Below are 230,686 nucleotides of genomic sequence, written 5' to 3'. Positions count from 1 at the left end.
ATCATCAAACGCGCTATGGTCCGAATGGGGCCTGCACTGGCGGATGCGGGTCTGAGCGAAGTAAAAATGCTGATGCAGGTACATGACGAACTTGTTTTCGAACTGCCAAAAGAGAATGTCGATGCGGCTTCCGCCGTAATCCGCAAAGTAATGGCAGGCGCTGCAGAGCCAGCGATAAAACTTTCAGTGCCTTTGGACGTGGATATCGGGACAGGCAAGAATTGGGATGAGGCGCATTGATACGCGCATTAAAAGTGCGGGCAATCTAGGTAGGATCACCGGGTTTGCCAGCATTTTTAATCACGCCATTTAATCACTCCGCGCGGTCAGGGACCGGCCATTTTTGCTCAGGATGGTCAAAGTCCCGCTCTTGATCCAATAGTGCTGTGCGCTTTGTAATATTGTCATTAGCCGTTGATCCTGCTGCATTAATGCAGGAGCACAGGCTTTGCGGGTCATGGCGATGTCGCTCATGACTTTAAGTGTTTTGCCGGTTGCTTCATAACGGCCGGAAAACATGTTGCAGCCCCCTGAACCAGAGATTCTGCCATTTTCACCGAAGGTAACAGTAGCCTTGCTGTTGTCGATGACACCGCCGCCGTTAATATCCTCAATAGTCCATGCTGCACCCTGTATCGCAGAGCTATCCGTGCTTTCAGAGCTTTCGACCATCACCAGTTCAATCTGGCCTGCGTCATAGGCCGAAGAAGACAGGTCAACAATATGTCCTGTCTTGGTTCTCCAGATAATATCACCGGCTTTGGACCGGATGAGCGCACGCACCTCATAGGTGTCGCCCGGGATCATCATGGACTGGTCCGCCACAAACGAAAACGGAACCGGGACGTTTTTGCCATCCAAGGCTATGTTGGCTCCAGCAAACAGGTTGCCAAGCGGGTTGTTCAAGGACGTATCAAGCAATACTACAGATAGCTCTGCCCCTGGCGGCAAAGCAATGCGCGGGCGGTAATAGACTTCGCCGCTAATCGTGGTTTTCATTGCCTGCTTATCCGCGACTTCCACTTCGCTCGAGGTGGTTGTGCAACCTATAGTTAATCCTGCCAGCGTCGCCGCCGCTACGATATTACGTAATTTCATATCAAATTCGCTTTCTTCTTCATCCTCATACCGACTTATAAACATGAAGCAGGTGGCAAGGGGTCGTGAACCTGCTTTCGGTCAGACGTTGGACAATCACAAGTTTTTCAAAGCTTACAGGGCGTTGCGGTAAAAGCAATATAGCTATTCACAATTGCGGCATCAGACCCGCTCCCCGGCATGTTTGAGATGCAGGAAGAATTTGTCCACCGCCGCCTTTAAGCATGGCGGCAGTGGTTATTGATATAAGCATCCGGGCCGGTCGTTAATCCCGGCGCTGATGCGCGCGGTCAGTCTTTCAAGGTTTCCAGGAAAGCGATAACCTCTGCTCTTTGCTCGTCATTGCGCAGTCCGGCAAAGGCCATTTTTGTGCCGCGCACTGTTTTCATGGGCTCTTTCAGAAACTTGTCCAAAGTTTCCGTATCCCATGTCAGGCCGGATTCTTTCATTGCGGGAGAGTAGTTAAATCCGGCTAGATGCGCCGCTGGTTGACCGGCAACGCCCCAAAGATTGGGACCAATGCCATTACGGCCATCTTTCTCTACAGTGTGGCATGCGCGGCATTGTGCAAATGCGGCCGGGGTTGCTACCGCTGTTTCGGTTTCAGGTTTGGTTTCAGTCACAGTTTCGATCTGAGCTTCATTTTCCTGGATATTTTCTGGTGCCGGACTGGATGTTTCCGACCCGCATGCGGTCAGTAAAAACAAGGTTGTAGCCGATATCAATGTTACTTTTGCGATCATTATCTTTATTCCAAACAAATGTTAAATCTTATCCGACAGTGGCGGTCGAGAGCAATTCTTCAATCGCTTTATCGTCATATCCCAAAGAGGCCAGTGTTTCCTGAATATCCGCGCCGGGTTCGGGCATGGTAAAGCTCTGTGAAGGGCGTTTGCCGTCCATTGCAATCGGCAGGGTGGGGAGTTTGGTCACGGTGCCGTTGGTGAGGATGGTTTCTTCCAGTCCGTCGCCGCTATTGAGGTGCGGATCTTCAAACATATCTTCGGGCCGGCCAATCGGCGCGAAGGGGAGGCCGGTACCTTCCAGTTTTGCGATCAGCTCATCGCGGGTATAACCGCTAATCAATTTGCGGATTTGCGGCATGATACGGTCGCGCGCGGCCACGCGGTTGTTATTTTCACGGATGCTTTCGTCTGCCCAAAGATCATCGAGATTGAACAGCTCACAGAATTTTTGCCATAATGCATCGGTGACTACGCCGATGAAAACCGGATCATCCTTGGTCTGGAACACATCGTAAATGGCCCATGCGGAAATCCGCGCTGGCATCGGGTCGGCGGCTTTGCCGGTGACAGCTTTTTGCGCCATATGCTGGCCGACGAAATAAACAGTGGTCTCAAAAAGCGAGCTTTGAACCATCTGCCCCTTGCCAGTGCGGTGGCGTTCTTCCACTGCGGCAAGGATGCCGATAACGCCAAACATGCCGCCTGCGACATCAATGACGCTGGAACCAGCCCGTAAAGGCTGGCCCGGGGGGCCGGTCATATAAGCAAGGCCGCCCATCATCTGCGCCACTTCATCCAGCGCGGTGCGGTTCTCGTAAGGGCCGGGGAGGAAACCTTTTTCCGAACAATAGATCAGCCGCTCATTGGTTTTGGATAGCGCTTCATAGCCAAGCCCCAGCCGGTCCAGTGCGCCGGGTCTGAAATTCTCAACCAATATGTCGGCATCTTCTGCCAGCTTTTTGGCGATCTCCAGCCCCTTATCGCTTTTTAGGTTGAGGCAGATGCTTTTCTTGTGCCGGTTATACATCGGGAAATAGCCGGAGCCTGATCCGACAAGGGTCCGTGTGCGGTCGCCGCCCATCGGTTCAATCCGGATAACTTCCGCGCCCAGCGACGCAAGGATAGCACCAACCGCGGGACCCATCACCATGTGCGTAAATTCGACAACCTTCAAACCTGCAAGAGGCGTGGGACCAGTCATGCTGAAATTCCTTTAAATCCTAGTGGTAGTCCGGCATCGGGGGTAAAGCCGTAAAGCGGCTCGCCGGGAAGAGCTTCGGCAACAATATCGCGTACCTTCAGCAGTTTTGGCAGGTCAATGCCGGTATCTATCCCCATTGCTTCCAGCATGAAGACCAGATCTTCGGTGACAATATTGCCGGAAGCACCGGGCGCGAACGGGCAGCCGCCCAGACCGCCAAGCGAGCTGTCAAATGTCGTAATTCCTTCTGCCAGCCCGGCCATGACATTGGCGAGGCCCAGACCGCGCGTATTGTGGAGGTGGAGTGTATTCAGCTTATCGCTGCCAATCGCGGCTTTCACTTTGCGCACCAGCCGGGTGACCTGCGCCGGATTGGCATAGCCGGTGGTGTCGGAAAGGCCGACTTCGGCAACGCCCGCCTCCATCGCTGCTTCGGCAAGGCGGACAATCTGGTCATCTGGAACCGGCCCCTCGATTGTGCAGCCAAATGCGGTGGACAGGCCAACTTCGAAATAGGGGCGCTGCTCCTCGGGCTGCTGGGCCACAAGATCGGCAATCGCCTTGATCTCGGCAATCATCGCGGGGTGGTCCTTGCGGACATTCTTGATCGAGTGGGTTTCCGACATCGAAAACGGGATCGACATTTTATCGACACCGCAGTCAATAGCGCGCTCCGCCCCTTTCAGATTGGGGACCAGAGCCACGACATCCAGACCAGGGATCGTCTTGGCAAAAGCCACTATTTCCGCCGTGTCAGCCATTTGTGGTAGCAGTTTGGGCGGCACAAAACTGCCGACCTCGATCTCGCTCACACCGGCTTCGGCTTCCGCCTTGATCCATGCCTTTTTGGCTTCGGTCGCCATGACACGGTCAACGCTTTGCAGGCCGTCACGCGGTCCCACTTCGCTGATGGTGACGGATGTTGTCATTTAGTTGCTCCTAGATAAATCCATGGCCGCGCCGCCCGGTCAGCCGCCTGCCATGCGGCAATATCGTCCGCCATTTTCAAACTTAGGTCGATAGAGTCCAATCCCTCCATCAACATGGCTTTCGCTTCCTCATCAATCGGGAATGACCAGCTTTGCTTATCATCAATTGAGATGCGCTGTTTCGGAAGATTGATAGTAACCGGCAAGCGCGATTGTTCGATTGCCGTAATCTCCGATGCATCCAATATAGCGGGCAAAATGCCATTGCGGACACAGTTCCCGGCAAAAATCGGTGCAAAGCTTGGCGCGATCACTGCGCGAAAACCATATTCGGCTAGCGCCCACACTGCATGTTCGCGGCTTGACCCGCTGCCAAAATTTTCTCCGCCCAGAATGATTTGGCTGTCTGCAAAAACCGGGTTATTCATAACAAAATCCGGATTGGGCTCTCGCCCCCCGATTTCGGTATAGCGCCATCCTGCGAACAGACCGTCAGCCAGACCGGTCTTGCCAGTGCTCTTCATTTCGCGTGATGGAATGATCTGGTCGGTATCAATATTATCGCGGATTAGTGGCATCGGCAAAGATGTAAGGGTGGTGAGGGGTTCAGCCATTCGCTATCTCCCGCGGATCTGCAATTTCTCCGGCAATGGCGCTGGCGACTACTGTTTCGGGGCTGGCAATATGGGTTTTGACATTCGGCCCCTGGCGACTTTCAAAGTTCCGGTTGGTTGTAGAGATGACCCGCGAACCGGCGTCAAAACTTTCTCCGCCTGCGTAAAAGCACATGGAACATCCGCTTTCGCGCCATTCAAAACCGGCCTCTTTGAAAATCCGGTCAATGCCCTCGGCTTCTGCTTCCCGTTTGACGCGAGAGGAGCCGGGAACACAGATGGCCTTGACCCCGTCAGCGACTTTCTTGCCCTTAAGCAATGCAGAAGCGCGCCGCAGATCGCTTAGGCGGCTGTTCGTACAGCTGCCGATAAAGGCTGCATCAATGGGAACCCCCTTGATCGGTTGACCCTTTTCAAGCGCGATATATTGAAGCGGGCCCGCTTTGGCATCATCGGGTACAGCTCCATCGATCCCGATTGTCTGGCCGGGATTGGTGCCCCAGCTAACCATCGGGCTAATGCTGCTGGCATCAATCTCAATTTCCTGATCGAAATGGGCACCGACATCGCTGTGTAACGTTTGCCAGCTGTCCAGCGCTTTATCCCAATCGCTTCCGGTTGGCGCATAGCGGCGCCCTTTCAGATATTCAAATGTCTTTTCATCTGGCGCGATAAAGCCGGACATTGCGGAAAATTCCGTCGCCATATTACACAAAGTCATCCGCCCTTCCATGTCGAGGGCAGTCACGGCACCGCCAGCAAACTCGACGGCATGACCTTTGCCACCAGCGGCGCTGTATCGGGCGAGTAAGGTGAGGATCATGTCCTTCGGTGTCACGCCTCTTGCTAGCGTGCCGGTAAACGTAACCCGCATGGATTTGGGCTTGGTGAGGCGCAGCGTTCCTGTCGTCATGGCATGTTCCGCCTCTGACGAACCAATGCCCCAGGCCAGCGCCCCAAACGCGCCTTGTGTGCAAGTGTGGCTATCTGGCGCAATCAGCGTGCAACCCGGTAGGACAATGCCCAGTTCGGGCGAGACCACATGGACAATGCCCTGATCCGGATCGTTGACATCAAATAATGTTATGCCTGCTGTATTTGCCGCGGCGCGTGTTTCGGTGATAAATGCTTGTCCGCCCGGCATCAATGTTTGGTCACTGCGGCCCGGGCGAGTATCAACAATATGATCCATCACCGCAAACACACGCGCAGGATCGGCAACCGAGCGCCCGGCAGCGGATAGCGAATTCAACGCCGCCGCACCGGTGCGCTCGTGCAGGAACACCCGGTCAATGGCAATTAAAGCCCCGCCGCCGGGTAGTTTCGAGACCACGTGGTTGTCCCATAGTTTGTCAAAAAGAGATTGCACTTTAACCAGCTTTAATTCCCCATCTCTGCATCAACAGTCCGCCAGTCCCTTGTCACAAATTTCTCCTGAATAGCGGTGCGGGTTTCGAGTAAGCCGTTGCGTATCCAGTGCCAAGTGCGGCAACGATTCTGTCCATCATCCGAAATCTGGATCTGTTCATAAAGGTAGAGCGAAGGATCACCTTGCCGCTGCCAATACAACATTACTGTGCGGTTATATTCATCCAGCGGAACTTCAGCTGCCCATCCTTTGATCAGCTCGTTGTCCCACCAAACCCGTTTATCGCGGAACTCGGCTGGAAAATCCCGATTTTCTGTTTTGCCGTCGGCCCATGTGTAATAGTTGGTCTGATGGTAAGGCGCTGGACCTTCATCCGGAAAACGGCAGAGCAGGCGTGAGGCGTGCTCGTCAATCTTTTCATTTTGGGCGTTGAAATAGGTGTATGTACCGTCCCAAACACCTTCGTGGCGGGCCAAAATTGGCATTTCTTCTCTAATTCCCATGATAATCTCCTTTATCTTGATTGCAGGGCTAAGTGATATTCTCTGGCTGAACGGGCATTGAGCAGGTCGAGATGCCGCTTTGCCAGTGCTGCGGGATCCAGAACTTCTGGCTTGAACGCGCGGGTATTGTCTTTGCCAGCTTTATACCATGGTTCGAATATTTCCGATGCCCGGACGATTTGCCATGCCTTGCTCAGATAGTTGCCATAGCGGTCAGGGGACAGGTCGGGATAGAGGGAATCCGGATCGCCCGATGGAACGGATGGAGTCACTATGGCATGAATCCCGAATTGTGCCGCAACCGCATCGATGACCTCCTGCCAGTCGGCCCAGTCTGTTGGAGCCTGCCCCGTCCAGTCGCCTGAGAGGCCGTGGCCGGGCAGGTCTATGGCGATGCTGCCTTGCGGCACGGATGCGCCGATTGCGGCGGCGGGGGCATGGAGCAGGAGCTTGTCTGCGTCACGCGCGCCCTTCCAGTGGATTAACCCGCTGAAACGCGCTGTTTCTATGGGCAGAAAGCCTTCATCCTGAGCCTCGTTAAGCGGCGGCAGGGCAGGGTTATCTGTCTTCAGTAGATGAGCCAGACTAACGGCCTGATGCTCGTCCGGCGTTGCGACTTTTTGCGCGGACCATGATTTTGGCATCTCGCCGAGCCGGGCAATATGATCTTGCAGGGGATCGCCATTATACGCGCTGATGAGGCAAGGCGGGACATCGGCATCCGCGTCCGGAATATCCCTTGGTGCGCGCAGGACAGCGCCGTAGCCAGTTTGATAGGCATTGCCCGCGTCCAGCATTTCGCGCACGATAGCGTCCACGCGCACGGGATCGTCATGGGCGCCGGGCAGGCGGGAGCCGTCATTTGCGGCGAACCACGGGAAGAACCAGCTTTGTTCGAGAATCCGGTTCCAGAGCCATGTTAAATGCTCGCCATATGCAGAAGGATGGAATTCCGGCAAATAGCTGTCGCTGAACAGCGAGACTTCTTCCGGCGTCCAGATAGCATAGCCGCCCACGGCCAGAGTCGAGAATCGATTCGGGTGGCGTTTGAGGGCCGTGACCAGAATGATCCCACCGGAATGAAAGCCGTAAGCCGCGCATTTTTCGATGCCCACAGCGTCCAGAAAACCGATAATCGCATCTGCATATTCATTGATTTCCGGTTCGCCCGGCAAAGCGTCGGACTGTCCAAAACCCGGCGTATCCGGCGCGATACAGGTGAAATGCTGACTCCATTTTTCTATCAGCGCTTCATATTCTTTTGAACTGCGCGGGCTTTGGTGAACCATCAACAGCACAGGGCCATTGCCCGCTCTGCGATAATGGACTCTGCGGCGATTGCCGTTCGATTCGACATCTATAAAGTGGCGCGTGATCATGATGCCCTATATTTGTCCGGACAAATTTGTCTCGACAAGTCTTTTCTGTTGTTTAATATGTTTTTATCGATTCCGGAGAGATTTTTTATGAATGTAAAAGGTACGAAAATGGTAGAAGATGGCCGCACAGCGCGGGAAATCTTCGAAGAACTGATGAACAACCCGGCACGCAAGAAATTCGGCTTTGGTGACAAGCTCGCCATCATAAATGTCGATGTGCAGCAGGCTTATACACGCATGGACATGTTCAAGACCGCTTATGAGACCGATTCGAATCAGATTGATTATATCAACCGGATCTCGGCTCTGGCGCGGGCGAAAAACATGCCGGTGATATGGAGCCGGGTGGCCTATAAGGACGACGCGGGCGACGCCGGAGTGTGGGGCACGCGGACCGATACCGAAGACAGCCTTCAAAATATCAAATATGGCAGCGAACGGCATAAACTGGACCCCCGCTGCGAAGTCCATAGCGACGACCTGCAATATACCAAGCGTATGCCGAGTGCGTTTTTTGAAACACAACTGGCAAGCTATCTCGTCTGGCACAAGGTGGATACGGTTGTAGTCACCGGCGGTTCAACATCCGGCTGCGTCCGCGCGACAGCGGTTGATGCGCTGAGCTATGGTTATCGCACGATTGTCCCTATTGAAACCTGCGCGGACAAGCATGAAAGCTACCATTTCGCCAACCTTACCGACCTGCAGATCAAATATGCGGATGTCGAGCCGGTGCAGACGGTGATTGACTGGCTGGAAGCACAATCATGAGCGAAGCACAAAAAGCCGATCCCGGTCTTTACGATTATCTGCCCTATCGCGGTCGTCCCAAAATCTCGTGGCCGGATGGCAAAACCTGCGCGGTATGGGTTGCTCCCAATCTGGAGTTTTACGAGCTGGACCCCGCGGTCAATCCGCACCGCAAAAGCTGGGCCAAGCCCCATCCGGATGTAGTGGGTTACAGCCACCGCGACCATGCCAACCGGGTGTCGCACTGGCGCATGGCAGAGATGATGAGCAAGCACGGCTTTCCGGGATCGGTCAGCCTGTCGGTTGCTTTGTGTGACCATATTCCGGAAGTTGTGGAAGATGCGAGCCAGCGCGGCTGGGAATTTTTCAGCCACGGTATTTATAACACCCGCTATTCCTATGGAATGGACGAAGCGCAGGAGCGCGCAATTATCGAGGATTCCATCGAGACGGTCGAGCGCGCCACTGGCCAGCGTATTCGCGGCTGGCTGGCCCCCGCGCTGACCCACACACCGCGCACGCTTGATCTGATCGCCGAATATGGGCTGGATTATACCTGCGACCTCTATCACGATGACCAGCCGACCAGTGTTAAGGTGAAATCGGGCCAGCTAACGGCCATTCCTTACAGCCTTGAAGTCAACGACCATTACGGCTTTTTCATTTATAACATGAGCCCGCGCGAATATGCCGACACGCTGATCCGGCAATATGACCGCCTGGCAGACGAAGGCGCGCAATCGGGCACCGTGATGTGCATTCCGCTCCACAGCTATCTGATCGGTCAGCCGCACCGGATAGGGCCTTTTGAAGAGGTTCTGGAACATATTGCGGGAGATGGCCGGGCGTGGATTACCAAGGCCGGTGATATTGTCGACGCATTTCGGGCACAAATGGGAGACGCAAAATGAGCCTGGACCCCAGCTATCTTGAATATCCCAAACGCCGGCGCGGGATGGACCATGAGTATTATGACTATTCGATCATGCATCAACGTCCGCCCGTCACCTGGCCGGATGAAAAAAAGCTGCTGATCTGGCCGGTCATCAGCCTGGAATATTTTCCGATGGTGCCGCAGGATCAGCCGTTTCGTGCGCCGGGGCACATGCAAACCGCTTATCCCGACTATCGCCATTATACGGCGCGCGAATATGGCACGCGGATCGGTATATACCGGCTGCTCGGTGCGTTCGAGAAAGTCGGCGCGAAAATATCGGTCGCAGCCAACAGCGTCATCGCTGAACGCTATCCGGAGCTGATCGAAGATATTATCGCTGGCGGACATGAAATTGTCGCGCACAGCACCGACATGAATGGCACGATTGCCAGCGGCGTGGACGAAGCGGATGAGCGCACGCTTATCAACGGATCGTTCGATACGCTTGAAAAAGTGACCGGAACACGTCCGCGCGGTTGGCTGTCTATTGCACGGTCGCAAAGCTTTAACACGGCAAGGCTGCTGGTGGAGGCAGGCGCCGATTATATGTGCGACTGGGCAAATGATGAACTGCCTTATGCGTTTCAGACGGATGCTGGCACTATCGCCAATATTCCGCTGAACCATGAATTGTCGGATCGCCAGATTATCAATGTGCAACAGCAATCGGTGGACAGCTATGCTCAGCAGATGATCGATGCCGCAGACTGGCTATTGGGTGAAGCCAAGGCGCATGGTGGCCGCATGCTGCCCATGCACATCACGCCTTATATCATGGGTCTGCCCTACCGGATTGCAGCTTTTGAAAAGCTGATCGCCGGTTTTGCCGGGCGCACCGATATTGCTTTTGCCCGCGGTGATGAAATATTTGATACATGGAAGGCACAGCAATGAAAGTCGTCAACCCCCGCACCGGAGAAGCCGATTACGAAATTGCGCCGCTGGATGCCGATGCTGTAGCTGCCGAGGCGCAGCGCTTGCGGCAAGCACAGCCCGATTGGGCGGCCAAAACATCGCAAGAGCGCGGCGACATCATGCGGCAATGGGCCGATGCAATCGAGGCGGCTTTGCCACAGATCATCCCGGCATTGACCGATGATACCGGACGCGGGGGCATTTCAAGGATAGAGGCTGGCGGTGTGCCGGACCAGATCCGCCGCTGGGCCGAACGGGCGCCGAAGCTGATTGATGCGGGACAGCCCACCGGGCAGCCTACATCGCACCAGACCATCACGACTTCGACCCAGCTTGTGCCTTATCAACTGGTTGGCGTTATCAGTCCGTGGAACTTCCCGATGACACTTGCCCTGATCGACGCGGTTCCGGCGCTGATGGCGGGCTGTGCGGTGCTTATCAAACCGTCGGAAGTGACGCCGCGCTTCATGAAGCCGTTGATGGAAACAGTGCGCGCGATTCCTGAATTGGCGAAGGTTCTATCCTTTATCGAAGGTGACGGAGCCACAGGCGCTGCGATGGTCGGCAATTCCGATTATATATGCTTCACGGGATCAGTCGCCACCGGCCGAAAGGTTGGCGAAGCGGCTGCTGCGGCCTTCATTCCCGCCAGTCTGGAGCTTGGCGGCAAAGACCCTATGATCATCCTGAGCGATGCCGATCCGGACAAAGCCGCCGCTATTGCCTTGCGCGCAAGCATTGTGAACACGGGTCAAGCCTGCCAATCGATTGAGCGGGTTTATGTCGCACGCTCTATCGCAGACGATTTCCTGGCCGCATTGAAAGAAAAAGCGGAAGCGGTTCAGCTCAACTATCCGGATATAAAGCAAGGCCATATCGGGCCGTTTATTTTCGGCAAACAGGCTGAGCTTACACAGAGCCAGATCGATCAGGCAGTTTCCAAGGGTGCGGAAATCCTGACGGGCGGTAAGGTCGAGAATCTCGGCGGTGGCCAATATCTTCGGCCCACGGTGCTGACCAAGGTTACGGCGGATATGGATATTATCCGCGAGGAAAATTTCGGTCCGGTCATTCCTGTCACCATCTATGATGATGTGGAAGAGGCGATTGCACAGGCCAATGCCAGCAAATTCGGCTTGTCGGCAGCGGTCATCAGCGCGTCGGTTGAGCAGGCGGAAAAAGTCGCTGGAAAGCTTAACGTAGGCGCGGTTTCCATCAATGATGGCTCGCTCACCGGCATGGTCTGGGAAGCGGAGAAATCGAGTTTCGGTTACTCCGGCCTTGGCGCATCACGGATGGGGGAAAGCGGTTTGCTGCGATTCTTCCGCAGCCGCGTTCTCATGCGCCAAACGGGTGAAGCGGCGCAGATCGCCAGCTTTGCCGAAGAGAATTTTGCTTGAGAGCCTATGAAATAGGGCCGCAAGACGGGCTGGACAGTCTGCGTCTGGTGGAGCGTGATACGCCCACTCCCTGTCCGGGCGAGGTTGCGGTAAAGGTTCATGCGGTCTGCCTGAACCACCGCGATCTGCTCACGCTGAAAGGACAATATGGCGCCCTGAAATCGGAGGACCGCATTCCCGTGTCAGACGGTGTTGGCAGTGTGACCGCGCTTGGTGACAATGTTTCCGGGGTGGAAATTGGTCAAAGGGTTATCGCGCCCAATTTCGTCACCTGGCTGGACGGCAAGTTTACACCGGCAATATTCGGGCAAGACCTTGGGATCAGCCGTGATGGCTGGCTGGCCGAGACAATAATAATGCCTGCAGATGCCATTATCGCGGTTCCGGATGGAGTGAGCGATGACGCGGCTGCGTCCATAGCGGCGGCGGGTAGCACGATCTGGAATTGCATTTGTGCGTTCGGCGGTTTGGAAAAGGGCGACCTTGTGCTCACCCTTGGGACAGGCGGCGTATCGATATTGACCCTTCAGATTGCCAAGGCACTTGGCGCACAGGTAGCGATTACATCTTCCAGCAATGACAAGTTGGAGCGCTGCAAAGCGATGGGTGCGGATTTTTGCGTCAATTACCGCGAGAATGAAGACTGGCCCACTGCGCTTATGGCTGAAACAGGCGGACGCGGCGCGGATATTATTGTTGAAACCGCGGGCCTCAACTCGATTGAACAAAGCATTGCGGCCTGCGCGCCCAATGGCCGGATCGCACTGATCGGGGCCTTGTCCGGTCAGCTTGATAAAGTGCCGCAGCTTGCGGGCCTCATTGGCAAAAATGTGACCATGAAGGGCATTACTGCCGGTAACCGGGAGATGCTGGGCGAACTGGTCGATCTGATCTCCCGCACCGGTCTAGAGCCGCTCATCGACCGGAAATTCACTTTCGATGACGCTCCCGCCGCTTTCACATATCTGGAAAGCGGCGACCACATGGGTAAGGTGATGATTACGCTCTAGCGTTTTAACTCGGCCAGTTCGTACCAGGTCATCATATAGCCGCCAACGCCGCCTTGCACGAAAATGCCGTCTTCGTCGTCGGTGATCCAGACATCATAAGGAGGATGCTCGCCCGCCATTCCGCCGGTTCCCGGAATGATGCTGGCATCGTCAATGAACTGGAGATGCTTGCACTGGAATGTTCCGGCCGGAACGGTGATTTCTTCCTTGCCAATATAGATCGCGCCGATTTTTACCTGCGCAATTTGCGGCGGTGTCGCCCCGCGATGGTCGGGGGAGGGGAGGTAGAAATTGAGCAGCCTTTTATCCCCTTCCTTCCAGTCCAGGGTAGAGAGCATATAGCCGTCCGATACGATGGGATGGGTGCCAAAACCGGTCAGGGGCAATTCCGCCTCAACCTTTTGGGACAAGCGCCCGATAGACGGGCCGTATGATTCCATTTCGACATGCTGGCCGTCAAAGCGCATCCAGCCTGACCCCATGAACGCATCTCCAACCGTCAGCCGCACATGCAGATCCATTGGCTGGTTATGTTCGTCCAGTGAATAGATGATATCACGCATCACTGTCGGTTCCGGCTCATATATTTCGCAATGAGCGCGCATTGTGACCTTGCCGTCACCATGGCGCGTAAACATAAAGGTTTCAAAACCGCGGTTTTTACCCTCCATCTCCGGTTTGCGTGATGTATATTCCAGTCGGCCTTCAATAATACGGTGCTTCATCAAATATCTCCTTATATTCACCATGCCAGTGCATTTTTCGCTTGCCAAGAAGAATTTGTCCGGACAAATACCATGATGAAAGATTAAAGGGGTCCATCATGGAATTTCTAACTGCAAACGAACTCAGTATCCTGCGCTGGATACATATTCTGGCAATGGTTTACTGGCTAGGCGGCGAATGGGGCGTTTTCCAGACCAGCTATCATGTCACCAACCGCAATTTGGCGCTTGATGAGAGACGGCGGCATATGGAAACCGCATATCGCATCGATATTTTGGCGCGCACCGGTATCGTGCTGTTGCTGCCACTCGGTCTGCATATGGGTAAACTATATGGTTTCGTGCCGTTTCTTGAAGGAGCGGGCGTCTGGTGGATGTGGCTGTTCTTCGCTGTCTGGCTGGCGATGACCTGGGCAGCCTTTATCAAACGGCAAACCGATATTGGTATCAAGATCACGAAGATCGAAGAATATCTGCGCTATCCGTTGATCGCTGTTCTGTTCCTCTTTTCGTTCATGGCTTTTGGTGGCAGCGGACCGGTCGAATCGGGTGAAGGAAGCTTCTGGTATCCGACCAAAATCGCGCTTTACGCTTTTGCTCTTTGCATTGGTCTGTTCCTGCGGGTCATTATGCGCCGCTGGACCATGCGGTTCCAGGTTCTCGCACAGGGACCAAATGCAGCGGAAGAAGCCGCTCTGGAAAGAGAAATCGGACAAGGCCGTATCGCAGCCTATATTTACTGGATCACCATTTCCGGGGTCTGCTTCCTCGGAGCTGTGAAGCCGTTCTAAAGCAACACCCGTTGCAAACATTAAAGGGCGCGCCTGCGGTAATCCGCATGGCGCGCCTTTTGCGTTTTGGGGGTTTGTCATAGGCTAGATTACATTCCGGCGCTGGCGGGAAATAAAACAAGGAAGCTGGATTCCCGCCTGCACAGGAATGGCGGATGAGTGAAGGGCTTGGGAATCGTTCTGAGTGCAAGGTCCAGGCACAAAAAAGGGCGCGTATAACGCACCCTTATCAAACGATTATCAAACGCTTTAGCGCAAAAGTTAAGGCGGCCGATATCAGGTCCGTTTTACCAGACCGGTATCAGGCCGCCCGAACCCCCTGTTATATCTCTTTCAGTTCTTCACTGATTTCTTCGACCGGACGATCAGGATTTTGCATTTCCTCGACCATCTGGTGCGGGCCGCGCATGACGCGGTAGATATATTCGCGGATCATTACGCCGCGTTCATAGGCAGCCTGTTTGTCCGGCGTGTAGCCTTCAATATCTTCGCGGGTGATTGTGCCTTTTGTTTCCAGCAGGCGTTCAACCGTATCCATGCGTTCACGAAGAACGGAGACTTCCCCGACGACAGACATCAGGATAGAAAGTATCCGGTCGCTTTCCGGCGCATCGAAATAGCTCGGACGCTTGCCTTTGGCTCTTTTATTGGCTGCTGCCATCCAGTCGAAAACTTGTTCGGTCATTCTGCGGCCTCCTGCATCTGGCTACTATTTTTCCATGCACCATAAGCGTGCCAATAGGCGGCGCGGCCATGGTCTTCATTTTCACCCGTAGGCGCTTCTGGGAAGATTTCCCGGTCCACAACCGCACGGACGCCGGTTTCAAACAATTCGCTGCTGTCAAATCCGGCAGCGATCATCTCGTCCTTCATGTCGAGCGCGTGCATGGATGACCAGAATGGCTCGTTATTGTTAAACGCATCCCAGTCGCGCAGGAACTGCTCGAAAAGTGGCATTTCGTCGGTATATTCCGGCTGTTCCAGATGCAGCATCAAGCCGTCATCGGCCAGCACACGGTAACATTCGGAAAGGATTTTTGGCAAAGCCTTGCCACTGGTTTCGTGCAGGAACATCGTGGTCTGAACCCAGTCAAATGTGCCGTCGCCCCAGCGGGATAAATCCTCGGCATTGGCCTGAATAAATTTAATGTTCGTCGCACCAAGCGATTGTGCTCTTGCATGGGCAAAGCGCAAAATCGGCGCAGCGGTGTCGATAGCAATGACTTCACAATCAGGGAAGGCCAGCGCCAAAGGCACAATATTGTGGCCGGTGGTGCAGCCTACATCCAATATGCGGCGCGGCTTCCAGCCGGGGCGTGTAGCCTTAATCCACTCGACCAGTGCCTGACCACCGCCATCATTAAGCGCGCCAAGGCCGCCGGCCGTGGTTGCGAAAATGCCGCAATCATAATTGGCACCGGCTGAAATATCGCCGGGGGTTTCTTCACCGTGATAGCTTCCGGGCATACAGTGAATGTCAACGGCGCTTTGATAGCGCGGGACTTCGATTTCCGGATTGAGTTCCAGCGTATCGCGCCCTTCGTTAAACTGACGCGCTTTGGCGTTGAGTTCGTCAATCTGGCGCAGGGTCATGGCACGGCCGTTTTGCTGGCGCATTTCCATGGAGTTGCGTTTCAGCGCAGACCATAATCTGTGAAACGGGTCATCGTTCATCGCGTGGCGAATTTCAAACCGGTCTTTGGGATCACGGCCATGTTCATTGCGGAACTTTGGCAAGACGCGTGTGTCATATGCCAGTTTATTGCCAGCGCCGAGCGCGTTCGACATGAATTTGTTGAAATTGGCGAGGAAGTCAAACCGGGCAATTTCATCATGGGATGCGATGGGCGACACACCGTGCCGGGCCACTGCATTATAGGGAGGAGCTACATCGAGCTTGTTATCATTACTCATATCAAACCAGCCTTTATCATACGTTCAATGGACTCTTCCTGAGTCCGGAGGAAATAATCGCGATCCGGGGTCTGAATGTCATTGTTCTGGATCAAACCATCGGCCTTTTGCGGCGAGATTCCGGAATAAATCGGGGCGAAAAGTTCAAGCCGTTGACGCGCTAGAAAATTGGTCATGGCCGGCTTGCGCCGCGCTGCCCTGAGTGCTTCGAGATTGATGTCGGCAAAGGCGGTAAATGTTTCGCCAGTGTTCGATTCCGCCATCACCCGGCCCTTGTAATCGACGACCATGCTGTTGCCGTCTGCCGAAGCGAGAGGCATAGAGCTGTCACGGATGCCAGCGGTGTTGGCAGACACGACATAGGCCATATTTTCCTGTGCCCGTGCGCGCTTGCCAATATCCTTTGGCGTATCGAGCGGGGAGCCGATTTCGGAACTGCTATGGGCAAAGACTTCGGCTCCGCGCAGGGCTAGTGCTCTGGCGATTTCGGGGTAAAGAATTTCCTCTGATGCAATGGCTGCAAGATTGCCAATCTCGGTCTTCGCAACCGGGAATACGCCGTCGAGGCCGTAAATATCGAGATATTTTGACCAGACATCATGCGGAGTTGGCGCAAACATGCTGTTGAGCCGGCGGTAACGCAGCACAACATCACCCGAAGGGGCGATGATGAAACAGGCCTGAAAATACAGGCCTGGAAAATTCTCGTCCGTTTCATAGGCATTGCCGGCGATAAAGATATTCAGCCGCTGTGCCATAGCGCCCATCGCTTCATATTCCGGCCCGTTGATTTCGAGCGCAGCCTTGTCCGCGAAATCGGGGATTGAAATCCGTCCCGGATAGCTGGTCAAAAGATATTCGGGAAGCACCGCCAGCTTAACCGGATTACCGGCATATTGCTGGATGAAGATGCAGGAAGAACGAATCTTGCCTTCCACTTCCTTGATCAGGTCCATCATCTGCGTGCGGGCAGTCGCTTTGTCCGGTGCATTCTCGATCGAACGGGCGGCCAGTTGCATGGCGACGGCGGAATAAGTTTTGATTTCGGTCATGTTCTTTTCTTTACTCACTTTCCCGGAGGCGGCCAACACGCCGGACGATGCGGAAGCCGATGCGTAAATTGCCGCTGCGATTATCTGTCTCCGGTCAAAGTCCATAGCGTGCCTGCAAACCTCTTATAGGCCCAAAGATCCGGGGTTCATCAGGCCTTTTGGATCGACTGATTTTTTCAGATCCTGTAGCAGCGCATCTGCCGCAGGGGACAGGCTGTCGCGGTAACGATAGGTCCGGCCAATTTGCAAATGAGCCGCCCCCTGTTCGTAAAACAGATCGACCAGCGCTTTTTTCATTTTCTGCGCCATTGCCCATGCGGCGGGATTTGCATCCAGCTTTGGCAATTTAGCGAAATGCGCGTCCTCCATGCTATCCTTGTGCACGGGATTTGAAGCATCGGGCCAATAGAGGCATGGTTCGATAATGACACCGGACCCGCCAACCGAAGAAATCAGCGTGCCGGTGAACATCTCGACTTCATCCATTTCAGCGCGATGCTTGTCAAACAGCGCTTCGATCGCTTCGTAACAGGCGACCGCTTTTGAATGGGGGAGCATACCGTGGATAGGTGCCCAGCGCTGGCCGCCAGCACCAAGCATGGAATTGAGCGGACCAAAGGGATTTGCACGGACGATTTTCGGAATCGTATTCTCGGTTTCGGTCGCACCATGGGCCAGCGCCATTTTGCGAGCGCTTGCCAGATCGTCATCCGCTGCAGCCTGAATGCGTCCTTCGGTCAGGACGTGCAGCGAGAATTTCGCTTCATCCATGAAGTTGCGGCCAGCGGTGACGACCTTTGCGCCTTCCTTGATCGCGCCCCAGACAGAACCCTGTTTCTTCATCATATTGCCAAGCGCCTTGGCATCGCTGGCCAGGCTGTCGCGTCTCATGCGGATGGCGTTCAGATTGGGGTCAAAGCCGAAACATTCCGTGCTCGTGCCGGACCGCTCGATCGCTGCGAGGGCAGTGAGGGTGTCTTCATAGGTTTCAAAGCTGAAACTGGCATAGCCATGGGCCTTGGCTTCGGGGATCAGCGGCATGGTGATCGTGGCCTTCATGCCCAATGCGCCCGTGTCGGCCAGGAACAATCCGGTCAGATCGGGACCATAATGCCGGGTAAACTCGCTGCCGGTTTTCAGGATCGTGCCGTCGGCCAGCACAACTTCCATCGAGATGCAGCTTTGCGCGGCGGTGCCATAGCGGCCGGTTCCCCAGAACAGACAGTTCTGGCTCATGCCGCCGCCGATGCTGGCTTTCAGGCCGGACAATGTCCCCCAGAACGGCGTGCGCAAGCCCTTGGGTTGCAGCGTTTCATAAAGGCTTGCCCAGGTGCAGCCTGCCTCGACCGTCACGGTCATATCCGTTTCGTTAATGTCAAGAACCCGGTTCATTGCAGCCAGATCGAATAACACTGCGCCCGGCTGTTTCGTTGTGTAGCCGCCAGTATAGCTCATCCCGCCGCCGCGCGGAATTACCGGAATATTCTGGGCCGTCGTCGCCGCGACAGCCGCCGAGAGTTCTTCCTTATTCTTCGGACGCACAACGGCCAGCAAATCTGCTCCGCGTTCATAAACGTCATGTGCGTAGAAATTCAATGTGTCGTCGTCGGTTAAAACCTCGACTCCGGTTGCAGCGATCAACTCGGCCGCGCCGGGATTTGCTTGAGTTGCCATTATGCTTGTACTCCTATGGGTTTGTCAGTGGGGGCAGTGCCAGCTTCCGGGAAATTTTCCGGATAGCGGCCCAGCAGAAGCAATATTCCGCCACCAATGACAAACGCGAAGATAGCGACAAATAATATCGCATTATAACTTCCCGTATTGTCGCGGACGCTGGCGTAAATAATGGGTGAAAGTGAGTTGAAAATACCAAAGGGCATATAAAGCATGCCATAGATTTTTCCGTAATTGGCCATGCCAAAATAGCGACCGGTCAGGTAGGCAATCAGGTCGCTTTCCGCGCCCGCTGCAAATCCGAGCAGGAAGCCTGCAAGCGCGGCGCTGAGGAAGGTAATATCATTACCGAGAAGAATATAGCATGACAGCGCGGGCAAGCAGAGCAGGGGAAAGGCGACGAACCCTTGCCAGAACCGGTCCAGCAACGCCCCTGTGACAAGGCGGCCGACAAATATGCCAATGCCCAATATTCCCATGATAGAGGCCGCTGCCTGCGCTTCCAGGCCGCGATCGGACAACATGGTCGGCAAGTTGATGAAAGCCCCGCCGAAAGCCGCAGCGATGATGGCTACGGACACCCAGATCAGCCAGAAACGGTAATCTTTTAGCGCCACCCGCAAGGTCACACCTGCCAGGTTACCGGAATCGCTCAATATTGCTTTGGGCCGCTCCTCTGGTTTGGGCTCGCGGAATAAAAAATATCCGACAGGAAGCGCGATGATGAGCGGCAGAAGCGCGACAACGGCGAACATCTCCCGCCAGCCGTAGCTTTCAATTACCCAGACAGCGAGCTTAGGCACCACCATTGCCGCAAGGCTGGTACCCATTAGCAGGATACCCAGAGCCAGTCCGCGATGTTTGTAAAACCACAGATTGATGGCGCGGCTCCAAGTGACCGGGGTGGAACCGATTCCAACCACGCCCACGACGACCCATAGTGCATAATAAAGATATAGTGTGGATGTGACCTTAGCAGTTGGCGTGAGCGCAACCGCAGCAAAGGACAGGCCAAATGCAAGCAATGAATAGAGCGCGACTTTGCGAACACCGTATTTGTCCGCCAGCGATCCAAAAAATGGCGCAAGCAAAGCGGCAATAATGCCGAAAATTGTGATTGGGAAAAGGATCTGCGTCCGGCTCCAGCCGAACTCCTCGATCATTGGCTCAACAGTAAACCCGATAACATTAAAGGGTAGCGGTGAAGCCCCGCATGCGACTCCAAGAACACCGGCGAGCAGGATGGTCCACCCTTTGGAAAATTCGTTACGGATTTCCGTGTTTTCAGCCATACGCATCCCTAATATAGAATTTGTCCGGACAACTATAGCGCTATTTGGCTGCGATGCCACTAAAAGCTTTATAGGTGGCAAACATTATATCTGAATAGAGAAAGCTTGAATAAGGCGCAGAGCGGATAATCTACCGGAACCCCTAAGAGTTCCGGTAGATATATACCCCTAATCAAGTCATTTAAAATTCAAAGCGCCCTTTCAGAAGGAAAGTGCGTGGCGCGTTGAGATAGCTGTAGTTCGCAAGCGAAGTATCCACCGATTCCTGATCCAGGCAGTTGGCGCATTCTGCTGAAAAGGACCAGCCATCAATGCTCTTCAGCGTAATATTGCTGTTCACGATCCAGCGTGCCTTGCTGAGTGATCCGGTGATAAAATCGCCGTCATAAGGATTGGACGGGAATGAAGTGCCGGTAGAGCTTGTAATTCCGCCTGTGTAAAAGCTCACGTTATTCGTTGCGACATCACTTTTTCCGCGCCAGCTAACATTGACTGCCGGAATAAGTGACAGTCCGTTACCGAATTGCGCTTCATAGCTACCGCCGAAAGAAAAGCTGAAATCGGGAGTACGGGTTGGTTCAGCAATGCTACCATCCGGTGCAACAATACCGGCACCGCAACTTGCTGCCTCACTAGCGCCGCCGCCGGGGATGAGACCTGCAGCGAGTTGCGCCAGACAAGCCGCTTGCTGACTTGCCACAGAGCTTACGCCATATTCGTCGAACAGAGGTGCATCGCGATCAATCTTGTATTTGTCATCCTGATAACCTGCGGAAGCAAATAGGCTAAGACCATCGACTGGGGCAGCATTGATTTCCAGCTCGATACCCTTGTTGACATAGTCGGCGAAATTGCGGGTAATAAACGCAACAGCACCGCCCTCGCCGACAAAACCGGCTGGTGTCTGTAGATCCGCAACGTCCAGATAATAAGCGGTGAGGTTCACCCGTAAACGGTTGTCGAACAGTTCCGACTTGATACCTGCTTCATAGCTCCACGCTTTTTCGGGACTAAATGGCAGCAACTCCTGATTTGTGACACCACGTGCGTTCCAGCCGCCGGATTTGAACCCGCGCGTTGCGGACGCAAAGAGCAATAGGTCACGATCGACCTGATAATTTACGGCGAATCGCGGGGTCCAGAGTTTGGTGGTCATTTCACGCGGAATTGGCACGCCGTTACTGGCGATCATGTTCACGTCGCTGAGGCAATCGGTTCCAAACGAACCATCGTTACAATCGGCGCGATTGTCGCGGATGCTGAACTTTTTCGTTTCATCCGTATAACGAACACCGGCAGTTAACGTCAGTTGGTCGGTAATGTTCAGATCACCCTGTAAATATCCCGCATAGGCGCGAGTAGAGCTACGTATCGCTCGGTCAGCAAATACGCGCGGATCGCCGTCGGGACCAATAGGCAGTGTAAAAACATCACCCAGATCGGTATAATTGTCTTCTTCGAAATAGAACACGCCCCCGACGAGATCAATGAGCCCATCAGCTAGCGAAGCATTGACCTTCACTTCTTGCGTAAATTGTGAAAATTCACCTTCATTGGCAACGGTGAATCCACCCAGAGCGTAACCTTGCACAGACGGGACAGGGTTTGCCAAGCTCGGCAGGCCGCGTCCGTCTGCAAAATCGATCGCATAATCCTGCGTTGTATAGACATAGCCGGTGATGACGTTGACAGAAATATCCTCGCCACTGCCGAATTCCAGATTCGAGGAAACGAAATCCATATTGGTTTCGTTATCAAGTCCGAAGCCGTCTTTCTTTCCAGACAGCAAGCCGCCGAAGTTACTGTTCTTGGTAAGTCCGGTTGTAACAAACCGGCCATCGCAATTGGTCGGATCGGCCGGATCACAATCGAAGTTCACCACATTCATAGCTTTGCTATTGATGTGCATATAAGAACCGGTCCAGCGCGTTGTGTCGGACAGCTCTCCGCGGAAACCGAGGCGGACGCCCCATCCGTCACCCTCGTTCGTGCGATCGCCGGTCGTGGTATTTTTGGCGTAGCCTTCATCGTCCTGAAAATAGCCGGACAGTTTGACTGCAAAAGTGTCTGCGAGGGGAATATCAATAGATGCGCGGGCCATATAACGTTCGTAGCTGCCGTAACCTGCTTCGACATAGCCTGCGATTTCATCACCCGGCTCTTTCATGAACAGGTTTACCGCGCCGCCCGTAGTATTGCGGCCAAACAACGTGCCTTGTGGGCCGCGCAGCACTTCGACACGCTGCACATCAAACAGGGACAGGTTATTTGCGTTCTGACGGCTGAGATAAATGTCATCAACATAAGTGCCGATGGGCGGGTCAAAGGTTGCGATCGATTCGCTGTTACCAATGCCGCGGATATAATAGGCGTTGGCAGACCCGAGGCCGGTGTTGTTCAGGCCGATGAAGTTTGGAACATATTGTGCGACATCAAGGGCGTTCGATATGCCGCGGCGGTCCATCTCGACGGAGTCGAATGCGCTAATCGCGATCGGAACATCCTGCACGCTTTCCTGACGGCGCTGGGCGGTTACGACGATATCGTAGAGGCCACTTGACTGAGCGTTTTCGTCAGCACTTGATTCGGCTGCGGATTGGTCAGTTGTTTGGGCTTGAGCGGCGTGGACGGGAGAAATTGCGGCCATTCCGATGGCGGCAGTCGTTGTAAGCAGAAGCTTTTTCATGCGCTATGTGTCTCTCTTTGGCTTTATGATTTGTCCGGACAAATCTACATGGCTGTTTCGCTTTGGCAAGAGAATGATTCGCAACATATGCAAAAGTGTAAATGCCTGTTGCAAAAAAGTTACAAAAGGGAAGGTTATGACAATCACATATTACCAGTTACTGGTTTACATCCATCTGTTGCTGTTCGTGCTGTGGCTCGGCGCGGATGTCGGGGTATTCATGCTGGGGCAGCATTTCAGGAAACGTAAAAAATATGATTTGCCGCAACGATTGGTTCTGCTGCAACTGCTAGTCAATCTGGACATGGTACCGCGAACGGCTTGGGCGCTTATGGTGCCGTTGACGCTGACTATGGTGGATGCAGGGGGCTGGTGGGATTTGCCTGTCTGGGCAATTGCGCTGGCCTGGCTGGTTGGCGGTTTGTGGGTATGGCTCGTCTGGGATGCCCATAGCCATGACCAGACAGAAAGGGCAGCCCGTGACCGCAAGATTGAGGGCTGGCTCAGGATAGGCCTGACAGCATTTTATCTGGGCCTCGGTATTATTTCGCTGGTCAAGGGCGCTCCGCTGATGCCGGTCTGGCTTGCGACAAAGGCGCTCATGTTCGGGTTGATCTTTGCCGCAGCAATCATGATCGACGTTGCGTTCAAGCCGGTTGGGCCACAGCTTGGTAAGCTGATCGCCGAGGGGTCATCCGACGCCACGGAAGTGCCTCTGCTCACCACGATGAACCGCACCCGAATCTGGGTCTGGGTGGTTTACGCGCTGCTGCTCGCGACGGCATTTCTGGGTAATATCAAACCGTTCTAACCCAAAAAAGAAGGCCGGTCTTTCGGCCGGCCTTCAGGGGGAGGAACCTGTTGTGGAGGGCGGCGCTATTTGCCGCTCTTTTCCTTTGCCCGCTGCGCGTCAATCATCTGTTTGAATACGGTCCATGTTGTCTCGTTGGGGCGAGCATCGTCGGCAGGCGGCGGCGAAGTATATTCGGGATGGTTGAGTGCAATCTCGTCCTTGATCACCTTGGGCAGGTCATCATAGTTTGTGAGTTTTGTGCCCATGGCATTGAATACCATCTGTCCCTGCCGTCCGCGCATTTTCATCCATGGCATCCAGTCTGAAACCCGCATCCAGCTTACCGTGGGATAAGCAGTGGGGTTGTCGGTATCGAGAATTTCATCAGCCAGTACCGCGAAATCGAATATTTCCATCGCGTGATATTTATTGCCGACATAATCCTGATAATCACCTGCCAGCACGTTGTGGTAAAAAAGCGGTATTTCAAGCGGCATCAACATCCATTTTCCCTGCTGGCGCATGTTTGGAATTTTATACGCTTTGCCGTCGGTGGAGTAGGGGAAGACCGTGCGCATGTTCACCGGATCATTGGCGATTTGCATCACGTTGACCGTTTCTCCGGTCCACGGATTGTCCCAAGTGCGCACCACTTCGTTTGTTTCAGGGTCCAGATAGAATGTCACCTCGCGGGCGACTTGCCGGTATCCCGTGCCGCGCTTTGGGTCTGTAACTTTGACGCACTGGCGAATGTTCATCCCTTCGACGTTGAACAGATTGCGATCCGGTTCGCCTTGTACCCGTGAATAGACTTTGCCGGACCAGTGAAAGATTGCAGGGGAGCCATCCGCTTCGCCGCACTGGACACGTTTGGAGATTTCAACAGCGTCCTCCGGCTTTTCTGGGTCAAGCGTTCGCGCCGCCAAAGGGGCGCTAAACGCCATTGCTGAAAGCGCTGCTATTGCTGCTGAACGAGTGAAATATCGCTTCATTTTGTGTCTCCCCATAGATTGAAAATATGCATTTAATTCCATTTTCCGGTTGACTTTAGATTTGTCCGGACAAATTGTGAAGGAGTAATATGCAATTTTCGATATTTTGGATGATATGATCAGTTTTACCAACTTTCTTTTTGTGCCAGCCAGCCGTCCGGAGCGCTTTGAAAAGGCGGTTTCCAGCGGCGCTGACCTGATTTGTATCGACCTGGAGGACTCGGTTCCTGCGGATCAGAAGGATAGCGCCCGCGATTCTGTTATAGCTGCTCTCGCGGATCTGGATCGCGAAAAGACGGCTGTTCGGATCAATGGATTGAAAACCAGAGCGGGTCTTGCCGACCTGCTTGCACTGGCCGCAAGTGACCATTGTCCGTCGCTGGTTTTCCTGCCGATGGTGGAGAGTGCCAGCGAAGTAGAAATCGCACATAATATTCTGGGCGATCGGATTGATGGTCTGGTTCCGCTGATCGAAACGGTGAAGGGCTTGCGAAGCGGCGATGAAATCGCGGCTAGTGCAGGCGTGACGGGAATGATGTTCGGCGGAGGCGATTTCTCCGCAGAACTGGGCACGAAGCTGGAGTGGGAACCTCTACTTGCTGCCCGGGGTGCATTCATCATGTGCTGTGCATCGGCGCAGGTCATGGCAATCGATGTGCCTTATATCGATATGGGGAATGAAGATGGGTTGGCGGAGGAATGCGCCCGCGTCAAAGCCATGGGATTCCATGCCAAGGCCGCTATCCATCCCAAGCAGTTACCCGCCATTCAAGCCGCCATGCGTCCCAGCGAAGTCGAAATTGCGGAAGCACAGGATGCCGTAGCGGCTTATGATGCGGCCGGGGGCAAAGCCATTTCCCATAACGGAAAAATGCTGGAGGCACCAATTATGGAACGATACCGCCGGATACTTGCGTCGGTATAAAAAGCAATAGATACAGATATATAGAAATAATCAGAAGGATAATTAATATGCGTGATGGAGTAATTGAAGTTAGCCCCGGCCGGTTCCGGGAAACATTTGGCCGCTATTTCGAGGATTTCGAAGTAGGTCATATTTACGAACACCGTCCCGGTCGGACAATTACCGATACCGACAACGTGCATTTCACATTGTTGACGATGAACACTCACCCTGCGCATTTCGACTATGAATTTGCCAAGAAAACCGAGTTTAAAAAACCGCTCATCTGTTCGCCGCTAACCGTTGCTTTGATGGTGGGTATGAGTGTTTCGGACACCAGTCAAAAGGCAGTTGCCAACCTTGGCTGGGACAAGATTAAACTGACAAACCCGATGTTCCCGGGTGATACGCTCTATGCAGAGAGTGAAGTCCTGGAAAAACGCGAATCTTCATCGCGCCCTGAGCAGGGAATTGTGACAATCAAGACCATCGGTACAAACCAGCATGGTGATGTTGTCTGCACGTTCGAGCGGACGATGCTGATCTGGAAGCGCGGTTTTGGCAACGCTGACGATTAAGTTTGCTGAAAAAATTTCGCGTTTAAGGGAGTAGAACATGGCGAGTGCCACAGAAGTGAATCAAATAAGAACAATCGACCCGGAAGACGAACGGGCGTTCCTGGAAGCCATTGAAAAATGGGTCCAGGGCGAAGTGAAACCGGTGGTCATGGAGCATGACCATGGCGATATCTGGCCAAAGGAACTGGTCGCACAGATGACCGAAATGGGTCTGTTCGGCGCCACAATTAGTGAGGAATATGGCGGGCTTGGTCTGCCAGCGACCACCTATGCCAAGATCATTGCCTATATCTCGTCCTATTGGATGGCGATCACCGGCATCGTGAATTCGCATTTGATCATGGCTGCGGCTGTCGAGCGTTTTGGCACCTCGGAACAGAAATCGAAATGGCTTCCCAAATTTGCCAGCGGCGAAATTCGCGGAGGGCTTGCGCTGACTGAACCGAATGCCGGAACCGATTTGCAGGCGATCCGCACTGTTGCGCGCCGGGAAGGTGATGAATATGTCATCAACGGCACCAAGACATGGATAACCAACGGTATTCAGGGCGAATGTTTCGCGCTGCTCGTCAAAACCGATCCCAAGGCAGACCCGCGCTACAAAGGCATGAGTCTGATGATCGCGCCCAAGGGCGAAGGTTTTGGCGTCAGCAAGAAGTTCGACAAGCTGGGCTATAAGTCCATCGACAGTGCCGAACTGACCTTTGACAATTATCGTATTCCGGCTGAAAACCTGATCGGCGGGGTTGAAGGCAAGGGCTTTTTCCAGGCCACCGGCGGTCTTGAGCTGGGCCGTATCAACGTTGCAGCACGCGGCGTCGGGCTTGCCGAGGGGTCTTTGCGGCTTGCAACAGAATATGCACAGATCCGTGAAACAATGGGCAAACCCATTTGCGAGCATCAGGCGATCCAGTTGAAACTGGGTGAAATGGTGACACGGGCACGGGCTGCACGGTTGCTGACACTGGATGCGGCGGAAGCGTATGACCGCGGTGAACGCTGCGATATGCAAGCTGGTATGGCCAAATATTTTGCTTCTGAAGCTGCTGTGCGAAACTCGGAAGAGAGCCTGCGTATTCATGGCGGTTACGGCTATTCCAAGGAATATGATATCGAGCGCTATTACCGCGATTCAATCCTGATGTGTATCGGTGAGGGAACCAACGAAATGCAGCGCATGATTATATCGAAGCAATGGGTAAAGCAGAATCCGGCATGAGTAAGAAGCTTCCCCTAGAAGGTTTTCGAGTCCTGTCTGCCGAGCAATATGGCGCTGGTCCTTATGGCACCATGTATCTTGCGCAGATGGGTGCGGACGTTATCAAGATCGAACCACCTGCCAAAAATGGAGTGGGTGGAGGCGATACGGCCCGTCATGTGGGGCCGCATTGGCTGCGTGATCAGGAAAGTCTTTATTTTCAGAGCTTTAACCTGAATAAGCGGTCTTTGACATTGGATTTGCGAAGCGATGAAGGGATGGAAATCCTGCATAAGCTGGTCAAGAACTCGCATGTCATGGCCAATAATTTGCGCGGCGATGTGCCAGCCAAAATCGGTCTGGATTACGAGAGCCTGAAATCGGTGAACCCGGCTATCGTCTGCGCGCACTGTTCAGCCTATGGCCGCGATAATGACCGCGCCCAATGGCCGGGCTATGACTATCTGATGCAGGCCGAGGCCGGTTTCTGCGCTTTGACGGGGGAACCTGATGGCCCGCCAGTCCGGTTTGGCCTGTCGATGGTGGACTTCATGTCCGGCACGCAAATGGCTGTTGGTTTGCTGGCCGCGCTGCTGGATGCCCAGCGGTCGGGTGAAGGCTGTGACGTGGATGTCGATCTGTTGTCCGCTGCGGTGCACCAGACCAGCTATCCCGCGCTTTGGTATATGAATGAAGGCGATGTGACCCAGCGCGTGAAACGCGGCGCCCATCCTTCCGCTACGCCTAGCCAGATGTTCAAGGCTGCGGATGGCTGGATGTTTGTGATGGCGCAGATACCAAAATTCTGGCCGATCCTTGCTGAGAAAATTGGTCATAGCGAATTGATCAATGATCCGCGTTTTGACACACCCGCCAACCGTCTGAAAAACCGTGAGACGCTCTCCGGAATATTGGAAGCTATTTTTGGCGAGCATGATGTCGCACATTGGCAGGGCTTGCTACAAGGGCTGGTTCCAATCGCACCGGTTTACAATCTTGATCAGGCGCTCGACAATCCGTGGCTGAAAACCATTGGTATGCGCGATACGATCAGCCATCCGGACAAGCCGGAAATGGATGTTCTGTCCAGTCCGATCAAGGTAAACGGCAAGCGTCTTCCCAACAAAGCTGCGCCGCTTCTTGGCGCGGACAGCGATGCTGTATTGGCTGAAATCGGCTATGATGCAGATGAGGTTGAGGGACTGCGCGCAAAGGGTGTGATCTGAATAATGGCAAAACTCACCGGCATAAAAGTCGTCGACCTATCGCTTTTCCTCCCCGGACCGATGCTCACCTTGATGATGGCGGATCATGGTGCCGACGTTATCAAGGTCGAGCCGCCCACCGGCGATCCGGCGCGGCAGATGGAACCTGTCGAGGCCGGTCAATCGGTCTGGTTCCGCAATCTGAACCGCGGCAAACAGGCGCTGGCGCTTGATTTGAAAAGCGAAGAGGGGCGCGAGAGGCTTTGGGAACTGCTCGCCGATGCAGACGTCATGATCGAAGGTTTCCGGCCCGGTGTAATGAAGCGGCTCGGTTTCGATTATGAAGCCGTTCATGCCAAAAATCCCCGGATTGTTTACTGTTCGATTTCCGCTTTCGGGCAAGAGGGCGAGATGGCGCACCATCCTGCCCATGATCTTGCTGTGCAGGCGCTTTCGGGCTTTCTGTCGGTCAATGATGGCGAAGATGGTATGCCGGTTGTGCCGGGCGCGCCATCTGCCGATATGGCGGCAGGGCTGAACGGACTATCTGCTGTGTTGATGGCGCTGATCGGGCGTGAGAAGACAGGTAAGGGTGATTATATCGATGTCGCGATGTATGACTCGCTCTTGCCATGGTGTGCCCATATCGCTGGCGATGCGATTAGCGGCGGGAATACACCTGTATCACAGTCACAGCGATCCCTTGGCGGTGCTGCTTTCTACAATGTTTACCGAACACTGGATGGCAAGCATGTTGTTCTGGGAGGCCGCGAAATCAAGTTTGCAAAAAACCTGTTAACCGCCCTGGACCGTATCGACCTGTTGCCACTGGCCGAGGGGGAGGCAGGCGCGTTGCAAAAGCCGCTCATTGACTATCTGCGCGGCATCTTCGCGGCCAAAACCCGCGACGAATGGGTTCAGTGGTTTGCGGACAAGGACGTTGCATTTTCGCCCGTGCTCAATTTCCGGGAAGCGCTGGATCAAGGCTTCGTGAAGGAAAGAGGTTTGCTGGTGGAAGCAAATGGATCGCACCAGATTGCCCCCGCTTTCAGGTTTCAATCCGAAGCGGACTGGCAGCCTTCCGATGCACCGGAACTGAAATAATGAGCGACCCGGCTCCCCTCGATATCGCGCAAGCCAGCCTGACCGAAAAACTCGCCGCCCATTTGATGCGGCCGGTGGATGATGAAACGCGGCAGCGGGCCAGATTGCATCTGCTGGACTGGTTAGGATGTGTTGCAGGGGCGCTGAAAAGCGAAAAGGCCGTGCGCTATGCAAGGCATCTGGATCATCCGGAATATTGGCTGGGCAATATACTGGAAATGGATGATGTCCATAGATCGGCAATCCTCCATCCCGGTCCGGTTATCTGGCCGGCAGCATTAAAAGACGAAGCTGATCTGACAAAGGTGCTGCACTCCGCAATCATCGGATATGAAGCGATGATTTGTGTCGGGGCGACATTTGATAGTCACCATTATAGCCACTATCACCCGACGGCCACAGCCGGATTTTTCGGCGCTGCCGTTTCCCGTCTCCACCATCATTTGGGGCAAGATATTTCTTTGGCAGGCCAATATGCCTCTGCAATGGGATTGGCGGGAACAATAGCCGGGGGCCTTTGGCAAACAAGGCACGAGAATGACGACGCGAAGCAATTCCATGTCGCCCATGCGATAGAAACGGGTGAGCAGATTTCGGCTTTTATCGCGGCCAATATCAAAGGCTCGCGTTTCATTCTTGAAGGTCCGCAAGGCCTTTACGCCGCGACCTGCAAGAACCCGAAGCCCATGGATTTTGCCGATCAGTGGCGTATCCATGAAGTCAGTTTCAAACCGTGGGGAGCATGTCGCCACGCGCATCCGGCGATTGATGCGGCGCTGGAATTAAAAGCGAAAACGGGGTCATTGTCCGGCGAAATATTTGTTGAAAGCTATGCTGATGCGATCACATTTTGTGACCGGCCCGATCCCCAAACGGTGCTTGAGGCAAAATTCTCTTTGCAGCATGCTCTCGCGGTGGTGGCTGAACGCGGCGTTCCAGCCCTTTCCGATTTTGAACCGGACGCAATAAAAGAACTGACCCAAGCACGCGCGCGCGTCAAAGTATCGGAAGCTGCGGATATTACATCGCGCTATCCGGAACATTATGGCGCACGCGTCACCTGCGGCGGTGAGACTATCGAGCTTGTGGACACGCTGGGTGATCCCGAACGGTGCATGAGTGAAAATCAGATTATTGGTAAAGCCCGCCAGCTTATTGCTTGGGGCGGATTGCCCGACACAGAAGCAGATCGAGCAATTGATCTGGCATTGAAGGGTGACGATAGCACATCCATTCAGGCAATGCTGAAGGAGTGGTTGTCATGAGTCATGTTAAGAAAATCCTCGATTTCGCTGCCGTAGAGCATAAGCTCTCCGATCAGGCGAGAGCGGATACGCAGCGACTATTGGCCGACACTCTGGCCGTGGGCGCGGCCGGGGCAGCATCGCCGCAAGCGCGGGTTTTACTCCCTGTCGTGCAAGGCTGGGGAACAGGTGATGATGCGCGGATCATTGGTGGCGGCTTGAAAGCTCCTGCGCCATCAGCTGCCTTTTTCAACGGTTTTGCTATCCATTGTCTTGAATGGGATGCAGTGCACGAGCAAGCTGTTGTGCACGCGCTTTCCGTCGTAACCGCTGCCTTGTTGGCAGTGTCCGACCGGATGGGTGGTTCTGAGCCAGAGGCTTTTCTGACCGCGTTGGCTGTAGGTGTAGATATTGCCAGCGGGATTGGCATTGCAGCCACCGGCCCGATGCAGTTTTTTCGTCCTGCCACGGCCGGGGTGATTGGCGCATCGCTCGCTGCTGCGCGTTTGCAGGGGCTATCACGTGAGCAGATGGCTGATGTTATGGGCCTTGCTTACAGCCATGCCAGCGGAACGATGCAAGCCCATGTCGAGGCATCCATCGCGCTGCCGTTACAGATAGCCAATGCCGCGCGTGCGGCAATTTCATCCGTTGATCTGGCCGCTGCCGGAATGGATGGGCCGCATGATGTTCTGGAAGGGCCTTTTGGCTATTTCAAGCTTATAGAACCGGGCGATCTGTCGCGCTATACCGACACGATTGGCAGCAAATGGCTGATCGAAGAGGTGAGTATCAAGCCGTTTCCATCTGGCCGGGCGAGCCACGGAATATTGGGTGCGATTGATGATATGCTGCGCGAGGGAATGCTGGACCCTGAAGCGGTGCGATCTGTTGACATTGAATCCCCGCCGCTCATCCACCGGCTTGTAGGGCGGTCCTATAAAACGGATATGACATCAAGCTATGCGCGGCTTTGCTTGCCGTTTCTTGTTCCGCTCATGCTGCGCGACCGGATCATTGATCCGCGCTGTTTTATTGCGGAGGAGTTCGCCAATCCAAAGCTGGCTGCACTTGGCGAAAAGGTGATTGTCAGGATTGATGACAATCCCGACCATAATGCGCTTGCACCGCAAAAGCTGGTGCTTCATCTTGCGGACGGGGGCGTGATAGAACGCGCTATCAATGACAATCTTGGCAGCCCGTCCGCTCCAACGTCGCCCGCGCAGACACAATCCAAATTTGACCTCGCACGCAGCCTTGCCGGTGACGATAGCTCTTCGGCAATTTTTGAAAAACCTTTAGCCTATGCAACGGAGCCACAATGAGTTTTCCAACCTATTTCGAATGTTTTGACCCGAAAGAGATGCTGGACCAATATCCGGTCGGGGATGAATTTGTCCGCCGTTATACCAATATGTCGCGTGACGAGCTTTTTGCCATTCAGGACAAACAGTTCCGCAAATTGATGAAGCGCGGGTGGGAAATCCCTTTTTACCAGCGCCTTTGGGGCAATCAGGGCATTGAAGCGGGGGATATCAAGGGGCTGGCCGACATCACGAAGCTGCCTGTCTATGACAAGTCCGACCTGATGGCTTCGGTCAATGATTATCCGCCTTATGGTGATTTTGACGGGCGAGGCGATACGCCTGTGGTTTTCCACACGACTTCTGGAACAACAGGCCGGCCACAGCCGTTGATGTTTGGACCAAAGGGACGGGAAATTACCAACTTGCTGATTGGCCGGATGTATCGCTGGATGGGGCTGGACCGTGACGATGTGGTCCAATCGGTATATGGTCACGGGATGATTAACGGTGGGCATTATATCCGTGAGGCGGTTACCCACTACACCAATTCACTATTCCTGAGCGCCGGCACCGGGATTGAGACGCGGTCGATAAATCAGGTGAACCTGATGGCGGATTTCAATGTCTCTTGCATGGTCGGTTTTGTCGATTATATCCGCAAACTGGCTGAAGTTGCGGAAGCGGAAAACCTATTTGAGCGGATCAATCTGAAGATGATCATCGGCCATTTGGGAACCGAGGACCGTGCATCGACCGAAGCCGCCTGGCACGGTGCGAAAGCCTATGACTGGTATGGTGTCGGTGATACCGGGACGATTGCCGGTGAAGGGCCGGAACGCGATGGCATGTATGTCTGGGAAGACGCGCAATATCTCGAACTGCTGGATGTCGATACCGGCGAGCCTGTTGCTCCCGGCGGGACTGGTGATATGGTTGTCACTTGCCTGTTCAAGGACGATATTGCGCCGTGCATCCGCTTTAACACCCATGACATTACCGAAGAACGGACCGACGCCAATGCGACCGGCATGGTGTTCAAACGTATCACCGGGTTCAAGGGGCGCAGCGACAATATGGTCAAGCTAAGGGGCATCAATATCTTCCCGCACGCGATTGGAGCGATCATTGAAGGGCGCGGCGACCTGACCGGCGAATATGTTTGCCGCGTTACCCGTGACGCGTCTGGCCGTGACAGCATGCATGTGACGCTGGAAAGCCGCGGTGCCAGTGAGCAAAGTGAGATTGCTGAACTACTTCGCAAGGGCATTGGCATCGAAGTCGATGTTGCTTTGGTTGGGCCAGGCGAAACAGCGGACGATACACAGATCGATACCCGTCAGAAGCCGATAAGGCTGATTGACGCACGTGGGCTTTGATTCGGCTATGATCCATTGGGATGACCTGAAAGCGGCGAATGAACCTCTTAACGCCTTTACGGACTTTGACACGACGGCACAGTCCGGCAAGGGACCGCTTGAGGGCGTAACCATCGGCGTGAAGGCGAATATCGCGGTTGCGGGCTTGCCGTGGACCAGCGGTATTGAAGCCTTTCGTGATCGGATAGCCGAACGCGATGCCGAGAGCGTGAAGCGGCTTCGTGATGCGGGGGCGGTGATTATCGGCTCGCTCAACATGGAGGAAGCGGCGCTGGGCGCGAAGACGGACAATCCCTTTTACGGGCAGACCCACAACCCGCACCGGATTGGCTATACGCCGGGCGGTTCATCGGGCGGTAGCGGCGCGGCGGTTGCGGCGGGGCTTTGCGATGCGGCATTGGGCACGGATACGATGGGATCGGTGCGGATACCGGCGGCTTATTGCGGTGTCTATGGCCTGAAACCGACGCGCGGCGCGGTCAGTCAGGACGGGTTGGAGCTTGTGGATGCGTGGCTTGATAGCATCGGGCCATTGGCGCGGTCGCTGGAGCTTATGGAGTCAGTAACGCGGGTTATTGCGAATCTGGCCCCCGCTCAAGTCATTGATAATATTGGATTGTTGGAAAATCTCGGCGAAGTCGAGTGCGAGCAGCCTGTGCTGGATGGTTATGAGAAAGCAAAAAAAGCGATGGGCGCGGCGGAGCAATTTGCGCTGCCTTATCCGCTGACCCGTATTCGCTTTGCGGGCTTTATCATGTCATCGCTGGGGCTTGCGAACAGCCTGAAACAAGTGATCGCAGATAACCCCGACGGACTATCCGACCATCTGAAAAAACTGCTTACCTATGGTCCGAAACGCAGCGCGGATGATCTGGCTGAAGACAGGAAAATCCTGAAAGAAACCGGCGAGGCTATGAGCGCTGCGGCGGATAAATATGGAGCGATCCTGCTCCCCACCGCCCCGCAGGCCGCGTTCAGCCATGCCGACAATGCCCCCGCCAACCAAGCCGATTTCACCTGCCTTGCCAGCATTGCAGGGCTTCCTGCGATCAGCATTCCGGCCGGATGGACCGATGACGGATTGCCCGTCGGCGTGCAGATTATCGGCGCAGCCGGTAACGAGGCGGGCTTATTTGAACTGGCGCGCAAGCTGGATAGCCAGCTTGATGCTTACCGCGACCCTGAAACATTTCTGAAACACTCGTAAGGAGAGAGACTATGCGCATCATCGTTATATTCAATTTGAAAGAGGGCGTTAGCGCCGCTGATTACGAGGCATGGGCAAAGAAAGACGATATTCCCGGCGTCAACCGGCTGGGTTCGGTTGATAAATTCACGGTGCACAAAGCCACCGGCCTGCTGGGTTCGGACGCTGCTTCGCCTTATCAATATGTCGAAGTGCTGGATATTCAGGGCATGGACCCGTTCCTGGCGGAAATTTCTACCGAAGAGTTTCAGGCCATGGCAGCCCCGTTCCAGGATTATGCCGATAATCCGCAATTCATCCTGACCGAAGACCTTTAATGCCGGAAGGATCGAGCATGAAGTTCAAAGGCAAAACTATCGTCGTCACCGGCTCTGGCAAGGAAAAGGGCCTGGGGCAGGGCATATTGCAACGCTTTGCGGATGAAGGCGCAAATTGCGTCGTATCGGACCTGTCCATCGGGGATCAGGAAGAAGGCGTAGCCGAGGAGTTGCGCACCCGCGGCGCAAAAGTGGCAACCATTGCCTGTGATGTCAGCGACGCGCAGCAATGTCAGGCTTTGGTGGATCAAAGCGTGGATGCTTTTGGCAGCGTGGATATTTTCGTCAACAACGCGGGTATCGGTTTCATGATGAAGCCCTTGCTGGACGTTGACCCGGCGGACTGGGCAGCGGTTATCGGCGTGAACCTGTCCGGTGCATTTTACTGCACGCAGGCGGCGGCAAAAGCGATGGTCAAGGCCGGCAATGGCGGGCGGATTATAAATATCGCGTCGCAAGCCGCCAAAACCGCTTTCCCGCATTTGCCAGCCTATGTCAGTTCGAAACATGGCATGGTCGGTTTGACACGGGCCAGCGCAGTGGAGCTGGGCGCGCACGGCATTACAGTCAACGCAGTCTGCCCGAACCATGTGACAACCGGCCTGGGCGCCGCGCAAAACGAGTATTTCTCAAAGCTGCTCGGCTTTGCCACGGTTGAGGATTATATGACCAACATGAAGGCCAAAAATCCCATGGGCCGTCCCGGCCTGCCATCCGATACTGCGGCAGCCTGTGCGTGGCTCGCCAGCGATGACGCATTTTATGTGACAGGGGAGGCGCTCAACGTCTCCGGCGGAGAAGAAATGCACTAGTCTCCCGCTCCCCGTCAGGGGAGAGGGCATAAGTGAGGGGCAGTCCTCTAAAAGATTTGAACATTGGGCCGGAAATGAGAGACTGCCCCTCTCCCCGGCCCTCTCCCCTGAAGGGGAGAGGGAGAACAAATGAAACAGGAACGTATAGATTGGCCGGACGGCGCGAAAATGGCGCTGAGCATTGTCGTCAATGTGGAAGAAGGCAGTGAAATGACCGTGGCGCGCGGTGATCGCGGCATGGAGCCGGTTGACGAGCTGGGCATCCATATCAAGTCGCCGATCCGCAACTATGGCAATGAAAGCAACTATCTATACGGGATAAAGGCCGGTGCTCCGCGCATCGTGAAGTTGCTCAAAGAATTTGACATCATGGCAAGCTGGACCGTCGCGGCGTTGAGCCTTGAAAACCATCCGGAGATTGCGGGTGCGATTGCCGAATTGGGGCATGAGCCGGTCAGTCACGGCTATCGCTGGGTCCACCAGTTCAAGATGGATGAAGAGAAAGAGCGCGAGTTTATCCGCAAAGCGGTAAGCTCGATTGAAAAGACCGTCGGTGTGCGCCCCTATGGCTGGCTGTCACGCTATTTCCATACGGACAATACTCGCAGGCTGCTGATCGAAGAGGGTTTCGATTACCATATGGATGATTATTCCGGTGACGTGCCTTTCTGGGACCGCAAGACCGTGGACGGAAAACCCATTGCCATCGTGCCGTATCAGCTTGATTCCAACGACATGAAAATGTGGACCGACCCTGCGATGACGCCGCAGCAATGGCTGGATTATGCCAAGCACAATTTCGACCAGATCTACCGCGAAGGCGAAGAGGGCAACCCCCGAATGATGTCGCTTGGTCTGCATCTACGGATTATCGGAAGACCGGGGCGTATCTGGGCTTTTGAAGAGTTTCTGAAACATGTGCGTTCCAAAAAGGACGTATGGGTGACAAGCAGACACCAGATCGCAAAGCATTTGGCAAAGGTTGATCCGGCATGACCCTGCGTCTCGAAAAACAGGGCAAGATTGCCCATCTGCTCATTGATCGGCCGGACAAGCGTAACGCCTTTACGCAAGCAATGTGGGAATTGTTTCCGGAATTGCTGGTCGATGCCATGGCGGATGATGCGGTTCGCGTCCTGATGGTTCACGCCAGCACAAAGGACAGCGCCTTTTGCGCCGGTGCCGACATTGGCGAATTCGGGGCAGGCTCGACCGACCCCGAATGGCGGGCGCGTAATCAGGCCGCAATCGGCAAGGTTCAGCATGATCTGGCCCAGGCGGTAAAGCCGACCATTGCCGTGATCGACGGCGATTGTGTGGGCGGCGGCTGCGGCATTGCGCTGGCTTGTGATCTTCGCATTGCCGGGCCAAAGGCGCGGTTCGGGATTACACCTGCGAAACTGGGGCTGGTTTACCCGCTGCACGACACGAAATTGCTGGTCGATGCGGTGGGGCCGTCACAGGCAAAACGCATATTGTTCACCGGTCAGATACTGGATGCGGACGAAGCGCTGCGTATTGGTCTTACCACCATAGTTGCGGATGATCCTTACGCAGAAGCTGACGCATTGGCCGAAACCATGGCATCGGTATCTTCGCATAGCCAACAGATGAGCAAGTCGATCATCAAGCGCATATTGGACGGGCAGGCGGATGACGATGATGAATCGCGCGCTCTATTCGATTCCGCATTTGAAAGCGATGATTTCAAGGAAGGCGTGAACGCGTTTCTGGAAAAACGGAAACCGGTATTTTGACGCGCCACGGAATGCAAAGCATTCCGAAGCGTCAACCCCCGCGAAGGCGGGGGTCCAGATAGTAAGCCACGACCAAAACCCGCACGAAAACGGAAAAACAACATGACCCACAATCTCCAACATGGCTCCATATTGGGCGGGCTGGTAACTGTGCCCGATCTTGATACTGCGCTGTGTGATTACCGCGATGTGCTGGGCATGATGCTTGTCGAATCCGGTCCCTTGTCCGATGATCTGGCGGCAAGCTGGGGCTGTGCAGCCAGTGCGGGAAAGAACATGGCGGTGCTGCAACCGGCCAGCGGGGCGCAATGTTTTATCCGTCTGGTCGAACAGCCCGATCACCCCGATTTCAAGCCGACGACCAGCTATGGCTGGGCGGCCTATGAACTGACCGTGAAGGATGTGTTCGGCTGGCCAGATCGGCTGACGAACAGCGGATTTGATGTTGTCGGCCCGCCCAAGGAACTGGCCGGGCTGCCCTTTTTCGTGCCGATGCAGGTATTGGGCACGGGGCGCGAGATGATTTACCTGAACGAAGTCCGGGAAAATATGCCTACGACCGATCTACCCGATGCACGTTCGCTAACCGATCATATCTTCATCTGCATATTGGCGACGCCCGACCGCGTGGGCACTGTTTCATGGTATAGGGACAATCTGCACCTGACCGAGGCGGATACCTACAGCCTGGAATATAGCATGATTAACAAGGCTTTTGACAAGCCGGCGGGGACTATGTCTGCGTTGACAATGGTGCAAAAGGACCGCTTGCCGATACTCGAGGTGGATGATTATCCCGCCGAGGCCACGACACGCCCGCGCCATGACGGGATGCTACCCCCCGGCAATGCACTGGTCACGCTGGCTGTGGATGATCTGGACCGGATCAACATCGACTGGATTTCCGCCCCGCAGGTGCGTGAAGGCGCGCTCTATCAGGGCCGCCGGACGGCGAGCGTCAAGGGACCGGCTGGCGAGCTGCTGGAACTGGTCGAAATCGGTTAGATCCGGCAACCCGCCTTATATTTCACAGGGTATATTTCACTCGGTCGTTTCGCCCAGCTTAACCATCTGCGTCAGGTAAAGGCGGCGGGTTAACGGCATCAACATTATCGGCACAATCGCAAACAGGATCGGCACGGCGGCCAGCGCATATTGCAGATTATCTTCACCGAACACGCCGCTGGACAGCTCACCCACAGCGATGGGGCCAAGCGACCCGAACCAGCTGATCGCCAGATAATAGAGCGCCACAATCTGTCCGCGTATCTGTGCAGGCGTGATGACCAGCAATGCCGTAACGCCGATGGTCGTGACAATGCCGATGCCGACGATGTTCAGGCACAATATGGCGAAGGCCAGTTCCCCGCTTGGCATGAAAAACGGCAGCGCAGCGGTCGGGATCAGAATTAAAAAGCCGATATAGAGCAGGCGCAGCGAGGCATCTTTCACGCCCTTTTTCGTCCACCAGTCGGAAATCGCCCCAATGGCCATCATGTTGATCGGACCAATTATCAGCATTGCCAAACCATAGGCAAAAGCAAATTTTTGCGGTGACCAGTCCCATGTGCGCTCAAACGTGGGGGCAAGGAAACCCTGACTATAGGCGATGGCTGTCATTGTGCCGATGATCGAGAGAAAACCGAAATAAAGCAGCTTGTTATCCCAGATATATTTCATCGCATCGCGAAAGCCGCTGCCGCCTATTACATCGGGCGAGGCGGCGACCGGGCGGCGGGCGGGTTCCTTGATGAACAGGAAAAACAGCGCCAATAATATGCCCGGCAAGCCGACCACAATCATTGTGAAGCGCCAGGGGGAAAGCTCGCCAAATAGTGGCAAACTCTGGTTTCCGCTGGCCGCCGTCCAGGCGATGATCGCGCCGCTGAGCAGCGATGCGATGCCCGCTCCCAGGGGCAAAGCGGCTGAATAAAAGGCAATCGGCTTGCCGCGCCGTTCGGTCGGGAAGCTGTCCCCGATGACCGAGAAAGCCGCCGGGCTAAGCGTCGCTTCGCCCACGCCGACACCCATGCGGGCGGCGAATAGCTGGACAAAGTTTTTTGCTGTGCCCGTGGCGATGGTGGCGGCGGACCACAAGGCGATGCCAATGGAAACGATCCACACGCGCTTGCCCCGGTCGATCAGCCAGCCCATGAAAATGCCGACAAAGCCGTAAATCAGGGTAAAGGCGCTGAGCAACCAGCCAATCGAGCGGTCGGACAGGTCAAATTCCGCCTTGATCGGCTCGATCAGCAAGCCCAGGATATAACGGTCAACAAAGCTGAAAATATAAGCGATGGTCAGCATGATGACGATGAACCAGCCGGTCATTGCACTGGGATAGGGGAGCGCACCGGTTTTGGTGTCTGGATTTTCAGCTTTCATATTCATTATCGCGATTTTGCTTGGGGGAAGGGGTTACGGATACCGCCTGTATGGCACTATCAACCATTATTTGCGGCATTTATTTTCGGACTTTCGATAAGCAGCACCTGACAATCGGCAATATTTTCGCGCAGCTTTTTGACTTCGGCATATTCCGGGCTGTCCCAGAATCGTTTGGCCGAGTCCCTGTCAGGCCATTCGGAAATTACCATCGATGCGCCGTCACCGAAACTGCCTTCCAGCAGCTCCGCACCGGGACCGCGCAGAACATATTTACCGCCAAATTTCTCAACCAGAGCACCAGCCGCCGCGCCATATCCCGAGATAAACGCATCCCTGTCCTTTATATGGGCGGTGACGATCAGATAGGCTGGCATTGACATGTCCTTCCTTAAAATTTGTCCAGACAAATAAACGCAAGGACAGTGATTGCAATGATTAATTCTGCTCCGTCCGTCGCTCCCTGAATTGATCGGAAGGGTGATTCGGTCACAAATGCAACCACATCCGTGCAAGAAAGCGTGCATTATTGTCACTCAAAAAACGAGACTAATGTCTATTTTGTCACAACTTAGACCAATAATGCTCCTAAATCGGAAAATTTGTCTGGACAAATTATACGGAAAATGAAAGTTGGCAGGGTCGAGATTACCAAAATACGTGCCGATACTGGTTCAGGGAGAAAGAATTTATGAAAAAATTTGCAGACAAGTCGATCAAATCAGCATTGATGGTCGCTACCGCTTTGGCAGTAACCCCTGCCGCCTATGCGCAAGCGGATGACTTTGGCGCTGAAGAAGTGAACTCCAATGTCATCATCGTTACCGCGCGTAAGAAAGAAGAAAATCTTCAATCCGTGCCAGTGACCGTGAACGTATTTGGCGAGCAGATGCTTGACGATGCAAATATCGCCGGACTCGAAGAATTGTCCGACTTTACTCCCGGCTTCCAGCTGCAGTCTGCATTTGGCCGTGAAGGCGACCGTCCGGTTATCCGCGGTGCGTCAAACATCCTGTTCTCCGAAGGCAAGGTTGGTTTCTTTGTTGACGGTATTCCTTTCGTCGGTGCTTCAACAGCACTGGACCTGGAAAACTTTGGCCGTGTAGAAGTTATCAAAGGCCCGCAGAGCGCAGTCTTTGGACGCGGCACTTTGTCCGGCGCGGTCAACTATGTTTCACGCGGTCCGGTCAACGATCTGGGCGTCGATTTTGAACTTACCGCTGCAACCCATGACCAGTATGAAGTTTTCGGCCGTGTTGCAGCCCCGATCGCTGATGGCTTGAGCGGCTTTGTATCCGCAAGCTTTAACAGCTTCGGCGGCTTTTACAAAAACAGCGAAACCGGCAAGCATCTGGGCGAAGAAACCCTGAACATTTCAGGTGGGCTTAATTATGAAGCCGACGGTTTCGAAGCATCTGTCATGTATCTTCGCACCGAAGATAATGATGACCATTTTGCAATCGGATTGCAGGATTCGACCTATAACAACATCTATACCGAAGGTAGCCGCGGCTATTATAAGGGCGTTGTATCCCTGCGTGAACCAATCGGACTGAACACGGATGATCTGATCGGACCGGGCCTTGAGCGCAAAGCGGACCGTTTCTTTGCAAAAGCCACAGCTGATCTGGGCGATTCCGGATTCACCGCGACGGCATTGTTCGGATATACGGAACTGTCACAGCGCGCTGGCACCGACCAGACCTATGACAATAGTACAGCATTGTTCCTCAGTGAGGCTGTCTGCGGCTTCGTCCCCGATTGTGCATTTGGCGTGTCTGGCTTTAACAGCGATATCGAAACCAAACGCCGGGCGACCTCGGCTGAAATCCGGTTTGCATCACCGCAGGACAAACGTATTCGTGCGGAAATTGGCGGTTTCTTCTTTGACGATACTACCAAGCGTACTGCCTATGGCCGCAAGCAAACCGAATTAGGCTATGACATGATCGGCGAAACCCAAGAAGCAACCAACCTTGCTGCTTTCGGTGCCCTCGAGTTTGATGTTACCGATCGCCTGACCATCGGTGGTGAGCTGCGCGTTGCACGCGATGAAATCGGTACCCGGCCCGGTGCTTCTTATCGGCTTGGCGACCTGTTCCCGTCGGCAACCAATCCGGACCGGATCATTGCTGGTGAGGGTGCGGTTCGTAACGCCGTATTCAAATCCATCCTTCCACGTGTGACGGTTGATTATCAGGCAAGCGACGATCTGTTGATCTATGGTGTGTATTCCGAAGGTAACTCACCTGGCGGCTTCAACAAAATTGGCGCTCCCAGAGAGACTTATGGCGAAGAAAGCCTGAAAAACTACGAAATCGGTATCAAGGCTGAGCCACTTTATGGCCTGCGCATCAATCTGGCCGGTTTCTACAACGAATATTCGGATCAGGTTCTTACCAGCACATTTGTACCGCTTCAGGGCGGCACGGATTCGTTCAGCGACAATGTTGGCGACACCGAAATCTGGGGTCTTGAAGTCGACGCATCTTGGCAAGTGAATGACTACCTGACATTCGCGGCAACCTATGCCTATACGGATGCAGAGATTGTCAATGGCTTCAGCGCCGAGGAATCCTTGCTTGTTGGCGGTTCAACCGGCACGGGCACGCTGGCAGATCCGAATAACCCGGGTGCTGTTCTTCCAACGACAGGCGGTTGTGCCAACCCGGATACGGTGCTGGATGCAGGCCAGGTGCTGGGTGATGGATCGCTGACAACCGGACCAACACCATGTTCGACCTTTGCGGACATTTCCGGCAATACACCGCCACTGGTGTCCAAGCATCAGGCAACTTTCACCACTGCGGTTGATGTGCCGCTTGGCAGCAGCGGATGGGATGTATTTGCGCGCGGCGACGTTATCTATCGTTCGTCTTTCTACGCACAACTCCACAATCTGGCTGAAACCGGTGATTCGACGAAGGTTAACTTCACGGCCGGTGTGCGGAAAGACAATCTGTCGCTTCGCTTCTGGGTGAAGAACGCCTTCAACGACGACACACCGCGCGGTATCTTGCGCTATGTCGATTTTTCTGCGGCTCCGGTTAATGGTCAATCGCCCCGTGCATTTGCCATTACGCCGCCTGAAAAGCGCCAGTTTGGTGTGACCCTTAGCGGTAAGTTCTAAAAAGATGCAGGGCGGTCATATTTGTTTCGTTGGGAAATATGGCCGCCCCGCTTTGCTACAAGTCCATTATAATTTATAATGGCATTATTATGACGGTTTCGTCGCAAAACCCCGCTGGTTTCCGCTGATATTCAGCGGTGAACAGTGGGGTTTATTTTTGCGGTTTTATAGGAGCGAATAATGAAATTTACCCACATCTTGGCCATGCTGGCCGCATCAGTATCCACGGCATGTATGGCCACAGACCAGGGCGTGGCCCCGGCCAAGGGTCAGGCAGCCCAGGCGGCTCCCGAAATGCCCGTTCTGGTTCACGCCGATGGCAGCTATCCGACAAAGCCGCTGGCCAAGGATAAAGTGGTCGTGAAAGTGTTGCAAACCACGGTCGATTCCCTGTCGGACTTTCCCACAGTAGAAGAAGGGTTGGACCATAATCTTTCGCATATGGAAGAAATTGCGCGCAAAGCCTGCACGACCGGGAAAAAACCCGACTTCCTGTTATTCCATGAATTTCCGCTGACCGGCTATTCGGGCGGAACGCGCGACGAGAAACTGAAATATACCGTTCAGGTCCCCGGACCCGAAACCGAGCGTCTGGGCAAGATCGCGAAGGAATGTGATACCTATGTTGTCTTCGGAACCTATGCGACTGATGATGCCTGGCCGGATCATATTTTGAGCCTGAACCCCGTCATTGGCCGTGATGGCAAGATTGCCAAAGTTTTCTGGAAATCGCGTAATATCAAACGCATCTATCCCGATGAGGAAATTACCACGACAACGATCGAGGCCGTGCGTGATAAATATCGGGCAATGTATGGCCCGGAAGAAGAATTTCCGGTTCTGCAAACCGAATACGGGAATATTGCTGTTAGCACGGTTCAGGTGGACCCGTTTATCTTTGCCGCTTTCGCAATGCGCGGCACGGAAATCATGATCCGCACGGCTACGCTGTTTTTCGAAGATGACGTGACATCGATGGCGCGGGTGAACAATTTCTATTCGACGATGACCAACATCGCGTTCCCCACGACAGGTGAATATAAAGCCGGTGAATCGATCATCGTGGACCCGACCGGCAAGATCATCGCCAAAGACCCCAGCGTTGACCAGGACGGCATTATCGAGGCCGAAATACCGATTGCTGAATTCCGTAAGGGCCGGAAAATACCAAGCTATGCACTGGAAATGGTGAAGCCGGTATTGGACCAATATGTCCAGGAATTTCCTTTGAACCACCTCGACATTCCGCGTGAAGATTTACCGCAAACCGGTGCGGATATGAAAGATCTGTTGGAAGGTGTCAGCCGCTATAACCGCTAAAACGGTTAAGCAAAACAAACCCAAAAAAAACCGTCATTCCCCCGCGAAGGGGAATGACGGGTTGGGGGTAAAGCTTCAAAACTTGTCTTAAGCGGGCTGGCTGTCCAGCAATTTAAGAGCAGTGCGCTCGCCGCTTTCCATCGCGCCTTCCATGCCGACATGAAGGTCGGAGAGATGTTCGCCTGCGAAATGCAGCCGACCGGCAGAATTACCGACATGTCCAGCGGCCCAGCCAATTTGACCGGGTGCATAATGCAGAAACGCGCCGCCAGCGAGCGGGTTGCTGTCTGTCCAGCGAACAGTCTCGATCACGTCAATCTGCCCCTCGCTTGCCGGACGTATGCGTTTTAGCTCTGCAGCACAAAGCTGGGCCAGTTCTTCGTCCGATTTGGGGTTTATATTGGTGGCTCCGGTGCCGTTTATCCACGCCCGGAACACGCCATCGGGCTTACCATCCTCTCCGGGTCTGGCGAACACGCGCTCAATCGGGCCGTCGCTCCAGGTGGATGGTGCAAATCCGTCCTCATCCCAAAACGGACGTTTGGCATGAAAATGAATCTGCAAGGTCTGGGTATAGGGTAATTCTTTGAATGCCCGCTTTTGCACATCTGACAAGGGGGCGTTGACCGTCATCTTTGCCAGGACCGGTAAAGGAACGGTGCAGATCACCTGCGCGGCGCGCCAGATTTTCCCGTCTTTGCTTTCAATCTCGACCCCGTTTTCACCGACATCAATGCGTGCAATTTCCTGCTCCATCTCGACAGGGCGCGGCAAAGCCTTTGCCATTGCTTCGGGTAAGGATTGCGAGCCATTTACGAAATAACCGACCGGCCCCAGGGCCATATCCTGTTTGTACGATTCGATGGTGCGGAACGCGTTGAGCATGGAATAGCTGTCCACGCTATTGGCATTGAAAGCCTGGTCAATCGCGCTAATTCCGGCTTCGTTGATCCCTTTGGATTTCAGGAAATCACCAGCCGAAATATCATATTTGGAAAATTCAGGATTGCGCCAGCTGGCAATGTCGGGAAGGGGGTTTTCCGGGCTGGCAAGGATAGGAAAGGCACTGTCCGGGGTCAGTTGCCGCACACGGCCTTCAAAGGGATTTCCAGCAAAACCGGCCCAGTCCTCTTGTGCCAAAAGCGTGCCATCCTTGTGCAACGCTGTGGCTATGCGGGCAGTGTAAGGTTTGATCGGAACCCCAAGCTTGTCCGCCATATAGCGGATGCGGGCATAGCTTCCGCCAACCTGCTCGCCGCCGGCTTCAGTAAGCCCGTGCGCGCTTTTAACCGTTAATAGCCGCCCGCCAATGCGGTTGCCGCCTTCCAGCACCAGAACATCCTTGCCCGCCTCTGCCAGCAAATGGGCGGCGTAGAGCCCGGACAGGCCCGCCCCGATAATGATGATCTCTGCATCGTGCTTTTTGCTCTGCATGGAGCAGGCCGACAGGAATGTGGTTGCCGCAATGCCTCCCAACAGGGTCCGGCGAGAGATAGCTTTCTGGTGTAGTGATTTCATGCTCCAGATTTGACAATAAATAGCGCAATAGGCAAGAATAAATTGTCCGGACAAATACGGCTTAGCAATTTGCCGGGATTGCGGCGCCGCTTTCTGCCGTACAGCAGGAACCGGACGGGGCCGCGATAATGGCAAAAAGCCCGTCATTCCTGCTTGCGAGGCAATGACGGGCTTTAAGATGTGCCTGGCCCGAAATCCGGGCAAAGATCATGGTTTAGCCTGGAAACGCGCTACGCATTTCCCGATTATTTTAGGCGTCCGGATGCTTTCCGAAGAAAACGGCAGCGACCTTCAATATATGCTTGGGGTGCAATAGCATGGCCGCCATCCGGCGCAGCTCCGGTCCGCTCATCTCGACCGTGCAGGGCATGGCGTTGGCGACACCTGACAGGATCAGCTTGCCGCCTTCGGTTTTGCTTTCACGCACTTCCACGCCCAGCTTTATCGCGGGTGTTTTAACCAGCATCGCTCTACTCCGCCGCTTCGGTAATCTGAGCCGGTTCCATCGCCAGCGCAGAGCGCGCCGCACCGCGTCCGGTAATCATGGCTTCGGTCAGGTAGGAACCGTTCTGGTAAAGATCAGAGAACATCGAGCCGAGTTCACCTGCCTCAAACAGACGCGGAATGACTTTGCCTTTATGGTCAAATACCTGGCCATCCATATTGCGCCGTGCGCCGCCGCCGGTGCAGACAATCACAGGGGTCAGCGGCAAGGCATAAAACGGTCCGTTTGCAATCGGCAGCAACGTGTCGGGGTTACGGCCCAGGGCTTCGTCATGGCCCGCTTCACAAGATGCGTTATATTTTGCGATTTCCGCTTCCAGCACTTCCGGATCAAGGCCGATTTGCTGTGCCAGTTCGGCAATCGTATCGGCTTTCTTGATAAGGCCCGATGCGATTTCCTCGCTATTATCTTCGCTCCAGCCTTCTGCGGTCACAACAGCGGCCCAGGTCATCACCTCGGTCACCATCTTACCGGCAAGCCGTGTGCTTTCGTCAAAAATCATGTGCGAAGGATGCGCGAAGTGCAGCGGCACATCGATCCAGCGGCCATGTTTCTTTTCTTTATAGTGTGTCAGTTGCAGCTCGTTGGCTTCGTTATAAAAGCGCTTGCCGGTGGAATCGACATCAACCCAAGAGAATGCTGGCAACAGGAAGTTTCGCAAATAGGCGGTTTTTTGACCTTCCGGATGGATGCCGGGCCAGATGCCGCCGGATTGGCCCTGGTTACGCAGGTGCCACATTTCCGCACCCGCTTTTTGCAAAATGCGAACACCGTCGCCGGTATTATAAGGCGTGCCCAGCGGTACAACGTCGGACAGGCCGTAATAATTGCGCTGCATTTCGCGGTCTGCTTCATAACCACCAACGGCCATGATAACGCCGTTGAGCGCGCGAATGGCTTTGCGAACACCGTCATGTTCAACCCATGCGCCAAACACTTCCAGCGTGTCGGGGTCCTGGATCAAATCAACCAGCGGGCAATCGAACCACACGGGGATATTGCGTTTCTCGACATTGGCTTTCAGGGCGAGCCATACGCCAGAAGGGATGGGCAGGATGGTCGAGGTATAAGCAACCGCATCGCGTGCACCAAGTTCAGGGAATTCAAGCACCGCGTCACGATCGGTAAAACCTGTGCCGCGCAGAAATTCAGCATCGGCATCTTTTGCAATCTGTTGAATCCACGGTTCCAGATTGACCATGCGTTCGGCCCATGTATCCAGCATATCTTCCGGGATCGGATTGGAAGTGCTCATGGAGCGCTGGTAATCTTTCAACGCTTCCTTATCTTTGGAAATGAGCAAGGATTGCCCGGAAACGCGGCAGTTACCACCAGCAAATTCTTGCGGTGCCTTTTCTATAACGAGTAGACGGGCATTTGAATCAAGATCATAAGTCTCGATTGCCGCTGATGCACCGGCGCATCCATATCCGCAAATAAGGACATCAACTTCTTCATCCCAAGTTTTAACGCTGTTTAGACTCGCCATATAAAATCTCCTTCTTTCATACAGGAAAGCACCGGAGCCGTCTTTTTCAAAACAATCTATTGTTATTATCCACAAGCTATGGTTGTAGTAACTATGGAACTGAAGCAACTCGAAAATCTGTTGGCCATCATGGCAACCGGAACTTTAACCAGCGCGGCGGAGCGTGTTGGCCTGTCTCAGCAAGCCTTGTCACAAAGCCTGACACGGCTTGAAAGCCAGCTGGGCGGAAAATTGTTTGAACGTAAACCGCGCGGAATGGTGCCTACCCGGCTTGGCGAAACCGTGGCCGAACATGCTCGCGATGTTGTAGCCAGTGCAGGGCGGCTGCGCAGCGCCGCCTCTGCGGAGATCGGGCTGGAGCGCGGAAAGCTCATAATCGGATTAAGCCCGATTGCTGCTACATCCCCTATCGGGATGCAGGTCGCTTCATTCGCCATGCGCCACCCGAAGCTCAGGATAGATGTCGAATCCGGAATTGACCGGGATTTTGTCGCGGCGCTTAATCGCGGGGAGATTGACCTTGCCCTGTCATCGCAAAGCGGCAGCGATCATGACGGTGTGCTGATCGAACAGTTGGGTAGCGAAATATGGGGCATTGCCGGGCGGGTTGGCCATCCCCAACTGGCAAAGGCAAAAAGCCTGAAAGATATGGACGGCTGCCACTGGATACTGGGCCGCAATACGGAATTGCTGACAGAGAAAATCGAGGAGAGTTTTGCAGTCCAGAACGGTCAATTCCCGCAGCCGGGCATCATGACAACTTCTGTAATGTTTGTATTAAGCGCGCTGGCTCACACGGACTATTTGTCGATATTGCCGCAATCGCTTTGCAGCACCATGCCGTCTTTATTGTGGCGGGATCTGGCAGATGGAGAATGGGCCAGCCAGGTCTATCTGGTCCGCCGCAAGCAAGCCCATCTGGGCTTTGCCGCCCGCGCATTGCTCGATGAGCTGCGCCTTGGCGAGGAAATTACCCGCCCCGAATGGTAGATGTCCGGGGCGGGCATTTATCGAAATCCAAGGCTTGGATAATTTCGATGATGATTGCCGGTCCCTAGCCGGATTTGACATCCCGGAAAGGCATATTGCGGTCGACTTCGATCTCTCTGGGTAGGCCCAATATCCGTTCGGAAATAATATTGCGTTGTATCTGGTCACTGCCTCCGCCGATCGAGTTCATATAGGCTTTGGCAGAATCGAAATTCATGTCTGCTGAATCCTTGAACTCTTCTCCGTCGAACAGACTTGCCGGGCCCAAAATTTCTGCGGCAACCTGCGCTTCATAGTGCTGGATCCGGGACATGGCCAGCTTACCCAATGACATAAGCGAAGAAGATCCGTTTTTCACAATCTCGTCTTTTGCTCTTTTCATATTGAGAGAGTTTAATTGTCGATACGCGGTCGCTTGTGCAATTTTTTGGCGAATAACAGGGTCATCGATTTTGCCATGTTTTTTCGCAAGTTCGACTAAAGGCGGTACACTTGATTTCTGCTTGCCGCGCCTTTCGGTTGCCCCTTCTCCCATTATCAATCGTTCATAGGCGAGCGCGGTTTGCAATACTTTCCAGCCACCGTTTAATTCACCAACAATATTGCGTGCAGGGGCGCGGGCGTTTTCGATAAAAATCTCGTTAAACTCGGATTCTCCGGTGATCTGGTTTATCGGGCGAATATCCACGCCGTCCTGCTTCATCGGGAAAATGAAAAATGAAATGCCGCCATGCTTGGGTACATCCCAATCAGTTCGCGCAAGCAACATGCCATAGGTCGCCTCTTTGGCGTTGGACGTCCATACTTTCTGGCCATTGATCACATATTCGCCGCCATCCGGTCCCGCAGTCCATTCCGCTTTGGTCCGTACTCCTGCAAGATCGGAACCGGCATTGGGCTCCGAATAAAGCAAACAACTTTGTGAACCGGTCAGCATATCGCGCAAAAGTTCGGATTTGAGTTGCTCGCTACCGAGCCGATATACTGTGACGGCTCCAAGATTATATCGATCCTGTGAACGCCCAACGACGTTTCGCGATTTTAATATGTCATCAATCAAGCGTGCCTGTTTGCCGCTATATCCTCGGCCAAACCAATCCTGTGACCAAGTCGGAACTGAATAGCCGGCATCTACCAGTTTCCCGAGCCAGGATTTCAGATCCAGGTGATCCGTTCCCTTTTCCCGCCGATTTTTATCATCCCAATGCTCATCGAGCCAGGCTTCAACTTCTGCTGTGAGTTCGGAATCGGAAATTGCTGCTGCATTGCTAACCATTATGCTGCCTCCAGACAGGTGAGATATTCTTCACGGTGCTGATCCGACGATCCGAACAGCCATAGCCCGGTCCGTGCGCGTCGCCAGTAAAGATGGGCCGGATGCTCCCATGTATAGGCTATGCCGCCATGGAGCTGGATAGCCTGTGCAGAGACATCGCGATAGGCATCGGCGCAGGCGAAGGCAGCGAGACTGACGAAAGTTTTGGCTTCAGGTGATCCCGTCGCCATCATTTTTGCAGCATGCCGGGCAGCGGAGGCCGCCGATTCGACTTCGATCAGCATGTCTGCTGCAATATGCTTGAGCGCTTGAAAGCTGCCAATCTGGCGCCCGAACTGGTAACGGGTGCGCAAATATTCCACGGTAATGTCGAATATCTTTTTTGCGCCGCCGGCTTGTTCGCCCGCCTGTGCCACTTTGGCCAAATCAATCGCGGTCCCAATTGCCGTTACATCCACACCGGCAATCGGCTGGGCGTTAGCCGCGGAAAATATGACCTTTGACAGTCGCAAGGCCGGATCGTTGGTTTGGAGTTTTTGAACCTCGACAGCTTCGGTTTTGGAATCAACCAAAAAAACGCGGGTGCCTTCATCCGTGTGCGCAAAAACCAAAAGCTGGTCGGCCTTCTCGGCATGCAGGACGAAGGAAGCTGTGCCTTCCAAAGTCCATATGTCACCGTTTTTGCTCCCTCTGATTGAAATGCCCTGATCGGTCCAGAGGCCACTTTCGTCGGTAGCTGCAATCGCAAAGATTTTTGTTCCGTCACAGATCGAGGAGAGCAATTCGGCTTTCAGGCTTTCATCCGATGAAGCCGATATCAGGCTGGCCGCCAATACGGCGGTGGATATGAACGGGCTGCACAATAAATGTGCGCCTGCTTCCTCCATTAAATCTTCCAGAAGCTGTGCATCGCCGCCGACTCCGCCATATTCGGAGTCTATAATCAACCCAAGCAGACCCATTTCAGCCATGGCTTTCCACAAATTCTCATCGAAGCCATGCGGGCTGGCCATTGTTTCACGAAGCGCCTGATCCCCGGCCTGATCTTCTAGGAGTCTCGCAAAGCTTTGGCGCATTGCGATGCGGTCTTCGGTTGATATCTCATTCATAGGACTGCTTTCATCATTTAAAAGGACAGGCTTAATCATTTAAAAGACCGGCTATCGTGAGGCTTCTTCCAACACGATAACCAGTTTCTTCGATGCACCCTTCAGGCTTCTGTTCTGGCGGCCGATTGTCCGGTTGCCTATCAGATCCGCTCGATGATGATTGCCGGAGCCATGCCGCCTGCCGCACACATGGTGACCAGGCCATAGCGGCCGCCAGAGCGTTCCAGCTCGTCAAGAGCAGTGCCGATCAGGATTGATCCGGTCGCGCCAATCGGGTGGCCAAGCGCACATGCACCGCCATTGATATTGACTTTCTCACGCGGCAAGTCGAGGTCGCGGATGAATTTTTCGGTAACGACGGCAAAAGCCTCGTTAATTTCCCAAACGTCGATATCATCCTTGCTCAGGCCTGCTTTTTCGAGGACTTTCTTCGCCGCTGGAACTGGAGCATTCAGCATAAGCGTCGGGCAGTCACCGGCATTGGCATAGGCGACGATACGTGCGCGGGGCTTCAGGCCGTTCTTGTCAGCATATTCTTTCGACGTAACCAGCAAAGCCGCTGCACCATCGACAACGCCGGAACTGTTCCCGGCATGGTGGATGCCTTCCCATTCAAGGTCCGGATAAACGCGCTGGATCTGCTTTGCGAATGTAACGCCCCCGCCAAGGTCGAAATCCTTTAGCGTGCCGAAACTTGGTTTCAGACTAGCCAGTCCTTCTGCCGTTGTCTCGGGGCGCGGGAATTCTTCATGATCGAGGGCAACGCTGCCGTCTTCGTTATAAACCGTGACCAAGGACTTGTCGAAACGGCCTTCTGCAATGGCGGCCGCGGCACGTTTTTGACTTTCCAGAGCCAGCGCGTCCACATCTTCACGGGTAATGCCTTCCATCGCTGCGATCGCATCGCCGCATACGCCCTGATGCGATTGCGGGTGGATGGCGTCGAGTGCGGCATTGCCCGAACCCATGCCGAGCGGTTTGATTCCGGCATTGGCTTCTTCGGCCATAACTTGCGAGGTATAGCTCATCATCTCGGTCCCGCCCGCGATGACGCAATCTTCCATGCCCGACATCACTGTCGCAGCGGCAAAATTGACCGAGCTGATACCGCCGCCACAGAAACGGTCGAGGGTGGTGCCCGATGCCTTTGTATCATAACCGGCGGCCAGAGCGGCCATGCGGCCCAGATCGCCGCCTTGCTTGCCCTTTTGGGTCGAGGTTGACCAGACGATATCGTCCACTTCGGCAGTGTTCAGATTGTTACGCTCTTTGATCGCTTTCAGTACCGTCGCGGCAAGATGCTGCGGATGCAGGTGCGATAGCGCGCCCTTGCCGGGTTTACCAATTCCGCGAGGAGTGCGGACAGCGTCAATGATATAGGCTTCGGTCATGATCTACTTTCTTCTGGTTGATTTAATTAATCGATTAAACTGGAATCTGATTAAATGCAACGCCCTTATCGGGGCGATGATCCTGTGGCAGACCAAGTATCTTTTCAGCGATAGTGTTGAGCAGCATCTCGTCCGCTCCACCTGCGATGCGGCCGGTCGGAGCATTGATCCAGCTTGACGTCCAGTTATCCTTTTGCGGGGCATGCTCATCAAAGGGGAAGCCATCGCTACCCTGTAGATCAATCGCCAGTTCCGACAATTTCTGACGCGAACGTACCGCTATCAACTTGTTAAGCGAGCCTTCCGGGCCAGGGGTCATTCCGGCCTGCATCATCAACATCGCGCGGGCGGTAATCGCATTAAGCCCGCTACGCATGGCATAATTACGGGCGATCTGCTGGCGGATACGTCCATCTGTAATAGCGGGCTTGCCGTTGATATCGATTTGCCCGGCGAGGTCCACGAACAGGTCGAGATGGGGACCAAAACCGGCGCTATCGGTCGCGACATAGCGCTCGATCATCAGTGTCGCCATCGCAACGGCAAAGCCGCCGCCAATCGGTGACATACGGTGGTCATCGCTGATTTTTACATCGTCAAAGAACACCTCGTTCACATGGCTGTCGCCGCCCGCCAGCTTGATCGGGCGAACGTCCACGCCCGGCGCTTTCATATCGACCCAGAAATAGGTCAAGCCCTTGTGTTTGGGCACATTGGGATCGGTCCGGGCAACGATGACGCCATAGTCGCTATATTGCGCCCAGCTAGTCCACAATTTCTGGCCATTGATTTTCCAGCCATTGCCATCGGCTTCCGCCTTTGTGCGAAGTCCGGCGAGATCCGATCCTCCGGCGGGTTCGGAAAAAAGCTGGCACCAGATTTCTTCGCCTTTCAGGGCCTTGAGAACCCGTTCCTTGACGAAATCCTGGTCGGAGCCAAACTGCATCAAAATCGGGATTGGCATACCCAGCGATATGCCGAAATAGCCGTTGGGCAGGCCATGCTTCATTTCTTCGGATTCAAACGTGACCTTTTCGATATGGGTCAGGCCCTGACCACCATATTCAGTTGGCCAGTTGATCCCGGCATAGCCCGCTTCAAATTTCGCGTTCTGATAGCGGCGGGCAAGGGCAAGATCTTCTTCTACGGACAGACCTTTGCGTACCGCCTTGCCATAAATAGGGGCAATGCTTTCCAGCCACTGCGCTGCATTTGTGCGATAGGTTTCGAGCGCGCTCATGCTGCTTCTCCTGTCAGTCGATCAACCAATATATCTTCCCAGAACAGGCTGTTGCCCTGTTCGATGGCCAGGGAACGTGCGCGCCTCATGTGAAGGTGAAGACCTGCCTCCCACGTTACGCCAATACCGCCATGAATCTGGATGCAGTCGCGGGCCGCCGTGTCATAGGCTTCGGTGGCAGAAAGCCGAGCCGCTGCCGCTGCCGTAATGAAATCCTCGGTATCTTCGAGCGACGCCGCATGAATGCAATTCGCGCGAGCCAGTTCGACAAGCGCGTATAGTTCGGCGATACGGTGCTTGACCGACTGGAATGCGCCGATGACCTGACCAAAGGCGCGGCGGGTGACTGCATAATCCCGCGCGGTTTCCATAAGTGCTTCCGCACCGCCGGTTTGTTCATGCGCGGTAATTACCGCCTGTAATGCCAAAATGTGCAAAGCTGCTTCACGGGCTGCGTTCTTGTCGTGCAGAATCTCGGCAGGGCTATCGGCGAAGTGGAGGTTTGCTACGCAGCGACTATTATCAAAACTCTCAACCGCTTCTCGCCGTACCCCGTCAAGATTGACGATAACCAGTGCTGGTGCGGTGCTTCCCTGCGCCAACGCAATGGCCATATCTGCGGCGAGCCCGCCTGATACGCCTGTGATGGTGCCAGTGATTTGGCCATTTGATAGGGTTAGCGGCGATTGTTGCGGCAGTGCATTCGCGCCCGATGCAATGGCAATGGCACCAATAGTTTCGCCGCTGGATAGCCCCGGCAACCAGTTTTCTTTCTGCGATGGTGATCCATAAATTTCTATCGCTTTGGCACAGCCAAAACCTGCGGTCAGGAAGGGCGCACCGCTCAGCGTCCGGCCAGCCTGATGTGCCACCAGACCAAGCTCGACCAGACCGAGTTCCAGCCCGCCATGTTCTTCGGGCATAGTCAAGGCGGTCCAACCTTGTTCCTTCGCTATATCCCAGAAACCTTCGTGATATTGGCCAGTCGATTCCAGCAATGGCAAAAGATCATCCTTGTTGATCCGCGCTTCAAGCACGCGCCGTGTTTCATTTGCTATCGATTGTTGGCTTTCGTCGTATAAGATCGACATAGTCGCCTGTTTCCTTAAATTATGGTTGAATATAAAACAGGGTTTTGTGCCAACCCGGCCAAGACCCTATCCGTTTAGCGCACTGTATATTTCTTGGCTTTATTGGCCATCAGTGCAGCGCGATCGACTTGGGGCACACCGACCGGATTGCCGATCTGGCAATATTTTAGCCCCTGCTGCAAAGCGACACTGCGCGGCAGGTCGAGTGACTCCCATATTGCCTTTACCGAACCTGCCGTCGCTGCTGGCGGTTTGGCGGCGATTGTATCGGCAAGTTCCTGCGCGCGTGGCCACAATTCATCAAGCGTCACAATTTCACTGACCAGACCTATACGCAGCGCAGTACCAGCCCCGATCCGCTCGTCATTACCGAGCAACACCATACGCAGAACGTCATGCAGCGGCATGTGATAGGTCATGCCAATGGGCTCCAGCGCGCTGGTCATTCCATAGGTAACATGCGGATCGAAAAAGGTCGCATCTTCGGAGCAGATAATGATGTCGCTTTCGTTCAGCCAGTAAAATGCTCCGCCCGCAGCCATGCCATGAACTGCGGAAATGACGGGTTTCCAGCAATTCATCGACTTTGGCCCCAGATAATTGCCCGGATCCTCGCAGTGCCAGATATTATCCAGGTCAACGACGGTGCCGCCCGGTTTTTGAGACTCCTTTACATCGACGCCGGTTGACCATGCCTTGCCGGGTGCTGCGCGTATGACACAGCAATGAATGTCATCCTCATTCGCGACCCATTTCCACAGATGTTCAAATTCATTCATCATCTGCTTTGTGAAGCTGTTCATGGCTTCGGGCCGATTCAAGGTGATATTAACTACGTGATTAATTACCTCGACAATGATGGTTTCATATTGCATGTAAAATATCCTCCGGCGGTCTTCCTCATGGTTGACCTAGTTATATAACTAGCTATGACACATTCTATAACAACAGAGCAAGTCCCTCTATGAATTTTGATCTAAACGATGAACAAAAAATGCTCGGCGAGCAAGCGAGCGCGCTTTTGGCCGATATGACACCTTTCGACCGGTTGCGATCGCTTATCGACTCGGATGCCCAATGGGATGAACCTTTATGGCGCAAACTCGCAGAGATGGGTTTTCTTGGCGTGACGATTCCCGAAGAGCATGGCGGGCTGGGACTCGGTTCCTTGGATCTTGGCGTTATTATGGAGGCTCTTGGCGGGGCCAATGCTGCGGTTCCTTTCATGAGTTCGATTGTGCTGGCCGCAGAAGCCATCCGACTGGCAGGTAGCGATGCACAACAAGCAAAATGGCTACCCAGACTTGCGTCCGGTGAGACGGTTGCAACATTTGCCTATGCGGAAGGTCCGGGGCCTGTGTTCGCGACCGATTGCCGATACACGGACGGAAAGTTGAACGGCAGCAAGTCACCTGTCGCCGATGCACAAATTGCCGATATTGCGGTGGTACTGGTTGAGGAGGGTAGTTTTGCGCTGGTTGAACTGGATCAAGAGGGTATCACGCGCACCCGGCTGGATAGCTTCGACCAGCTTCGACCCCATTTCCGGATAGATTTCAAGGACGCCGCCGCAGAGCCTATGCCGGGCATTGGCAAGCTGGACCGCCTGATCGATCTGGCCGCGGTGCAGTCTGCATTTGAAGCGGTTGGCGCTGCTCAGGCCTGTCTGTACATGGCACGCGACTATGCGAATGAACGCCAGATTTTCGGGCGGCCGCTTAGTGGATATCAGGCCATCAAGCATAAACTGGCCGATGTTGCGGTTGCCACAGAATTGGCGCGCTCCAATGCCTATTATGGTGGCTGGGCTTCGGAATCTTCTCCGGACGACCTTCCTGGCGCTGCTGCTGCTGCCCGTTTGTCGGGGATTAAATGCTTTGAAATGGCAGCGCGCGAAAATCTTCAGATACATGGCGGCATCGGCTATACTTTTGAGGCAAATTGCCATTTCTATTACCGGCGGGAAAGAATGCTTGCCGTGCACCTTGGCAACCGGGGCTTTTGGGCCGACCGGTTACTGAACGCGCGGCCCGGCAGTCAGGTTCAAGGAGCATAATCATGGATTTTAACGATAGTCCCCAAGAAGCCGCTTTCCGGAATGAAGCCCGGACCTGGCTTGCTGAACATGCCCCCGCCCATGAAATTGTCCCTGGCAGCAAGATGACCGATGTTGAGGAATCCGATCGAGGCCGTGCCTGGATGCGTGAGCTATTTCTTGGCGGCTGGTCAGGGCTGACTTTCCCCAAAGCGCTTGGCGGTCGGGGTCTGTCGGGCAGCGAAGCGGTGATTTTCTCGGAAGAAGAGGGCAAATATAATCTTCCGAAAGGGCCTTTCACGGCGATCGGAACGGGTATGGCGCTGCCCGTGATTGCCAAGCACGGCACGGAAGACCAACGCGCGCAATTTATTGAAGCGACGCTTAAAGGCGATATTACCTGGTGCCAGCTATTTTCCGAGCCCGCAGCAGGGTCCGACCTGGCCGCGTTGCGGACCAAAGCGGTGCGCGCCGATGACGGTTCAGGCGACTGGATCGTCAATGGCCAGAAAGTCTGGTCGAGTTGGGCGCATCTTACCGATTGGGGAATTCTTGTCGTCCGCACCGATCCCACCGTGCCAAAGCATAAAGGCCTGACTTTCTTTGTCGTCGATATGAAAACGCCGGGAATTGAGACACGGCCGATCCGTCAGATTTCAGGCGCGAGCGAGTTTAATGAGACATTTCTTACCGATGTCCGGATCCCTGATTCCTGTCGCATCGGTGCAGAGGGAGAGGGCTGGGCATGCTGCATGACGGTCCTGATGGGTGAGCGCCTTGGTTCCGGTTCTCCTCGCAGCGGCATTGAACCGATTCTGGACCTTGCGGCGCAAACGCCGGACGGACATGGCGGAACAATGATTGATGACCGTTCCATCCGTCAGCAGCTTGCCGAGGCACTTGCCGAAGAACAGGCCGAACGATTTTTTCAGGCCCGGTTACGGACCATGGTGTCCAAAGGGGAAAACCCTGGAGCACTCGCCGGGATGGTCAAGCTGGCTTATGCTAGCCGTTACCAGAAAACCACCGGCCTTGCCCTTGAATTGCGCGGTCTGTCGGGGATCGCTGCCGAAGCAGGCGATACGCAAACAACGGATACCCAATATCATTATATATACTCGACCGTGATGCGGATCGCTGGCGGTGCAGACGAAGTATTGCGTAACCAGATCGCCGAACGGGTGCTGGGCATGCCGGGCGAAGTTCGGATGGATAAAGACATACCGTTTGAACAGCTTAAATAGCAGTTATCAACTCTGCTATTTAGCTGTCCAAGCCGGTTCAGCTTTACGCCCTAGTTTTTTACGGTCGCTTTCCGGCGCTCGGCTGCTGCTTTTGCCAGCGGTTCTGCCAGATCCTTTTTCAATATCTTGCCGTTTGGATTCAGCGGCATATCGTCCATTACGACCAATGTGCGCGGGACTTTGTTATCGCCCAGATGCTCCCGGCAAAAGGCTATGATTTCATCGCTCGTTGCCCTTTGTTTGGGGCGCAAAGTCACAGCGGCGGCGATATCTTCACCCAATATTTCATGGGGAACGCCGACAACAGCGGCCTGTTGCACTGCGGGGTGGAGGTGCAGAACGGTTTCGATCTCAAGCGGGGTAATATTATATCCGCCGCGGATAATCAGTTCCTTTGAACGCCCCGCCATGATGAGGTCACCGTCTTCATCAACATAGCCAAGATCGCCGGTTTTCGTCCAACCACCAGCAAAACTGGCTGCACTGGCATCCGGGTCATTCCAATAGCGACGCGCATGTTTTTGCCAGCCGTAAATCTCACCGACAACGCCGATTTCGGTGATGACATTACCGTTTTCGTCGCGAAGCTGCATATTGTCCGGGAGTTTGCCGACGCAGCCGGGCTTCAGCACTTGTTCCTTGCTGCGGGTCCCGACGCCGACGCCGCCCTCGGACATGCCATAGCTGTTGCGGATACGCACATGCGGCCAAAGTTCCATAGCGCGCTTCACCGAATCATGAGGTAGCGGCGCTGTGCCTGTCATCAGATATTTCACTCCGTCGAAATCATAATCTGCGACATCGGGATGGTCGAGCACAAGGCGCAGCATCGAGGGCACCAGATAAACAAGGTTCGGGCGCTTCTCGTGCACCAGGTCCAGAAACCCCTTTGGATCGAATTTCGGTTGGGTGATAGCGGTTGCGCCGCCGCGTGCGGGCAGCATTACAATGCCAAGATTACCGCCTGAGCCTGTGAGCGGAAGGGCATGCAAGGTAGAACGGGAACGGTCCATATTGGTTCCGGTCACACCAGCCATCAAGTCGGGATGGGAAACCACAACGCCTTTGATTTTGCCTGTGGTTCCCGATGTGGCCAGAATTTCTGCATCTGCTTTCGGGTCCAGACCGGCCTGATCGGGTAGCGCCGCCAGGTCGCGGGGCATCGCATCGACACTCCAGCATCCGGCAAGGTCAAGATCCTTCACCAAGTCCAGCGAATCGGTTATGCAAAAGCGCGGCTCACAAAGCGCGGCATAATCCGCAACTTCTTTTGGATTTAGGCGGGTGCTGATGGGGCAAGCGATACCGCCTGCACGAAATACAGCGAATACCGCAATCGCCATTTCAATAGCGTGCATATTACTGATCGGAAGGAATACGCGGTCGCCCGGCACAAGCCCGGCCGCTGCCAGTCCTCCCCCGACTTCGTCAACTTCGCTATCCCATTCAAAAAAGGTCATTTGCCGCCGTGTATCGTCGTGGGCAATATCGTCTTTTTGATGCGACGCGCGCACTTTCAATGCATCGCTAATGCGGCGAACTTTCATGATAGCACTATCTCCTTGCTTCCCGAATAGGGATGTATTACCTAGTTATATAAGTCGTGACAAGGGAGATATAGGATGACCGACGCTAAAACTGATATAAAACAAAGTGAAGAATGGCAAAAGGCCGTGTCTTACGAGATCACGGACGAGGATATTGAGCGGCAGCGCAAGCTGATCGGATTCGATCAAGCGGCTAAAACACGCGAATATATCCAGATGGCGACCGAAGATAATATTCGGAATTTTGCCCATGGCATGGGTGATGACAATCCGCTTTATTGCGACCCTCATTATGCCAAAAAAACCCGCTGGGGCAGTGTGATTGCACCGGGAATGATGGCGGGTGTTATCAACCGCCCTATGCTGGGTGATCCGGTCCCTGATGAAATCAAGGCGCTCCGCAAAAGCCTGTTCAAGGGTGTACATGTATTCGTATCCGGTTCCCAATGGGATTTTTACAGGCCCATTTTCCCCGGCGACACAATTTACAGTTTCAACGGTGATGAAACCTGCGAAGTCAAGCAGTCCGAATTTGCTGGCCGCTCGGTCATAACCAACCGCCGTGATGTCAAATTGAACCAGCGCGGCGAGGTCGTTGCTGTATATCGTATCCTTCGCGTTCTGACCGAGCGCAAGACCGCGGCCAAGAAGGGTAAATATTCGGCTATCCAGCCTGCAACCTATACTGATGAGGAAATGCAGGCAGTTGAAGATATCTACGCCGCAGAGAAGGTCCAGGGCGGAGAGAAACGCTGGTTCGAAGATGTTGAAAAAGGCGATCCGATGGGTATGCAGGCAAAAGGCCCGCTGACCGTGACCGATGTTATATGTTTCCATGCCGGCGGCTATGGTTTTGTGCCTTATGCGCCAACGGCCAACCGGCTTGCCCATAAAAACCGTCAGCGTATTCCGGCTTTTTATGTCAAAAACGAATATGGCGTCCCCGATGTAGCCCAGCGGCTGCACTGGGATCCGGTATGGGCCCAGGCAATCGGCAATCCGATGGCTTATGATTATGGTGTCATGCGCGAAAATTATCTGTGGCAGTATCTCAGCGACTGGGCAGGCGATGACGCCATTATCACCCACATCCATGACGAAATCCGCAAGTTCAACTATATGGGCGATGTCCAGAAAGTGACAGGCGAAGTCCTCGCCAAGCGTCAGGAGGGCGGCCAGAGTTACGTTGATGTTGCTGTGAAATTCACCAACCAGCGCGGCGAAGAAAGCGTCCGGGCGACTGCGACTATTGCACTGCCTAGCAAGGAACGGCCATTGCCGCTCTATCCGGCTGTGCCAGATGAATTGGCTGAAAAGGCCGTGCGTATGTTGGCGCGCCATCGTGAGCTTGGCGGGGATTGATAGGACTCATTCCCTTCGCCTAAGCTCATGTACGGGAGGCTATTTAATGTCTGAAATCTTGATTGAAAATGATGGTGGTGTTCGCACCATTACACTCAACCGGCCGGATAGGCTCAACGCATTGACTGGATCGATCATGCAGCCGCTTGCGGATGCCTGTGCCGATGCTGCCAGTGATTCGTCGGTCGGATGTGTCGTGGTTACCGGGGCGGGCAGAGGCTTTTGTGCGGGCGGCGACCTGAAAGAGGGCGGAAGTGACAAATCCGTTCTGCCGCCCAATGAGGAAAGCGGCAGCCGTACAGAGCAAGGCTTTGTCAGGCTGCGCGGCTTCATGGAAACCGCGCGCTTGCTCCACGAAATGCCTAAGCCGACTATCGCTATGGTCAACGGCCCGGTAGCGGGTGCGGGCATTGGCATTGCCGGTGCGTGTGATTTGCGTTTTGCGGGCAGGAGCGCGAGTTTCCTCACCGCTTTTGACCGTATCGGGGCAGGTGGTGATTTTGGTTCGACCTGGTTCTGGACCAAGATTTTAGGCACAGGCGTAGCGCGTGAGTTGTTCTTTCTTGGCGAAAAATTGTCGGCAGATGAAGCCTTTGCCAAGGGCATTTATACCCGGCTGTATGACGATGACGCGCTGCAAGGCGAAGTGATGAAGGCGGCCCACCGTCTCGCCGACGGTCCGCGGATGGGCTATCGCTACATGAAGACAAACCTGAACAATGCGGAGGACTGGGCGTTTGAAGCTGCGCTGGATGCCGAAGCGCTCAACATGGGGCTGGCGACAAGTGCGACCGCACTGATCTGGCGTGAGAAAAAGAAATCGGAAAATCCGGATGGCTGATTTCAACCATATTCGCATTGATCGTCATGATGCGGGCATTGCAGCCGTGGTGGTTGCACGCGCAGATATCGGCAATGCCTCATCACCGGATATGCTTGGCGAGATACGCGAGGCTTTCACCACGCTTGCCAGTGATCGGGATGTGCGCGCCATTATATTTTCAGCCGAAGGCAAACATTTTTCTGTGGGGGCGGATTTTGCATTCCTGAAACAGTTGGCAGATATGAGCGCGGTCGAGGTCAAAGACACTGTTTACGCCAATTTTCAGGGCGCGGCGCGGGCCATTTATCGCTGCCCGAAACCGACGCTTGCCCTTGTGCAGGGTGCGGCGGTGACTGTGGGCTGTGAACTGGCCTTGGCCTGTGACTTTCGCGTTGCGGCTGACAATGTGATGTTTCAGGAAAGCTGGATCAAGCTGGGCATCATGCCGCCACTGGGAGGGACGTTTCTGCTACCGCGAATAGTCGGTCTTGGCCGGGCTATGGAAATGTGCCTGCGCGGGAAACAGGTTCGCGCCGAGGAAGCCTTGCATATCGGTCTGGTGAGCGAAGTTGTGCCAAAGGACGAGCTTGGTGCACGCGGTCTGGAATTGGCGAGCGAACTCGCGGCATCCGCGCCGCTTGGTTATGCGACAGTCAAACAGTCAATCCAGCGCGCGCTTGAAAGCAGCATGGATGCCGAATGGCAGGCGAACCTGCCCAATCAGGCAATTTTGCTCGGCAGCAAGGACCATCGTGAGGGGTTGTCGGCTGTTACCGAGAAACGCACACCAAAATTTCACGGCGAATAGGAGGCCGGTCAATGGATTTAAGCTACGGCGAGATGGCAGAGGCCTATCGCGGGGAGGTTAAAGCTTTCCTTTCAGAAAACTGGCGTCCTTCCACCGATCTGCGCGGTGCAGATTTAAAGAAATATATTCGTGAATTCCGGGTAAAGGCAACAGAGCAGGGCTATCTCTATCGGGCCATACCCAAAATATATGGAGGCTCGGAGCAACCTGTCGATGTGATAAAGGCGCAGGTCATACGCGAAGAGTTTGCCCGCAAGCGCGCGCCGATGGAAGTCGGCGGTAACGGCATGAATATGACCGTTCCGACATTGCTTGAAAAGGGCACTCAGGAACAGAAAGACCTGTTCATTCGCAAAACGGTCGAGGGCGAATATATCTGGGGACAGGGATATTCCGAACCCGGCTCTGGCTCCGACCTCGCCAGTGTGCGGACCAAGGGCGAGCTTTCGGCTGATGGAAGCAAATGGATCATCAACGGTCAGAAAATATGGACCTCGCAAGGCATGCAGGCGACGCATATGTTCATGCTCGTCCGCACGGAACCTGATGCGCCCAAGCATGACGGCATTACCTATTTATTGATCGACCTTGACCAGCCCGGCATCACGCGGCGACCGATCCGCCAGATGACCGGTGAAGAGGGCGATCACACTTTTTGCGAATTTTTCTTTGATAATGCCGAAACGCCGGTCAGTCTTCAGGTGGGTGAGCGCGGGCAAGGCTGGTATGTCAGCCGCACTACGCTAAAGCATGAACGCGCCAGTATTGGTAGCGCCGATGGGCTGGGCAAACAGTTTCAAAAGCTGGTTGAACTGGCGAAAGAAACCGGGCGCATTTCCGACCCGGTCATCAGGGACAAGCTGGCGCAGATCGAGGGATTTGTGCTTTCGCACCGCTATACCAGTTTCCGGTTGTTTTCCTGTGCCGCCGCCGGAGAAGACCCTGGCCGGGTGCAGCTTATGATGAAATTGCTACTCACCGAGACAGGGCATGAAATTGCGCTTCTGGCCCAGGAACTCATGGGTGAATATGCCTTTATCGAACCGGCCGGAGCTGGCGGACGCGGGCCACGCGGTCCGAGGGGTCCGGAAAAATGGATGGACCAGATCATGGGCAGTCTGGGCAATTCGATCGCTGGCGGGACAACGAATATCCAGCGTAATATTATCGGCGAACGCGGGCTCGGTCTGCCCCGTGATGTAATTGGAGGGGGCAGCAAATGAGGTTCCATCTTTCCGGGGAGCAAGTGGCCATACAAGAGGCCATTCGCGGCACGATGGCCGAGAATTGGTCGTTGGGCCACCTGCACAAATTTGCCGATAATGAATCCGATCTGGACCAGCCGAGCTGGGATGCGCTCATGGCTTTGGGGTTGGCGGGGATATTATTGCCCGATAGCGGCATGGGGCTGCTGGATGCCGCATTGACAAGCGAGGTTGCAGGCGAAACGGCTGCGGCCGGGCCGCTTATCGGCCAGATGCTTGCAGTTGCGGCGGTATCGCGTTCGTCCAATGATGCAGCCAAGACACATCTTGATGCGCTGGCCGAAGGCAAAAGCATTGCGGCCTTGGCATTCGGTGACAGCATATATGTGCCTTGCGCCCGGGCTGCAGATTTTTTCCTCACGGGCAATCGTGACGGCGCTATCTCGCTGGTGGTGGCCGGGGACGGCGCTACCATTCAATCCGTTCGCTCGACCGATAGAAGCCGTCCGGTTTCAAAGGTCAGCTTTGGCGGTGCAAAATCGCACGAACTGTTTGCTAAGGGCGATCCGATGGTCGCAAGGCTGTTCGATGCCGCGCTAGTCCTCATCGCTGCAGACGCACTGGGCGGCGCGCAAAAATGCACGGATATGAGCGTTGAATATGCCAAGGAACGTGAACAATTTGGCCAACCTATTGGTCAGTTTCAGGGACTAAAGCATCAGCTTGCACAAATGGCGCTGGATGTCGAACCAGCTCGGGCACAGCTATGGTATGCAGCCTATGCCCATGATGCCGAACTGGAAGAAGCACCCCGTACGGCTGCCATGGCGAAGGCGCATCTTTGCGATGTTTATGTCCGCTCGGCCCGCGCTGCCGTCGCGGCACATGGTGGCATTGGTTATACTTGGGAATATGGATTGAACTACTGGTTCCGCAGGGCCGCGCTTGACCGCGCCTGGCTGGGGAGCCCAAGCGAGCACCGCGCGCGGGCGGCCGATCTGGCGGGTTGGTGATCGATGCTTGATGCCTGCAAGGGGTAGTCAGCTGCCGCCGCGCTAATGTTTGTATCCGGCCGCAGGGGGTGAAATTGGTTATGGCCTCAATGAACGGTCAGGATAAGATTTAGGAGAATGGATATGTCAGAGAAACTTACATTTACGCCCGAGGATGATTGCTATCACCAGCTTTCGGACGATCCTTATGAAACGGAAACCAACTGGTGGTCGTTCAATATTCCCGAACGGAAAATCGGTTGCTGGATCCACGCGCCTTATTATCAAAACCGCAAAAGCATAACCTGGCGTATTTTTGCGTGGGATGACGAGGGTTATGATCCTGCTCGCATGGCCTATTACCGCAAGGTTGAGGAAGCGGCGATGCCAGATAATCCCGATCTGCGTGATATAACTTTTCCCGGTGACAAGGATGGCCCGGGCTATAGCCTTAAAATGCTTGAGCCGGGGATGAAATATCATCTGCAATATGAAGATCCCGCTCGCGGTTTTGCGCTTGATTTCACACATAGCGGTCTTCACGAGCCGCATCGCTTTCCTCCGGGCAGGCCGCCTTTCATGCAAACCCCCCATTTTGATCAACTAGGCCATGTAGAGGGGTGGATGACCTTGCGCGGTGAGCGTATTCGTATTGACGGGATTGGTGTGCGTGACCGGACTTGGGGTCCACGTGGTGGCCCTTATGCTGCGTCACCCAAAAAATATGCCAGCGACATGGACCGTGTGAAGCATCCTGGCGGCGCGCGTTGGCGTGAGATTGAACGGGAAAAAGGGCGCGGGCGTATCCAGTATATTTTTGGCCATCGCCGTGATGGTACAGGATTCCTTGGCTTTGCCCGCTTGCAAGAAGCCGATGCCGAAGGCTGGGCGCCAATGAATGCGGGCTGGATCAGGCGGGATGATACATTCGGAACGCTGGATGCCGGAAAATCGCGTATGCGCAGTTTCCGCAGCCCGAAAACCGGCTGGTCCACGCATATGCAGGTCGAACTGGTTGATGAACTGGGCCGCGAAATGGTGAGTGAAGGCTTTGTCGTGAGCACGATGAGCGAGGCAGGATACGGCGTCAATCAACTCATGCGCTGGGATATAGACGGCGGCATCGGCTGGGGCGAGGATCAGGATGTCTGGAACCCGCGGCACTTTGTCCGCGTGCTGGATGCGTTAAAAGCAACTGCGTGAGCGCCATGTTGGCGAACCTGTCACTTCCGTTGATGTGTGCACCAATGAGCTTTGCCTCATCGGTGCCACTCGCGGCTGCTTGTTGCGGTGCAGGGGTGATCGGGGGCTGGCAAGGGGGGACTTTTACCCCGGATGAAATCTTCGAGGATTATCTAAAGGCCCTGGATGGCATTAAAGGTGCGCCGCCGATCGTCAATCTTCCGGCTCGGTGGGGTAGCGATCCAGATGCTGCCGAACGGATATCAATGCTCGAACGCTATCGTGTGCCGCTTGTCCTTTCCAGTCTTGGCGACCCTTCGTCACTGGTTGAGCGTGTCCACGGTTGGGGAGGGCGCGTTGTCCATGACGTGACGACGATGAAACATGCCCAAAAGGCGATTGACGCTGGTGCAGATGGGTTGATGCTGACATGTTCGGGCGCTGGCGGGCATACCGGTTTCCTGACTCCCATGGCCTTTGTGCCCGCAGTGCGGCGGATTTTTGACGGACTGCTGATAGTTGCGGGCGGAATTGCAGACGTGCATGGAATCGCCGCGGCATTGGCTTTGGGCGGCGACATTGCCTGTATGGGAACACGCTTTATCGCCACCCCGGAGAGCGGAGTTATCGAAGGGCACAGGGCTATGATACCGGATGTCGGGGCTGATGACATCGTTGTATCGGCAGCGATGAACGGCGTGCCGGCCCATTGGATGCGCCAGTCGATAGAAAATGCCGGTCTCGATTATAAAACATTAGCGAACACGCGCACGCCCATGCCGGAAGGCGTAATCCCGTGGCGCGATATTTGGAGTGCAGGGCAGAGCGTTGGCTTGATCGATGCGGTCGAACCTGTGGCGGATCTGGTCAGCAGGCTGACTGCGGAGTTGGAAGCTCTGCCGGCTCTTCCTGATTGGCGCAGCCGGCTTGAAGAGATTACCAGTGGCTGGACTTAGGCCATATTCGGTGGCTAATTAGAAGATAACTGTAATAATATAAGGGGTTTAGGAATGGCTTTTAAGACACGGATTACGGAGATGCTTGGCATTGAGCATCCAATTGTCCAAGGCGGGATGCAAGCGGTAGGAACAGCGCAAATGGCCAGTGCGGTATCAAATGCCGGTGGTCTTGGCATCATTACGGCCCTGACCCAGCCCTCTCCGGAAGCGCTCCGCGAAGAGATTGAAAAATGCCGGTACATGACCGACAAGCCTTTCGGTGTGAACCTGACCGTTTTTCCGACAATCAATTCCCCCGATTATAACGCCTATGCCGATGCTATCGTAGAAAGCGGTGTCAAGATCATGGAAACGGCGGGCACCCCCGCAGTTCGCGAGATATGGGCGCGAGTAAAACCCCATGGCGTGACCATCTTGCACAAATGCACAGCGGTTCGTCACGCGCTATCGGCAGAAAAAGCCGGGTGTGACATTATTTCAATCGACGGTTTCGAATGTGCCGGTCATCCCGGTGAGGATGATATTCCGGGATTGATCCTTATCCCGGCTGCTGCTGACAAGGTGAAGATTCCGATGCTGGCATCTGGCGGTTTTGGTGACGGCCGTGGACTGGTTGCGGCGCTGGCACTGGGCGCTGAAGGCATTAATATGGGCACACGCTTCTGTGCCACCAAAGAAGCACCGATCCACGATAACGTCAAACAGGCCTATGTCGATAATGACGAGCGCGGCAGTTTCCTCATTTTCCGTAACTTCAAAAACACGGCACGTGTCGGCAAGAGTGAAGTCAGCGAAGAAGTTGTTCGTCGGCTCGCCAAACCGGATGCCCAGTTTAGTGATGTGCAGGAACTGGTAGCGGGGACTGCAGGTCGTGAATTGCTGGAAACAGGAGACCTCAGCAAAGGTGTTTTCTGGGCGGGGATGATACAGGGGTTGATCCATGATATTCCGACCTGTCAGGAACTGATCGACCGGATCATTGGCGAGGCCGAGGAAATCCTTGACCAGCGACTGGCAAATTTTCGTAGATAAAGGTCGTTAGCGCGTCAGGCCAGGGCCGGAGCAGAGATGTTCCGGCCCGCGTCACGCTGCGTGTCTAGGTCACCCATTGAAGCTCAGCCGCAATCCCGGTTCGTCCCAACCTGTTTTCACAAGGCGGCCTGATTGCGATAATGTGATATAAGCGTCGCGCGTATCTTTGCCACCAAAAGCAATATTGGTGACATAAACCTCTTCTTCGATACTGAATTTTGACACTATACCATCAGGTGTGATCGTTGTGATTCCGCCATCATATAAGGTTCCGATACAGATATTGCCTGCAGCGGTCACGGCAAGGCTATCAAATCCCACCGGTCCCGGAGCAGTCGCCACCCAGTTCGGGCGCTGCTCCTCTACCTTGCGGTCATAACGATATAAGCGCGCCTGATGCGTGTCAGCTACATAGACGAAAGCGCCATCGGGGGAGAGGCCGACACCATTATACGAAACCGCGTGCCGGTTAATCGCGCTGATTGCCGATCCATCCGGCAGCGCGCTGAACAGGCCGCTTGCGGTGCGAATTCCATCATGCGTCTTGCCAAGGTCGGTAAACCACATCCGCCCCTCGGCATCAAAAACAATGTCGTTCGGTGCCTCAAGCGCTATATCATCGCAGCTATCGTAAAGGCGCTCAAATTTTCCGGTGGCCAGATCAACACGCTCGATTCGCCCTTCATGGCCATCTCCGCGAGCATTCTGGAATTTCTTCAGGTCGAGCCCGCCACTATTGCACACATATAGCGCGCCATCAGGGCCTATAGCTGCGCCATTTGGCCCACCTCCGATATCGCAGACTATCTCTGTGCGTCCATTCCAGCAACGAGTAATCCGGCCACCAGCCAGTTCGACAACGATAACCGATCCATCGGCGAATACCACCGGACCTTCGGGGAAAGCGAGGCCTTCTGCGATGATATCCATGATGCTATCCTCTCTCACCATATATAACCTAGTTATGTAACTATTGACATCTATGAGGTCGCGGCGCAACCCTATGTGAAGGGAGAGAGAGAATTGACTGTACCACAGCATTACATCGTGGCGTCATCACCAGTCTTCACCTTATGCATCAAACAGGTGTGTCTGGCCGATCCGCGGAAGGAACGGAAAATGGACTCTCAATGAAGGATTGTCATTTGGTATATGAATAGCTGGATGATGTTCGGATTGCGGATTTTCCTTCGGTGCCCTAATGAGCCGATATGGCAAGCAAGAACAAGAATATGGCGAAATCAGATAAAGGGGCGGTGACTTTGCAGCAGGAAAGTGAAAATGGGCGTATCCGGGTTCCAAAAACATCTGAACTTGTTGCCGACCAGATTCGTGAACAAATCATCCGCGGTGAACTGAACGAGGATGACACACTGCCGCCCGAAGGCACTTTGATGGTTACATTGGGTATATCGCGCCCAACCCTGCGTGAAGCATTCCGCATACTTGAGGCAGAAAACCTGATAAGTGTTGTCCGTGGCTCGCGAAGCGGTGCGCGCGTGCATAAGCCCTCGACCGAGTTGGTGTCACGCTATGCCGGCTATGTGCTGGAATCGCAAAAAACAACAATCGCGGATTTATATGCTGCGCGCCTGGCCATTGAGCCAACCGTCGTTCGGTGGCTGGCAATCGAGAAAGGCCAGACCCCAGGTATGGCCAAGGTGAAAAGCACACTCGAAGAATTGAATGAAATGCTCATAAACGAGCAATATGACGAGTTTATCAATAATATTGCCTATTTTCACCAGGTGCTGGTGGAAGCGACAGGCAATAAGACGTTGAGTTTCATGAACCGTTTGCTGCTTAATCTCGCTCGCACACATCAAAATGACTATCAGCGCCGACAGCCAAGGTCGACCGAAGAGCGCATGAAAAGCATTCGGGTAGGCTTCAAGTCCTATGCCAAACTGGTTAATCTCATTGAGAGCGGGAATGTTGAAGAAGCCGTCGAACACTGGCGGCTCCATTTGAGAAATGCGAACGAGACCTGGGCAGGAAGAGGTGAAGCCGACCGGATCGTAGATTCTTTACCGAGATGAGTAGCAGTTTAATTGAGGCAATAACCGCCGCATCGTTGCGGAAACCAGAAGCGTATCTTGCCGTAGCTTCCGATATCAGACCTTGCACAACCACTCTGGCAGAGATCGTGGCAGCCGGGCAGAGAATGGGAACTAGGATGATAGCGGCAGGTATCGCGCCAGGTGATATCATTGGCTGTATGTTGCCCAATTGGCGGGAGTGGTTGGTGGTCGCCGGTGCCGCAAGCCATGCAGGCGCAGTAATGCTACCTATTGTGACTATCTATGGCGCAAAGGAATTGGGTTTCATTCTACGCCAGTCCGGAGCTAAATGGCTCTTCACTCCGGGCAGCTTCCGCAATGTTGACTATGCCCGTGTCGTCGCCGATTGTGGTCCGCTTCCAAAGTTAGAACGCCATATTATTCTAGGCCCCGAATTTGAAGCGCTTGAAGCGGATGGACCGATTTCAAAACCCGTTGCAGTGAATTCCGAAGATCTTGCGTTATTGGTGTTTACGTCTGGCACGACCGCCGATCCAAAAGGGGTCATGCATTCGGCGCGTGGTTTGCTCGCCGAGCTGGAAACAATGCGCCTTATGCGTGAGGAGTCAGAAGATGACGCAATTCTTTCGCCTTGGCCGCCGGGCCATGTCGCTGGCGCGCTCTCAATGTATCGCCATCTCTGCCAGGGCTCGCCTGTGGTCTTAATGGACCAGTGGGATGCCGCGCTGGCTGCCGAACTGGTTGAGCGCTATCGTGTGACGAGTTCATCAGGCACTCCTTTTCATCTTTCGGGTATTATGGCGGCGGCCGATGCGAATGGCCATGATCTTTCATCTTTACGTCAATATATTGTGGGCGCTGCGCCTGTGCCGCCCTCATTGATAGAAACCTGTCAACAACAGGGGCTGGCAGTCTATCATTGCTATGGATCGAGTGAGCATCCGTCTGTAACCTCTGGGACTGTCGATGATCCGCTCGACAAACAGCTTCATACGGAAGGCCGGGCAATTATCGGGTCAGAGATTCGGTTCGTTGACGATGATGGTAACGACGTTCCAGCGGGCGAGGATGGCGAGATATGCTCACGCGGACCTGAACTTTTTATGGGATATCTCGATCCGTCCCTTAACGAAGCTGCGTTTCTTCCCGGCGGGTGGTATCGCAGCGGCGACATTGGCCGGCTGGATGAGGATGGCTGTTTACTGATTACCGACCGCAAGAAGGACATCATCATACGCGGCGGCGAGAATATATCCTCGAAAGAGGTTGAGGCTGTTTTGCTCCGTATGGATGCCGTCGCAGATGCTGCCGTTATTGCAGCGCCCGATGAAAGGATGGGAGAGGTTGTGCGGGCATGTATTGTGCTTTTACCCGGCGCCTCACTCACGCTTGAAGACATTCGCGATCACTTTTTGGCAGCAGGTATCGCCAAACAGAAAACCCCGGAATTGCTCAGCATCGTGGACGAGCTTCCGCGTAATGCATCAGGGAAAGTCTTGAAGCATGAGTTGAGGAACCGCCTGTGATCAAAGAGCGCATCCTGCCCATGGAAGGTATCCATAATTTCCGCGACTACGGAGGCTATGCAGCGCGGGAAGGTTCCCGGTTCAAGACAGGGCTTCTGTATCGTTCAGGTCAGCATCTGGACGCTACCCCGGATGATCTGGCAGCCGTGTCCGTCTTGAAACTGGAAACAGTGATAGATTTACGCGGTGATAGCGAACGGATGCACTTCCCGTGCGCCCGGGCAGAAAATTTTAATGCCCAGATATTATTCGCTCCGGGAGAAACGGCCGAGCAAAGCACTAACGCACCGCATCTCGAAGCTGCCGAGGCAGTCCGGACAGCCGAACAAGCGCGCGAGGCAATGGCGCAGTTATATAAAAATATGCCGTTCAGACCTAATCTGGTTGCTGTGTTACGGCTTTATTTTGATGCGCTTGCAACGCGTGACGGTACCAGTTTGATCCACTGTCTGGCGGGTAAGGATCGCACGGGTTTCGCGGTGGGGCTGTTGCACAAGCTGCTGGGTGTACATGACGATGACATTCGCGCTGATTATTTGCTAACCAATGTAGCAGGCAATATCGACAAGCGGATAGCCGCCGGTGCGCTTGTGATCCGGGGTAAATATGGGGAGCAGATCGAGGACGAGGCAATCCGCACGCTGATGTCGGTCGAGGCAGAATATCTCGACAACGCCTTTACAGCGATTAAGGAGAGCCATGGTTCTGCCGCCCCCTACGCGGAGGATTTACTGCACGTCACAAAGCCAAAGCTGGCGAAGATAGAAGAACATTTGCTTGCATGATTATGCAGGAATTTGTTCTTCTATCCTTCAGATAACTGCCTAGTTGCGCATCACCCAGCCGCCATCGACATTTAGCACCTGACCCGTCATCCACCGGCCAGCTTCGGAAACCAGTAGTAGTAACGCGCCGCAAAGCGCATCGGGTGTGTCGCGCCCTTGAATTGGTGTCTTTGCTTCAACAAATTGCACCATCGGGCTGTCATCCGGCGTCAAAGCAAGCCCGGCATCGCTCTTGGTCATCCCTGGGCCGATTGCGTTGACACGGATATTTTGCGCGCCAAGTTCGGTTGCCAGGGTTGTGGTCGCACCGAGCAGAGCGATTTTTGTAACGCCGTAAAATGACTGTGCGGGAAATGCTCCTGCCGATACCTGATTGACGATGGCTCCTCCGCCGCGCTCGGCCATATAGGGCGCAACTACCTGCGCGCAGTTTATTGCGCCCCACAGGTTGACCCCTATGCTCTTGTCAAAGCGGTCCTTGTCAGTCTGGATCAGCGGCTTGTCGACAATCTCGACCATCAAGGCGGCATTATTGACCAATATGTCTATCCCGCCAAACGCTTCTTTGGTTTTAACGGCCATATTTTCGACTGAACCAGTGTCGGTAATATCAACCTGTAAAGCCAGGGCTTTGCCGCCATCTGCATTGATTTCTTCAGCGACAGCTTGTGCGCCTTCTCCGTTGAGGTCGGCCACCACTACTTGCGCTCCTGCATTAGCGAGAGCCACGGCATAGGCGCGGCCAATGCTGTTCCCCCGCCCGCCAGCGCCAGTAACTATTGCGACCTTGCCGTCGAGACGAAAATTATCATTAGTAAAATCAGCCATGAAGCCTGTCCTTATTTGGGAAATATCGGGGCACCGACACCAATAGTAACGGTTTTATAGTGCAGAAATTCGTCGATCCCGGCTTTGCCGCCTTCTTTACCGAAGCCGGAAATGCCGATTCCGCCAAAGGGTGTATGGGGATTAATTTGTAGTCCGCCATTGTTATAGACGCCGCCGGCATTCAGGCGCTCTGACAGGCGATGGACACGTTGGAGGTCGTTCGATTGGATATAAGCGGCAAGGCCATATTCGCTGTTATTGGCGATTGCGACAGCCTCATCCTCATCGTGGAATTTCATTACCACAACTGCCGGACCGAAAATTTCCACCTGAGAGATTTCATGGTCAGGGTCGGCATCAACGATCAGTGTCGGTTCAATGAAGTTACCCTTGGCCAGCTCGCCGCTGCAGCGGTCGCCGCCAAGCAGGAAGGTAGCAGCATTATCGGCTTTGGCGCGCTCGAACATTCCGGTTATCCGCTCAACAGCGGCTTTGTTAATCACTGGGCCAACCATGACCGTCGGGTCCATCGGATCGCCGACTTTGAACTGTTCGATGATCGCCTTTAACCGCGCAACAAAATCATCATAGATGTCGGCGTGAACAAGCTGGCGGGTGGGAAGAGCGCAGCCCTGACCGGAAAGACATCCGACGGTCCAGAACACGGCACGTTCTGCTGCAGCCTGAATATCGCAGTCGGGGAAGACCAGACTGGCCGATTTCCCGCCAAGCTCCATCACAGATGGTTTGATTTCCTCGGCGCACGCGGCAAGGATTTTACGTGCTGTGATCGGTCCGCCGGTAAAGCTGATCTTGCGGACCTTTTTATGGCGGACAATCGCGTCTCCGCATTCGGCCGTGCCGGGAAGCACTGATAATACACCGTCAGGCAGCCCTGCCTGTTTACATAGCTGTGCGAACAACTCAGGTGCAAAAGGCGTAATTTCGGCGGGTTTGCAAATAACGCAGTTACCAGCGGCAAGTGCGGCACAAACCTTCATAGCCAAAGAGATTATTGGTCCGTTCCATGTGATGATAATGCCTATAATTCCGATGGGCTCAGGTACGGAATAGGAAAATTCACCGCGGGTATCAAAGGTGCTTAACAGCTCGCCAGTCAGTTTGTCGCACCAGCCCGCATAATAACGCGTCCATGCTATGGCGGTTTCAACACCGCGCTCTCCGACCATCAGCGTAGTGCCACCATCAAGGGCAGCCATTTGTGCGAGCTCGGACTTGTTGTCTTCAAGAAGGTCGGCGAGACGGTTTAAAATATCCCGTTTTGCTTCGGGAGTGGTACGGCGCCATTCTTCCCTGACGGCTTCCGCCTTGTCGACGGCTTCCTCAACTTCTTTTGGCCCTGCCAGCGGGATCTCCGCCTGCACAACTTGTGTGACGGGGTGCAGGTGAGGGTGTGTACCACCGCTACCGCTTGTGCGTTGCTCACCACCTATATGCAGGTGGACTTTGGGTACTGCGCTAGCCATTTCATATCCTTTTCCAATATTTCGAACTGTTGTTAGGGGGAGTAATCAATCCACCATCTGCAACAGACGGTTGTTAGCTCTCACGCCCCGCGCTCGAGCAGAGAGAGTTTTCGAACTTTCGCTATGTCCATTCCAGATGCAAATTTTCAAGGGCCATGACGCTTCCACCCCGGCAGCTTTCATCGCCTTTTTCGATTTGCCGGAAATGGCCGATGCTGCTGAACCAGGCGCGGTAAAAGACGATCAGTTCCATCCGGGCGAGGTGGAGACCAAGGCAGGTATGGATGCCGGAACCAAACGCGGCATGGCGGTAAAATTGACGCTCAACCGATACGTTTTTGGGATCCTCGTTCAACTTTTCATCCCAGCCGATCAGAGGCAGAGGCGCCAATATGCAGTCCCCAGCTCTTAACTGTGCTCCTTCCAGCTCGGTATCCTGGACGATGTAGCGCGGCGTCGCGACAAAGGCATAGCGCCGCAGTAGCTCTTCGACCATGTCGGGGATGATAGAGGGGTCATCAATCGCGCGCTGGCGCAACGCTTCATCATGCGCCAAATGACGCATGCCAAAGCTCATGGCATTGGTTACCGTGTCGAGCCCAGCAAGGAACATGAGAAATCCGATCGACATCAATTCGTCGAACTCCAGTTTCCGTCCGTCAATTTCGGAAACGATGATCTTTGATATCATGTCATCCTTTGGTTCCGCCATGCGTGACTGGATCAACTGCGCAAGATGACCCATGATTTCCTGTGCCAGGGCGGCCCGTTCTTCCGGTGCAGCACGGACGCTGAAAAAAGTCGTCACAAGACTGCGAAACTCGTCGAAGCTTTCCATCGGGAATCCGAACAGCTCCATGAACACCGCGACGGGAAGGCGTGATGCGACGGTAGAGACAAATTCGCATTCACCCTGCGCCGCAGTTTCGGTGAGCAATTCATCGGTCCATTCGACAACTCTTGCTTCCAATGGTGCAATCGCTTTGGATTCAAAAAACGGGCGCAGCAATTGCCGGTACGGCCGATGTTCCGGCGGATCGAGTGATTCCGGTATCATTTTCGGCTGATCGGGGTTGGGCGGTATCGAAAGGAAACGGCTCGAAAAAATCTCCGGATGGCGCAGAACCTTCGTCACCGATGCAGCGGTGTTACACATCCAGTGCCCGCCATGTTCATTGGTCCAGAAGACCGGCGGTGCAGACTCTTTTAATTCCCAATAGCGTGCATGACAGTCCGCCAGCAAACCTTCGTCTGCAATATAATCAAATTCAAAAACTGGTGTTCTTATCTGCGAATCAGGCATATTCATCTCCTATTGTATTTAGGTAAACACACGTTTACATATCGAGTCAAGATGGAGAAAAGAATGGCAACCGGAGCGGCAGAACCGAAAAACAAGACGCGTGACGCGGACCGCACACGGGAGGCAATTCTCAAGGCTGCACAACATATCTTTACCAAGAAAGGTTTTGTCGAAACCGGCGTGCGCGACATTACCGATCGCGCGGGCGTTAATCAGGCGCTGGTCAGCCGGTATTTTGGCGGTAAGCTTAAATTGTTTGAAGCGGTGCTTGAGAAGGTGCTCGACGTCCGTATCGTTACCGAGTTGGATAAAGAGAATTTCGGGAAGCTGGTGCTCGCGAATTTTATCCTCTCGACGCCCGGCCGGGTCAATCCGCTGCCAATCCTGCTTGGCGCTGTTGCTGACAGCAAGGCGAGAAGAATTGCACTCCGCTTGCTTCATGATCGTATCTTCGTGCCGTTTAGCGTCTGGTTTGGCAGCGAAGAAGCGGAAACGCGCGCCGCCCGTTTTATGATTATTTCTACGGGCTTTCTTACCTATCGTGACCAGCTGCCCCTTCCACCCTTTGCAGACGAAGTGCACCCAAGCCTGCGCCAGTGGCTGGAGGCCGAGTTCCAAGCCATTGTCGAGGATTAATGTTCCGGCTCCCGGAAAACTTCCTTTTAGCGCCGTGATGATCGACTCTCCTATATCATTATTTGATATAAGCCTTGCTTCAGTTATATAACTAAGTCAATTATGTCTTATAAATAATCTTAGGAGAACATAGGGGTGCTCACAGGAAAGACTGCGTTGGTGACCGGCGGATCGCGTGGCATCGGCGCTGCTATTGTACGGCGACTCGCAGCAGCAAAAGCGCAGGTCGCGATAAACTATACCCACAGCGAAGCGGCGGCACAGGATCTGGCTGAAGAGATTATCTCACACGGTGGACGAGCCTTCACAGTGCAAGCAGATGTATCATCTCTAACCGATACAGATCGGATGTTTGCGGCATGTGACAAAGTCTTTGGAGGTGCTCCAAATCTGGATATCCTGATCAATAATGCCGGGGTCGGCCATGCTGGCCGCGATGGTTCACTGCAAGCTATTGATGAAGACCTCTATGACCAGTTGATTGCCGTAAATATGAAAGGTCCGCATTTTGTGACCCAAGCGGCGCTTTCGCGTATGCGTGATGGTGGGCGGATTGTGAATATCGGCTCTATGTCTGGCAAAGTGGGGCAACCTTTTGCTGCGGCTTATGCGATGACCAAGCGCGCTATCCAAAGCCTGACTTATTCTACTGCGCTTTCTGTCGCAAAGCGTAACATCACATGTAATTGCGTCGCGCCGGGTGCAGTGGCTACCGACTTCATCGCATCGCTGCGGGAAAAACCGGGTTGGGACGAAGCAACAGCTAAAAACACGCCAATGGGCCGGATCGGCGAGCCAGAAGATATTGCGGGAGCGGTAATGATGTTGCTTGGCGACGATGCGCGTTGGGTGACAGGGCAGGTGATCGAAGCCAGCGGAGGGCTATCTCTCTAATGGCACTGATGACTGAAAAATTGCGGGCGATAATGGCAATTGACCCTGATCGCACTGAAATCGAGTTCAACGGAGAAGATTATAGCTGGCGGCAGATTGCGGATGTTGTCCAGGCAATTGAAGCTGCACTTGTATCAATGGATTTGCCGGTTGATGCCCGCGTGGGAATCATGCTCCGTAACCGTCCCGGACATATCGCTGCGATTGTTGCGGTGCTTTCATCAGACAGATGCCTTGTCACGCTCAACCCGATTCTGCCCGATGAAAAACTGTTCGCTGATGTGGCAGAGCTTGATCTGCCCGTAATCATTGCCGACGCCAGCGATTTGGCGCGCCCTGGCATGAGCGAAGCGATGGCCGACGCCGGATCGGCCGTAATTGAAATCGGCGCGTGTCTTGAAGGCGTTCGCGTAGTGAATCCCGAAATTCGCACCGACATACGCACATCACCCGGTGTCGCGATCGAAATGCTAACCAGCGGCACTACTGGCAATCCCAAGCGCGTGCCGCTTAGCAGGGCCGCTTTCGATGCCAGTTTTCGCGGTTTCACTAAATATGAACGCGGCCGTAGTTTCGACGATCCTCCAAAGCTTAGCTCTGGCTGCACAATGGTCATCAATCCGCTGACCCATATTGGCGGGATCTACGGCTGTATTGCCGCACTTGCAGCGGGCCGGAAAATCGCATTGCTTGAAAAATTCACTGTCGACGCATGGGTTGCCACGGTGAAGCGCAACAAGCCGGCGGTTGCTCCGGCAGTTCCGTCAGCGGTCCGCATGCTGCTTGATGCCAATGTTGATCCCAAAGACCTTGCCAGCCTGCACGCCTTGATTTCCGGTACAGCGCCGTTGCCCGCCGATCTGGTTGACGCTTTTCTTGACAAATATGGCATACCCATATGCAGCAATTATGGTGCAACGGAATTTGCTGGAGCGGTAGCGGGCTGGTCCATTGACGATTTCAGGTCGCTATGGAAGCAAAAGCGCGGTGCTGTTGGCCGGGTGCATAGCGATATTGAGGCGCGGGTTGTTGATGCCGATACAGGTGCGAATTTACCTCCCGGTGAAGAAGGCCTACTTGAGTTAAAGGGCGAGCAGCTCAACAATGATATGCAATGGCTTCGCACTACGGATCGGGCGGTGCTTGATGCCGACCGTTTCCTGTATATCAAGGGCAGGGCTGACAATGCCATTATCCGCGGCGGCTTCAAGGTGCATCCCGATGATATTGTGCGGGTCCTTAATGAGCATCCTGCTGTGCTTGAGTCCGCCCTGGTTGGCGTTCCCGACAAACGGCTTGGCGCAGTGCCGGCAGCTGCTGTCATCCTGAAAGAATCTGCTGACGCACCAGCCGTTGACGAGCTTAAGGCTTGGCTCAAATCACGGTTAATAGCCTATCAGGTGCCAGTCCACTTCCGCTATGTCGCTGATTTTCCGCGTACCCCTTCCATGAAGCCATCGGCGCCGGGGCTGCGGTCATTATTTGCAGTAGACCCATGATGGAAAATTTCATCGGCAGGGTAGTCGATGGCGACAACCACATAATAATTCAACAACCTAGAATATAAGGAATCTCGGATAATGAAACTCGATAATCAAATTGCAGCAGTTGTCACCGGCGGTGCATCGGGGCTTGGGCGTGCCAGTGCCGAAGCGCTGGCGGAGCAGGGTGCAAAGGTCGCAATTTTTGACGTTAATGAAGAGGGTGGAAAAGCGGTTGCAGACGCGATCGGCGGCTTATTCTGCAAGGTCGACATAACCAGTGAGGAGAGCGTTGTTGCCGGATATGAAGCAGCGCGTGCTGCACATGGCCAAGAACGCGTCCTCGTCCACTGCGCGCAAATTTCCAAGGGTGGCAAAACGGTGCGCTATGACAAAAATACCGGAGGCTATGTCCGTTATTCTACCGAGGATTATGCATTTTCGGCGCAAGGTATTCTTATTGCCAGCTATCGGCTTGCTTCACTTGCTGCGCTCGGCATGGCTAATGCCGATCCGCTGAACGAAGATGGCGAGCGCGGTACGATTATACTTACCGCCTCTGCGGCGGCGCAGGATGCGCAAATCGGGCAGGTTGGATATGGTTCATTAAAGGCCGGTGTAAACGGGTTGGTACTCCCCATGGCCCGTGACTTGATGGATTTGGGTATTCGCATCAATTCGATCATGCCCGGTATTTTCGCAACTCCGCCAATGCTTGCGGTGAAGGACAAGGCTCCTGCGATTTTCGAAGGACTGGCTGCGTCTGTGCCATTCCCGAAACGCCTTGGCCATCCGGAGGAGTTTGGCAGTCTTGTGCTGGAGCTGGTGCGTAACGGGTATTTCAACGGGCAGAACCTGCGTCTTGATGGTGCTATACGCATGCCACCAAGATAGTCTCTGGGATTAGGGAATATATTATGAATGCACCGCAGCAATTTCCTTTCGCTCAAGCCTCGGCTGGGCCTGCACCGCTGCGTCGGCCGGGGTCCATTCGGCGAACTACGTCGATTGACTCCGATTGGCCGGATGGTTTCGGTAAAGCCTGGATAATGACCGGGGCTGCCCGCGACCTGCTGACGCCCTTTAACGGCGATGCAGTTGAACTGGCCACGGCGGATTATCGGATTCGGACATCCCCGATGCGCGAGATATTGGAAATTGCTGCGACCCCCGACCATCCACGATTACAGGAGTTGGTTGGCGTGCGCGCTGGCGGAGCAAGTCGCCGCGCATTAGAAGCCGCGCTTGGAGACATTCAGGGAACAACGCTCTTTCAGCTTCTCGACGATTTTGCCGGTGCCAGTCTGGTTGCCGGGTGGATTTGGTCGCGCTGGACCGAGGACTGGCAAAAGCGGGTATCGGGTAGCGGACAAAAAACTACGGCAGGAAACAAGGGGCGGATGGTGAATGTCTGCACCGGCTTTACCGAGGGGGCGAGCTCGCTGTTAGAGGATGGCAGTGTGGACCATCCCAACCAATCTTCGACCGAAGTTGGATTGCTCGTTAATCCGGACGATCCAATGGGGTGGCACGATCTGCCAGAGCAACAGGGGCGGCCAATGGCTCGGCGCGCACGGCGCATTGATATATGGCGCGCGGAAGGCGTTATCAAAGTGGATGCAGGGTTTCAGGACAGCGGTCCCAACCCACAAGGGACGCGGACAGCGGTACATGAATATCGTGTCTATGCCGAGATTGATGAAACGAACGACACTCTGCTGTCACTCCAGGTTTTGCCGCTGATCCTTCCTTTTCGCGAATGTCCCGGTGCAGCGATGAAGGCAGCGCGCATGGTCGGACAAAATGTTGAAGGATTCCGACACACTGTCCTCGACACATTGGCAGGCACATTGGGCTGCACACACCTTAACGACGTATTGCGCGCACTGGCCGATGTGCCCGCTCTTGTTCGCGCATTACCGACGCCAAGCGATGAGTGATAAATAAGTCACAAGACAACGGATTTGGACGCATTTCTTACAGTGAAGAGTAAAGGCACTTGTTCATCCTGTGCAACCTAGTTATACAACTAGCGAAGACAAAGATGTCCATTTTTTTAACGGGAGGATAACTTCATGACATTAAAGAATAAATCTGTTTCTGCTCGATTGTTTGCCGCAGTGTCAATCGGTGCGATTGCCATCTCGGCTGCGCCGGCTTTCGCTCAGTCCTCTGATGAGGATGAGCTTGATAGAAATATCATTGTGGTGACAGGCGTCACCAAACAAGACGCAAACATCCAGGACGTTCCCATCACGATCACGGCTTTTTCTGGTGAGGCTCTGGAAGAGCAAGGCATTCAAATGGTCGGCGATGTCGCTACCTTTACCCCCGGATTCAATATGCGCGTCGGTAGTAGTAATCCTACTGCCCTTGTGCTTTCGATGCGCGGCCAGGTGCAAAATGATGTTATTGCGACGCTGGAGCCATCGGTTGGCGTCTACTTGGACGAAATGTATGTCGCCCGCTCCTATGGGATGAATTCGGAAATGCTCGACGTTTCCGATCTTCAGGTTCTTAAGGGACCACAAGGCACATTATTTGGTCGTAATACTTCTGCTGGTGCAGTCTTGATCCGGACCAATGATCCCCAATATGATGAAATTTCCGGGATGGTCAAAGGTACTTATGGCCGGTTTAACGAGCGCGTTGGTACCGCGGTTCTCAATCTGGGATTTAACGATTCGATCGCAGTTCGCGGTGCGATCCTTTATGGTAAGCGCGATGGTTACAAGACCGATGTGAACACTGGCCAGAAATATGAGGGGCGTGAAACCCTGAATGGCCGAGTTAAAGTGGCTTTTCAGCCCACTGACACGCTGCAAATCCTGCTTTCCGGTGAATGGTATGATGGCGAGATCGCAGGGCCAACACGTCAGAATCTGTTTTACAATCTCGGCTTGACCGGTTTCGATCCCGCTGCGGCTGATCGTGCGGCGATGGGCGGTGATCCGGACCTGGTTGCTATAACCGATCCTTCGACAATTCCCGGCGCTCCTGCCCAAGGCCTTCAAAATAAGATGAAGACCGAAACATATATGGCAAAAGTGTCGCTGGAAACCGATTTCGGTGAAATCAAGTGGATCAACGGATACCGCAAAATCAAAGGTTCAAACCTCGTTGATCTCGATGGTTCTTCTACCGTGACAGGAAACCATTTTACTCAGGGAGTCCAGACTCTGGAGCAATATTCCACGGAACTCCAGTTGACCGGTCAAGGGCTGAACGATGCACTGGATTATGCGGTTGGGATCACATATTTTAATGAATCCGGCTTTGATAGTTCCCGGTCTTCGACCAATGGTGATGTGATATGGTCCGGCTTCAAAGGCACGATCGATAATGATTCCATGGGTATGTACGCCCAAGCGAGTTATCATATCAATGATGCACTCAGCTTTACCGGTGGCTTGCGTTATTCAATTGATGACAAAGGGATCACTGCACAATCAGCCGCATATCCGTTAAACGGAACTGTCCCTGCAGTTTGTTTGCCGCAATCCTACCAATTTGACCTGGTACTTGCTGGTACGCTGACGGCTGAAGACTGTAATCGCTCCCGCAGCGATACCTTCAAGAATCTTTCTTATACGGCGGGCCTCGACTATAAAATTTCCGATGATATCCTCGTATATGCAAAACACAGCAAAGGTTATCGCTCCGGCGCTCAACAGCTTCGTTCATTGACGTTGGATGACACTGCACCGGCTCAGCCTGAAATTGTGCATGAGCAGGAAATCGGACTTAAAACCCAGTTTTGGGATAGACGTATCCGGCTCAACATTGCCGGTTTCCATAACAAGGTAAAAGGTGCGCAGCGCAGCGTCATTTTGCCCATAAATGGTATTAGCCAATCTGTTCTTGAAAATGCGAATACCGAAGCCTGGGGTATGGAAGCCGATCTGGCGATTGAGGTGGTTGACGGGTTGACCTTGACCGCAGCTGGTTCGCTTATAGATCCAAAATATAAAAGCTATAATGGGTTTGTTGAGCAAGGGGGTGTGCTTACACCTAATGACAAATCGGATTTGGAATTTACCAGTATTGTTGAAGAACAATTCTCGGTCGGGGCCAATTATTCGGCAGACCTTGGTATGGCACGACTGGGCCTGAATGCGATTTATGCATGGCAAGGCAAATATCAACAAAGTGACCAGACGTTTGAGCGGTTGACTGCACCGGTGACAGCGCCCGGAGGCGGTGGCTTTAGCGCTGCTGATGCGCAAGCGATCCTGGATGCTACAACTACGCGGGCCATTGGTATTACCAATGTTCGTGCATCGCTGGCTTTTGGTGATAACGACAATTATGAAATTGCCCTTTTCGGCCGTAATATTTTTGATGAACGCGCAACCGACCTTGCGCTCTTCGTGGGTGGCCTCAATTATGTGGGTGTAAGTTATAACGAACCGGCAACCTACGGTGTTACAGGAACGATTAAGTTTTAATCTTATCAGGCATCTGTCTCACGAATAGACTAATATAGGGGGAGATCCGGTAAACGGACTTCCCCTTTTTTTATTCACTCCCGCCTGCGGAGCAAGGCGTAGGTAGAGTAATAAAAACGTTGTAAAACAATTGGTTAGGCACTTTTTCCCGTTATCGTTTAAAGTCACTTGTCTGTCCTATTCAACTTAGTTATACAAGTAGCCAGTGAGGCATTAAGGATACTCACACGGAGAGGATACTGGCTATGATTTTAAACCATAAGTTTGATTCGGCTCGGGTGCTCGCTACAGTTTCGTTGGCAGCTTTGGCGCTGTCATCAACTTCGGCTAATGCACAAGACACTGAAGAGAAAAGTAGTTATGATGGTGATGCGATTGTCGTCATCGGGGTCACCAAGCAGGATGCTGCAATTCAGGATACACCCATCGCGATCACCGCATTCAGCGGCGAAAAGCTCACAGAGCAAGGCATCGGGAAGGTTGACGAAATTGCGACCTTTACCCCCGGCTTTAATATTCGCGGCGCAGGTAATAACCCGACCGCATTAACATTTGCTATGCGTGGGCAAATCCAGAACGACAATATCGCGACGCTTGAACCATCGGTCGGCACCTATATTGACGAAATGTATATCGCGCGCGCTTATGGGCTTAACACCGAGCTTGTCGATGTTGAGAATGTGCAGGTCCTGAAAGGTCCGCAGGGCACTTTATTTGGTCGCAACACTTCGGCTGGCGCTGTTCTTATCAAAACCGCAGATCCGCGTTACGACGAAATCTCCGGCAAGATTAGCGCGACCTATGGCCGGTTCGACGAGCGCACAGGGCAAGCGGTGCTTAACCTTGGTCTTGCAGACAATGTCGCGATCCGCGGCGCGCTTTATTACCAAAAACGTGACGGTTACAAGACCGACATCAATACAGGCGAAAAATATGAAGGGCGCGAGACAATTAACGGCCGTGTCAAGCTTGGCTGGATGCCGACAGACAATCTTGAGATTATCCTGTCCGGTGAATGGTATGATACGGATATAGATGGTCCTGTCAGGCAAAATCTTTTCTTCAATGCCCCGGCAGCCTTCGGTCCAGCCAAAGCTTTTCTTGATGGGGTAGCTGCGGATGAACGCGCACGTTTCGATGGCAATCCTAATCTTGTGGCGGTCACTTCGCCATCCTTGGTTGCGGGTGCAGACCCACGCGGTGCTTTCAACGAAACCAAGACCCAAACCTATATGGCCAAGTTCATCCTTGAAACCAGCTTCGGCGAAGTGCGGTGGATCAACGGCTATCGTGGTATCCAGAGCGAGAACCTGATCGATCTCGATGGCTCAAGCGTCGTCGGTCATTTCACTGGCGGTACTCAGGATCTGAAACAATATTCGACTGAAATGCAAGCAACAGGAATGGCTTTCGATGACCGTTTGAATTTTGCAGCCGGACTCACCTATTTTCGTGAAACCGGCTTTGACCAGTCGCGTTCGAATCTTTTTGGCCCGAACATTTGGTCAAACTTCAGCGGCACGATCGATAACGACAGCTATGGCATGTATGGTCAGGTCAACTATGAGTTGACCGACAGGCTCAGGGTTACCGGTGGTTTGCGATATTCGATCGATGATCGCAGGCTGACCACACAATCAGGCAATGTTCTGGAAAATACCGACACGTTCGTTTCCTGTAGCCCAGCTACGGTAGCGATCCCTTGCCTGCGTCGTGACCAGGAGACATTTACGAACCTCTCTTATACTGCGGGTATCGATTTTGATGTTTCCGATGATATCATGATCTATGCCAAGCACAGTAAGGGATATCGTTCAGGTGCGTTGCAACTTCGTACGCTTACCTTGTCGGACTCGATTCCTTCGCAACCCGAAATTGTCTATGAACAAGAGGTCGGTATCAAGACCACGTTCTTTAACGGGCGCGGCAGCTTTAACATCGCGGGATACCATAACAAGGTGAAGGGTGCACAACGTACACCAGTTCTTGCCCCGGATGGTCTGAGCCAGACAGTGATTGAAAATGCCGATACCGAAACCTGGGGCGTGGAAGCTGATGCGTCGTTTGAAGTGGCTGATGGCTTCACTGTCTTCGCTTCGGGCGCTCTCACCGATCCCAAATATACCCGTTATGAAGGACGGGCAGTGTCGGGGCCGTCTGGTAGCCAGGTCATTGTACCGGTCGACAAGACTGATTATCGGTTCGCTGGCATCGTTGAAGAGCAATTTTCGGTCGGTGCGTCCTATAGCAGGGACCTTGGTAGCGTCGGACTTGATGCAAATGTCGTTTACGCCTGGCAGGGCAAAATGCCACAATTCGAAATACCTCCGTATCTTTATGGTTCAACGGAAATTGGTGGTCTTGGCCTTACTCCGGAACAGGCTGCAATAGTAGAAGCCGCTGCGGATTCAGATTCACTTGGCATCCTCAACGCCCGTCTTGCGCTCAGCTTTGGGCCAGAACGGAATTACGAACTGGCGCTGTGGGGTAAAAACCTCACTAACGATCAGGAGCAGCAATATACGCTCCTGCTCAGCAATATCTATATCGGTACCTCGTATAATGAACCGCGTAGCTATGGTGTGACCGCCAGCATGAAGTTTTAGACAACTGGACTCTCCAAGGGGCCTTGGGGGAGGGACGGGTAACCGGACCTCCCCCTTTTTTTATCCGGGAAAGGAATAATATGGCATCGGAACCGTCAAGCCGCCGCGGCTTAACTCTTGGATTGCTCGTGATCGTCGCGATATTCAGCTATGTTGATCGGCAGGTCTTCACGCTGTTCCAAGATGATATAAAACACGAGCTTGGCCTTCACGACGGTCAGATCGGGTTGCTGACCGGCATAGCTTTTGCTGCTTTTTACGCGCTCGCTGCCTTTCCGATTGCGCGTTATGCCGATCGCGGTGATCGCCGTCTTGTGATTGCGATATGCGTTTCGGTCTGGAGCGCGGCAACAGCGCTGTCGGCATTTGCGCAAAACTTTATGCAGATGTTGCTCGCACGTATCGGGCTTGCTGCAGGGGAGGCTGGCGCAGGTCCTGCAGGGCTGTCCTTGCTCACTGATATTTTCCCGAAAGATCGACGCACAACGATTATTTCGATCATGCTTGCCGCAAATGCTGTTGGCTTGTCAGGCGGGCTGGCACTCGCGGGCTGGTTGTCACAATGGTATAGTTGGCGCGCCGTTTTCCTGATTGTGGGACTGCCGGGTATTGCCGTCGGGTTACTTGTCTATCTGCTCGCCGCGGAGCCACGCCGGCGCGGTGTTGTGGACCCCGTCATACCGTCACAGACCAGCATCAGCGACGTGCTGCGTACCATGGCTGCTAGTACGTCACTGCGCTGGGTCGCGTTGCTGTTATGCATGGTGCCGGTTACCGGCTTCGCGTTTATATTGTGGGGAGCGTCATTCTTTCTGCGGGTCCATGATATGGACAAAACCGAGACGGGTTTCTGGCTTGGCGGGGCAATGGCGGCGGGTCTTGTCCTTGGCAATCTTGTCGCGGGCTGGGTCAGCGACCGCTTTGGTCAGGCTAACCCCGGCTTCAACGGATGGTTCGCAGGGTTAGGACTGCTGGCGTCCTTTCCCTTTGGCGTCGGTTTCGCACTGACGAGCAATCCTTATCTGGCGCTTGGCTGTTTTGTTGTTGTGAAGTTCATGATGACACTGCACCTCGGTCCGATCATCTCGCTCTGTTTTGCCCAGGTGCCGGTACAGATGCGTGCGATGACATCGGCGACCATCAACATGTTTATAGGTCTTGCAGGGGTCGGCCTTGGTGGCACTGTGGCTGGTTATCTTAGCAAGGCGTTCACGCCTGCCTATGGGGAGCTTTCGCTTCAGCCTACATTGGCAATCCTGTCAGGTTGTCTGTTGGTCGGGGGGATTGCCGCGATCATGGCGGGCTTGACGGCGAAGCCTATCGCCGAGGAAGCCTAGATCGCGGCACTCTGGATCGCTTGACGCTTGACTGAACTGCGGGTCAGGCAGTGACGGTGGCGCTTGTTGCAACTTCGGGTTTCAATCCGAACAGGCGCGCTGCGTTAAGGCCAAGGATGTCGCGGCGCAATTCTTCGGTCACGTCTAGACCTTCGAAAATCTCGTCAACGACACGGCGGCTGATGGGGAAGGTTCCCTCTGCATGGGGATAATCCGAACCCCACATGACATTCTTTGCGCCGGGAAGCCCCGCCGCAGCCGCTGTAATGCATGCGCGATCGTGTTGGAAGCTTGCCCAAACCTGATCGTCGATAATCTGGCTCGGTGCGCGGCTCAGTTTCGGATGGACGAAGTTCGCATGCGCGACGGACACTTCATCCATACGCTCGGCCAAGGCGACAAGCCAGCTTGCGCCACTTTCGATGAAGGCAACCTTGGCACCCGGATTGCGGTCCAGCACTCCGCCCGACACAAGATACATTACGCTTTGCTGCGCGTCGGTCATCTGGTTGGTATAGTTTATGATTCCGGCTCCGGGTCCGCGTTCGATAACTACGGATTCAAGGCCAGTGCCGGTATGCATGACGAATACAATACCCAGCGCTGCGGCCTTCGCGAAAATGGGATCCCAAACCTCGTCATTATATTTGGGCAGATTAGGCGGAGAAACGGCTGGCAGCATCGCTGCGGTAAAACCTTTTGAAGCAAGATAATCCAGCTCCGCAAGTGTGTTCGAAAAATCAAGAACAGGCAGCATGCCACAGCGAACGAAGCGGTTTTTGTGACCGCCAAGGAAACTGTTGTTCCAATCATTATATAGCCGGGCGGAAGCTGCTTCGGCTTCGGGATTGTCGAGCGCGTAGAGCCACAGGCCAAGCGAGGGAAAGCAGATTTCTGCATCGATGCCCTCAAGCTCCATATCTTCAAGCCTGCCGTCAATTTCACGGATTCCGCGCCGCTCGTTGTCGCCGAGTGCCTTTTCGCGGTGCTGTCCGACGCGTAGTCGATAGATGATCTTATCTTTAGTGCCGGTGATCAGATAATCACCTTCCTTACGTGAATGGATGGCATGGTTCTTGAGCGAGGCTGGAAGCCCTTCCAGAAATATATCCGCAGGCTCCATGATGTGACTGTCAGCGCTAAATATAAAGGGTTTCATTACAATATCCTCTTCGACTCGGTTTGATCTAATTTATGTGATAATAAATACCTAGTTATACAAGTAAGAGCAAGATATATCTCGACAATGCTAAATTTCTTGCCTAAACAGATACCTGTTATGGAGGCGGATATGAATTTCCAACCTTTGAATGAAACGCTCGCCAGCCGAACGGCGCGTGCGCTTGTCGATATGAGCCTCGCTGCAAAGCCCGGCGATTATCTTGGTGCGGAAAACGACCTTCTGGAAAAGCTGGGGGTTAGCCGTCCGACGCTTCGGCAGGCTGCGAAGATGGTTGAGCGGGACCGTTTGATTAGTGTGCGGCGCGGCACGAAGGGCGGCTTTTTTGCCGAACGCCCGGACGCGAGTGATGCTATCCAATCGCTGACGCGCTTTTTGCGGCTGCGCGGAGCCAACCTGGGCAACGTGATGCAGGTTACGAAGCTGGTATTTGAAGAAGCGGCTGCCACAGCTGCGAAGCTGCGGACAGAAACGGATATCGAGCAATTGACGGAATTGATTGAGGCCATTGGCGTTGATGATGGGCCGCGTGAGTCTATTGCGGCCGATGTAAAGGTGGCGCGGATAATTGCGCGGATCAGCGGCAATCCGGTGATCGAACTGGTGATGGAGATTGGGTATAGTTTTGGGCTGAGTGAGCGCAACAGCGGTCTTTACAGCGATCCCGCCCGACGTATTCTGGCGGCGGAGATGCAACGCAACCTTCTGAATGCCATCATTGACGGCGATTGCGAGATCGCTCGACTGATGGTCCGGCGACGGACGAGTAAGTTTGACCAGTGGCTGCAATTAGGCGGCATATCCGGAGATAATGGCGTATGAATATTGTTGAATATCGCGGGTTCGCCGGGACCCGTATAGAGGCGGAGGCCCTTGGGGCCGAAGATGATCCGGCGGTTCTGCTGGTCCATGGGGCAGGACAAACCCGCAAGGTTTGGGCCAGCTTGGCAGAAGGGCTGCAAAGGGCCGGACGCCGGGTTATCAGTCTTGATCTGCGGGGGCATGGCGGCAGTGAATGGCCGGAAGATGCCCGTTATGATTTCGAAGCCTTTGTCGAAGACTTGCGAGCGGTTCTAGCGCAAATGGGCACACGGCCTGTTGTTGTGGCTTCGACCTTTGGCGGCTGGATTGCCTGTGCAGCACTGGAGCGCGAGGCTGCTTTACTGGCATCCGGTTTGGTTCTGGTCGATTTACCGGTCAACCCTGATCCAGATATATTGGGAAGGATTGGCAAGCGCCTGCGTGAAGCATCAAATATTATGCCGGATCAGGCGCAGTGGGATGCGCGGCTATTAGAGGCGCTGGACACAAGTGATATGACGCAGCGCCTTACCGGGGTTGCCGCCAATATCACTGTACCAACGCTTTATGTGCGCGGCGGGATCAGCAAGCTGGCCTCGCATTCGGATGCAACTGACTTTGTCGCTCAGCTACCGGAAGGCGAATTGGCCGAGATTGATGACATTGCAATGGTCGTCACTGACGATCGTATCGACGCGCTGGGTTCGCATCTTATCGATTTTCTGGAGCGCCGCGCCCCCAGAAGTTCGCCCGAATATAGGGAAGGGTCCGATGCACGCACCTTTCGCGATGCACTGGGCTGTTTTGCCACTGGCGTTACAGTTGTCACGGCTATCGGTCCCGATGGGACGCCAATCGGGTTGACTGCGAACAGCTTTACGTCCGTCTCGCTCGACCCGCCATTATTGCTTGTCTGTATTGCGAATGACGCAGGGAGTGCCCCGGTATTGCGGGAAGCTGAACGCTTCGCTGTCAATGTCTTGCAAATCGGACAGCAGCCGACCTCGAACCGTTTTGCGGGCAAGGGTGAAGACAGGTTTGCAGCAACGCCGTGGGAAGTTGGAGAATATGGCACACCGGTGCTGAAAGGATCATTGAGCAGCTTTGAATGTGAACGTCAGAATATCCACGACGGCGGAGATCATTTCATCCTTGTTGGCCGTGTATTAAAGGCGATTTTTGAACCGCGCCGTGATCCGCTGCTCTATTTTCGAGGTAAATACCGGAAGTTGCATTTTGCTTGACGTCTAGACAAGTTGTCTGCACGATCATATGAAACCTAGTTATATAACTGAGAATCGAAGAAAAGAGAGGAAGCCGCATGGCTTGGGCAAATCAAGATAAGACTGCGATCGTCGGGGTCGGGGCGACCGACTATTATGTTCGCGGAAAAAGCTGGCCGCGCACGATCAACGATATGGCGGCCGAGGCGATTATGAATGCCTGCGCAGATGCAGGGATAAGCCACAAACAAATTGACGGTTTCTCCTATTATTCAACCGCTGGTGCAGGCTATCTGGACAAGTTTGATACCGCCAGCCTGATGGAAACTTTGGGTATGCCGCATGTCAGCTTTTCAGCATCGCTGACCAGTGGCGGGGGCGGTTGTCCCGGAGCGATCGGCCTTGCAACCGCAGGCCTGATGAACGAGGATTGCACTTATTCGGTGACGCTGATGGCGTTGCAGCAATTACCGCAGCACCGGCTTGGTGTCGTCTTTGGATCCGCCGCGCCTAGTCCGGAAAACAGTTTTCTTCAGCCGTCCGGCCTAGTCGGTCCCGGCCATTTGATGAGCGTACTGGCACGGCGCCACATGCATCTTTATGGCACGACGCAGGATGCGTTTGGTGAAGTTGTGATGGCCACGCGTGCCAATACCCACAACCGGCCAAAGGCGGTACGCAGAAATCCGCTGACCAAAGAGGAATATGATGCATCGGTAATGCTTGCGGATCCGCTTCGGCGTCTTGACTTTTGCCTTGAAACTGATGGAGCGGTTGCGGTCATTACGACCACGATGGATCGCGCCAAAGACTGCCGGCACAAGCCTGCTGTTGTCCATGCCTGCGCGCATGGCGGACAACGGGAATGGGGCCGTGCCTTTGCGTGGATGGGTATGCCTGATCCCTATTTTGCGAGTTCGGGGCACAATTTCACGGCTGATCGTGTCTGGGCGCAATCGGGTCTTAGTGCGAAAGATATGGATGTCGCGCTGCTCTACGATCATTTTAGCCCGATGGTGTTGATGCAGCTTGAAGATTACGGCTTTTGCGAAAAAGGGGAGGGCAATGATTATGTCCTTTCTGGTAAGTTGCGTTATGATGCTGAGACCGGAAAGGGGGTCAATGGCGGTATTCCGGTAAACACCCACGGCGGTAATTTGAACGAGGCCTATATTATCGGCATGACCCATATCGTTGAGGGCGTCGAGCAGGTCCGCGGCACTGCAATCAACCAAGTGAAGGATGCCGAGTTCGCGCTTGTTTCAGGCGGCCCAGCTTCGCTTCCAGTTTCCAGCCTTATCCTGCGGAGGGATTGAACCTATGACTTACGGTCCTGCAAGAGCGCTTCCCGGTGATCAAATCACGATCAGCACAAACCCGGATACAGAACCTTTTTGGCAAGCAGCCAAGGAGCATAAATTAACAGCATGCGAATGCGGTGAATGTGGCCATTTCCGGATGCCGCCAACTGCAGTATGCCCGGAATGTGGCAGCCGCGAAAAAAAATGGCCCACGCTTCCGGGAACGGGCACAATATTCAGCTATGCAATTTGCAATAAAAATCCGAAAAATGGCGAAGATTACGTCTATGTTCCCGTCGTCGTCGATCTTGACGGTGCACCGGGCACGCGCCTGATTGCCAATGTCTCAGGTTGCGATGCCGAGGACGTCCATATCGGTATGAAAGTGACCGTTGATTGGACCCCGATTCAGGACGACTGGGTCCTGCCCAACTTTCGGAAAGCCTGACCCATGCTCAATGATCTCCGGATAGTTGAAATTGGAGAAGCAATGGCGGTTCAGGTAGCGGGGCTTATGCTTTGCGAACTGGGTGCGGATGTTTTGAAAATTGAACGACCCGGCGGTGATCCCGCGCGTGGTACAGCGCCTTTTGCCAGCTGGAATCGCGGAAAGCGCAGTCTTGTTCTTGACCTCGACAGTTCTGAAGGTCGGGCTGCGCTGGACGAGCATCTGGCAGGTGCCGACGTGATATTGCACCAATTCACGCCGAAACAGGCCAACGCGCTTGGGCTTGATGATGTCAGCCTTACCGCTTCGCATCCCCGGCTCGTTATCTGCGGCATTACCGGCTCTCCCTATAATCATCCGGACGTGGAGCAGTCTGACGACGAATTGCTTGTCGCGGCCCGTGTTGGCGCGATGTATGAAAATGACGGCCACCGCGCGGGGCCGATTGTCTATCGCTATCAGCAGGGCAGCTGGGCAGCGGCGCATCTTGCCGCATCCGGCATATTGGCTCGTCTGGTCATGCGGCTTCAGTCGGGAACTGGCGGCGCAGCGCACACTTCAATTTTTCAGGGCTTTTTATCGACATTGCCCCTTGTCTGGGCACGCAACAGCAAAGGCCCGATGCCCAATACTGATCCCTATCCTTATGCGGCAAGGCCGACTGCGATCCAATTATTCCAGTGTGAGGGCGGTGATTGGCTACAGGTAATGGACCCGTCGCGGCAATTTGATTTTGCATCGATGCCGACCATGTGGGACGTTTTGGCGGAAGGTGCCGAAATTGACACGCCCGAGGGCTTGAACGAAGCGTTCAAACGCCGCCCGCTCGAAAGCTGGCTGGCTGATCTACGCGCCGCCGATATTGCGGCCGAGCCTGCCTATCCTATGGGCGAAATGCTCCACCATCCGGAGGTGAAAGCAAATCGCTATGCCATAGAGGTCGATGACCCCGACTTTGGCAAGACAATTCAGGCCAATGTTCCGTTTCATACCGACGCCGAATTGCCGCAGGGCCGCCCCGCTCCAAGGCTTGGTGAAGGCGGCGATCGCGGCTGGACTCCTCCGCCTTCGGCAACTGGTGAAGGCGCGTCTCCTACGGAGGTGCTTGAGGGCGTCCGTGTCCTCGATCTGGGAATGTTCCTTGCGGGTCCATTAGGTCCATCAATGATGGGCGACATGGGGGCTAATGTGATAAAGGTCGAAGCGCTCACCGGTGACCGTATTCGTTTCATGCATCGCTATTATCAAGCCGCATCGCGTAGCAAGCGCAGTCTGGCGCTGGATCTGACAAACCCAAAGGCGCAGCCAATTCTTGAGCGGCTGGTGAAATGGGCAGAGGTTGTTCACCACAATATGCGCTTTAAGGGCGCTACAAAACTTGGCTTGAGCGAAGAGGGAATCCGCAAATATAAGTCAGATGTAATCTTCAACTATGTCAGCGCCTATGGCCAAAAGGGCGAGTGCGGTAACTGGCCGGGTTATGATTCTATCTTCAACGCCCTTGCCGGCTGGGAGTTTGAAAACGCAGGGGAAGGCAATCGGCCTGTTTTCAACCGTCCCGGTACAATGGATGTCACTGCTGCTCAAAACTGCCTCGTCGAAATCATGGCCTCGCTATATGCCAAGCGTGCGGGCGGGCAAGGCTATACAACGCAAACATCCTTGTTAGGGGTTGCTGCCCTTACGCAGGGCGAACGGTTGATTACCGCAGACGGCGAACTTACTGAAACCTATCACCTGACAAGTGACCAGACAGGTTTCTCACCATATCACCGGATTTTCGAATGTGCGGATGGTAACTGGGTCGCGGTCGCTGCGCACAAACCGGAGCAGAAAAAGGCATTGCATTCCGTTCTTGGAGATAGTGCAGAAGGCTTTGCGGAAACCGTCAGGAGCCAAAACTCCGCCGACCTGCTCACAGCACTGGAAGCGGTCAATGTTCCATGTGATCCAGTCAATTTTGAAAATGCCATGAACAGGTTTTTCGACGATCCGCTCAATCGTGAACTGAACCTCATCTCTGTTCTGCCGCAACCGCTCTATGGAATAGTCGAACAGCCCGGTGCCTTCTGGAACTTTGGCGATATTCCGGTCGTTTTCAAACGATGCTGCCCTGATATTGGCGAGCATAGTGATGAGATTATGCGCGAGATTGGTTATTCAGACGCCGAGATCGCAGCATTTCGCGAACAGAAAGTCATTGGCTGATATGAAAACTGAGGATCTCTTGCCAGAAGGTCTTGCTGCTGCCGTCGAAGCGGCAAGCGGTGCGCGTATAACAGCGGTCAGACCGCGTGGCGGTGGCGGAGCATCGCGAGACGGTGCCGAGCTTGACCTCGCATGGCCAGACAATCGTACAGCACGCGCCTATATGAATTATGATGTACACAAGGCGGGAGCTGGCGATGATGCTGCTTTCTTGCGTGAAGCGGCGGTGCTGCGCGCTCTGTCTGGGCCACTGGCTTCGGCGGGTGTTCGTGTGGCACCCTATTTCGCATCCGTCCCAGAACAGCGGGCTTTGGTTTGTGGCCTAGTGACGGGTGATGACAGCTTTGGCAGGCTGACCGACCTACAGCAGCGTAGTACGCTCGCGAAGGATTTCATAGGGCAACTTGCTGCCCTGCACCGGATTGATGTTGCGGTTACGCCGGTTGATGGCATGGGCAAGGTCGAACCGGCATCGGAACTGATTAAGCGGCAAATTGCCAGATTGCGATCAGCAAATAGCGGCAAGGGATGGGATCCGTTAATCCACTTGTCGCTGGACTGGCTGGAGACGAATATTCCCGCCGACATGCCCGATCCGGTAATTGTTCATGGAGACGCGGGCCCGGGTAATTTCCTCTTCGAGGGAGATCGGGTTACAGCTTTACTCGACTGGGAGCTCGTTCACTACGGCGATCCAATGGCTGATCTCGCGATGCTCTGCCTACGTATGTTGTTCCAGGGTTTTGTGCCGCTTCCTGAAGCCTTTTCAGCCTATGAGGAAGCAGGCGGATATCCTGTTGATTTGCCACGTGTGCGTTATTGGCGCCTGTTGTTTCAAACGGGATTTGCACGCCGTTCCCGTTTGCACGACCCTGAGGCACCGCCTCCGCCGAATCTGGGTATGAATCTTGTTTATTCGACGATCCACCGGCGGGTTCTGTCTGAAGCGCTAGCTGATGCTGCGGGTGTTGACCTGCCGCCTGCAACGCTTCCCGAAGCACCACCTGGCAAATACGACCGGAGTTACGGAATCGCGCTGGATGATATCCGCGATACAATCTTGCCGCGCCTTTCTGATCAACAGTCCGCTGTCAAAGCTAAGGGAATGGCGCGACTGATTAAATGGTGGCGAGCGATTGAACGCTTTGGACCTGTATTTGACTCGACTGAAAAGAGCGAGATTGAATCTGCTTTGGATCAGGGTTTCGCAGGCCATAGCGCAGCATGGTCGGCCTTTTGTGATGCTGTTGCAGAAAAACGTATTGAGAGCGATCGCGCCATCATTTTGTGCAATGCCCATGAAATGCGTGAAGCGGCGCTGATGTCCGACGCGATGGGCAGTTTGGCCGCAACATCTTTTGCCCCGCTTGAATAATATTCGCCACTGGAATGACATATTTGACGAAGCGTCAATTTTTGTCTTGTCGGCCTAATCGGTCTAGTTTATCTTAGATTTCCAACGAAAAATAACGAAGGTGAGGATGTATGGCTACTGATATTCTGGGCTACGAAGGCAAGCGCGTAGTCGTCATGGGCTGCTTTTCAGGCATCGGTGAGGCCTGTGCGCGGACATTGGTCGATCTGGGCGCGGAAGTGCATGGCGCAGACATCAAACCTTCGCCAGTCAACTTGGCTAGTTTTACGGAAGTTGATCTGAAAAAACCCGATTCAATTGCTGCCGGGATCGCCAAGATCGGTGGCAAGGTCGATGCGTTATTCAACATCTCTGGCCTGCCTCAAACTTTTCCTGGCGAAGACGTTGTAACGGTCAACTTTCTGGGCATTCGGGCATGGACCGAAGGCTGGCTGCCCAATATTAATTCTGGAGGAGCCATCGTTTCGGTATCCTCTTTGGCAGGCATGGGCTATCTTAGCCGCCAACCGCTTGTTCGTGAGTTTATGGATTTTACCGATTTCACAGAGGCACGCCAATGGTATCTGGATCGTGCCGAGGAAGTGGGAGACCCTTATACATTATCGAAAGAGGCGATAAATACGTGGACGCAGATGAGTGCACCTGAGCTGATCGCCCGTGACATACGGATTAACTGCACCATGCCAAGCCCCATCGATACCCCTATGCTTGGTGAATTTAGGAAAGTCGCCGGTGATGCGGTTCTGGGCGCTTTTGCAAAGGCGAAGGGGCGTTATTCCTCCCCGGAAGAACAGGCCATGCCTCTGATTCTACTTAACAGCGATGCAGCTCGTTTTATCAGCGGCGTTTGCTTGCCTGTCGATGCCGGTTTGGCGGGTGGCCTGGCAACCGGTGTATTAGATATGCAAAAGATGATAGCGGAAGCAATGGCGGAGGCTTAGTCAGGCTGCGTCACCTGTGCCTGCACCGCCAAGCATCATCGCTATGTGATACGCTGCAGCGGCCTTTAACTCGGCATAGCTGACGCCGTCTTTGCCTTCACTGACAGGGCCGATAGCAGCAAGCCGTTCGAGCATCATCAAAATAGTTCCGCCGCAGGAATTTGGTGAGAGATTGGCCGGTATGCGTCCCGCCTCTTGCGCCCGTTTGACCTGCTCGCTGATGGCCACCATCATTGGCCGTGCTTGTTGCATCCGGGCTTCATAAAACCGTTCGTCGCCTTCTTCCGCCGCGAGGTTGCGGACGGCGAAGATGTTCCGGTTTTGATTCCACAATTCAGTATAGCATTCGACAAATGCAAGCGCTGCTTCGGTAGCGCCCGGCGCAAGCCAGTCGCGGTTGATCAACGCCTCAAGCTCGGGTGAAGTTTGCGAAGCATTTTCCAATGCGGCCAGCACGACCTCCGGCACCCCTTTGAAATAAACGTAGAAGGTCGCCGGTGACGAGTTAATGGCGCGCGCTACATCGGCTACTGAAACATCCCTAAGCCCATTTTTTTCAAGCAGACTGACTGTTGCGTCAATCAACTGCTGCCGGGTACGCTGGCCTTTGTTACCCAGTTTTCGAGGATAGCTCTCATTGGCAACGGAAATTTGTTCCAATGCGTGTGATTCTTCTGTCAATTGTTCATCCTGACCCCGTTTTTTCACTGTTTTGATAACAGCAGACTTGCGAAAAAGCAAAAAATTGACATACCGTCAATTCGATAATCTAAAAACTCTGTGGGTGAGGATCAAGAATGGGGAAATTTTCTGGAAAGGTTGCGGTAGTATCAGGTGCCTCCAAGGGGATGGGGCGGCATTTTGTCGCCGCATTGGTAAAGGAAGGTATTCGCGTTGCATGTCTGGCCAGACCATCGGACGAACTGGTCTCGCTTGCTGAGGAGCATGGCGACTCCGTTTTGGCTTTGCCCTGTGATGTTTCTGTTTCGGATGAGGTCAATAGCGCCATTTCCCAAGTGGTCGAGAAATTTGGTCGTATAGATGTCGTGGTTGCCAATGCGGCGATCTTTCACCCTTTTGCCTTTGAAGATGCCGATGACAGCATCATCCTCCAGCATATTAACGTCAATATTCTTGGCGTCTCCTGGCTAATTCGTGCGGCCATTCCGCACCTGCGTGAAACAAAGGGGCAAATCATCACCATTAGTAGTGAATCGGTGCGTATGCCGTTTCCGATGCTTGCGCTTTATGCTGCGACCAAGGCAGCGGTTGAAACACTTTGCAACGGCCTGCGCGAGGAACTGCGCTCGGAAGATATCCGTATCACAATCTTGCGATCAGGCTCGGTATCGGGCGGATCTGGCGGCAGTTTATGGACTCAGGAAACGACAGAGGCTTTCTTCAAGAAAATTATGGAAACAGGCCACGCATCCATGTCCGGTGCGTCTGCATCACCTGAATCCATGGCTGAGGCATTAGTGGCAACTATTGGCCTGCCAGCCGATATCGGTGTGGACCTGATCGAGGTTCGTGCCGCGCGCGAAGGAATTCCTGAAAAGGCAAAGACCGTGCTGGGTGAGAGCGAGTGATAGCCCGCAGCAAATTAACTCTGCTGATTGGGGCGCTCTGGATCGCTGAATTGACGGGTTCCTTCGAAACCGCGATGATATTGGCGGCACTCAAAAAGCTGATTGAGGAATTTGGCGATCCTGCGCTGGTTGGCTGGTTAATCACCGGCTATTTGATAGTTGGTGCGGCGATTGCAGCGGTTGTCGGTCGTCTCGGCGACATGTACGGGCGACGTCAGACACTGGTCACTGTGCTGGCTATAGGTGCGATCGGGTCGCTTATCAGCGCCTTATCGGAAAATTTTGGAGTGTTGCTGGCTGGCCGGTTGATGCAGGGCGTTACCGGCGCAATCTTGCCCCTTTCTATCGGTTTGGTGCACGAAAACCTAGGTAAGGACCGTGCGCCAATGGCAATCGGGCTGATGATATCCGGCGCGTCAATTGGAACGGCTGCGGGGCTTATTGTCGGTGGCATGATCGTGGATCAGTTTAACTGGCACGGTATTTTCTTTGCGAGTGCATTACTATGTTCAGTTTCCGCTGTTTCGATAATATGCTTTGTTCCGAAATCAGTGCGGCAGTTGGCGGGACCAGCTGTAGACTGGATCTCTGGCCTGGCTTTTGCACCCGGTGTGGCGTTAGTCCTGATCTATTTCAGTACCGGCAAGGATTGGGGGTGGACCAGTAGTTGGTCCCTTGGCACGCTTGCCTTGGGGCTGGCATTGATAGCATGGTGGCTATACCGTAGTCTTTCCAGCGCCAACCCGCTGATCGCGGTTCGCAGTTTCGGGAACCGTACTATTGCGATTGGCGGCGCTGTAACTGCGCTGGTGTCGATGAGCACGCTCCAGATATCTGTGTTTTTCTCTCTCTTGCTCCAAGCACCTAAATGGACCGTCGCCGGGCTTGGTCTTACAGCGACAATGGCGGGATTGGCAAAGTTGCCATCGAATATCAGTTCGGTCTTTGCAGGCCCCCTGGGAGGGTGGCTTGCGGGACGAGGGGGAGGGCGAAATGCTCTCGTCATCGGCGGGTTGATAACGACGACAGGCTGGGTTCTGGCCTTGCTGGATACGAGCAGTTTCACGATAGTCGTCGCCGAGCTAATCGTCATCTCCTTTGGTGCGACAATGCTGTTTTCTGTTGCCCCTACAATCATTGCCCATGCCTCACCGCCCGGACGGATTAGCGAGATTTCAGGCATGTTGACCGTAATCCGGCAATTGTTCCTTGGCATTGGTGCGCAGATGGTGACGACCTTATTGGCAGTAGATGTCGTGACAAAGGGAACCGAAACCTACCCCTCACCATATGCGTACCAGCTAACGATTATAGCTATTATAGCGCTCTGTGGCCTGGCGATCCTTGTCGCCTTTGCACTGCCGCGAACCCTTCAGACAAAGGATAGCAAATGAGACCATTACCTGAATTAACCGCTGAGAATACAGCATTCTGGACAGGGGGAGCCAACGGCAAATTGATGATCGCTTTTTGCAAGGATTGTGCCTCTGCTATCCATCCGCCGCAACTCATCTGTCCTCAGTGCTGGTGCGAAGAAATTGAAAGTAAACCAGTGTCGGGCACAGGAACTGTTTACAGTTACACCGTCAATCATCAGCCTTGGGCCCCCGATATGAAAGTGCCTTTTGCACTTGCCGTTGTCGATGTTGATGGTGCGCCCGGCGTGCGAGTTTCCGCCGAAGTCGTAAACGCTGACCCAGATTCAATCACCATCGGTCAGCAGATGCGCGTCAGTTTCATGAACGTCGATGATGTCTGGTTTCCGCAATGGGAGCCAGTATTATGAAAGCTACTATAACCGGTGTGGGGATGTCGGACATTGGTCGCAAGACCAATCGCCCGGCAATGGCGCATCTTGTCGAGGCTGCAAAACGCGCAATGGAATGTGCGGGCCTGACCAAAGATGATATAGATGGAATTTCGACATATCCCGGAAAAACAGACAATTCCCCCGGAATGTCACCCCTCGGAACCGGGGAGGTGCGTAATGCGCTTGGCCTTAAAACGCGCTGGCATAGCGCCATTCCTGACGGTCCGTCCCAGATGGGACCGATTATGGTCGCTGCGATGGCAGTTTTAACGGGACAGGCGCGACATGTGCTTTGCTTTCGCGCGCTCACGGAAAGCAGCTCACAGACTGCCACCAGGCGCGCTAGTATCGCGGGCGCAGGCAAAGCGCGTATGGACGGCTGGCTCAGCTATTTGATACCCGCAAACGCAATGTCGGCATCTAACTGGGCTGGCTGGATGGCGACGCGATATTTCCACGAATTCGGTATGACCCGCGAACATCTTGGCATGATAGCGACCGGGGAACGTGCTTTTGCACAGCTCAACCCCATGGCGGTTATGCAGTCACCGATGACGATGGAGGATTATCTGAAAGCCCGGATGATCTCCACTCCGCTAGGTTTGTTCGATTGTGATATACCCATTGACGGTGCTTGCGTGATTATCGTTTCCGCAGCTGATGCAGCAAAAGACTGCGCCCGCAAGCCACTGGTTATAGAGGCGATGGGCGCGGCGCTGGAGTCACAGGAAACATGGGACCAGCGCGCGGATTTGACTACGATGGGTGCACATGATTCCTGCGCTGATATGTGGAAACGCACCGATATGAAACCTAAAGATATCGACGTGCTTGCACTATATGACGGTTTCAGCATTTTCGTGCCATATTGGCTCGAAGCGTTCGGCTTTTGCGGCCACGGCGAAGCAAAGGATTTCATCGCGGAGGGTAATATCGGACCGGGTGGACGCTTTCCGGTAAATACCGGGGGCGGTCAATTATCCGGTGGCCGTCTGCACGGTTTCGGCTTGCTCCATGAAGCCTGCACTCAATTATGGGGCGATGGCGGTGCGCGTCAGGTCACCAATGCTCAGAGCGCTGTTTGCGGCATGGGTGGCGGGTTTATCGCTGGATCAATGTTGTTGCGGAAAGACTAAGGCGGACGCGCTGGCTGAAATGCTAAAGGTCCACCCAGCGGTGCTCGGCTGCTGCCTGAACGGCGGCTTCGACTACCGAGTGGACATGCAGCGCCTGCGTAAAATCGGGTGCCGCTTTGCCTTTACCGTTGATGGCATCACGCATTGAGGCAAAGATAGAGGCAAGAGCGAATAAGCCGGTTTCGGGCTGGTCAGCTACTGCATGACAGCCGGGAACCACTAGATATTCGGGCTGTAGGGTAATTTCCTCTATTTCAGCCAAGCCCAGTGCCGGGTTTTGCGTGCCAAACAGCCAGGTGTCATGTGCCATCGGAAAAACCGGTGCGCGGGCTTCAATCCTTCCCTTTGACCCCCATATGGAAAATCGGAATCCATCGCCGCCAATCTTGGCCCAGTTTGCTTCAAGCCGTGTCGGCAAGCCCGATGCGTGCCGCAACAGCAATGATGACCTGTCAGGAACCTGGGGGCGGAGGACCTCACCATCAACAGGCCATTCTTTAAGAGCCAACGACATGTCTGACGCAACCGACGCAACGGGACCAAAAAAATGAACGAGCACGTTGAGCATATGGCTGCCAAGATTGCGTACCGTGCTTGCACCATTGGCGGGGTCGGCAAACCAAGTATAGCCGGGAACATTGCATTGCTGCGCAGTAAATAGCGGAACCTCAAACGCAATATCGGCACCGAAAATGTCGCCAATCCATCCGGACTCAACCATCTCTTTCATCTGCACAATAGCAGGCACGGCTTGCATAAAGGCATCGACAGCCGCAACCGTGCCCGCCTTTTGCCATGCCTGTGTCATGGCCTGCGCGTCGGCGAGATCCTTGGCAAAGGGAATGCCATTATAGACATGCTTGCCGGCTTCGAGCGCAGCCATAACCATATCATAGCGCAGTGGAGGACGAGTGCCGCAATCAATGATGTCAATATCGGGATCAGCGGCCATTACACGAAAATCGTGAAATGCTCGTTCGACGGCAAAATCACTTGCTGCTTTCGCTGCCGTTTCGGGCCGAGAGGTGCAAATAGCAGTGACCTCTATTCCGTCAAGGCTACGCCAAGCCGGCAAGTGGGCCTTGGCTCCCCAAGCCGCGCTGATAATCCCTACGCGAAGATGGCGCTTCGCTATGTTGCTTGTACCCGTCAAGCGATAGCTTTCTTGTTTTTAAGATCCTCAATCCGGTCCCAATCAAGACCTAGTTCCATTAGGAACAACTCGGTATGTTCGGATGCCTCTGGCGCACGTGAATTTTCCACTGCTGCCCGGTTAAACTGGACTGGATTTGCCACCAGCCTGATCGGTGCGCCGCCATCTGCCGATTCCACTTCGAAGATCAGTTCGTTTGCAGCAACCTGTTCATCACTGCCCACGTCCTGAATAGTCTGATAGGGCGACCATTGCCCGCGCATCGTTTTCAGTCGCTCTAGCCAATAGGAATATGGTTTTGCTGCAATTGCCTGACGAACAATTTCGAACGCGGCAGGCGTGTTTTCCATAATCGCTTCAGCTGTTGCAAATCGCGGGTCTTTCGCCATTTCAGGAATATCAAGATGGGTGAACACATCTGAAATATACGGACCCGGAGAGAGCACAGTGAGATTGATGAATTTATCATCGGCTGTCCGGAAAGCGCCAATAAATGGGTTGGTGCCGTTACCGGAGCCCGATCCAGGCATGACTGCCCTGAAAAGGTCCGGATCATCTGGCATCTCCATCGCAACATCGATGGAACAAGCGGTGGCCCATATCCCGGAGGACAGCAAAGAGACATCGACCTCGGTCGCCTCTCCGGTGCGCTCACGGTGAAAAAGCGCAGCGGCTATTCCCCCGGCAATGTTCATCCCTCCGATTGTATCGCCATAAGCGGGACCGGGCTGGAGCAGCGGTCCATCAAGCTCTTTGGGGGTAACCATCATTGACGATCCGCCACGTGCCCAGAAAGCCGTAGAGTCAAAGCCGCCCTTGTCGCGTTCAGGTCCCTTGTCCCCGAAAGCGCTTCCGCGAACATATATGATATCTGGGTTGGCGGCGCGGATATGTTCAAGATCAATCTTCAGTTTTTGCCGGGCGGAAGGCAGATAGTTGGTAAGAAATACATCGGCTGTTTTCGCGATTTCATAGAGGACTTCCCGGCCCTCCTCGGTCGAGATGTCAATTCCCACACTACGCTTGCCGCGATTTGGATGTTGCATCAATGCCGATCGCTGTGGATTGACGGCGAGGCGCTGAAGCATTTGGATACCGCGCTGGGCATCACCGCGCACGGGATGCTCGATCTTGATCACATCTGCGCCCCAGTCAGTCATCACTCCGCCTGCTGCTGGTACGAAGGTGAATTGCGCTACTTCCAGAACGCGGATACCTTCCATAACTTTCGTCATATTTCTTCTCCTATTCGGCGTGGAAACTGATGACTTTCTGATATGTGAACTCGTTCAGACCATCTTCCCCATATTCGCGGCCATAACCGGACCTTTTGATCCCACCGAACGGGGCATCCGACTGCATTGTTCCTGCGCCGCCGTTGATGGATACTCCGCCTGTCCGGACTTTTAGAGCCATGCGATAGGCTTGCCCTGCATCCGCCGAATAAATCGCACCGGATAGACCGAAATCACTGGCGTTGGCCAATGCGATGGCCTCATCATCGTCGTCAAAGCCAATAACCGCGCCTATGGGGCCAAAGACTTCTTCCTGCGCCAGACGGCTGTCATTCTTCACATTATCGAACAATGTGGGCTCAAAGAAAAAGCCCTTGTCGAAACCTTCCGGCCGCTTGCCGCCGGAAACCAGTGTCGCTCCTTCATCCTGTGCGATTGTAACATATTCCTCGGTCCGTTTGCGTGCGACTTCGCGGATCAGCGGACCATAATTAACCGTAGGATCAGATGGATTGCCAATTTTGAGATGGGCGAGCATCGTCTGCATTGCGGAAACAAATTGCGGGCGGATACTGTTATGCACGATATGGCGCGTGGTGAGCGCACAGCCTTGCCCACAATGTGTTGTAAAGCCCATAAGCCCTGCTGCTGCAGCTTGCTGAATGTCGGCATCGGCGCGGACGATAAGTGCAGATTTTCCGCCCAGTTCCATGACGATACGTTTCAGCGTTGGTGCGGCCTGCGCCTGTATCATCGCACCGACTTTGTCAGAGCCTGTGAAATGGACAAGGTCGACACGTGGGTCTGTCGTCAGCAATTTTCCTGTTTCTACATCGCCTGTTACGATGCTGAGCACCCCTTTGGGTAGCCCGACTTCATCAGCGATTTCGCCTAAAATCAGGGCTTCCATTGGCGTATAGGGTGATGGTTTCAGCACGACCGTACAGCCGACTGCCAATGCTGGAATAACCTTGCCTATATTCAGGAAGAAAGGAAAATTATAGGGAGAGATTGCAGCAACGACGCCGACAGGTTCGCGGCTGACAACGCCTGTGCCCAATGTGGTTGTGCCTTGCATATTGGGCGTCAGCTCAACCGGTAATGAACTGATTGCAGGACGAGAGGCAACTTCAACAGTGCGCCGTGCATGCTTCATCGGGATACCATATTGCAGGAATTCGGCGAGCATGCGTGTCGCGCCTGCCTCTGCAACAATCATATCAACAATAGAGTCTTTGCGTGCATCAAGAGCGTCAAGAAATCTGGTCAATATTGCCTGACGCTGTGCAACGGGCAAGTGCGGCCAATCGCTATGATCAAAGGCGTGCCGTGCAGTGCCGATTGCAGCATTGACCTGATCGGCACTTCCCACAGGTGCCTCAATCAAAATACTTTCGTCAGCGGGGTTGATTACAACCTCAGTCTTATCGGTTTTCTGCCATTCTCCGCCCACATAAATGGAGTCGGAATGTTTTAGGAATGTCATATTTATATCCTTGTCACTAAGCCTTTTGTTCCCAAACGATCGGCAAGTTGCGGATCGACAACAAGCTGGGAACCACAGTCGTGTCAGTGCCTTCTTTAATGCGGAATTCATGGGGTATGCGGGTAAACCATTCATCTAGCAGCACGCGAAGCTCGCGCCGTGCGAGATGCGCTCCAAGGCATAGGTGAAGCCCGCCTGCGAGCGTAAAATGACGGTTATTAGGCCTTGCTGGATCAAATTGATGAGGACAGGCGAATTGAGCTTCGTCGAAATTTCCTGATGTATTATAGACAGTAACCCAGTCACCGGCCTTGATCTTCACGCCATGCCACTCAAAGTCATGTTTCACTTTGCGCCCTGAATTGACAAGCGGCTGGGTGCGGAGAAATTCCTCGACGGCTGAATTGATCAGGCTCTTATCGCTGCGTATCTGCGCCTGCAGTTCAGGGAACATGGCAAGGCGGCGGAACATCTGGCTGACTGTTGACGCGACGGTATCAAGACCACCCAGCCAAAGAAACCAGGTCATCCCGATGACTTCATCCGCTGTGAGCGGCTTGCCATCAATTGAGCCGTTTGCGATGTAGCTGCCCAATGTATCGTCTGGATTTTCCTGCTTCTCAGCGATGAAACCACGAAGGTAGGCAAGGATACCACGAACGGCTTCTGCTTTTGTTTCGATGGATGGATCGTGCAGAATACCCCATTCCCACTCGAGAAACTGTTCAAACATCGACATGGGAAAACCCATCAGATCAAGGAAAACGCGAACCGGAAATACGCGGCCGAAATCATAAGCGATATCGACTTCGCCCTTATCGGCAAATTCATCGATCATGCCGCCAATAATTTCGCGAATGCGCGGCTCTCTCTCGTTCATCGCAACTGGCGTAAACCAGGGGTTCAGGAACTTGCGATAGCGACCATGATCCGGGAGATCGATACCGAGAGGGATCGAGGGAAAAGTCTCCCCCGCAAGCATCTGGAATTGGGCTACGCCTTCGGTAGAGAACAGATCATTGTCTTCATAGACGCGGCGAATATCCTCATATCTCGTAACCACCCAGGCACCATGCCGGTTACCGCTAATCGGCCAGGGATAGTAGTGGATACGCGGAAATTCGGGATCGCGCACCGCATCTGCGACGGTATATGGCTCGGCGAGATCATTGGCTACGATCCCAGCCGCGATACGGGTATCAAGCACCAGTTCGGGCGGTACGTGATCGGGAACGGGTGGAGCGTCCTTCGCATCTGTCACAACAGGAAACTGGGCGAGATCAGCTTTGAGCATAAGAGACTCTTTGCCGCTGGCTAATCTTTTCCGGTGAAATCTGTATTCTGTTCATCGCTCCCTCTCTCGACACAGCTTAGGCCGACGCAAACATGCGTTGGATGTCGCCAGACGTTATGGGCCGGCGCGCCTGACCGATGGCATCCATACTGTCAGTCTTCAGCCCGCCTAGATTGGTGCGCGGGCTAACATCCACGTCCTTGCCCAGTTCGCGAAGATGGCCAACGGTGCAATTTTCACGCCCGCCATTCAGTTTGAACGCATCGAAACTATATTCGCGCATAACATTCTGGTGCGTGATCTTGTCGATTGTTGCTTTCGGCAAGCTGTTTACCGAGGCCCAGAGATATTCGGGAACATTGGGCCACACCGTGTCCGAGTGAGGATAGTCACATTCATAGGCAACCATATCCTCGTTCATATATTCAAGATTTTTCACCCCGAACTGGTCATCGATGAAACAGCAGATGACGTGTCGTTTGAACAGGTCCGAAGGGCGCTCCCCACCGAAATCGGTGAAGGTCCACTCATGATGATGTTCATGCGTGAAATCTGCACGCTCAAGGAAATAGGGTATCCACCCGATACCACCTTCGGAAAGTGCCATTCGCAGGTCGGGATACCGCTTCCAGAATGTCGCAAAAGTCCAATCTGCCGCTGAATTGGCAATAGATATCGGCATCGCCGTGATCCATGCGTCAATAGGGCTTTCGGACGAAGGGTGCATCGCTTGTGCACCGGTGCCGATATGGCAATTGATTACCATTTTGTAATCGCTGCAGGCTTTCCAGAAGGGCTCCCAATATTCATTGTGGATGCTCGGCAGGCCGATATTCGCCGGATTATCGGAAAAACTGACTGCATGGACGCCAAGATCGCTCATCCGTTTCAGCTCTGCGAGCGTGTCCTCCATGTTCCACATCGGAATCAGGCACATCGGGATGAAACGTCCAGGAGCGGACGCACACCATTCTTTCACATGCCAATCGTTCCATGCGCGGCAGGCAAGCAAGGCTTCTTCGGGGTCCTTCTGGGCCATGGCCACGAAGACACCGCCGGCAAAGCTGGGCATGGTAGGGAAATTGAGGGAGGCCAGTACACCATTGGCATTCATGTCGTCGACGCGCAGCTTCGGGTCATATGTGCCGGGACGCAGCTGGCTGAACTCGCTGGGTTCCATGCCATATTCGCTGCGGGGCCGTCCGACCACGGCATTGAGGCCGATGGTAGGGAAACGTTGGCCATTCCATAGCCATATGTCCTTGCCATCCTCGTGGACGATGCGCGGGGCCCGATCCTTCTTGCCTTCGGGGTAATGGCGGATGAATGCCTCGGGCGGTTCGATCGCATGATCGTCCACGCTGATTATGACCATATCGTCCATTTGCATCGCGACTCTCCTATGAAATTTGTTTGTTGGTGCCATCATCACAAAAATTGACGATGTGTCAACTATTCGTTTATGACCTAGTTATATAAGTGGGAAAACCACAGCTGAACTGGAGATGGCACCCATGAAGAAGTTTGCAGAAAAGAATACCGCTATCAGGTTAAAGGAAATCCGCAGGTTTGTGCAACCTCAACAGAGGGGTGGGCCGCTTGCCGACGCGATGCTATTGGTGCGTGATTAGCGTTCCGTCTGCCAGATAATATCACCGCCGATCAGCGTCAGGCCCACTTCTCCTAGCGCGCCAGTATCTCTGGGCCAGTCATAGAGGATCAGATCCGCGCGATCTCCTATTTTTAGCTGCGGATTTTGATAGAGCGCCAGCGCTGCGCTTTGGTTGATGACTTCATCCAAACCGATCACTGCACCATTGCGCGTCCGGCGGTCGAGTGCGGCCCGCAAGGCAATCCACGGATTGGCGTCGCCATATGGGGCGTCCGATCCGCCAAGTACTTGCACGCCTCCGCGCAGTAAAGAGCCCAGCCGGTAGAGGTCATCCAGTTCAAACCCCTCAATTTGTGAGCGGTAGCGGTCGCCGCGATCATGGATGAAATTGGGCTGTGTAACCACAATCAGTCCCATGGACGAAATGTCACCGATCAGGCTTTCTGGTATGACACTGCCATGCTCAATCCGGTCGCCTGCGCGGGCTCCGCCTGATTGTCGCAGTGCCTCTAGATAAAAGAGCAGCTCGCCCAAAGTTGCACAATGGGCGGCTACATTACGGTTTAACTTTCGTGCAGTGAAAATGCGTTCCATTATCCGGTCAATTGGCGGCAAATCATTTTCATCGAGCAGCAATTTGACTGGCCCTACGCTATAGTAATCACCATCGCACAGGTCCTCGGTTCCCATGATAACCATGCGCTGCGGAATAGATCCGACGAGCAGTTTCGCCTCGGCGTTTCCGTTTGATGCGCTGGCATCGGTCACACCGGTCACGCCCCACCGCGCCAGTTGTTTACCGAGTTTGACCAGAGAAGGGGGCGATCCGCCTATACGCTCGCGCAACCATGAGTCGCCGCGCCAGATACGGCCTGTCGGTCGCTCGTTCGCATCCCGCTCGACACATGGAGGCAGGGGCTCCGTGCCCAATCTGGCGATACCGGCACTGTTTAAAAGCCAATAGGCCCCGGTGCGATCCTGCATCCGCAAGGGATGTTCCGGCAACCATTTGTCGAGCAGATCACGGTCTGGTAAGCCGGCAACCCGTTCGTCATAACCAAAAGCTCGCACCCATTTATCCGGTGCGCTGCTATCGGTGCGAGCGTGCAGCCGCGCTATTGCATCATTTTCGGTGTGGCAATCGGTAAGGTCCACTGACTCCATCCGCGCTGCGGTCGCAAGCAAGTGGCAATGATGGTCATGCAGCCCCGGACCGAGAGTTTGTCCGCGTGCATCATATTCAGTGCCAGAGCCTTCTATGGCCTTCCCGATAGCCGCAATCAATCCGTCACGGATACCAACCGAAATGGGCGCACCTTCCGCATTGTAGGCATTGCGAATGATCAGGTCAAATACCGCTTTCATGCCATCGCCTTGGCAAAGGTTGCCGCCGTGCGTGCGAGCGAGATGTCAAGAAGCCCGGCTTCGTCGGAATCCAATGCTTCAAGAGCCAGTGTCGCCGCCACCATTCCTGTTAAAGGGTCCGCAAGTGCATCGCCGATAAACTGCGGTCTGTCTTCTTCATCCCAGCGCAGCAGCCCGCCCGCCGCGGCGCAATCATCACCAAACCCGACGCGCATTGCCACACTTTCGCGCCAGCCATGGCCAGTAATGGCTATCCAAAGCAAGCCGGGGTTTCTGGCAAAAACCTGCTTCTCATCCAGTCCCAGCCGGGCCAGGGCATGCGGTCTTGCCGATGTGATTATCACCCGCGCACTGTCGATCATTTCCAGCAAATCGGATGTGCCCAGGTTCATGCGCCGATGTTCCTTCCTGCCATTAAGACGCGTGTTGAGCTTGGGAGTATGCTGCGCAGTCGGATCAGGGCGGGCTGAACTTTCTATCTTTATAACCCTGTGCCCAGCCTCTGCAAGAAGGCCGCCGCAATATGGTCCGGCCCACAGCGCTGACAGGTCCAATATGGTTGAAGCCCTGGAATTGCCAGCGCTCAGTCGAGGCGGATGAAGCGGAGCCGCTTCACCGACAAGGGCGACGGGTAAGTGCAGATATATCGCAGTAGCGAGCATGTCCTTTGCTGTCCTCTGGGCCGCCGCCGATATGAGTGCTTCCCAGGGTTCAGCGTCAAACTCGGTGCCTATCCAGGCGGGCAAAAGATCAATATCATCTTGCCGGGCGAGTGAAACCGCTATCCAGTCATCTTTGGTCTGGATCAATCGACAATGACGGTTCGGTGACCACAACCCGGGAGGAGCCAGCTCCAGTTCATCGCCGCGCACCAATGCTTGCTCCGTGTCAAAATTTATTTGACCGTGCGATGCTTTGACCAGCCGGTCCCCCGCCGCTGCAATAGCTTCGCGTAGCGCCGTCACGCTTGTTCTTCGATTGCGTGGACAAGTCCCCAATCAAGCGCCTGGGCTGCAACTATACGCTTGGCTGATAACATCATCCACATCGTGCGATGTCGCCCGATTGCCCGTGCCATCGTCGCTGTGCCGCCAGCTCCGGGGATTAGCCCCATGCGTAGCTCGGGCAATCGGAACCACGCGTCGGGGGTAGCAATGCGGTAATGTGCAGCGGCCGCTACTTCTATCCCTGAGCCGACGCACGCCCCGCGCAGGATTACTGTTGCCTGATTGCCAAGGGCATCCAGTGCAATGGCGCAGCTATGCAGGCTGCGTGCAACATGCGCCTGGGCAAGGTCTTGTGCGGTTCCAAACTCGGGCAATGATCCCCCGGTCGAGAAACATTTACCTGCGCCTTTAATGGTCACGTCCGGTTTGCTCGGGTCGTCCAGAATGTTGGCCAGTGCTTCATATAATGCGTCGCGCATGGTCGCGGACATTTCATTACGAGTATCGGGGTCATTCAGCGTCAGGGTGATTTTATCCTGATCACGATCGGCAACGACAAGATCGGCGGGAAGGGCAGGGGCTGCAGGCGTAGATTTTCCCTTGTCCCGTTTGTGTGCGGTCAACCAGCGCTTGAATTCTTCTCCGCCCAGCAACGTGGAGTAGGCCAGAGATTCGACATTGATCGCCTCTGACAGAGCTAGACTGGATCCCAATCGTAATACTTGCGCCCCGATAGTGGCCGCTACCGGATTTGCATTTGCCGAAGCGGTGAGCAATTGGACTGCGCCATCAAACTGCACTGGGTCGATTGATACCCACGGCATGGGAGCGGCTTTGGCTGTGGTCAATAAGACATCAAACTCATGCTCGGAAACGGGCGGTAAATCTCCCGCACGGTCAATACCGATGATGACTGCTTGAATGGCGGAGGCCGGTCTGTACCAATCAGCCGCATCGACAACCAACACAGGCGTCCCGCCCAAGGCGGAATAGCGGTCGGCACCCAAATAGTCAGTTCCTTGCATAAGGATAGACTTAGGCGTCTTTAGTCTCCTTTGCCAGTTCGTCCTTTAGCACACGACGCAGCAATTTCCCGGTTTCATTATAGGGAAGCGCATCGCGCTGGAACCATTGTTCCGGTGTTTTGGTTGAGCGCAGTTTGTCGCGCATAGCTACCGAGATTGAATCCGTGTCGGGCTTACCGGAGCGAGATACGATAACGGCGACAACTTTTTCACCCCATTCATCACAAGGGATACCCAGAACGGCACAATCGGCAATATCGTCGAAGCTGCGTAACATGTCCTCTATTTCCCCCGGAGAAATATTTTCTCCGCCGCGTACGATCACATCGTCAAGCCGCCCGTCCACGAACAAATATCCACCTTCATCAAGCCATCCAGCGTCATTGGTCGGGAACCAGCCGTCAGCGGTAGTCACTTTCTTGTTCAGATATTCCCCCGATACCTGATCGCCGCGAACATAGATTTCGCCTTTCTCACCCGGTTCGCAAATTGTTCCGTCCTCTCGCCGGATCTCCAGCTCAATTGTGGGCAGGGGTTGTCCTACAGACGTTATGCGGCGCCGGATGTCCGGGTCGCTGGAAGTAAAGGCGACGCGGTGATCTTCTGCGCCCAAGAGCGCAATTGTAGAGCTGGTTTCGGTCAGGCCATACGCATTGACGAAGTCGACATGGGGCAACAATTTCAGCGCCCGGGTAATGACTTGTTCAGGCATTTTTCCGCCACCATAAGACAGCGCCCGAAGTGACGGCAATTTCTCGCCAGTTTTATCCAAAATGTCGAGAATGCGATCAAGCATTGTCGGTACCACCATAGCGTGGGTAATTGATTCAGCCGCCGCAGTCGCGACCCAGTCTTCAGCCGTGAAAGCAGGCAGATAGACAATCCGCCGACCGCCATAAGCGGCTGTCAGGATCGCAGAGATGCCAGCAATGTGATAGGGCGGAACACTGATAAGTCCCGCTTCTTCTTCATCGGCTCCGAGAAATTCGACCGTTGACATAACATAGGAAGTTAGATTGGCGTGCCGCAGCACTGCCGCCTTGGGTTCACCTGTTGTACCACTGGTAAAGAGTAGCACCGCAATATCGTTGTCCGCCTCTGGTAGGTCGATTTTTTCAGGCGCGCTCCCCGACATGAACATGGCTTCGAATTCGCTTCGGGCAATCAATTCGACACCATCAGCGTGATTTATACGCTGGATCATATCATCATCGACAATGATTGTGCAGGGGGCTGTCCTTGCGACCAGCTTGTTCAAGTCTGCATCCACCAAACGATAATTAAGCGGTATAAATGAGGTTCCTGCCATTCCGCTTGCAAACAACAGCACAGGCAAAACGTTGCCATTCATGCCCAGAAAGCCGGTATTTACTTTGCCTTTGCCGGTTAACCAGGCGGCAACCTGGCTGGCGCGTGCGCGATATGATTCGAAATCATAGCCGCCATCTTTTCCGCCCAAGGCAAGTCGGTCCGGGCAAGCATCGGCAGCAATTTCAAGTAATAGAGGCGTTTGCATGGTCGTCAGTCCGATGCAGGTAGAGGCTTTGCGCCTTTAATCGTCATTGGCACGCCATTGAAGGCGAGCGACCCTTTGCCAGCCTTTGCGCCCAGAACTTCCAGGCCGCTTTCTTCATCTACATAGCGTTTGCCAATTAAAACACCCTCCGCGAAGTCAGGATTTATATCACCGGTTGGCTTGGCCGGATCATCAAGAGGCAACACATTAGCGCCGCCACATTGCAACTCGCCTTCAGCTTTCGGGGGTCTGACCACGACTATTTGCGAATCGCACACTGCGCTCTTCCAGCGCGATCCTGGCTTAAGGTTCATCTATGCATTTCCTTTCCTAAAGTGGTTCAGTCTTTGATACCACCGCCGCTATTTCGTCCACCAATAAGATATTCGACATAGAAAGTAAACGTAGTTATATAACTGAATATCATCAGGAGAGGCTTTTTATGTATCCAAGGAAATTTGCTCGCACGGCTCCGGATCGGCCCGCTATCATAATGGCAACGGATGGAACAGCAACCAGCTATGGCGAACTTGAAGGCATTGCCAATAAAGGGGCCCATGTTTTCCGCGCGCTTGGTATAGAGGCGGGGGACACAATCGCAATCTGGTTGAAAAATTGTCTGGAATATTTCCAGATATATTTTGCCGCGCAAAGGGCGGGACTTTATATTTGCCCTGTCTCGACACAGCTTACAGCCGATGAAGCGGCCTATATACTAAACGATAGCGCTTCAAAGCTGCTTATCACTCATGCCGATTTCCCTGCGGCCCAAACGCTGCTGGATGACCGCGCATCCCTTGCCCCAAGTATTATGCAAATTTTTGATATCGGAACCGGACTGGACGGCGCCTTGTCATGGAAAGCCGCTCTGGCGGAGCAACCAGTACAGCCGATAGTCGATGAAACGGCTGGTTTTCACATGGTCTATTCATCGGGAACGACCGGCCGTCCAAAAGGAATCCGCCTCCCTTTGACGGGCGGTCCAGCCGACGAGCCGCATATGCTGGTCCAACGGATTTCAGAGCGTTACGCAGTGGGAGAAGGAAGTGCGATGCTTTGTCCTGCACCGCTCTATCACACTGCGCCGCTGGCATATGGCATGGCGGCGCTTCGTCTGGGGGCAACGCTTGTCATCATGAACAAATTTGATGCCGAGGGCGCGCTTCGCCTGATCGAGCAATATCGCATTACTTTCATGCAGATGGTGCCGACCATGTTCATTCGCTTGCTTGCCTTGCCCAAAAAAGTGCGGGAAAGTTACGATCTGTCGTCGCTTGAGAAGATTGTCCATGCCGCCGCGCCGTGCCCGGTGGAAGTGAAACGGCAAATGATAGAATGGCTCGGCCCGATCATATATGAATATTATGGCGGATCAGAAGGTAATGGCGCAACCTTTATCACTCCGGAGGAGTGGCTAGAAAAGCCGGGTTCGGTTGGCCGCGCCGATTGGGGGACGCTGCATATATGTGACGAGGATGGAAGTGAACTGCCAGCCGGGGAGGACGGTCTGGTCTATTTTGAAGGTGGTTGGGATTTTCAATATTTGAACGATGCCAAAAAGACTCGTGACGCCCGTCACCCGGAACACTCAGGCTGGAGCACTCTTGGCGACATCGGTCATGTCGATGAAGACGGTTATCTCTATCTGACCGACCGCAAGAGTTTCATGATCATTTCAGGCGGGGTCAATATCTATCCCCAGGAAACAGAAAACCTGTTGCTCCTGCACCCGGAAGTTGCCGATGCGGCAGTGATCGGTATTCCCCATCCCGAAATGGGCGAGGAAGTGAAGGCAGTGATCCAGCCCGTATCCTGGGATGCAGCCGGTCCGGAACTCGCATCACGGCTTATGGAATACTGCCAGGATAATCTCAGCCACCTTAAGTGCCCGCGCTCGATCGACTTTGACCCAGCGCTCCCACGGCATGAAACCGGCAAGCTCTACAAACAGGAAATCCGCAAGCGTTATTGGCCGTGATTTTGCCTGATCTTTGACAAACGACCTGATGAAAGCTTCGCAACCATTACGGTCCGGTGGATTTTATCAGGAAAATTGGTCGGGACGATAGGATTCGAACCTACGACCCCCACACCCCCAGTGTGATGCGCTACCAGGCTGCGCTACGTCCCGACCGTTGGAGCGGCATTGCCGTCCAAGCCCGCGCATATATGGTGGTCCGGTGTCCTTGGCAAGTGATTTGGGTAAAGCTTTTCACCTATTTTGTTTAGGCGAATGTTCGCGGCGGCTTGATCTTTGTGGCATTGATCCCATTTTCTGTAGAGCGTTTGGCCCAAGCCGGTCCAGTTGCTAATAGGTTGCGTTAAAACAGGGTGCATGATAGTGGCGCGCAGCATTTATGGCAGCATTAAGATCGGGGTCTTTGGGCCCGTGATAATGGGGGCCAGTGATAATGGCGGTTTACAACTGCGGCCAACCGATCCGGTGATCTGGCTGTTTTATTGAGGGTATTGAGATGAGTTCACTTCTAATCACGGCGCAGGCCGCTTCCGGTGGGGCAGGCGGATTTCTGATTTCGATCATGCCGCTGGTATTGATTTTTGCCGTATTCTATTTCCTGCTGATCCGTCCGCAGCAAAAGAAGATGAAAGAGCATCAGGGCAAAATTGCGGCTGTTCAGAAAAATGACGATGTTGTGACCGGCGGCGGTCTGGTCGGCAAAGTGATGAAAGTCGATGATGAATATGTCGAAGTCGAAATTGCCAAAGGTATTCGGGTGAAGGCTGTTAAGGCGACTTTGTCTGACGTTATGTCGCGCAGCAGCGGCACCCCGGCCAATGATTAAGCCTGCTCTAGGTAACGGATGATTTTAAGATGCTAGATTTCCCGCGCTGGAAAGTCATTTCCATTTCGTTGATATTGGCTTTTGGCGTGTTGCTGTCACTTCCCAGCCTGTTCATGGGTGAGAGCGGAAAATGGCCGTCCTTTTTACCGGATGAGACGGTAAATCTGGGTCTCGATCTTTCGGGGGGCAGCCACATTCTTTTGGAGGCCGATCCCGCAGAAGTGGCGACTACGCGGCTACAGACGATGGAAGAAGCCGTGCGTGCAGAAATGCGCCGGGCCGATCCACGAATCAATATTGGCGATATTTCCCGCAAGGATGGCGTTCTTTCTTTCATGGTCCGCGATTCGACACAGGTGGATGCCGCGCGCGAAGTTCTGGTACCATTGACGACAGGCGCAGGGTTAACCGGCCAGAGGGACTGGAATATCGAGGTGCGTGACGACACGCGCATTGTCCTGTCCCCGACCGATGCCGGGCTTGAAACAGCGGTTGATAATGCGATGGACGCCGCGACCGACGTTATCCGGCGGCGGATTGACGAAATGGGCACACGCGAACCAACGATTATCCGTCAGGGTGACAACCGGATCGTTGTGCAGGTGCCCGGTCTTGAAGATCCCGAAGCCTTGAAAGAGCTGCTTGGCAAGACCGCGAAGCTGGAGTTCAAGCTCGTCGATTATGAAGCCGATCCGCAGGCTGTAGCCGAAGGGCGTCCTCCCGTTGGTAGCCAGTTATTCCCCTATCCCGATAATCCATCCGGCCTGCCGAATATTGCGGTTAAGCGTCTGGGCGGCATTTCGGGTGACAAGCTGACCGATGCGGGGCAGGGTTTTGATCCCCAAACCAATGCTCCTGTCGTAAACATCACTTTTGATACCGAAGGCGGAGCAAGATTTGCCCGGCTGACCCAGAATAATGTCGGCCGACCCTTTGCGATCATATTGGACGGAGTGGTCCTTTCCGCGCCTAATATCAACGAACCTATTCTGGGCGGTTCTGCCCAGATTTCCGGTAACTTTACCGTCGAAGGTGCTAACCAGCTTGCCATCGCTTTACGCTCCGGTGCTTTGCCTGTGGAATTGCAGGTGGTTGAAGAACGCACCGTTGGGCCTGATCTGGGTGCCGATTCCATTCGCAAAAGCATCATTGCAGCGATTATCGGCAGCGCGGCTGTCCTGACCTTGATGGTCGTGACCTATGGCCGCTTTGGTGTTTATGCGAACATTGCGCTTACGCTGAATATTTTCCTGATCCTGGGGATCATGGCGATGTTCAATGCGACCTTAACCTTGCCGGGTATAGCCGGTTTCATACTGACAGTGGGGACGGCGGTTGATGCCAATGTTCTGATTAATGAGCGGATAAGAGAGGAAAGCAGGCGCGGCAGACGTGTGCTTCAGGCCGTCGAAGTGGGCTATAAAGAAGCCTCCAGAGCGATTTTTGATGCGAATATCACCACTGTTATCGCTGGCTTGCTTTTGTTTATTTTCGGTTCTGGACCGGTCCGCGGCTTTGCCGTGGTCCTTATTATCGGGCTTATCACATCGGTGTTTACTGCCCTTGTGGTGACGCGGATGTTTGTTGCACTTTGGTTGCGCCGCGCACGTCCAAAAGCGCTGGCATTATAGGAGGGAATGATAATGAAACTTCTCAAACTCGTTCCCGACACGACCAATATCAGGTTTTTGAAATGGCGGAATATCGCGATTGCGATCAGCATATTGTTGACCATTGGTTCGATGGTGCTGGTGGCCCAGCGCGGGTTGAACTTTGGCGTTGATTTTGTTGGCGGCCAGATGATCCGCACAACATTTACCCAGTCCGCTGAAGCCCCGATTTCTGACTTGCGGGAAAAGGTGTCGGACCTTGGCTATGGCGATCCGATTATCCAGCGCTTTGGTGAAGCCAATGAAGTATCTATCCGAATGAAGTTGCCGGATGGCGCCAGTGAGACACCGGATCTGGCCAATCAAATGGCTAGTGAAATTACCGGCATGATGCAGGAAACTTACCCGGGTGTTCGCATTGACGGGGTGGATTCAGTTTCTGGCAAGGTGTCAGCAGAATTGATGTCAAAAGGTATCTGGTCGCTGGTCGGGGCAATGGTCGCCATCGCGCTTTATATCTGGATCCGGTTCGAGTGGCAATTTGGTGTGGGCGCATTATTTGCCCTGTTTCACGATATCGCGATGACCTTTGGTTTTTTTGCCCTGACGCAGCTGGAATTTGACCTTAATATCGTGGCGGCTTTGCTTACGATTATCGGCTATTCGCTGAACGATACGATTGTGACTTATGACCGGATCAGGGAAAACCTGATGAAATATCGCAAAATGGAAATCATTCCCTTGCTTGATCTGTCGATCAACGAAACGCTGGCCCGAACGGTTATGACGAGCATGACCACGATAATCGCGCTGTCGGCCTTGCTGATATGGGGACCGGATACGATCTTCGGTTTCGCAGCGGCGATGACCCTTGGTGTGGTCGTTGGCACCTATTCAACTGTATTTATGGCTGGGCCGATTCTGGTGTGGCTGAAAGTGGGTCCCGACAGTTTTGTGCCTGCGGATAGAGCAGACAAGAAAGCTGAAAGGGTTGGCGGACCCGAAGAGGTCGGCTGATAGTTGAAATGCGGTGGTAGAACTTAGACGCGACATTGATTTTGAAGGGCCTGTCATCACCGGCTTTACCGCCAATGGATATAAGATTGGTGAGCAGCGCTTTGACGGAGGTTTGCTCATATCGCCGGAACAGGCGATGTCATGGGATGCGCCTGGTCGGGATAAGTTGAATCTGGCGGATATATTGGCGGCATTGAATTTGTCGCCAGCGCCCGAATTCCTGCTGTTTGGAAGCGGGGCGAAAATGGAGCAGCCACCCGCCGAGTTCCGCCGCGCTATTGAAGCGGCCAATATCGGTATCGAGGTCATGGATAGCCGCGCCGCGGCCCGCGCATGGGGTGTCTTGCGGGCGGAGGAGCGCTGGATTATCGGCGCGTTTATGCCGCTAGGCTAAAAGGCCGGGGCCGGTTCAACGTCTATCTCCGCCGGTTAAGTTAATCTTCCGTCAGTCCTGAGCATGTCGAAGGGCGTCTATGTGATTTATCCTGTGCTTGTGTTGAGCAACGTGCTTCGACAAGCTCAGCACTAACGGATTCCAACGAACGTGGATAAATACTAGGCTAATTCACGTTGCACCATATCCGTGAATAGTGTCACCAGCGCATCGCCGTTGGTTTTCCAGCTAAAGCCCCGCACGGCCTCTCGCACATCATCTTGCGCTGGTGGATGGGCCATGACCACTTTAATGGCTTGTGCAATGGCCGCGCTGTCCTGCTCCACTATCTGTCCGGTCGTATCGGATCGGACTAGTTCCCGCGCACCGCCAGCGTCGCTAATGATGATGGGCGTGCCGCATGACAGCGCCTCTACCCAGGCGTTGGCAAGTCCTTCGGAACGGGATGGCAGTATAGCAATATCCGCGGCGGCGACGAGCCTCGGCAATGCATTATGCCGCACATTTCCAAGAAACCGGACGCGGTTTTCTATACCCAAAGCCTTTGCCTTGGCGCGATATGTTTTTTCTTCCTCACCGATTCCGGCAAGCATTAATATCCCGTTGGGAAGTGATGCCAAGGCTTCCATGACCAGAGCCTGATTCTTACGCTTTATCAGCGCACCGACGCTTATGAACAAAGGGCCATCTATGCCCAGTTCCCGCTTTACCGATGCGCGGTCAACCGGCCTGAACTTGTCCTGGTCCAGGCCGGTATAATGGACGGTGATCTTGTCGCCATCTATCCCGAGTTCGCGCATATCCTGTTTCAATGCAGCGGATACAGCCAAAAGAGCTGCGGCCTTTTCGGCTGCGGATAATATCTGGGGAAGGCATTTGGGATCGCTGCCCCAGTGATGGATGTCCGAACCGCGCGCCTTGATGGTGAAGGGGATGTTTAGAGCATCCGATATCCGCATCGCGGCAGGACCATCGGGATAGAAAAACTCTGCATCAATCAGATCAAACGGCTTATTTTCATGCAGTTTGCGAACCAGCGGCATTATGGCGCGCGCAATCCGCTCAGGGTTTTGCGCTCCGCCAAATTTGGGGATCAGGGCAAAGCGGGGGCGATAAACGTCTAGCCCGTTCCACTCTTCATGATCCGGCAGGGCGGTGAGAGAGCGGTAGGGGGCCAGATTCCTGAGCAAAGGCGGCGGGATGCCGACCGGATTGATCACGGTCACATCCATTTCCGGTCTGCTCGCCAGTTCCGCCGTCTGCCGCTCGACAAATATGCCAAAATTGGGCGATGCCGCATTCGGGAACAGGGTCGACAGCGTTAAAATGTTTAGTGGGCGGGCCATGGGCTTGGCCTTAACGCAAATCCTTTAAAGTGCTCTTACCAACTGCACGGCAACACCAATCCATTCCGGATCTTTCACAATCTGTTGCCGCGCCCCGCTTTCCAGTGGCAATAGCTGTATCTGGCCATTTTCTCGCCCGATCAGACGGCCGAACAAAAACCGCCCCGCTGGACGCGGGACCAGAACATCGCGGTTCAGGGCCGCGGCATATTGACCCGGCGTGCGGCGAGATAGCCAGACCTGATCGCCCGCACGATAATCGCCAACGCTGCTCTTTACGCGCAAAGCAACCATATCCGCCTCAATCGACGGCTGGGAAAGCGTTTCGGTTTTTTTAAGCGCGTGTGCGCCCTTATGGTCGAGTATCGCAGCCACCGGCAATTCATCCTGATCCGGCAGGGCAAGCAATTGCGCGCTATCCACGCCCAGAGCCCCGGCAATCCGGTTGAGCCAGTCCAGCGACAATGTGCGCGTCCCGGTTTCCAGCCGTCCGATAGTTTGTGCCGTGGTCGGTGGATTGCAGCGACCGGCAACATCATCCAGCGTGAAACCTTTGGCCTTACGCACTTCCCTGATGCGGTTAATCATATTCTTCTCCAACCTATATGGTTTCTTCTTTCCTACATATTGTTCCAAATGGCAAGGAAGAAGTCCATCAAAGAAATAGCAGAGGATTGAAATGGATTTATCTTCAAAAAAATCGACTGATTTTAAAGATCCGCGTATCATGGCTGAACGGCCTGTCCCGCAAGATTATGCCGAAAACGCCAGTGCTCGGAGAAAAACCAAGGCAAGGAAACGACCGGCGCGCAGTGTAAGCGTGAACCTTTCGGAATCGCCGATAGGATGGCTCCATGCACGCGGCCATTTGACGGACCGGCAACTCGCCAGCGGTGAAAAGCTGAGCGCCGATTGGGAACGCGCCAATCTGGCCCCCAGCGTGACGATGAGCTGGAACATGGTGCCGCCCGGTGGCGGGCGGCGTCATGCCCCTGATATGCTTGATGCAACCGAAATACAGATCGCGGCCAAGCAGCGTTTTGACAATGCTATCACTTATCTTGGCCGTGATTTATCGGATATTGCCTGGCGGATAATCTGCGCGGGCGAGGGGGTTCCTGCGGCGGAGAAAAACCTTGGCTGGCCGGCGCGGTCGGGTAAGCTGGTGCTCAAAATTGCGCTGGACCGGCTGGCGGATTATTACAGGATACCGTCCTAGATAAGTGGTCATATTATTTGACCTGAATATATAGACAAAAGCCGATAGCCGGTTGATACTATGCGGCGATCGGCTAATCTATTAACAGATTCATTAATCAGGACATATCCCCATGAAAACCCGCGCTGCCGTTGCTTTTGAAGCCAAGAAACCATTGGAAATTGTTGAACTCGATCTGGAAGGTCCCAAGGCTGGTGAAGTGCTGGTCGAGATCATGGCGACCGGCATCTGTCATACCGACGCCTATACGTTGGACGGGCTGGATAGCGAGGGCAAGTTTCCCAGCGTATTGGGCCATGAAGGGGCGGGGATTGTCCGTGAAGTGGGCGCAGGCGTAACGTCCGTAGCCCCCGACGACCATGTGATCCCGCTTTACACCCCGGAATGTCGCCAGTGTAAAAGCTGCCTGTCCGGAAAGACCAACCTGTGCACCGCGATCCGTGCGACGCAGGGGCAGGGACTGATGCCCGACGGCACCACGCGCATGTCCTACAAGGGCGAACCAATTTACCACTATATGGGTTGCTCCACTTTCTCCAATTTCATTGTTCTGCCGGAAATCGCGGTCGCCAAAATCCGCACCGACGCGCCGTTTGACAAGAGTTGTTATATCGGCTGCGGTGTTACCACCGGCATTGGCGCAGTGACTAACACGGCCAAGGTTACACCCGGTTCCAATGTCATTGTTTTTGGCTTGGGCGGTATCGGCCTGAACGTCATTCAGGGCGCACGACTGGTTGGCGCGGACAAGATTATCGGCGTGGATATTAATAATGACAAGGAGGAATGGGGCCGCAAATTCGGCATGACCGATTTTGTTAATCCGACCCAGATAGACGGTGATATCGTCGAACATCTTGTCGCCCTGACCGACGGCGGCGCGGATTATACCTTTGATTGCACCGGAAACACCGACGCTATGCGCCAAGCGCTGGAAGCCTGTCACCGCGGTTGGGGGGAAAGCATCATCATTGGCGTTGCCGAAGCAGGCAAGGAAATTTCTACCCGGCCATTTCAACTGGTCACGGGTCGTGTATGGAAAGGTTCGGCCTTTGGCGGAGCACGCGGGCGGACGGATGTGCCGAAAATTGTCGATTGGTACGTAAACGGAAAGATTGAAATTGACCCGATGATTACGCACACGCTTTCGCTGGAAGAAATCAACAAGGGTTTTGATTTGATGCACGCCGGGGAAAGCATCCGCAGCGTTGTGGTTTTTTAGGCAGTGGTTTTTTAAGCAGTGGTTTTTAATTTATAATTTGGGAGAACGGAATAATGTTTAGTCATATTATGTTAGGTGCGGATGATATTGAAGCATCCAGGAAATTTTACGATGCAACACTTGGGGCGCTTGGATACGCACCCGGTGCTATGGACGACAAGGGGCGTGTTTTCTGGAGAGAGAAAACAGGCATCTTCGCGATCAGCAAACCGATTGACGGTAAACCGGCCAGTTGCGGAAATGGCAGCACAGTGGGTTTCTCTGTTTCCAGTCCGGAACAGGCCGATGCGTGGCACAAGGCTGGTCTGGAAAACGGCGGCACCTCCATTGAAGACCCTCCAGGTGTTCGGGAAGGGGCGGCCGGTTCGCTATACCTTGCCTATTTGCGCGATCCGTCGGGCAATAAACTCTGCGCATTGCATTGGATAGGCTAATCCCTGACAGTAATGAAAATATTATCGACCAATAAAGCTTTTGGCGGAGTTCAGGGCGTTTATTCCCACAGCTCCGCCGAAACTGGAGCAGATATGACCTTTGCGGTCTTTGTTCCGGAGCATCCGGCGGGAACAAAACTGCCGGTGCTCTGGTATCTGTCCGGCCTGACCTGTACCCATGCCAATGTGATGGACAAAGGCGAATATCGCCGTCTCGCGGCGGAGCTGGGTATCATTGTGATTTGCCCGGATACCAGTCCGCGCGGCGATGATGTGCCCGATGATGACAGCTATGATATGGGGCAGGGTGCAGGCTTTTATGTCGATGCGACGGAGCAGCCCTGGGCGGCCAATTTCCGTATGCGTAGCTATATAGAGCGGGAACTGCCCGCGCTTATTGCCCAGAAATTTCCGGCTGATATGGAGCGGCAGGGCATATTCGGTCACAGCATGGGCGGTCATGGCGCACTCACCATTGCACTACGCAATCCCGCTCTGTTCAAAAGCGTATCGGCCTTTGCACCTATAGTCTCGCCATTGAACTGCCCGTGGGGGCACAAGGCGCTGGGCGGCTATCTGGGCAGCGATCAGGCAAAATGGCGCGACTATGATGCCTGCGCGCTGATAGACGCCGGCGCACGCGTCGATGATATATTGATCGATCAGGGCACAGCGGACCAGTTTCTTGAAGAGCAGCTTAAACCAGAATTGCTAGTGGAATCCTGCGAGCGCGCCGCTATTCCACTCACACTCAATATGCGCGAAGGATATGATCATAGCTATTTTACCATTTCGACCTTCATGGGCGATCATTTGCACTGGCACGCGGAGCGGCTTTAATATGACAGTCACGCGGAGCGGCTTTAATATGACAGTTACGCGGAGCGGCCTTAATGTTTACTGACACCCTAGATATAGCGCAGATACGCGAAGCCGTGCGTGCCTTGTGCAGTGATTTTTCCGGCAGTTACTGGCGGGAAAAGGATCGGGAACGCGCCTATCCTGCTGAATTTGTTGATGCTTTGACCAAAGCCGGGTTCCTCGGCGCACTTATTCCGGAAGAATATGGTGGCAGCGGTCTGGGGTTGACTGCCGCAACCGCAATATTGGAAGAAATTCACCATAGCGGTTGCAATGCCAGTGCCTGCCACGCGCAAATGTATATCATGGGCACAATTTTGCGTGATGGCAACGACGAGCAGAAACAGCAATATCTGCCCAAGATTGCGACCGGAGAATTGCGCCTGCAAGCTTTTGGTGTGACGGAACCGGGCAGCGGGACCAATACGCTTGGCCTGAAAACCACTGCGGTTCGTGATGGCGATGATTATATTATCAATGGTCAGAAAGTGTGGACCAGCCGCGCGGAATATAGCGACTTGATGGTTCTTCTGGCGCGCACCACACCGCTGGATCAGGTGCAGAAGCGGACGGAAGGCCTTTCGGTGTTCATTGTCGATATGCGCGAGGCGGTTGGTAATGGCCTGACAATCAAACCCATTCGCACGATGATCAATCATAGCACGACCGAGGTTTATTTTGATGACCTTCGTGTTCCGGCAGCGAACCTTATTGGTGAAGAGGGCAGGGGGCTGCGCTATATTCTGAACGGAATGAACGCGGAGCGGGTTTTGATTGCTGCCGAGTGTATTGGCGATGCACGCTGGTTCACGGAAAAATCATCAAATTATGCCCGCGAGCGAGAAGTGTTCAATCGGCCGATCGGCCAAAATCAGGGCGTCCAGTTCCCCATCGCGCGCAGCTATGCCCAAACCGAGGCGGCGGCGCTTATGGTGCGTAAAGCGGCGGCTATGTTTGATGGCGGACAGTCCATGGCGGCTGAGGCAAATATGGCGAAAATGCTGGCTTCCGAAGCATCATGGGCGGCTGGTGAGGCCTGTATGCAGACGCATGGCGGATTTGCCTTTGCCGAGGATTATGACATCGAGCGCAAATGGCGGGAAACACGATTGTATCAGATCGCGCCGATTTCCACGAACCTGATCCTGTCCTATCTGGCCGAGCATGTGCTGGACCTGCCGCGATCTTATTAAGCGTTGCTCGATAGCCCCGCTTAGTAACCCAGCGCCTGTCCGTCTTTCCGCATTTCCGTTGCGCCGTGATAAACGCCGGTTTCCGGGTCGCGGACTATCGCCTGATAGCCGCCGAACATGGCGCCGTTGCTGACCAGTTCGACCTTGTGGCCCATGGCTTTGAGCTTGGCAATTTCCGCGTCCGCTATGCCCGGCTCGACGTTCAGTGTCCCCAGTAAATCCGCTCCTGTCCCGGCCAGATCATCTGTGGGTTGTCGTCCACCGTCATGGTTCAATCGTGCGGCATCTCCCGCTTCTTGCAGGTTCATGCTGTAATCGACGAGATTGATCATCACCTGAACATGCCCCTGCGGCTGCATGCCGCCGCCCATCAGGCCAAAGGACATATAGGGTTTGCCATCCTTTTTCATGAAGGCCGGAATAATCGTCTGGAACGGGCGTTTGCCCGGTGCATAGACATTGGGGTGGTCGGGATCGAGGGAGTAAAGCTCCCCGCGGTCCTGAAACATGAAGCCCAGACCATCAGCAACCAGGCCGCTGCCCATGCCGCGATAATTGGACTGGATCAGGGAAACCATCATCCCGTCCTTGTCCGCCACGGTGAGATAGGTCGTGTCGCCTTCACCCTCCAGCTTCGGTTCGCCCGGTCCAAATCCCGGTGTCGCCTTCTTCGGGTCGATCAGGGCAAAGCGCTCCTTGCCATAGGCATCGGACAATAACCAGTCGAGCGGGGCAGGGGACATGTCGGGATCGGCATAAAAGCGGGCGACATCCTCAAACGCCAGACGCTTTGCTTCGGTTATGTAATGCAGCACTTCGGCACTGCCGCGTGGATATTGGGCAAGGTCGATATTCTTGAGGATATTCGCTATTTGCAGCGCGGCAAAACCCTGACTATTGGGCGGCAATTCGCATAGTTCATAACCTTTGCGATAGGTGACACAGCCCGGCTCGACCCATTTGCTGTCATGCGCGGCTAGATCTTCGTAACGCAGATTACCACCAATCCGTTTGAAATAGGCGTCTATAGTCCGGGCAATCTCCCCTTTGTAAAAGGCATCCCGGCCGCCTTTGGCAATCTTGCTCAACGTGTTCGCAAGATCGGGGTTTTTGAAAATCTCGCCTGCTTTCGGGGCACCGTTCGCAAAATAGGTTTTACGGGCATTGTCAAACGCGCCGATCATGCCGAGATTTTCTTCAAACCGTTCAAGATTGCTGGCATAATAATAGCCGATGACCGGCGCGATGGGGTGGCCTTCTCTGGCATATTTTATGGTGGGGGCAAGGATATCGGCCATGCTCAATTTGCCGAAGCGTTCGTGCATCTCAAACCAGCCATCGACCGTTCCCGGCACAGTGACGGGCATCGGGCCAAATGGCGGAATAATCTTGCTGCCGTCAAGCTGGTCGATAAATTCTGCATAGGACGTGCCCATCGGGCTTTTGCCTGATCCGTTCAGACCGTATAGCTTTTGCGTTTTCGGGTCCCAGATGATGGCGAATAAATCGCCGCCAATCCCGTTGCCGGTCGGCTCCATCAGCCCAAGCGCCGCGTTGGCAGCAATCGCGGCATCAACGGCTGTGCCGCCTTTTTGCAAAATATCAATGGCGACCTGGCTGGCCAGCGGATGGGCCGTCGCCGCCATGCCATTTGCCGCATAGACGGGGCTTCGGGACCATGGTTCACCAACGGGGCGTCCGCCGGCACCTATGTTCCAAACAGGCTTAGCTGTTTCACCTTCCGCTGTTTGCGCAGAAACCGGAGCAATGAATGAAGTGATGCAAAGGGTGGAAGCGAGCAATGCCGGGAATATTCTTTTATTCATAAGACGGCCCTTATATTGACGTTTTCCTGACTGGGACTGCCATGCACTTTAACCGCCACAGGTATAGTATCAACCTGTTTCGAAGAGCGAGTTGCAGTCCATAATCATTACGATCCGGTAATCATGGCGCTTGACTTCATATTAAACATCACTATGTTGCATTGCAGCAAAGGCGAATATCCGAAAATTGATATTTGTCTGGCGAAAGTTCTGCGTGAGAGATGGACAACCATCTCGAACCATAGCCTCATTGCTTCTCAATTTTCTCGGCAGCCTGATCACGCGGGTCGTCTTAACCGACGGCGGACACGCGCATGGCAATGATGCTGTGCGGTATCGCTCGCTGCTTTTTTTAAGGTATTATTTTTTGACTAAATTTTCTGATTTCGCTCTAGCGGAACCTATTTTGACGCGCGTAACCGAAGGTGGTTACACAACGCCATCTCCCATCCAACAACAAGCCATTCCGCCTGCGCTGGAAGGCAAGGACATCCTTGGTATCGCGCAAACCGGTACCGGCAAGACCGCTGCTTTCTCTCTTCCCTCTATCCATCATCTTCTCAGCAACAAGCGTAAAGCTGGCCGTTTTGAATGCCGGATGCTGGTGCTTGCACCAACGCGGGAATTGGCTCGGCAAATCGCAGACAGCATGACCGGCTATTCAAAAGGGTTGGGCATGTTTGTGACCTCTGCCTTTGGCGGTGTTCCAATTAACCGGCAAAAACGGATATTGGAACGCGGTGTCGATGTGCTGGTTGCAACGCCCGGTCGTTTGCTCGACCTGGTTGACCAGCGTTCACTGAACCTTTCCAAGGTTGAAATTCTCGTGCTCGACGAAGCTGACCAGATGCTGGACCTTGGTTTCATCGTGCCGTTGAAAAAGATTGTTCCGCTGCTTCCGAAACAGCGTCAGAGTCTGTTCTTCTCGGCAACCATGCCTAAAACAATTTCGCAACTGGCCGACCAGTTCCTGACCAACCCGGTTCAGGTTTCGGTAGCTCCGCAATCGACAACTGCCGAGCGCGTTGACCAACAGGTTACCTATATTAATCAGGATGATAAGCAGCGCTTGCTCAAGGATTTTATTAACAAGGAAAATCCTGATCACATGCTGGTCTTTACCCAGACCAAACATGGCGCGGACAAGGTTGTGAAAAACCTGATGGCCGTTGGCATTCATAGTGCAGCCATTCACGGCAACAAAAGCCAGCCGCAGCGTGAACGCGCTTTGGGTGACTTCAAAAAGGGCAAGATCAACATTCTTGTCGCCACCGATATTGCGGCGCGGGGAATTGATGTCGATGGCATCACCCATGTCATCAATTTCGATATGCCAAATGTGTCCGAACAATATGTCCACCGTATCGGCCGCACGGCACGCGCCGGGGCTTCGGGCATTTCCTATTCTTTCGTCGCTCCGGATGAACGTCAGTTCCTGCGTGATGTGGTAAAGCTAACCGGTGTAAAACCCGATGTCATTGACTTGCCAGAAGGCTATGATGAACCTCCGCGTGAGGAAGTGGCGCCGCGTATTTATGGCCAGAAGCCAAAGAAATATGGTGCACAACCTACGCGCAGCGGCCCGCCAAAGAACAAGCATAGCGCCCGTAAAGGCCGCCCCGGCGGCGGAAGCGGTCGTGGTGGACCCGGTTCCAAGAGCGGTGACGGCCCCAAACAATGGAACAACGGCGCAAAATCATTCAAGCGTCGTCAGGCACGAAAAGTAGAAGCTTAATCACTGCATAAAATGTTGGAGTCTGACAGATGGGAAATTTCCTCATCGGTCAGGCCCAGCCAGCTTTGTAACGCGGCGACATTATGTTCGCCGCGTTTTGCTGTTCTGCTATTGCTATCAATACCGCTTTTCGATTTTGAAAAGCGGTAAGGGGACTGCACCGTCCGGCGTGCATTGCCTGCATCATCGGTGATATCGACAATGGTGCCCAACGCCTTGATACTGGGCTGTTCATAGACTGCCGGGCCAAAGGGATGCACTTCCCCCCAGGCCAGATTGAGCCTGTCCAGCGCTGCGGTCAGCGCATCAAAGCTTTCATAAGACAGGATGTGCTTTTCAATCGCTTCCCGCCGAAGCTTTGCCTTGGTGGGGATGTCCGCGCCTGTCGGTGTCGGGTCGGTCAAACCGTCCTTGGTGGAAAAAACTATCCATAGCCATTTCATATCGCCGGTTATTATTACCCGGCGGTCTTCCGGCACATCCCAGACCAGATTCTCCGGCTCCTTGGGCCAGCCATTATCAAGCGCAAGATGGGCATAATCATCGGACGAGTGAAGCGCATTGAGCATGGCAAGGTCGATATATTGTCCTTCCCCCGTTTGATCACGCGAGCGCAGAGCAGTCAGGATGGCAATAATGCCGTGGAGCGAGCTGTAACTGTCGGCCATGGCAAATTGCATGTCGGTGGGGTAACCGCCGCTCATCTCTGCCTGACGCGCGATCAAACCGGTCTCTGCGTGAACGACCGGTGCATAGGCCGCCTTTTCCCGCTCTGGCCCCGTCTGGCCGTAACCGGAAATGGATAGCATCACGAGCCGCGGGTTGACCTTGGACAGATCATTCCAGCCAATGCCAAATTTATCCATGATGCCGGGGCGGAAATTCTCGACAACGATATCGGCTTTGGCGGCCAGCTTTCTTATGACATCCGTGGCTCCGTCGGCTTTCAGGTCGATGCAGATATTCTGTTTACCGATATTCATCTGCAAATAATTGCCACTGACCCCGCTGTCCCGCTTGAACAATTTGCGGGTCACATCACCTTCCGGCGGCTCGACCTTCAAGACTTCGGCACCAAGATCCGACAATAATCGCGTGGCATAGGGTCCCGCCACAACGCGCGAAAAATCCAGGACTTTCAGTCCCGCTAAAGGAAAATCTGCCATTGCTATCTGATATTAAAGTTTCATCTGCTGCTTGATGGTCTTCTGCGTTGTCTCGCCATATGGCGGCATGAAACCGGCTAGTTTGGCAATGTTCATCTTGGGCTGGCGAAAAACTGCCTTGGCATGGCTGAATTCCTTAAAGCCGTCATGCCCGGTATAGGCTCCCATGCCCGAAGGACCAACGCCGCCAAAGGGCAGGTCATGCTGGGCTACGTGGAAAATCACGTCATTGACCGTGACACCGCCGGAAATCGTCCGGTCGAGCACCTTGCGCTTGTCCGTCTCCTTCTCGCCGAAATAATAGAGGCCCAGCGGACGATCATGATCGTTCACATAATCGATCACTTCGTCGAGGTTGCGATAGGCCTTGACCGGCAGGATTGGCCCGAAAATCTCTTCCTGCATCACGCGCATGTCATCATTGACATTTTGCAGCACCGTCAGCGGCATTTTATTGCTGTTGGTGTTGGAGAAATCCTCATCCCCCGGATTGACCTCGGTCCGTTTTGCCCCTTTGGCGACGGCATCGTCGATCAGGCCCTGTAGCCGCTCACGGTGACGGGCGTTAACGACAGAGGTATAGTCATCATTGGCAATCAAGGTTGGATATTGCTCGGACACATTGCTCACAATACCAGAGACAACTTCTTCTTCCTTATCTTGCGGCACCATCAGATAATCGGGCGCCAGACAGATTTGCCCGGCATTCATCATCTTGCCCAAGGCAATGCGCTGCGTCGCTTTTTGCACATCCGCATCGGGGCCGATAATCGTTGGCGATTTTCCGCCCAGTTCAAGTGTAACGGGGGTCAGGTTTTTGGCCGCCGCAGCCATAACATGCCGCGCAATCCCGCCGCCGCCGGTAAAGATCAGGTGATCCCACGGAATTTCAGAGAAAGCCTTGCCCGTTTCCGGACCGCCGGTAATGACCAGCATTTCTTCGGGTGCGAAATATTCCGATACCAGTTTTTTGACCAGTTCCCCGGTTTCCGGACAGAATTCCGAAAATTTGATCATCACCCGGTTGCCCGCGCCAAAGGCACCGATTGCCGGATCAAATGCCAGGTTGATCGGGAAGTTCCACGGAGAAATAACACCAACCACACCCTTGGGTTGATATTCCACAGCCCCGCTCGCGCCCAAAAGACCAAGCGGGAAATCGGCCTTGCGTTTTTCCGGCCGCATCCATTTTTTCAGGTTTTTCTTGTGATCCTTGGCATGGCCGACCACGGAAATCAGGTCGGTCATCACTGTCTGGACCGGGCTGCGATGGCCAAAGTCATTGGATACGGCCGCACACAGGTCATCCATATGGTCGATAATCATCTGCGCGGTGCGGTTGATTCGGTCCATCCGGGCTTCATAGCTGACGGGTAGCTCGGCATGAAAGGCATCCCGCTGTGCCTGAAACGCGGCCATTATTTCGTCTTTGCTTACTTCGCCCGCTGCTGCTTCTAATGCTTCCATGACTTTTCTCCTGCAAAGCGTCTGGTTGCGCTTATTAGTTTTGGTTTCAATTAACCACTTAAACTAAGTTTTTGCAGTTTGTCGAGGACGAACCTTTTATTTGGGCTTCTATTTCTATCTGGCCGTTTCTATTGGGATAACGCTTTTATCGCTTCCGCCATTGCCATCGTCTGTTCGGCTTGCTGCAAATGGAGCAATTCTGTCATTTTTCCGTTCACGGTAATGACCCCTTTACCCGCATTTTCAGGGTCTTTGAAAGCAGCAATAATGGCCTGCGCCTCCGCAATTACATTCTCATCCGGCGCAAATTCGCGGTTTGCGATATCGATCTGGGACGGGTGGATCAGAGTTTTTCCGTCAAAGCCATAGGCGCTGCCCCGACGACATTCCTGCTCCAGCCCTTCCGGGTCGTTGAAATCATTATAAACGCTGTCGAGTATATTCATCCCGTAAGCCCGCCCGGCCATTATGGTCTGGGCGATCGCGGGCAGGAACAGCGTCCGATCCTGCTGAGCGCGCATTTCCTTGGCGAGATCGTTAAAGCCCATGACAAATGTCGTCAGCCGGGTGGAAGTCGCAGTTTCAGCAATTTCGGCAATATTCAACACAGCAAGCGGCATTTCAATCATCGCCCAAAGCTGCATTCCTTCAGCAGCTCCCGCCTTGTCCATAAGTGCGGATATTTGCACAATATCAGAAGCATTTCTGATTTTCGGAACCAGAACAGCATCCGCCTTGCTGGCACATATCCGCTGTATATCGCGGTCAAACCAGGGTGTATCCATGGCGTTCAACCGAACAACCATTTCGCGCGAACCATATCCGCCATCATCAAGGGCCGCAAATGCCTGATCCCGGGCACTGTCTTTAGCATCCGGCGCAACCGCGTCTTCAAGATCAAGAATGATCGTATCCGCCGCCAAAGTCTTCGCTTTTTCCAAAGCACGGGCATTGGATGCGGGCATATAAAGGCACGAACGGCGAGGGCGAAAAGATATGTTTGTCATGGCGAGTTGCGTATCACCCTGATGGCCGGTGGGAAAGCCTGAACTTGACCAAACCGTTACTTCCCATTTCCCAGAGGGTTATTGGATGCCAATAAAGCCCTAGCTTGCAAGCCTGAGATCGCTCAACTTTTGCAGGTTATCCGGCTGGTCCGGCCATATTCCGCGGGTGTCATAGACGACTTTGCCCGCCCGTTCATCCAGCGGGATTGATTTGAACATATCATGGTCCGTTAGCGTGATGATTACCGGGCAATTTTCAAGTGCCGTATCAATGTCGATCAGCTCGGCGCCCGTGCCCTTAAACGCTGTGGGCAGTTCGCCGGCATAAGGCTCTACTATCTTGATACGGCTGCCATATCGCCGTGCGAGTTTGGCCGCTATTTTCAGGGCAGGGCTTTCCCGGAAGTCATCAATATTGGCTTTGAAAGCCAGTCCGAAGCAGGCGATCGGAACGGCGGGTAACTCGTCTATCATCAAAGATGCCTGTTCCAGAACATGTCCGGTTTTCCCATCGTTCACTTCGCGGGCGACGCGAATAAGCGGAGTATCGTCCGGGGCGCTGTGGATGATGAACCAGGGGTCGACGGCGATGCAATGCCCGCCAACACCGGGGCCGGGCCGCAATATATTGACACGCGGATGACGATTGGCGAGGCGGATCACTTCCCACACGTCCAGTTCCATTTTGTCAGCGACAATGGAAAGCTCGTTGGCAAAGGCAATGTTCACATCGCGGTAGCTATTTTCGACGAGCTTCGTCATTTCTGCTGCACGAGCGGATGTGGTGACGCATTCACCGCGCACAAACCGGCGATAGAAACCCAGTGCCTTGCGGGCGCAGCGCGGGGTGATGCCGCCGATGCACCGGTCGTTATTGGTCAGCTCTTCCAATATTCTGCCGGGCAAAACCCGTTCCGGACAATAGGCAATGGCAATATCCGGTATTTCATTGGTTAAGCCGGGTATCTTAAGATCAGGCCGCAAGTTTGCGATCAGGTCCCGCACTTTTTCAGTGGTGCCGACAGGTGATGTCGATTCCAGGATTACGATATTACCAGCTTTCAGTGCAGCCGCGACATTCGTAGCCGCTTCCATGACATAACTGATATCCGGTACATGATCCTCTTCAAAAGGGGTCGGCACTGCGATTACAAAAACGTCCGCTGGCTCGACCTGCAGAGATGCCCGCAAGCTGCCCCGCGAGACCACGCCTTGAACCAGCCCTTCAAGGTCAACTTCCTCGATATGGATTTTCCCGCTGTTGATGGTGTCAACAACACCGGCCATCACATCGACGCCAAGGACCGGGCAGCCAGAACGCGCGATTACGGCAGCGGTTGGCAAACCGATATAACCCAAGCCCATAACGCAGACGGACGGTTTTTCGTCGAAAAGCATGGTAGCAAAATCTCCTGATCGCACACGGTTTGCAGGGGTGCGATAAATTCAGGATTGGTGTATCGGGACTTGGTAAATATTTAGGTAATTTGGCGAGAGGCTTACCCGGCAAGTGCGGTTTTGCCTTACAGTCGGCAGATCAGCCGCACTCAATGTCGTAGAAATTCTGAATAATCCGCCATGCTTCATCTGCGGTTTCGACAAACTGGAACAGGTTCAAATCTATCGGGCTGATGGTTCCTTCTTCTGCCAGGGCATCGAAGTTAATCACCCGGCTCCAGAACTCTTTGCCGAACAATAGGATGGGCAGCGGTTCCATCTTTCCGGTTTGCACCAGCGTTATCAGCTCGAGAAATTCGTCCAATGTACCGAAACCACCGGGGAATACGGCGACCGCACGCGCGCGCAGCAGGAAGTGCATCTTACGCAGGGCAAAATAATGGAACTGAAAGCTGAGCGATGGCGTCACATATTCATTTGGCGCCTGTTCATGCGGCAGGACGATGTTGAGGCCGATAGACTCTTTTCCGGCATCAAACGCCCCGCGATTGGCGGCTTCCATGATGGACGGACCGCCGCCCGAGCAAACTACAAAGTCGCGCTTGCCGTCTTTTTCTATACCGCATCGGCTTGCCAGCAGGGCCAATCTGCGGGACTCGTCATAATATTTGGATTTCTTTTTCAGCAGCTTTGCCGTTCTCAAGCTGGCTTCGTCCACTGCGGCTTCGATCAGGGCATCGGCCTTGGACGGTTCGGGAATACGCGCCGAGCCATAGAAGACGAGTGTCGAACCGATTCCGGCTTCATCGAGCAGCAATTCGGGTTTCAGCAATTCCAGTTGAAACCGGACGGGACGCAGTTCTTCGCGCAGCAGGAAGTCTTTATCCTGAAAGGCGAGTGTATAGGCGGGATTCTTTGTCTGAGGGGTTTTGAGAGATCTGTCTTTTGCAAAACTGGCTTCTTCTTTCGCGCGGTAAAAGCGGCGTTCGTGTAAATCTTTTTCTGTCATATTTGTGCCCTAGAGCAAAGCGATACGGCTTGCCAATGTGATTGATGGCTTAACTGTAAAATCCGGTTAGCGGCAATAGCCGTTGCCGCTCATGTCAAAGTGGAAATGGTTATAATGGTCGGCATTATAATCGGGGCTTAGCACCGTTCCAAAGCGTCGGCAGGCACTTCGATGGATGACTTTCAGGAATTGTTCCGCAGGACCGCCATCGCGCCAGTTTCCGGTTAATGAGATGCGCCTGCCATCGGCCAGCACAAAGGCGGACACGTCAATCGCGTTGGCTTTGCTATGTTCGGACCTGCGGTTGGAGCCAGCGATATTGCGGCAGCTATAGCTGCCCATGGTTTCGATCCGCACCAGTTCGCTGCCCAGATATTGGCGGGCGGCGCGCTTGACGGCATATTCTGTCCATGCGGCAAATTTATTGGCGAGTTCACAGCGGACAGGACCAAGGTTGGTCACTTCGGTACGGTATCCGGCATTCATCAATTTGACCGCGCCAATCTGGCTGCAACCGCCGCTGAAACTCTGGCTGGGCAGGGGGGAGAAGCTGACACCGGCGGTTTGCAGTTCCATGAAACATTGTTTTGTTTCTGCGTTGGTGACGATGGGCCGGCTGCTGTCGGAGGGCCGTTTGCCGTCGGATATGCCGCCAGATATGCCGCACGCGCTGAGCGTTAACGACAGGATCGCTAAAGATAAAAAATTGCGTGCAACCGGCGGCTTTCCCATTGTTACTTTCATAAGCAGCGCTTGATGTAGCTTTCCCAAATCTCCACTGAACAGGACCAGCTATACCGATTTTTCAGCGGGTTGGACAGTCTTTGCGATAAAGCGAGCAAATAATTCCGGCCCTAGTGATTCGGGGATAAGCAAATAATAACAGCCTGAGACGCTTGCCAATTCTGGATCGGCGGAGTTCTTTTTTGCTCGAAACAATCTGTTTTGACGGATTTATCGGCTTATCGGGAAATGTTCCTTGACTTGGCTTCTTGCAAGAGACATTGCGGCGACGGGCCACGCGGTCCCAACGCCGCGCGAGCTCTCTGTGAGGAGAAGCATTAAAATGACTGATACTACGATTTCGCAACCTGAGTTGCGTCCAAATTGCCCGAATTTTTCATCGGGCCCTACAGCCAAATTCCCCGGCTGGTCTCTCGACAAAATCAACACCGTGGCCATGGGCCGCTCTCACCGTTCTGCTACTGGCAAGGCGCGGCTGAAATATGCCATCGACCTAAGCCGGGAACTGCTCGGCATTCCCGACGACTATCTAATCGGCATTGTTCCGGCGTCCGACACAGGCGCGGTTGAACTGGCGATGTGGAACATGCTCGGCGCGCGTCCGGTAACGGTTGCGGCGTGGGAAAGCTTTGGCAATGTCTGGATCCAGGATGCCGTGAAGCAGCTCAAGCCAGCCAACCTGTCGGTGCTTGAAGCCGATTATGGCGAGATTCCTGACCTGACGCAGATTGATAAGGGCGATGATGTCGTCTTTACATGGAACGGCACAACTTCTGGTGCGCGTATTCCCGATACCGACTGGATTGCCGCTGACCGCGAAGGCGTGACCATCAACGATGCCACCAGCGCGATTTTCGCTCAGGAAATGGACTGGTCAAAGCTCGACGCGACGACCTATAGCTGGCAGAAAGTCATGGGATCGGAAGCCGGTCACGGCATGCTTATCCTCAGCCCCCGTGCTGTCGAACGCATCGAAAGCTATACTCCTGAATGGCCGCTGCCTAAAATCTTCCGCGTGAAGAAAGGCGACAAGCTCAATCGTGCCATTTTTGAAGGCGCGACGATCAACACGCCGTCTTTGCTCGCAACCGAAGATTATATCGCGGCGCTGGAATGGGCGAAATCGATTGGCGGTTTGAAAGAGCTGCAAGCCCGTGCGGACCGCAATGCCAAGATCGTTCACGACTGGATCGAAGCTACTCCGTGGATGCGCAACATGGTCAGCGATCCTGCAAAATGGACCAATACCGGCGTTTGCATGGTATTCCAGGGTGACTGGTATCTTGGCCTGAACGAAGAACAGAAAGCCTCTGTGCCCAAGAAAATCGCTTCCATGCTGGAAAAGATGGACATTGCTTACGACTTCAATGGTTACCGCGATGCGCCGCCATCTTTGCGTATCTGGTGCGGCTCGACCGTCGAGGAAGAAGATGTTCGCCGCCTGCTGCCATGGATTGAATGGGCGTATGAGCAGGTCAAAGCCGAGCTTTCTGCTTAAGAAAAACTCTGTGCCCCCGCGCTGGCGGGGGCCCTCCTACAATATCCTTTAGTATAGAGCGCAGGTTTCGGGACGAAAGCTCCCCGCCTGCGCGGATATACGGGACAGGAAACAGGAATAATAAAATGCCAAAAGTTTTAATATCCGACAAAATGGATCCACGAGCCGCCGAAATTTTCCGTGAGCGCGGTGTAGAAGTTGACGAAATCACCGGACTGAGCCCGGAAGAATTGATGAAAATCATCGGTGAATATGATGGTCTGGCCATCCGTTCATCGACCACTGTGACACCCGAAATACTGAACGCTGCGACCAATCTGAAAGTGGTTGGCCGTGCCGGTATCGGGGTGGACAATGTCGATATTCCAGCCGCTTCCGCCAAAGGCGTTGTGGTGATGAACACGCCATTTGGTAACAGCATCACAACTGCGGAACATGCGGTTGCGATGATGTTCGCGCTGGCCCGCCAGCTTCCGGAAGCCGACGCCTCTACACAGGCCGGCAAGTGGGAGAAATCGCGGTTCATGGGTGTCGAGCTGACCAGCAAGACACTGGGCCTGATCGGTGCCGGTAATATCGGTTCGATTGTTGCCGAACGCGCGATTGGCCTGCGTATGAAGGTCGTGGCTTTCGATCCGTTCCTGACTGCGGAACGTGCGGTTGAAATGGGCGTTGAAAAAGTGACGCTGGACGAGCTTCTCGAACGCGCGGACTTCATCACCTTGCACACGCCTTTGACGGACCAGACACGCAATATCCTGTCTGCCGAAGCACTTGCGAAGACAAAGCCCGGCGTGCGGATTGTGAACTGTGCACGCGGCGGTCTGATCGACGAAGCAGCTTTGAAAGAAGCGCTGGAATCCGGCCATGTAGCCGGAGCGGCGCTGGACGTTTTTGCTCAGGAACCTGCCAAGGAAAACCCGCTTTTCGGCACACCCAACCTGATCTGCACACCGCACCTGGGCGCTTCGACCAGCGAGGCACAGGTGAATGTCGCGATACAGGTTGCCGAACAAATGTCGGACTATCTGGTCAATGGCGGTGTTTCCAACGCGCTCAACATGCCCAGCCTGTCTGCGGAACAAGCACCTAAACTGCGTCCTTATATGGATCTTGCCACACAGCTTGGTTCTTTGGTCGGCCAGTTGGTCGGTGACCAGATTAAAGGCGTCGCTGTCGAGGTAGAAGGTGCGGCTGCAGAGCTGGACCAGAAGCCGATTACCGCTGCGGTTCTGGCCGGTTTGATGAGTGCCTATAGCGACTCGGTCAACATGGTGAACGCGCCCTATCTTGCCAAGGAACGCGGTCTTGATGTTCGCGAAGTGCGGCACGACCGCGAAGGCGATTATCACACGCTTGTCCGTGTATCTGTGACCACGGATGAAGGTGAGAAGTCGGTAGCGGGAACGCTGTTCGGTTCTTCCGGTCCGCGCCTTGTCGAAATGTTTGGCATCAAGGTCGAGGCGGATATGGAAGGCGATATGCTTTATATCGTCAACCGTGATCAACCCGGCTTTATCGGCCGTGTCGGTTCGACCCTGGGCGAAGCCGGCGTCAATATCGGCACCTTCCACCTCGGCCGCCGTGCCGATGCACCGGGCGGTGACGCAGTATTGCTGCTCTCCATCGATTCGCCGGTGGGTGAACCCATATTGTGGGAAATCTGCAACCTGGAAGGCGTGAAAACCGTAAAGGCTCTGCGCTTCTAGGAAAAGTCTGGCCCTCTCCCCACCGGGGAGAGGGTTGGGAGAGGGGCGTATCTAAAAATGCCACAGGTTGATAAAACGCTCCTCGCCCGCGCCAAAGAAATGCGGAAAAATCCGACATCTGCTGAAGCGAAGCTTTGGCATGCACTGCGCGCGAAAAGATTTCAGTCTTTCAAATTTACTCATCAGGTTGTAATCGCACCCTATATCGCAGATTTTGTGGCGCGTTCTTACAAGCTTGTCATAGAGCTGGATGGTGACACGCACGGTTTCACGCATGATTATGACCAAAGACGAACTCGGTTTCTTGAAGATAAAGGCTATCATATTTTGCGGTTTACTAATAGCGAAGTGATGGCGAACTTAGACGGGGTATTGCAGGTAATTTTAATGTCATTATTGTCTTCATCCGTTGCCCCTCTTCCTAACCCTCTCCCCAGAGGGGAGAGGGAATGATCAAGAATCTGCTGCCAGAAGGCTTTCACGATTCCTTGCCGCCGCTTGCCGAAGCCGGTTTTCGTCTGGAACGGGATGTGCTCGATACGCTCGCCAGCCATGGCTATGCGCGCGTATCGCCGCCCTTGGTGGAATATGAAGATGTTCTGACCGGGCGGATGAAAGGATCGACGAAAAGCGATCTGATGCGCTTTGTCGATCCGATTTCCCAGCGCACCCTGGCGCTACGGCCCGATATTACCATGCAGATCGGGCGGATTGCAGCGACCAGCCTGTCGCGTGCAGCGCGTCCCCTACGGCTCAGCTATTCCGGGCAGGTTTTGCAATTGCGCTCCGGCCAGTTGCGTCCCGAACGCAGCCGCTTGCAAATCGGTGCGGAATTGATCGGTAGCGATAGCGTCGCTGCAGCAAGCGAGATTGTGTCCGTTGCGATAGAAGCACTGATGCAGGCTGGCCTGACCGGCATTACCGTTGATTTCACTATGCCCGATCTGGTCGATATTCTTTCCGCCGGGCCATTGCCGTTAAGCGACGCAGACGCAGCCGAAGTGCGCGGCGAACTGGATATGAAGGACGCAGGCGGCCTCGCCGAACTGGGGGCGACCGGCTATTTGCCGCTCATCGAAGCCACCGGGCCATTTGATGACGCGATGGCAAAAATGCGCGCCTTTGCCAGCGATGATCTGCTCACATCGCGGCTTGATGGCATTGCTGCGATTGCCGCGACCATCAAGGACAAGGCGAACCTGACCCTTGATCCGACCGAACGCCACGGTTTTGAATATCAGAACTGGTTTGGCTTTACCCTGTTTGCCGAAGGATTTGTCGGCGCTATGGGACGCGGCGGCAGTTACGAGATTCCGGCACATGATGGCGGAACAGAAAATGCCGTGGGCTTTTCCCTTTATCCCGGCCCGCTGATTGACGCGGGTTTCAGCGCAAAACGCAAGAATACGGTTTTCCTGCCCCTGGGACATGACAGCCAGGCTGCGGCTGCGCTGCGTCTGGACGGGTGGAGAACAGTTGCGGCATTGTCACAAGATGATAAAGCGGAAGATCTGCGATGCACCCACATTTTGGTGGGCCCGACTCCACAAGAAATCTAACCCGCTAGTAGCAAGAAAGACGTTTCAAATATGGCCAATGTAACCGTTATCGGTGCCCAATGGGGTGATGAAGGCAAAGGCAAAATCGTTGACTGGCTATCGGAGCGCGCTGACGTTGTCGTGCGGTTCCAGGGCGGTCATAATGCCGGGCATACTTTGGTCGTAGATGGCGAGGTTTATAAACTGTCGCTGTTGCCTTCGGGCATTGTGCGCGGGGCGCTGTCAATCATCGGTAACGGCGTGGTGCTGGACCCGTGGCATTTGCGTGACGAGATTGAAAAACTGCGCGGGCAGGGCGTTGTCATCAATGCGGATAATTTCGGTATTGCCGAAAACTGCCCGCTGATCCTTCCCATCCACCGCGATCTGGACGCGATGCGTGAAGATGCCAGCGGCGAAGGCAAGATTGGCACGACGCGGCGCGGCATTGGTCCGGCTTATGAAGATAAAGTGGGCCGCCGTGCGATCCGCGTGTGCGATCTGGCCCATCTGGACGATCTGGGTCCGCAGCTTGACCGGCTTTGCGCGCATCATGACGCGCTGCGCGCCGGTTTCGGGGTTGATCCGATTGACCGGGAACGACTGCTCGCCGACCTGCGCGAGATTGCCGATTCCGTGCTGCAATATTCCCAGCCTGTGTGGAAGCGCCTCAACGAAGCGCGCAAACGCGGCGACCGTATATTGTTCGAGGGCGCGCAGGGCGTGCTGCTTGATGTCGATCACGGAACCTATCCGTTTGTCACCAGCTCCAACACCATTTCCGGCACAGCGGCGGGCGGTTCCGGCATCGGGCCATCGGCAACCGGCTATGTTCTGGGCATCGTCAAAGCCTATACCACCCGCGTCGGCTCTGGTCCGTTCCCGACCGAGCTTAGCGATGAAACCGGGCAACGCCTCGGCGAGCGCGGCCATGAATTCGGCACGGTAACGGGGCGTCAGCGGCGCTGCGGCTGGTTTGATGCGGTGCTGGTGCGTCAGGCGCTTGCCGTGTCCGGTGTGGCGGGAATTGCGCTCACCAAGCTGGACGTTCTTGATGGATTTGAAGAGCTGAAAATCTGTGTCGGATATGATCTGGACGGCGTAACCTATGATTATCTGCCACCCCATCATCAGGATCAGGAAGCTGTAAAACCGATCTATGAAAGCATGCCGGGGTGGAGCGAATCCACCGCTGGCGCGCGCAGATGGGCGGACTTGCCAGCGGCTGCGATCAAATATATCAGGCGCGTCGAAGAACTGATCCAGTGTCCGGTGGCTCTGGTTTCAACTTCTCCTGAACGCGACGATACGATTTTGGTGACCGATCCCTTCGCGGATTAAATCCAGCTCATCAATTATGCGAAAAGCCAAAGGGCGTATTGGACTGGCGGTAATCGTCGGGCAATATCTGGCGGCCAATCGGCGGCGCTGAACGCGCGCGGCATTGGGTGCGGTGGCACAGGCGGCAGGTGACACCGATGGGTGTTGCATTTTCCGGGCTGATGTCCGTGCGGTCCTGGGTGTAGATCAGGCGGTCGGCATGTTCGGCCGCGCAGCCCAGCGCTATGGCGCGCTCAACACGCGGCGTGCCAAATTGGCCGCCGCCTGCGGTCACTGTTCGGGCAATGGAAAAAAACCGCTGCCCGTCCGGCAGTTCCAGCCATTGGGTGATGACCTGTCGCGGCATGCGAAAGGCATGGTGCACCGACCACAAGGGACAGGCACCGCCGTGGCGCGCAAAGGGAAAGCCGGCACCGTCCAGACGCTTGGACACATTGCCGGCGGGGTCCACGCGAATGAAGAAGAACGGCACGCGCTCTTGCCCCGGTTTCTGAAGCGTGGTGAGGCGGTGGGCCGTTTGTTCAAAACTTGTGCCGAACTGGCGGGCCAGAGCCTCGACATCATAATGGCGTTTTTCGACCGCTTTGGCAAAGGCGGTATAGGGCATCAGCAAAGCCGCTGCGGCATAGCTGGTCAGCGCGCGCCGTGTGAGCTGTTCGCTGCTTTCGGTGGTGAAGCTGCCATCTTTCAGCACCATATCAATTTCGTCTTTCAGCTCCAGATAGGATAGCTGCAGCGCCAGTTGGAACATCTGGCTGGCATGGTCGAGCTGATCGTCGAGCAATATCTGGCGCCTATGCCGGTCAAGCCGCCTCGTTGCGCCCATCATCACATCGGACGGCATCCTGCGGACCTGCAGGCCGTGCTTATCCTTGAAATAGGCGATCATGCTTTCCTGACCGTTCACGGTCTCGGCAAGGCGCTCGGCGGCGTCGTCAATATTGGAAAAACTGTTGCGGCGGGCAGCCAGAAAGCGGCGCGCCTGTGCGACCGGGTCCGCGGCATCGGCATCAACGCTGCTGCTGCCCGCTCCCGCGCCGGTATCCTTGTCGGCCAGCGCCATCTGTTCTTCGCGGTAAGCAGTGTAAAGCCGCAGCATCGCCTCGGTAAAGCCGGGGTAGCTGGTCGCCACGTCCGCCGTGTCGAGCTGGGGAAAGTCTATATCCGCGAACATCGGGTCTTTCAGAACCGACCCCAGCCGCGCGGTATATTCTTCGCCGCCATCGCCTGCCAGTTCCGACATGTCGATTTTATAGGTGCGGGCAAGACGTAGCAGCATATCGGCGGTAAACGGGCGCTGGTTCCGCTCCAGAAGCGCAACATAGGATGCCGATATTTCCAGATCAGCGGCCATATCCGCCTGGGTCAGGCCCAGATCACGGCGCAGCCTTTTCAGGCGCGGGCCCATATAGACGGGGCGTTCACTGGACATGGGAAACTCGTTTCATCTTCTGCGACTCGTGGTTTGTAATATCCTTACAACTATACAACAAATTTTTGTAAAGCGTTACAGTTAAACTTCGCAGCGCTTCGGTCTGCGCCATTGGCAGCGTAAAAGGGGGGCATAGCTTAAGACGAATCACCGGCTGCACAAAGGGCCGACACCCAAAAGGAGATGACCATGTCATATCAAGACCATATTAATCAGACCAACGCGCTGATCCAGAAACAAAACGGAACATGGGACGGCATTGACGCCGAATCCGTCGCCCGTATGCGTTTGCAGAACCGTTTCCAGACCGGCCTTGATATTGCCAAATATACCGCCGCTATCATGCGCGAAGACATGGCCGCCTATGATGCCAACCCCGCCAATTATACCCAGTCGCTCGGTTGCTGGCACGGCTTTATCGGTCAGCAGAAGATGATCTCTATCAAAAAGCATTTCGGCAGCACAAAGGGCCGTTACCTTTATCTTTCCGGCTGGATGGTTGCCGCTCTGCGTAGCGAATTCGGCCCGCTTCCGGATCAGTCGATGCACGAGAAAACATCCGTGCCCGCGCTGATCGAAGAGCTTTACACCTTCTTGCGTCAGGCCGATGCCCGCGAACTGGGCGGCCTGTTCCGCGAAATTGACGCGGCACGCGACAGCGGTGACATGGTTACCGAAAAACGGCTGCTCAACGAAGTCGAAAACTACCAGACCCACGTTGTTCCGATTATCGCCGACATTGACGCCGGTTTCGGTAATGCAGAGGCAACCTATTTGCTGGCCAAGAAAATGATCGAAGCCGGTGCCTGCGCCCTGCAAATCGAAAACCAGGTGTCCGACGAAAAACAATGCGGTCACCAGGACGGTAAAGTCACCGTGCCACATGAAGACTTTTTGGCGAAAGTCCGCGCTTGCCGCTATGCGTTTCTGGAACTGGGCGTTGATGATGGCATCATCGTCACCCGCACCGACTCTCTGGGCGCTGGCCTTACCAAGCAGATTGCGGTCAGCAAGGAACCGGGCGATCTGGGCGACAAGTATAACAGCTTCCTCGATTGCGAAGAAATCGACCCTGCAACGGCGCAAAATGGCGACGTTATCCTGAACCGCGACGGCAAATTACTGCGGCCCAAGCGTTTGCCGAGCAACCTGTTCCAGTTCCGCGCTGGAACCGGCGAAGACCGCTGCGTGCTGGATTGCATCACATCATTGCAGCACGGTGCCGACCTGCTGTGGATCGAAACCGAAAAACCGCATATCGAACAGATTGCCGGGATGGTTGACCGGATCCGCGAAGTTATACCCAATGCAAAGCTGGTCTATAACAACTCGCCATCGTTCAACTGGACGCTGAACTTCCGTCAGCAGGTTTATGATGCATGGACAGCGGAAGGCAAGGACATGACCGCCTATGACCGCGCCAATTTGATGAGCGCCGAATATGATGCGACCGAGCTGGCTGTCGATGCCGATGAGCGTATCCGGACTTTCCAGGCGGACGCCGCGAAACGGGCCGGTATTTTCCACCACCTGATTACCTTGCCGACCTATCACACGGCTGCGCTGTCAACCGACAACCTCGCCAAGGAATATTTCGGTGAGCAAGGCATGCTGGGCTATGTTCTGAACGTCCAGCGTCAGGAAATCCGTCAAGGCATTGCCTGCGTGAAGCACCAGAATATGGCCGGTTCCGACATTGGTGACGATCACAAAGATTATTTCGCCGGTGAAGCGGCCCTGAAAGCAGGCGGCGCAGACAATACGATGAACCAGTTTGGCTGATCATCCGGTTACAGATTGAATGAAAGAGGCCCGGCGGTTCAAACCTCCGGGCCTTTTTTGTTCCAGTAATGGGATATATTCCAATCTTACGTCCCGAATTCGGTCCAGCGTCAAACGACCTCACTCAGTCGTGGTCGTTTCTTCGGTTGTGTCTGTCGCGGTACCTTCATCCACTGGCGGTGTATCGGTTTCCGCATTATATGCCGGGTCCGTGGGGTCCACTACTGGCGCTTCACCGCCGGTAAGATTGCCATCAACGGGGGCAGTATCGTCCATGGGAACCGTATCAAGCGGCTCTTCCACGGGCGGGACGGGCATTTCGTTACTGTTTTCCAGAGCCGGGTCTTCGGCTGGCGGCGCATCACAAGCGGCAAGCGCGAATATGGCGGGCGCCGCGATCAATGTGGGTTTCAACAAATTTTTCATGATCTCTCTTCCTTTTTATCCAAATGCGGCGGCCAATCCAGAAGGGGGAGGATAGCCTACCCGGATTGACCGCTCGCATAAGCACGTCCTGGTTGGCTTGGCCCTGGCGTGCTTTAATTATTATGGGGTTGGGGCCTATTTGGGATCGGGTGCTCCGTCACCGTCCTGATCGAAAGCGTCGGGGGCGCCATCGCCATCTGTATCCCAGCTATCGGCCTTACCGTCACCGCGTTGGTCCCAGGCGTCATTTTTGCCATCGCCATCAGAGTCGATGGTTGGCGGAGCAGCTTCAGGAGTAGCAGCTTCTTCTGTTGGTGCTGCTTCTTCGGGCGGTGTATCTTGAGCGAAACCAGGTGCGGCGATCAATGTAGCGGCACCAAAAGCGGCTGTAATCATTGGTAGTTTTTTCATTTACTCAACTCCATTAATTACCCCCTGCCGGTTTCAAAAATGGTAGTTATTATGTAACATTCCAGAGCTAAGCGGTAAAAAGGCTGGTCCGCGCGACAGGTTGAACCTTGGCGATATTTCGTCGGGGACAGGGAACATTCTACCGGATAACGTGAAATATTATTACAAAGACTTTGATGCCCGCAAACGGATTTCGACCAAGAATCCTGCTTCCATGATAGGGAATCACAGACAAATTAGATAAAATTACAGGGTTTTGGCTATAGATCGTGAATGTCCAAATTCATAAGTTGCAAAATATGCAACTATGCTATTCGACTTATGCAGCCTTACTCGATTGTAAAAAAAAGAAATATCGCGTATCGAAGTCAATATATTTGAAAATCGGTCCACCTAAAGGGGGCAATAGACGATGTTCGAGCAATTTGACGCTGTAATGCTGGCACGTATTCAGTTTGCGTTTACAGTTAGTTTCCATTTCATTTTCCCCGCATTCTCTATTGGTCTTGCCAGCTATCTGGCTGTGCTGGAAGGGCTTTGGCTTAAAACCGGCAAACAGCTCTATATGGACCTGTTCAAATATTGGCTGAAAATATTCGCTGTCACCTTTGCCATGGGAGTCGTGTCCGGAATCGTACTGTCCTATCAGTTCGGAACCAACTGGGCGGTCTTTTCGGATAAGGCAGGGCCGATTATCGGGCCGCTCATGGCCTATGAAGTGCTGACGGCCTTTTTCCTGGAAGCCGGTTTTCTGGGCGTCATGCTGTTCGGCATGAACAGGGTGGGCAAGAAACTCCACTTCACCGCGACATTGATGGTGGCGATTGGGACGTTTATTTCCGCTTTCTGGATTTTGAGCGTGAATAGCTGGATGCAGACGCCTGCGGGATATGATATTTCTGCCGAGGGGCAATTTGTGCCGGGGGGCAGTTGGTGGAACATCGTGTTCAACCCCAGCTTCCCTTACCGTTTGTTCCATACGTTGATGGCGGCTTATCTGACCACCGCCTTTGTGGTGGGCGCAGTTGGGGCGTGGCATTTGCTGAAAGACAAGACCAACGCCCATGCGCGCAAGATGTTTTCGATGGCGATGTGGATGGCCGCTCTGGTCGCTCCGGTCCAGATTTTTGCGGGCGACCTGCACGGACTGAATACGCTGGAGCATCAGCCCGCAAAGGTCATGGCGATGGAAGGCCATTATGAAAGCCATCCCGATGGTGCGCCGCTGATCCTGTTCGGTATTCCCAACAGCGATGAAAAGCGCATTGATTATAGTATAGAGATTCCCAAGCTGTCATCGCTGATCCTGAAGCATGACCTTAACGCACCATTGGACGGGTTTGATACCATTCCGGAGGCGGATCAACCGCCCATGGGCATGGTTTTCTGGGCATTCCGGATCATGGTCGGCATCGGTTTCCTGATGCTGGGCATCGGATTGTGGAGCCTGATCGCACGGGCGCGCAAAAAACTATATGACTGGCCCACGCTCCACCGCGCGGCCATCGTGATGGGGCCAGCGGGCTTTGTCGCGGTTATCGCAGGGTGGATCGTCACCGAAGTGGGGCGGCAACCCTATACGATCTATGGTCTGCTCCGCACGGCGGATAGCGCATCGCCGCTGGCAGCGCCTGCCGTCGCAGTCTCGCTGATCGCCTTCATCATCGTCTATTTCGTCGTCTTCGGTATCGGCACATGGTATATCTTGCGCCTGATGAAAGCGCCGCCAAAAGCCGGTGAAAAAGGGGTGAAATCGACCGAGAAGGGGCCGGTTCGCACGGCGGGTATCATGCCGGGGCCACCCGAATATGCCGCATCGACGATTGTACCCGTGACAGATCCTGACGGAAAAGGAGAAGCATGATGGATTTAACCGTTTTATGGGCCTTCATCATCGCGTTTGCCGTCTTTGCCTATGTTGTGATGGACGGGTTTGACCTTGGCATCGGCATATTGTTTCCCGTGTTCAAAGTCGGTGACGAGCGGGATCAGGCAATGAACTCGATCGCGCCGGTGTGGGACGGTAACGAGACATGGCTGGTGCTGGGCGGCGGGGGTTTGCTCGCTGCGTTTCCGCTGGCTTACTCGATCATACTTCCGGCGACCTATCCGCTGATTATCATCATGCTGCTCGGCCTTATCTTTCGCGGGGTTGCCTTTGAATTTCGCTGGCGTGATCCGTCCCACCGAAAATTCTGGGACGCGTCTTTTACCGCCGGGTCGCTTGCTGCGGCGATGGCGCAGGGCATGACACTGGGCGCGATATTGCAAGGGGTCGAGGTTGCGGACCGCGCTTATGCCGGTAGCTGGTTTGACTGGTTCACGCCTTATACGTTGCTGACCGGACTGGGCACGGTTGCGGGCTATGCACTGCTGGGCACGACATGGCTGATCTGGAAAACCACCGGCGGCACGCAAAAGGATGCTTACCGGCTTGCCAAACCGGCGGCGGTTGCCACGCTTGTCCTGATGGCGGCGGTCAGCCTTTATACGCCCTTCCTGGGCGCGCAATATTGGCAGCGCTGGTTTGAGATGCCCTATATCCTGTTCGCCGCGCAAGTGCCGCTGCTCGTCCTGATCCTGAGCTATTTCCTGTTCCGCGGTCTGTTCAAGGGGCAGGAAGTCGCACCTTTCCTGATCTCGTTAGGATTGTTTTTCCTTGGCATGAGCGGGCTTGGTATATCGATGTTCCCCTATATCGTGCCGGACCAGGTCACGATCTGGGATGCGGCGGTTCCCGAAAGCAGCCAGATATTCATGCTGATCGGGGTGGTGCTGACCGTGCCGTTGATCCTTGCCTATACCGGATGGACCTATTGGGTGTTCCGCGGCAAGGTCGGAACTGACGGGTATCATTAATGGCCCTTACGGATAAACAATCGGCCGATAACGATCCGTTGTGGAAACGGTTGTTATGGATGGCGGCGATCTGGCTGGTGAGCATCACCGTGCTGGGCGTCATTGCCTATATATTGCGGCTGTGGATCGCTTAGCCTTTGTCGGTGTGGCCGTCCGGCGAAACCAGAAGCTCCACACGGCGAAAGTGCCAAGCAGCGCGAGTGTCAGCCCCGTAAAAGTCTGCACTATCTTGTAAATGATACCGCCAACCTTGGCCGCGTGCAGAGGATAGACGAGATTGGAAAGTTTTGACCCTTGCGGCAGGGCAAGCGCATCGACGGTTCCGATGATTTCGGAAGTCCGGCCATCAAACCAGACCATTGTCCGGCCATTATTATGCCATTCGCCGGGTTGTTTCAGGCGGATGGTTACAGGATCGCCTTCCTTTCGCGGAAAGCTGGCTATACGCACCACCGCGCCCGGAAAGCGTTCCTGTGCGCGGGTCATGATAAGGTCCCACCGGGCATTATCAGCCGGGCCAGACATGATTTCCGGCTTTGCAGCCGCCGCTTCCATCTCGGCTGGCGATGAGAATGGACTTAACAGCACTGCGGATACCGGGGGCAGGGTCATCATCGCGCCGGTCAGCATGGTGAAGAACAGGAACGGCGCCAGCACAACGCCCAGATCACGGTGCTGCCTTATGATTGCGGGCCGCGTCATACGCGCGGGCCATAGTCGGAATTTGAAAGTCTTGCGCGTAGGCCACCATAATATCAGGCCGGTAATCACGAAACCGAGGCCAAATAATGCCGCAATACCGGCCAGCGTCTTTCCCGTGTCCCCCATCAGCAAATAATGGTGGAAATCAAACAGAGCGACCTCCGCACGGTCCCAGATGCTGCTCCATGACGCTAATGCGGTTCCGCTGGCATCTGCGTAAAACCCGGATTCCGGGCCCGTGTTGACCGTGTGGACGGGAACATCGTCATTTGCAAAGCGGATATATTTAACTTGCCTGTCGGAATGCTCGATAATCTGCTGCGTTACGCTTGCCAGTTGCGCCGGGTCGTTGGTGTAGGCATTGCCGGCCACCGGAACGGTAAGCGCAATCCATGCGCCTTTCCATAACAGGAACGTCCCGGTAAGGCCGATCAAGGCCAGTAACAAACCTATAATCCCGCCTGTCCAGCGGTGGACCCAGGCAAGCGCTTTTATCAAAAACGCCAGTCCCAACCCAGCGTCACTGTCCGCCCGCGTCCCGCATAAAAGCGGGCGTCATCCGTCGTTCGCACCGTGTCGCTGTCATAGGAAATATAATATTCATCGAACAGGTTCTGCGCGCTGAGGCTGAATGCACCCAGTCCGGTTTCATACCGCACTTGCGCGTTGAATAATGTATAGCCATCAAATTTGGCGCTGTCCGGTTGGCCCACAAAACTGCGCGGCAAATAGAATTGCGCCTGCGCCACGGCAGAGAACGGCCCGGTTTGATAATTGGCGGAAAGGTTGAAGCGGTCCGGCGAAATATTGCTGCCGTCCAGATCGTCATCGACCCGCCCATCACCATCGGTATCCACCCGCCCGGCAAGGTCGCTATAACCAATGCCGAGTTTCAGGCCGGGAACCGGCGTTTCCACGCCAAGGTTGATTTCGATGCCTTCAATTTCAACCGCTTCGCGCCGCAGGTCGAAAATACCGTCGGCGTTGAGCACAAGCCGCTGTCCGAAATCACTGGAGGACCAGAAATAGGTGACGCTGGCATCCAGCGGCCCGCGTTTTACTTCCAGACCCAGTTCGCGGTTGTCGGAAATAATCGGGTTCACATCAAGGAAGTTGTCGATATCCACGCCCGTCGTGTTGATACCACGCAGGATGCGGCCAACATCGGGAATGGTATAGCCCTTGGTATAGCTACCATAGGCGCGGATGCCCTTGACCGGTTCAATGATGACCCCGACATTCGGCAGGAATTCGTCAAACTTCGGATTGCCGCCCGCAACCATCGTGTTGCCCGCGCTGGCAAGGGTCGTGAAATCATCGACTTTCAACTCGGCATTTTCCCACCGTACACCGCCAGCCACGGTCAGCAGCCGGTCGAACAGGCCCAGATTGGCCTGCACAAAGGGCGCAAGGCTTTGAAATTCGGTTTCCGGAACCCATGTCCGGTCGGTCTGGACAAGAACCTGTTCGGTCCGGTCAAACAGGGCGTCAAATCCGGCGGTTAGCGTCAGATTGTCAATCAGCTCGCGCTCGTAGGTTATCTTACCGCCCAGCTTGCGGGAGCGGTTGGCGGACTGGTCAAACAGCGTCCCCACTGTGGCGATGGCGGGGTCCTGAAACGTAGCGGCCATGCTTCCGCCAAATATATCGCGGGACCGGTTGAAAAAACCCTGAAGCGTGAATGTGCCGCCGCCCAGATTATCATCTGTCACTGACAAAGAGATAAGCTCGTTCCGGTTGGACGCAGGCACGCCTGGCGTTGTCCCGCGTACGGATGTTGATGGAATGCCGTTTTCCCGGTCACCATCGACAGGAACATAATTGGCATTGCTTTCCAGGCTGAAGCGATTGGCGACCAGTTCAATGCGCGCGCTGTCGGAAAGCTGGTATCCGAACCGCCCAAAGATAGAATAGCTGTCACTATCCTGAATCTCGCCCTGGGTTGTATCGACCCCGATGCGGTTGCCATGGCCATCGAAAAACGCACCGCGCCGTTCAAATGTGGCGCCGATGCTGGCATCGAATGCGCCGGAGCGATAATTGATAAGAGCAGCGGCTTTCCCGCCAAAACCTTCGTCCTTGAATCCGCTATCGGCAGAGGCTTGCAGCAATGTCCGTCCGCTGATGCCGTCCGCTTCGGGTGCGCCGACCAGCACCTGGTTAATCACGCCGCCGGTTGCGCCGATTCCTTGCAGGGCGTTGGAGCCGTATATCAACTCAATCCGGTCCACGAAAAACGGATCAAGTGTATGACCATCGCGTGAACCGTTCCGGATAGGTGTGGTCTGCGGCACGCCGTTAATGGCAAAGAGAGGCGAGCGCCCCCGCAAACTTTCGCCTGATCCGGTCAGTTTCTGGCGGGTCGGTGAAAAGGAAGGCACAAGCGCAGAAATAGCATCGACCGTTGATCCGCTCATCGCCACCTGGTTTGTCAGTTCCTGGCTATCGACAATATTGACCGTAATCGGCAGCGCGCTGATCGGAAGGTTCGTCCGCGTGGCTGTCACGACGATTTCTTCCCTGCCGGACGTGCGAGTCTCTTCGTCTAACGCATCCCCGTTTTGCTGGGCCATTGCCGGCGCGCTGTGCATGGCAAAAACCAATAGACCAAGGCCAGTTGTGCGGTGAAGATGCGAAAAACGATTCATGATGACAGGATTTCCCTTTTACCTTGATCTTTATGAGAATGAAAATGCGAACTATTCTCATAAGCAGGAATCGTCAAACATTTTTATGTGATTTTTCGCGGCCGGTTTCGCGTCTTGGCGCTTTTATGACCAGCCGTGGCATTAAGATCGGCGTTAAGCGCTATTAACCACGAGAATAAAGATGCGTTTAACATTTTCGGCCCATTTTCATGGACGGGCATAGGAACAGGGTAACGCCGGAAGGCAGAATAAAGAGGTTCCGTATGAAACATGTTACAATATCAAAATCAAAAGCCACCAGAGTTATCGGCCCACTAGGAGATGCACTTTCAGAACATGACTTACCGCCAGCAAATACCAGACGCTGGGTTATACGCCGCAAGGCAGAGGTCGTCGCAGCCGTCAATGGCGGGCTGCTCACCACCGATGAAGCGTGTGAACGCTATAACCTTTCACTGGAGGAACTTATTTCATGGCAACAGGCGATCCACCGTTCCGGTATGGGCGGTTTGCGTATCACCCGTTTGCAGGAATATCGTGACAAGCTTCAAGATGTCGATGCGTGAAGCCCGTCAGTGGTAAAAGGCGGGCGATCCAGATAGAAACAGCTGGTCGTCCCCGCCCATTTTCAGCTTTCCGATTTGACTTTTCGCGCGGCAGGGTGCCGTCTGCGAATCCCCCGATCCCCCAACCTATGGAGGTTATTCCATGTCTATAGCCCCAACGAAAATTAAAGCCGCAACCCCTACGACAGCAAGTGCCAAAGTCATTGTTGTTGAAGAAGAAAACGCACTATCCCGGTCCCTGCAGGATGATCTGGAAGCACATGATATTGCCGTCGCCTGTGTATTTTCCAAACTGGACGAGGAAGCCAGCCTGGTCTTTGGCGCGGATGCGCTGGTCATTGATCCCAAATCCATGCGCGAAAACGGACGCGACCTGCTCGACCGTTTTTCGGGGCTGCGATCTTCGCTTCCGGTGATATTGACGCCCAATCCCAAGGATAGCGGCGATGACCTTGCCTTTGATGGCGCCAGCACGATCCAGCACCTGCAAAAACCCTATTCGGTTCCGACACTGTGCAATCTGATTGGCCGGATGGCGGATGTCAGCGGCCATGCGGTAAATGATTTCGACTATGTGACTGCGCTGGTCGAAACCGACCGGCTGTTGCCCAATCTGTCCGTCGAGTTCCAGTCGAAACAGTCTTTGAACAGCGGAAAAATCGTCGGCTATGAAGCACTGACCCGGATAAAGACGCGGCGCGCGCTGAACCCCGCGATCATCTTTTCCGATCTGGTCGATGTCGCGGTAGAGGTAGAGGCAACGCTGGTTGTGGTCGATGAATCGATCCGCCTTGCGACTGCTCTTGCAAGGCGCGGCAAAACGGTTCCGGTGTCGTTTAACTGCAGCGCCATCCTGATGACCTATCGCCGCTTTGTCGATGCGCTGATTAGCCGGCTCAAAAAGGCGGACGTGCCGGCAAACACGCTGATGCTGGAGATTACAGAGGAATCGCGCGTGGTCGATGTGGACCGGCTCGCCGCTGTTTGTCATAGTTTGCGCGGTCACGGGCTGAGCATTTCGATTGATGACTATGGCACCGGCCTTGCCAATCTGGAACGGATTGCAAAGATCCCTTTCGATGAGCTGAAGCTCGACAAGACGATATTCGACGCCTGTTATGAAGGCGACCTTCCGATGTCGCTGCTAACCTCGATGCTGGATTTCTGCCGCAGCCGCAAAGCGCGGTCGGTGATCGAGGGTATCGAGACCAAGCATCATCTGGCCCAGGCGCGCCTGCTTGGTGCCGATTTTGGTCAGGGCTTCTACTGGGGCTGCGCCGTGCCGCCAAAATATTTTGTGCCCGGTTGGTGAGGGGCCGTCTTTTCTATCACAAACGTTAATAAACTTCGCTGGACCTTCTGACCGAGGGGCATTACCATGTGCGTCATCCCCGGGGAGCCTGTTCGCGACAGCAGGTTGAGAGCGGAATAAACCGCGACCCGTTGAACCTGATCCCGTTAACCCGGGCGGAGGGAGGGAGCGGTATTTAGCACAATCCCGCCTCTTCGCTCCGCTATATGGAGTAAAGAACATGGCTGACATCCCCGCAAAGACCGAAATTGGCGTGACCACTGGCCCGATCCGTGGCTCGAAGAAAATCCATGTCGCAGCGCATAGCGGCTCCGGCATCCGTGTGGCGATGCGGGAAATCCATCTGGAGGGCGGGGAGGCCCCGGTGCGCGTTTATGACACGTCCGGCCCCTATACCGATCCCGATATGTTGATCGACATTAACGCTGGGCTGCCGCAACTGCGCCGCGGGTGGATCGAAGCACGCGGGGATGTGGAATCCTATGACGGGCGGGAGATGAAGCCAGAGGATAATGGCCAGCTTGGCCCCGACCGCAGCGGCGGTGTCCCGCAGTTCCCGCATGTCGTGAAGCGGCCCCTGCGCGCAAAGGCAGGTGCAAATGTCTCGCAAATGCATTATGCCCGCAAAGGCATCATCACTCCGGAGATGGAATATGTTGCAGAGCGCGAAAATCTGGGGCGCGATCGGCTACGCGAATATAATCGCGACGGCGAGAGTTTTGGCGCCAGCATCCCCGATTATGTCACGCCGGAATTTGTCCGCGACGAAGTGGCGCGCGGCCGTGCGATCATTCCGAACAATATCAACCACCCGGAATCCGAACCCATGGCGATTGGCCGCAATTTTCTGGTCAAGGTCAATGCCAATATCGGCAACAGCGCGGTGGCGTCCGATGTCGCAAACGAAGTGGACAAGATGGTCTGGTCGATCCGCTGGGGCGCGGACACGGTCATGGACCTGTCCACCGGTCGCAATATCCACGACACGCGCGAATGGATCATCCGCAACTCCCCCGTGCCCATCGGGACCGTGCCGATTTATCAGGCGCTGGAAAAAGTCGGCGGCGTGGCCGAGGACCTGACCTGGGAAATCTTCCGCGATACACTGATCGAGCAAGCAGAGCAGGGCGTGGATTATTTCACCATCCATGCCGGTGTGCGCCTGCCTTATGTGCCGATGGCGGCCAAGCGCGTCACCGGGATCGTGTCGCGCGGCGGGTCGATCATGGCGAAATGGTGCCTTGCCCATCACAAGGAAAGTTTCCTTTACGAGCATTTCGACGACATTACCGAAATCATGAAGGCTTATGACATTGCCTATTCGCTGGGCGATGGCCTGCGCCCCGGCTCGATTGCCGATGCCAATGACGAAGCGCAGTTCAGCGAGCTTTACACGCTGGGAGAGCTGACTCACCGCGCATGGAAATCCGATGTGCAGGTGATGATCGAAGGCCCCGGCCACGTGCCGATGCACAAGATCAAGGAGAATATGGAAAAGCAGCTCGAAGTCTGCGGAGAGGCACCATTCTATACGCTTGGGCCGCTAACCACCGACATCGCGCCCGGCTATGACCATATTACCAGCGGCATCGGCGCGGCGCAGATCGGTTGGTATGGCACCGCGATGCTGTGCTATGTCACGCCCAAGGAGCATCTGGGCCTGCCCGACCGCGACGACGTGAAAGTCGGCGTTGTCACCTACAAACTCGCCGCCCATGCTGCCGACCTTGCCAAGGGGCACCCGGCGGCGCAGGTCCGCGATGATGCGCTGTCCAAGGCGCGGTTCGAGTTCCGCTGGCGCGACCAGTTCAACCTGTCGCTCGACCCCGACACGGCGATGGAATATCATGACCAGACCCTGCCTGCCGAGGGCGCAAAGACCGCGCATTTCTGCTCCATGTGCGGCCCGAAATTCTGTTCGATGAAGATCAGCCAGGAAGTCCGCGACTTCGCCAGCAAACAGAACCAGAGCGCGGAAGGGTTTATCTCCTCCGAAAAACTGGGCGCAGAAACCGCCGCCGCCAGCAAGGCCGCCGCCGAAGAAGGCATGCGCGAAATGGCAAAAGTCTATAAGGACAAGGGGCAAGAGCTATACCTGCCCGCGGACGAGGTGAAGGAGGCCACGCAAGAACCGGCGGAGTAAACCATGCCAACCGTTTTGCGGATCAATGGCTACCGGTTCTACTTTTACAGCCACGAACCCAATGAACCGCCGCATATCCATGTGGACAAAGGCTCCAGCTCGCTAAAGCTTGGCTGGAGCCGGTTTCACTGGCGCGTAATATCGGCTTTCGCCCGCACGAGATTAATGGCATATTGAAGCTGGTCACGAATAACCGCACGGAGATTTTGGAGGCATGGCATGAATATTTCGGCTAGAATAACCGATGAACGCGTCGCCGACGTGCGGTGCAGTGAAGACAGCCTTATCGTCGACCTGATGGATGGCCGCACTATTTCTGTCCCGCTGGCATGGTATCCGCGCTTGCACAATGCGTCAGCGGAGCAGCGCAGCCACTGGGAAATCGCAGGCGGCGGCTATGGCATCCACTGGCCCGATATCGACGAAGACTTGAGCACCGAAGGCTTGTTACGCGGAGCGCCAGCACCAAAAGCGGCTTAGAGAGAGGCCCAATAGAGAGAACCGGCGGAATGACCACCCCGCCAACAATCACGGAACCTTTCGCGCTTTTGTGCGTCGCACATATATGGGAAAGCTGTTTCTGACAAAACCGCGTGCTGCGGTGTCGCTCGCCTTCATGCCGCTGGCTTTGCTGGCCGCTTGTTCATCGCAGACGCCTGATGATGCTGATCCGGCGGTGGAGGATGAAAACTCCGCCACTGCACCGGCTCCGCCCATGGCAAGTGAGCCGACAGCCCCCGCCCCCGCTGATGAAACCGTTCAACCCGCGAATATATTGACGCTGAAAGGGCTGGGCGACCTTCGCATTGGGGAGGCTGTTCCCGAAGGAAGTAGCTGGGCAGAGAAGGGCGCGCAGGTGTCGGAAAGCTGCCGCGTGCTGACCTCTCCCGACTATCCTGGCGCCTATGCGATTGTCGAGGAGGACAAGGTCCGCCGCATCTCGCTGGGTCAGCGCTCCACGGTCAAGCTGGCCGAAGGCATTGCCACCGGCGACAGCGAAGCCGATGTCAAAAAGCATTTCCCATATCCCGAAACACCGCACAAATATGTCGAGGCCCCGGCCAAATATCTGACATCGCCCGATGCCGATAGCGGCCGGCCAGCCCTCCGCATAGAAATCGGCCGCGAGGGCAAGGTCAACCTGATCCACGTCGGCACCATGCCGGTGCTCGGCTATGTCGAGGCCTGTTCATAGACTTCGCGTGAGTTGGCAAGCCTTGGGCGTTACGTTTCGGGGGAATAGCCGAGACACGGACAGGCAAGGAGCAAGGAACATGGCGAAACCCAGACTTCTCTCCGGCGGCAATCCGCAAATCCCGCTGGGCTATGGTGACGGGCCGGTGCAGGACTATATCGACGCCGTGCCCGGATGGAAACAGGATGTGGTCCGGTGCGTGGACGAAATTGTGACCAAAACCGTCCCCGACGTGAAAAAGGCGGTGAAGTGGAACTCCCCCTTATACGGCGTGAAAGAAGGCGAATATTTCCTCAGCTACCACTGCTTTGACAAATATCTGAAAGTCTGTTTCCACAACGGAGACGATCTGGACCCGCCGCCGCCCGTCGATTCAAAGCAAAAGGGCATCCGCTACCTGCATATCAAGGAAGGCGACGAGATCGGCGAACAGTTCACCGACTGGGTAGAGCAATCCAGCAAATTGCCCGGCGATAAAATGTGATAAGGGCAGTGCAAGGCGGCGAGTGAAACAGGCGAAGCGCACCGACAAGAACATCCCGCCACCCCAAGCCCGCCTAACCCCCAACCCAAACGCCCCCGTCATTCCCGCGCAGGCGGGAATCCAGCTTTGTTTTGGAAGGATTGGTAGATGGATTTCCTTGTGTGTGGGAGAAGGCGGTGTGAGCGGTGCGTTATAATTGCGAAGTTGTGAAAGATATGGGAGAGGTGAACTAACCAGTTAAGAGAATTGTGAATCTTTCGTATCAATGCCGCTAAAATCAGTAATGGGACTGCAATGCAAAACAAAACTCTAGCTGTTGTTGATTTCGACAACACGCTCTTCGATTGGGTGCACGTATGGTACAGCTGCTTCAATGCAATGATGCAAGAAGTGGAGCTTATTACAGGTTTGAGTGTCGAGGATCTAGCGGATGAAATCCGGCCAGTTCACCAAGAGCACGGCACTTCGGAATATGCATTTTTGCTCGAAGCCCTTCCTAGCTTGAAGCCGTTTCTTGGTGAAAAAGCAGCATCGGAGGTTTTTTCCAAAGCGATTAGAGCATTCAGATCAACTCGAAAAAAGGAATTAAGGCTTTACCCGACGGTCGCAGACACGCTGCTTAGGATCAAAGGAGCTGGCTCTCGCATCGCGATCTACACTGAGTCACAGAGTTTTTATAGCTTCTATAGACTTAAGCGATTGGGTTTGGATGGCGTAGTAGATAGAATATATACGCCTCCGGATCATGAAGTCCCAGAAGATTTTATCGCAAATGGGGGGCGTCATTACTCTCGAAATTTTTATCATCTCAGGCATACAGAACACCATCACACACCTGTTGGAGAGTTAAAGCCCAATCCTCATCTATTATCACAAATCCTTACCGATTTTGATGTGGCGAAAAGTGAAGCAGTGTACATTGGAGATAGTCGACAAAAGGATGTAGCTATGGCCACAGATGCTGGCGTCGATTATGCTTGGGCAGCATATGGTGAAGCTCAGGACACTCATAAGTATGAGCTCTTAAAGCTCGTTACTCACTGGACAGATGATGATGTTCAGCGTGAGAATGAAATTCGTTCACGAAAAGTGAATGCTGATATTATATTGGAGAAGGAAATGTCTCAGATTTTTGAACATTATAAATTTGCTGAGTATCAGCAGTGAGCACAGCTCCAAAGATTGAGAACGCAGCATTAGCAATGGATGCATGGAAAAAGGTCGTACAAACTCAAGAACATTTTAATGAGATTTGTATGAAAGTCCGCACACTTTACGCGACGGTCTTGGCAGCCATTTTGTCATTATATGGCGTTTTTTTGAAAGACTCAAAAGATCATGAATTAGAGATACTTGGCTTTTACTTCGATCCATTATTATTCGTAACACTAGCTGTTTTTGTAACAACAACATTGTTCTATTTTGTTGATAAGGATTGGTATCATCGTTTGCTTATGGGAGCAGTTGCACAAGGTACAGTGATAGAAGAACGGTGGGGAAATATCTTGCCGGAAATAACACTTGGATCAAAAATTTCTCAACATAGTCCTGTAGATATATCGGATAAATTAGCGCTAGTTGGGTTTCTAAAGCTCTTTGTAAATGACGAGAGGTTCAAAAAGACCGGTAAGCTTCACTCTGTTGCTAAAATTCAGGTTTTTTATAAACCGATTCAATGCTTATCTTTTTGGTTCTTTGTCATCTTATGCATTTTTGGTGGTATCCAATATGAGGGTCGCTCTCTTGCGGGATGCCTTTACCAGTGGTCAACAAGCCAACAGTTAAGTATATCAGCTAACAGAGGAGCATAGAGAGAACGCGATACTTTTGCTGATTTGATACCTAGAGAAGCCTCAACTCCACTCGTCATCCTGAACTTGTTTCAGGATCTATCGGGTGTTGATGCGCCTTTAAATGGATCCTGAAACAAGTTCAGGATGACGGTGTAGGTGTTCAGGGTGAGGTGTAGGTGTTCAGGATGATGGCGTAAGTGTTCAGCATGGTGGCGTAAGTGTTCACGATGACGGTGTAAGTGTTCCGGGGTGACGGTGTGGGTATCTGGATGACTGCGTAGCCGTTCAGAATGATGATGCGCCTATCAGGAACAACGCCGCACCTATAAAAAAGCCGACTCCATTCGCTCCATTCACCCCGCCCAAAAAAAACGCTGTCCTACATATAACCAAATAGGTTATTCCACCTCACATGGAAAACCAGAAACACACAGCTCACCCTTTGTCTTCAACCTCTAGCGCAGATATGCTGCCTGATGATCCGCTTTTTGAAGAAGCGCATTATCCGGATGATGCTCGCCCGCTTGCCTGGCATGATGCCCCGCCCGATTTTGGGCCCGACCCTGCGCCTGACCTTTCGCCTCCTTTATCGGCGGAGCAGGGGGCAGGCTCGCCGCTTGCGGTGCGCTCGTCCGCCCGGGAGGCTCCGGCCCGCGGCGATGCGCGCGATTTTGTTCCGGCGGAGCGGGAGAGGCAGCGCTGCGATGGATGGACGCCGCAGCGGCAACGGGATTTTATTGGCATGCTGGCGGATACCGGCTGCGTGAGCGAGGCAGCGAAATCGGTCGGTATGTCGGCCAGCGGCGCCTATCAGCTTCGTCGCTCGCCAGAGGGGAAGGCTTTTGCCTATGCGTGGGAAATGGCGATGGCTCAGGCGTCCCGGCGGCTGGTCGATGTGGCGTTTGAACGCGCGGTGAAGGGCGTGGAAGACCCCGTATTCGACCGGGACGGGCAGTGCACCTATGTCCGGCGCAAATATAATGACCGCTTGCTGATGTTCCTGCTGCGTGCCCATAATCCCGCGCAATACGGGACGGGCGACGATCGGATTGTCGACCTTGATGATCGGGAGGATGTAGAGGACTGGTCCAATGGCTACACGCCGCTCACCGCCGCGCTGGAAGTGATCCACCCCACGCTTGAAGATAATGTTGGTGAAGCTGATAGCAAAGCCACCGAAAATCCGAAAATGGCGGAATAAAAGGCTTCCTTGGTGTGAAGTTAGTGAAGTTAGCGCGTCATCCCCCTGCGGATAAATTGCTTTTTACCCGAAAAAAAGGCATAAAGCTGGCCGGGGGGCTCCTTTAGGGAGGCATTTATGATGGGTCGTTATAGCTTGTTACAGGCCGCGCTGGTGCTGTTTGGAGTGATCTTCTGTTTAATTTACCCGCTTGCTCTGGTCTGGCCATCCGGTTGGATGTGGCACGAAGGCGCGCCGGTGGCTTCGCAATATTACATGATGATCGTCGGGGTTTACGCGGTGCTGGGACTGTTCCTGATCCGCGCTTCGGCCAATCCGTCGGAGCATCGCTCGCTAATCTGGTTCACAGTCTGGTCCAGTGTGGTTCATGCCGGGATCATGGCTGTGCAATCACTGCAAAATCCGGAACATATGGGACATATGATGGGCGATGTACCGGCCCTGTTGCTGGTCGCCATCGTTCTGGGCGTGTTGATGCCACGGGGGGACAGACGGGTTGACCCGGTTATTTTGCCTGACGGCTGATGCTTGCTGTGTTTACGGATAGTTAGCTAGGTCAGGGCGGGAATGATCCAGGCAAAAGTCATGACCCCCAGCGCAAGTAACAGGGATATTCCCAATACCCAGCGCACGCCCTGCGGCGTGGTTTTGTTGCTGGCTTCTTCTTCTGACACTTTGATCTTTTCGCCGTCTTTTTCCATTATTTTCCTCCGGAAAGCTAAGGAAAAACCTTTCTATCATAAAAGGATGGTTCATGAAAGGAGAGCGGGGGCGTTCCTAGCCTTTACGGAACGGCCAGTCGATAACATTACCGGCAATCAGCGCCCACCAGATGAAAACCGGCTGAAACAAAAGGCGCGGGCCATGATAGGCCCAGCTCGCGGTTTCGCCGCCAATCGCGATATTGCCAAGCGCGTGATTGATATTGGCCGGATAAACACACAGCGCATAAAGCGCGAGGCCGATTCCCGCGGCATAACGGATATGCGGCACAATCCGGGGCGGGATGAGGAGCCCAATGGCGCCTGCAATCTCTGCAACGCCAGTGAAGAAAATGACCTGCTCCGGAAACGGAACCCAGCCCGGCGTGATCGCCAGAAAGCCGTCCGGGCTTTGAATATGGGCTATGCCTGCGATCAGGTAGATGACGGACAGGAGCAACCGGAAAAACCGGTGCAGATAGGAGTTTTTGACATCCCCGTCCAGCGCCGGACCTGCCGGGTTCAATCCCCCCATGGCGGCGGCGGAGCGGGCACAGGCTGGGTCAGGTCAAACTCGACCCGGAACAGGCGGCCTTCCTCTGTTTCAGAGACCGGCGGGCGGCGCAGTTCATAGGCAAAGCGGGCATCATCCGTGCCCGGCGCGCTGACCTCTACTGCCCAGATATTGGTGACAGACTGGTCCAGCCCCTCGGCTTTGAAAAGAGCGATGGATTCGTCATCGACCGGAAACTCCTGACGCCCCGCAGTGCCTTGTGACGCGGTATCGCCGCCATAATTGGTGGAGCTGTCCAGCGATCCGTCCTCATGCCGGTGGCGGTGTTTCAGGCGCAGTCCGGTCTTGTCACCGTCCTCTGTGCGGGTGATGATCCAGGTGCGAGAGCGGTCCCACGCGCCATCCGCGCCTTCCGATTCGGAAGGGCCGACATGGAACGGGATCTGGATTTCGCTCTGGCTACAGTTGGCGACATGCACAATCATCGGCCGGTCCGCCATATCCGCATCCACGGCCTGATCGGAAACCATCTGGCCCGAATAAGCCTTGCCGCACAGCTTGGACAAGCGGTCGAAAAAGAAAACATCCTGCGGGGAGGGATCAGGCGCCACCGGCGCTTCATCGGGCTGACACCCGCTCAATACGGCGGATAATGTCATCGCGGCCAAAGCGGCGAAAACGGGGCGGGAAGTTCGGACAGCCTGTTTCATAAGGTCAATCGTGACACATTACGGGCTGTTCGGCAAAGGGAAATGATAGTATCGGCAGCATTGCAAAAACGGTCGATGATCCGGTTTCAACGCCCGAAAGGCTCGCATCGCCGTATCTGCTGCGTGCCGGGTGACATGAAGTTTGCCAAGTGGCCCATTTCCTGTTATAGGCCTACTCAGCTAATAATCGCGTACGACGAAATTCTTGTCTAAGGGCTGGTAAAACAGCCTGCATACTCTTTTTTCCTTTTTCTCGACGTTGGCGACCCCGTCTGGTTCTGCCATTTTGTAGAGTCAGACATAATTAAGTTATGAATAGGAATAAGAATATGCCTACAGGCACAGTAAAATTTTTCAACGCCGACAAAGGCTATGGCTTTATCGCTCCTGAAGATGGCGGCGACGACAGCTTCGTGCACATCACAGCCGTTCAGGCTGCTGGCATGCAGTCGCTCGAAAAAGAGCAGCGTTTGACATATGACGTTGAAACCGGAAACAATGGCAAGAAAGCAGCTGTAAATCTTCAGCAGGCTTAACGCTGTTGGCCATTAATTGGCCGGTAGAAATTTTAAAGGGGCGAGAGTGCGTAAAGTGCTCTCGCCCTTTTTTTATGTCCTACACGCGGTGTGATGTGTAAGGTGGCTCCGCTATTGATGGGGTAATCAGGAAACTAAGCGGGCGGCAAAGACCAGTCTATCGGGGGCAGACCGTTTTGTTCCAGAAACGCATTGGTCTTGCTGAAATGCCTGCATCCGAAAAAGCCGTTATGCGCCGACAGCGGGGAGGGGTGAGGCGCTTTTAGCACCAGATGCTTGCCGCCTTCCTCCACGCTTTTCACGAATGCCGCTTTCTTCTGCGCATAGCTGCCCCACAGCAGGAACACGACGGGCTCGTCCTTGGCCGCAATCAGGCGGATGATGGCGTCGGTAAACTGCTCCCACCCCTTGCCGCGATGCGATGCCGCCTGGCCTTGCTCGACCGTCAACACGCTGTTGAGCAGCAACACGCCCTGCTTGGCCCAGGATTCCAGAAAGCCGTGGACCGGGCGCGCCATTCCGATATCGCTTTCCAGTTCCTTGTAGATATTGACCAGCGAAGGCGGGGGACGCACTCCGGGCTGGACGCTAAAGCACAGCCCGTGCGCCTGTCCCGGCCCGTGATAGGGATCTTGCCCCAATATAACGACACGGACCTTTTCAGGCGGAGTCAGGTCCAGAGCGCGGAAATATTCGCTGCCCTTTGGGAACAGGGTTTTCCCCGCCTTGCGCTGCTCCATTAAAAAGCCGCGCAGGTCCGCCATATAAGTGCTGGAAAATTCGGGCACGAGCGGCGCTTTCCAGCTTTCATGCAATTTGATGCGATCACTATCGGTCATGTCGTTCATGTGGTTCAAATAGCAACTTGGCGCTATTAGGCAATAAACGCATTTGGCAACCCCGTGAAATGAACCTTTACGGGATTGGACTTATCTGCAAGAAAATTGCCTTAAAGGAGAGTGAAGATGACGATGACGGGGCAATGCCTGTGCGGGGCCGTAAGCTATACTATCAACGGGGAGCCGAAAATGTCCGGCGTCTGCCATTGCAAGAACTGCCAGCGGCAATCGGGCAGCGCCTATTCGGTGCTGTTTGGCGTTACCAATGACCAGATTGATATCAAGGGCGACCTGACAACTTATGAAGATACCAGCGAAAGCGGGAATCTTGTCGAGCGGCACTTTTGCGGAAAATGCGGTTCACCGGTTCTGACGACATTGCCCACGCAGCCCGGCTTCACCTTTGTCAAAGCAGGCACTCTCGATGATACGACTGTTCTTGCCCCGCAAATGCATTTCTGGACTAAAAGCGCGCAAAAATGGGTCACGATTGAACCGGACATGCCGCAAATAGAAGGCAATCCGGGATAGGGCCGCGCTTAATCAGCCTTTCAAGTTTCGTCCCCGTTCGATCACAGCCAGTCGGCGCTGTTCGACTTCTTCGGCGCTGACATGGCTGTTATAGCTATCGGTAACCTCTTTTTCCAAAGCCAGCGCGTCTTTGAAATTGCGGTCATAGCCGTCGCGGATAAGCTTTTTATAGGTCTTCATGAATCCCGGATCAATGGTCGCCATATCGGCGGCCAGCGCTTGTGCCGCGGGCATAAGTTCTTCGGGAGCATAGACATGGTTGACCAGACCCCAGCTACAGGCTGTATCGGCGTCCAGAAACTGACCGGTAAAGCTCATCTCGCAGGCGCGTGACAGGCCGATATAGCGGGACAGTTTTTGTGACAGGCCCCAACCGGGAATGATGCCAACACGGGCATGGGTGTCGGCAAAGCGGGCATTGGTCGATGCAATCCGCACATCGCAGGCCAGCGCGAGTTCAAAACCGCCGGTGACAGCCACGCCGTTAATTGCGCCGATTACCGGTATTTCAAGGTTTTCAAGCGCTTTGCAGGGATTGCTAAACGGTTTCTGGTCCGTCGCAGGGCCAAGGCCGGATGAGCCCAGTTCTTTTAGATCAAGTCCGGCGGTAAATGCCCGCTCACCCGCGCCGGTGACAATCACCGCGCGGATATCGTCATCCTCCGCAATGTCCTGGCACGCCTCAAAAAAAGCACCGCGCAGGGCATGGGACAGGGCATTCATGGCTTCCGGCCGGTTGAGGGTGATGGTTGCAACCCCGTCCGCTTTTTCAAGTAGGACCAATGTCATTAATCGTCTTCTCCTGCTTCATATTTCTCGGCAATTTGCGCGCCCATAGTGGCGGTTATCCCGAACAGTTTTTCCGGATCGCTCTGCCGCAACTGCGCGAACATCAGCTCCGGACCCTCCGCAACAATCAGCTCCGGCACTTTATTGGCAACCGCTTCAACAATCTGGCGCGCGCATTCTGATGGCTCCATACCATTGTCGATTACTGCGTCGGATTTTTCGCGTCTGCTACCATCTTTGGTGAGGGCGTTGCGGGAAACATCGGTGCGGATGGAACCGGGTAATATATTGGTGACATGGATATTATGGCGCTTCTCGGTTTCCGCACGCAGGGCGTCCATATAACCGATCAACCCGTGCTTGGCCGCGCAATAGGCGGTGCGCAGCGGGACGCCGACGCGGCCCGCCACCGAGCTGATCCCGACAATATGACCGCCGCCCGCGCCGATCATGTGCGGCAGCAATAGCTGGGTCAGCCATATCGGGGCGAGCAGGTCAACATTCACGATCCGGCTATGGACATTGGGGTCGGTATCAAGCGCCAGGCTGCGCTGGCTGATCCCGGCATTGTTGATCAATATATCAACTTTGCCTTTCCATTTCCACGCCTCGGCAACCTTGTCGGGCAGGGCGTCAAAATCTGTGCTTTCGAACGGCAGCAACAACGTATCGGTTTCGATATCTGCCGCCACCGTTTCCAAAGCATCCAGACGCCTGCCGGACAGGATGATATGGGCGCCTTCACCGGCAAATGCCTGTGCCAAAGCGGCGCCTATCCCTGATGAAGCGCCGGTGATCCAGACTATTTTATCGGTAAAAGCCATCCCCTATATCCTTTTATTATATATGCGGTGCCTTTTTCAGGCACCTTGTCATTAAGGTTTTTAAGCGTCTTTTTTAATCTTGGGCGCATCGTCGCCCAGATCTTCAAACCAGGCCTCGACATCGCCGTTCAGCTTGATCAACAGGGGATTGCCTTTGCGATCAAGTGTTTTACCTGCCTGCACTTTGACCCAGCCTTCGGACACGCAATATTCCTCGATATTATGCTTGCGCTCTCCGCGGAAATTGATGCCGATGCCGCGGCCCAGCATTTCGCCGCCGTAAAACTTGCTGCGCGGATGGATGGCAAGACGATCGGGGGGTGTAGCCGGGCCGGTATCTGCCTGATTTTCGGTTTCAGACGATTTTTCTTCATTCATGGAGAGTGATTCCTGTTCTGTCGGTATGTTGTTTGGCTCATTTCTTCATTCGCACGGATATGTATCGTAAGCGAGTTCAAAAAGCAGCAAAGGACAAAGCCTCGACCAGAATATAGCGGGGCTTTGCCGTATAGGACAGACTGAAATTCGTGCGCTTTGTAAAGCGATTATTCAGTTAAAAACTTCACCGACAGTCTCGCTCGCCTTGGGGTCTTCGCCAAAGCGGTTCTTGCCACGTGTGCCATCAAGACACATGAAGACAAGCACGATCAATCCGCCGATATAAGGTATGAAATTGAGCAGGACGAACCAGCCGGATTTATCCTGATCGTGAAAACGACGAACCTGCACAGCTATGGACGGGATGATGATGGCCAGAAAATAAAGACTGAACAATCCGAGCATCAATCCGCCGCCAACTGGCATTCCACCGGACATCTCAGGTGAAAATCCGCCAAAAAGAACACCGATTATGCTTATTCCAACGACAATGATTAACTGGAGTAGCACAAACATCCAGTATTCCTTGCGCCGCGAGCGCCCGCTAAAATCCGCATAGCGTTTCAGCGGCATTACCATCCATTCCATTGATCTTCCCCTCCTTGTTATAGGAGCGTAAGAGCCTAAGCTACACATATTGAAAAGCAACGATAAAATAAATGGCGCACTATCCGGCCAAAACCGGTCAGTACATCAATGCCTGTCTTTTAGAGCAGGAATTTCCGCTTACGCTGCATCAGCCCGGCGAGACGCTTTCTTACGTTCGTTGGGATCAAGATAGCGTTTACGCAGACGGATATTCTTTGGCGTCACTTCGACCAGCTCGTCATTGTCGATATAGGCAATGGCCTGTTCCAGCGTCATCACTTTTGGCGGAGTCAGGCGGATGGCATCTTCTTTGCCTGACACACGGAAGTTGGTGAGCTGTTTCGCCTTCATCGGGTTGACATCAAGGTCGCCCGGCTTGGCATTTTCGCCGATTATCATGCCTTCGTAAACCGGGGTCTGGGCACCGACAAACAGGATGCCGCGATCTTCCAGCGCGTTGAGCGCATAGGCTGCCGTTGTTCCGGTTCCGTTGGACACAAGCACGCCGACCGGGCGGCCTTCGATGACGCCTTTATAGCTGTCATATTTTTCAAACAGACGGTTCATCAGGCCGGTTCCGCGCGTGTCGGACAGGAATTCACCATGATAGCCGATCAGGCCGCGTGACGGGGCGGAAAATGTCAGGCGGGTCTTGCCGCCGCCGGATGGTCGCTGCTCCGTGAGTTCTGCCTTGCGGCGCTGCATTTTCGATACAACCGTGCTGCTATGTTCGTCATCCACATCGATAACGACGGTTTCATAAGGTTCCAGACGCTTGCCATCTTCTTCACGGTACAGAACGCGCGGGCGGGATATGGAAAGCTCGAACCCTTCGCGGCGCATCGTTTCGATCAGGACGCCAAGCTGCAATTCGCCGCGTCCTGCCACTTCAAAGCTGTCCTTGTCGGCGCTTTCGGTAACCTTGATAGCGACGTTGGATTCGGCTTCGCGGAGCAAGCGGTCGCGTATCACGCGGCTGGTCACCTTGTCGCCTTCACGTCCGGCCATCGGGCTGTCGTTCACGGCAAAGTTCATCGACAGGGTTGGCGGATCAATCGGCTGTGCTGCGATGGGTTCTGTTACTGATGGATCACAAATCGTGTTGGCAACGGTGGCGTCGGTAAGTCCGGCCAGTGAAATAATATCGCCTGCTGATGCGCTTTCTACCGGAACCCGCTCCAGCCCGCGGAAAGCCATGATCTTTGTCGCGCGGCCGGTTTCGACGATCTTGCCGTCCATGTCGAGCGCGTGGATCGGTGCGTTGAGGTTGATTTTTCCGCTTTCGACTTTGCCGGTCAATATGCGCCCGACAAAATTGTCGCGGTCAAGCAAGGTGACGAGGAATTTGAACTGGGCTTCGGGATCAACATCCGGCTCTGGCACATGCTCGACAATCTTGTCGAACAGCGGGGACAGGTCGCCTTCGCGCACGTCCGGTGTCGTGCCGGCATAGCCATTACGGCCGCTGGCAAACAGGACCGGGAAGTCAAGCTGTTCGTCATTGGCATCAAGATTGACAAACAGGTCAAATACTTCGTCCAGCACTTCTTCGGCGCGGCCATCGGGGCGGTCGATCTTGTTGACGACGACAATCGGTTTCAGACCCAGCGCAAGCGCCTTGCCGGTCACAAACTTCGTCTGTGGCATCGCACCTTCGGCACTGTCCACAAGCAGGATCACACCGTCCACCATCGACAATATACGCTCCACCTCGCCGCCGAAATCGGCGTGGCCCGGTGTATCGACAATGTTGATCCGTGTGCCCTTCCAATCGACACTGGTGCATTTTGCCAGAATCGTAATGCCGCGTTCTTTTTCCAGATCGTTGCTGTCCATCGCGCGCTCTGCGACACGTTCATTGTCGCGGAACGTGCCGGACTGGCGGAAAAGCTGATCCACAAGGGTGGTTTTACCGTGATCAACGTGCGCGATAATGGCGATGTTGCGAAGAGACATATAAGATTCTGCCATATATATAGAGGAAAGGGGGCAATCATGCCGCACCTTTTGAGAGGGTGCGCCCTTAACCTGTTTTTTGTTGCGCCGCAACATTAGAAATCGAGTTTATTGTCGTCCCGCTTTGTGGCGCAAATCTTGGATAGTATAGTCTATAATGCCGGTTAAAGCGACTCTTGAGGCTTGCCGGCGCGATCCCGACGATCGCGGGCTCTGGCAATTTCCTGTAAATCCTCTACTGCACCGGAATGTCATCCTTTTATCCTGTCTTGCGACAAATTGCCTCCGACCGATTCATCTGGCTCTTGCTGGGCGCGGTGACGCTCGCGCTGCTGGCGCCTTTGAGTGCGCGGCTTGGCAGCATCGGCAGCATTATATCATCGACTGGTATATTTCTGGTCTTTCTTCTCCATGGCATCCGTCTGGAACGGGCAGAGGTTGTGGCGGGTTTTCGCAATATACGACTGCAAGGCGCGATTTTCGGCTTTGTCTTTGGCGTGATGCTGGTTGCCGGGTTTACGGCATCACGGCTGCTGGACAATTTTCTGCCGCCTGATCTGGCGCTGGGCTTTCTGTTTCTTGGTGTTTTGCCCTCCACGATACAATCGGCCACTTCCTATTGCGCGATTGCGGGCGGGAATGTCGCGGCTTCGATTGTTTCCTCGGCCTTTACCAACCTGAGCGGCGTGGTGATTGCGCCGGTGATGTTCGCGCTGCTCGCCAGTGCGGCGGGCGGTATGATTACGACCGGGGGCTTTGTACGGATATTTTCGATCCTGCTGCTGCCGTTCGTGATTGGCCAGTTGATCCAGCGTTGGGTTCGGCCCTGGATTATCGAGCATAAAAGTCCGGTTGGCTGGCTGGACAAGATTGTCGTGGCGATTGTTGTCTATATTGCCTTTTCCGGCGCGGTTCTGGCCGGGACCTGGTATCAGGTGGATGCGGGGCAACTGGCATTGATGGCGGCAGGTCTCGGCATCATACTGGCTTTGGGCTTTGGCGGCGCGTGGACATTGGGCGGATGGCTCAATCTGGTGCGCGCGGACCGCAAGACATTATTATTTTCCGGGGCACAGAAAAGCATCGCCATTGGCGCGCCGCTGGCCGCTATCATCTTTCCCCCGGACCGTGCGGGGATGGTCCTGTTACCTTTGCTGCTCTATCATCTCAGCCAGTTGATTGTTTCAGCGCCGGTGGCCCTGCAACTGGCAAAGAAATAATCACAACTCGCGCAGTGCCCGTGCCGGTTTGGCTGACAGAACCGGGATAGAGCCCAACAACCCGATGCCCAGCGTCATCACCGCTCCGATGGCCAGCGTGACCATGACGGTCATCCAGTCCGGCTGCCACGTAAATTCGAAAATCCGGGTGATGACAAACCAGCCAGCGAACAGGCCAAGGCCCAAGGCGACAGCAGACAGGATCAGCGCGAGCGCCGCATATTCAATTGCCTGCGCCGATAATATCTGCGCCCGCGTGGCCCCCAGCAGTTTCAGGATCACGCTGTCATAAATGCGCGACTGGCGCGATGCCGCAATCGCACCGATCAAGACCGCGATGCCGGAAAAAATGGCAATGGATGCCGCCGAAGCAATGGCCGTTGCCATCTGGTCCAGTATGGTGCCGATCTGCGAGGCGATCTCTTTGACCTTCACCATCGAAATGGACGGAAATTCACTTGGTAACGATCCCAGCAAGCTGTCTTCTTTCGCTTCGTCCAACTGGATGGTGGCCGCGACATTATGCGGTGTGCTGGCCAGCACATTGGGCGGAAAAACCAGCACATAGTTAAACCCGAAATTGCGCCAGTTAATCTTGCGAAGCGAGGCAACGGTGGTCCTGATCTCCACGCCAAGCAAGCTGACGGTCAGGCTATCCCCCACGTTCAGGCCAAGCGCGGCCGCCTGTTCTTCATCAACTGATACCAGCGGCGGTCCGTCATAATTTTCGGGCCACCATTTACCGGCTGCAATCTCGCTACCTTCGGGCAGAACGGCGCTGTAGGTCAGGCCGCGGTCGCCGCGCAGCACCCATGCGCCTTCGGGTAGTTCGTCCAGTTCGGACACCACCTGTCCGCCATATTCGGTGATGATACCGCGCAGCGTGGGGACGATGTTGATTTTCGCTTCCGGAGCGGCGGCAGTGACCTGTGCCTTGAACGCATCGGCGCGCTCTACGGGTATATCGAGGACAAAGAAATTGGGGGCTTCCCTTGGGACGCTGAGCCGGATTTCATTGGTCAGGCTGGTCTGGATGGCGGCCAGCGTGGCGAACAGGGTCAGGCCAAGGCCAAGTGCGACAACCAGTTGGCCGGTTTGCGCGCCCGGCCGGTGGAGGTTGGTGAGGGCAAGCCGCAACAGCGGCTGTTTGGGGCGAGGGGCCTTGCTGGCGGTCCAGCGAATCAGGATACCAAGCAGGCTGAGCAGCAACAATATGCCCAGTGCCGCGCCAATGAAGGCGAGCGAGAAAACAGGCTCCCGCCCGGTGCCAACGGCGAGCGCGACAATGGCGAGGATGGCCAGTGTGACCGCAATCCATGTCGACCTGTCCACTTGCCGCCATGACCGGATTTCCCCACGGAACAGTCCCGCAGCGGGAATGAGCTTTGCACGCGATAGCGGCGGCAGGGCAAAAATTACCGCGATCAGCAGCCCGTAAGCGGCGCTGACAACTAGTGGCAGCGGGTAAAGCGCGAATTCCGGCTGTATCGGCAGCGCATCCCCCGCCACGGCGACTATTAAGAGCGGAGCCAGCGCGCCAATGACCAGTCCCGCCGCTATGGCGATCATGGCGACGGCCAAGATCTGGAACATATAGATGCGAAAGATCATTGCGCTGTCCGCGCCCAATATTTTCAGCGTCGCAATCGCGCTCTGTTTCCCGCGCAGATAAGATGCGACACCGTTGCCGACGCCGATCCCCGCGATGACCAGCGACGCCAGCCCGACAAGGGTCAGGAATTGCCCCATACGCTCGATAAAGCGCTGTGTGCTTGGCGCGCCATTGTCGCGTGTTTTAATTTCCCATGCCGCGTTTTTATATTGCTGTTCCAGCCTGTCCCTTAATTCGCCCGGATCGGTGGTGGCGGGCAGTTTCAGGCGGTATTTGCTTTGAAACAGGCTGCCCGGCTGGATCAGGCCGGTGGAGCGCAGCCCTTCCAGGGATGTAATCGCCACCGGCCCCAGCGACAGCCCTTCGCTCAGGCGGTCCGGCTCGTCACCGATAATGCCGGTCACGGTAAAACTCGCTTCACCGAATGAGATTATGTCGCCTATGCTCAGCGAAAGACGCTGTTGCAGGGCAGGGGTGACATAGATTTGATCGGGGCCGAGTGGGGGCGCAAGCTTGCCGTCCTGCAAGGTGAAATCGCCATAAAGCGGATAGGGCGCATCGACGCCTTTCAGTTCGACCAACTGGGTGTCGCTGCTATCCGGTAATCGCGCCATTGCCTGCAAGCGCAGGGTTTCGGACAGCTCGCCTTCGGCTTTCAGGGCTTTGAGTTCATCCGGTCTTGCCTCGCGCTGGGATACGGATATTTCCAGATCGCCGCCCAAAATGCTTTGCCCCTGATTGGCAAGCTCGCCCGAAATCGCGCTGGTCAGGCTGCCAATTGCCGCCAGCGTGGCGACGCCCAGAAACAGGCAGATGATCAGCAGCCGCAATCCGGCAAACCGGCCACGCAGGTCGCGCCGCGCGATGGTCCATGCTTTGGCGATATCCGTCATGCTGTGACAGCCCTCATGCTCTGGCCGCTCATGCCTTGCTGTCTTTGTCGATCATTCCGTCGCGCAGCTCGATAATCCGGTCACAGCGTTTGGCCAGATCCGGATCATGGGTGATGATGAGCAAGGTGGCCTTGCTGGCTTTCTGGCGCTCGAACAGCAATTCGATGATTTTTTCACCCGTAACCCCGTCCAGATTGCCGGTCGGTTCATCGGCAAAGATGATCGAGGGACGCGGCGCCATGGCGCGGGCAATGGCAACGCGCTGTTGCTCGCCGCCCGATAGCTGCGTGGGGTAATGATGAAGCCGGTCGCCAAGGCCAACGGCCTCCAGTTCCTTTGCCGCGATGTCAAACGGGTCCGCCTGACCGGCCAGTTCCAGCGGCACAGCGACATTTTCCAGCGCCGTCATCGTCGGCAGCAGGTGAAAGGCCTGGAGCACAATGCCAACCCGTCCGCGCCGTGCAATCGCAAGCTCATCCTCGTTCATCGTCCCAAAATCGGCTCCGGCGATATTGACCGTTCCGCCGCTGGCACGTTCCAGCCCCGATAAAATCGCCATCAGTGAAGATTTCCCCGAACCCGACGGGCCCAGCAGCGCCACGGTCGAACCGGCATCGATCGACAGGTTGATACCCCCTAAAATATCGACACGCGCGTCGCCTTCCCCCAAAGACAGGGTGACATTTTGTGCATCTATAGCAATATGTGATTTGGGAATGGTGTCGTCGCTGGTTGCGGCGGTTTGTTGTAACATAGCGGGAAGGTTTATCCGATGTTGAGCAGGTTGATTACATATGGGTTTGGCTTGGCAATTCTGCAACTTCTGATTGCCTGCAGCCCTGCAAGCGAAGAAACCGGCGCTGTGAACGGCGAACTGCAAGAGACGGTCAGCGAGGCTGATGACACCGAGGAGCTTGTAATAGAGGCAGACACGCTGATCCTCGCCTATGGGGACAGCCTCTATGCCGGATATGGACTGGCCCCTGACGAAGGGTTTGTGCCGGAACTGCAAAAAGCGCTGATTGATGCCGGACATGATGTCATGGTCCACAATGCCGGCGTGTCCGGCGATACCACTGCTGCGGGCCTGCGGCGGATGGATTTTGTGCTCGATAGCTTGCCCAGAAAGCCCGATCTGGTCATGCTCGGCCTTGGCGGCAATGACCTGCTGCGCGGGTTGAAGCCGGCGGAAACCCGGTCAAATCTGGAAGCGATGGTCAAGAAGCTGACCGAGCGCGATATTCCGGTCATACTGACAGGCATGCTGGCCCCGCCCAATATGGGGAAAGAATTTGTGGAGGAGTTTAACATCATCTATCCCGCGCTGGCGCTGGAATATGATGTCACGCTCTATCCGTTTTTCATGAATGGTGTCGTGGGGCGGACGGATTTGATATTGCCCGACGGCATACACCCCAATGCAAAGGGCATTGACGTGATCGTCGAGAAAATGGCGCCCAGCGTAGAAAAGGCGTTGACGGAACAGGCTAAGGCTTAGGCGCTCCTTGCAATGACTGTATTATTTATATAATACGGTTTGGAAACGCTTGAAAAGTGCTGTAATTATATTCAGTTGTAACCATATAGTGCTGCACCCGTGATAGTGATATGAAAGCAGCAAGACGGAGACCGAACCAATGGCGACGGAAAAGACTGAGAAGACTGCCGAGACGATTACCGCAACCGAAGAACTGCACCTGACACCGCCCGAACCGGTTAATGCTGTTTCGCCGTCAAAAGCGGCAGGGCTTGTTCCGGTCGGTGACGAGATCAAGTCAAAGCTGGATGAGCGGGTCGATCATTTTATCGACGATCTGGTCGCGCAGGATGAAAACAGCCCCGAATTCGGCAAAAGAGTGGACCAGATTACCAATATGGGCCGCAAGGAAATTGCCGAAGCGGCTGGCCAGTCCAACCGCTTTCTGGACCGCCCCGTCCGCTCGATGGATCAGGAGTCGGGCATCGGTGCGGACCTGTCCGAACTGCGCCGCACGGTCGAGGATCTTGACCCCGGTAAACGCGGCAATTTGCTTGCCCCGCGCAAGCTGTTCGGGATCATCCCTTTCGGGTCAAAGCTGCGCCATTATTTTGACAGTTATAAAAGCGCGCAGGGACATATTTCGTCCATATTGACCCGCTTGCAAGGCGGCAAAGACGAATTGCTGATGGACAATGCGGCCATTGATGTGGAGCGCAAAAACCTGTGGGCCGCGATGGGCCGTCTGGAACAGATGATCCATGTATCAAAGGTCATGGACCAGCGGCTGGAAGAAAAAGCGGAAGAACTCGACGCCACCGACCCCGGCAAGGCAAAGGCCATCCGCGAAAGCGCGCTTTTCTATGTGCGTCAGCGGACACAGGATTTGCTGACCCAGATGGCGGTGACGGTGCAGGGCTATCTGGCGCTTGATCTGGTGAAAAAGAACAATGTCGAGCTGGTCAAGGGCGTGGACCGCGCCAGCACGACCACCGTCAATGCGCTGCGTACCGGCGTGACGGTGGCGCAGGCGCTGACCAACCAGAAACTGGTGCTGGACCAAATTACGGCGCTTAACACCACCACGGCGGGGATTATCGACAGCACGGGCGAGATGCTGAAAAACCAGACTGCACAGATCCACGAACAGGCCGCATCCGCGACCATCCCGTTAGAGACGCTGCAACGCGCGTTCCAGAATGTTTATGACACGATGGACAATATCGACACGTTCAAGCTGAAGGCGCTGGAAAATATGAAAGCCACGGTCAATTCCCTGTCCGGCGAGATCGAGAAATCCAAAGGCTATATCGCACGGGCCGAGGGGCAGGATAAGGCCGCGCTGGAAGGGCCGGGCCCAAATCTGTTGAGTGCGCTTGAAGAATAGAGAGTTAATGACCGAAACTTCCGACCAGATCATGTTGGGCGCCAACCGGGCGCTGCAGGACGCACGCTATAACCGTTCGATCGGGCAGCGTTCGGAAAGCCTGAAGCGCGGCCATTTTATGAAGAAACTGGGCCGTGCCGCTCTGGTCACAGGTGCGGTTCTGGTTGGCGCAGCCGTGGTTGGCGGCATTTTGAACGGCATCGGCTTTTGGGGCGTGATGATTTCGGCGGGCCTGATCGCTGGCGGTATCTGGGCGGCGATGAAATATCCGCAGATGAAAATACCGACACCGCAAACACTGGTGCAGTCGGATCTTAAAACACTGGCCGGAAAGACTGAAATCTGGCTGGAATCTCAGCGCCCCGCGCTCCCCGCACCGGCGGTAAAGATCGTCAATTCCATCGGGGTGCAGCTGGATATGCTGTCGCCGCAACTGCAAAAGCTCGATGAAACGGAGCCTGCGGCTTATGAAGTCCGGAAATTGATGGGCGAGCATTTGCCGGAGCTGATTTCCGGATACCGCGCCATTCCCGCCTCTATGCGAGGGAAGGCCAGTGATAGCGGCAAGTCTCCCGATGAGCAGCTTGTCAGCGGCCTGTCATTGATCGAGAAAGAGATTTCCGATGTGACCCGGCAAATTGCCAAGGGCGATATCGACAACCTGTCCATCCGTGGCCGTTATCTGGAAATGAAATATGACAAGACGGGCGAAGCGGAATAGAAAGCTAGGCGCGAATATCTTCCACTTTCCCACAGCATGAGACAGGCGTATCCATGACAACAAATCCCTTCACTCTGTTCGACAACTGGTTCGCCGAGGCGCGTGAGAGCGAGCTTAATGACAGCAATGCGATGACCATTGCGACTGCAGATGCCAGCGGACAGCCTTCTGCCCGGATGGTATTGTTAAAGGGGCACGGGCCGGACGGTTTCATATTCTACACCAATCAGGAAAGCCGCAAGGCCGCTGATATTGCAGCAAATCCCAAAGCGGCGATCCTGTTCCACTGGAAAAGCCTGCGCCGGCAAATCCGGATAGAGGGCAGCCTGTCCACCGTTTCGGATGATGTCGCGGATGCCTATTTCGCCACGCGCAGCCGGGATTCACAGCTTGGCGCCTGGGCATCGGACCAGTCACGTCCGCTGGACAGCCGCGCTACGTTTGAGAATCGCTTCGCAGACATGCAGGCGCGCTTTGATGGTCAGGACGTGCCGCGTCCGCCCCATTGGTCCGGCTATCTTCTGACCCCGAAGCGTTTTGAATTCTGGCAAGACCGCGCCCACCGTCTGCACGAACGGCGCATTTTTGTTCGTGACGGTGAGGGGTGGTGCGAAGGGATGCTCTATCCTTGATAACCGTTCTGGCACAATCGATCACACCCACAAACACTTGTCATTCCTGCGCAGGCGGGAAAAACGTAACTAAATAAATATGTAATAAGCTGACCAACCGACAGCCGGAAAGGAGCAAAGATGCCAGACAAAACCAAAAACCAGCAAATGACCTTACCCTATTATCATGTCGATGCGTTTGCGGATCGACCTTTTACGGGGAATCAGGCGGCGGTGATGCCGCTGGAAAGCTGGCTTGACGACGATGTGCTTCAGGCGATTGGCGAGGAAAATAATTTCGCGGAAACTGCGTTCTACCTGCCCGACGAGTCGGGGGAAGCAGATTATGAATTGCGCTGGTTCACCCCGACAATAGAGGTTGCCCTGTGCGGGCACGCGACATTGGCGAGCGGGCATGTCGTCCTGTCGCAAAATCCGGATAGGGACCGGGTGACCTTTCGCACCCGCAAAGCCGGTATATTGACCGTGATCCGTGACGGGGACGGATATGCGCTGGGCCTGCCAGCCTATCCGCCGTCCCCCAAAGAGCGGCCGGAAATTGTGGCATTGATTGGCGGCGCCCCTGCCGAAACCCAGTTTCATGAAGGGCGGTATAATGTCATCCGCTATAACACTGCGGAGGAGGTTCTGGCGCTCAAACCGGATTTCAAGGCATTGGCTGCATTGGGCGAAGAACAGTTTATCTGCACTGCACCGGGCAAGGATACCGACGCGCTGAGCCGTGTTTTTGTGCCCGGCGGCGGCGTCGATGAAGATAGCGTCACCGGATCGGCCCATGCGGTGCTGACGCCCTATTGGGCAAAGCAACTGGGCCGGGACAGCTTCACCGCCTATCAGGCGAGTGCGCGCGGCGGCTATGTGAACTGCCGCCTTGACGATGACGCCAGCGACCCGCGGGCATGGCTCGGCGGGAAATGCGTGACGGTGGTCGAGGGGCGGTTCCGGTTGTAATTTGGGCCGCCGGAATAAGGATGCCACCAAAAAGCTGTCCTACAGATAGGCCGTTATGATAAAGCCGGAACGGCTCTTTCTCATCCGTCCAAAACCCATGCTTTTCGTGTGGCCGAAAATGTCAAATCCATGACAAGGATTAGCGGAAAATAAACGCTCCTTGGTGTGAAGTTAGTGAAGTTAGCCCTGTGCGGCCCGCTAATTGTTCACAGGGAACAGCGATACGATCCGGCCAATCTGGTCATTCACCGGTTGCTTCACATCATCCTGAGTCTTGCCCAACCGGACCACGGTCAGTTTCTGCTCCGGTGATACTACGATCATCTGACCCAGATGGCCAAGCGCGGCGAAAACCGTTTCTGGCGCACTATCGGGAAACAGCACTGGATCGCGGCCTTCCGGACGCTCTTTGTTCAGCCAGATATGCCCGCCATAGGCCGGATCATTGGGCGATGATGTCCGCATGAACCTGACCCAGTTGACCGGAAGATGCTGCGCGCCCCTATGGGCACCATTGTGACGCAGAAATTCACCGAAAGTCGCATAATCCCGCGCTGTCGCATGAATGATACTGCCGCCCAGAAATGTTCCGTTGGGATCAAATTCAAAAATCGTGTCTTTCATCCCCAAAGGCTCCAGCAAGCGGCCACGAATGAAGCGCATGGCGGTGTCGCGGCGGATTTGCGGATCGCTGCTGTTCGTCAATGTCCGCGTGATAATGTCGGACAATATCATGCTGGTCGCGGTGCTATATTCATATTTCGCGCCGGGTTCTGCTTCCATCGGGCGCGCTTCGGCATATCCGGCGACATCGCTTGCCCCGCTGAGGAACAGCATCTGGTTGGTGTCGGCCTCGAACACGGCCGCGCCGTCTTCTTCGGCCACTTCGGTATGGTCAAGGCCGGATGACATGTGCAGCAAGTGACGCAGTGTAATATGCCCTCGCGGATCGCCGGGGCGCTGCCAGTCGGGAACCGGGGCGGGATCATCCAGCACCAAACGCCCGTCCGCGACCAGAAAGCCTATCAGTGCGCCGGTATAGGATTTCGCCATCGACCAGCTTATGAACCGTGTATTCTCGTCATAGCCCTCGCCATAGCGTTCGGCGATAATCTCTCCGCGATGCATGACAAGCAGCGCGCGGGTTTCCGCCATGGCAGGGTCATCGAAAAGCGGCGAGATCGCGGCGTCAAGCCGGGCCTTTTCGATAGGACTGGCATCTGAAATATAGGCCAGCTCCTCTGCGGTTTTCGGCGGCGGCGCGGCGGGTTCATCCGTGGCGGCGCAACCCGACCCCAAAAGGGCAAGCGCGGACAAAGCGGCGATTTTAATCTTGTGCATGTTTACCTTGTATCTGGGCATGCGTTGAACCAATAGATACCGCCATGGCAACCGTAAATAGCAATCCTGAAACCCCTCGCAAAAGACCCACCGGCAAAGTCCGGATGGCTTTGTGTATATTCGGTCTTTTCGCGCTGATACTGGCCGCGGTAGTCGCCTATAATTACAGCTTTATCAAAGGGCAGCTTGGCATCGGCACAGCTTATGGCGCGCGCATTGCCTGTTCCTGTCACTATATCGGTGGCCGCGATTTGAACGATTGCGAAAAGGATTTTGAACCCGGTATGGAACTAGTCGGCCTGTCGCTGGACGATGAAAAACGGCGCGTAACCGCTTCTGTTCCGTTGCTGGCCTCTGCCACTGCCGAATATCGGGGAGGTTGGGGCTGTGTGATCCTGGGACAAGCAGACGGCGCGTAACCGCTTACTGTCCGTTCAAGCTACTGCTTTGGCGAGCCATTCCTGCGTCACCGCTTCGGTTTTGTCGATCCAGCCGCCGCCAAGCACCCGGTCCTCGTGATAAAATACCGCCGCCTGTCCGGGGGACACACCATATTCCGGATTATCAAAGACAAGCTTGTCCCCGTCCAGCCGCGCCTTCGTCGGCTTGGCCATGGAGCGGACTTTGACCTGCATCGGTCCTTCATAATCCCCGCCGATCCAGTTGATGTCGCGCAAACTGGCAGAGGCCACAGCCAGCGCCTGTTTCGGGCCGACTATGACCTGCTTGCTGTCCGGTTCCAGACGGATGACATATAAAGGCTCTGCCTGTCCGCCGATTTCAAGGCCTTTGCGCTGGCCCACTGTATAATGGATCAGGCCCTTGTGCCTGCCCATGACAGTGCCGTCGATATGGACGATCTCGCCATCATCATCGGCATCGGGCCGCAATTTGCGGACGACTTTGGCATAATCGCCGTCAGGGACAAAACAGATATCCTGACTGTCCGGTTTGAAAGCAACGGCAAGCCCCATTTCCTCGGCAATCGCGCGGACCTGGCTTTTGGGCATACCGCCCAGCGGGAAGCGCAAATAGTCAAGCTGGTCCTGCGTTGTTGCGAACAGAAAATAGCTCTGGTCACGGGCCGGATCAATTGCGCGGTGCAGCTCTGATCCGTTGTCGCCCATTACACGGCGGACATAGTGGCCAGTGGCAAGGCAATCCGCGCCAAGTTCCCGCGACAGGTTTAGCAGGTCGGTGAACTTCACGCCCATATTGCACTGGACGCAGGGAATCGGTGTGCGGCCGGCCATATATTCATCGGCAAAAATATCCATGACCGATTCCTGGAACCGGCTGGCATGGTCGAACACATAATGGGCAATGCCCAGTTTCTCGGCCACCGCGCGGGCATCGCGGATATCCTGACCGGCACAGCAACTGCCCGTGCGGCCTACTGCCTCACCATGGTCATAAAGTTGCAAGGTAATGCCGATTGTTTCCGCACCGGTTCGCGCAGCGAGTGCCGCAACAACGCTCGAATCGACGCCGCCGGACATCGCCACCACGATGCGCTTGCCCGTCATATCGTCGCCGAGCTGAAAATCAGGATTGATTCGATCTGCCATAATTATGAAGTCCCTTAGCGATGAACCGTGCAAAGCGCCAGTATTGCGGAAATTTGCTACAAAAAACTGCATCAGGCCCGCATTCGCCCCATATTGGTACGAATAGGCAGATTGGAAGAAAGTTTTTATTAACTAACCCTAAGAGCGTGTGAACACCGCCTTTACTGATGTTTATATCTTGCTTGCTAAACATCCGGTCATGGAAATGAACTTCCCTCATAAGAGCCTGACCCAGACCAGTGCCGAAACGGATGCACCAGCAAGCAGCGCACATGATGTGCTGATTGAGCATGCTATCGCGCGTCAGTCTCTTTCCCCCTCGGCCCGTGCCTATATCAAGCGGCACAGCACGATGGCTGCACCTGCAGTCCGTGATAGTCGGGGGTGTATGGAAGATCGGATCCGGCTATTTGCAGATGGCCCTTCCCGGCAAGGTCCGTTTGTAAAGAGTCAGTGCGCACATTTCAGACCAGACTTGCTGCGCGAAAAACGATCAGGAGATGCGGCTGAGGAGTAATTATGAACGTGTTATTTACCTTGGTGATTTAGTAGTTTGAAAAGCTCCTTGTCATAAAGCGGGATGATAATCGGAAGTAGAACGAAGTGCCGCAAGGCGTATTTTGAGGGTAGTATGATCGAGAACCAGAAAATTAGACCAGCGCAAGTCATTGGACCACTAGGTGAGCCTTTGACCATTGCCGATTTGCCTGCAGCAGGAACGACCCGCTGGGTGGTCCGGCGCAAGGCGGAAGTTGTAGCGGCGGTGAATGGCGGTCTGTTGACGGTTGATGAGGTTTGCGATCGTTATAGCCTGTCGCTGGAAGAATTTGCGTCCTGGCAGCGCGCTGTGGACCGCTCCGGCATGCCCGGGCTGCGGGTGACGCGCATCCAGCATTATCGCGATCTTTATGAACGCCAGCAAAAATACTAGGCCTGTCTAGCAAGCTTCAAGATACGGTGAAAAGGACAAGGTTCAGAGGTAGAATCCCGGGACGGATTTCTTAGAACCTTATTTTTTCTGGCTTTTTGCAACCTTTTGCATCATACTGTGTTGAACGAAAACAGAAAAACTGTTCCGATCTAAAGAGGAGATGAGCATGGGTATCATTATAGCATTAATCGTAGGTGGCGTTGCCGGGTGGTTAGCGAGCTTGGTCATGGGGCGTGATGCATCCATGGGTATTTTCATGAACATTATTGTTGGTATTATCGGGTCGTTCATTGGCAATTTTATCGGACAATATCTGGGATTTGGCGGAAGTATCCAACAGTTTTCGATACCCGGCTTGATCACGGCATTTGTGGGCGCAGTTGTTCTGCTGCTGATCCTGAACCTGATACAGCGTGGCCGCGCCCGCTGATCTAATAACAGTTAATTCGCAAGGATAACTAAAAGGCTGGCCCGTTCGGGTTGGCCTTTTTATTTTGATATCAGTACCTTAATCTACGGGTATGTCAGTTCAATCTATAGACATCCGGTTTGAGGGTGATGCACAAAAAGCGCAGCACCAACAAATATTCATCCAGAGGGGTACCCCTGTGATGTTCAGGCTTGTCGTAGCTGATATATTGATATAATACACCAAAAATTGGAGTTGCAGGTTTCTGCCTATTCCTGATGACATTTTTTGTATATTGCGGCGCAAGAATATGGCGCCTCGTAACAGTAACGCAAAAGCAAAGCAAAAAGCCGGGCTGATTGAGTATTGAATATGAACTATGAATCGAAGATTTCCGGCGAAGACCTCGATGTCTCGACGATGGATGACGGCGATATTCCGACGCAAAAAAATAGGCGGCGGCTGATCATTATCGCGGCTATAGCAGCCGTGGTCATTCTTGCGTTTGTAGCATATAAGATTTTTGCAGGCGGCGGTGAAGGGGCTACTGCTCAAGACGGCGCAAGCCAGGCTCCAACTATCACCGTTATTGTACCCGGCAAACGGGAGGTGGTTCGCACAATCAATGCTACTGGTACAGTGGCTGCGCGACGGGAAATTCCGGTCGGTGTAGTCGGTGAGGGTGGCCGTGTGACACAAGTTTATGTTGATGCGGGTGACTGGGTTAAAGCCGGACAGGTCATGGCGAGAATAGATCGCTCGGTACAAACGCAGCAAGTAGCGCGTCTTGAAGCATCAGTTGCATCGGCCAGAGCGGATAGGGATCTCGCACAAGCGAATCTTGACCGCGCGGCACAACTGGTAGAGCGGGGGTTTATCTCAAAGGCCGATATTGACCGGTTAACCGCCACACGCGATTCAAGTGCGGCACAACTCAAGGTTGCACAGGCGCAACTGGCTGAGGCTCGCGCCCGCAACAATTTTCTGGATATCGTTGCGCCCAAAGGGGGATTGGTACTGGAGCGCGATATTGAGGTTGGCCAAACCGTCAGCCCGGGCAGCGGAATATTATTTCGCTTGGCACAAAATGGCGAAATGGAACTGCAAGCGCAGTTAAGTGAGAGTGACCTTGCCAATTTATCGGTGGGCGTCAGCACAGAAGTGACTCCGGTTGGCACAACCAAGGCTCTTCAGGGGCAAATCTGGCAACTCTCTCCCATGATTGATATGGACACGCGGCAGGGGATCGCCAAAATTGCTCTTGGCTATGATCCTGCGCTTCGACCAGGTGGATTTGCAAGTTCCCGTATCACAAGCGGCACGTCACAAGCTGTGGTATTGCCTGAATCAGCCCTTCAGAATGATACCGATGGCAGCTACGTCTACATTATCGACAAAGACAATAAAGTCGTGCGCCGTGATGTTGTCATTGGAGATATATCTGCGGCTGGTTTGTCCATTACGTCCGGGCTGGATGGGACCGAACAGGTTGTGTTGAGGGCAGGTGGCTTCCTGAATCCGGGGCAAACGGCAAAACCCGTGCTCCAAAAAAAGCCGGCGGCGTGAAAGATTAACCCATGAGTTTCCGCAATATATCTGCTTGGTGTACCCGAAATCCGGTCGTTCCGCTTGTTCTGTTTACAGCGCTTTTGCTGGCAGGCTTGCTAAGTTTCAACAGGATGGATGTCGTCAATAATCCGGACGTCGAATTTCCTGCTGTCAGCGTATCAATTTCCCAACCCGGTGCGGCTCCGACTGAAATTGAAAATCAGATTACCCAGCGGGTCGAGGCAGCTGTCCGCAGCATTAGCGGTGTGAAGAATATCATTTCTACTGCGCGGGAAGGAAGCAGCGAAACCTTCGTCGAATTTGAAATCGGTTTTGATGTCAATGAAGCGGTAAATGAAGTAAAAAATGCGGTCGACCAGATACGCGGTTCTTTGCCAGATGGGATAATGGAGCCGCAGATTTCCAAGGAAGATGTTGCCGGTGGCGCGATCGCTTATTTTGCGGTTAAGGCCGACGATATGACGGTGGAACAACTTAGCTGGTTTGTTGACGATACCGTGGTGAAAAGCCTGCTGACCGTGGAAGGTATGGCAGAGGTGGATCGCTTTGGCGGTGTGGATCGCGAAATTCGTGTGGTCCTAAAACCAGAGAGGATGCAGGCACTCGGCGTTACGGCCAATCAAATCAACGCGGTCTTGCGGCAGGTTAATATCAATGCAGCAGGCGGCCGTGCTGATGTTGGTGGTGCTCGGCAATCTGTCCGTGTTCTGGGTAATGCGGAGGATGCTTATGCGCTTTCGCAAACGCAAATTTCACTGGGCAATGGCAAGACGATAAAACTTTCCGAAGTAGCGGATGTCAAAGACGGCTTCGGTGAACGCACTTCGATCAGTAAAGTCAGAGGCGTTGAGGTTGTCAATTTCGCTATGTCTCGTGCGCGCGGCGCATCGGATGTGACCGTTTATGACGATGCGATAGAAGTCATGGACCGGATCACCAAAGAAAATCCCGGGGTTGAATTCATCCGCCTTGGCAGCAGTGTGGATTATACAAAGGGCCAATATAAAAGTTCGATGGCCGCCATGGTCGAAGGCGCTCTTTTGGCTGTGGTAGTGGTCTTCCTGTTCTTGCGAGATTGGCGAGCTACGCTGATTTCCGCAATCGCTATTCCATTGTCAGCAATACCAACTTTCTGGTTCATGGATTTGCTGGGATTTAATCTTAACTTCCTTTCTCTTCTTGCCCTTGGGCTTGTTGCCGGTGTGCTGGTGGATGATGCGATTGTGGAGATTGAGAATATCGTGCGCCACATGCGTATGGGGAAATCCGCCTATCAAGCATCGATTGACGCGGCTGACGAGATTGGTCTGCCGGTTGTCGCGACTTCTTTTTGTATCGTCGCAGTTTTCCTTCCTGTCGGCCTGATGCCTGGTATTTCCGGGCAATTTTTCAAGAATTTTGGAATCACTGTAGTGATTTCCGTTTTAATGAGTCTGGCAGTAGCGCGGATGATCACGCCGATGATTGCGGCTTATTTTCTGGAAGCAAAGGGCCATGCAGAACATGGTGAAGGCGTCTGGATGGACCGCTATATGCGGCTGCTGAATTGGTGTCTGGACCAGACGGCAGCACGGAAATATGCGGAAGGTGGCGGACTCCGCCGCCGGATTGCTGCTAAATTTCTGGATCACAGAATATGGATGATGGGAATCGGGCTTGTTGCCTTTGGATTCACTGTGGTTCTTTTCATGTTAACACCGGGCGAGTTCCAGCCAAAAATTGACGAGGATTCCAGTCGGGTCCAGATTGAAGTTGTTCCGGGAACACCATTAGAGCAGACAGAAATTATCGCGGATCAGGTTTCCGAACTTATGTATCAGCAGCCGCAAGTGGACCGCGTTTTGACCCGTGTTAGGGATACAAATGCAACTGTATTTGTAAACTACAAAGAGGACCGCGACAAAACGTCTATTGATTTTGAACGGGACATGGCCCCGCTTCTTCAGGAGATACCTGACGCCCGTATTTCGTTTCAGGCACAGGGCGGCGGTGGTGGGACCGGACGCGATATTTCGATTATGTTGACTGGTTCTAACCCCGATCTGTTGCAAGAAACAGCGGTGCAACTGGTCCAGCAGATGAATGGCATCAGTCTGATTACAACACCGCGTATCGCATCCGACCTTAGCAGACCAGAAATTCTGGTTGAGCCTTATGTTGATCTCGCGGCTAAATTGGGTGTGAGCACGGCTGACCTCAGTCAGACTATCCGCATCGCAACATTGGGCGAGATTGACCAGAATGCTGCCAAATTTTCGCTCTCTGACCGTCAGATTCCAATCCGCGTGATTCTACCCGAAGAATCGCGCACCAACCTGTCAACAATTGAAAACCTGCCTGTTCCCACCGCGAGCGGCGGAACGGTGCCTTTGCGCCGGGTTGCCAAGGTCAGCTTTGGGTCCGGTCCAACAACTATCCAGCGCTATAACCAGAATCGCCGGGTTTTTGTTGGTGCCGATCTTGCCCCTAATGTCATCAAGGGTGAGGCAATGAGTGCCATCAACAATTTGCCCATCATGAAGAATTTGCCCAATGGTGTTTCCAACGCGCCTTTCGGAGAAGATGAGTGGCAAGCAGAATTGCTCGTCAATTTCGTCATCGCCCTTATTTCCGGTATCCTGCTTGTATTTGCTACGCTGGTGCTGCTCTATAAACGCCTGATGTCACCGTTGGTAAATATGGGCTCATTGGCATTGGCACCCTTGGGCGGGATATTCCTTATCTGGATAACAGGTGGATCGCTGTCGATGCCAGTGCTGATCGGCGTTCTTATGCTGCTGGGAATTGTCAGTAAAAACTCCATTCTGTTGATCGATTTTGCACTTGTGGAAATGGAGAAAGGTATCCCCAAATTCGAAGCGATCATGGATGCCGGGCATAAACGTGCGCAGCCTATTATCATGACCACAGTTGCCATGACGGCGGGCATGGTGCCGACCGCGCTGTCTTTGTCCGGTGATGGCGCCTGGCGTGCGCCAATGGGTATCGTTGTGATTGGCGGGTTGACCGTATCGACCCTGCTCACGCTGGTAATCGTTCCGGCAGCATTCAGTTTGGCCGATGGTCTGGAACGGCGACTTGGCCCATGGCTGCGCAAGAGCGTGCTGACCTATAAGCCGGGCGACGATGCGGATGATAAAGCAAGGGTTCAGCCAGCCGAGTGAATCCGCTGTCCTCTAAGCTGGCGCCCAAGTCTGATAGCGCCTCGGTTTCGGATTTTTCATATACCCATCCGGAAACGAAAAATGGTGGCCGCGATATGAAAATTATCGCGACTGGCCTGCTTGTGTTGATGGCGGTAATTTACTTTACCTCCAAATCTTATGAGGCAGTGCATCCTGCGCTTGGCTTTGTTCGTGCTTTTGCAGAAGCAGCAATGGTAGGCGGCTTGGCGGACTGGTTTGCGGTTACAGCCTTATTTCGCCACCCTATGGGCTTACCCATACCGCACACAGCCATCATTCCTCGCAACAAAGACCGCATCGGCGATACGCTTGCGAATTTCCTGAAGAATAATTTTCTGGTTACGCGCATTGTTGCCGAGCGGATGCACGGCGTGGATCTGGCTGGCGGTGTCGGTCGGTTTCTAAAGTCGCCCAGCGGAGGGGAAGGGCGGTTGCGTATGGGAGCGTCCCGTCTGATTGGCGATATTATCGGTTCGCTTGACAAGGACCGGCTTGGCAGCATGTTCAAAAGTGCCGTTAAAGATCAGGCCAAGAAACTGGATTTAGCAACACCATTGGGACAGATTCTGGATGTCATGATGGTCGAGAACAGGCACGGGCCACTGATTGATTCGACGATCAAGTGGGCTTACCGGACACTTGACGCGAACGAGCATGTCATTCGGACAATAGTTCATGACCGCGCTAATCTCATACTGCGTTGGACCGGACTGGATGAGCGGCTGGCTAATGAGGTGGTTGACGGGCTTTACAAGCTATTGGCGGACATGGCTTCCGACCCCGAGCATCCGGTGCGGATCAAAACCGAAGAAGCCATGAAGCATATGGCGCAAGAGCTTCAGACAGATTCCGACCTTCGGCAACGGGTAGATGAGTGGAAGCTTGAAATGCTCGAAAATCCAGCCATTGCTAATTGGATTGATGGCATATGGGAAAATGGCCGCGAAGCGCTTTTGAAGGCATCGCGAGACCCTGAAGCTGCAATGGCGGGGCATTTTGGTGAGGCGCTGATGCAATTGGGGAGCAGCTTGCAACAAGACCCCCTATTAAACCGTCAACTCAACCGCTTTGCCCGCCGCGCTGTCGCCGGTGTGGTGGCAAGCTATGGCGATAATATAGTGAAGCTAGTGTCGGAAACCATCCGCGGCTGGGACGCGCAGACGATTACCGACAGGGTCGAAAATGCGGTTGGCCGCGATCTGCAATATATCCGCGTGAACGGAACATTGGTTGGCGGCCTGGTTGGCGTGATGCTTCATAGCTTAGGCTATTGGATATAGCCTAACGGCTCAGCAATATCCGCGCTTGCCCCGCGATTTGCGCCAGCATGGCTAAGGATGGTTGTGCCGCCAGTTTAGCGCGTTCTACAATATGTCGGAATTGCTCTATACGCGCCGTATTTTTGTCGGTCCAGCTTTCCAGAAAATGATCTAAGTCCTTGCTGCGGGACCGTTTGAAAAAGTCGAGCCGCATCTGTTGAAAATCGCGGGCAAGACCCGCTACCAGCAAGCGATCCCATGGGTCGGACGGGTTCATCCGCGTTGCCGTCAATTGTGCCCAGTCCAGACCCAGAAGGTTGCCCAATTTTGTGAAAGCTGCGGCAACTTCAACAGCATCGATGTCACGGATTTTACCCAGATATGCGATACCGGCTGCGCCATCATTTTTATAGAGTTGTGCGATTTTTTGCGCGATTTCCTTGGTGGCACCGGCCTCAATCAACAGGCTGGTCTGCTGAGTGGCCACCAACTGACCATGAGTAGTGATCAAGTCATCGGCATTTTCGTTCAGTTTCTTCACACCGGGTGCCAGCATTTCCACCGCTTTGTCGATGGCGCCTTGCGACAGACCCATACGCATTAAGTCGGCCATATGAGAGCGAAGCACATACGCGAACCGGTCGAATAGCAGCAAGCGGACATCCTCACCAATTTTGGCGTTTTCGAGCGAAGCCCAGATTTCCTCAGCGTGAAATAACCGTTCTGCCATGACGAATGCGGCGGCGACCTCCCCTAGGGGAGCTCCCTCTTCCTCCGCTAATTCAAACGGATCAATCAGGCCAAGCCGGTTAATCATCCGGTTCGCCAATTTTGTTGCAATAATCTCTTTACGCAGCTGATGATTCAGGACGACATCTTTATGCTTTTTCTGCATCACAGCCGGAAATGCGTTGAGTAATTCGCTATCCAGCGCAGGATCGTCACCTAAATTGCTATTTTCGATAGCATCCTGCAACGCGAGTTTAGCAGTAGAAATAAGCACGGCGAGTTCCGGCCGAAACAGTCCGCGATCTTCCTGAGCACGGCGGTACAGGTCCTCGTTGGATGCAAGTCCCTCCACCGCACGGTCAAGTACTCCTTTCTCCTCCAGAAGTTCAATGATCCGGATATAGGAGGGCAGAGTCTTCTTGCCCCCCATTTCGGCGATAGATAGGCCGAGCGCCTGAAGACGGTTATCTTCGAGCACCAGGGCACTAACATCATCTGTCATCGCGTGGAGCAGCTTGTTACGAGCAGCAGGGGTCAATTTGTCATTTGCCATTTCGGCGTTGAGAGCAATCTTGATATTTACTTCATTATCTGAGCAATCGACGCCGGCGCTATTATCTATAAAGTCGGCATTGATCCGCCCCCCGTGCCTGGCAAACGTGATGCGCCCCGCTTGGGTGACGCCCAAATTGGCACCTTCCCCGATGACTTTGACCCGCAATTGATTGGCGTCGACCCGGATATTGTCGTTGGAGGGATCGCCCACTTCAACATGGTTCTGGCTTGGTGCCTTGATATATGTGCCAATACCGCCAAACCACAGCAAGTCAGCATTGCTGGTCAGGATGGCCTTGATAAGCTGAGTTGGTGTTACTTCCTTTTCATCGGAAAGGCCGACAAGCTCAGCAATTTTTCGATTGATTTTTAATTTTTTCGAATGGCGGGAGAAAACAGCTCCGCCCTTGGAAATCAGGCTTTTGTCATAATCATCCCAACTGGAGCCGGGGAGGCCGAAGAGCCGTTTACGTTCTTTCCAGCTTGTCGCCGGATCAGGGTCCGGGTCAATAAAGATATGGCGATGGTCAAAGGCTGCAACCACACGGATTGATTTGGACAGTAACATGCCATTGCCAAATACATCGCCTGACATATCGCCAACCCCAACAACGGAGATGGAGTCTTTTTGAACATTGATTCCCATTTCGGCAAAATGTCGCTGGACCGAAATCCAGGCGCCGCGTGCGGTAATGCCCATGGCTTTATGGTCATAGCCATTGCTGCCACCGCTCGCGAAGGCATCGCCTAACCAAAAATCATTTTCGATCGCAATAGTGTTGGCAATATCGGAAAAACTGGCAGTACCTTTATCCGCTGCGACCACGAAATAAGGATCATTATCGTCCAGGCGAACGACCTGCTTGGGGGGAACAATCACACCATCCTTGATATTGTCGGTGATCGACAACAGCGCTCGAATGAATATCTTATAAGATTCTTTACCCTCTTCGATAAAGGCTGCCCGGTCATCAGGGGGGGGCAATTGCTTGGCATAGAAGCCGCCCTTCGCACCAGCCGGAACAATCACCGCATTTTTCACCCGCTGGGCTTTCATAAGTCCTAGAATTTCAGTGCGAAAATCATCGCGCCGATCCGACCATCGCAGTCCGCCGCGCGCAACGGGGCCAGAACGCAGGTGGATACCCTCAATTCGCGGGCTGTAAACAAATATCTCGCGCCATGGCACTGGTGCGGGAAGATCGGGAATTTTCGCTCCCTCAATTTTGAAAGCCAAGGCTTCACTACTCTGGGGCGCAAAAGCATTGGTTCGCAAAATCGATTCAATCACCGCGCGGAACAGACGTAATATGCGGTCATCATCTATACTAACGACTTTGATCAGGCCACTGTCGATAGCTTTTGTGGCTTCTGCGGTGAGCTTTTCTCGATCTCCGTCAAAATCCGGATCGTGCAATGTCGTGAATAACCGGACCATTGCGCGTGTTACATTTCCGGCCTCGGCAAGCACCTCAACTACGGTGTTCATGCCATAGCTCATTCCGGTTTGGCGCAAATAGCGGAACCATGCCCTGATCCAGACTGTTGATCTGGCGCTGATTCCTGTCGTCGTGATCAGCTGGTTAAAACTGTCATTCTCTGCGCTGCCTTCCAAGACATCCGTTATGGCGTCTTGTATTTCGGATGCCCGTGCAATTAAATCATCACGGGTGTCGGGATTGCGCAGAGCCAGTTGGAAATCATGAATGTAACCCAAGCGGCCTTCATCCAGCGGCGTCGGCATTTCTTCCATCACTGAAAAGCCAAAATTCTCTAGTGTCGGAACAGCATCCGACAAAGGTAAAACGCCGCCAAGGTGATAGATTTTCAAGCGCAGTACATGATCTGCATCGCCCTCCAACCGATAAAGCCGCGTAGATTTTTTGCCGCCACGTTCCAGTTGAAAAAGCCTCATGATATCGAGGGCGGCTTCTTTCTCGCCATAGGTGGATTGATAGACAGACGAAAAACAATGGGCATAGCGCTGGGCAAGGACCGCGGCACGATTGTCCGGTACCATTTCGCTAAGATAGGCTTCCACTTTGGGCCGCCAGCCGCGGATTATATTTTCCAATTGCCGGTCAAGCGCTTCAGGATCAGGAATTTTACTCTGCGCGCCCATATCCAGGATATAGCGCAGCGAAGAAACCCCGCCTTCTTCCAATGTGTTCGACCAGCTTAGAATCCTGGCACCTGTCGCCTCTGTCAAAAGCGCCTCGATATTCTTGCGCCGTCCTGTGGATATCTGTTCGCGCGGTAACCAGATGAATGCAAAAAGATGGCGATTGAGCGGCGACATGACGCTATGCAATTTTGGTCGTGGGCGATCAATCAGCGACATGGAAATCAGGGACAATTTCTCAAGATCTTCCTGCTGAAATGTAATCAGGAGATCATGGGGCAGGGTGGTGAGTGCGTGGGTAAGGGACTTGCCTGCATGGCCAGCGGGGGAAAATTCGAATTTGTTGAAAAGATTGGTCATCTGCGCCCGCAGGACGGGCACCTCTTCTGGCGGTGCGGCCAAAGCAGAGCTGGTCCAAAGGCCAGCAGTCATGGAAAGGCCGATGATCGCATCTTTTTCCAGCACGGGCACTATGATGATATCCATCAATACGTGCCGGTGAACCGTGGATATCTGATTGGATTTGATAATCAACGGTGCCTGGCCGCCCGCTTTGAACCAGTCAAAGGCGCGTTTCTGGCTCTCTTGGGAAAGTACGGGCTCTTCCCGCATCCGGGAGACGCCCAGCCGGTTCGTGCGCTCACCTTTTTTGTCTAATGTTTCATGCGCCAACAGAGTGAAGTTCCTGTCGAGGAACCAATGCAGCAAAGCGGTTCCCTCTCTCTCCGGAAGGCTGTTCGCATCTTCACCCAATGTGATCTGCAATTTTTGCCAGTCATTAACAGCAGCAGCCACATCGTCCAGATTGCTGAGGAGCAACTTTTCCAGATCGCGGCGCTTTTTTGCTTCAGTGCGTTCCAGTTCGATATAGATAATTGATTCGCGGCTTGCTCCACTCGCCGGGTCATCGGAAATGGCTTTGAGCTTGCCCTTGGCGTCTCTTTCTACGCCGATTACCGGGTGGATAAGTCGTTCGATGTTCAGGCCAAAGTCCGCGATTGTGGCACATACCGAATCGACCAGAAACGGCATATCATCGTTGATAATGGCCAGCCGCAAATGTCTCCGGCCTTTGGCGCTGATTACGCTTTCCAATGCTAACGCCGGTTGGGAGCCTTCCCGGTGCAAGCCGTAATCCAGAACGAAATGAACAGCCTCTTTATAGGCCTTTTCATTCATTCCTGTACTTTCGCCCGGTAACGCACTTTCCTGAAAAGCGGCAACTAATGCTTTTTCAAGCTTTGTGTCAGCTGCCGAGGACGTGCCTTTTGCTGCTTTTGCCTTACGGTTACCGGCCATGTTGTTCCCCAAAAAGTTCCAGTGAGAATTTGATTTCCACCTGTTTGAGTTATGTATGGTCCTATTATCGGCATTGCTCAAGGCGATTGGCCGGCAATCACGAGGGGGAGTGACAATTATCCGGCAAGCGTGGCATATTAGTTACATATGAAACCAGCCAACATGATCGTTGCCCGATATAAAAACTAAAGACTGGTCTGTTTCAGCGCCTTGGCCGTCAGCTTTTCGTCACCCAAAACCGGTCCGACAATGGAAAGCTGTCCGCTATCTTCGCGCCGCGCGAGGAGCACAACAAACTCTGCATCGCCCGCATCAATCTCGGCCAGTTGACGGCTTGGCGCTTTGCGGAGCCGTTCCAGAACATCGCCATTTTGAACGACATTTTTGGGCGATTTCCGTTTGGCTTTACGTGCATCTCTTTCCGCGTAGACAACAGCTTTCAAACCGCCGTCATAATTTTCGAGATAGACGGAAAGCGCGCCTTTGGCGATGTTTTCCTGTTTCGCAAAGCGCAAGGCGGCGGCATATTCGGTCAGTCTGGTCTTGTCATAATCCGCGCCAAAAACCAATTTGACGATAGGCGTCATCGGTGCACGTGCCTGAGTCTTCAAGCCCGAATCTTTAAGCAGTTCAGCATAATCTTCCGGATAGACCTGCGTCATGAGATAGAAATCATAAGCTCTGCCAATGGCATTATAAAGGGCGGTACGGCTGCGCTGCTCGTTATGTGCTGCATTGTCTGCGCTGTTGCGTGCGGCGGCGAACCAGTCGGCAAGACCGGCATCTTCATCGGGCTGGTCGCTAAAGCTATCCAGATCAAATCGGTTAGCGCCGGTATCCAGCTGGTTGGAGGTTGGTCCGTCGGCCCAGATCGGCCCGGCCTCGGTTTTTGCGGGAGAAGAGCGCATGGCCTCTGCTACCTGGTCTTCAAGTTCCTTCGCATAGTCGTCGGCGACGGCCTCTTTCCAGTTTATCACACCGTAGATGAAATCGATTGTCTCATCGTCAGTTGAAAAGGGTAAAAGTATGCCGCGATACAGGATCGTCTTGCCCCTTTGATTGACAAATTCGGCTTCAAATCCGATCGGTGCCTGATTGGCTATGATCTGTAGATAGTGATCCGTAACCCGCGACAGGAGCGACCGTGCAGGAACCTGATCGACCGTTTTGATCGTTTCATCCAGGTCACATTCCCGGCGCAAGGCCTTGCCAAGAAACTGGATTGCCGGATTTTCAAGACCGCCCGTAAAATCAAGCAGGACACTGTTGGGCCCAAAGTCATTATCGGTTTCCGGTGTCAGGTCTTCGACGCTGGGAAATTGCCGATCACCCAGCAATCCGGCCCAGAAATTATAGGCTCGCACATGCATGCGCCGCTCGTCCTGGCCAATGGCTGGCGGAGTTTCGGTTGTCACATCTTCATCTTCATAGGTGATGTAATCAGGGTCCATGCCGCTGCCCAGACCACTATTGTCATTAGAATTTCGAAGATTTTCCATGCCCGGTCCTACCAATTTGATCCGTTCTCACCCTATTCCGAGCCGTTTTGCGCCAGCCATGGTTAATTTCGGGTAAATGATATGAACTATCTGATGCCTGTATCTTGAAAATAGCTGTAAAAGCGCAGCCAATGAAAGACTCAGGCTTGCCACCGGCAAGACCGGCTGTTAAAGGCGCGTCCAATGACCGGTTGGCTGCGCGAAATCCCGCCCTTCCGATTATTAAGCCGCTTTAGCTCAGGTGGTAGAGCACATCATTCGTAATGATGGGGTCAGAGGTTCGAGTCCTCTAAGCGGCACCATTTTCATACCAAGCCGAACGCTAAATATCGTCAGGCGCCGCTATTTCGGTGCTGGATCATCGCGGATGATTCCCGGACTGATAGGATCAAAGTTCACAAAGTTCACACCAAGGAACCGCAGAAATGCGTGTGGAGTGGTATTATAATACCCGTCTGATTTGTGGCTAAACATGTGGGCATGCGCGGGTCAATTTCTGACCGTGGAATCGGACCAGAGTTGTTTTCAGATTATCAAAGAGCCGGGCTGGGCATAAATGATTTGAGGATATGTAGGAAAGCAAAATCCGGACGGATGCCACGTTTATCCACAACAACACGATTCCCGCTTCCCCTTGCTTAATCACTCGGTTAAACCCGTCCTATGACATGGAAGCCGGAAATTGAAGAACTGCGTGAGCGTCAGCGGCTTGCGGAAAAAATGGGCGGTGAGGAAAAAGTCTCTCGCCAGCATGGGCGCGGCAAGCTGGATGCGCGGGCGCGGATTGCCGGGATTGTGGATGCGGGGTCTTTCCGCGAAATCGGCAAGATTGCCGGGCGCGGGACTTATAATGACAAGGGTGAGTTCGAGGATTTCGCGCCGAGCAACCTGATCTTTGGCCGCGCCAATGTCGAAGGGCGCCCGGTGGTGGCCAGCGCCGATGATTTTACCGTCAGGGGCGGCGCAGCCGATGCCGCGCTGCACCGCAAGTTCGTCCAGTGCGAGAAAATGGCGCATACATTGGGCATCCCGATGATCCGGATGATCGATGGCACGGGCGGCGGTGGCTCTGTCAAATCACTGGAAGACATGGGCTTTACCTATGTTCCGGCGGTTCCGGGCTGGGAAGATATTATCAAGAATCAGGAAACGGTTCCGGTGGTTGCGCTGGCGCTGGGTCCAACGGCGGGCATGGGCGCGGCGCGCACTGTGGCCAGCCATTATTCGATCATGGTGCGCGGACTTTCCCAATTATTTGCCGCCGGTCCAGCGGTTGCGGCGGCAATTGGTGATAGCCTGACCAAGGAAGAACTGGGTGGCAGCGCGATACACACGCGCAACGGCGTGGTTGATGAAGAGGTGGGCAGCGAGGCCGAAGCCTTTGTCACCGCGCGTAAATTTCTGTCATATCTGCCAAGCAATATAAACCAGCGCGCCGAACGTGTGGTCAATGGCGATCCGGCTGACCGCCGCGACGAAAGCCTGCTCTCCGCCGTGCCGCGCGGTGACAAGGAAGTATATTCCATGCGTAAAATCATGGAGGCGGTTTTTGACAAGGGCACAGTGTTTGAAATGGGCAAACGCTGGGGCCGTGCGGCGATTACCGCCTTTGCCCGGCTGGATGGTTATCCGGTTGCGGTGCTGGCCAATGATCCCAGTTTTCTGGGTGGAAGCTGGGAAGCCAAGTCATCGGAAAAGGTCGAACGCTTTGCCAAGCTGGCGGAACAGTTTCGTTTGCCGGTGGTTCATCTGGTCGATAATCCGGGCTTTATGATCGGCGAGGATGCCGAACGCACCGGGACGATCCGCTATGGTGTGCAGGCGATGAACGCGGTTTATAAAGCGACCGTGCCGTGGGCCAGCGTGATTGTGCGCCGCGCATACGGGATTGCGGGAAGCGCCATGTCTAATGCGGAAAGTTTCCAATATCGCTTTGCCTGGCCAAGCGGGGATTGGGGATCGCTGCCCATCGCGGGCGGGCTGGAAGTCGCGTATAAGTCGGATATCGAGGCGTCCGAAGACCCGGCGGCGCGGCTGGCAGAGATTAAGGCCAAGCTCGATCTGGTAACTTCGCCATTCCGCACGGCCGAACAATTTAGCGTGGAGGATATTATCGACCCGCGCGAAACCCGGCCCTTGCTTTGCGAATTTGCCGATCTGGCGTGGCGAAAGCTGTCGGCGGAATAGGTTTTAGACCCGTACCAACCCAATCGTCAGGGGGAAATGAATATCTAAACCTCCTCCATCTGCCGGTCTTCTGCCTGCCGCTGCCACATGTCGGCATAGAGGCCCTTCTTGGCCAGCAGGGCCCGGTGGTTGCCGCGTTCGGCGATGCGGCCTTCGTTCAGGACAATGATCTCGTCCGCGTGGGTGATGGTTGATAAACGGTGCGCGATGATCAGCGTTGTTCGCCGCTCCGAAATTTTAGCCAATGTTGCCTGAATCTCGTCCTCCGTACGGCTGTCGAGTGCCGAGGTGGCTTCGTCCAGTATCAGGATTGGCGGATTTTTGAGCAAGGTGCGCGCAATGGCGACCCGCTGTTTCTCTCCGCCCGAAAGTTTCAGGCCGCGCTCGCCCACCTGCGTGTCATAACCGTGGGGAAGCTTGGCGATGAAGCCATCCAGAGCCGCTCCGCTGGCCGCTTCCTCAATCTCCGCCTGAACCGCTCCGTCGCGGCCATAGCCGATATTATAGCCGATCGTATCGTTGAACAGCACGCTGTCCTGCGGAACGATGCCAATGGCCCGGCGCAGGCTGTCCTGGGTTACGTCCGATATATCCTGACCGTCGATCAATATGCGGCCAGATTTCGGATCATAAAAGCGGAACAACAGGCGCGCGATGGTTGATTTGCCCGCACCCGATGGCCCGACAATCGCCAAGGTGCCGTCGGGCGGAACTTCAAAGCTAAGGCCGTGCAGGATGCTGCGGTCATCATCATAGCCGAACACGACATTTTCAAATGTCACCCTGCCGGAACTGACGTTCAGCTTAGTGGCATCGGGCTTGTCCTGAATTTCCGGATCGGTGTCGATCAGCCGGAACATCGCATCCATATCGACCAGCCCCTGACGAATGGTGCGATAGACCATGCCGAGCATGTCGAGCGGCCGGAACAATTGCATCAAGAGCGTGTTGACCAGCACCAGGTCACCGACAGTAAGCTGGCCCTCGCTCCATCCATAGACGCTGTAAGCCATCGCCCCGACCATAGTGATATTGGTTATCAACGACTGGCCGATATTCAGCAGCCCCAGCGAGTTTTCAGATTTTACGGCTGCGTTGGCCCAATCCTGCATCGCCTGATTATAGCGCTTGGCTTCGCGTTCCTCGGCGGTGAAATATTTCACCGTCTCGTAATTGAGCAGCGCATCGACCGACCGGCCGATGGCGCGGGTGTCCATATCGTTCATTTCGGCGCGCAGCGCGTTGCGCCAGTCCGTCACTTTCCGGGTATAGATGATATAGATCGCCACCATCGCCATGGTCGCCGCGACCAGAGTGAAGCCGAACTTGACCTGAAAAATAATCAGAACAGCCGCCAGCTCGATCACCGTGGGCGCGATATTGAACAGCAGGAAATAGAGCATGATGTCGATGCTCTTTGTCCCGCGCTCGATGACTTTCGTGATTTCGCCGGTGCGGCGGCCCAGATGAAAGCGTAGCGATAACCGGTGCAGGTGGGTGAATACATTGGTCGCCAGGTTCCGTGCGGCTTCCTGTCCGACCTGTTCAAATGCGATATTGCGCAAATTGTCGAACATCACCTGACCAAAACGCGCCAGACCATAAGCTGCGACCAGCGCAAGCAAAACGATCAGCGCCGCTTCGGTGCCAGCGGTCATCCCGTCAATCACCGCCTTATAGGCAAAGGGCATCGACAGCACAGCGCCCTTGGCACAGAGCACCAGAAAACCGGCAATGAGAATTCGCAGCCTGAGGACCGGCTCGTCCTTTGGCCATAAATAGGGCAAAAAGCGCCGGAGCGTCGGGATCATCGGTGGGTCGGCCTGACCCTTTGTGCTGTAATCTGGTGGCATGATGCGGATGTAGGGATGTCAGAGGCGAAAGTCTATGTAGCGATGAAACGGCCGTGACGGGGGCAGGGGCCGGGGAGGAGGCAGAAATATCCGCCTCAGTTTTTCATTTCAACGCCTGTTTGAAAATAACGCATAAGCACCCGCACCGTTAGCGAGTGTGTAGATAACGTAAAAGATGACAGCCATAAGCATTCCCATATTGGCAAATACCAAGGCTGCCAAAAGCATAAGGAACTCTATAATATAGCTGCCATAAGGTCCCAGAAACCTGGTGAAATTGCCCCGCGCTTCGGTGACCATCGGGTGTTTGCTCTCCATCATCGCCTTGTGCATGGCGAAATTGCCGATCCCGCAGATAAAGATGATGAAAACATACATGTAGTTTCTATAGTCCATATTTGCCTGCTTGTCATATTCAGACGTGATATGGTGATATTATATCGTCGCCCCTGCGCAGGGGCGACGATACTTAGACGCCTTCCAGCAAGCCTTCTTTCCGGATCTTTTCCTGCCACACTAATGGCGCGAGGTGGTGGACGCTTTGGCCTTCGGAATCGACAGCGACGGTTACGGGCATATCCTGCACTTCAAATTCGTAAATCGCTTCCATGCCAAGATCTTCAAAGCCTACGACTTTGGACCCTTTGATTGCGCGGCTCACCAGATAGGCGCTGCCGCCCACGGCCATCAGATAGGCGCTTTTATGCTTGCGGATCGACTCGACGGTATCAAGCCCGCGCTCTGCCTTGCCAACCATGGCGAGCAGGCCCTGTTCCAGCATCATGTCGGTAAACTTGTCCATCCGCGTCGCGGTGGTGGGACCGGCAGGGCCGACGACTTCCTCGCCCACAGGATCGACCGGGCCGACATAATATATGACGCGGCCCTTGAATTCGACCGGCAATTCCTCGCCCTTGTCGAGCATGTCCTTGATCCGTTTGTGCGCGGCATCGCGGCCGGTCAGCATTTTGCCGTTGAGCAGCAAGCGGTCGCCATGTTTCCACGATGCAACCTCTGCGGCATCAAGCGTGTCGAGCTGGACACGTTTGGCTTCGGATGATGGCACCCAGTTCACGTCCGGCCATTCATCCAGCTTTGGTGCTTCCAGATAGGCGGGGCCACTGCCATCCAGTGTAAAGTGTGCGTGGCGTGTGGCCGCGCAATTGGGGATCATCGCGACCGGTTTACCCGCCGCGTGGCAAGGCCAGTCGTTGATTTTGACGTCCAATATGGTGGACAATCCGCCAAGTCCCTGCGCCCCGATGCCCAGTGCATTGACCTTGTCAAATATCTCGATACGCAGCTCTTCAATATCGTTACGCGGGCCGCGCTGTTTCAACTGGCCCATATCAATCGGGTCCATCAGCGATTGTTTGGCGAGCAGGACAGCGCGTTCCGCCGTGCCGCCAATCCCGATGCCGAGCATCCCCGGAGGACACCAGCCAGCGCCCATTTGCGGCACCATTTCCAGCACCCAGTCAACAATATTGTCGCTGGGGTTCATCATCTTGAACTTGGATTTATTCTCGCTACCGCCGCCCTTGGCCGCCACGTCGATCGAGACTGTGCTTCCCGGCACCATTTCGACATGCAGCACGGACGGTGTGTTGTCCTTGGTATTGCGGCGGGTGAATGCGGGGTCGGCAAGGATGGAGGCGCGCAGCTTGTTTTCCGGATGCAGATAGGCGCGTCTCACGCCCTCATCGACGATTTCCTGCATGGATTTCGATGTATCGTCCAGGCGGCAGTCCATGCCCCATTTCACGAACACGTTGACGATGCCGGTGTCCTGACAAATTGGCCGGTGTCCCTCTGCGCACATGCGGCTGTTGGTCAATATTTGCGCGATTGCATCTTTGGCCGCGGGGGATTTTTCTGCTTTATAGGCTTCACCCAGTGCCCGGATATAATCCATCGGGTGATAGTAAGAAATAAATTGCAGCGCGTCGGCAACGCTTTCAATCAGGTCGGCTTTTTTAATCGTAACGGTCATTATGGCTCCGGAAATATACTTGATATGCGATCGGGATGCCTTTTGGCGGATATGGTGAAAGTCAGCAAGACTTTGTATGAGCGGGGCACCATTGGAAAGGTTTAGGCGGGTATCAGCGCTCCGCTATACTGCGGATCTTCCATCGCCAGGCCAGCGCCAATGGCGACACAGGTCAGCGGATCGTCGGCAATGGTAACAGCCAGCCCGGTTTCCTCGGCTATATGTTCGTCAATCCGTCCCAAAAGCGCTCCGCCACCGGTCAGGACAATGCCCTGATCAACAATGTCGGCAGCCAGTTCAGGGGCGGTATTTTCCAGCGCATTACGAACGCTTTCGGTTATCTGGCCCACCGGCTCTGCAATGGCATAGGCTATTTCCGCTTCGGTAATGACAATCTTGCGCGGCATTCCCTTTACCAGGTCGCGGCCCTTGATCTGCATTGTCCGCCCCTGGTCGATCGGGCTAACCGCGCTGGCTATTTCATGTTTGATTCTCTCTGCCGTGCTTTCACCGATGGCCAGATTATGCTTGCGGCGGATATGGGACGTGATGGCATCGTCAATCTTGTCGCCGCCCATGCTGCCCGACGTGCTGTAAGCCAGACCTTGCAGGGACAGCACAGCAACCTCCGTCGTTCCGCCGCCAATATCGACCACCATCGTGCCAATGGGCTTTGACACCTCGATGCCTGCGCCAATCGCAGCGGCCATCGGCTCCTCGATGAAAAAGATACGCGAACCACCGGCATTGGAAGCCGCATCCCGTATGGCCCTGCGCTGGACATTGGTCGATCCGGAAGGGATGCAAATCACAATATCAAAGCGCCGCAACAAGCCGGTTTTTTTGCCATGCACCTTGTGGATGAAATGCTTTATCATCTGTTCCGCGACATCCAGATCAGCGATTACACCGTCTTTAAGGGGACGAATGACCGTTATATTGTCGGGTGTTTTACCCATCATCAGCTTGGCATCGCTACCCACTGCACGCACCGTGGTAACGCCGTCATTGGTTTCCAGCGCCACGACCGACGGTTCGTTCAGAACAATGCCCTGGCCACGCAGATAAATCAGAGTATTAGCGGTCCCCAGGTCAATCGCGATGTCATGCGATTGGAGCTTAAAAAAACTACGCATAAATAATGTGATACTTTATAAAGAGAAAGCGCATCTCCGAATGCACTGGATTACGAACATAAAATGACTCTGCCCCAACGGGCCTTCCCTGTCCAGTCAGGCGATGCTGAAAATCGAAATCTTGCTGGTCACAGATGATATAATATGCCTGAAACCGGATTGGCATCAATAGAAGCACTGGCATATTCCCGGGCACCAGATATAGTGTCCCAAGCGCGATTCTCGCACCGGATCACAGGGTATTTGTAAAATTTTTATAAATTGCGTTTCACCCCTTGATATCTCTGGTCATATTATAAGGCCCTAGCAGGTCCACGCGTCGCTGCGTTGCGGCAAGAAATGCCGGGCGATGAAGTGACTCATTTGTGCGACGAGCAGAGTCATTAAAAAGCAATTTACCCTCTTGCATATAATTTTGATTAGGCCACTATAGGTTGTGGTTATGCCGGGGGGATGCACCAACTTATAGTGTTGCTGCATCGGTATTGCCGAATCGGTGGGTGGCTCCCCTTGGCTTGAATCGCAAGTGATTTATTAAGTTTGCGGGCAAAAATAAATGCCCGCCGGGGCTGTAAAAATGTTATGTTCAAATGCTCGGCTTCAAGCAATTGGCCGAGTCGAACAATACAGGAACAAATAGCCCGATGATGGACCGCCAAAAGGCTGGTTTGCGACCAGACTGGTTGGATGGGTGATTAGAATTTGATTAGGGGCTTTTAAGATGGATTTTAGAGATAGTCGGGATGACGCCGGGAATAGTGGTGCGGATATGAGCGAAGGTGATATTGCCGTAGAAGTTTTGGACACTCCAAAGAACACGTCCGAAAGCGCTGCAACAAAAGCGACGGTGAAAGAGCCGCGGGCAAGTAAAAAAGCACAAGCGGAAGCTGATGCTGAAAAACAGAATGACGAAAAAGAGCTGAAAGCCGAGCGCGATAGCCACAGCGTCGAAAAACGGCGCTTCAAGATTGTTCAGGATGATTCGCGCGACGCGTTGCTGACCGATTTTGGCAAGGAAACGCTGCGTGACCGTTACCTGCTTCCTGATGAAAGTTTTCAGGACCTGTTTTCCCGCGTGGCCGATGCCTATGCTGATGATCAGGAGCATGCCCAGCGGCTTTACGATTATATTTCCAAACTCTGGTTCATGCCGGCAACCCCGATATTGTCCAATGGCGGCACGGGGCGCGGCTTGCCGATTTCATGCTATCTGAACAGCGTGGACGACAGCCTTGGCGGGATCGTCAATACCTGGAACGAAAATGTCTGGCTGGCGTCCAAAGGCGGCGGCATCGGTACCTATTGGGGCAATGTCCGCGGCATTGGTGAACCGGTTGGCCTGAATGGCAAAACGTCCGGCATCATTCCGTTTGTGCGGGTGATGGACAGCCTGACGCTGGCTATTTCGCAGGGCAGCTTGCGGCGTGGTTCGGCGGCTTGCTATCTTGATATCGACCATCCGGAAATCGAAGAATTTCTTGAAATCAGAAAGCCTTCCGGTGACTTTAACCGCAAAGCCCTTAACCTGCATCACGGTGTTTTGCTGACCGACGAGTTTATGGAAGCCGTGCGCGATGGCCGGGATATTGACCTGAAATCACCGAAAACCGGTGAAGTGCGCGCCACTGCCAATGCGCGTTCACTCTTCCAGAAACTGGTCGAAACGCGCCTTGCCACGGGTGAGCCTTATATTATTTTCAACGACACGGTGAACCGGATGATGCCAAAGCATCACCGCGATCTGGGTCTGAAAGTATCGACTTCAAACCTATGTTCAGAGATCACACTGCCGACGGGTCGCGATCATTTGGGTGAGGACAGGACGGCGGTGTGTTGCCTGTCCTCCCTCAACCTTGAAAAATGGGACGAGTGGTCGGCGGACAAGGAATTTATCGAGGATGTCATGCGCTTCCTCGACAATGTCCTGCAGGATTATATTGACCGCGCGCCCGATGAAATGGCGCGGGCGAAATATAGCGCCAGCCGCGAACGCAGTGTCGGGCTGGGCGTCATGGGTTTTCACAGCTTTTTGCAGGCACGCGGACTCGGGTTTGAAAGCGCGCTGGCAAAATCGTGGAATCTCAAGATCTTCAAGCATATTTCCGCGAAGGCTTCTGAAGCCAGCATGATGCTTGCCAAGGAACGCGGCCCTTGTCCCGATGCGGCCGATCAGGGCGTGATGGAGCGGTTTTCCTGCAAAATGGCAATCGCGCCAACCGCGTCGATCAGCATCATTTGCGGCGGTGCGTCGGCCTGTATCGAACCGATCCCTGCGAATATCTATACCCACAAAACGCTGTCCGGCAGCTTTGTGGTCAAAAACCCGCATCTGGAAAAATTGCTGCAGGAAAAATCGAAAGACAGCAACAATGTCTGGAACAGCATCCTGGAGCAGGGCGGCAGCGTCCAGCATCTCGACTTCCTCTCTGTCGAGGAAAAGGATGCGTATAAAACCAGCTTTGAAATTGACCAGCGCTGGTTGCTCGAACTCGCGGCCGACCGCACGCCCTTTATTGACCAGGCGCAGTCGCTGAACCTGTTCATTCCGGCGGATGTCGATAAATGGGACTTGCTGATGCTGCATTTCCGCGCATGGGAACTGGGTATCAAATCGCTCTATTATCTGCGTTCGAAATCCATCCAGCGCGCCGGTTTTGCCGGACAGGAACAGGCCATAGCGGGCGGCGTGGAAGCGGATAATACGATTGATCCGAAAAAGGTTGAATTGATGACAGCGGAAACAACCGATTATGACGAATGTCTGGCCTGTCAGTAATTTCGGGCCAGTAATAATTGGGCCCATGATCGGGTTTCTGCTTACTGCCCCCTCCCGTTTTGCTCCTTTAGGGGAGGGGGTTGTTTTTTTAGACGGCGTAAAGGCGTAAATTCCTCTCCCGCTTTTCGGGCGAGGCAAAATAGATGTATGAAAGCGGAGTAAGATAAATGTCACTTCTGGAAGCACGCAAAACTTATAAGCCCTTTGAATATCCCTGGGCCTATGATTTCTGGAAGCGTCAGCAACAGATCCACTGGATGCCGGAAGAGGTGCCCCTGGGTGAGGATTGCCGCGATTGGGCGCAAAAGCTGACCGATCATGAACGCAACCTGCTCACCCAGATTTTCCGCTTCTTTACCCAGGCGGATGTCGAGGTGCAGGATTGCTATCACGACAAATATGGCCGCGTGTTCAAACCGACCGAAATCAAGATGATGCTCACCGCGTTTTCAAACATGGAAACCGTCCACATCGCCGCCTATTCGCACCTGCTCGACACGATCGGCATGCCGGAAAGCGAATATTCGATGTTCCTCGAATATGAAGAGATGAAGGACAAGCACGATTATATGGGCACGTTCGGCGTCGATACTGACGAAGATATTGCCAAGACGCTGGCCATGTTCGGCGGCTTTACCGAAGGATTGCAACTGTTCGCCAGCTTCGCGATGCTGATGAACTTCCCGCGTTTCAACAAGATGAAGGGCATGGGGCAGATTGTGTCATGGTCCGTGCGCGATGAATCGCTGCACTGCGAAGGCATTGTCAAAATGTTCCACACCTTCGTGAAGGAACGCGATTGCCTGACCAAAAATGTCAAAGAAGAAATCATCGACTGCTGCCAGAAAACCGTGCGGCTGGAAGATGCGTTTATCGACCTGGCGTTCAGCGACGGCCCGGTGACCGGCATGACCGCGAAAGAGATTAAACGCTATATCCGCTACATCGCCGACTGGCGCCTGGCGCAGCTGGGATTCCAGCCAATCTACATGATCGAAGACCACCCGCTCCCATGGCTGGCGCCGCTGCTCAACGGTGTCGAGCACGCCAACTTCTTCGAAACCCGCGCCACCGAATATTCCAAAGGCGCCACCCGTGGCAACTGGAACGAAGTATGGGACAGCTTCGACAAACGCAAAGGCAACAAGATCATCGGCATCGAAGCGACGGATAATGACGATGGTGAAGATATGTTCGAACAAGCGGGAGTTGCTGCGGAGTAATATTTCTTGATCAATGATCAATTTTAGTCAATAAGGGTGACGCCAATTTTGAGAGGAAAGCGCATGGCAAAAGGCAAAAAGGCTCTTGCAAGAGAATTTGTCGATTATTGGTTGGAATACCTTGATGGGGACTTCTCATACACGCCCAGCGCCAATCTCGAAATGGTGCAGTCTAAAATTTTCCTACCCGACTTACTGTGGGTATTGGAAAATGGTCAGATTGTTTACTCAACGAAGGAGAACCCACATGACTCACAGTATAAAATTGTCGGTAACACGCTTGATGACGATCCGTTGGAAATAATACTTTCCATCGAGCCAATCGGAAGAGGATTGTGCATAGATCGCGTGGCATGGTTGCTGGAGCAAGACAATGAAGAGGAAACCAACTGAAATTGTTCTTCCAGAATATGAAGCGGATAGCCTTGGAGCACCATTCACAGTTATTCTGAAAAATTCTGTAAGGCAAAAATTAGATGATGAAGGGGAAGTTGAAAAAACCATAATTCCAAACCCAAAAGGGCTACTGCATCAGGTCGCAATAACGCGACTAATTCATCCACAGAAGTTTAGCGGTGAGGATATAAAGTTTATTCGTAAATCGCTGCGGATCAAAGCAAAGGAACTTGCAGAGATGATCTCAGTGACGCCCGAGCATTTGTCTAGATGTGAGACCAATGATCGGGTGCTTTCACCTGGACTCGAGAAGTGTATGAGGTTGTCTATTATTATAGACACTCTCCGTTTTCCTGAAGAAGCTGAAGATAGTGAGAATCAAAAGAAATTTCGTAAATTTCAAGAAGCTTTCTCTCGTCTGCAGGATCTCATTAGGGACATGAGAATTAATCCTGTCCGTAATTCGGATGAAAAACTTTGCTTATGTTTTCACATATCTGACCACGTAAGCAGTGAATTTGATGATGAAGATGAAGATTGGTATGATAATCTGCCGGGCGTCCGTATATACGGATAATTTAAGTGTAGATTTCATCTGAAAAAGCCTGCCAGTCTTTATTGGCAGGCTTTTTTATTGATCATAGGTCAATTTTTACTTGACTATATCCAATAATTCGGCATATTTACTATGCAAAAAGGCGGAGTTGCTGGAACAACTCCGCCTCCTATTAGAAAACTAGCATGATAGCTGCTGATTTTCTGACTAGGTAGAGGGATAAACCTCGACCTTCGCGCGTCGGTCATATCTCTTCGAATGCATTTGTTCAATAGCTATCGGAGAACTGAAAATGCCGCGCTACTACGTCAACAAAAATAACCAACCAAATGGTGATCATGAGGTCCATACCTCTGTCTGCCCATGGCTGCCTCACATAAATAATCAATTATATTTGGGTGACTTCGTATTATGCCAACAGGCAGTAGTTGAAGCTCGCAGATATTATTCGCAAGTAAATGGTTGTTATTATTGCAGCAATGCTTGTCACACAGGCTAGCTTCAGACGGGAATGTTTAGAGTTTTATTTACACTTTTCTGAGGGGAGGTGATTTAATTGTCGAAGAGCAAAACCTTCAAAATTGGCCGGAATGCAAAAACCGGTCGGTTGACAACTGTTCGTGAAGCACAACGCAAGAGTGCTACACACGTCGTAGAACGCATGCCTAAGCCGGGACGTGGTGACACAAAATAATACCTAGGGGGGCTCTATGAGCACCCCTAGGCCAACCCTGCCATAACAGTCTCTCGTCATCCTGAACTTGTTTCAGGATCTCTTGAGATGTGGCGCTTCGTCGAGGATAGATCCCGAAACAAGTTCGGGATGACGAAAGTGAGAGTAAGATGGCGAGCACGGGCCATTCACCGCAAAAATGAGAGTAGGTTGACGCGCACGGTTACCACTCACCGCAAAGGTGCAAACCCTAAATCCTCGGCCATATCGCGCCATTGCGGGTTGGCGGCTTCGATGAGGTTGATTTTCCACGGCCGGTGCCAGTTCTTCAATTGCTTCTCTCGCGCTATGGCCAGCTCCATCGTTCCGAACTGTTCGAAATAGACCAGCCGCTTCAGAAGATATTTCCGGGTGAAACCGGGCACGATGCCTTCACGGTGCTGGTGGATGCGCTGCATTAGGTTTGATGTCACCCCGATATAGGGCGTACCATTGGGCTTGTTGGTGACGATATAGACAGCGGGTTGGAATGGCATCCGGTTAAGGTTGCGCTATTTGGATCCTGAAACAAGTTCAGGATGACGAGGCGTGGGGGGAGTGGCCATTTCTGTCAAAGCATATTCAGTTTCGGGGTGTTATCGGTATCACCAAACAAATCGCTGTCCTACATCGTCGCACCTATGATACGCACAGCGCGGCTCTTTCTCAGCAAGCATATTTGGCTTCGCCCGGCATATTCAAAAAGCGGCCGGAAGGAATTTTTCCGTTATCGGCAGGCGGCTGGATAAAATGTTGGAAATTCCCGCGAAAAAACAGGAATCGGCAGAAAAAAAGGGTTCCTTGGTGTGAAGTTAGTGAAGTTAGGGAATGTGATGCCTAAAAATAGCGCCCGTTTCGCGCAGTCTCATCATTAACCTCATCACTAGCGATTTCCTTGTTGTCGCCCGCTACATCAATATAGCCGGTAACTCTGCCACCGCTGCGCCAATCTTTCGCCGCCTATTCGTCAGACAGCTTCGGGTCGCGGTCGGTGTCCGGGCCTAACCGGCCGAGCGGGCTTTCGGAATCGGCGTCGTTGCGTTCGTCGCGATAGGCGGAATTGTCGATGACGCCGCTGCGTTCCATTTGCTTCATGTGATCGACAAGATCCTGCGCGTCCTGTGGATTGATCGCGCCGGGGTCGCTGGACGGATCGTGCTCGCTCGCACCCGCTCGGTTTTTATTCTGCGCCTGCTTGCCAACGGTTTGCGCCTGCGTATCTTCCTCGCGCTGGGACCGGTTCTTGCCTTCGGGGGCGTCGCTATCCTGAGCGTCTTTGCGGATGGGGGATTTGTCCTGTGACATCATAGTCTCCTTTACCCCAATCAACGCACGCGCCGCAAATTTGGTTGCATGAAGGCTGTGCCACCACTCGGCCAGCCCTTTGTTTGCCAGCATTGGTAAGGCCGCAGAGCCTTGTTATTCGCGCTGTGGCTTCAACCTGTGTTAAGCGCTTGATTTATTGCCGGGGCATTGCTTTCGCTATCCCGGAAAGGAATTAAATTATGAGCCAATTTTATCTGGTTATCGATCTTATCAACGATCTTTTGGCCGGTGATCCGCTTAAGCAGCAGATCACAAAACGGAACGTGCTGACCAATACCGCAGCTGTGTTGGAGCAGGCGAGAACGACTGAATGAACGATTTCGATTTTACGGTTCCGGTGCTTGTCGCAGGTGGCGGTGCTTGCGGTGCAGTGGCCGCGCTGGCAGCGGCGGATGCTGGAGTTACACCTCTGGTGATTGATCGCAATGACCGGGCTGGTGGATCTACCGGGATGTCGCAAGGCTTGTTTTGCGCCGCGGGAAGTGAATCCCAAAAGGCCCATGGTATTGATGATAATCCCGATATTTTCTTCGCTGACATCATGGCGAAGGCGCGCGGAAAAACGGATCCGGTGATAGCACGCTCAATCGCTGACAATAGTGCCCCGGCACTGGAATGGTTGCGCAATTCGCATGATCTGCCCTGGGAACTGGATACGAGTTTTCGCGCCTCCTACGGCAATAGTCGCGCACGTATCCATTGTTGGCCTGGCCATAGCGGGCTGGAGATGGTTCAGTTACTTCACCGCCGGATGAGTGATGCCGGTGTTGATGTTCTGATGGAAACGAAGCTTGTGGATATATACACGGGGGAAGATGGGAGAGTGACCGGCATTGCGGTCCAGCGCAAAAACGGCGAGATAGAACGGATTGGTTGCGAAAACTTGATCCTTGCTTGCGGTGGTTTTGGCGCTAACCGTCAGATGACTGACCTTTATATGCCAGAGACAGCGATGCTGAAATATAACGGCCATGAAGGAAGCGATGGAGAAGCAATCTTTCTCGCGGAACGAATGGGCGCCAAGCTAGGCGATATGGGTAGTTATCAGGGCTACGCAATGTTAACCGACCCACAGGGTATTACCGTCCCGCCCCCAATCATCATCGAAGGCGGAGTGATCGTTAATATATCGGGTGATCGTTTCACTGACGAGTCGCTGGATATAGCGGGCATGGTGCACCCGGTCGCACAGCAACCTGATGGGCGATGCTGGGTGATCTATGACGAGGAAATCGAAGCGCGGTGCGCCCATATTCCTGAAATGACTATGCTCAACGAATTAAATGCTCCGAAACAAGCGGAATCGACAGAGGATCTGGCGCGACTCATTAATGTTGAACCCCATAAGCTGGTGCATGCCCTGACCGAAGCGGCAGCAGCGGCATCGGTGGGGGCGGCCGACAGCTTTGGCCGTTCATGGTCCGATGATCGCCCGCCACAGGGGCGTTTGCGCGCCCTGCGTGTGACTGGCGCCCTCTATCATACACAGGGTGGACTCCAGATTGACGGGCAGGCACGCGTCTTGCGCGGTGATGGCTCTGCATTTCCTAATCTTTTTGCAGGTGGCGGTTCCGCTCGATCAGTTTCCGGACCGTCTTCATGGGGATATTTGCCCGCAATAGGATTGACAACCGCGGTTGTTTTCGGACGTCAGGCCGGGCTCGCATCCGCTGCCTAGGCTTTTGTCGTATTGGTTGAGCTGGAAGATATCGGCAACGGCTATCCGCTATTCCTCAGCGCTGTTGCAATGGCGTTCAGTGATAATTGTATCCCTTCGCCAATTCTTGGGTCGTCCTCTCCGGCGCGCAGGCGTTTCATCAATTCTATCTGCAGGTGATTGAGCGGTTCGATATAGGGCAGGCGAAGTTCGATGCTGTTGAACAGCGACGGGTTTTTCGCCAGCAAATGGGGTTGGTCTGTAATTTCCAGCAATATGTCGCGTGTCTCTTCCCAGCTTGACCGGATGCGATTGAAATAGGTTTCCCGCATCGCTTCATCTTCAACCAGCCGGGCATAGCGCGCGGCGATGCCCATGTCGGATTTGGCGAGAACCATTTCCATGTTGGACAGCGTGGCCTGAAAAAAGGGCCAGCTTTGCGCCATGTCTTTCAGCTTTTCGACATCATCAAAAGCCGAAAGCGCCTGTCCGACGCCATACCAGCCCGGTAACATGACCCGTGCCTGTGACCAGCTGAATACCCATGGAATGGCGCGTAGATCTTCGATTTTTTCGCTTCTCGTCCGGCTGGCGGGGCGCGAGCCGATTTTGAGTTTTGCGATTTCGCTTACTGGTGTCATCTGGCGAAAGAAGGTCCGGAAGCTGTCATCGCCATAAACCAGATCACGATATTCCGTAAAAGCGGTCCGGGAAATCCGGTCCATCGCGTCGGCAAAACCGGCGTGAACCTTGTGGTCAGCAGGGTCAGGTTCAAGCGATCGGAGCAGAACCGCCGATGTCATCGCTTCCAGATTGGCCTCGGCTACCGCCATCGTGCCATATTTGGCGGCAATGACTTCCCCTTGTTCGGTGATGCGGATACGGCCATCAACCGTGCCTTTGGGCTGCGCCTTGATCGCGCCAAAGGCGGAGCCGCCGCCGCGCCCCACAGCTCCGCCGCGGCCGTGGAACAGCTGCATCTTTACACCCGCCTTTTCAAACACGGGGGTCAGCGCCTGACTCGCTTTGAACAGGCTCCAGGTGGAAGTCAGATAGCCGCCGTCCTTGTTGCTGTCGGAATAGCCGATCATCACTTCCTGCGCGCCGCGTGCCTTCGTTAGCGCCAGCATTTCGGGCAGTGCGAAAAAGGCGGTCATCACTTGCGGAGCGTTTTCCAGATCGGTTACAGTCTCGAACAGGGGCACGGCCATGATCGGGCAAGTCGGCGGATCACCTTGGTTGACGGGTGCGCGATAGAGCCCCGCTTCCATCAAGAGCACATAGACTTCCAATATGTCGGATACGGTTTCGCCGTTGCTGATGTTATAATTGACGATGACTTCCGGGCCATATTCATCATGCGCCTGTGCCGCCGCGCGCAGGATGGAAAGCTCTTTGGCAGTCTCTTCGCTATAGCTGATCCAAGGACTAACCAGCGGACGGTTATTGGCCAGTTCCTGACGCAGGATTTTGATGCGGGTGTCTTCGTCAAGCGAAAGATAATCGCCTTCTACGCCAGCCTTGGCGAGCAGTTCCGCCACGACCCGTTCATGAACACGGCTATTCTGGCGCATATCGAGCGTAGCCAAGTGGAAACCGAACAGCTCAACCGTGCGGATCAAGCGCTCCAAAGCACCCGATGATGCAAACGTGCCATGTCCACCGGAGCGAAGACCGTCCGCAAGCGTGGCAAGATTTTCCCGTAACTGCTGCGGATTATCATAAGGTTTCGCCGCGATGGATGAGGGGCGTCCGGGGACATGACCACAAAGTTTCAAATGCGTTGCAGCCAGCCGTGCGTAGATACCTGATAGAGCGCGGCGATAAGGCTCGTCCTTGCGGCTTGGCGCATCATCACCGCTGGCATCGGCCAAAGCGATTACTTCATCGGGAACGAAGGCCAGTTCGGTCGATATGCTGAGTTCTGCCCCCATCGCGTGGATGCAGGCAAGATAGTATCCGATCACGGTTTCAGCGGCCCGTGACAAAGCCTCTTTCATCGCATCGGCATCGACAAACGGATTGCCATCCCGATCGCCGCCAATCCAGCTTCCCAGCTTCAGGAAATTCGGAAGCCGTGCCCCTAAGACCTTTCCCCATTTGTCATATAATTTCGGCAACAGGGGCAGAAAGACATCGCGCATGTAACTTTGCGATATTTGCACCTCGTCCGTCACGAAAAGCCGTTCACGGCGCAGCGGCCTTGTCTGCCAGAGCAGAGCGATTTGCCGCATTATCGCATCATCAAGCACATCGCCTTCGGGAGTCTCGTCCGCGCCTTTGTCTTTCATCAAGAGCAATTCGGCGATCCGCGCCCTGTGGTCGATTATGCTCTTGCGCCGCACTTCGGTAGGGTGGGCGGTCAATACCGGCGAGATCAATGCATCGTCCAGCAATGCCAGCACGGCATTCTTGTCCACATCCTCGCTGGCCAGTTTTGCGATAGCCTCGGCAACGCTGGCGCCTTCTTCCGCTTCTACGCCCTGACGGTCTTCGGCCAGGTTGGCGAGCAGAGAAAACAGCATGAAGCCACGAACAAAAGCGGTCGTTTCGTCAAGCGACAGCGCATCAAGGCCCGGATCAATCGCATGCGTATCGGCCAGTCCGCGATGACGGTCCACGCTGGTCGAGCGGATATATTCTGTCCGGCGATATAATTCTTCGCCGCCATAAGAGCGGATGACATCACCCAGCAATTTGCCGAGATATTTAATATCGGGATTTTGCCGAACAACCAGTGACGGGGCTACGGATGAGTCTGTGGAGCGTTTCTGCGTCATAGCTCTTTGCTGCACGGCTGTGCCAGCACGGTCAAGACAATCCTTGTGCCTGTAAAAACGCAATCACCGCCGTTGCGGGCAGGTTTAACCGCCGTTTCAACTTTCCAGTTCGATGTCCCAGTAAAGCCAGTCACGCCATGTATCATGCAGGAAATTAGGCGGGAAGCTGCGGCCATGTTCCTGTAGTTGCCAGTTGGTGGGCTTTATCGGTCTGTGCAAAAGCTGCATATGCGCTTCCTTTGGAGTGCGGCCGCCTTTCTTTAGATTGCAGGGCAGGCACGCAGTTGTCACATTTTCCCATGTGGTGCGGCCTTTTTGGCGGCGCGGAACAACATGGTCAAAGGTCAGGTTGTTCGGGCTGCCGCAATATTGGCAGGCAAATTTATCCCTCAAAAACAGATTAAACCGAGTAAAGGCAGGGTATTCCGACGGCTTTATATAGTTTTTCAGCGCAATGACTGATGGAATTTGCATGTCGAGATTGGGGCTATGCACTTCGCGTTCATAGCTGGAGACGATATTGACCCGGTCAAGGAACACGGCCTTGATCGCGGTTTGCCAGGGCCACAGGCTTAATGGATAATAAGAAAGCGGCGTATAATCGGCGTTCAGCACCAGTGACGGGCAACTTTCCGGATGCCGTAACAGGTCAGGGTGGTACATAGTTCAACTCCTCCCTTAGTCTTTGACTGTCCGCCCTTTATCCGCAAGAACATGACATAGTCATTACAACTGACAAGCAAAGAACATTATCTGCCCTATGACGTCAAGAGTCTATGTAAGCCAAGATGTAGTGGTGCGCTTTGCACCAAGCCCCAATGGTTGGTTGCATCTGGGCCATGCTTATGCGGCTCTTACGGCCTATGATTACGCACGGGAACGCGGCAGGAAGTTCCTGCTCAGGATAGAAGATATCGACCTTGGCCGCAGCAGACCGGAATTTGTCGATGCGATACTGGCCGATCTGCGCTGGCTGGGAATAGACTGGGATGGCGAGGTTATTTACCAGTCACAGCGCCTTGATAGCTATGGCGAGGCGGCCGGGCGGCTAAAAGATATGGGGCTGTTATATCCGTGCTTTTGCACGCGCTCGTCGTTGCAGGCTATCCAGCAAACCAAAGGGTTTAGGCAAGGGCCGGACGGGCCTATCTATCCGCGCATTTGCAGCCATCTAGATAAGGATGAAGTCGCTCAAAGAATTGGCAATGAGCCGCATTGTTGGCGCTTGGATGTTGAGAAAGCGCTTGATTTAACGGGCGCATTGACATGGCATGACGACCTGCGCGGCGAGCAGGTTGCTGATCCTGCTGTGCTGGGGGATGTCATTATAATCCCCAAGGATAATCCGGTCAGCTATCATCTGGCTGTGACAGTGGACGATGCGCGGGACGGGATTACCCACGTTGTGCGCGGGCAGGATTTATTTGCATCGACCCATATCCATCGTTTGTTGCAGGCGCTGCTGGGGCTGCCCGTTCCGCGATATGTTCATCACCCGGTTCTGGTTGATGAAACCGGATCGAAACTATCAAAAAGCCGGGGGTCTGCATCTTTAACCCTATTGCGGGAAGCGGGTGCGAATCCCTATATGTTAACCAGCCGATTACGGAAAAATATATTCCCGGTTGGCATTACCCTGTCGAAGGTCTAAGGCAATCCTATGAGCTATGTACTGATTATATTGATCCTGATCGCGGCTGGTGCCGTTGTTTATGCTCTGGCGCGCGGGCTGGTTGCTTTTGCTAATATGAAGCCGGATGATGTCGATGCCGACGGAGTCACTGCTTCGCACAAGAAACAGAATCAAATGATGTTCGCGCGGGTGAAATATCAAGCGATCGCAATCGTTCTGGTGGCTTTGCTAATCCTAATTGCCGGCGGCCAAAGCTAAAAACCGCTCTTTATGGTCAAGCTGAACAAGATTTACACCAAGACTGGTGATGACGGGACGACTGGCCTTGTCGGCGGCGCGCGTGTTGCCAAAAATGATCCGCGCATGGCCGCAATTGGTGACGTTGATGAGCTTAACAGCGCGCTGGGCGTGGCAATTTGCCAACTTGATGATGCTGAATTGCTGAAATCGTTACAGGTGATCCAGAATGACCTGTTCGATCTGGGCGCCGATCTTGCGACTCCAGCAGATAACGACGATGATTTCGCACCTTCGGAAATGGTATTGCGGGTGACACATTCGCAAGTTGACCGTCTGGAAAGCGAAATTGATGCGATAAATGACGGGCTTGATCCGTTAACCAGCTTCATCCTGCCGGGCGGTAACAATGCCGCAGCCGCCATTCATCTGGCGCGGGCAACAGCACGCAGAGCGGAACGGACTGCCGTGAGCGCTGCACAGGTTATGGCGATTAACCCGCAGGCTTTGGCTTATCTCAACCGGTTGTCGGACTATCTTTTCGTTCTTGGCCGGATGCTTAATAATGGCGGTAAAGCTGACATTTTATGGGTTCCTGGCGCCTCGCGCTAAGCCGGTCTGACTGCGCTAAGGCGCTCTGCGAAATATGTTTCAGCACTCTTTGTGAGTAAATATAGCCGGTTGACGCTGTGCTCGTTCGTTCTATGTTCTGTAAACGACCGATAAAACGGAGTAGAGCTGATCGCTGATCAAACCAACGCAAGCATGTCGTTTTCTGCTGGTTCTGAGAAACTTTCTCGCCGGCGGGATATTGCGGACAGGTTTCAGGCTATCAGATCCCATAGCATTTTGTTGATTAGCGGGTTGAGCGATGCCGATGCGACCGTCCAATCGATGGAAGACGCCTCGCCGGTTAAATGGCATCTGGCGCACACAACATGGTTTTTCGAGACTTTTCTTCTACGCGATCATGTGCCCGGCTATGCCCGCTTTGACGATGCTTATGCCTATTTGTTCAACAGCTATTATGAAGCGGAAGGACCGCGGCATGACCGGCCTGCACGCGGACTGCTGACCCGCCCCTCGTTAGAGGATGTGCTTGACTACCGCGCCCATGTGGATGCTGCAATGACGGAAGCGATGGGCGGTTTTTCAGCTGAGGCATTGGATTTGCTTGAACTTGGTCTGCATCATGAACAGCAGCATCAGGAACTATTGCTGACAGATATATTGCACCTGTTTTCCCGTAATCCTCTTGGCCCGGCTTTGCTCGATCCAAAGCCGCGCCATGCATTTACCGAAACGCCGCTGGGCTGGATAGAAGGTGCAACCGGTGTCCAGTCGATTGGCAATAAGGGTGAGGGCTTTGCCTTTGATTGCGAAGGTCCCTGCCACGAAGTGTTTTTGCATCCCCATGCGATAGCCGACCGACCGGTGACTAACGAGGAATGGCAGCAATTTGTCGCGGATGGCGGATATGCAGACCCGCGTCATTGGCTGTCCGAGGGCTGGGCCTGGGTGCAAAATCATAATATTAACGCCCCTCTGCACTGGAAAGAGCGGGACGGCGTAACCAAGGAATTCACGCTGCAAGGTTGGCGCGATCTCATTTTGTGTGCGCCGGTGCGCCACATCAGCCTTTATGAAGCCGATGCCTATGCCAATTGGACGAAAGCACGCCTGCCGACCGAAGCCGAATGGGAGGTGGCCGCGCGAAACGGATTACCGGAAACCGGCAATGTGTGGGAATGGACAGGCAGCGCCTATCGTCCTTATCCCGGTTTCAAACCCGCCGAGGGCGCAGTCGGTGAATATAACGGGAAGTTCATGTCCGGGCAGTTTGTCTTGAAGGGCGGAAGCGTAGCGACGCCGCCGGGGCATATCCGCGATACATATCGTAACTTCTTTTACCCGCATCAACGCTGGCAATTTACGGGCCTTCGCCTCGCCAAAGATATTTGATTTCAGGAACCTTGCCGCCAGGGACGACTTTCTAATGGATATGACAATCAGCCAGCTTGACCCGGCCTTCAAAACAGATGTGTTGCGCTGTTTCGCAGAGCGAAGCCATGCTATTCCGGCACGGTGGCTCTATGACAGAAGGGGGTCGGAGCTTTTTGAACAGATTACCGAGCTTCCGGAATATTATCCCACCCGGACCGAAACGGGATTGCTGGAAAATTATAGCGCAAAGGTTGCGGAAATAAGCGGGGCAGGGCGCGCGGTTGTTGAATTTGGTTCAGGAAGTTCGACGAAAACGCCCCTTTTATTGCGAGAGATGCAACCCGCTGCCTATGTTCCGATTGATATTTCGGGGGAATTTCTTGCCGCCAGCGCAGCCCAGCTGCAAAGCAGTTTTCCAGAGCTTCCGATCTATCCACTGGAAGCCGACTTTATGCGACGGCTGAAATTGCCGTCCGAAGTTTCCGATATGCCAAAGCTCGGTTTTTTCCCCGGCTCTACCATTGGCAATATGATTGCCCGCACGTCTGTTGATCTGCTGCGTTTCATGCGGGAAACATTGGGCGTGGGGTCACAGTTGCTCATCGGTTTTGACCGGATCAAGGATCAAGATGTTCTGGTCGATGCCTATGATGACAGCGCCGGGATTACCGCTGAATTCTCGCTCAACCTGCTGCACCGGATCAACCGCGAGATGGATGGGAATATCCCTGTCGATCAATTTTGCCATGTTGCGATCTGGAACGACCTATATGCAAGGATCGAGATATATCTTGAGGTCATGTCAGATGTCGGATTCTCGATCGATGGCGACCAATATACTATGGCAAAAGGGCAGAGGCTCCATATCGAAAATAGCCACAAATACGGCTTGCGCGATGCGCGTTTGATGCTGAGGGCAGGGGGCTGGTCACCGCTTCGCGAATGGAGCGACGAACAGGACTATTTTTCTCTCGTCCTTGCGGAAGCACATCCGTTTAAAAACGCGCCCTGAAATCCTCTTCAGAACATATGCCGGGCCAGTAGTTCAGCTTTTCATATATTGGGCGCGCCAGGTGGTGATCCATTCATAGGCGCCGCGACATTCCCGCATTTCTCTGGCTTCCAGCAAGCGGAACTGTTCGCCATCCCATATGAATCTTTCCGCATTGCCGCAATCGCCGAGCCCTCTGCCCTTGGCATAGCTGCTCAATATCTGTGTCTCCCCGTCCCAATGGGGGTTCACCAGCAAAGGTAGCCGTTCCTTGCCGCCCCATTTGGGTGGCAGATCATAAGTTGCAGGGCGGAAGGCCCAACTTGCGCCATTCTTCTCGTTGCCCTTGATTTCACCGATGTAGGCTGTGCTTGAAAAATTATAGGCTCCCGAACCACAGGATATCAGGACAAGTGCGCGATAACGGTCATCCTTTTGCCCCAGTGGGTAGATTTGATCTTCCACAACGCCAAAACGGTCATCTTTGCAGACAGAATGTTCGATCAGGTCAACAATCTCTGTCGTTGCAGGAATACGTTTTGCAGGGGCCCATTGCTGGACCGTGATTGTCGGAATTTCGGATTCCAGCGGCCTGAATATCCGCCGGCCTTTTGCTACCAGGGCCGTGCGGGTGTAGGTGCGTTTTTGACGAGCATCCATATAACGCAGCGCGGCTGAAGAACCGGATAGCGATATGTTTGTTAAATTCTCACCGTCCGGACCGACGACTTTTAATTTATAGCCGCGGATTATCGCACGGGACACTTTGACGGCATCTTCGCCAACAATCTCGATGGGATAATTGCCTTGAACCAGCGGTCCGGTATCAACCAGACGTCCATCCACAAATATTTGATAGCGATCCAGACTATCATTCTGGATGAGCGCACGGATTTTGAGGATGTCGTCTTTGTCCGAGGTGCGGGTAATGACAATCGGGCCGCCCCAGTTATCAAACTGGTCGCGCTCTTTATCGGCTGCCAAGGAAACGGCCTGGCAATTTCCTCCATTGTCACAGCCGACCGACCAGTCCTTGAAATTTTTTATTTCACCGGGCGTAGGGACAGGCAGTGGCATAGTTGCCGTTGCGGCAGCAAACATGGCAACAAGGCCTATAGTGGAATTAATAGGGATCATATTTGTAATCTAGCCAGTTTGATCGACAATCGCTAGTGCCTTCTGGTGTCAGCATTAACTGCTAGATAATGATAATTCAGAAGGAATAAAAATGAAATCTATTGGTATCATCGGATCAGGACAAATGGGCGCCGGAATCGCGCAGGTTTCAGCGCAAGCGGGTTATCATGTCTATCTGTCGGATATGAACCAGGAGATTGCCGAAAAGGGCAAAGCCGGAATAGCAAAACAATTGTCGCGGCTGGTCGAGAAAGAGAAAATCGAGGAACAGGCAGCTAAAACCGCTCTGGACCGGATTGAGACCATCGGGTCGCTCGATCCAATGGCTACGGCGGATATCATCATCGAAGCGGCAACGGAGCGTGAGGATGTCAAGCGCCAGATCTTTGGCGCTGCATCAGAGATTTTAGGTCATCAGGCGCTTTTGGCGTCTAACACGTCCTCGATTTCCATCACCCGGCTTGCACAGGCGGTCAAAGATCCGTCGCGCTTCATTGGCGTGCATTTTTTCAACCCGGTCCCGTTAATGGGCCTGGTCGAAGTTATTCGCGGCCTTGCAACCAGTGACCAAAGTGTTGCCAAAGCGGATGCGTATGTCAAAGCACTTGGCAAGCAGTCTGTGCACGCAAAAGATTCCCCGTGTTTCGTCGTCAACCGGATTTTGCTTCCCATGCTGAACGAAGCCTTTTTCGCGCTTGGCGAAGGCACGGCGTCCATGGAAGATATTGATCGCGGCGTGCAGCTTGGCCTTGGCCATCCCATGGGGCCGATAACCCTGGCGGATATGATCGGGCTGGATACATTGTTGGAAATCTTGCGCGTACTGCAAACCGATTTTGGTGATCCGAAATATCGTCCGGCGCCTATTTTACAGAAATATGTCGAGGCCGGTTGGCTGGGCCGCAAAACCGGAAAAGGTTTTTATGACTATTCAGGGGAAGCGCCGACCCCTACGATGTAAACAAAATAAGGGAGAGGATGCATGAAAGAAGCGATCAGAGATTATAAGATCGACATTCAGCAACCGGTATTGGACGATTTACAGGCACGGCTCGCAATGGCCCGCTTTCCGGAGAAAGAGCCGGTGGACGATTGGAGCCAGGGCATCCCGCTTGCCTATGTAGAGGATGTCGCGGCCTATTGGCGGGATGGTTATGACTGGCGGCGCTGTGAAACTGCGCTCAACCAATATCCGCACCATATGACCGAAATTGATGGTGTGGATATCCACTTCATGCATATCCGCTCACCCGAACCGGATGCCCGCCCGCTCCTCATGACCCATGGCTGGCCGGGGTCGATAATCGAATTTATGGACGTTATAGGGCCGCTAACCGACCCTGCCGCCCACGGGGGTGAGGCAAAGGACGCTTATCATCTCGTGATTCCATCTCTTCCAGGATATGGTTTTTCGGGCAAGCCAGCAAAAACCGGTTGGGGCGTAGAAGCCATTGCCAAGGCATGGGATATACTCATGATGCGGCTGGGCTATGACCGCTATTTTGCACAGGGCGGCGATTGGGGCGCAATGGTGACATCAGTCATAGGCGCTCAAAATCTGGGCCATTGTGCCGGCATCCATATCAACCTTGTCGTCGTTGGTGCGCCTCCTGAAGAAGTTGTGAAAAATCCGACCGTAGAGGAGCAGGAATCGTTTAAGCGTTTCGCAAATTATCAAACGCAAGGCGTCGGTTATGCCGAGATACAGCGGACCAAACCGCAGACCTTGGGCTATGGCCTTGCCGATTCTCCGGTAGGGCAGATGGCCTGGATTCTTGAGAAGTTCCAAGGCTGGGCCGAGGGCGGGTCAGCACCTGATGACAATTTTGACCGAGACCGTTTGCTGGACAACGTCATGCTCTATTGGCTGAACAATGCGGGGGCATCATCGGCACGGCTATACCGTGAGAGTTTCAGCAATCCCAATATAGAACCGGTACATATGCCTACCGGGTGCAGCATCTTCCCGAACGAGATTATGACCCCTTCGCGCCGCTGGGCCGAGAAGCGTTTCAAGAACCTGCAATATTGGGGTGAAGCGGATAAAGGCGGTCACTTCGCGGCAATGGAAGTCCCGGAACTGTTTCTTCGCGAAGTGCGTAACTGTTTTGGCGGCATGCAACTATAATCCCAGAAGATCACTGAGTATCGCACATAAAAAAGCCGCCCTTCCCCAAGGGCGGCTTTTCTATTGTGACGAACCTATTTGTGAATTCAAAACCCTAAGGAGTTAAAAGGATACGCCCAAAGAAAATATGAATGCGCTGTCAGTAAAGTCATTGATCGAAGGCGCATCTGTGTCGGTATAGGCAACGCTGGCGGTCAGGTTTTCGGTAATTGCCCAATCGGCTCCCAGTTTCCAATCAAGGTAATTATCATCGCCTACTACGCCTACGGGATTGCCCAAGGAACCGTCATTCAAGCCGATCGATGCATTCAGCGATATCGGTGTATTGGGAATAGCGCCCGAAACGCCGGTATAAATATATACATTGTCACGGTCGCCAAGGCTGCTTTGATCCCAAGCATAAGCGATACCGGAAGTCACTTCAACCGGCCCAAGGGTGGTTGAAAGCGAAGCATAAGGTTCAAAATAGTCGCTTGGTCCAGCCAGTCCGCCTTCACCATTCGGGTAAATATAATAGAGCAGGCCAGCATCAAGAGTCAGGCCGGAAGAAACTTCACCGGACCAGCCTGCATAGATGTCTACTTCAGTATGACCATAAGTCGGGCTGTCTTCCAGCGAAGAAGCCCATGTGCCGACATAAAATCCGCTTTCATGCGCCACATCAATACCGCCCTGGATAGCGAAATCGCCATCTGACAAAGACAGTCCGCGGAAGCGGTAATCAGAAGTTATTGTGGCATTTCCGGATACGGTAAGGCCGCTGCCTTCAATTTCTTGAGCGAGGGCCGGTGCCGCTGTAGATGCCAATAAAATAGATGATAGGCCGATAATGCCGGATTTGGTTATTGTGCCTAGCGAGGCTTTTTTGGACGTGCGCATGAATATCCCTTTCTGGTTGATGCGTATCGTCCCTCCTGGATGCTGTTCCGGTTGTCTTTTTTTGCGCTGGTAGGGCCAGCGGAGGACAATCTCAGAACATGTGAAAGAAAATTGCATCATCTTGCTGCGCCGCACAACAAAAAAATGGCAGCAAAGATGACATAACTCGGCAGTGTGATAATCATGCCACATTCACTGGTTTGGCCCTGATTTTCTGCCTGTTTATAACTTGTTAACCATGAAGTTTTATCGCGGGGGCATGTCAAAAATTGATTCCATCAAAAATAAAAATGGCCGGAATGATCCCTTTGCGGAGAGCTTTGAGCGGCTGAAGGCCGTCGAGTCTGTCGCTGGTTGGGTGGCGAATATGGCCGGTGAGCCCGAAACTTCGTCATTTGTGCTGGCCGATCCGGATTCGATGGAAGCGGCCTATCGCGATAGTTTCCCGATGACCCGGAAACGGTTTGACCGGGGGTGTGATGATCTGGCGGTCATGGCCCGCTCTGGGGCCAAGGCCTTGCTACAGATAAACGCAGCGGACGGGGGCCGGGGCGATTATGCAGCCCAGCGTTTGATGCGTGAAATTCAAATGTCGGGACGTCGCACACTGGACCTGCTGCGAAATTAACATCTCATTCGGGTTGAATCGGGACTCCGTCCTTATCCGGTCCTTTATCCAAGCCTTTATCCAGGACATTGTCCGGGAGTGATTTGATATGCACATCGCGCTGGGGAAAGGGTAGCTCGACGCCATTTTCCTTGAACAGATCCCAGACCCGTTTAAGCACTGCGGCCCTGAAATTGCCGACCCCTGATTGGGGATCATTGATCCAGCATCTGATTTCAAAATTTACGCTGCTATCCCCGAATCCCAACATCCAGACCACCGGTTTCGGGTGGGCAAGGATACGGGGAACATCGATGCAGGCCTGTTTCATCAAATCGATGACTTGATCCATATCGCAATTATAAGATACACCCACCGGTATGCTGATCCGAACATTTTTATTGGAGTAGGACCAGTTCTCGACCTCTTGAGTCATCAGGTTTTCATTGGGGATGAGATGTTCTTTCCCCTCACGGGTCAGAACGGAGACTGCTCGAACGCCAATTTTGTTAACCCAACCAAAACTGTCACCAACCGCGATCACGTCACCCGGTTTGATCGATCGGTCCATTAGAAGGATGATCCCGGCAATCAGGTTACCGATAGTTTTCTGCATCCCGAAACCGACCGCTAAACCAAATGCGCCAGAGAAAACCGCCAAGGCGGTCAGGTCAATGCCGAGAATATCGAGACCCAGCACGAAAGTAATGCCCAGAATAGCGACGGTAGCGAGCTTTTGTCCAAGCAATTGTTGTGCGCTGTCCAACTGGCTGTTGGAAATGACGTAGCTGACCAGCTTCATCAAAACACGCGCCACGGCGAGCAGGATGACGGCTGTCATGATTATCGTGACAACAGCGAGAAGCGAAATACGACTTGTGCCGACATCAACGCCAACGCGGTCCAGCGCCATGGTGATACGATCAAAATTCCCGACCAGACCAAGGGAGGCTGATATAAAAACCGTCAGGCCCATGACGGTGCCAAGCCAGTTTGGCATGCGCACACCGCGGATCAGGTCATTGGTGAACAAGCCCAGAGTGATCGCGATGGTGAGCGCAAAGATTACTAGCGGGATGAGCTGCCAAGCCCAGACTGAAATGAAAATTCCGCATAATAAGAAAGTGGTCGCGCGCCGGATCATGTCACGGATGCGCCGTCCGGCCAGTGCGCTTTCATAACCAGCGCGGGTTTCCCAGATATGTCGCAATCTGGGACCGGCATGCTTGCTGATCAACCAACCTGCGATCAGCGAGAATATGACCAGACCGGCGGCAATAGCCCCCTCGATAAATTGCCAACTATCCGATAAATCCGGTGCCAGACTTTCCAAATAACTGACAATTTTCTGTATCATGATGCTATTCTGTTAAACTGTTCAAAGCCTTTGGCAAGGTCGGCGATCAAATCATCCGGGTCTTCCAGCCCGATATGCAGCCGCACCAGCGCGCCTTTCATCGCCCATTCGGTCGCCGTGCGATGCTTGCCCGGATCCACGGGCAGGGCCAGGCTTTCAAAACCACCCCAACTATATCCAATGCCAAATAAGGTTAGCGCATCGATAAAGGCGGTACGGGATTGCTCGTCACCGTCCGTAAGCTGGAATGAAAACAGGCCGGATGATCCTATAAAATCACGCTTCCAGATATCATGACCGGGGCAGTCGGGCAGGGCGGGATGCAGGACTTTGCCAACCTCCGGGCGGGCTTTGAGCCAATGCGCCACTTCCAGAGCAGATTGCTCGTGCTGTTTCAGCCGCACCTCCAGCGTTCTTAACCCGCGAGCGGCAAGATAGGCGTCATCTGGAGACACGACCTGACCCAATTGCTGCGCTGTGCGCCGCAGTCGTGTCCAGTATTTGTCATGGGTGGTTGCGGCGCCCATCATCACGTCGCTGTGGCCGACAATATATTTGGTCGCCGCGACAATGGATATATCAACGCCATTCTCAATCGCCGGAAAAAAGCGCGAGGTTGCCCATGTATTGTCCAGCAAGGTCACAATGCCCGCCTGTTTCGCCGCCGCGCATATGGCCGGAACATCCTGAATCTCGAAAGTCAGGCTTCCCGGACTTTCAAGCAATATCGCCTTGGTCCGGTCCGTGAACTGTGAGCTGATGTCAGACCCGATCATGGGGTCATAATAGCGTGCGGTTATCCCCATGCGTTTCAGGAACGCGTCGGCATAGCTTCGGCTGGGGTCATAGCTATTATCGGTCAGTAATATTTCATCCCCCGGTTTCAGAACCGCCAGCATCGCGCAGGCTATAGCCGAAACCCCCGATGGATAGAGCATTGTCCCGGCTGCGCCCGGCTCCATTTCTGTGAGAGCTGCGGCCAGCGACCATTGTGTAGGAGAACCACGGCGGCCATAAAAAAACCGGCCATCTTCATTTGCCGAAAGGCCCGCCCGCAAATCTGCAACGCTGTCATAAAGATGGGTGCTGGCGCGCCAGACCGGAGGATTGACGACCGCCCCGGTCCATTGTTTGCGCCTGCCGCCGGTAACGGCCTGGGTCGCCGGTTTTTTGCTGGATTGGTCTTTGTTATCGGCCAAATTCTGTTCCGTTAGCCCAGAGCCTGTCGAAGGGCGCTTCTTGTCTAAAGACGGGCTTCGACAGGCTCAGCCCTAACTAACGGTGTAAACGGGGTTTCTATCAGCCGGTGACTTTGGGCGTGTCCGCGTCTGCTCCCCATTCAGCCCAGCTGCCGTCATATAGCGCAACTTTGTCTGCGCCAGCCAAGGCTGCGGCAAAGGACACCACTGCTGCGGTAATCCCGGAACCGCAGGTCGTCACCAGCGGCTGGTTCAAATCAACACCGGCTTTGTTGAAGATCGCTTTCACTTCATCTGCCGTTTTCCACGTGCCGTCTGCATTGAAAAACTCGCTATGCGGAATGTTGACGGAACCGGGAATATTGCCTGAGGCTAAACCGGGGCGGCTTTCCGCTGTCGCTCCGGAAAAACGGTCAGCGGGGCGGGCGTCAACCACCTGCTCGTCCTTGCTGTGAAGGTTGGCCAGCATGTCCGCTTTGGTGCGGATATCCTTATCATCTTTCCAGACGGTAAAGTGCCGGTGGCGATGTGCTTCCTTACCGGTTTCGAGCGGGCGGCCTTCGGCTTTCCACTTGGCTAGTCCGCCGTCCAGTATCGCAACTTCGTGCGCCCCGAATATGGTCAGCATCCACCACGCGCGCGCCGAACTTTTCAAAGGGCTGTCATCATAGAGCACGATGCGGCTGCCATCGCCAAGGCCAAGCGATTGCATGCGGCTGGCAAATTTTTCGGGCGGGGGCAGCATATTTTCAATCGAGCTTGTGGTGTCAGTCAGATCGCCCAGATCCATGAAGACCGCTCCGGGAATGTGGCCCGCTTCATATTCTGCGGCCGGATTGCGTCCGGCATCAGGCATGAATTTGGTGGCATCAACTATACGCAAATCCGAAGCGCCCAGTTCATTCGCAAGCCAGTCGGTTGTTACCAGCAGTTCCATTATAAGCTCCTTATCAAGCGGAGGGATCAGCCCCTTTTATCGATTCGTCTTCAAAAGGTTGAAGCTATATTGCATCGTGGTCCAAATCCACCGCTTATGTGCTGTTTGAGCGAAATGCTGTTTCGGTTGTTGCACTTGGGCCAGTGCCGGTTAAGCGGAGGTCAGAGGTCGCTGCCCGACCGGCCCAAAACTGCGCGGGCCCAGATCAAGCCTGAAAGGAGCCATCTTCGCGCGCGGGGGTTCATATTCCCGGCCAATGATGAAAGAAGCGCCCTGGTGATGCGTGTTGCCTTTGTCATCTATATATTCGGTGCTGAAATGAGCCAAAGGAATGAACAGCGCCTGGGATTTGATAGTAATCGGGCGGATGGAGCTTAACGGCAGGCGGATATCGCCGGTTAATGTGACCGAAGCTCCCGCAGGCAGGCTCTCCGTTTCATGCAGCAGGTCACCAGACTGGGTGGCTGCATTACGGGCATTTTGCGAATCCGCCTGCATCATCGTACCCGACAGGCGAATATTGCTCAGGTCCTGATCCGATATGTTGGTTAGCGTGACACTGTAGTTAAGCACCGCATTCAGCAGCGTAGAGGATGCACCATTGGCAATAAATTCAATCCGCAAAAGGCTGGAATCCGCCTTTGGCATTGGCTGCGGGGAAGGTGTGGCCCCGATTTTAGAGATGACAAAACCGTCACGGGAGACTGACGACGGCTTTTTGGGCTCCGCCGGATTGGGGGGCGAATAGATTTTTGGCGCCGGTCTGCGCGGCACCGGTTTTGGTTCAGGTGCTGGGACGGGTTCAGGATCGTCCATCAGCCCATGTTCGGAGCTGCCCGCCAGTGTCTTGCGCCGCCAGAAATAGAGTCCCAGACCAGCGAGCAATAGAATGAATATAGCGCCGCCGAAATAATATAGGCTGTTCGATTGCGAGCCTTCCTGTGCAGACGCAGAGGCTTCTGTTTGTGGCGCAGCGGCGGCGGCAGGCTGGTCAGAAGGCGAGGGCTGAACGGTTTGGCCGAGCGCATCCGCTTGCGGCAGGCCATTATCTATCGGTGTTTCGGCCTGTGTTCCTGGATCAACGCTTTGTTGAGGCGTTGTTGTGCGGGTTGCGGGTAGCGACTGTCTTGGGTTGCTGTCGGCAACACCGGTATCAGTATCCGGGGTAGGTGCGGTAGGAACCGGTTGGACGACAAGCGGGCTGCTGGGCCGGACAGGATCAGGCTCTGTAACGACCTTGGGAGGCGGGCCATTTTCTTCTACCGGTCCTTGCACATTTCTATCTGCCGGTGGCTCTTGGTCACCGGGGGGCAGGGAATATTCACTGACCGAAGGCAGGTCAGGCGGAGGCGTCTGCGGTAATTGCCTTTCCACTGTCTGGCCCATAGCGGACGGAGGAAGCGCGGCAGACACACCAAGCGCACCGGCAATCACCAATGCCAGCGTCTTTGCGCGCATCTTTCGTCCCATATATTTTATTGTCATATCTGTTTTGAACCCTGACCCGCTTCTTTTCGCTTTGTCCACTGAACCGCAAATGAATATTCTTGCAGGGATGACATGAGCCGCCCCGTGCATTAGATGGTCTGCATGACAGATAAAGACCCATCACACACTGCACCAAAGTTCCTGGGACAGAGTAGCACATTGCCCGCTTCACCCGAAGAGGCGGTGCTCGACTATGTTCCCAATCCGCGGGCGGGTGAATTATATTTGACCCGATTTGCCGTGCCCGAGTTTACTTCCCTGTGCCCCGTGACAGGGCAGCCTGATTTCGCCCATCTGGTGATCGATTATGCGCCCGATAAAACGATCGTGGAATCCAAATCGCTCAAGCTGTTTTTAGGGTCTTTTCGCAACCATGCCGCTTTCCATGAGGATTGCACGGTGGGTATCGGGCAGCGGCTGTTTGGCGAGATGAAGCCCAAATGGCTGCGTATTGGCGGTTATTGGTATCCGCGCGGCGGTATTCCGATCGACGTGTTCTGGCAATCGGGGGAGCCGCCCAAGGGGCTATGGATCCCGGATCAGGGGGTTGCACCCTATCGTGGGCGCGGCTGATTAACGCGCGCTTTGTTAGTTACGAAATATAATCCGCCAATATGATGCTCTTGTAGGTTGTATGTCTCTTGCCCCCTATCAATTTGGGGCAGAAAACCCTATTATAACAATATGAACAACATGCCGCATCAACACAACATTGCCATCAAGCCCGATGATATCGATTTCATGGGTCATGTGAACAATGCCAATTACCTGACATGGGTTCAGGATGCGGTGATTGCGCACTGGCAGAAAATTGCACCGTCGGATGCGCTCGCAACCCATATGTGGGTGGCGTTAAAGCATGAGATTACTTACCGGAAGCCTGCTTTTCTGGACGATGACGTGATTGCTGAAGTCTTGCTGGAAAAAGTTCACGGCGCGCGCGCATTTTACAGCACAATCATTCGCCGCGGTGAAGATGTGTTGGCCGAAGTGCAGTCAAGCTGGTGCTGTGTCGATGCCGATACGCTGCGCCCGATGCGAATCGCTAAGGATATCGTAGCCGATTTCTTTGGTACCAAATCATAGGCCCGAGGTTTGGCTTTAGCCTAACGCATCAAACCGCCCATTAAATTCCGAGCAAAACTGCCGAGCAGAGAACCGCCCACACTGGTCCCGATCGAACCGGCGGCCGCGCTTGCAGCTCTGGCAGCGGGATTGCTTCGTGTTTTCTTGCCCGTGATTTTTGATACAACAATTAGGGCGGCCGAACTGGCAACGGCTCTGGTTGCTGCCGTTGTTGCTTTTTCCCACATGGATTTGGTTTTGCGGGGATGCTTTGCGACTTCTTCCATGCTGGTGGCTTCAACCTCTTTGGCGACTTCCGCTGCATCGGCCGCTTTGGCGAGCAAAACTTCCTCGGCGGATTCGCGGTCCACTTCCTCGTCATATTTGCCGACATAAGGCGAAATGGACTGAATAATCGCCCGTTCCTTTTGTGTAACCGGCCCCAGGCGAGAGCGGGGCGGCTTTATCAGGGTGCGCTGCACGATGGATGGCGCGCCATCTTCCATCAAGGTAGAGACCAAAGCTTCACCCACACGCAATTCTGTAATTGCCTTTTCCACATCAAGGTCAGGGTTGATACGGAATGTTTCGGCTGCGGCCTTAATCGCTCTTTGGTCGCGCGGGGTAAATGCCCGCAACGCATGTTGCACCCGGTTGCCGAGCTGTCCCGCGACTTCTTCGGGAATATCAATTGGATTTTGGGTAACAAAATATACGCCGACCCCTTTGGAACGGATCAGGCGAACGACTTGCTCGATCTTGTCTTGCAATGCCTTGGGTGCATCATCGAACAGCAAATGCGCTTCGTCAAAAAAGAAGACCAGCTTTGGCTTATCCGGATCACCGACTTCGGGCAGGGATTCAAACAGTTCTGCAAGCAACCATAACAGGAATGTCGCATAAAGTTTCGGGTTACGCATCAACTGGTCGGCGGCAAGAATATTGATATAGCCGCGGCCCTGTTCATCGCACCCGATAAAATCGTCTATTTCCAGAGCAGGTTCACCAAAAAACTGGCCCGCGCCCTGACTGTCGAGTTGTAGCAACTGGCGCTGTATTGCGCCGATACTGGCCCTGCTGACATTGCCATATTTGGTTGTCAGTTCCTTGGCATTCTCCGCAGTATAGGCCAGCATGGATTGCAGATCGTCAAGATTGAGCAGTAACAAGCCCTGTTCATCGGCAAAACGGAAGACGATGTTGAGCACACCCTCCTGCGTATCATTCAAATCCATCAGCCGTGCGAGCAAAAGCGGCCCCATTTCACTGATCGTGGTGCGTATAGGGTGGCCCTGCTTTCCATAAAGGTCCCAGAATATGGCCGGATTGTCGGAATAGGCATAATCGTCCATCCCTAGTTCCCTGGCGCGCTTTTCCAGGCTATCCGCATTTTTGAATGTGGGGGATCCGGCCATGGCAATGCCCGACAGATCGCCTTTGACATCCGCAACAAATACCGGAACGCCGTTTGCGGAGAAACTTTCGGCCAAGCCTTGTAATGTAACGGTTTTACCGGTCCCGGTTGCGCCTGCGATAAGGCCGTGACGGTTGGCGCGCTTCAGATTCAGGCTCTGCCGCTCTCCGCCTCCAAGCCCCAAAAATATCTCTGTTACGGGAGGCTGGGCATTTGTCATCGTCGATTCTCTCTGATCAGGTAAAAGAGAAAGATAAGTCGGGTAAAAGAAAAAGGCCAGCGTGGTGCGCCGGCCTTTTCCTGATGTTACAAAGTCTGAACAGTTTTAGTTTTCGTTCAGACGAACCGCGATGAATAGCGGGTCACGGGCACCGCGTTGTATCTGTAGTAACACAGCTTCGCGGTTAGCCTGTTTGGCGGCGTTTATGACTTTATCAAGATCCGCCACA

The 230,686-nt window shown here is 54.1% G+C and carries 208 protein-coding genes, 2 tRNA genes, 1 pseudogene and 1 riboswitch (2 of these 212 only partly in view); of the genes and pseudogenes, 121 read left to right on the top strand and 90 right to left on the bottom strand.

Annotation, left to right across the window (positions count from 1 at the left end):
• Positions 1–240, top strand: the 3' portion of a protein-coding gene (polA, locus tag VIN76_RS13140) for a DNA polymerase I (protein WP_332042308.1). Its footprint begins 2,616 nt before the window's first position; 240 of the gene's 2,856 nt are visible here — the last part of the coding sequence; its start codon lies beyond the left edge, outside the window; the stop codon is at positions 238–240.
• A 69-nt stretch (positions 241–309) separates the two neighbouring features.
• Here the strand turns inward: polA and VIN76_RS13135 are convergent, their stop codons facing one another.
• From VIN76_RS13135 to VIN76_RS13100, 8 genes are all read right to left on the bottom strand, one after another.
• Positions 310–1,098, bottom strand: coding sequence for an META domain-containing protein (locus VIN76_RS13135; RefSeq protein ID WP_332042307.1), 789 nt, complete (start codon positions 1,096–1,098; stop codon positions 310–312).
• 290 nt (positions 1,099–1,388) lie between these two features.
• Positions 1,389–1,841 carry a cytochrome c family protein gene (locus VIN76_RS13130; protein WP_332042306.1) on the bottom strand — a complete coding sequence of 151 codons (453 nt, stop codon included), beginning with the start codon at positions 1,839–1,841 and terminating at the stop codon, positions 1,389–1,391.
• A gap of 28 nt (positions 1,842–1,869) precedes the next feature.
• A complete protein-coding gene (locus VIN76_RS13125) occupies positions 1,870–3,045 on the bottom strand; it encodes a CaiB/BaiF CoA-transferase family protein (RefSeq protein ID WP_332042305.1) in 1,176 nt (391 codons plus the stop codon).
• Positions 3,042–3,974, bottom strand: coding sequence for a hydroxymethylglutaryl-CoA lyase (locus tag VIN76_RS13120; protein WP_332042304.1), 933 nt, complete (start codon positions 3,972–3,974; stop codon positions 3,042–3,044). The genes VIN76_RS13125 and VIN76_RS13120 overlap by 4 nt, the downstream gene beginning before the upstream one ends.
• A complete protein-coding gene (gene leuD, locus VIN76_RS13115) occupies positions 3,971–4,588 on the bottom strand; it encodes a 3-isopropylmalate dehydratase small subunit (RefSeq protein ID WP_332042303.1) in 618 nt (205 codons plus the stop codon). Before leuD ends, VIN76_RS13120 begins: the two co-directional genes overlap by 4 nt.
• Positions 4,581–5,957 (bottom strand): 3-isopropylmalate dehydratase large subunit, encoded by a 1,377-nt coding sequence (locus VIN76_RS13110; RefSeq protein ID WP_332042302.1) that lies wholly within the window; start codon positions 5,955–5,957, stop codon positions 4,581–4,583. The genes leuD and VIN76_RS13110 overlap by 8 nt, the downstream gene beginning before the upstream one ends.
• A gap of 11 nt (positions 5,958–5,968) precedes the next feature.
• Entirely contained in the window at positions 5,969–6,460 is a 492-nt protein-coding gene (locus tag VIN76_RS13105) for a DUF3598 domain-containing protein (protein ID WP_332042301.1), read from the bottom strand.
• An 11-nt stretch (positions 6,461–6,471) separates the two neighbouring features.
• The gene (locus VIN76_RS13100) at positions 6,472–7,839 is read right to left on the bottom strand and encodes an alpha/beta hydrolase (protein ID WP_332042300.1); all 1,368 of its coding nucleotides are present in this window, start codon (positions 7,837–7,839) and stop codon (positions 6,472–6,474) included.
• Between the two features lie 87 nt (positions 7,840–7,926).
• Between VIN76_RS13100 and VIN76_RS13095 the strand changes: the two genes are divergently transcribed.
• Genes VIN76_RS13095 through VIN76_RS13075 form a run of 5 tightly spaced genes read left to right on the top strand, consistent with a single transcriptional unit; the run spans position 7,927 to position 12,851 of the window.
• Entirely contained in the window at positions 7,927–8,610 is a 684-nt protein-coding gene (locus tag VIN76_RS13095) for an isochorismatase family protein (RefSeq protein ID WP_332042299.1), read from the top strand.
• Positions 8,607–9,500, top strand: coding sequence for a polysaccharide deacetylase family protein (locus VIN76_RS13090; RefSeq protein WP_332042298.1), 894 nt, complete (start codon positions 8,607–8,609; stop codon positions 9,498–9,500). The genes VIN76_RS13095 and VIN76_RS13090 overlap by 4 nt, the downstream gene beginning before the upstream one ends.
• Positions 9,497–10,420: a polysaccharide deacetylase family protein gene (locus VIN76_RS13085; protein ID WP_332042297.1), complete on the top strand. Its 924-nt coding sequence runs from the start codon at positions 9,497–9,499 to the stop codon at positions 10,418–10,420. Before VIN76_RS13090 ends, VIN76_RS13085 begins: the two co-directional genes overlap by 4 nt.
• Positions 10,417–11,841: an aldehyde dehydrogenase family protein gene (locus tag VIN76_RS13080; RefSeq protein WP_332042296.1), complete on the top strand. Its 1,425-nt coding sequence runs from the start codon at positions 10,417–10,419 to the stop codon at positions 11,839–11,841. Before VIN76_RS13085 ends, VIN76_RS13080 begins: the two co-directional genes overlap by 4 nt.
• Entirely contained in the window at positions 11,838–12,851 is a 1,014-nt protein-coding gene (locus VIN76_RS13075; RefSeq protein WP_332042295.1) for an NAD(P)-dependent alcohol dehydrogenase, read from the top strand. The genes VIN76_RS13080 and VIN76_RS13075 overlap by 4 nt, the downstream gene beginning before the upstream one ends.
• On the opposite strand, the gene VIN76_RS13070 is transcribed toward VIN76_RS13075, so the two are convergent.
• Positions 12,848–13,576 carry a hypothetical protein gene (locus tag VIN76_RS13070; RefSeq protein ID WP_332042294.1) on the bottom strand — a complete coding sequence of 243 codons (729 nt, stop codon included), beginning with the start codon at positions 13,574–13,576 and terminating at the stop codon, positions 12,848–12,850. The two genes, VIN76_RS13075 and VIN76_RS13070, sit on opposite strands and share 4 nt — an antisense overlap.
• 98 nt (positions 13,577–13,674) lie before the next feature.
• Here VIN76_RS13070 and VIN76_RS13065 point away from each other — a divergent pair, with 98 nt between their 5' ends.
• Positions 13,675–14,367, top strand: coding sequence for a hypothetical protein (locus tag VIN76_RS13065; protein ID WP_332042293.1), 693 nt, complete (start codon positions 13,675–13,677; stop codon positions 14,365–14,367).
• 322 nt (positions 14,368–14,689) lie between these two features.
• Here the strand turns inward: VIN76_RS13065 and VIN76_RS13060 are convergent, their stop codons facing one another.
• The 6 genes from VIN76_RS13060 to VIN76_RS13035 all read right to left on the bottom strand — a co-directional run bounded on the left by VIN76_RS13060 (position 14,690) and on the right by VIN76_RS13035 (position 22,985).
• The gene (locus VIN76_RS13060) at positions 14,690–15,052 is read right to left on the bottom strand and encodes a hypothetical protein (protein WP_332042292.1); all 363 of its coding nucleotides are present in this window, start codon (positions 15,050–15,052) and stop codon (positions 14,690–14,692) included.
• Positions 15,049–16,281: a class I SAM-dependent methyltransferase gene (locus tag VIN76_RS13055; RefSeq protein ID WP_332042291.1), complete on the bottom strand. Its 1,233-nt coding sequence runs from the start codon at positions 16,279–16,281 to the stop codon at positions 15,049–15,051. The genes VIN76_RS13060 and VIN76_RS13055 overlap by 4 nt, the downstream gene beginning before the upstream one ends.
• Positions 16,278–17,333 (bottom strand): nitrilase-related carbon-nitrogen hydrolase, encoded by a 1,056-nt coding sequence (locus tag VIN76_RS13050; protein ID WP_332042290.1) that lies wholly within the window; start codon positions 17,331–17,333, stop codon positions 16,278–16,280. Before VIN76_RS13050 ends, VIN76_RS13055 begins: the two co-directional genes overlap by 4 nt.
• A gap of 123 nt (positions 17,334–17,456) precedes the next feature.
• The gene (locus VIN76_RS13045) at positions 17,457–19,007 is read right to left on the bottom strand and encodes an FAD-binding oxidoreductase (protein WP_332042289.1); all 1,551 of its coding nucleotides are present in this window, start codon (positions 19,005–19,007) and stop codon (positions 17,457–17,459) included.
• On the bottom strand, positions 19,007–20,299 hold the full coding sequence (locus tag VIN76_RS13040) for an MFS transporter (RefSeq protein ID WP_332042288.1): 1,293 nt from the start codon (positions 20,297–20,299) through the stop codon (positions 19,007–19,009). The genes VIN76_RS13045 and VIN76_RS13040 overlap by 1 nt, the downstream gene beginning before the upstream one ends.
• A 181-nt stretch (positions 20,300–20,480) precedes the next feature.
• On the bottom strand, positions 20,481–22,985 hold the full coding sequence (locus VIN76_RS13035) for a TonB-dependent receptor (protein WP_332042287.1): 2,505 nt from the start codon (positions 22,983–22,985) through the stop codon (positions 20,481–20,483).
• Between the two features lie 136 nt (positions 22,986–23,121).
• On the opposite strand from VIN76_RS13035, the gene VIN76_RS13030 reads away from it, so the two are divergent.
• Entirely contained in the window at positions 23,122–23,796 is a 675-nt protein-coding gene (locus tag VIN76_RS13030) for a hypothetical protein (RefSeq protein ID WP_332042286.1), read from the top strand.
• A 65-nt stretch (positions 23,797–23,861) separates the two neighbouring features.
• On the opposite strand, the gene VIN76_RS13025 is transcribed toward VIN76_RS13030, so the two are convergent.
• Positions 23,862–24,770, bottom strand: coding sequence for a DUF1838 family protein (locus tag VIN76_RS13025; RefSeq protein WP_332042285.1), 909 nt, complete (start codon positions 24,768–24,770; stop codon positions 23,862–23,864).
• A gap of 115 nt (positions 24,771–24,885) precedes the next feature.
• Here VIN76_RS13025 and VIN76_RS13020 point away from each other — a divergent pair, with 115 nt between their 5' ends.
• The 14 genes from VIN76_RS13020 to VIN76_RS12955 all read left to right on the top strand — a co-directional run bounded on the left by VIN76_RS13020 (position 24,886) and on the right by VIN76_RS12955 (position 38,784).
• Entirely contained in the window at positions 24,886–25,695 is an 810-nt protein-coding gene (locus tag VIN76_RS13020) for a CoA ester lyase (protein ID WP_332042284.1), read from the top strand.
• A gap of 47 nt (positions 25,696–25,742) precedes the next feature.
• Complete coding sequence (locus tag VIN76_RS13015) at positions 25,743–26,252, top strand: MaoC family dehydratase (protein WP_332042283.1); 510 nt, start codon at positions 25,743–25,745, stop codon at positions 26,250–26,252.
• A 37-nt stretch (positions 26,253–26,289) separates the two neighbouring features.
• Positions 26,290–27,471, top strand: a complete 1,182-nt coding sequence (locus tag VIN76_RS13010; protein ID WP_332042282.1) for an acyl-CoA dehydrogenase family protein — start codon at positions 26,290–26,292, stop codon at positions 27,469–27,471.
• Positions 27,468–28,676, top strand: coding sequence for a CoA transferase (locus VIN76_RS13005; protein ID WP_332042281.1), 1,209 nt, complete (start codon positions 27,468–27,470; stop codon positions 28,674–28,676). Before VIN76_RS13010 ends, VIN76_RS13005 begins: the two co-directional genes overlap by 4 nt.
• A 3-nt stretch (positions 28,677–28,679) precedes the next feature.
• The gene (locus VIN76_RS13000; protein ID WP_332042280.1) at positions 28,680–29,759 is read left to right on the top strand and encodes a CoA transferase; all 1,080 of its coding nucleotides are present in this window, start codon (positions 28,680–28,682) and stop codon (positions 29,757–29,759) included.
• Positions 29,759–31,024, top strand: a complete 1,266-nt coding sequence (locus tag VIN76_RS12995; RefSeq protein ID WP_332042279.1) for an MmgE/PrpD family protein — start codon at positions 29,759–29,761, stop codon at positions 31,022–31,024. The genes VIN76_RS13000 and VIN76_RS12995 overlap by 1 nt, the downstream gene beginning before the upstream one ends.
• Positions 31,021–32,328 (top strand): MmgE/PrpD family protein, encoded by a 1,308-nt coding sequence (locus VIN76_RS12990; protein WP_332042278.1) that lies wholly within the window; start codon positions 31,021–31,023, stop codon positions 32,326–32,328. The genes VIN76_RS12995 and VIN76_RS12990 overlap by 4 nt, the downstream gene beginning before the upstream one ends.
• Positions 32,325–33,686: a phenylacetate--CoA ligase family protein gene (locus VIN76_RS12985; RefSeq protein WP_332042277.1), complete on the top strand. Its 1,362-nt coding sequence runs from the start codon at positions 32,325–32,327 to the stop codon at positions 33,684–33,686. The genes VIN76_RS12990 and VIN76_RS12985 overlap by 4 nt, the downstream gene beginning before the upstream one ends.
• Positions 33,687–33,693: 7 nt before the next feature.
• Complete coding sequence (locus VIN76_RS12980; protein ID WP_332042276.1) at positions 33,694–34,893, top strand: amidase; 1,200 nt, start codon at positions 33,694–33,696, stop codon at positions 34,891–34,893.
• Between the two features lie 11 nt (positions 34,894–34,904).
• Entirely contained in the window at positions 34,905–35,210 is a 306-nt protein-coding gene (locus VIN76_RS12975; protein WP_332042275.1) for an REDY-like protein HapK, read from the top strand.
• A gap of 17 nt (positions 35,211–35,227) precedes the next feature.
• A complete protein-coding gene (locus tag VIN76_RS12970) occupies positions 35,228–36,022 on the top strand; it encodes an SDR family NAD(P)-dependent oxidoreductase (protein ID WP_332042274.1) in 795 nt (264 codons plus the stop codon).
• Positions 36,023–36,151: 129 nt separating this feature from the next.
• Positions 36,152–37,018 carry a polysaccharide deacetylase family protein gene (locus tag VIN76_RS12965; protein WP_332042273.1) on the top strand — a complete coding sequence of 289 codons (867 nt, stop codon included), beginning with the start codon at positions 36,152–36,154 and terminating at the stop codon, positions 37,016–37,018.
• The gene (locus VIN76_RS12960; protein WP_332042272.1) at positions 37,015–37,779 is read left to right on the top strand and encodes an enoyl-CoA hydratase/isomerase family protein; all 765 of its coding nucleotides are present in this window, start codon (positions 37,015–37,017) and stop codon (positions 37,777–37,779) included. Before VIN76_RS12965 ends, VIN76_RS12960 begins: the two co-directional genes overlap by 4 nt.
• 102 nt (positions 37,780–37,881) lie before the next feature.
• Positions 37,882–38,784, top strand: a complete 903-nt coding sequence (locus tag VIN76_RS12955) for a hypothetical protein (protein ID WP_332042271.1) — start codon at positions 37,882–37,884, stop codon at positions 38,782–38,784.
• Between the two features lie 36 nt (positions 38,785–38,820).
• Here VIN76_RS12955 and VIN76_RS12950 read toward each other — a convergent pair whose 3' ends face one another.
• Together VIN76_RS12950 and VIN76_RS12945 are read right to left on the bottom strand one after the other, a co-directional pair.
• Positions 38,821–40,170 carry an MFS transporter gene (locus VIN76_RS12950; RefSeq protein ID WP_332042270.1) on the bottom strand — a complete coding sequence of 450 codons (1,350 nt, stop codon included), beginning with the start codon at positions 40,168–40,170 and terminating at the stop codon, positions 38,821–38,823.
• 53 nt (positions 40,171–40,223) lie between these two features.
• On the bottom strand, positions 40,224–40,541 hold the full coding sequence (locus VIN76_RS12945) for a DUF1330 domain-containing protein (RefSeq protein WP_332042269.1): 318 nt from the start codon (positions 40,539–40,541) through the stop codon (positions 40,224–40,226).
• 314 nt (positions 40,542–40,855) lie between these two features.
• On the opposite strand from VIN76_RS12945, the gene VIN76_RS12940 reads away from it, so the two are divergent.
• Together VIN76_RS12940 and VIN76_RS12935 are read left to right on the top strand one after the other, a co-directional pair.
• Positions 40,856–43,294: a TonB-dependent receptor gene (locus VIN76_RS12940; RefSeq protein WP_332042268.1), complete on the top strand. Its 2,439-nt coding sequence runs from the start codon at positions 40,856–40,858 to the stop codon at positions 43,292–43,294.
• 180 nt (positions 43,295–43,474) lie between these two features.
• Entirely contained in the window at positions 43,475–44,614 is a 1,140-nt protein-coding gene (locus VIN76_RS12935) for a nitrilase-related carbon-nitrogen hydrolase (RefSeq protein WP_332042267.1), read from the top strand.
• A gap of 87 nt (positions 44,615–44,701) precedes the next feature.
• On the opposite strand, the gene VIN76_RS12930 is transcribed toward VIN76_RS12935, so the two are convergent.
• The 3 genes from VIN76_RS12930 to VIN76_RS12920 form a co-directional block, all read right to left on the bottom strand.
• Positions 44,702–46,132 carry an NAD(P)/FAD-dependent oxidoreductase gene (locus VIN76_RS12930; protein ID WP_332042266.1) on the bottom strand — a complete coding sequence of 477 codons (1,431 nt, stop codon included), beginning with the start codon at positions 46,130–46,132 and terminating at the stop codon, positions 44,702–44,704.
• Positions 46,133–46,382: 250 nt separating this feature from the next.
• On the bottom strand, positions 46,383–46,598 hold the full coding sequence (locus tag VIN76_RS12925) for a hypothetical protein (protein ID WP_332042265.1): 216 nt from the start codon (positions 46,596–46,598) through the stop codon (positions 46,383–46,385).
• 4 nt (positions 46,599–46,602) lie between these two features.
• Positions 46,603–48,126 carry an FAD-dependent oxidoreductase gene (locus tag VIN76_RS12920; protein ID WP_332042264.1) on the bottom strand — a complete coding sequence of 508 codons (1,524 nt, stop codon included), beginning with the start codon at positions 48,124–48,126 and terminating at the stop codon, positions 46,603–46,605.
• Positions 48,127–48,219: 93 nt separating this feature from the next.
• Between VIN76_RS12920 and VIN76_RS12915 the strand changes: the two genes are divergently transcribed.
• Positions 48,220–49,116: a LysR family transcriptional regulator gene (locus VIN76_RS12915; RefSeq protein WP_332042263.1), complete on the top strand. Its 897-nt coding sequence runs from the start codon at positions 48,220–48,222 to the stop codon at positions 49,114–49,116.
• Positions 49,117–49,180: 64 nt separating this feature from the next.
• Here the strand turns inward: VIN76_RS12915 and VIN76_RS12910 are convergent, their stop codons facing one another.
• From VIN76_RS12910 to VIN76_RS12885, 6 genes are all read right to left on the bottom strand, one after another.
• On the bottom strand, positions 49,181–50,392 hold the full coding sequence (locus VIN76_RS12910) for an acyl-CoA dehydrogenase family protein (protein ID WP_332042262.1): 1,212 nt from the start codon (positions 50,390–50,392) through the stop codon (positions 49,181–49,183).
• Entirely contained in the window at positions 50,392–51,501 is a 1,110-nt protein-coding gene (locus VIN76_RS12905) for an acyl-CoA dehydrogenase (protein WP_332042261.1), read from the bottom strand. Before VIN76_RS12905 ends, VIN76_RS12910 begins: the two co-directional genes overlap by 1 nt.
• Positions 51,502–51,641: 140 nt before the next feature.
• Positions 51,642–52,892 carry an acetyl-CoA C-acetyltransferase gene (locus tag VIN76_RS12900; RefSeq protein WP_332042260.1) on the bottom strand — a complete coding sequence of 417 codons (1,251 nt, stop codon included), beginning with the start codon at positions 52,890–52,892 and terminating at the stop codon, positions 51,642–51,644.
• Positions 52,893–52,926: 34 nt separating this feature from the next.
• Positions 52,927–54,132, bottom strand: a complete 1,206-nt coding sequence (locus VIN76_RS12895; protein WP_332042259.1) for an acyl-CoA dehydrogenase family protein — start codon at positions 54,130–54,132, stop codon at positions 52,927–52,929.
• Positions 54,129–55,223 carry an acyl-CoA dehydrogenase family protein gene (locus VIN76_RS12890; protein ID WP_332042258.1) on the bottom strand — a complete coding sequence of 365 codons (1,095 nt, stop codon included), beginning with the start codon at positions 55,221–55,223 and terminating at the stop codon, positions 54,129–54,131. The genes VIN76_RS12895 and VIN76_RS12890 overlap by 4 nt, the downstream gene beginning before the upstream one ends.
• A gap of 74 nt (positions 55,224–55,297) precedes the next feature.
• Positions 55,298–56,098 (bottom strand): enoyl-CoA hydratase/isomerase family protein, encoded by an 801-nt coding sequence (locus tag VIN76_RS12885; RefSeq protein ID WP_332042257.1) that lies wholly within the window; start codon positions 56,096–56,098, stop codon positions 55,298–55,300.
• A gap of 89 nt (positions 56,099–56,187) precedes the next feature.
• On the opposite strand from VIN76_RS12885, the gene VIN76_RS12880 reads away from it, so the two are divergent.
• The gene (locus VIN76_RS12880) at positions 56,188–57,279 is read left to right on the top strand and encodes an acyl-CoA dehydrogenase family protein (protein WP_332042256.1); all 1,092 of its coding nucleotides are present in this window, start codon (positions 56,188–56,190) and stop codon (positions 57,277–57,279) included.
• Positions 57,280–57,281: 2 nt separating this feature from the next.
• Positions 57,282–58,502: an acyl-CoA dehydrogenase family protein gene (locus VIN76_RS12875; RefSeq protein WP_332042255.1), complete on the top strand. Its 1,221-nt coding sequence runs from the start codon at positions 57,282–57,284 to the stop codon at positions 58,500–58,502.
• A gap of 50 nt (positions 58,503–58,552) precedes the next feature.
• Here VIN76_RS12875 and VIN76_RS12870 read toward each other — a convergent pair whose 3' ends face one another.
• Complete coding sequence (locus VIN76_RS12870) at positions 58,553–60,049, bottom strand: class I adenylate-forming enzyme family protein (protein WP_332042254.1); 1,497 nt, start codon at positions 60,047–60,049, stop codon at positions 58,553–58,555.
• Positions 60,050–60,124: 75 nt separating this feature from the next.
• Between VIN76_RS12870 and VIN76_RS12865 the strand changes: the two genes are divergently transcribed.
• From VIN76_RS12865 to VIN76_RS12830, 8 genes are all read left to right on the top strand, one after another.
• Entirely contained in the window at positions 60,125–61,411 is a 1,287-nt protein-coding gene (locus VIN76_RS12865) for an FAS1-like dehydratase domain-containing protein (RefSeq protein WP_332042253.1), read from the top strand.
• Positions 61,412–61,457: 46 nt separating this feature from the next.
• Complete coding sequence (locus VIN76_RS12860) at positions 61,458–62,252, top strand: enoyl-CoA hydratase-related protein (protein ID WP_332042252.1); 795 nt, start codon at positions 61,458–61,460, stop codon at positions 62,250–62,252.
• Entirely contained in the window at positions 62,245–63,042 is a 798-nt protein-coding gene (locus tag VIN76_RS12855) for an enoyl-CoA hydratase/isomerase family protein (RefSeq protein ID WP_332042251.1), read from the top strand. The genes VIN76_RS12860 and VIN76_RS12855 overlap by 8 nt, the downstream gene beginning before the upstream one ends.
• Before the next feature lie 11 nt (positions 63,043–63,053).
• Entirely contained in the window at positions 63,054–64,265 is a 1,212-nt protein-coding gene (locus VIN76_RS12850) for an acyl-CoA dehydrogenase family protein (protein WP_332042250.1), read from the top strand.
• Positions 64,262–65,260, top strand: coding sequence for an acyl-CoA dehydrogenase family protein (locus VIN76_RS12845; RefSeq protein WP_332042249.1), 999 nt, complete (start codon positions 64,262–64,264; stop codon positions 65,258–65,260). Before VIN76_RS12850 ends, VIN76_RS12845 begins: the two co-directional genes overlap by 4 nt.
• 123 nt (positions 65,261–65,383) lie before the next feature.
• Positions 65,384–66,442 (top strand): DUF7065 domain-containing protein, encoded by a 1,059-nt coding sequence (locus VIN76_RS12840; protein ID WP_332042248.1) that lies wholly within the window; start codon positions 65,384–65,386, stop codon positions 66,440–66,442.
• Positions 66,443–66,447: 5 nt separating this feature from the next.
• Positions 66,448–67,377, top strand: coding sequence for a nitronate monooxygenase (locus VIN76_RS12835; RefSeq protein WP_332042324.1), 930 nt, complete (start codon positions 66,448–66,450; stop codon positions 67,375–67,377).
• A gap of 54 nt (positions 67,378–67,431) precedes the next feature.
• Positions 67,432–68,412: a nitronate monooxygenase family protein gene (locus VIN76_RS12830; protein ID WP_332042247.1), complete on the top strand. Its 981-nt coding sequence runs from the start codon at positions 67,432–67,434 to the stop codon at positions 68,410–68,412.
• A gap of 69 nt (positions 68,413–68,481) precedes the next feature.
• Here the strand turns inward: VIN76_RS12830 and VIN76_RS12825 are convergent, their stop codons facing one another.
• Positions 68,482–69,342, bottom strand: coding sequence for an SMP-30/gluconolactonase/LRE family protein (locus VIN76_RS12825; RefSeq protein WP_332042246.1), 861 nt, complete (start codon positions 69,340–69,342; stop codon positions 68,482–68,484).
• A 281-nt stretch (positions 69,343–69,623) separates the two neighbouring features.
• Between VIN76_RS12825 and VIN76_RS12820 the strand changes: the two genes are divergently transcribed.
• Genes VIN76_RS12820 through VIN76_RS12810 form a run of 3 tightly spaced genes read left to right on the top strand, consistent with a single transcriptional unit; the run spans position 69,624 to position 72,744 of the window.
• Positions 69,624–70,451, top strand: coding sequence for a FadR/GntR family transcriptional regulator (locus tag VIN76_RS12820; protein ID WP_332042245.1), 828 nt, complete (start codon positions 69,624–69,626; stop codon positions 70,449–70,451).
• Positions 70,448–71,959, top strand: coding sequence for an AMP-binding protein (locus VIN76_RS12815; RefSeq protein WP_332042244.1), 1,512 nt, complete (start codon positions 70,448–70,450; stop codon positions 71,957–71,959). Before VIN76_RS12820 ends, VIN76_RS12815 begins: the two co-directional genes overlap by 4 nt.
• Entirely contained in the window at positions 71,956–72,744 is a 789-nt protein-coding gene (locus VIN76_RS12810; RefSeq protein WP_332042243.1) for a tyrosine-protein phosphatase, read from the top strand. Before VIN76_RS12815 ends, VIN76_RS12810 begins: the two co-directional genes overlap by 4 nt.
• A 39-nt stretch (positions 72,745–72,783) precedes the next feature.
• Here the strand turns inward: VIN76_RS12810 and VIN76_RS12805 are convergent, their stop codons facing one another.
• From VIN76_RS12805 to VIN76_RS12795, 3 genes are all read right to left on the bottom strand, one after another.
• On the bottom strand, positions 72,784–73,572 hold the full coding sequence (locus tag VIN76_RS12805) for an SDR family oxidoreductase (protein WP_332042242.1): 789 nt from the start codon (positions 73,570–73,572) through the stop codon (positions 72,784–72,786).
• An 11-nt stretch (positions 73,573–73,583) separates the two neighbouring features.
• Positions 73,584–75,059, bottom strand: a complete 1,476-nt coding sequence (locus VIN76_RS12800; protein WP_332042241.1) for an aldehyde dehydrogenase family protein — start codon at positions 75,057–75,059, stop codon at positions 73,584–73,586.
• Between the two features lie 121 nt (positions 75,060–75,180).
• Positions 75,181–76,362, bottom strand: a complete 1,182-nt coding sequence (locus tag VIN76_RS12795; protein ID WP_332042240.1) for a cytochrome P450 — start codon at positions 76,360–76,362, stop codon at positions 75,181–75,183.
• A gap of 63 nt (positions 76,363–76,425) precedes the next feature.
• On the opposite strand from VIN76_RS12795, the gene VIN76_RS12790 reads away from it, so the two are divergent.
• The 8 genes from VIN76_RS12790 to VIN76_RS12755 all read left to right on the top strand — a co-directional run bounded on the left by VIN76_RS12790 (position 76,426) and on the right by VIN76_RS12755 (position 87,764).
• Positions 76,426–76,998: a TetR family transcriptional regulator gene (locus VIN76_RS12790; protein WP_332042239.1), complete on the top strand. Its 573-nt coding sequence runs from the start codon at positions 76,426–76,428 to the stop codon at positions 76,996–76,998.
• 135 nt (positions 76,999–77,133) lie between these two features.
• On the top strand, positions 77,134–77,892 hold the full coding sequence (locus VIN76_RS12785) for an SDR family NAD(P)-dependent oxidoreductase (protein WP_332042238.1): 759 nt from the start codon (positions 77,134–77,136) through the stop codon (positions 77,890–77,892).
• On the top strand, positions 77,892–79,391 hold the full coding sequence (locus VIN76_RS12780; RefSeq protein WP_332042237.1) for a long-chain fatty acid--CoA ligase: 1,500 nt from the start codon (positions 77,892–77,894) through the stop codon (positions 79,389–79,391). Before VIN76_RS12785 ends, VIN76_RS12780 begins: the two co-directional genes overlap by 1 nt.
• A gap of 81 nt (positions 79,392–79,472) precedes the next feature.
• A complete protein-coding gene (locus VIN76_RS12775) occupies positions 79,473–80,267 on the top strand; it encodes an SDR family oxidoreductase (RefSeq protein WP_332042236.1) in 795 nt (264 codons plus the stop codon).
• A 23-nt stretch (positions 80,268–80,290) separates the two neighbouring features.
• Positions 80,291–81,313, top strand: a complete 1,023-nt coding sequence (locus tag VIN76_RS12770) for a DUF2889 domain-containing protein (protein WP_332042235.1) — start codon at positions 80,291–80,293, stop codon at positions 81,311–81,313.
• Positions 81,314–81,448: 135 nt separating this feature from the next.
• Positions 81,449–83,821 (top strand): TonB-dependent receptor, encoded by a 2,373-nt coding sequence (locus VIN76_RS12765; RefSeq protein WP_332042234.1) that lies wholly within the window; start codon positions 81,449–81,451, stop codon positions 83,819–83,821.
• Positions 83,822–84,066: 245 nt separating this feature from the next.
• Positions 84,067–86,427, top strand: a complete 2,361-nt coding sequence (locus VIN76_RS12760; protein ID WP_332042233.1) for a TonB-dependent receptor — start codon at positions 84,067–84,069, stop codon at positions 86,425–86,427.
• A gap of 80 nt (positions 86,428–86,507) precedes the next feature.
• On the top strand, positions 86,508–87,764 hold the full coding sequence (locus VIN76_RS12755) for an MFS transporter (RefSeq protein ID WP_332042232.1): 1,257 nt from the start codon (positions 86,508–86,510) through the stop codon (positions 87,762–87,764).
• A gap of 43 nt (positions 87,765–87,807) precedes the next feature.
• Here the strand turns inward: VIN76_RS12755 and VIN76_RS12750 are convergent, their stop codons facing one another.
• Positions 87,808–88,923, bottom strand: a complete 1,116-nt coding sequence (locus VIN76_RS12750; RefSeq protein ID WP_332042231.1) for an amidohydrolase family protein — start codon at positions 88,921–88,923, stop codon at positions 87,808–87,810.
• Between the two features lie 132 nt (positions 88,924–89,055).
• On the opposite strand from VIN76_RS12750, the gene VIN76_RS12745 reads away from it, so the two are divergent.
• The 7 genes from VIN76_RS12745 to VIN76_RS12715 all read left to right on the top strand — a co-directional run bounded on the left by VIN76_RS12745 (position 89,056) and on the right by VIN76_RS12715 (position 97,241).
• Positions 89,056–89,766, top strand: a complete 711-nt coding sequence (locus VIN76_RS12745; protein WP_332042230.1) for a FadR/GntR family transcriptional regulator — start codon at positions 89,056–89,058, stop codon at positions 89,764–89,766.
• On the top strand, positions 89,763–90,989 hold the full coding sequence (locus VIN76_RS12740; RefSeq protein WP_332042229.1) for an alpha/beta fold hydrolase: 1,227 nt from the start codon (positions 89,763–89,765) through the stop codon (positions 90,987–90,989). Before VIN76_RS12745 ends, VIN76_RS12740 begins: the two co-directional genes overlap by 4 nt.
• Positions 90,990–91,066: 77 nt before the next feature.
• Positions 91,067–92,284 (top strand): thiolase C-terminal domain-containing protein, encoded by a 1,218-nt coding sequence (locus VIN76_RS12735; RefSeq protein ID WP_332042228.1) that lies wholly within the window; start codon positions 91,067–91,069, stop codon positions 92,282–92,284.
• Between the two features lie 4 nt (positions 92,285–92,288).
• The gene (locus VIN76_RS12730; RefSeq protein WP_332042227.1) at positions 92,289–92,717 is read left to right on the top strand and encodes a Zn-ribbon domain-containing OB-fold protein; all 429 of its coding nucleotides are present in this window, start codon (positions 92,289–92,291) and stop codon (positions 92,715–92,717) included.
• Between the two features lie 3 nt (positions 92,718–92,720).
• Positions 92,721–94,925 carry a CaiB/BaiF CoA-transferase family protein gene (locus tag VIN76_RS12725; RefSeq protein WP_332042226.1) on the top strand — a complete coding sequence of 735 codons (2,205 nt, stop codon included), beginning with the start codon at positions 92,721–92,723 and terminating at the stop codon, positions 94,923–94,925.
• Between the two features lies 1 nt (position 94,926).
• Positions 94,927–96,300, top strand: a complete 1,374-nt coding sequence (locus tag VIN76_RS12720; RefSeq protein WP_332042225.1) for a phosphotransferase family protein — start codon at positions 94,927–94,929, stop codon at positions 96,298–96,300.
• A 110-nt stretch (positions 96,301–96,410) separates the two neighbouring features.
• The gene (locus tag VIN76_RS12715; protein ID WP_332042224.1) at positions 96,411–97,241 is read left to right on the top strand and encodes a coniferyl-alcohol dehydrogenase; all 831 of its coding nucleotides are present in this window, start codon (positions 96,411–96,413) and stop codon (positions 97,239–97,241) included.
• On the opposite strand, the gene VIN76_RS12710 is transcribed toward VIN76_RS12715, so the two are convergent.
• The gene (locus VIN76_RS12710; RefSeq protein WP_332042223.1) at positions 97,242–97,922 is read right to left on the bottom strand and encodes a TetR family transcriptional regulator; all 681 of its coding nucleotides are present in this window, start codon (positions 97,920–97,922) and stop codon (positions 97,242–97,244) included. It abuts the gene before it with no gap.
• Between the two features lie 116 nt (positions 97,923–98,038).
• On the opposite strand from VIN76_RS12710, the gene VIN76_RS12705 reads away from it, so the two are divergent.
• The 4 genes from VIN76_RS12705 to VIN76_RS12690 are packed head-to-tail and all read left to right on the top strand — an operon-like array spanning position 98,039 to position 101,776.
• Positions 98,039–98,830 carry an SDR family oxidoreductase gene (locus tag VIN76_RS12705; RefSeq protein WP_332042222.1) on the top strand — a complete coding sequence of 264 codons (792 nt, stop codon included), beginning with the start codon at positions 98,039–98,041 and terminating at the stop codon, positions 98,828–98,830.
• A complete protein-coding gene (locus tag VIN76_RS12700) occupies positions 98,827–100,224 on the top strand; it encodes an MFS transporter (protein WP_332042221.1) in 1,398 nt (465 codons plus the stop codon). Before VIN76_RS12705 ends, VIN76_RS12700 begins: the two co-directional genes overlap by 4 nt.
• Positions 100,221–100,616 carry a Zn-ribbon domain-containing OB-fold protein gene (locus tag VIN76_RS12695; RefSeq protein ID WP_332042220.1) on the top strand — a complete coding sequence of 132 codons (396 nt, stop codon included), beginning with the start codon at positions 100,221–100,223 and terminating at the stop codon, positions 100,614–100,616. Before VIN76_RS12700 ends, VIN76_RS12695 begins: the two co-directional genes overlap by 4 nt.
• Positions 100,613–101,776: a thiolase family protein gene (locus tag VIN76_RS12690; RefSeq protein WP_332042219.1), complete on the top strand. Its 1,164-nt coding sequence runs from the start codon at positions 100,613–100,615 to the stop codon at positions 101,774–101,776. Before VIN76_RS12695 ends, VIN76_RS12690 begins: the two co-directional genes overlap by 4 nt.
• 22 nt (positions 101,777–101,798) lie before the next feature.
• Here the strand turns inward: VIN76_RS12690 and VIN76_RS12685 are convergent, their stop codons facing one another.
• The 10 genes from VIN76_RS12685 to VIN76_RS12640 all read right to left on the bottom strand — a co-directional run bounded on the left by VIN76_RS12685 (position 101,799) and on the right by VIN76_RS12640 (position 113,723).
• Complete coding sequence (locus tag VIN76_RS12685) at positions 101,799–102,929, bottom strand: Gfo/Idh/MocA family oxidoreductase (protein WP_332042218.1); 1,131 nt, start codon at positions 102,927–102,929, stop codon at positions 101,799–101,801.
• Complete coding sequence (locus tag VIN76_RS12680) at positions 102,926–104,164, bottom strand: CoA transferase (protein WP_332042217.1); 1,239 nt, start codon at positions 104,162–104,164, stop codon at positions 102,926–102,928. Before VIN76_RS12680 ends, VIN76_RS12685 begins: the two co-directional genes overlap by 4 nt.
• Positions 104,165–104,174: 10 nt before the next feature.
• Entirely contained in the window at positions 104,175–105,650 is a 1,476-nt protein-coding gene (locus VIN76_RS12675) for an aldehyde dehydrogenase family protein (RefSeq protein ID WP_332042216.1), read from the bottom strand.
• A 16-nt stretch (positions 105,651–105,666) separates the two neighbouring features.
• Positions 105,667–106,944, bottom strand: coding sequence for a cytochrome P450 (locus VIN76_RS12670; protein WP_332042215.1), 1,278 nt, complete (start codon positions 106,942–106,944; stop codon positions 105,667–105,669).
• Between the two features lie 76 nt (positions 106,945–107,020).
• Positions 107,021–108,334 carry an amidohydrolase family protein gene (locus VIN76_RS12665; protein ID WP_332042214.1) on the bottom strand — a complete coding sequence of 438 codons (1,314 nt, stop codon included), beginning with the start codon at positions 108,332–108,334 and terminating at the stop codon, positions 107,021–107,023.
• A 237-nt stretch (positions 108,335–108,571) separates the two neighbouring features.
• Complete coding sequence (locus tag VIN76_RS12660) at positions 108,572–109,921, bottom strand: amidohydrolase family protein (RefSeq protein ID WP_332042213.1); 1,350 nt, start codon at positions 109,919–109,921, stop codon at positions 108,572–108,574.
• The gene (locus tag VIN76_RS12655; RefSeq protein WP_332042212.1) at positions 109,918–110,886 is read right to left on the bottom strand and encodes a CoA transferase; all 969 of its coding nucleotides are present in this window, start codon (positions 110,884–110,886) and stop codon (positions 109,918–109,920) included. The genes VIN76_RS12660 and VIN76_RS12655 overlap by 4 nt, the downstream gene beginning before the upstream one ends.
• Positions 110,883–111,875 (bottom strand): enoyl-CoA hydratase/isomerase family protein, encoded by a 993-nt coding sequence (locus VIN76_RS12650; RefSeq protein ID WP_332042211.1) that lies wholly within the window; start codon positions 111,873–111,875, stop codon positions 110,883–110,885. The genes VIN76_RS12655 and VIN76_RS12650 overlap by 4 nt, the downstream gene beginning before the upstream one ends.
• A gap of 28 nt (positions 111,876–111,903) precedes the next feature.
• Positions 111,904–113,409 (bottom strand): class I adenylate-forming enzyme family protein, encoded by a 1,506-nt coding sequence (locus VIN76_RS12645; protein WP_332042210.1) that lies wholly within the window; start codon positions 113,407–113,409, stop codon positions 111,904–111,906.
• Positions 113,410–113,414: 5 nt separating this feature from the next.
• Positions 113,415–113,723 carry a hypothetical protein gene (locus VIN76_RS12640; protein WP_332042209.1) on the bottom strand — a complete coding sequence of 103 codons (309 nt, stop codon included), beginning with the start codon at positions 113,721–113,723 and terminating at the stop codon, positions 113,415–113,417.
• Positions 113,724–113,851: 128 nt separating this feature from the next.
• Here VIN76_RS12640 and VIN76_RS12635 point away from each other — a divergent pair, with 128 nt between their 5' ends.
• The gene (locus VIN76_RS12635; RefSeq protein ID WP_332042208.1) at positions 113,852–115,387 is read left to right on the top strand and encodes an acyl-CoA synthetase; all 1,536 of its coding nucleotides are present in this window, start codon (positions 113,852–113,854) and stop codon (positions 115,385–115,387) included.
• Between the two features lie 76 nt (positions 115,388–115,463).
• On the opposite strand, the gene VIN76_RS12630 is transcribed toward VIN76_RS12635, so the two are convergent.
• A tRNA-Pro gene (locus tag VIN76_RS12630) sits at positions 115,464–115,540 on the bottom strand.
• A 343-nt stretch (positions 115,541–115,883) separates the two neighbouring features.
• On the opposite strand from VIN76_RS12630, the gene yajC reads away from it, so the two are divergent.
• From yajC to VIN76_RS12610, 4 genes are read left to right on the top strand one after another with little or no spacing between them, the layout of a single operon-like run.
• Positions 115,884–116,213 carry a preprotein translocase subunit YajC gene (gene yajC / locus VIN76_RS12625; protein WP_332042207.1) on the top strand — a complete coding sequence of 110 codons (330 nt, stop codon included), beginning with the start codon at positions 115,884–115,886 and terminating at the stop codon, positions 116,211–116,213.
• A 29-nt stretch (positions 116,214–116,242) separates the two neighbouring features.
• Positions 116,243–117,844, top strand: coding sequence for a protein translocase subunit SecD (secD, locus tag VIN76_RS12620; protein WP_332042206.1), 1,602 nt, complete (start codon positions 116,243–116,245; stop codon positions 117,842–117,844).
• A gap of 12 nt (positions 117,845–117,856) precedes the next feature.
• Positions 117,857–118,840: a protein translocase subunit SecF gene (gene secF / locus VIN76_RS12615; protein WP_332042205.1), complete on the top strand. Its 984-nt coding sequence runs from the start codon at positions 117,857–117,859 to the stop codon at positions 118,838–118,840.
• A 13-nt stretch (positions 118,841–118,853) separates the two neighbouring features.
• Complete coding sequence (locus VIN76_RS12610; RefSeq protein ID WP_332042204.1) at positions 118,854–119,234, top strand: MTH938/NDUFAF3 family protein; 381 nt, start codon at positions 118,854–118,856, stop codon at positions 119,232–119,234.
• A gap of 161 nt (positions 119,235–119,395) precedes the next feature.
• Here VIN76_RS12610 and VIN76_RS12605 read toward each other — a convergent pair whose 3' ends face one another.
• The gene (locus tag VIN76_RS12605; protein ID WP_332042203.1) at positions 119,396–120,580 is read right to left on the bottom strand and encodes a glycosyltransferase; all 1,185 of its coding nucleotides are present in this window, start codon (positions 120,578–120,580) and stop codon (positions 119,396–119,398) included.
• Positions 120,581–120,604: 24 nt separating this feature from the next.
• Entirely contained in the window at positions 120,605–121,168 is a 564-nt protein-coding gene (locus VIN76_RS12600; RefSeq protein ID WP_332042202.1) for a helix-turn-helix transcriptional regulator, read from the bottom strand.
• Positions 121,169–121,307: 139 nt separating this feature from the next.
• Here VIN76_RS12600 and VIN76_RS12595 point away from each other — a divergent pair, with 139 nt between their 5' ends.
• The 5 genes from VIN76_RS12595 (at position 121,308) to VIN76_RS12575 (ending at position 125,509) form a co-directional block, all read left to right on the top strand.
• Positions 121,308–121,799: a DUF6456 domain-containing protein gene (locus tag VIN76_RS12595; protein ID WP_332042201.1), complete on the top strand. Its 492-nt coding sequence runs from the start codon at positions 121,308–121,310 to the stop codon at positions 121,797–121,799.
• Positions 121,800–121,911: 112 nt separating this feature from the next.
• Positions 121,912–123,021 carry an S-(hydroxymethyl)glutathione dehydrogenase/class III alcohol dehydrogenase gene (locus VIN76_RS12590; RefSeq protein WP_332042200.1) on the top strand — a complete coding sequence of 370 codons (1,110 nt, stop codon included), beginning with the start codon at positions 121,912–121,914 and terminating at the stop codon, positions 123,019–123,021.
• A 53-nt stretch (positions 123,022–123,074) separates the two neighbouring features.
• Positions 123,075–123,455, top strand: coding sequence for a VOC family protein (locus VIN76_RS12585; RefSeq protein WP_332042199.1), 381 nt, complete (start codon positions 123,075–123,077; stop codon positions 123,453–123,455).
• Between the two features lie 12 nt (positions 123,456–123,467).
• Positions 123,468–124,295: an S-formylglutathione hydrolase gene (gene fghA, locus VIN76_RS12580; protein WP_332042198.1), complete on the top strand. Its 828-nt coding sequence runs from the start codon at positions 123,468–123,470 to the stop codon at positions 124,293–124,295.
• 53 nt (positions 124,296–124,348) lie between these two features.
• Positions 124,349–125,509 carry an acyl-CoA dehydrogenase family protein gene (locus tag VIN76_RS12575; RefSeq protein WP_332042197.1) on the top strand — a complete coding sequence of 387 codons (1,161 nt, stop codon included), beginning with the start codon at positions 124,349–124,351 and terminating at the stop codon, positions 125,507–125,509.
• 20 nt (positions 125,510–125,529) lie between these two features.
• On the opposite strand, the gene ggt is transcribed toward VIN76_RS12575, so the two are convergent.
• Positions 125,530–127,335, bottom strand: a complete 1,806-nt coding sequence (gene ggt / locus VIN76_RS12570; protein WP_332042196.1) for a gamma-glutamyltransferase — start codon at positions 127,333–127,335, stop codon at positions 125,530–125,532.
• Between the two features lie 367 nt (positions 127,336–127,702).
• Between ggt and VIN76_RS12565 the strand changes: the two genes are divergently transcribed.
• A complete protein-coding gene (locus VIN76_RS12565; protein WP_332042195.1) occupies positions 127,703–129,070 on the top strand; it encodes a DEAD/DEAH box helicase in 1,368 nt (455 codons plus the stop codon).
• Here VIN76_RS12565 and VIN76_RS12560 read toward each other — a convergent pair.
• From VIN76_RS12560 to VIN76_RS12535, 6 genes are all read right to left on the bottom strand, one after another.
• Entirely contained in the window at positions 129,067–130,236 is a 1,170-nt protein-coding gene (locus VIN76_RS12560; RefSeq protein WP_332042194.1) for a CaiB/BaiF CoA-transferase family protein, read from the bottom strand. The genes VIN76_RS12565 and VIN76_RS12560 overlap by 4 nt on opposite strands.
• Positions 130,237–130,248: 12 nt before the next feature.
• On the bottom strand, positions 130,249–131,703 hold the full coding sequence (locus tag VIN76_RS12555; protein WP_332042193.1) for a coniferyl aldehyde dehydrogenase: 1,455 nt from the start codon (positions 131,701–131,703) through the stop codon (positions 130,249–130,251).
• A 128-nt stretch (positions 131,704–131,831) separates the two neighbouring features.
• Entirely contained in the window at positions 131,832–132,710 is an 879-nt protein-coding gene (locus VIN76_RS12550; protein ID WP_332042192.1) for a CoA ester lyase, read from the bottom strand.
• A gap of 99 nt (positions 132,711–132,809) precedes the next feature.
• Positions 132,810–134,108 (bottom strand): UDP-N-acetyl-D-mannosamine dehydrogenase, encoded by a 1,299-nt coding sequence (gene wecC, locus VIN76_RS12545; protein WP_332042191.1) that lies wholly within the window; start codon positions 134,106–134,108, stop codon positions 132,810–132,812.
• A 139-nt stretch (positions 134,109–134,247) separates the two neighbouring features.
• Positions 134,248–135,117, bottom strand: a complete 870-nt coding sequence (locus VIN76_RS12540) for an LOG family protein (protein ID WP_332042190.1) — start codon at positions 135,115–135,117, stop codon at positions 134,248–134,250.
• Positions 135,118–135,183: 66 nt separating this feature from the next.
• On the bottom strand, positions 135,184–135,861 hold the full coding sequence (locus tag VIN76_RS12535; RefSeq protein WP_332042189.1) for an extensin family protein: 678 nt from the start codon (positions 135,859–135,861) through the stop codon (positions 135,184–135,186).
• 322 nt (positions 135,862–136,183) lie between these two features.
• Between VIN76_RS12535 and VIN76_RS12530 the strand changes: the two genes are divergently transcribed.
• The 5 genes from VIN76_RS12530 to VIN76_RS12510 all read left to right on the top strand — a co-directional run bounded on the left by VIN76_RS12530 (position 136,184) and on the right by VIN76_RS12510 (position 141,947).
• On the top strand, positions 136,184–137,359 hold the full coding sequence (locus tag VIN76_RS12530; RefSeq protein ID WP_332042188.1) for a phosphoserine transaminase: 1,176 nt from the start codon (positions 136,184–136,186) through the stop codon (positions 137,357–137,359).
• Positions 137,360–137,484: 125 nt separating this feature from the next.
• Positions 137,485–139,068, top strand: a complete 1,584-nt coding sequence (gene serA, locus VIN76_RS12525) for a phosphoglycerate dehydrogenase (RefSeq protein ID WP_332042187.1) — start codon at positions 137,485–137,487, stop codon at positions 139,066–139,068.
• A 57-nt stretch (positions 139,069–139,125) separates the two neighbouring features.
• On the top strand, positions 139,126–139,521 hold the full coding sequence (locus tag VIN76_RS12520; RefSeq protein ID WP_332042186.1) for an endonuclease domain-containing protein: 396 nt from the start codon (positions 139,126–139,128) through the stop codon (positions 139,519–139,521).
• Positions 139,518–140,627 (top strand): ATP phosphoribosyltransferase regulatory subunit, encoded by a 1,110-nt coding sequence (locus tag VIN76_RS12515; protein ID WP_332042185.1) that lies wholly within the window; start codon positions 139,518–139,520, stop codon positions 140,625–140,627. Before VIN76_RS12520 ends, VIN76_RS12515 begins: the two co-directional genes overlap by 4 nt.
• A 30-nt stretch (positions 140,628–140,657) precedes the next feature.
• Positions 140,658–141,947, top strand: coding sequence for an adenylosuccinate synthase (locus VIN76_RS12510; protein WP_332042184.1), 1,290 nt, complete (start codon positions 140,658–140,660; stop codon positions 141,945–141,947).
• 10 nt (positions 141,948–141,957) lie between these two features.
• Here the strand turns inward: VIN76_RS12510 and VIN76_RS12505 are convergent, their stop codons facing one another.
• A complete protein-coding gene (locus VIN76_RS12505; protein ID WP_332042183.1) occupies positions 141,958–143,379 on the bottom strand; it encodes a helix-turn-helix domain-containing protein in 1,422 nt (473 codons plus the stop codon).
• Between the two features lie 189 nt (positions 143,380–143,568).
• On the opposite strand from VIN76_RS12505, the gene VIN76_RS12500 reads away from it, so the two are divergent.
• The gene (locus VIN76_RS12500; RefSeq protein ID WP_332042182.1) at positions 143,569–145,161 is read left to right on the top strand and encodes an isocitrate lyase; all 1,593 of its coding nucleotides are present in this window, start codon (positions 143,569–143,571) and stop codon (positions 145,159–145,161) included.
• A gap of 120 nt (positions 145,162–145,281) precedes the next feature.
• On the opposite strand, the gene VIN76_RS12495 is transcribed toward VIN76_RS12500, so the two are convergent.
• Together VIN76_RS12495 and VIN76_RS12490 are read right to left on the bottom strand one after the other, a co-directional pair.
• Positions 145,282–145,587, bottom strand: a complete 306-nt coding sequence (locus tag VIN76_RS12495; RefSeq protein ID WP_332042181.1) for a hypothetical protein — start codon at positions 145,585–145,587, stop codon at positions 145,282–145,284.
• Between the two features lie 135 nt (positions 145,588–145,722).
• On the bottom strand, positions 145,723–145,998 hold the full coding sequence (locus VIN76_RS12490) for a hypothetical protein (RefSeq protein WP_332042180.1): 276 nt from the start codon (positions 145,996–145,998) through the stop codon (positions 145,723–145,725).
• A gap of 412 nt (positions 145,999–146,410) precedes the next feature.
• Between VIN76_RS12490 and VIN76_RS12485 the strand changes: the two genes are divergently transcribed.
• From VIN76_RS12485 to VIN76_RS12475, 3 genes are read left to right on the top strand one after another with little or no spacing between them, the layout of a single operon-like run.
• The gene (locus VIN76_RS12485) at positions 146,411–147,862 is read left to right on the top strand and encodes a cytochrome ubiquinol oxidase subunit I (protein ID WP_332042179.1); all 1,452 of its coding nucleotides are present in this window, start codon (positions 146,411–146,413) and stop codon (positions 147,860–147,862) included.
• Positions 147,862–148,857 (top strand): cytochrome d ubiquinol oxidase subunit II, encoded by a 996-nt coding sequence (cydB, locus tag VIN76_RS12480; RefSeq protein WP_332042323.1) that lies wholly within the window; start codon positions 147,862–147,864, stop codon positions 148,855–148,857. Before VIN76_RS12485 ends, cydB begins: the two co-directional genes overlap by 1 nt.
• Positions 148,857–148,991, top strand: a complete 135-nt coding sequence (locus tag VIN76_RS12475; RefSeq protein ID WP_332042178.1) for a DUF2474 domain-containing protein — start codon at positions 148,857–148,859, stop codon at positions 148,989–148,991. The genes cydB and VIN76_RS12475 overlap by 1 nt, the downstream gene beginning before the upstream one ends.
• Here VIN76_RS12475 and VIN76_RS12470 read toward each other — a convergent pair.
• Together VIN76_RS12470 and VIN76_RS12465 are read right to left on the bottom strand one after the other, a co-directional pair.
• On the bottom strand, positions 148,957–150,057 hold the full coding sequence (locus VIN76_RS12470; RefSeq protein WP_332042177.1) for a PepSY-associated TM helix domain-containing protein: 1,101 nt from the start codon (positions 150,055–150,057) through the stop codon (positions 148,957–148,959). The two genes, VIN76_RS12475 and VIN76_RS12470, sit on opposite strands and share 35 nt — an antisense overlap.
• On the bottom strand, positions 150,054–152,207 hold the full coding sequence (locus VIN76_RS12465) for a TonB-dependent receptor (RefSeq protein WP_332042176.1): 2,154 nt from the start codon (positions 152,205–152,207) through the stop codon (positions 150,054–150,056). The genes VIN76_RS12470 and VIN76_RS12465 overlap by 4 nt, the downstream gene beginning before the upstream one ends.
• A 263-nt stretch (positions 152,208–152,470) precedes the next feature.
• Here VIN76_RS12465 and VIN76_RS12460 point away from each other — a divergent pair, with 263 nt between their 5' ends.
• From VIN76_RS12460 to VIN76_RS12405, 11 genes and pseudogenes are all read left to right on the top strand, one after another.
• Positions 152,471–152,773 carry a DUF1153 domain-containing protein gene (locus tag VIN76_RS12460; protein WP_332042175.1) on the top strand — a complete coding sequence of 101 codons (303 nt, stop codon included), beginning with the start codon at positions 152,471–152,473 and terminating at the stop codon, positions 152,771–152,773.
• A 142-nt stretch (positions 152,774–152,915) separates the two neighbouring features.
• Positions 152,916–154,085: an EAL domain-containing protein gene (locus VIN76_RS12455; RefSeq protein WP_332042174.1), complete on the top strand. Its 1,170-nt coding sequence runs from the start codon at positions 152,916–152,918 to the stop codon at positions 154,083–154,085.
• Between the two features lie 70 nt (positions 154,086–154,155).
• Positions 154,156–154,266: riboswitch (TPP riboswitch) on the top strand.
• 39 nt (positions 154,267–154,305) lie between these two features.
• Entirely contained in the window at positions 154,306–156,228 is a 1,923-nt protein-coding gene (gene thiC, locus VIN76_RS12450) for a phosphomethylpyrimidine synthase ThiC (RefSeq protein WP_332042173.1), read from the top strand.
• A 3-nt stretch (positions 156,229–156,231) separates the two neighbouring features.
• Positions 156,232–156,464, top strand: a pseudogene (locus VIN76_RS12445) (DUF4160 domain-containing protein).
• Entirely contained in the window at positions 156,448–156,708 is a 261-nt protein-coding gene (locus VIN76_RS12435) for a DUF2442 domain-containing protein (RefSeq protein ID WP_332042171.1), read from the top strand. Before VIN76_RS12445 ends, VIN76_RS12435 begins: the two are co-directional and overlap by 17 nt.
• Before the next feature lie 70 nt (positions 156,709–156,778).
• A complete protein-coding gene (locus tag VIN76_RS12430) occupies positions 156,779–157,423 on the top strand; it encodes a hypothetical protein (protein WP_332042170.1) in 645 nt (214 codons plus the stop codon).
• A 79-nt stretch (positions 157,424–157,502) separates the two neighbouring features.
• A complete protein-coding gene (locus VIN76_RS12425) occupies positions 157,503–157,907 on the top strand; it encodes a DUF1801 domain-containing protein (RefSeq protein WP_332042169.1) in 405 nt (134 codons plus the stop codon).
• A 294-nt stretch (positions 157,908–158,201) separates the two neighbouring features.
• Entirely contained in the window at positions 158,202–159,074 is an 873-nt protein-coding gene (locus tag VIN76_RS12420) for an HAD family hydrolase (protein WP_332042168.1), read from the top strand.
• Positions 159,071–159,718: a hypothetical protein gene (locus tag VIN76_RS12415; RefSeq protein ID WP_332042167.1), complete on the top strand. Its 648-nt coding sequence runs from the start codon at positions 159,071–159,073 to the stop codon at positions 159,716–159,718. Before VIN76_RS12420 ends, VIN76_RS12415 begins: the two co-directional genes overlap by 4 nt.
• 448 nt (positions 159,719–160,166) lie before the next feature.
• Entirely contained in the window at positions 160,167–160,901 is a 735-nt protein-coding gene (locus VIN76_RS12410) for a hypothetical protein (RefSeq protein ID WP_332042166.1), read from the top strand.
• Positions 160,902–161,018: 117 nt separating this feature from the next.
• Positions 161,019–161,426, top strand: a complete 408-nt coding sequence (locus VIN76_RS12405) for a DUF6632 domain-containing protein (protein ID WP_332042165.1) — start codon at positions 161,019–161,021, stop codon at positions 161,424–161,426.
• Between the two features lie 26 nt (positions 161,427–161,452).
• On the opposite strand, the gene VIN76_RS12400 is transcribed toward VIN76_RS12405, so the two are convergent.
• From VIN76_RS12400 to VIN76_RS12390, 3 genes are all read right to left on the bottom strand, one after another.
• The gene (locus VIN76_RS12400) at positions 161,453–161,602 is read right to left on the bottom strand and encodes a hypothetical protein (protein WP_332042164.1); all 150 of its coding nucleotides are present in this window, start codon (positions 161,600–161,602) and stop codon (positions 161,453–161,455) included.
• A 76-nt stretch (positions 161,603–161,678) separates the two neighbouring features.
• Complete coding sequence (locus tag VIN76_RS12395) at positions 161,679–162,128, bottom strand: DoxX family protein (RefSeq protein ID WP_414696356.1); 450 nt, start codon at positions 162,126–162,128, stop codon at positions 161,679–161,681.
• Positions 162,125–162,826, bottom strand: a complete 702-nt coding sequence (locus tag VIN76_RS12390) for a hypothetical protein (protein WP_332042163.1) — start codon at positions 162,824–162,826, stop codon at positions 162,125–162,127. The genes VIN76_RS12395 and VIN76_RS12390 overlap by 4 nt, the downstream gene beginning before the upstream one ends.
• Positions 162,827–163,155: 329 nt before the next feature.
• Between VIN76_RS12390 and VIN76_RS12385 the strand changes: the two genes are divergently transcribed.
• Positions 163,156–163,362, top strand: coding sequence for a cold-shock protein (locus tag VIN76_RS12385; protein ID WP_332042162.1), 207 nt, complete (start codon positions 163,156–163,158; stop codon positions 163,360–163,362).
• A gap of 134 nt (positions 163,363–163,496) precedes the next feature.
• Here VIN76_RS12385 and ung read toward each other — a convergent pair whose 3' ends face one another.
• Positions 163,497–164,210 (bottom strand): uracil-DNA glycosylase, encoded by a 714-nt coding sequence (gene ung / locus VIN76_RS12380; protein WP_332042161.1) that lies wholly within the window; start codon positions 164,208–164,210, stop codon positions 163,497–163,499.
• 117 nt (positions 164,211–164,327) lie between these two features.
• Here ung and VIN76_RS12375 point away from each other — a divergent pair, with 117 nt between their 5' ends.
• The gene (locus VIN76_RS12375; protein WP_332042160.1) at positions 164,328–164,732 is read left to right on the top strand and encodes a GFA family protein; all 405 of its coding nucleotides are present in this window, start codon (positions 164,328–164,330) and stop codon (positions 164,730–164,732) included.
• 12 nt (positions 164,733–164,744) lie between these two features.
• Here the strand turns inward: VIN76_RS12375 and VIN76_RS12370 are convergent, their stop codons facing one another.
• The 5 genes from VIN76_RS12370 to typA all read right to left on the bottom strand — a co-directional run bounded on the left by VIN76_RS12370 (position 164,745) and on the right by typA (position 169,267).
• Positions 164,745–165,521, bottom strand: coding sequence for an enoyl-CoA hydratase (locus VIN76_RS12370; RefSeq protein WP_332042159.1), 777 nt, complete (start codon positions 165,519–165,521; stop codon positions 164,745–164,747).
• A complete protein-coding gene (locus VIN76_RS12365; RefSeq protein WP_332042158.1) occupies positions 165,521–166,345 on the bottom strand; it encodes an SDR family NAD(P)-dependent oxidoreductase in 825 nt (274 codons plus the stop codon). The genes VIN76_RS12370 and VIN76_RS12365 overlap by 1 nt, the downstream gene beginning before the upstream one ends.
• Before the next feature lie 60 nt (positions 166,346–166,405).
• Positions 166,406–166,723 carry a DUF3297 family protein gene (locus tag VIN76_RS12360; RefSeq protein ID WP_332042157.1) on the bottom strand — a complete coding sequence of 106 codons (318 nt, stop codon included), beginning with the start codon at positions 166,721–166,723 and terminating at the stop codon, positions 166,406–166,408.
• A gap of 171 nt (positions 166,724–166,894) precedes the next feature.
• Positions 166,895–167,311, bottom strand: a complete 417-nt coding sequence (locus tag VIN76_RS12355; protein ID WP_332042156.1) for a DUF805 domain-containing protein — start codon at positions 167,309–167,311, stop codon at positions 166,895–166,897.
• A 138-nt stretch (positions 167,312–167,449) separates the two neighbouring features.
• Complete coding sequence (typA, locus tag VIN76_RS12350; RefSeq protein ID WP_332042155.1) at positions 167,450–169,267, bottom strand: translational GTPase TypA; 1,818 nt, start codon at positions 169,265–169,267, stop codon at positions 167,450–167,452.
• 248 nt (positions 169,268–169,515) lie between these two features.
• Here typA and VIN76_RS12345 point away from each other — a divergent pair, with 248 nt between their 5' ends.
• Entirely contained in the window at positions 169,516–170,487 is a 972-nt protein-coding gene (locus VIN76_RS12345) for a bile acid:sodium symporter family protein (RefSeq protein WP_332042154.1), read from the top strand.
• Here the strand turns inward: VIN76_RS12345 and VIN76_RS12340 are convergent, their stop codons facing one another.
• Complete coding sequence (locus VIN76_RS12340; RefSeq protein ID WP_332042153.1) at positions 170,488–172,992, bottom strand: ABC transporter permease; 2,505 nt, start codon at positions 172,990–172,992, stop codon at positions 170,488–170,490.
• 28 nt (positions 172,993–173,020) lie between these two features.
• Positions 173,021–173,746, bottom strand: a complete 726-nt coding sequence (locus VIN76_RS12335) for an ABC transporter ATP-binding protein (protein WP_332042152.1) — start codon at positions 173,744–173,746, stop codon at positions 173,021–173,023.
• Between the two features lie 51 nt (positions 173,747–173,797).
• On the opposite strand from VIN76_RS12335, the gene VIN76_RS12330 reads away from it, so the two are divergent.
• The 5 genes from VIN76_RS12330 to VIN76_RS12310 all read left to right on the top strand — a co-directional run bounded on the left by VIN76_RS12330 (position 173,798) and on the right by VIN76_RS12310 (position 178,160).
• The gene (locus VIN76_RS12330; protein ID WP_332042151.1) at positions 173,798–174,490 is read left to right on the top strand and encodes an arylesterase; all 693 of its coding nucleotides are present in this window, start codon (positions 173,798–173,800) and stop codon (positions 174,488–174,490) included.
• Positions 174,491–174,629: 139 nt separating this feature from the next.
• Positions 174,630–175,856: a toxic anion resistance protein gene (locus VIN76_RS12325; protein ID WP_332042150.1), complete on the top strand. Its 1,227-nt coding sequence runs from the start codon at positions 174,630–174,632 to the stop codon at positions 175,854–175,856.
• A 7-nt stretch (positions 175,857–175,863) separates the two neighbouring features.
• Positions 175,864–176,577 carry a hypothetical protein gene (locus VIN76_RS12320; RefSeq protein ID WP_332042149.1) on the top strand — a complete coding sequence of 238 codons (714 nt, stop codon included), beginning with the start codon at positions 175,864–175,866 and terminating at the stop codon, positions 176,575–176,577.
• A 53-nt stretch (positions 176,578–176,630) separates the two neighbouring features.
• Positions 176,631–177,209 carry a pyridoxamine 5'-phosphate oxidase gene (pdxH, locus tag VIN76_RS12315; RefSeq protein WP_332042148.1) on the top strand — a complete coding sequence of 193 codons (579 nt, stop codon included), beginning with the start codon at positions 176,631–176,633 and terminating at the stop codon, positions 177,207–177,209.
• A 147-nt stretch (positions 177,210–177,356) separates the two neighbouring features.
• A complete protein-coding gene (locus VIN76_RS12310) occupies positions 177,357–178,160 on the top strand; it encodes a PhzF family phenazine biosynthesis protein (protein WP_332042320.1) in 804 nt (267 codons plus the stop codon).
• Between the two features lie 198 nt (positions 178,161–178,358).
• Here the strand turns inward: VIN76_RS12310 and VIN76_RS12305 are convergent, their stop codons facing one another.
• Positions 178,359–179,501: a serine hydrolase gene (locus VIN76_RS12305; protein ID WP_332042147.1), complete on the bottom strand. Its 1,143-nt coding sequence runs from the start codon at positions 179,499–179,501 to the stop codon at positions 178,359–178,361.
• Between the two features lie 44 nt (positions 179,502–179,545).
• Between VIN76_RS12305 and VIN76_RS12300 the strand changes: the two genes are divergently transcribed.
• Complete coding sequence (locus VIN76_RS12300) at positions 179,546–179,920, top strand: hypothetical protein (RefSeq protein WP_332042146.1); 375 nt, start codon at positions 179,546–179,548, stop codon at positions 179,918–179,920.
• A gap of 15 nt (positions 179,921–179,935) precedes the next feature.
• On the opposite strand, the gene mnmA is transcribed toward VIN76_RS12300, so the two are convergent.
• The gene (gene mnmA / locus VIN76_RS12295; RefSeq protein WP_332042145.1) at positions 179,936–181,069 is read right to left on the bottom strand and encodes a tRNA 2-thiouridine(34) synthase MnmA; all 1,134 of its coding nucleotides are present in this window, start codon (positions 181,067–181,069) and stop codon (positions 179,936–179,938) included.
• A gap of 205 nt (positions 181,070–181,274) precedes the next feature.
• On the opposite strand from mnmA, the gene VIN76_RS12290 reads away from it, so the two are divergent.
• The 6 genes from VIN76_RS12290 (at position 181,275) to VIN76_RS12265 (ending at position 188,443) form a co-directional block, all read left to right on the top strand.
• Positions 181,275–181,586 carry a hypothetical protein gene (locus tag VIN76_RS12290; protein WP_332042144.1) on the top strand — a complete coding sequence of 104 codons (312 nt, stop codon included), beginning with the start codon at positions 181,275–181,277 and terminating at the stop codon, positions 181,584–181,586.
• Between the two features lie 114 nt (positions 181,587–181,700).
• Positions 181,701–182,000, top strand: a complete 300-nt coding sequence (locus VIN76_RS12285) for a DUF1153 domain-containing protein (protein WP_332042143.1) — start codon at positions 181,701–181,703, stop codon at positions 181,998–182,000.
• Between the two features lie 166 nt (positions 182,001–182,166).
• Positions 182,167–182,430, top strand: coding sequence for a GlsB/YeaQ/YmgE family stress response membrane protein (locus VIN76_RS12280; protein ID WP_332042142.1), 264 nt, complete (start codon positions 182,167–182,169; stop codon positions 182,428–182,430).
• A gap of 351 nt (positions 182,431–182,781) precedes the next feature.
• A complete protein-coding gene (locus tag VIN76_RS12275; RefSeq protein ID WP_332042141.1) occupies positions 182,782–183,975 on the top strand; it encodes an efflux RND transporter periplasmic adaptor subunit in 1,194 nt (397 codons plus the stop codon).
• Between the two features lie 11 nt (positions 183,976–183,986).
• Positions 183,987–187,142: an efflux RND transporter permease subunit gene (locus VIN76_RS12270; protein WP_332042140.1), complete on the top strand. Its 3,156-nt coding sequence runs from the start codon at positions 183,987–183,989 to the stop codon at positions 187,140–187,142.
• 95 nt (positions 187,143–187,237) lie between these two features.
• The gene (locus VIN76_RS12265; protein WP_332042139.1) at positions 187,238–188,443 is read left to right on the top strand and encodes a DUF445 domain-containing protein; all 1,206 of its coding nucleotides are present in this window, start codon (positions 187,238–187,240) and stop codon (positions 188,441–188,443) included.
• Between the two features lies 1 nt (position 188,444).
• Here the strand turns inward: VIN76_RS12265 and VIN76_RS12260 are convergent, their stop codons facing one another.
• Both VIN76_RS12260 and VIN76_RS12255 read right to left on the bottom strand, forming a co-directional pair.
• Entirely contained in the window at positions 188,445–193,127 is a 4,683-nt protein-coding gene (locus VIN76_RS12260; RefSeq protein ID WP_332042138.1) for an NAD-glutamate dehydrogenase, read from the bottom strand.
• Positions 193,128–193,312: 185 nt separating this feature from the next.
• Positions 193,313–194,626, bottom strand: coding sequence for a hypothetical protein (locus tag VIN76_RS12255; protein ID WP_332042137.1), 1,314 nt, complete (start codon positions 194,624–194,626; stop codon positions 193,313–193,315).
• Between the two features lie 226 nt (positions 194,627–194,852).
• Here VIN76_RS12255 and VIN76_RS12250 point away from each other — a divergent pair.
• Both VIN76_RS12250 and VIN76_RS12245 read left to right on the top strand, forming a co-directional pair.
• Positions 194,853–194,928 (top strand) — tRNA-Thr (locus VIN76_RS12250).
• A 361-nt stretch (positions 194,929–195,289) separates the two neighbouring features.
• Positions 195,290–196,813 carry an acyl-CoA carboxylase subunit beta gene (locus VIN76_RS12245; protein ID WP_332042136.1) on the top strand — a complete coding sequence of 508 codons (1,524 nt, stop codon included), beginning with the start codon at positions 195,290–195,292 and terminating at the stop codon, positions 196,811–196,813.
• 44 nt (positions 196,814–196,857) lie between these two features.
• Here the strand turns inward: VIN76_RS12245 and VIN76_RS12240 are convergent, their stop codons facing one another.
• The 4 genes from VIN76_RS12240 to VIN76_RS12225 all read right to left on the bottom strand — a co-directional run bounded on the left by VIN76_RS12240 (position 196,858) and on the right by VIN76_RS12225 (position 201,795).
• On the bottom strand, positions 196,858–198,666 hold the full coding sequence (locus tag VIN76_RS12240) for an ABC transporter ATP-binding protein/permease (RefSeq protein ID WP_332042135.1): 1,809 nt from the start codon (positions 198,664–198,666) through the stop codon (positions 196,858–196,860).
• A 108-nt stretch (positions 198,667–198,774) separates the two neighbouring features.
• Entirely contained in the window at positions 198,775–199,062 is a 288-nt protein-coding gene (locus VIN76_RS12235) for a hypothetical protein (protein ID WP_332042134.1), read from the bottom strand.
• A 73-nt stretch (positions 199,063–199,135) separates the two neighbouring features.
• Positions 199,136–200,659, bottom strand: a complete 1,524-nt coding sequence (locus VIN76_RS12230; protein ID WP_332042133.1) for a fumarate hydratase — start codon at positions 200,657–200,659, stop codon at positions 199,136–199,138.
• Between the two features lie 101 nt (positions 200,660–200,760).
• On the bottom strand, positions 200,761–201,795 hold the full coding sequence (locus VIN76_RS12225) for a rod shape-determining protein (protein WP_332042132.1): 1,035 nt from the start codon (positions 201,793–201,795) through the stop codon (positions 200,761–200,763).
• A 721-nt stretch (positions 201,796–202,516) separates the two neighbouring features.
• Between VIN76_RS12225 and VIN76_RS12220 the strand changes: the two genes are divergently transcribed.
• The 4 genes from VIN76_RS12220 (at position 202,517) to VIN76_RS12205 (ending at position 206,767) form a co-directional block, all read left to right on the top strand.
• Positions 202,517–204,571, top strand: coding sequence for a ribonucleoside-diphosphate reductase subunit alpha (locus VIN76_RS12220; RefSeq protein ID WP_332042131.1), 2,055 nt, complete (start codon positions 202,517–202,519; stop codon positions 204,569–204,571).
• 167 nt (positions 204,572–204,738) lie between these two features.
• Positions 204,739–205,794: a ribonucleotide-diphosphate reductase subunit beta gene (locus tag VIN76_RS12215; protein ID WP_332042130.1), complete on the top strand. Its 1,056-nt coding sequence runs from the start codon at positions 204,739–204,741 to the stop codon at positions 205,792–205,794.
• Between the two features lie 63 nt (positions 205,795–205,857).
• Entirely contained in the window at positions 205,858–206,187 is a 330-nt protein-coding gene (locus VIN76_RS12210; RefSeq protein WP_332042129.1) for a hypothetical protein, read from the top strand.
• The gene (locus VIN76_RS12205) at positions 206,168–206,767 is read left to right on the top strand and encodes a helix-turn-helix transcriptional regulator (protein ID WP_332042128.1); all 600 of its coding nucleotides are present in this window, start codon (positions 206,168–206,170) and stop codon (positions 206,765–206,767) included. Before VIN76_RS12210 ends, VIN76_RS12205 begins: the two co-directional genes overlap by 20 nt.
• An 882-nt stretch (positions 206,768–207,649) precedes the next feature.
• On the opposite strand, the gene VIN76_RS12200 is transcribed toward VIN76_RS12205, so the two are convergent.
• Together VIN76_RS12200 and VIN76_RS12195 are read right to left on the bottom strand one after the other, a co-directional pair.
• On the bottom strand, positions 207,650–207,955 hold the full coding sequence (locus VIN76_RS12200; protein WP_332042127.1) for a GIY-YIG nuclease family protein: 306 nt from the start codon (positions 207,953–207,955) through the stop codon (positions 207,650–207,652).
• A 463-nt stretch (positions 207,956–208,418) separates the two neighbouring features.
• Positions 208,419–208,856 (bottom strand): hypothetical protein, encoded by a 438-nt coding sequence (locus tag VIN76_RS12195; protein ID WP_332042126.1) that lies wholly within the window; start codon positions 208,854–208,856, stop codon positions 208,419–208,421.
• Between the two features lie 107 nt (positions 208,857–208,963).
• Between VIN76_RS12195 and VIN76_RS12190 the strand changes: the two genes are divergently transcribed.
• The gene (locus VIN76_RS12190) at positions 208,964–209,098 is read left to right on the top strand and encodes a hypothetical protein (protein ID WP_332042125.1); all 135 of its coding nucleotides are present in this window, start codon (positions 208,964–208,966) and stop codon (positions 209,096–209,098) included.
• Positions 209,095–210,462, top strand: coding sequence for an FAD-dependent oxidoreductase (locus VIN76_RS12185; protein WP_332042124.1), 1,368 nt, complete (start codon positions 209,095–209,097; stop codon positions 210,460–210,462). The genes VIN76_RS12190 and VIN76_RS12185 overlap by 4 nt, the downstream gene beginning before the upstream one ends.
• A gap of 41 nt (positions 210,463–210,503) precedes the next feature.
• Here VIN76_RS12185 and ppc read toward each other — a convergent pair whose 3' ends face one another.
• Together ppc and VIN76_RS12175 are read right to left on the bottom strand one after the other, a co-directional pair.
• Positions 210,504–213,221 (bottom strand): phosphoenolpyruvate carboxylase, encoded by a 2,718-nt coding sequence (gene ppc, locus VIN76_RS12180; protein WP_332042123.1) that lies wholly within the window; start codon positions 213,219–213,221, stop codon positions 210,504–210,506.
• 96 nt (positions 213,222–213,317) lie between these two features.
• Positions 213,318–213,884 carry an HNH endonuclease gene (locus tag VIN76_RS12175; RefSeq protein WP_332042122.1) on the bottom strand — a complete coding sequence of 189 codons (567 nt, stop codon included), beginning with the start codon at positions 213,882–213,884 and terminating at the stop codon, positions 213,318–213,320.
• 97 nt (positions 213,885–213,981) lie between these two features.
• Here VIN76_RS12175 and gluQRS point away from each other — a divergent pair, with 97 nt between their 5' ends.
• From gluQRS to egtD, 5 genes are all read left to right on the top strand, one after another.
• Positions 213,982–214,872 (top strand): tRNA glutamyl-Q(34) synthetase GluQRS, encoded by an 891-nt coding sequence (gene gluQRS / locus VIN76_RS12170; RefSeq protein WP_332042121.1) that lies wholly within the window; start codon positions 213,982–213,984, stop codon positions 214,870–214,872.
• Positions 214,873–214,881: 9 nt separating this feature from the next.
• Positions 214,882–215,112 carry an HIG1 domain-containing protein gene (locus VIN76_RS12165; protein WP_332042120.1) on the top strand — a complete coding sequence of 77 codons (231 nt, stop codon included), beginning with the start codon at positions 214,882–214,884 and terminating at the stop codon, positions 215,110–215,112.
• A 12-nt stretch (positions 215,113–215,124) separates the two neighbouring features.
• Positions 215,125–215,703, top strand: coding sequence for a cob(I)yrinic acid a,c-diamide adenosyltransferase (locus VIN76_RS12160; protein WP_332042119.1), 579 nt, complete (start codon positions 215,125–215,127; stop codon positions 215,701–215,703).
• A 153-nt stretch (positions 215,704–215,856) separates the two neighbouring features.
• The gene (egtB, locus tag VIN76_RS12155; RefSeq protein ID WP_332042118.1) at positions 215,857–217,053 is read left to right on the top strand and encodes an ergothioneine biosynthesis protein EgtB; all 1,197 of its coding nucleotides are present in this window, start codon (positions 215,857–215,859) and stop codon (positions 217,051–217,053) included.
• Between the two features lie 34 nt (positions 217,054–217,087).
• On the top strand, positions 217,088–218,047 hold the full coding sequence (gene egtD / locus VIN76_RS12150; protein ID WP_332042117.1) for an L-histidine N(alpha)-methyltransferase: 960 nt from the start codon (positions 217,088–217,090) through the stop codon (positions 218,045–218,047).
• Positions 218,048–218,080: 33 nt separating this feature from the next.
• On the opposite strand, the gene VIN76_RS12145 is transcribed toward egtD, so the two are convergent.
• Positions 218,081–219,163 carry a DUF1176 domain-containing protein gene (locus VIN76_RS12145; protein ID WP_332042116.1) on the bottom strand — a complete coding sequence of 361 codons (1,083 nt, stop codon included), beginning with the start codon at positions 219,161–219,163 and terminating at the stop codon, positions 218,081–218,083.
• A gap of 91 nt (positions 219,164–219,254) precedes the next feature.
• On the opposite strand from VIN76_RS12145, the gene VIN76_RS12140 reads away from it, so the two are divergent.
• Together VIN76_RS12140 and VIN76_RS12135 are read left to right on the top strand one after the other, a co-directional pair.
• A complete protein-coding gene (locus VIN76_RS12140; protein ID WP_332042115.1) occupies positions 219,255–220,124 on the top strand; it encodes a 3-hydroxyacyl-CoA dehydrogenase family protein in 870 nt (289 codons plus the stop codon).
• Positions 220,125–220,145: 21 nt separating this feature from the next.
• Complete coding sequence (locus VIN76_RS12135; protein WP_332042114.1) at positions 220,146–221,291, top strand: epoxide hydrolase family protein; 1,146 nt, start codon at positions 220,146–220,148, stop codon at positions 221,289–221,291.
• Positions 221,292–221,393: 102 nt separating this feature from the next.
• Here the strand turns inward: VIN76_RS12135 and VIN76_RS12130 are convergent, their stop codons facing one another.
• The gene (locus tag VIN76_RS12130; protein WP_332042113.1) at positions 221,394–222,170 is read right to left on the bottom strand and encodes a TorF family putative porin; all 777 of its coding nucleotides are present in this window, start codon (positions 222,168–222,170) and stop codon (positions 221,394–221,396) included.
• A gap of 259 nt (positions 222,171–222,429) precedes the next feature.
• Here VIN76_RS12130 and VIN76_RS12125 point away from each other — a divergent pair, with 259 nt between their 5' ends.
• Positions 222,430–222,798: a hypothetical protein gene (locus tag VIN76_RS12125; protein WP_332042112.1), complete on the top strand. Its 369-nt coding sequence runs from the start codon at positions 222,430–222,432 to the stop codon at positions 222,796–222,798.
• A gap of 4 nt (positions 222,799–222,802) precedes the next feature.
• Here the strand turns inward: VIN76_RS12125 and VIN76_RS12120 are convergent, their stop codons facing one another.
• From VIN76_RS12120 to VIN76_RS12105, 4 genes are all read right to left on the bottom strand, one after another.
• Positions 222,803–224,134: a mechanosensitive ion channel family protein gene (locus VIN76_RS12120; protein WP_332042111.1), complete on the bottom strand. Its 1,332-nt coding sequence runs from the start codon at positions 224,132–224,134 to the stop codon at positions 222,803–222,805.
• Positions 224,131–225,333 (bottom strand): cystathionine beta-lyase, encoded by a 1,203-nt coding sequence (gene metC / locus VIN76_RS12115; protein ID WP_332042110.1) that lies wholly within the window; start codon positions 225,331–225,333, stop codon positions 224,131–224,133. Before metC ends, VIN76_RS12120 begins: the two co-directional genes overlap by 4 nt.
• A 100-nt stretch (positions 225,334–225,433) precedes the next feature.
• Positions 225,434–226,270 (bottom strand): 3-mercaptopyruvate sulfurtransferase, encoded by an 837-nt coding sequence (gene sseA, locus VIN76_RS12110; RefSeq protein WP_332042109.1) that lies wholly within the window; start codon positions 226,268–226,270, stop codon positions 225,434–225,436.
• Between the two features lie 150 nt (positions 226,271–226,420).
• Positions 226,421–227,755 carry an LPXTG cell wall anchor domain-containing protein gene (locus VIN76_RS12105; protein WP_332042108.1) on the bottom strand — a complete coding sequence of 445 codons (1,335 nt, stop codon included), beginning with the start codon at positions 227,753–227,755 and terminating at the stop codon, positions 226,421–226,423.
• Positions 227,756–227,860: 105 nt separating this feature from the next.
• Here VIN76_RS12105 and queF point away from each other — a divergent pair, with 105 nt between their 5' ends.
• Both queF and VIN76_RS12095 read left to right on the top strand, forming a co-directional pair.
• Positions 227,861–228,331, top strand: coding sequence for a preQ(1) synthase (gene queF, locus VIN76_RS12100; RefSeq protein WP_332042107.1), 471 nt, complete (start codon positions 227,861–227,863; stop codon positions 228,329–228,331).
• Positions 228,332–228,442: 111 nt separating this feature from the next.
• Entirely contained in the window at positions 228,443–228,844 is a 402-nt protein-coding gene (locus VIN76_RS12095) for a thioesterase family protein (protein ID WP_332042106.1), read from the top strand.
• Between the two features lie 20 nt (positions 228,845–228,864).
• Here the strand turns inward: VIN76_RS12095 and VIN76_RS12090 are convergent, their stop codons facing one another.
• Together VIN76_RS12090 and VIN76_RS12085 are read right to left on the bottom strand one after the other, a co-directional pair.
• Positions 228,865–230,457 (bottom strand): helicase HerA-like domain-containing protein, encoded by a 1,593-nt coding sequence (locus VIN76_RS12090; protein ID WP_332042105.1) that lies wholly within the window; start codon positions 230,455–230,457, stop codon positions 228,865–228,867.
• 105 nt (positions 230,458–230,562) lie between these two features.
• A protein-coding gene (locus VIN76_RS12085) for a Do family serine endopeptidase (RefSeq protein ID WP_332042104.1) crosses the window boundary here: on the bottom strand, positions 230,563–230,686 show its 3' end. It continues 1,400 nt past the right edge of the window; only the last 124 of its 1,524 coding nucleotides appear in the window; its start codon lies beyond the right edge, outside the window; the stop codon is at positions 230,563–230,565.

Source organism: Parasphingorhabdus sp., from assembly GCF_036568145.1.
Lineage (GTDB): Bacteria > Pseudomonadota > Alphaproteobacteria > Sphingomonadales > Sphingomonadaceae > Parasphingorhabdus.
The sequence above is the reverse complement of the archived record's forward strand: the minus strand, read 5'-3'. Positions and strand labels throughout refer to the sequence as shown.

Excerpts from the sequence above, each read along its gene's own strand:
- VIN76_RS13135 (WP_332042307.1), bottom strand. The coding sequence starts at position 1,098 with ATGAAATTACGTAATATCGTAGCGGCGGCGACGCTGGCAGGATTAACT.
- VIN76_RS13130 (WP_332042306.1), bottom strand. The coding sequence starts at position 1,841 with ATGATCGCAAAAGTAACATTGATATCGGCTACAACCTTGTTTTTACTG.
- VIN76_RS13125 (WP_332042305.1), bottom strand. The coding sequence starts at position 3,045 with ATGACTGGTCCCACGCCTCTTGCAGGTTTGAAGGTTGTCGAATTTACG.
- VIN76_RS13120 (WP_332042304.1), bottom strand. The coding sequence starts at position 3,974 with ATGACAACATCCGTCACCATCAGCGAAGTGGGACCGCGTGACGGCCTG.
- leuD (WP_332042303.1), bottom strand. The coding sequence starts at position 4,588 with ATGGCTGAACCCCTCACCACCCTTACATCTTTGCCGATGCCACTAATC.
- VIN76_RS13105 (WP_332042301.1), bottom strand. The coding sequence starts at position 6,460 with ATGGGAATTAGAGAAGAAATGCCAATTTTGGCCCGCCACGAAGGTGTT.
- VIN76_RS13100 (WP_332042300.1), bottom strand. The coding sequence starts at position 7,839 with ATGATCACGCGCCACTTTATAGATGTCGAATCGAACGGCAATCGCCGC.
- VIN76_RS13095 (WP_332042299.1), top strand. The coding sequence starts at position 7,927 with ATGAATGTAAAAGGTACGAAAATGGTAGAAGATGGCCGCACAGCGCGG.
- VIN76_RS13090 (WP_332042298.1), top strand. The coding sequence starts at position 8,607 with ATGAGCGAAGCACAAAAAGCCGATCCCGGTCTTTACGATTATCTGCCC.
- VIN76_RS13085 (WP_332042297.1), top strand. The coding sequence starts at position 9,497 with ATGAGCCTGGACCCCAGCTATCTTGAATATCCCAAACGCCGGCGCGGG.
- VIN76_RS13080 (WP_332042296.1), top strand. The coding sequence starts at position 10,417 with ATGAAAGTCGTCAACCCCCGCACCGGAGAAGCCGATTACGAAATTGCG.
- VIN76_RS13070 (WP_332042294.1), bottom strand. The coding sequence starts at position 13,576 with ATGAAGCACCGTATTATTGAAGGCCGACTGGAATATACATCACGCAAA.
- VIN76_RS13065 (WP_332042293.1), top strand. The coding sequence starts at position 13,675 with ATGGAATTTCTAACTGCAAACGAACTCAGTATCCTGCGCTGGATACAT.
- VIN76_RS13060 (WP_332042292.1), bottom strand. The coding sequence starts at position 15,052 with ATGACCGAACAAGTTTTCGACTGGATGGCAGCAGCCAATAAAAGAGCC.
- VIN76_RS13055 (WP_332042291.1), bottom strand. The coding sequence starts at position 16,281 with ATGAGTAATGATAACAAGCTCGATGTAGCTCCTCCCTATAATGCAGTG.
- VIN76_RS13050 (WP_332042290.1), bottom strand. The coding sequence starts at position 17,333 with ATGACCGAAATCAAAACTTATTCCGCCGTCGCCATGCAACTGGCCGCC.
- VIN76_RS13045 (WP_332042289.1), bottom strand. The coding sequence starts at position 19,007 with ATGGCAACTCAAGCAAATCCCGGCGCGGCCGAGTTGATCGCTGCAACC.
- VIN76_RS13040 (WP_332042288.1), bottom strand. The coding sequence starts at position 20,299 with ATGGCTGAAAACACGGAAATCCGTAACGAATTTTCCAAAGGGTGGACC.
- VIN76_RS13035 (WP_332042287.1), bottom strand. The coding sequence starts at position 22,985 with ATGAAAAAGCTTCTGCTTACAACGACTGCCGCCATCGGAATGGCCGCA.
- VIN76_RS13030 (WP_332042286.1), top strand. The coding sequence starts at position 23,122 with ATGACAATCACATATTACCAGTTACTGGTTTACATCCATCTGTTGCTG.
- VIN76_RS13025 (WP_332042285.1), bottom strand. The coding sequence starts at position 24,770 with ATGAAGCGATATTTCACTCGTTCAGCAGCAATAGCAGCGCTTTCAGCA.
- VIN76_RS13020 (WP_332042284.1), top strand. The coding sequence starts at position 24,886 with ATGATCAGTTTTACCAACTTTCTTTTTGTGCCAGCCAGCCGTCCGGAG.
- VIN76_RS13015 (WP_332042283.1), top strand. The coding sequence starts at position 25,743 with ATGCGTGATGGAGTAATTGAAGTTAGCCCCGGCCGGTTCCGGGAAACA.
- VIN76_RS13010 (WP_332042282.1), top strand. The coding sequence starts at position 26,290 with ATGGCGAGTGCCACAGAAGTGAATCAAATAAGAACAATCGACCCGGAA.
- VIN76_RS13005 (WP_332042281.1), top strand. The coding sequence starts at position 27,468 with ATGAGTAAGAAGCTTCCCCTAGAAGGTTTTCGAGTCCTGTCTGCCGAG.
- VIN76_RS13000 (WP_332042280.1), top strand. The coding sequence starts at position 28,680 with ATGGCAAAACTCACCGGCATAAAAGTCGTCGACCTATCGCTTTTCCTC.
- VIN76_RS12995 (WP_332042279.1), top strand. The coding sequence starts at position 29,759 with ATGAGCGACCCGGCTCCCCTCGATATCGCGCAAGCCAGCCTGACCGAA.
- VIN76_RS12990 (WP_332042278.1), top strand. The coding sequence starts at position 31,021 with ATGAGTCATGTTAAGAAAATCCTCGATTTCGCTGCCGTAGAGCATAAG.
- VIN76_RS12985 (WP_332042277.1), top strand. The coding sequence starts at position 32,325 with ATGAGTTTTCCAACCTATTTCGAATGTTTTGACCCGAAAGAGATGCTG.
- VIN76_RS12980 (WP_332042276.1), top strand. The coding sequence starts at position 33,694 with ATGATCCATTGGGATGACCTGAAAGCGGCGAATGAACCTCTTAACGCC.
- VIN76_RS12975 (WP_332042275.1), top strand. The coding sequence starts at position 34,905 with ATGCGCATCATCGTTATATTCAATTTGAAAGAGGGCGTTAGCGCCGCT.
- VIN76_RS12970 (WP_332042274.1), top strand. The coding sequence starts at position 35,228 with ATGAAGTTCAAAGGCAAAACTATCGTCGTCACCGGCTCTGGCAAGGAA.
- VIN76_RS12965 (WP_332042273.1), top strand. The coding sequence starts at position 36,152 with ATGAAACAGGAACGTATAGATTGGCCGGACGGCGCGAAAATGGCGCTG.
- VIN76_RS12960 (WP_332042272.1), top strand. The coding sequence starts at position 37,015 with ATGACCCTGCGTCTCGAAAAACAGGGCAAGATTGCCCATCTGCTCATT.
- VIN76_RS12955 (WP_332042271.1), top strand. The coding sequence starts at position 37,882 with ATGACCCACAATCTCCAACATGGCTCCATATTGGGCGGGCTGGTAACT.
- VIN76_RS12950 (WP_332042270.1), bottom strand. The coding sequence starts at position 40,170 with ATGAATATGAAAGCTGAAAATCCAGACACCAAAACCGGTGCGCTCCCC.
- VIN76_RS12945 (WP_332042269.1), bottom strand. The coding sequence starts at position 40,541 with ATGCCAGCCTATCTGATCGTCACCGCCCATATAAAGGACAGGGATGCG.
- VIN76_RS12940 (WP_332042268.1), top strand. The coding sequence starts at position 40,856 with ATGAAAAAATTTGCAGACAAGTCGATCAAATCAGCATTGATGGTCGCT.
- VIN76_RS12935 (WP_332042267.1), top strand. The coding sequence starts at position 43,475 with ATGAAATTTACCCACATCTTGGCCATGCTGGCCGCATCAGTATCCACG.
- VIN76_RS12930 (WP_332042266.1), bottom strand. The coding sequence starts at position 46,132 with ATGAAATCACTACACCAGAAAGCTATCTCTCGCCGGACCCTGTTGGGA.
- VIN76_RS12925 (WP_332042265.1), bottom strand. The coding sequence starts at position 46,598 with ATGCTGGTTAAAACACCCGCGATAAAGCTGGGCGTGGAAGTGCGTGAA.
- VIN76_RS12920 (WP_332042264.1), bottom strand. The coding sequence starts at position 48,126 with ATGGCGAGTCTAAACAGCGTTAAAACTTGGGATGAAGAAGTTGATGTC.
- VIN76_RS12915 (WP_332042263.1), top strand. The coding sequence starts at position 48,220 with ATGGAACTGAAGCAACTCGAAAATCTGTTGGCCATCATGGCAACCGGA.
- VIN76_RS12910 (WP_332042262.1), bottom strand. The coding sequence starts at position 50,392 with ATGGTTAGCAATGCAGCAGCAATTTCCGATTCCGAACTCACAGCAGAA.
- VIN76_RS12905 (WP_332042261.1), bottom strand. The coding sequence starts at position 51,501 with ATGAATGAGATATCAACCGAAGACCGCATCGCAATGCGCCAAAGCTTT.
- VIN76_RS12900 (WP_332042260.1), bottom strand. The coding sequence starts at position 52,892 with ATGACCGAAGCCTATATCATTGACGCTGTCCGCACTCCTCGCGGAATT.
- VIN76_RS12895 (WP_332042259.1), bottom strand. The coding sequence starts at position 54,132 with ATGAGCGCGCTCGAAACCTATCGCACAAATGCAGCGCAGTGGCTGGAA.
- VIN76_RS12890 (WP_332042258.1), bottom strand. The coding sequence starts at position 55,223 with ATGTCGATCTTATACGACGAAAGCCAACAATCGATAGCAAATGAAACA.
- VIN76_RS12885 (WP_332042257.1), bottom strand. The coding sequence starts at position 56,098 with ATGCAATATGAAACCATCATTGTCGAGGTAATTAATCACGTAGTTAAT.
- VIN76_RS12880 (WP_332042256.1), top strand. The coding sequence starts at position 56,188 with ATGAATTTTGATCTAAACGATGAACAAAAAATGCTCGGCGAGCAAGCG.
- VIN76_RS12875 (WP_332042255.1), top strand. The coding sequence starts at position 57,282 with ATGGATTTTAACGATAGTCCCCAAGAAGCCGCTTTCCGGAATGAAGCC.
- VIN76_RS12870 (WP_332042254.1), bottom strand. The coding sequence starts at position 60,049 with ATGAAAGTTCGCCGCATTAGCGATGCATTGAAAGTGCGCGCGTCGCAT.
- VIN76_RS12865 (WP_332042253.1), top strand. The coding sequence starts at position 60,125 with ATGACCGACGCTAAAACTGATATAAAACAAAGTGAAGAATGGCAAAAG.
- VIN76_RS12860 (WP_332042252.1), top strand. The coding sequence starts at position 61,458 with ATGTCTGAAATCTTGATTGAAAATGATGGTGGTGTTCGCACCATTACA.
- VIN76_RS12855 (WP_332042251.1), top strand. The coding sequence starts at position 62,245 with ATGGCTGATTTCAACCATATTCGCATTGATCGTCATGATGCGGGCATT.
- VIN76_RS12850 (WP_332042250.1), top strand. The coding sequence starts at position 63,054 with ATGGATTTAAGCTACGGCGAGATGGCAGAGGCCTATCGCGGGGAGGTT.
- VIN76_RS12845 (WP_332042249.1), top strand. The coding sequence starts at position 64,262 with ATGAGGTTCCATCTTTCCGGGGAGCAAGTGGCCATACAAGAGGCCATT.
- VIN76_RS12840 (WP_332042248.1), top strand. The coding sequence starts at position 65,384 with ATGTCAGAGAAACTTACATTTACGCCCGAGGATGATTGCTATCACCAG.
- VIN76_RS12835 (WP_332042324.1), top strand. The coding sequence starts at position 66,448 with ATGTTGGCGAACCTGTCACTTCCGTTGATGTGTGCACCAATGAGCTTT.
- VIN76_RS12830 (WP_332042247.1), top strand. The coding sequence starts at position 67,432 with ATGGCTTTTAAGACACGGATTACGGAGATGCTTGGCATTGAGCATCCA.
- VIN76_RS12825 (WP_332042246.1), bottom strand. The coding sequence starts at position 69,342 with ATGGATATCATCGCAGAAGGCCTCGCTTTCCCCGAAGGTCCGGTGGTA.
- VIN76_RS12820 (WP_332042245.1), top strand. The coding sequence starts at position 69,624 with ATGGCAAGCAAGAACAAGAATATGGCGAAATCAGATAAAGGGGCGGTG.
- VIN76_RS12815 (WP_332042244.1), top strand. The coding sequence starts at position 70,448 with ATGAGTAGCAGTTTAATTGAGGCAATAACCGCCGCATCGTTGCGGAAA.
- VIN76_RS12805 (WP_332042242.1), bottom strand. The coding sequence starts at position 73,572 with ATGGCTGATTTTACTAATGATAATTTTCGTCTCGACGGCAAGGTCGCA.
- VIN76_RS12800 (WP_332042241.1), bottom strand. The coding sequence starts at position 75,059 with ATGGCTAGCGCAGTACCCAAAGTCCACCTGCATATAGGTGGTGAGCAA.
- VIN76_RS12795 (WP_332042240.1), bottom strand. The coding sequence starts at position 76,362 with ATGCCTGATTCGCAGATAAGAACACCAGTTTTTGAATTTGATTATATT.
- VIN76_RS12790 (WP_332042239.1), top strand. The coding sequence starts at position 76,426 with ATGGCAACCGGAGCGGCAGAACCGAAAAACAAGACGCGTGACGCGGAC.
- VIN76_RS12780 (WP_332042237.1), top strand. The coding sequence starts at position 77,892 with ATGGCACTGATGACTGAAAAATTGCGGGCGATAATGGCAATTGACCCT.
- VIN76_RS12775 (WP_332042236.1), top strand. The coding sequence starts at position 79,473 with ATGAAACTCGATAATCAAATTGCAGCAGTTGTCACCGGCGGTGCATCG.
- VIN76_RS12770 (WP_332042235.1), top strand. The coding sequence starts at position 80,291 with ATGAATGCACCGCAGCAATTTCCTTTCGCTCAAGCCTCGGCTGGGCCT.
- VIN76_RS12765 (WP_332042234.1), top strand. The coding sequence starts at position 81,449 with ATGACATTAAAGAATAAATCTGTTTCTGCTCGATTGTTTGCCGCAGTG.
- VIN76_RS12760 (WP_332042233.1), top strand. The coding sequence starts at position 84,067 with ATGATTTTAAACCATAAGTTTGATTCGGCTCGGGTGCTCGCTACAGTT.
- VIN76_RS12755 (WP_332042232.1), top strand. The coding sequence starts at position 86,508 with ATGGCATCGGAACCGTCAAGCCGCCGCGGCTTAACTCTTGGATTGCTC.
- VIN76_RS12750 (WP_332042231.1), bottom strand. The coding sequence starts at position 88,923 with ATGAAACCCTTTATATTTAGCGCTGACAGTCACATCATGGAGCCTGCG.
- VIN76_RS12745 (WP_332042230.1), top strand. The coding sequence starts at position 89,056 with ATGAATTTCCAACCTTTGAATGAAACGCTCGCCAGCCGAACGGCGCGT.
- VIN76_RS12740 (WP_332042229.1), top strand. The coding sequence starts at position 89,763 with ATGAATATTGTTGAATATCGCGGGTTCGCCGGGACCCGTATAGAGGCG.
- VIN76_RS12735 (WP_332042228.1), top strand. The coding sequence starts at position 91,067 with ATGGCTTGGGCAAATCAAGATAAGACTGCGATCGTCGGGGTCGGGGCG.
- VIN76_RS12730 (WP_332042227.1), top strand. The coding sequence starts at position 92,289 with ATGACTTACGGTCCTGCAAGAGCGCTTCCCGGTGATCAAATCACGATC.
- VIN76_RS12725 (WP_332042226.1), top strand. The coding sequence starts at position 92,721 with ATGCTCAATGATCTCCGGATAGTTGAAATTGGAGAAGCAATGGCGGTT.
- VIN76_RS12720 (WP_332042225.1), top strand. The coding sequence starts at position 94,927 with ATGAAAACTGAGGATCTCTTGCCAGAAGGTCTTGCTGCTGCCGTCGAA.
- VIN76_RS12715 (WP_332042224.1), top strand. The coding sequence starts at position 96,411 with ATGGCTACTGATATTCTGGGCTACGAAGGCAAGCGCGTAGTCGTCATG.
- VIN76_RS12705 (WP_332042222.1), top strand. The coding sequence starts at position 98,039 with ATGGGGAAATTTTCTGGAAAGGTTGCGGTAGTATCAGGTGCCTCCAAG.
- VIN76_RS12695 (WP_332042220.1), top strand. The coding sequence starts at position 100,221 with ATGAGACCATTACCTGAATTAACCGCTGAGAATACAGCATTCTGGACA.
- VIN76_RS12690 (WP_332042219.1), top strand. The coding sequence starts at position 100,613 with ATGAAAGCTACTATAACCGGTGTGGGGATGTCGGACATTGGTCGCAAG.
- VIN76_RS12680 (WP_332042217.1), bottom strand. The coding sequence starts at position 104,164 with ATGACGAAAGTTATGGAAGGTATCCGCGTTCTGGAAGTAGCGCAATTC.
- VIN76_RS12675 (WP_332042216.1), bottom strand. The coding sequence starts at position 105,650 with ATGACATTCCTAAAACATTCCGACTCCATTTATGTGGGCGGAGAATGG.
- VIN76_RS12670 (WP_332042215.1), bottom strand. The coding sequence starts at position 106,944 with ATGCTCAAAGCTGATCTCGCCCAGTTTCCTGTTGTGACAGATGCGAAG.
- VIN76_RS12665 (WP_332042214.1), bottom strand. The coding sequence starts at position 108,334 with ATGCAAATGGACGATATGGTCATAATCAGCGTGGACGATCATGCGATC.
- VIN76_RS12660 (WP_332042213.1), bottom strand. The coding sequence starts at position 109,921 with ATGAAAGCGGTATTTGACCTGATCATTCGCAATGCCTACAATGCGGAA.
- VIN76_RS12645 (WP_332042210.1), bottom strand. The coding sequence starts at position 113,409 with ATGCAAACGCCTCTATTACTTGAAATTGCTGCCGATGCTTGCCCGGAC.
- VIN76_RS12640 (WP_332042209.1), bottom strand. The coding sequence starts at position 113,723 with ATGAACCTTAAGCCAGGATCGCGCTGGAAGAGCGCAGTGTGCGATTCG.
- VIN76_RS12635 (WP_332042208.1), top strand. The coding sequence starts at position 113,852 with ATGTATCCAAGGAAATTTGCTCGCACGGCTCCGGATCGGCCCGCTATC.
- yajC (WP_332042207.1), top strand. The coding sequence starts at position 115,884 with ATGAGTTCACTTCTAATCACGGCGCAGGCCGCTTCCGGTGGGGCAGGC.
- secD (WP_332042206.1), top strand. The coding sequence starts at position 116,243 with ATGCTAGATTTCCCGCGCTGGAAAGTCATTTCCATTTCGTTGATATTG.
- secF (WP_332042205.1), top strand. The coding sequence starts at position 117,857 with ATGAAACTTCTCAAACTCGTTCCCGACACGACCAATATCAGGTTTTTG.
- VIN76_RS12605 (WP_332042203.1), bottom strand. The coding sequence starts at position 120,580 with ATGGCCCGCCCACTAAACATTTTAACGCTGTCGACCCTGTTCCCGAAT.
- VIN76_RS12600 (WP_332042202.1), bottom strand. The coding sequence starts at position 121,168 with ATGATTAACCGCATCAGGGAAGTGCGTAAGGCCAAAGGTTTCACGCTG.
- VIN76_RS12595 (WP_332042201.1), top strand. The coding sequence starts at position 121,308 with ATGGCTGAACGGCCTGTCCCGCAAGATTATGCCGAAAACGCCAGTGCT.
- VIN76_RS12590 (WP_332042200.1), top strand. The coding sequence starts at position 121,912 with ATGAAAACCCGCGCTGCCGTTGCTTTTGAAGCCAAGAAACCATTGGAA.
- VIN76_RS12585 (WP_332042199.1), top strand. The coding sequence starts at position 123,075 with ATGTTTAGTCATATTATGTTAGGTGCGGATGATATTGAAGCATCCAGG.
- fghA (WP_332042198.1), top strand. The coding sequence starts at position 123,468 with ATGAAAATATTATCGACCAATAAAGCTTTTGGCGGAGTTCAGGGCGTT.
- VIN76_RS12575 (WP_332042197.1), top strand. The coding sequence starts at position 124,349 with ATGTTTACTGACACCCTAGATATAGCGCAGATACGCGAAGCCGTGCGT.
- ggt (WP_332042196.1), bottom strand. The coding sequence starts at position 127,335 with ATGAATAAAAGAATATTCCCGGCATTGCTCGCTTCCACCCTTTGCATC.
- VIN76_RS12560 (WP_332042194.1), bottom strand. The coding sequence starts at position 130,236 with ATGGCAGATTTTCCTTTAGCGGGACTGAAAGTCCTGGATTTTTCGCGC.
- VIN76_RS12555 (WP_332042193.1), bottom strand. The coding sequence starts at position 131,703 with ATGGAAGCATTAGAAGCAGCAGCGGGCGAAGTAAGCAAAGACGAAATA.
- VIN76_RS12550 (WP_332042192.1), bottom strand. The coding sequence starts at position 132,710 with ATGACAAACATATCTTTTCGCCCTCGCCGTTCGTGCCTTTATATGCCC.
- wecC (WP_332042191.1), bottom strand. The coding sequence starts at position 134,108 with ATGCTTTTCGACGAAAAACCGTCCGTCTGCGTTATGGGCTTGGGTTAT.
- VIN76_RS12540 (WP_332042190.1), bottom strand. The coding sequence starts at position 135,117 with ATGACAGAAAAAGATTTACACGAACGCCGCTTTTACCGCGCGAAAGAA.
- VIN76_RS12535 (WP_332042189.1), bottom strand. The coding sequence starts at position 135,861 with ATGAAAGTAACAATGGGAAAGCCGCCGGTTGCACGCAATTTTTTATCT.
- VIN76_RS12530 (WP_332042188.1), top strand. The coding sequence starts at position 136,184 with ATGACTGATACTACGATTTCGCAACCTGAGTTGCGTCCAAATTGCCCG.
- serA (WP_332042187.1), top strand. The coding sequence starts at position 137,485 with ATGCCAAAAGTTTTAATATCCGACAAAATGGATCCACGAGCCGCCGAA.
- VIN76_RS12520 (WP_332042186.1), top strand. The coding sequence starts at position 139,126 with ATGCCACAGGTTGATAAAACGCTCCTCGCCCGCGCCAAAGAAATGCGG.
- VIN76_RS12515 (WP_332042185.1), top strand. The coding sequence starts at position 139,518 with ATGATCAAGAATCTGCTGCCAGAAGGCTTTCACGATTCCTTGCCGCCG.
- VIN76_RS12510 (WP_332042184.1), top strand. The coding sequence starts at position 140,658 with ATGGCCAATGTAACCGTTATCGGTGCCCAATGGGGTGATGAAGGCAAA.
- VIN76_RS12505 (WP_332042183.1), bottom strand. The coding sequence starts at position 143,379 with ATGTCCAGTGAACGCCCCGTCTATATGGGCCCGCGCCTGAAAAGGCTG.
- VIN76_RS12500 (WP_332042182.1), top strand. The coding sequence starts at position 143,569 with ATGTCATATCAAGACCATATTAATCAGACCAACGCGCTGATCCAGAAA.
- VIN76_RS12495 (WP_332042181.1), bottom strand. The coding sequence starts at position 145,587 with ATGAAAAATTTGTTGAAACCCACATTGATCGCGGCGCCCGCCATATTC.
- VIN76_RS12490 (WP_332042180.1), bottom strand. The coding sequence starts at position 145,998 with ATGAAAAAACTACCAATGATTACAGCCGCTTTTGGTGCCGCTACATTG.
- VIN76_RS12485 (WP_332042179.1), top strand. The coding sequence starts at position 146,411 with ATGTTCGAGCAATTTGACGCTGTAATGCTGGCACGTATTCAGTTTGCG.
- cydB (WP_332042323.1), top strand. The coding sequence starts at position 147,862 with ATGGATTTAACCGTTTTATGGGCCTTCATCATCGCGTTTGCCGTCTTT.
- VIN76_RS12475 (WP_332042178.1), top strand. The coding sequence starts at position 148,857 with ATGGCCCTTACGGATAAACAATCGGCCGATAACGATCCGTTGTGGAAA.
- VIN76_RS12465 (WP_332042176.1), bottom strand. The coding sequence starts at position 152,207 with ATGAATCGTTTTTCGCATCTTCACCGCACAACTGGCCTTGGTCTATTG.
- VIN76_RS12460 (WP_332042175.1), top strand. The coding sequence starts at position 152,471 with ATGAAACATGTTACAATATCAAAATCAAAAGCCACCAGAGTTATCGGC.
- VIN76_RS12455 (WP_332042174.1), top strand. The coding sequence starts at position 152,916 with ATGTCTATAGCCCCAACGAAAATTAAAGCCGCAACCCCTACGACAGCA.
- thiC (WP_332042173.1), top strand. The coding sequence starts at position 154,306 with ATGGCTGACATCCCCGCAAAGACCGAAATTGGCGTGACCACTGGCCCG.
- VIN76_RS12435 (WP_332042171.1), top strand. The coding sequence starts at position 156,448 with ATGAATATTTCGGCTAGAATAACCGATGAACGCGTCGCCGACGTGCGG.
- VIN76_RS12425 (WP_332042169.1), top strand. The coding sequence starts at position 157,503 with ATGGCGAAACCCAGACTTCTCTCCGGCGGCAATCCGCAAATCCCGCTG.
- VIN76_RS12420 (WP_332042168.1), top strand. The coding sequence starts at position 158,202 with ATGCAAAACAAAACTCTAGCTGTTGTTGATTTCGACAACACGCTCTTC.
- VIN76_RS12410 (WP_332042166.1), top strand. The coding sequence starts at position 160,167 with ATGCTGCCTGATGATCCGCTTTTTGAAGAAGCGCATTATCCGGATGAT.
- VIN76_RS12405 (WP_332042165.1), top strand. The coding sequence starts at position 161,019 with ATGATGGGTCGTTATAGCTTGTTACAGGCCGCGCTGGTGCTGTTTGGA.
- VIN76_RS12400 (WP_332042164.1), bottom strand. The coding sequence starts at position 161,602 with ATGGAAAAAGACGGCGAAAAGATCAAAGTGTCAGAAGAAGAAGCCAGC.
- VIN76_RS12390 (WP_332042163.1), bottom strand. The coding sequence starts at position 162,826 with ATGAAACAGGCTGTCCGAACTTCCCGCCCCGTTTTCGCCGCTTTGGCC.
- VIN76_RS12385 (WP_332042162.1), top strand. The coding sequence starts at position 163,156 with ATGCCTACAGGCACAGTAAAATTTTTCAACGCCGACAAAGGCTATGGC.
- ung (WP_332042161.1), bottom strand. The coding sequence starts at position 164,210 with ATGAACGACATGACCGATAGTGATCGCATCAAATTGCATGAAAGCTGG.
- VIN76_RS12375 (WP_332042160.1), top strand. The coding sequence starts at position 164,328 with ATGACGATGACGGGGCAATGCCTGTGCGGGGCCGTAAGCTATACTATC.
- VIN76_RS12370 (WP_332042159.1), bottom strand. The coding sequence starts at position 165,521 with ATGACATTGGTCCTACTTGAAAAAGCGGACGGGGTTGCAACCATCACC.
- VIN76_RS12365 (WP_332042158.1), bottom strand. The coding sequence starts at position 166,345 with ATGGCTTTTACCGATAAAATAGTCTGGATCACCGGCGCTTCATCAGGG.
- VIN76_RS12360 (WP_332042157.1), bottom strand. The coding sequence starts at position 166,723 with ATGAATGAAGAAAAATCGTCTGAAACCGAAAATCAGGCAGATACCGGC.
- VIN76_RS12355 (WP_332042156.1), bottom strand. The coding sequence starts at position 167,311 with ATGGAATGGATGGTAATGCCGCTGAAACGCTATGCGGATTTTAGCGGG.
- typA (WP_332042155.1), bottom strand. The coding sequence starts at position 169,267 with ATGTCTCTTCGCAACATCGCCATTATCGCGCACGTTGATCACGGTAAA.
- VIN76_RS12345 (WP_332042154.1), top strand. The coding sequence starts at position 169,516 with ATGTCATCCTTTTATCCTGTCTTGCGACAAATTGCCTCCGACCGATTC.
- VIN76_RS12340 (WP_332042153.1), bottom strand. The coding sequence starts at position 172,992 with ATGACGGATATCGCCAAAGCATGGACCATCGCGCGGCGCGACCTGCGT.
- VIN76_RS12335 (WP_332042152.1), bottom strand. The coding sequence starts at position 173,746 with ATGTTACAACAAACCGCCGCAACCAGCGACGACACCATTCCCAAATCA.
- VIN76_RS12325 (WP_332042150.1), top strand. The coding sequence starts at position 174,630 with ATGGCGACGGAAAAGACTGAGAAGACTGCCGAGACGATTACCGCAACC.
- VIN76_RS12320 (WP_332042149.1), top strand. The coding sequence starts at position 175,864 with ATGACCGAAACTTCCGACCAGATCATGTTGGGCGCCAACCGGGCGCTG.
- pdxH (WP_332042148.1), top strand. The coding sequence starts at position 176,631 with ATGACAACAAATCCCTTCACTCTGTTCGACAACTGGTTCGCCGAGGCG.
- VIN76_RS12310 (WP_332042320.1), top strand. The coding sequence starts at position 177,357 with ATGACCTTACCCTATTATCATGTCGATGCGTTTGCGGATCGACCTTTT.
- VIN76_RS12305 (WP_332042147.1), bottom strand. The coding sequence starts at position 179,501 with ATGCACAAGATTAAAATCGCCGCTTTGTCCGCGCTTGCCCTTTTGGGG.
- VIN76_RS12300 (WP_332042146.1), top strand. The coding sequence starts at position 179,546 with ATGGCAACCGTAAATAGCAATCCTGAAACCCCTCGCAAAAGACCCACC.
- mnmA (WP_332042145.1), bottom strand. The coding sequence starts at position 181,069 with ATGGCAGATCGAATCAATCCTGATTTTCAGCTCGGCGACGATATGACG.
- VIN76_RS12290 (WP_332042144.1), top strand. The coding sequence starts at position 181,275 with ATGAACTTCCCTCATAAGAGCCTGACCCAGACCAGTGCCGAAACGGAT.
- VIN76_RS12285 (WP_332042143.1), top strand. The coding sequence starts at position 181,701 with ATGATCGAGAACCAGAAAATTAGACCAGCGCAAGTCATTGGACCACTA.
- VIN76_RS12280 (WP_332042142.1), top strand. The coding sequence starts at position 182,167 with ATGGGTATCATTATAGCATTAATCGTAGGTGGCGTTGCCGGGTGGTTA.
- VIN76_RS12275 (WP_332042141.1), top strand. The coding sequence starts at position 182,782 with ATGAACTATGAATCGAAGATTTCCGGCGAAGACCTCGATGTCTCGACG.
- VIN76_RS12270 (WP_332042140.1), top strand. The coding sequence starts at position 183,987 with ATGAGTTTCCGCAATATATCTGCTTGGTGTACCCGAAATCCGGTCGTT.
- VIN76_RS12265 (WP_332042139.1), top strand. The coding sequence starts at position 187,238 with ATGAAAATTATCGCGACTGGCCTGCTTGTGTTGATGGCGGTAATTTAC.
- VIN76_RS12260 (WP_332042138.1), bottom strand. The coding sequence starts at position 193,127 with ATGGCCGGTAACCGTAAGGCAAAAGCAGCAAAAGGCACGTCCTCGGCA.
- VIN76_RS12255 (WP_332042137.1), bottom strand. The coding sequence starts at position 194,626 with ATGGAAAATCTTCGAAATTCTAATGACAATAGTGGTCTGGGCAGCGGC.
- VIN76_RS12245 (WP_332042136.1), top strand. The coding sequence starts at position 195,290 with ATGACATGGAAGCCGGAAATTGAAGAACTGCGTGAGCGTCAGCGGCTT.
- VIN76_RS12240 (WP_332042135.1), bottom strand. The coding sequence starts at position 198,666 with ATGCCACCAGATTACAGCACAAAGGGTCAGGCCGACCCACCGATGATC.
- VIN76_RS12235 (WP_332042134.1), bottom strand. The coding sequence starts at position 199,062 with ATGGACTATAGAAACTACATGTATGTTTTCATCATCTTTATCTGCGGG.
- VIN76_RS12230 (WP_332042133.1), bottom strand. The coding sequence starts at position 200,659 with ATGACCGTTACGATTAAAAAAGCCGACCTGATTGAAAGCGTTGCCGAC.
- VIN76_RS12225 (WP_332042132.1), bottom strand. The coding sequence starts at position 201,795 with ATGCGTAGTTTTTTTAAGCTCCAATCGCATGACATCGCGATTGACCTG.
- VIN76_RS12220 (WP_332042131.1), top strand. The coding sequence starts at position 202,517 with ATGGATTTTAGAGATAGTCGGGATGACGCCGGGAATAGTGGTGCGGAT.
- VIN76_RS12215 (WP_332042130.1), top strand. The coding sequence starts at position 204,739 with ATGTCACTTCTGGAAGCACGCAAAACTTATAAGCCCTTTGAATATCCC.
- VIN76_RS12210 (WP_332042129.1), top strand. The coding sequence starts at position 205,858 with ATGGCAAAAGGCAAAAAGGCTCTTGCAAGAGAATTTGTCGATTATTGG.
- VIN76_RS12205 (WP_332042128.1), top strand. The coding sequence starts at position 206,168 with ATGAAGAGGAAACCAACTGAAATTGTTCTTCCAGAATATGAAGCGGAT.
- VIN76_RS12200 (WP_332042127.1), bottom strand. The coding sequence starts at position 207,955 with ATGCCATTCCAACCCGCTGTCTATATCGTCACCAACAAGCCCAATGGT.
- VIN76_RS12195 (WP_332042126.1), bottom strand. The coding sequence starts at position 208,856 with ATGCTGGCAAACAAAGGGCTGGCCGAGTGGTGGCACAGCCTTCATGCA.
- VIN76_RS12190 (WP_332042125.1), top strand. The coding sequence starts at position 208,964 with ATGAGCCAATTTTATCTGGTTATCGATCTTATCAACGATCTTTTGGCC.
- VIN76_RS12185 (WP_332042124.1), top strand. The coding sequence starts at position 209,095 with ATGAACGATTTCGATTTTACGGTTCCGGTGCTTGTCGCAGGTGGCGGT.
- ppc (WP_332042123.1), bottom strand. The coding sequence starts at position 213,221 with ATGACGCAGAAACGCTCCACAGACTCATCCGTAGCCCCGTCACTGGTT.
- VIN76_RS12175 (WP_332042122.1), bottom strand. The coding sequence starts at position 213,884 with ATGTACCACCCTGACCTGTTACGGCATCCGGAAAGTTGCCCGTCACTG.
- gluQRS (WP_332042121.1), top strand. The coding sequence starts at position 213,982 with ATGACGTCAAGAGTCTATGTAAGCCAAGATGTAGTGGTGCGCTTTGCA.
- VIN76_RS12165 (WP_332042120.1), top strand. The coding sequence starts at position 214,882 with ATGAGCTATGTACTGATTATATTGATCCTGATCGCGGCTGGTGCCGTT.
- VIN76_RS12160 (WP_332042119.1), top strand. The coding sequence starts at position 215,125 with ATGGTCAAGCTGAACAAGATTTACACCAAGACTGGTGATGACGGGACG.
- egtB (WP_332042118.1), top strand. The coding sequence starts at position 215,857 with ATGTCGTTTTCTGCTGGTTCTGAGAAACTTTCTCGCCGGCGGGATATT.
- egtD (WP_332042117.1), top strand. The coding sequence starts at position 217,088 with ATGGATATGACAATCAGCCAGCTTGACCCGGCCTTCAAAACAGATGTG.
- VIN76_RS12145 (WP_332042116.1), bottom strand. The coding sequence starts at position 219,163 with ATGATCCCTATTAATTCCACTATAGGCCTTGTTGCCATGTTTGCTGCC.
- VIN76_RS12140 (WP_332042115.1), top strand. The coding sequence starts at position 219,255 with ATGAAATCTATTGGTATCATCGGATCAGGACAAATGGGCGCCGGAATC.
- VIN76_RS12135 (WP_332042114.1), top strand. The coding sequence starts at position 220,146 with ATGAAAGAAGCGATCAGAGATTATAAGATCGACATTCAGCAACCGGTA.
- VIN76_RS12130 (WP_332042113.1), bottom strand. The coding sequence starts at position 222,170 with ATGCGCACGTCCAAAAAAGCCTCGCTAGGCACAATAACCAAATCCGGC.
- VIN76_RS12125 (WP_332042112.1), top strand. The coding sequence starts at position 222,430 with ATGTCAAAAATTGATTCCATCAAAAATAAAAATGGCCGGAATGATCCC.
- VIN76_RS12120 (WP_332042111.1), bottom strand. The coding sequence starts at position 224,134 with ATGATACAGAAAATTGTCAGTTATTTGGAAAGTCTGGCACCGGATTTA.
- sseA (WP_332042109.1), bottom strand. The coding sequence starts at position 226,270 with ATGGAACTGCTGGTAACAACCGACTGGCTTGCGAATGAACTGGGCGCT.
- VIN76_RS12105 (WP_332042108.1), bottom strand. The coding sequence starts at position 227,755 with ATGACAATAAAATATATGGGACGAAAGATGCGCGCAAAGACGCTGGCA.
- queF (WP_332042107.1), top strand. The coding sequence starts at position 227,861 with ATGACAGATAAAGACCCATCACACACTGCACCAAAGTTCCTGGGACAG.
- VIN76_RS12095 (WP_332042106.1), top strand. The coding sequence starts at position 228,443 with ATGAACAACATGCCGCATCAACACAACATTGCCATCAAGCCCGATGAT.
- VIN76_RS12090 (WP_332042105.1), bottom strand. The coding sequence starts at position 230,457 with ATGACAAATGCCCAGCCTCCCGTAACAGAGATATTTTTGGGGCTTGGA.